The organism is Bacillus sp. NEB1478, assembly GCF_031582965.1.
GTDB lineage: Bacteria > Bacillota > Bacilli > Bacillales > Fictibacillaceae > Fictibacillus.
In genome coordinates this window covers 1,844,344-2,075,029 of record NZ_CP134049.1, presented here as the reverse complement: position 1 = coordinate 2,075,029, position 230,686 = coordinate 1,844,344, and the positions used below count along the sequence as shown (strand labels likewise).

The 230,686-nt window shown below is 36.6% G+C and carries 214 protein-coding genes, 2 tRNA genes, 1 other RNA gene, 4 pseudogenes, 7 riboswitches and 2 other annotated features (1 of these 230 cut by a window edge); of the genes and pseudogenes, 149 read left to right on the top strand and 72 right to left on the bottom strand.

What is annotated here, in order from left to right:
- The 3 genes in view from RGB74_RS10220 to RGB74_RS10210 are tightly spaced (each overlapping or abutting the next) and all read right to left on the bottom strand, a layout consistent with a single transcriptional unit that may run on beyond the window.
- A protein-coding gene (locus RGB74_RS10220; protein ID WP_310759214.1) for a glycosyltransferase family 2 protein crosses the window boundary here: on the bottom strand, positions 1-946 show its 5' portion. The gene continues 221 nt to the left of window position 1, outside the view; the window shows 946 of its 1,167 coding nt (coding positions 1-946); it begins with the start codon at positions 944-946; its stop codon lies beyond the left edge, outside the window.
- Entirely contained in the window at positions 936-1,730 is a 795-nt protein-coding gene (locus tag RGB74_RS10215; RefSeq protein ID WP_310759213.1) for a sugar phosphate nucleotidyltransferase, read from the bottom strand. Before RGB74_RS10215 ends, RGB74_RS10220 begins: the two co-directional genes overlap by 11 nt.
- On the bottom strand, positions 1,727-2,767 hold the full coding sequence (locus RGB74_RS10210; protein WP_310759212.1) for a glycosyltransferase family 2 protein: 1,041 nt from the start codon (positions 2,765-2,767) through the stop codon (positions 1,727-1,729). Before RGB74_RS10210 ends, RGB74_RS10215 begins: the two co-directional genes overlap by 4 nt.
- A gap of 421 nt (positions 2,768-3,188) precedes the next feature.
- Here RGB74_RS10210 and RGB74_RS10205 point away from each other — a divergent pair, with 421 nt between their 5' ends.
- Positions 3,189-3,575: a DUF1259 domain-containing protein gene (locus tag RGB74_RS10205; protein ID WP_310759211.1), complete on the top strand. Its 387-nt coding sequence runs from the start codon at positions 3,189-3,191 to the stop codon at positions 3,573-3,575.
- Positions 3,576-3,772: 197 nt separating this feature from the next.
- On the opposite strand, the gene lexA is transcribed toward RGB74_RS10205, so the two are convergent.
- Positions 3,773-4,387 (bottom strand): transcriptional repressor LexA, encoded by a 615-nt coding sequence (gene lexA / locus RGB74_RS10200; RefSeq protein ID WP_310759210.1) that lies wholly within the window; start codon positions 4,385-4,387, stop codon positions 3,773-3,775.
- 161 nt (positions 4,388-4,548) lie between these two features.
- Here lexA and RGB74_RS10195 point away from each other — a divergent pair, with 161 nt between their 5' ends.
- The 14 genes from RGB74_RS10195 (at position 4,549) to RGB74_RS10130 (ending at position 16,792) form a co-directional block, all read left to right on the top strand.
- Positions 4,549-4,815 carry a cell division suppressor protein YneA gene (locus RGB74_RS10195; RefSeq protein ID WP_310759209.1) on the top strand — a complete coding sequence of 89 codons (267 nt, stop codon included), beginning with the start codon at positions 4,549-4,551 and terminating at the stop codon, positions 4,813-4,815.
- Positions 4,816-4,834: 19 nt separating this feature from the next.
- Entirely contained in the window at positions 4,835-5,479 is a 645-nt protein-coding gene (locus tag RGB74_RS10190) for a YneB family resolvase-like protein (RefSeq protein ID WP_310759208.1), read from the top strand.
- Between the two features lie 59 nt (positions 5,480-5,538).
- Positions 5,539-5,778, top strand: coding sequence for a DUF896 domain-containing protein (locus tag RGB74_RS10185; RefSeq protein WP_310759207.1), 240 nt, complete (start codon positions 5,539-5,541; stop codon positions 5,776-5,778).
- Positions 5,779-5,882: 104 nt separating this feature from the next.
- Positions 5,883-6,167, top strand: a complete 285-nt coding sequence (locus RGB74_RS10180; RefSeq protein ID WP_310759206.1) for a HesB/YadR/YfhF family protein — start codon at positions 5,883-5,885, stop codon at positions 6,165-6,167.
- Positions 6,168-6,341: 174 nt separating this feature from the next.
- Entirely contained in the window at positions 6,342-8,345 is a 2,004-nt protein-coding gene (gene tkt, locus RGB74_RS10175) for a transketolase (RefSeq protein WP_396136061.1), read from the top strand.
- A 154-nt stretch (positions 8,346-8,499) separates the two neighbouring features.
- Complete coding sequence (gene sirA, locus RGB74_RS10170) at positions 8,500-8,940, top strand: sporulation inhibitor of replication protein SirA (RefSeq protein ID WP_310759204.1); 441 nt, start codon at positions 8,500-8,502, stop codon at positions 8,938-8,940.
- Between the two features lie 78 nt (positions 8,941-9,018).
- Positions 9,019-9,237, top strand: a complete 219-nt coding sequence (locus RGB74_RS10165; RefSeq protein WP_066241071.1) for a YneF family protein — start codon at positions 9,019-9,021, stop codon at positions 9,235-9,237.
- A gap of 93 nt (positions 9,238-9,330) precedes the next feature.
- Positions 9,331-10,380: a tRNA 2-selenouridine(34) synthase MnmH gene (gene mnmH, locus RGB74_RS10160; protein WP_310759203.1), complete on the top strand. Its 1,050-nt coding sequence runs from the start codon at positions 9,331-9,333 to the stop codon at positions 10,378-10,380.
- Between the two features lie 96 nt (positions 10,381-10,476).
- Entirely contained in the window at positions 10,477-12,228 is a 1,752-nt protein-coding gene (locus tag RGB74_RS10155) for an ABC transporter transmembrane domain-containing protein (protein WP_310759202.1), read from the top strand.
- Entirely contained in the window at positions 12,225-14,027 is a 1,803-nt protein-coding gene (locus RGB74_RS10150) for an ABC transporter ATP-binding protein (protein WP_396135958.1), read from the top strand. The genes RGB74_RS10155 and RGB74_RS10150 overlap by 4 nt, the downstream gene beginning before the upstream one ends.
- 138 nt (positions 14,028-14,165) lie before the next feature.
- Positions 14,166-15,029 carry a M15 family metallopeptidase gene (locus RGB74_RS10145; RefSeq protein ID WP_310759201.1) on the top strand — a complete coding sequence of 288 codons (864 nt, stop codon included), beginning with the start codon at positions 14,166-14,168 and terminating at the stop codon, positions 15,027-15,029.
- A 103-nt stretch (positions 15,030-15,132) separates the two neighbouring features.
- Positions 15,133-15,843, top strand: a complete 711-nt coding sequence (locus RGB74_RS10140; RefSeq protein ID WP_310759200.1) for a cytochrome c biogenesis CcdA family protein — start codon at positions 15,133-15,135, stop codon at positions 15,841-15,843.
- 26 nt (positions 15,844-15,869) lie between these two features.
- Positions 15,870-16,325: a Na(+)/H(+) antiporter subunit B gene (locus RGB74_RS10135; RefSeq protein WP_310759199.1), complete on the top strand. Its 456-nt coding sequence runs from the start codon at positions 15,870-15,872 to the stop codon at positions 16,323-16,325.
- A 2-nt stretch (positions 16,326-16,327) separates the two neighbouring features.
- Positions 16,328-16,792, top strand: a complete 465-nt coding sequence (locus RGB74_RS10130) for a CcdC family protein (protein WP_310759198.1) — start codon at positions 16,328-16,330, stop codon at positions 16,790-16,792.
- A gap of 33 nt (positions 16,793-16,825) precedes the next feature.
- On the opposite strand, the gene RGB74_RS10125 is transcribed toward RGB74_RS10130, so the two are convergent.
- Together RGB74_RS10125 and RGB74_RS10120 are read right to left on the bottom strand one after the other, a co-directional pair.
- Positions 16,826-17,251 carry a DUF2621 domain-containing protein gene (locus RGB74_RS10125; RefSeq protein ID WP_310759197.1) on the bottom strand — a complete coding sequence of 142 codons (426 nt, stop codon included), beginning with the start codon at positions 17,249-17,251 and terminating at the stop codon, positions 16,826-16,828.
- A gap of 27 nt (positions 17,252-17,278) precedes the next feature.
- Positions 17,279-17,375: transfer RNA gene (locus RGB74_RS10120), tRNA-Sec, on the bottom strand.
- A 744-nt stretch (positions 17,376-18,119) separates the two neighbouring features.
- Between RGB74_RS10120 and selB the strand changes: the two genes are divergently transcribed.
- Genes selB through phnC form a run of 5 tightly spaced genes read left to right on the top strand, consistent with a single transcriptional unit; the run spans position 18,120 to position 23,433 of the window.
- Positions 18,120-20,006 (top strand): selenocysteine-specific translation elongation factor, encoded by a 1,887-nt coding sequence (gene selB / locus RGB74_RS10115; protein WP_310759196.1) that lies wholly within the window; start codon positions 18,120-18,122, stop codon positions 20,004-20,006.
- Between the two features lie 3 nt (positions 20,007-20,009).
- A complete protein-coding gene (locus RGB74_RS10110) occupies positions 20,010-21,035 on the top strand; it encodes a glycosyltransferase (RefSeq protein WP_310759195.1) in 1,026 nt (341 codons plus the stop codon).
- Complete coding sequence (phnD, locus tag RGB74_RS10105) at positions 21,032-21,919, top strand: phosphate/phosphite/phosphonate ABC transporter substrate-binding protein (protein ID WP_310759194.1); 888 nt, start codon at positions 21,032-21,034, stop codon at positions 21,917-21,919. Before RGB74_RS10110 ends, phnD begins: the two co-directional genes overlap by 4 nt.
- 9 nt (positions 21,920-21,928) lie before the next feature.
- The gene (phnE, locus tag RGB74_RS10100; protein WP_310759193.1) at positions 21,929-22,687 is read left to right on the top strand and encodes a phosphonate ABC transporter, permease protein PhnE; all 759 of its coding nucleotides are present in this window, start codon (positions 21,929-21,931) and stop codon (positions 22,685-22,687) included.
- A gap of 8 nt (positions 22,688-22,695) precedes the next feature.
- Positions 22,696-23,433 carry a phosphonate ABC transporter ATP-binding protein gene (gene phnC / locus RGB74_RS10095; protein ID WP_310759192.1) on the top strand — a complete coding sequence of 246 codons (738 nt, stop codon included), beginning with the start codon at positions 22,696-22,698 and terminating at the stop codon, positions 23,431-23,433.
- A 26-nt stretch (positions 23,434-23,459) separates the two neighbouring features.
- On the opposite strand, the gene selD is transcribed toward phnC, so the two are convergent.
- Positions 23,460-24,515: a selenide, water dikinase SelD gene (gene selD, locus RGB74_RS10090; RefSeq protein WP_310759191.1), complete on the bottom strand. Its 1,056-nt coding sequence runs from the start codon at positions 24,513-24,515 to the stop codon at positions 23,460-23,462.
- Positions 24,516-24,633: 118 nt separating this feature from the next.
- On the opposite strand from selD, the gene RGB74_RS20115 reads away from it, so the two are divergent.
- Together RGB74_RS20115 and selA are read left to right on the top strand one after the other, a co-directional pair.
- Entirely contained in the window at positions 24,634-24,846 is a 213-nt protein-coding gene (locus RGB74_RS20115; RefSeq protein ID WP_396136060.1) for an Rdx family protein, read from the top strand.
- Positions 24,847-24,899: 53 nt separating this feature from the next.
- Positions 24,900-26,279 (top strand): L-seryl-tRNA(Sec) selenium transferase, encoded by a 1,380-nt coding sequence (selA, locus tag RGB74_RS10085; RefSeq protein WP_310759190.1) that lies wholly within the window; start codon positions 24,900-24,902, stop codon positions 26,277-26,279.
- A gap of 38 nt (positions 26,280-26,317) precedes the next feature.
- On the opposite strand, the gene RGB74_RS10080 is transcribed toward selA, so the two are convergent.
- Complete coding sequence (locus tag RGB74_RS10080) at positions 26,318-26,458, bottom strand: small acid-soluble spore protein P (RefSeq protein ID WP_310759189.1); 141 nt, start codon at positions 26,456-26,458, stop codon at positions 26,318-26,320.
- Between the two features lie 77 nt (positions 26,459-26,535).
- Here RGB74_RS10080 and RGB74_RS10075 point away from each other — a divergent pair, with 77 nt between their 5' ends.
- Positions 26,536-26,796, top strand: a complete 261-nt coding sequence (locus tag RGB74_RS10075; protein WP_310759188.1) for a hypothetical protein — start codon at positions 26,536-26,538, stop codon at positions 26,794-26,796.
- Here RGB74_RS10075 and sspO read toward each other — a convergent pair.
- A complete protein-coding gene (gene sspO, locus RGB74_RS10070) occupies positions 26,793-26,963 on the bottom strand; it encodes a small acid-soluble spore protein SspO (protein ID WP_310759187.1) in 171 nt (56 codons plus the stop codon). The two genes, RGB74_RS10075 and sspO, sit on opposite strands and share 4 nt — an antisense overlap.
- Before the next feature lie 83 nt (positions 26,964-27,046).
- Positions 27,047-27,235, bottom strand: coding sequence for a DUF378 domain-containing protein (locus RGB74_RS10065; RefSeq protein WP_310759186.1), 189 nt, complete (start codon positions 27,233-27,235; stop codon positions 27,047-27,049).
- Positions 27,236-27,526: 291 nt separating this feature from the next.
- Here RGB74_RS10065 and acnA point away from each other — a divergent pair, with 291 nt between their 5' ends.
- Complete coding sequence (gene acnA / locus RGB74_RS10060) at positions 27,527-30,259, top strand: aconitate hydratase AcnA (RefSeq protein WP_310759185.1); 2,733 nt, start codon at positions 27,527-27,529, stop codon at positions 30,257-30,259.
- Positions 30,260-30,300: 41 nt separating this feature from the next.
- Here acnA and RGB74_RS10055 read toward each other — a convergent pair whose 3' ends face one another.
- Complete coding sequence (locus RGB74_RS10055; RefSeq protein ID WP_310759184.1) at positions 30,301-30,429, bottom strand: FbpB family small basic protein; 129 nt, start codon at positions 30,427-30,429, stop codon at positions 30,301-30,303.
- A 151-nt stretch (positions 30,430-30,580) separates the two neighbouring features.
- On the opposite strand from RGB74_RS10055, the gene RGB74_RS10050 reads away from it, so the two are divergent.
- From RGB74_RS10050 to RGB74_RS10030, 5 genes are all read left to right on the top strand, one after another.
- Positions 30,581-30,724, top strand: a complete 144-nt coding sequence (locus RGB74_RS10050) for an acid-soluble spore protein N (RefSeq protein WP_310759183.1) — start codon at positions 30,581-30,583, stop codon at positions 30,722-30,724.
- Between the two features lie 95 nt (positions 30,725-30,819).
- Positions 30,820-31,335 carry a hypothetical protein gene (locus RGB74_RS10045; RefSeq protein WP_310759182.1) on the top strand — a complete coding sequence of 172 codons (516 nt, stop codon included), beginning with the start codon at positions 30,820-30,822 and terminating at the stop codon, positions 31,333-31,335.
- A 54-nt stretch (positions 31,336-31,389) separates the two neighbouring features.
- A complete protein-coding gene (gene tlp / locus RGB74_RS10040; RefSeq protein ID WP_310759181.1) occupies positions 31,390-31,626 on the top strand; it encodes a small acid-soluble spore protein Tlp in 237 nt (78 codons plus the stop codon).
- A gap of 74 nt (positions 31,627-31,700) precedes the next feature.
- Positions 31,701-32,123 carry an acyl-CoA thioesterase gene (locus RGB74_RS10035; protein WP_310759180.1) on the top strand — a complete coding sequence of 141 codons (423 nt, stop codon included), beginning with the start codon at positions 31,701-31,703 and terminating at the stop codon, positions 32,121-32,123.
- Positions 32,123-32,419, top strand: coding sequence for a hypothetical protein (locus tag RGB74_RS10030; RefSeq protein WP_310759179.1), 297 nt, complete (start codon positions 32,123-32,125; stop codon positions 32,417-32,419). The genes RGB74_RS10035 and RGB74_RS10030 overlap by 1 nt, the downstream gene beginning before the upstream one ends.
- Before the next feature lie 2 nt (positions 32,420-32,421).
- Here the strand turns inward: RGB74_RS10030 and RGB74_RS10025 are convergent, their stop codons facing one another.
- Entirely contained in the window at positions 32,422-32,715 is a 294-nt protein-coding gene (locus tag RGB74_RS10025) for a HesB/YadR/YfhF family protein (RefSeq protein ID WP_310759178.1), read from the bottom strand.
- Between the two features lie 155 nt (positions 32,716-32,870).
- Between RGB74_RS10025 and asd the strand changes: the two genes are divergently transcribed.
- Together asd and RGB74_RS10015 are read left to right on the top strand one after the other, a co-directional pair.
- Positions 32,871-33,728, top strand: a complete 858-nt coding sequence (gene asd / locus RGB74_RS10020) for an archaetidylserine decarboxylase (RefSeq protein WP_310759177.1) — start codon at positions 32,871-32,873, stop codon at positions 33,726-33,728.
- Positions 33,729-33,793: 65 nt separating this feature from the next.
- Complete coding sequence (locus RGB74_RS10015; protein WP_310759176.1) at positions 33,794-34,405, top strand: uracil-DNA glycosylase family protein; 612 nt, start codon at positions 33,794-33,796, stop codon at positions 34,403-34,405.
- Positions 34,406-34,601: 196 nt separating this feature from the next.
- Here the strand turns inward: RGB74_RS10015 and RGB74_RS10010 are convergent, their stop codons facing one another.
- Positions 34,602-36,011, bottom strand: a complete 1,410-nt coding sequence (locus tag RGB74_RS10010) for a Na+/H+ antiporter NhaC family protein (protein WP_310759175.1) — start codon at positions 36,009-36,011, stop codon at positions 34,602-34,604.
- Between the two features lie 440 nt (positions 36,012-36,451).
- On the opposite strand from RGB74_RS10010, the gene RGB74_RS10005 reads away from it, so the two are divergent.
- From RGB74_RS10005 to RGB74_RS09995, 3 genes are all read left to right on the top strand, one after another.
- Entirely contained in the window at positions 36,452-38,014 is a 1,563-nt protein-coding gene (locus RGB74_RS10005) for a degradosome RNA helicase CshA (protein ID WP_310759174.1), read from the top strand.
- Between the two features lie 108 nt (positions 38,015-38,122).
- Positions 38,123-38,662, top strand: coding sequence for a GNAT family N-acetyltransferase (locus RGB74_RS10000; RefSeq protein WP_310759173.1), 540 nt, complete (start codon positions 38,123-38,125; stop codon positions 38,660-38,662).
- A 228-nt stretch (positions 38,663-38,890) separates the two neighbouring features.
- On the top strand, positions 38,891-42,445 hold the full coding sequence (locus RGB74_RS09995) for a dynamin family protein (RefSeq protein ID WP_310759172.1): 3,555 nt from the start codon (positions 38,891-38,893) through the stop codon (positions 42,443-42,445).
- Between the two features lie 437 nt (positions 42,446-42,882).
- Here the strand turns inward: RGB74_RS09995 and RGB74_RS09990 are convergent, their stop codons facing one another.
- Both RGB74_RS09990 and RGB74_RS09985 read right to left on the bottom strand, forming a co-directional pair.
- Complete coding sequence (locus tag RGB74_RS09990; protein WP_310759171.1) at positions 42,883-44,334, bottom strand: UDP-N-acetylmuramoyl-L-alanyl-D-glutamate--2,6-diaminopimelate ligase; 1,452 nt, start codon at positions 44,332-44,334, stop codon at positions 42,883-42,885.
- Positions 44,335-44,456: 122 nt separating this feature from the next.
- Positions 44,457-45,614, bottom strand: a complete 1,158-nt coding sequence (locus RGB74_RS09985; RefSeq protein WP_310759170.1) for an aminotransferase A — start codon at positions 45,612-45,614, stop codon at positions 44,457-44,459.
- A gap of 166 nt (positions 45,615-45,780) precedes the next feature.
- Here RGB74_RS09985 and RGB74_RS09980 point away from each other — a divergent pair, with 166 nt between their 5' ends.
- Positions 45,781-47,055 carry a bacillibactin exporter BcbE gene (locus RGB74_RS09980; protein WP_310759169.1) on the top strand — a complete coding sequence of 425 codons (1,275 nt, stop codon included), beginning with the start codon at positions 45,781-45,783 and terminating at the stop codon, positions 47,053-47,055.
- A 278-nt stretch (positions 47,056-47,333) separates the two neighbouring features.
- Here RGB74_RS09980 and RGB74_RS09975 read toward each other — a convergent pair whose 3' ends face one another.
- Both RGB74_RS09975 and zwf read right to left on the bottom strand, forming a co-directional pair.
- Positions 47,334-47,945 carry a cyclase family protein gene (locus RGB74_RS09975; protein WP_310759168.1) on the bottom strand — a complete coding sequence of 204 codons (612 nt, stop codon included), beginning with the start codon at positions 47,943-47,945 and terminating at the stop codon, positions 47,334-47,336.
- The gene (gene zwf, locus RGB74_RS09970) at positions 47,945-49,450 is read right to left on the bottom strand and encodes a glucose-6-phosphate dehydrogenase (RefSeq protein ID WP_310759167.1); all 1,506 of its coding nucleotides are present in this window, start codon (positions 49,448-49,450) and stop codon (positions 47,945-47,947) included. Before zwf ends, RGB74_RS09975 begins: the two co-directional genes overlap by 1 nt.
- A gap of 93 nt (positions 49,451-49,543) precedes the next feature.
- On the opposite strand from zwf, the gene RGB74_RS09965 reads away from it, so the two are divergent.
- The 14 genes from RGB74_RS09965 to RGB74_RS09900 all read left to right on the top strand — a co-directional run bounded on the left by RGB74_RS09965 (position 49,544) and on the right by RGB74_RS09900 (position 64,650).
- Positions 49,544-50,383 (top strand): sulfurtransferase, encoded by an 840-nt coding sequence (locus RGB74_RS09965; protein WP_310759166.1) that lies wholly within the window; start codon positions 49,544-49,546, stop codon positions 50,381-50,383.
- A 42-nt stretch (positions 50,384-50,425) separates the two neighbouring features.
- Positions 50,426-51,259: a PHP domain-containing protein gene (locus RGB74_RS09960; RefSeq protein WP_310759165.1), complete on the top strand. Its 834-nt coding sequence runs from the start codon at positions 50,426-50,428 to the stop codon at positions 51,257-51,259.
- A 79-nt stretch (positions 51,260-51,338) separates the two neighbouring features.
- A complete protein-coding gene (locus tag RGB74_RS09955) occupies positions 51,339-51,935 on the top strand; it encodes a trimeric intracellular cation channel family protein (RefSeq protein ID WP_310759164.1) in 597 nt (198 codons plus the stop codon).
- Positions 51,936-52,030: 95 nt separating this feature from the next.
- Entirely contained in the window at positions 52,031-52,885 is an 855-nt protein-coding gene (gene ablB, locus RGB74_RS09950; RefSeq protein WP_310759163.1) for a putative beta-lysine N-acetyltransferase, read from the top strand.
- A gap of 64 nt (positions 52,886-52,949) precedes the next feature.
- A complete protein-coding gene (locus tag RGB74_RS09945) occupies positions 52,950-54,344 on the top strand; it encodes a sigma-54 interaction domain-containing protein (RefSeq protein ID WP_310759162.1) in 1,395 nt (464 codons plus the stop codon).
- A 163-nt stretch (positions 54,345-54,507) separates the two neighbouring features.
- Complete coding sequence (ablA, locus tag RGB74_RS09940) at positions 54,508-55,932, top strand: lysine 2,3-aminomutase (RefSeq protein ID WP_310759161.1); 1,425 nt, start codon at positions 54,508-54,510, stop codon at positions 55,930-55,932.
- Between the two features lie 15 nt (positions 55,933-55,947).
- Positions 55,948-56,220, top strand: a complete 273-nt coding sequence (locus RGB74_RS09935) for a YokU family protein (RefSeq protein ID WP_310759160.1) — start codon at positions 55,948-55,950, stop codon at positions 56,218-56,220.
- A 74-nt stretch (positions 56,221-56,294) separates the two neighbouring features.
- Complete coding sequence (locus RGB74_RS09930; protein ID WP_310759159.1) at positions 56,295-57,662, top strand: aspartate aminotransferase family protein; 1,368 nt, start codon at positions 56,295-56,297, stop codon at positions 57,660-57,662.
- A 14-nt stretch (positions 57,663-57,676) separates the two neighbouring features.
- The gene (locus tag RGB74_RS09925) at positions 57,677-58,408 is read left to right on the top strand and encodes a CoA transferase subunit A (protein WP_310759158.1); all 732 of its coding nucleotides are present in this window, start codon (positions 57,677-57,679) and stop codon (positions 58,406-58,408) included.
- Positions 58,351-59,013, top strand: a complete 663-nt coding sequence (locus tag RGB74_RS09920) for a 3-oxoacid CoA-transferase subunit B (protein WP_310759157.1) — start codon at positions 58,351-58,353, stop codon at positions 59,011-59,013. Before RGB74_RS09925 ends, RGB74_RS09920 begins: the two co-directional genes overlap by 58 nt.
- Before the next feature lie 21 nt (positions 59,014-59,034).
- Positions 59,035-60,297 carry a peptidase gene (locus tag RGB74_RS09915; protein ID WP_310759156.1) on the top strand — a complete coding sequence of 421 codons (1,263 nt, stop codon included), beginning with the start codon at positions 59,035-59,037 and terminating at the stop codon, positions 60,295-60,297.
- Positions 60,294-61,601 carry a 4-aminobutyrate--2-oxoglutarate transaminase gene (gabT, locus tag RGB74_RS09910; protein WP_310759155.1) on the top strand — a complete coding sequence of 436 codons (1,308 nt, stop codon included), beginning with the start codon at positions 60,294-60,296 and terminating at the stop codon, positions 61,599-61,601. Before RGB74_RS09915 ends, gabT begins: the two co-directional genes overlap by 4 nt.
- 124 nt (positions 61,602-61,725) lie before the next feature.
- Positions 61,726-63,180, top strand: a complete 1,455-nt coding sequence (locus tag RGB74_RS09905) for a hypothetical protein (protein ID WP_310759154.1) — start codon at positions 61,726-61,728, stop codon at positions 63,178-63,180.
- Between the two features lie 33 nt (positions 63,181-63,213).
- Complete coding sequence (locus RGB74_RS09900; protein ID WP_310759153.1) at positions 63,214-64,650, top strand: hypothetical protein; 1,437 nt, start codon at positions 63,214-63,216, stop codon at positions 64,648-64,650.
- 45 nt (positions 64,651-64,695) lie between these two features.
- Here the strand turns inward: RGB74_RS09900 and RGB74_RS09895 are convergent, their stop codons facing one another.
- Positions 64,696-64,950 (bottom strand): DNA alkylation repair protein, encoded by a 255-nt coding sequence (locus tag RGB74_RS09895; RefSeq protein WP_310759152.1) that lies wholly within the window; start codon positions 64,948-64,950, stop codon positions 64,696-64,698.
- Between the two features lie 105 nt (positions 64,951-65,055).
- On the opposite strand from RGB74_RS09895, the gene RGB74_RS09890 reads away from it, so the two are divergent.
- From RGB74_RS09890 to RGB74_RS09880, 3 genes are all read left to right on the top strand, one after another.
- The gene (locus tag RGB74_RS09890) at positions 65,056-65,196 is read left to right on the top strand and encodes a hypothetical protein (RefSeq protein WP_310759151.1); all 141 of its coding nucleotides are present in this window, start codon (positions 65,056-65,058) and stop codon (positions 65,194-65,196) included.
- A gap of 30 nt (positions 65,197-65,226) precedes the next feature.
- Positions 65,227-65,411: non-coding RNA, 6S RNA (ssrS, locus tag RGB74_RS09885), on the top strand.
- 85 nt (positions 65,412-65,496) lie between these two features.
- Entirely contained in the window at positions 65,497-66,384 is an 888-nt protein-coding gene (locus tag RGB74_RS09880) for a 5'-3' exonuclease (protein WP_310759150.1), read from the top strand.
- Here RGB74_RS09880 and RGB74_RS09875 read toward each other — a convergent pair.
- Positions 66,381-67,307, bottom strand: coding sequence for a DMT family transporter (locus RGB74_RS09875; protein ID WP_310759149.1), 927 nt, complete (start codon positions 67,305-67,307; stop codon positions 66,381-66,383). The two genes, RGB74_RS09880 and RGB74_RS09875, sit on opposite strands and share 4 nt — an antisense overlap.
- Positions 67,300-67,707, bottom strand: coding sequence for a reverse transcriptase-like protein (locus tag RGB74_RS09870; protein ID WP_310759148.1), 408 nt, complete (start codon positions 67,705-67,707; stop codon positions 67,300-67,302). Before RGB74_RS09870 ends, RGB74_RS09875 begins: the two co-directional genes overlap by 8 nt.
- Before the next feature lie 73 nt (positions 67,708-67,780).
- Here RGB74_RS09870 and RGB74_RS09865 point away from each other — a divergent pair, with 73 nt between their 5' ends.
- From RGB74_RS09865 to RGB74_RS09855, 3 genes are read left to right on the top strand one after another with little or no spacing between them, the layout of a single operon-like run.
- Positions 67,781-68,449: a reverse transcriptase-like protein gene (locus RGB74_RS09865; protein ID WP_310759147.1), complete on the top strand. Its 669-nt coding sequence runs from the start codon at positions 67,781-67,783 to the stop codon at positions 68,447-68,449.
- Positions 68,450-68,499: 50 nt separating this feature from the next.
- On the top strand, positions 68,500-68,799 hold the full coding sequence (locus tag RGB74_RS09860; RefSeq protein WP_310759146.1) for a DUF6123 family protein: 300 nt from the start codon (positions 68,500-68,502) through the stop codon (positions 68,797-68,799).
- A gap of 15 nt (positions 68,800-68,814) precedes the next feature.
- Positions 68,815-69,447: an HD domain-containing protein gene (locus RGB74_RS09855; RefSeq protein ID WP_310762838.1), complete on the top strand. Its 633-nt coding sequence runs from the start codon at positions 68,815-68,817 to the stop codon at positions 69,445-69,447.
- A 402-nt stretch (positions 69,448-69,849) separates the two neighbouring features.
- On the opposite strand, the gene RGB74_RS09850 is transcribed toward RGB74_RS09855, so the two are convergent.
- The gene (locus RGB74_RS09850; protein WP_310759145.1) at positions 69,850-70,179 is read right to left on the bottom strand and encodes a 2Fe-2S iron-sulfur cluster-binding protein; all 330 of its coding nucleotides are present in this window, start codon (positions 70,177-70,179) and stop codon (positions 69,850-69,852) included.
- A 161-nt stretch (positions 70,180-70,340) separates the two neighbouring features.
- Here RGB74_RS09850 and RGB74_RS09845 point away from each other — a divergent pair, with 161 nt between their 5' ends.
- The 4 genes from RGB74_RS09845 to RGB74_RS09830 all read left to right on the top strand — a co-directional run bounded on the left by RGB74_RS09845 (position 70,341) and on the right by RGB74_RS09830 (position 74,724).
- Positions 70,341-72,029, top strand: coding sequence for a formate--tetrahydrofolate ligase (locus RGB74_RS09845; RefSeq protein ID WP_310759144.1), 1,689 nt, complete (start codon positions 70,341-70,343; stop codon positions 72,027-72,029).
- A gap of 66 nt (positions 72,030-72,095) precedes the next feature.
- Positions 72,096-72,245 carry a YycC family protein gene (locus RGB74_RS09840; RefSeq protein WP_310759143.1) on the top strand — a complete coding sequence of 50 codons (150 nt, stop codon included), beginning with the start codon at positions 72,096-72,098 and terminating at the stop codon, positions 72,243-72,245.
- Between the two features lie 94 nt (positions 72,246-72,339).
- Complete coding sequence (locus RGB74_RS09835; protein WP_310759142.1) at positions 72,340-73,200, top strand: CvfB family protein; 861 nt, start codon at positions 72,340-72,342, stop codon at positions 73,198-73,200.
- 105 nt (positions 73,201-73,305) lie between these two features.
- A complete protein-coding gene (locus RGB74_RS09830; protein WP_310759141.1) occupies positions 73,306-74,724 on the top strand; it encodes an amino acid permease in 1,419 nt (472 codons plus the stop codon).
- Between the two features lie 20 nt (positions 74,725-74,744).
- On the opposite strand, the gene RGB74_RS09825 is transcribed toward RGB74_RS09830, so the two are convergent.
- Both RGB74_RS09825 and RGB74_RS09820 read right to left on the bottom strand, forming a co-directional pair.
- The gene (locus tag RGB74_RS09825; RefSeq protein ID WP_310759140.1) at positions 74,745-76,286 is read right to left on the bottom strand and encodes a solute symporter family protein; all 1,542 of its coding nucleotides are present in this window, start codon (positions 76,284-76,286) and stop codon (positions 74,745-74,747) included.
- Positions 76,283-76,618 (bottom strand): DUF485 domain-containing protein, encoded by a 336-nt coding sequence (locus RGB74_RS09820; protein ID WP_310759139.1) that lies wholly within the window; start codon positions 76,616-76,618, stop codon positions 76,283-76,285. Before RGB74_RS09820 ends, RGB74_RS09825 begins: the two co-directional genes overlap by 4 nt.
- A 204-nt stretch (positions 76,619-76,822) precedes the next feature.
- On the opposite strand from RGB74_RS09820, the gene RGB74_RS09815 reads away from it, so the two are divergent.
- The gene (locus RGB74_RS09815; protein WP_310759138.1) at positions 76,823-77,503 is read left to right on the top strand and encodes an MgtC/SapB family protein; all 681 of its coding nucleotides are present in this window, start codon (positions 76,823-76,825) and stop codon (positions 77,501-77,503) included.
- Between the two features lie 12 nt (positions 77,504-77,515).
- Positions 77,516-78,076 carry a cysteine hydrolase family protein gene (locus RGB74_RS09810; protein WP_310759137.1) on the top strand — a complete coding sequence of 187 codons (561 nt, stop codon included), beginning with the start codon at positions 77,516-77,518 and terminating at the stop codon, positions 78,074-78,076.
- A gap of 365 nt (positions 78,077-78,441) precedes the next feature.
- Here the strand turns inward: RGB74_RS09810 and RGB74_RS09805 are convergent, their stop codons facing one another.
- Positions 78,442-79,506, bottom strand: coding sequence for an SDR family oxidoreductase (locus RGB74_RS09805; RefSeq protein WP_310759136.1), 1,065 nt, complete (start codon positions 79,504-79,506; stop codon positions 78,442-78,444).
- Positions 79,507-79,777: 271 nt separating this feature from the next.
- On the opposite strand from RGB74_RS09805, the gene RGB74_RS09800 reads away from it, so the two are divergent.
- Together RGB74_RS09800 and RGB74_RS09795 are read left to right on the top strand one after the other, a co-directional pair.
- Entirely contained in the window at positions 79,778-80,446 is a 669-nt protein-coding gene (locus RGB74_RS09800) for an NAD(P)H-binding protein (protein ID WP_310759135.1), read from the top strand.
- 62 nt (positions 80,447-80,508) lie between these two features.
- Entirely contained in the window at positions 80,509-80,937 is a 429-nt protein-coding gene (locus tag RGB74_RS09795) for a BrxA/BrxB family bacilliredoxin (protein ID WP_310759134.1), read from the top strand.
- Positions 80,938-81,053: 116 nt separating this feature from the next.
- Here the strand turns inward: RGB74_RS09795 and RGB74_RS09790 are convergent.
- The 3 genes and pseudogenes from RGB74_RS09790 to RGB74_RS09780 form a co-directional block, all read right to left on the bottom strand.
- A pseudogene (locus RGB74_RS09790) lies at positions 81,054-81,188 on the bottom strand (YjcZ family sporulation protein); the annotation flags it as partial.
- A 330-nt stretch (positions 81,189-81,518) separates the two neighbouring features.
- Positions 81,519-82,121 (bottom strand): glycerol-3-phosphate 1-O-acyltransferase PlsY, encoded by a 603-nt coding sequence (plsY, locus tag RGB74_RS09785; protein ID WP_310759133.1) that lies wholly within the window; start codon positions 82,119-82,121, stop codon positions 81,519-81,521.
- Between the two features lie 144 nt (positions 82,122-82,265).
- A complete protein-coding gene (locus RGB74_RS09780) occupies positions 82,266-84,452 on the bottom strand; it encodes an MMPL family transporter (RefSeq protein WP_310759132.1) in 2,187 nt (728 codons plus the stop codon).
- A gap of 107 nt (positions 84,453-84,559) precedes the next feature.
- Here RGB74_RS09780 and RGB74_RS09775 point away from each other — a divergent pair, with 107 nt between their 5' ends.
- Both RGB74_RS09775 and ltaE read left to right on the top strand, forming a co-directional pair.
- Positions 84,560-85,342, top strand: a complete 783-nt coding sequence (locus RGB74_RS09775; RefSeq protein ID WP_310759131.1) for a class I SAM-dependent methyltransferase — start codon at positions 84,560-84,562, stop codon at positions 85,340-85,342.
- Entirely contained in the window at positions 85,339-86,358 is a 1,020-nt protein-coding gene (gene ltaE, locus RGB74_RS09770) for a low-specificity L-threonine aldolase (RefSeq protein WP_310759130.1), read from the top strand. Before RGB74_RS09775 ends, ltaE begins: the two co-directional genes overlap by 4 nt.
- A 221-nt stretch (positions 86,359-86,579) precedes the next feature.
- Here ltaE and RGB74_RS09765 read toward each other — a convergent pair whose 3' ends face one another.
- On the bottom strand, positions 86,580-88,034 hold the full coding sequence (locus RGB74_RS09765; protein WP_310759129.1) for an amidase family protein: 1,455 nt from the start codon (positions 88,032-88,034) through the stop codon (positions 86,580-86,582).
- A 134-nt stretch (positions 88,035-88,168) separates the two neighbouring features.
- Positions 88,169-88,909 (bottom strand): DUF6081 family protein, encoded by a 741-nt coding sequence (locus tag RGB74_RS09760; RefSeq protein WP_310759128.1) that lies wholly within the window; start codon positions 88,907-88,909, stop codon positions 88,169-88,171.
- 190 nt (positions 88,910-89,099) lie between these two features.
- Between RGB74_RS09760 and RGB74_RS09755 the strand changes: the two genes are divergently transcribed.
- From RGB74_RS09755 to RGB74_RS09700, 12 genes are all read left to right on the top strand, one after another.
- On the top strand, positions 89,100-89,384 hold the full coding sequence (locus tag RGB74_RS09755) for a hypothetical protein (RefSeq protein ID WP_310759127.1): 285 nt from the start codon (positions 89,100-89,102) through the stop codon (positions 89,382-89,384).
- Positions 89,385-89,777: 393 nt separating this feature from the next.
- Positions 89,778-90,152 carry a DUF2203 domain-containing protein gene (locus RGB74_RS09750; RefSeq protein ID WP_310759126.1) on the top strand — a complete coding sequence of 125 codons (375 nt, stop codon included), beginning with the start codon at positions 89,778-89,780 and terminating at the stop codon, positions 90,150-90,152.
- A 79-nt stretch (positions 90,153-90,231) separates the two neighbouring features.
- Positions 90,232-90,306 (top strand) — tRNA-Arg (locus tag RGB74_RS09745).
- A gap of 131 nt (positions 90,307-90,437) precedes the next feature.
- Entirely contained in the window at positions 90,438-91,358 is a 921-nt protein-coding gene (locus RGB74_RS09740) for an oxygen-dependent tRNA uridine(34) hydroxylase TrhO (RefSeq protein WP_310759125.1), read from the top strand.
- Between the two features lie 249 nt (positions 91,359-91,607).
- Positions 91,608-91,919, top strand: coding sequence for a hypothetical protein (locus RGB74_RS09735; protein WP_310759124.1), 312 nt, complete (start codon positions 91,608-91,610; stop codon positions 91,917-91,919).
- Positions 91,912-92,286, top strand: coding sequence for a kinase-associated lipoprotein KapB (gene kapB, locus RGB74_RS09730; RefSeq protein ID WP_310759123.1), 375 nt, complete (start codon positions 91,912-91,914; stop codon positions 92,284-92,286). The genes RGB74_RS09735 and kapB overlap by 8 nt, the downstream gene beginning before the upstream one ends.
- 56 nt (positions 92,287-92,342) lie before the next feature.
- A complete protein-coding gene (gene nadE, locus RGB74_RS09725; RefSeq protein WP_310759122.1) occupies positions 92,343-93,164 on the top strand; it encodes an NAD(+) synthase in 822 nt (273 codons plus the stop codon).
- A gap of 88 nt (positions 93,165-93,252) precedes the next feature.
- The gene (locus RGB74_RS09720) at positions 93,253-93,504 is read left to right on the top strand and encodes a hypothetical protein (protein ID WP_310759121.1); all 252 of its coding nucleotides are present in this window, start codon (positions 93,253-93,255) and stop codon (positions 93,502-93,504) included.
- Positions 93,505-93,618: 114 nt separating this feature from the next.
- Positions 93,619-94,884 (top strand): MDR family MFS transporter, encoded by a 1,266-nt coding sequence (locus RGB74_RS09715; RefSeq protein WP_310759120.1) that lies wholly within the window; start codon positions 93,619-93,621, stop codon positions 94,882-94,884.
- Between the two features lie 164 nt (positions 94,885-95,048).
- Entirely contained in the window at positions 95,049-95,918 is an 870-nt protein-coding gene (gene dat, locus RGB74_RS09710) for a D-amino-acid transaminase (RefSeq protein ID WP_310759119.1), read from the top strand.
- 18 nt (positions 95,919-95,936) lie between these two features.
- A complete protein-coding gene (locus tag RGB74_RS09705; protein WP_310759118.1) occupies positions 95,937-96,509 on the top strand; it encodes a DUF502 domain-containing protein in 573 nt (190 codons plus the stop codon).
- A gap of 97 nt (positions 96,510-96,606) precedes the next feature.
- Complete coding sequence (locus tag RGB74_RS09700; RefSeq protein ID WP_310759117.1) at positions 96,607-97,830, top strand: DUF2515 family protein; 1,224 nt, start codon at positions 96,607-96,609, stop codon at positions 97,828-97,830.
- Here the strand turns inward: RGB74_RS09700 and RGB74_RS09695 are convergent.
- The gene (locus RGB74_RS09695) at positions 97,819-98,232 is read right to left on the bottom strand and encodes a hypothetical protein (RefSeq protein WP_310759116.1); all 414 of its coding nucleotides are present in this window, start codon (positions 98,230-98,232) and stop codon (positions 97,819-97,821) included. The two genes, RGB74_RS09700 and RGB74_RS09695, sit on opposite strands and share 12 nt — an antisense overlap.
- A gap of 158 nt (positions 98,233-98,390) precedes the next feature.
- Here RGB74_RS09695 and RGB74_RS09690 point away from each other — a divergent pair, with 158 nt between their 5' ends.
- The gene (locus RGB74_RS09690; RefSeq protein WP_310759115.1) at positions 98,391-99,053 is read left to right on the top strand and encodes a GDSL-type esterase/lipase family protein; all 663 of its coding nucleotides are present in this window, start codon (positions 98,391-98,393) and stop codon (positions 99,051-99,053) included.
- A gap of 118 nt (positions 99,054-99,171) precedes the next feature.
- On the opposite strand, the gene proC is transcribed toward RGB74_RS09690, so the two are convergent.
- A complete protein-coding gene (gene proC / locus RGB74_RS09685) occupies positions 99,172-100,011 on the bottom strand; it encodes a pyrroline-5-carboxylate reductase (RefSeq protein ID WP_310759114.1) in 840 nt (279 codons plus the stop codon).
- A gap of 162 nt (positions 100,012-100,173) precedes the next feature.
- Here proC and RGB74_RS09680 point away from each other — a divergent pair, with 162 nt between their 5' ends.
- The gene (locus RGB74_RS09680; protein WP_310759113.1) at positions 100,174-100,557 is read left to right on the top strand and encodes a group-specific protein; all 384 of its coding nucleotides are present in this window, start codon (positions 100,174-100,176) and stop codon (positions 100,555-100,557) included.
- A gap of 4 nt (positions 100,558-100,561) precedes the next feature.
- Here RGB74_RS09680 and RGB74_RS09675 read toward each other — a convergent pair whose 3' ends face one another.
- Positions 100,562-101,386, bottom strand: a complete 825-nt coding sequence (locus RGB74_RS09675) for a GDSL-type esterase/lipase family protein (protein WP_310759112.1) — start codon at positions 101,384-101,386, stop codon at positions 100,562-100,564.
- Between the two features lie 76 nt (positions 101,387-101,462).
- Here RGB74_RS09675 and RGB74_RS09670 point away from each other — a divergent pair, with 76 nt between their 5' ends.
- Together RGB74_RS09670 and msrA are read left to right on the top strand one after the other, a co-directional pair.
- Positions 101,463-102,428, top strand: coding sequence for a DMT family transporter (locus RGB74_RS09670; protein ID WP_310759111.1), 966 nt, complete (start codon positions 101,463-101,465; stop codon positions 102,426-102,428).
- Between the two features lie 78 nt (positions 102,429-102,506).
- Positions 102,507-103,469 carry a peptide-methionine (S)-S-oxide reductase MsrA gene (gene msrA / locus RGB74_RS09665; protein WP_310759110.1) on the top strand — a complete coding sequence of 321 codons (963 nt, stop codon included), beginning with the start codon at positions 102,507-102,509 and terminating at the stop codon, positions 103,467-103,469.
- Positions 103,470-103,486: 17 nt separating this feature from the next.
- On the opposite strand, the gene RGB74_RS09660 is transcribed toward msrA, so the two are convergent.
- Positions 103,487-104,848: an MATE family efflux transporter gene (locus tag RGB74_RS09660; protein ID WP_310759109.1), complete on the bottom strand. Its 1,362-nt coding sequence runs from the start codon at positions 104,846-104,848 to the stop codon at positions 103,487-103,489.
- Positions 104,849-104,935: 87 nt separating this feature from the next.
- Between RGB74_RS09660 and RGB74_RS09655 the strand changes: the two genes are divergently transcribed.
- From RGB74_RS09655 to metE, 7 genes are all read left to right on the top strand, one after another.
- On the top strand, positions 104,936-105,208 hold the full coding sequence (locus RGB74_RS09655) for a Rho GTPase-activating protein (protein WP_310759108.1): 273 nt from the start codon (positions 104,936-104,938) through the stop codon (positions 105,206-105,208).
- A gap of 55 nt (positions 105,209-105,263) precedes the next feature.
- Positions 105,264-105,462, top strand: a binding site (T-box leader).
- Between the two features lie 57 nt (positions 105,463-105,519).
- A complete protein-coding gene (argS, locus tag RGB74_RS09650) occupies positions 105,520-107,202 on the top strand; it encodes an arginine--tRNA ligase (protein ID WP_310759107.1) in 1,683 nt (560 codons plus the stop codon).
- A 15-nt stretch (positions 107,203-107,217) separates the two neighbouring features.
- Complete coding sequence (locus tag RGB74_RS09645; protein WP_310759106.1) at positions 107,218-108,132, top strand: aminoglycoside phosphotransferase family protein; 915 nt, start codon at positions 107,218-107,220, stop codon at positions 108,130-108,132.
- An 87-nt stretch (positions 108,133-108,219) separates the two neighbouring features.
- Complete coding sequence (rarD, locus tag RGB74_RS09640) at positions 108,220-109,158, top strand: EamA family transporter RarD (RefSeq protein WP_310759105.1); 939 nt, start codon at positions 108,220-108,222, stop codon at positions 109,156-109,158.
- A 174-nt stretch (positions 109,159-109,332) separates the two neighbouring features.
- Positions 109,333-112,188 (top strand): 2-oxoglutarate dehydrogenase E1 component, encoded by a 2,856-nt coding sequence (locus RGB74_RS09635; protein ID WP_310762770.1) that lies wholly within the window; start codon positions 109,333-109,335, stop codon positions 112,186-112,188.
- Complete coding sequence (odhB, locus tag RGB74_RS09630; RefSeq protein WP_310762769.1) at positions 112,181-113,443, top strand: 2-oxoglutarate dehydrogenase complex dihydrolipoyllysine-residue succinyltransferase; 1,263 nt, start codon at positions 112,181-112,183, stop codon at positions 113,441-113,443. The genes RGB74_RS09635 and odhB overlap by 8 nt, the downstream gene beginning before the upstream one ends.
- Positions 113,444-113,666: 223 nt before the next feature.
- Positions 113,667-113,860: riboswitch (cobalamin riboswitch) on the top strand.
- A 145-nt stretch (positions 113,861-114,005) separates the two neighbouring features.
- Positions 114,006-116,300 carry a 5-methyltetrahydropteroyltriglutamate--homocysteine S-methyltransferase gene (gene metE, locus RGB74_RS09625; protein ID WP_310762768.1) on the top strand — a complete coding sequence of 765 codons (2,295 nt, stop codon included), beginning with the start codon at positions 114,006-114,008 and terminating at the stop codon, positions 116,298-116,300.
- Positions 116,301-116,386: 86 nt separating this feature from the next.
- On the opposite strand, the gene RGB74_RS09620 is transcribed toward metE, so the two are convergent.
- Positions 116,387-117,349 (bottom strand): quinone oxidoreductase family protein, encoded by a 963-nt coding sequence (locus RGB74_RS09620; protein WP_396136043.1) that lies wholly within the window; start codon positions 117,347-117,349, stop codon positions 116,387-116,389.
- Positions 117,350-117,525: 176 nt separating this feature from the next.
- Between RGB74_RS09620 and RGB74_RS09615 the strand changes: the two genes are divergently transcribed.
- Positions 117,526-117,726 carry a DUF6501 family protein gene (locus RGB74_RS09615; RefSeq protein WP_310762767.1) on the top strand — a complete coding sequence of 67 codons (201 nt, stop codon included), beginning with the start codon at positions 117,526-117,528 and terminating at the stop codon, positions 117,724-117,726.
- A gap of 234 nt (positions 117,727-117,960) precedes the next feature.
- Here RGB74_RS09615 and RGB74_RS09610 read toward each other — a convergent pair.
- Together RGB74_RS09610 and RGB74_RS09605 are read right to left on the bottom strand one after the other, a co-directional pair.
- Positions 117,961-119,342, bottom strand: a pseudogene (locus RGB74_RS09610) (peptide MFS transporter).
- Between the two features lie 200 nt (positions 119,343-119,542).
- Positions 119,543-120,625: a bifunctional 3-deoxy-7-phosphoheptulonate synthase/chorismate mutase gene (locus RGB74_RS09605; protein WP_310762766.1), complete on the bottom strand. Its 1,083-nt coding sequence runs from the start codon at positions 120,623-120,625 to the stop codon at positions 119,543-119,545.
- 314 nt (positions 120,626-120,939) lie between these two features.
- Positions 120,940-121,140 (top strand) — a binding site (T-box leader).
- A gap of 44 nt (positions 121,141-121,184) precedes the next feature.
- On the opposite strand from RGB74_RS09605, the gene aroC reads away from it, so the two are divergent.
- The 5 genes from aroC to katA all read left to right on the top strand — a co-directional run bounded on the left by aroC (position 121,185) and on the right by katA (position 127,625).
- Complete coding sequence (aroC, locus tag RGB74_RS09600) at positions 121,185-122,354, top strand: chorismate synthase (protein ID WP_310762765.1); 1,170 nt, start codon at positions 121,185-121,187, stop codon at positions 122,352-122,354.
- A 1-nt stretch (position 122,355) separates the two neighbouring features.
- The gene (aroB, locus tag RGB74_RS09595) at positions 122,356-123,429 is read left to right on the top strand and encodes a 3-dehydroquinate synthase (protein ID WP_310762764.1); all 1,074 of its coding nucleotides are present in this window, start codon (positions 122,356-122,358) and stop codon (positions 123,427-123,429) included.
- Between the two features lie 15 nt (positions 123,430-123,444).
- Positions 123,445-124,542 carry a prephenate dehydrogenase gene (locus RGB74_RS09590; RefSeq protein ID WP_310762763.1) on the top strand — a complete coding sequence of 366 codons (1,098 nt, stop codon included), beginning with the start codon at positions 123,445-123,447 and terminating at the stop codon, positions 124,540-124,542.
- Positions 124,543-124,558: 16 nt separating this feature from the next.
- Positions 124,559-125,845 carry a 3-phosphoshikimate 1-carboxyvinyltransferase gene (aroA, locus tag RGB74_RS09585; protein WP_310762762.1) on the top strand — a complete coding sequence of 429 codons (1,287 nt, stop codon included), beginning with the start codon at positions 124,559-124,561 and terminating at the stop codon, positions 125,843-125,845.
- 319 nt (positions 125,846-126,164) lie between these two features.
- A complete protein-coding gene (gene katA, locus RGB74_RS09580; protein ID WP_310762761.1) occupies positions 126,165-127,625 on the top strand; it encodes a catalase KatA in 1,461 nt (486 codons plus the stop codon).
- A 48-nt stretch (positions 127,626-127,673) separates the two neighbouring features.
- On the opposite strand, the gene RGB74_RS09575 is transcribed toward katA, so the two are convergent.
- A complete protein-coding gene (locus RGB74_RS09575) occupies positions 127,674-128,282 on the bottom strand; it encodes a DUF2269 domain-containing protein (RefSeq protein ID WP_310762760.1) in 609 nt (202 codons plus the stop codon).
- Positions 128,283-128,390: 108 nt separating this feature from the next.
- Here RGB74_RS09575 and RGB74_RS09570 point away from each other — a divergent pair, with 108 nt between their 5' ends.
- Positions 128,391-129,008, top strand: a complete 618-nt coding sequence (locus RGB74_RS09570) for a TetR/AcrR family transcriptional regulator C-terminal domain-containing protein (protein WP_310762759.1) — start codon at positions 128,391-128,393, stop codon at positions 129,006-129,008.
- A 40-nt stretch (positions 129,009-129,048) separates the two neighbouring features.
- Here RGB74_RS09570 and cbpA read toward each other — a convergent pair whose 3' ends face one another.
- Positions 129,049-129,696: a cyclic di-AMP binding protein CbpA gene (gene cbpA / locus RGB74_RS09565; RefSeq protein ID WP_310762758.1), complete on the bottom strand. Its 648-nt coding sequence runs from the start codon at positions 129,694-129,696 to the stop codon at positions 129,049-129,051.
- 415 nt (positions 129,697-130,111) lie between these two features.
- On the opposite strand from cbpA, the gene abc-f reads away from it, so the two are divergent.
- From abc-f to RGB74_RS09540, 5 genes are all read left to right on the top strand, one after another.
- Entirely contained in the window at positions 130,112-131,728 is a 1,617-nt protein-coding gene (gene abc-f / locus RGB74_RS09560; RefSeq protein WP_310762757.1) for a ribosomal protection-like ABC-F family protein, read from the top strand.
- A gap of 174 nt (positions 131,729-131,902) precedes the next feature.
- On the top strand, positions 131,903-133,384 hold the full coding sequence (locus tag RGB74_RS09555) for an FAD-dependent oxidoreductase (protein ID WP_310762834.1): 1,482 nt from the start codon (positions 131,903-131,905) through the stop codon (positions 133,382-133,384).
- A 644-nt stretch (positions 133,385-134,028) separates the two neighbouring features.
- Positions 134,029-135,768, top strand: a complete 1,740-nt coding sequence (locus RGB74_RS09550) for an ABC transporter ATP-binding protein (protein ID WP_310762756.1) — start codon at positions 134,029-134,031, stop codon at positions 135,766-135,768.
- On the top strand, positions 135,765-137,543 hold the full coding sequence (locus tag RGB74_RS09545) for an ABC transporter ATP-binding protein (protein WP_310762755.1): 1,779 nt from the start codon (positions 135,765-135,767) through the stop codon (positions 137,541-137,543). The genes RGB74_RS09550 and RGB74_RS09545 overlap by 4 nt, the downstream gene beginning before the upstream one ends.
- Positions 137,544-137,672: 129 nt before the next feature.
- A complete protein-coding gene (locus RGB74_RS09540) occupies positions 137,673-138,116 on the top strand; it encodes a hypothetical protein (RefSeq protein ID WP_310762754.1) in 444 nt (147 codons plus the stop codon).
- A gap of 41 nt (positions 138,117-138,157) precedes the next feature.
- Here the strand turns inward: RGB74_RS09540 and RGB74_RS09535 are convergent, their stop codons facing one another.
- On the bottom strand, positions 138,158-139,486 hold the full coding sequence (locus RGB74_RS09535; protein WP_310762753.1) for an oligosaccharide flippase family protein: 1,329 nt from the start codon (positions 139,484-139,486) through the stop codon (positions 138,158-138,160).
- Between the two features lie 130 nt (positions 139,487-139,616).
- Between RGB74_RS09535 and RGB74_RS09530 the strand changes: the two genes are divergently transcribed.
- From RGB74_RS09530 to RGB74_RS09505, 6 genes are all read left to right on the top strand, one after another.
- Complete coding sequence (locus RGB74_RS09530) at positions 139,617-140,876, top strand: M24 family metallopeptidase (protein ID WP_310762752.1); 1,260 nt, start codon at positions 139,617-139,619, stop codon at positions 140,874-140,876.
- An 86-nt stretch (positions 140,877-140,962) separates the two neighbouring features.
- Complete coding sequence (locus RGB74_RS09525; protein WP_396136042.1) at positions 140,963-141,469, top strand: hypothetical protein; 507 nt, start codon at positions 140,963-140,965, stop codon at positions 141,467-141,469.
- Positions 141,470-141,634: 165 nt separating this feature from the next.
- Positions 141,635-142,525, top strand: coding sequence for a GNAT family N-acetyltransferase (locus RGB74_RS09520; RefSeq protein WP_310762750.1), 891 nt, complete (start codon positions 141,635-141,637; stop codon positions 142,523-142,525).
- A gap of 106 nt (positions 142,526-142,631) precedes the next feature.
- Positions 142,632-143,369: a CBS domain-containing protein gene (locus RGB74_RS09515; RefSeq protein ID WP_310762749.1), complete on the top strand. Its 738-nt coding sequence runs from the start codon at positions 142,632-142,634 to the stop codon at positions 143,367-143,369.
- 138 nt (positions 143,370-143,507) lie between these two features.
- Entirely contained in the window at positions 143,508-146,465 is a 2,958-nt protein-coding gene (fdhF, locus tag RGB74_RS09510) for a formate dehydrogenase subunit alpha (RefSeq protein ID WP_310762748.1), read from the top strand.
- Positions 146,458-147,003, top strand: coding sequence for a helical membrane plugin domain-containing protein (locus RGB74_RS09505; RefSeq protein WP_310762747.1), 546 nt, complete (start codon positions 146,458-146,460; stop codon positions 147,001-147,003). The genes fdhF and RGB74_RS09505 overlap by 8 nt, the downstream gene beginning before the upstream one ends.
- A 144-nt stretch (positions 147,004-147,147) precedes the next feature.
- Here RGB74_RS09505 and RGB74_RS09500 read toward each other — a convergent pair whose 3' ends face one another.
- Positions 147,148-148,050 (bottom strand): glutamate biosynthesis transcriptional regulator GltC, encoded by a 903-nt coding sequence (locus RGB74_RS09500; protein WP_310762746.1) that lies wholly within the window; start codon positions 148,048-148,050, stop codon positions 147,148-147,150.
- A 150-nt stretch (positions 148,051-148,200) separates the two neighbouring features.
- Here RGB74_RS09500 and gltB point away from each other — a divergent pair, with 150 nt between their 5' ends.
- The 3 genes from gltB (at position 148,201) to RGB74_RS09485 (ending at position 155,295) form a co-directional block, all read left to right on the top strand.
- Positions 148,201-152,757: a glutamate synthase large subunit gene (gene gltB / locus RGB74_RS09495; protein ID WP_310762745.1), complete on the top strand. Its 4,557-nt coding sequence runs from the start codon at positions 148,201-148,203 to the stop codon at positions 152,755-152,757.
- Between the two features lie 24 nt (positions 152,758-152,781).
- Positions 152,782-154,260 (top strand): glutamate synthase subunit beta, encoded by a 1,479-nt coding sequence (locus RGB74_RS09490; RefSeq protein ID WP_310762744.1) that lies wholly within the window; start codon positions 152,782-152,784, stop codon positions 154,258-154,260.
- Between the two features lie 105 nt (positions 154,261-154,365).
- Positions 154,366-155,295, top strand: coding sequence for a manganese-dependent inorganic pyrophosphatase (locus RGB74_RS09485; RefSeq protein WP_310762743.1), 930 nt, complete (start codon positions 154,366-154,368; stop codon positions 155,293-155,295).
- Positions 155,296-155,517: 222 nt separating this feature from the next.
- Here RGB74_RS09485 and RGB74_RS09480 read toward each other — a convergent pair whose 3' ends face one another.
- Positions 155,518-155,982 (bottom strand): hypothetical protein, encoded by a 465-nt coding sequence (locus RGB74_RS09480; RefSeq protein WP_310762742.1) that lies wholly within the window; start codon positions 155,980-155,982, stop codon positions 155,518-155,520.
- Positions 155,983-156,259: 277 nt separating this feature from the next.
- Positions 156,260-156,365: riboswitch (TPP riboswitch) on the top strand.
- A gap of 106 nt (positions 156,366-156,471) precedes the next feature.
- On the opposite strand from RGB74_RS09480, the gene tenA reads away from it, so the two are divergent.
- From tenA to RGB74_RS09460, 4 genes are read left to right on the top strand one after another with little or no spacing between them, the layout of a single operon-like run.
- The gene (gene tenA / locus RGB74_RS09475; protein ID WP_310762741.1) at positions 156,472-157,176 is read left to right on the top strand and encodes a thiaminase II; all 705 of its coding nucleotides are present in this window, start codon (positions 156,472-156,474) and stop codon (positions 157,174-157,176) included.
- Position 157,177: 1 nt separating this feature from the next.
- The gene (locus tag RGB74_RS09470; protein WP_310762740.1) at positions 157,178-157,759 is read left to right on the top strand and encodes an ECF transporter S component; all 582 of its coding nucleotides are present in this window, start codon (positions 157,178-157,180) and stop codon (positions 157,757-157,759) included.
- Between the two features lie 16 nt (positions 157,760-157,775).
- Positions 157,776-159,233, top strand: a complete 1,458-nt coding sequence (locus RGB74_RS09465; RefSeq protein WP_310762739.1) for an ABC transporter ATP-binding protein — start codon at positions 157,776-157,778, stop codon at positions 159,231-159,233.
- Entirely contained in the window at positions 159,218-160,021 is an 804-nt protein-coding gene (locus tag RGB74_RS09460; protein ID WP_310762738.1) for an energy-coupling factor transporter transmembrane component T family protein, read from the top strand. Before RGB74_RS09465 ends, RGB74_RS09460 begins: the two co-directional genes overlap by 16 nt.
- Positions 160,022-160,058: 37 nt before the next feature.
- Here RGB74_RS09460 and RGB74_RS09455 read toward each other — a convergent pair whose 3' ends face one another.
- Entirely contained in the window at positions 160,059-160,355 is a 297-nt protein-coding gene (locus RGB74_RS09455; protein WP_310762737.1) for an alpha/beta hydrolase family protein, read from the bottom strand.
- Between the two features lie 103 nt (positions 160,356-160,458).
- The gene (locus tag RGB74_RS09450; protein WP_310762736.1) at positions 160,459-161,088 is read right to left on the bottom strand and encodes a DUF2238 domain-containing protein; all 630 of its coding nucleotides are present in this window, start codon (positions 161,086-161,088) and stop codon (positions 160,459-160,461) included.
- 98 nt (positions 161,089-161,186) lie between these two features.
- Between RGB74_RS09450 and RGB74_RS09445 the strand changes: the two genes are divergently transcribed.
- From RGB74_RS09445 to RGB74_RS09440, 3 genes and pseudogenes are all read left to right on the top strand, one after another.
- Complete coding sequence (locus RGB74_RS09445) at positions 161,187-162,053, top strand: chemotaxis protein (protein WP_310762735.1); 867 nt, start codon at positions 161,187-161,189, stop codon at positions 162,051-162,053.
- A gap of 120 nt (positions 162,054-162,173) precedes the next feature.
- Positions 162,174-162,380 (top strand): annotated as a pseudogene (locus tag RGB74_RS20110) (DUF6944 family repetitive protein); the annotation flags it as partial.
- Between the two features lie 57 nt (positions 162,381-162,437).
- Positions 162,438-162,902 (top strand): aminoacyl-tRNA deacylase, encoded by a 465-nt coding sequence (locus tag RGB74_RS09440; RefSeq protein ID WP_310762734.1) that lies wholly within the window; start codon positions 162,438-162,440, stop codon positions 162,900-162,902.
- A 163-nt stretch (positions 162,903-163,065) separates the two neighbouring features.
- On the opposite strand, the gene RGB74_RS09435 is transcribed toward RGB74_RS09440, so the two are convergent.
- Positions 163,066-164,172, bottom strand: a complete 1,107-nt coding sequence (locus tag RGB74_RS09435; protein WP_310762733.1) for an AbrB family transcriptional regulator — start codon at positions 164,170-164,172, stop codon at positions 163,066-163,068.
- 286 nt (positions 164,173-164,458) lie between these two features.
- On the opposite strand from RGB74_RS09435, the gene galT reads away from it, so the two are divergent.
- The 9 genes from galT to RGB74_RS09390 all read left to right on the top strand — a co-directional run bounded on the left by galT (position 164,459) and on the right by RGB74_RS09390 (position 174,330).
- On the top strand, positions 164,459-165,445 hold the full coding sequence (gene galT / locus RGB74_RS09430; RefSeq protein ID WP_310762732.1) for a galactose-1-phosphate uridylyltransferase: 987 nt from the start codon (positions 164,459-164,461) through the stop codon (positions 165,443-165,445).
- 116 nt (positions 165,446-165,561) lie between these two features.
- Positions 165,562-167,241 (top strand): DUF6044 family protein, encoded by a 1,680-nt coding sequence (locus RGB74_RS09425; RefSeq protein ID WP_310762731.1) that lies wholly within the window; start codon positions 165,562-165,564, stop codon positions 167,239-167,241.
- 21 nt (positions 167,242-167,262) lie between these two features.
- Entirely contained in the window at positions 167,263-168,300 is a 1,038-nt protein-coding gene (locus RGB74_RS09420) for a glycosyltransferase family 2 protein (RefSeq protein WP_310762730.1), read from the top strand.
- Positions 168,254-168,712: a GtrA family protein gene (locus tag RGB74_RS09415; protein WP_310762729.1), complete on the top strand. Its 459-nt coding sequence runs from the start codon at positions 168,254-168,256 to the stop codon at positions 168,710-168,712. The genes RGB74_RS09420 and RGB74_RS09415 overlap by 47 nt, the downstream gene beginning before the upstream one ends.
- 37 nt (positions 168,713-168,749) lie before the next feature.
- Positions 168,750-169,325, top strand: a complete 576-nt coding sequence (locus RGB74_RS09410) for a DUF2238 domain-containing protein (protein WP_310762728.1) — start codon at positions 168,750-168,752, stop codon at positions 169,323-169,325.
- A 175-nt stretch (positions 169,326-169,500) separates the two neighbouring features.
- Complete coding sequence (locus RGB74_RS09405; protein ID WP_310762727.1) at positions 169,501-171,096, top strand: phosphodiester glycosidase family protein; 1,596 nt, start codon at positions 169,501-169,503, stop codon at positions 171,094-171,096.
- 48 nt (positions 171,097-171,144) lie between these two features.
- Positions 171,145-172,092: a DUF6454 family protein gene (locus RGB74_RS09400; RefSeq protein WP_310762726.1), complete on the top strand. Its 948-nt coding sequence runs from the start codon at positions 171,145-171,147 to the stop codon at positions 172,090-172,092.
- A gap of 134 nt (positions 172,093-172,226) precedes the next feature.
- The gene (locus RGB74_RS09395; protein WP_310762725.1) at positions 172,227-172,991 is read left to right on the top strand and encodes a MerR family transcriptional regulator; all 765 of its coding nucleotides are present in this window, start codon (positions 172,227-172,229) and stop codon (positions 172,989-172,991) included.
- A gap of 163 nt (positions 172,992-173,154) precedes the next feature.
- Entirely contained in the window at positions 173,155-174,330 is a 1,176-nt protein-coding gene (locus RGB74_RS09390) for an alanyl-tRNA editing protein (RefSeq protein WP_310762724.1), read from the top strand.
- A 45-nt stretch (positions 174,331-174,375) separates the two neighbouring features.
- Here RGB74_RS09390 and RGB74_RS09385 read toward each other — a convergent pair whose 3' ends face one another.
- The 3 genes from RGB74_RS09385 to RGB74_RS09375 form a co-directional block, all read right to left on the bottom strand.
- Positions 174,376-175,776: a hypothetical protein gene (locus RGB74_RS09385; protein ID WP_310762723.1), complete on the bottom strand. Its 1,401-nt coding sequence runs from the start codon at positions 175,774-175,776 to the stop codon at positions 174,376-174,378.
- A gap of 353 nt (positions 175,777-176,129) precedes the next feature.
- Entirely contained in the window at positions 176,130-176,324 is a 195-nt protein-coding gene (locus RGB74_RS09380; protein WP_310762722.1) for a hypothetical protein, read from the bottom strand.
- An 80-nt stretch (positions 176,325-176,404) separates the two neighbouring features.
- A complete protein-coding gene (locus tag RGB74_RS09375) occupies positions 176,405-178,042 on the bottom strand; it encodes a sensor domain-containing diguanylate cyclase (protein WP_310762721.1) in 1,638 nt (545 codons plus the stop codon).
- A gap of 188 nt (positions 178,043-178,230) precedes the next feature.
- Here RGB74_RS09375 and RGB74_RS09370 point away from each other — a divergent pair, with 188 nt between their 5' ends.
- The 3 genes from RGB74_RS09370 to RGB74_RS09360 all read left to right on the top strand — a co-directional run bounded on the left by RGB74_RS09370 (position 178,231) and on the right by RGB74_RS09360 (position 180,973).
- Positions 178,231-179,064, top strand: a complete 834-nt coding sequence (locus tag RGB74_RS09370; RefSeq protein WP_310762720.1) for an aminoglycoside 6-adenylyltransferase — start codon at positions 178,231-178,233, stop codon at positions 179,062-179,064.
- 144 nt (positions 179,065-179,208) lie between these two features.
- On the top strand, positions 179,209-180,024 hold the full coding sequence (speD, locus tag RGB74_RS09365; RefSeq protein WP_310762719.1) for an adenosylmethionine decarboxylase: 816 nt from the start codon (positions 179,209-179,211) through the stop codon (positions 180,022-180,024).
- Between the two features lie 229 nt (positions 180,025-180,253).
- Positions 180,254-180,973 (top strand): YebC/PmpR family DNA-binding transcriptional regulator, encoded by a 720-nt coding sequence (locus tag RGB74_RS09360; protein WP_310762718.1) that lies wholly within the window; start codon positions 180,254-180,256, stop codon positions 180,971-180,973.
- 13 nt (positions 180,974-180,986) lie between these two features.
- Here the strand turns inward: RGB74_RS09360 and RGB74_RS09355 are convergent, their stop codons facing one another.
- The gene (locus tag RGB74_RS09355) at positions 180,987-181,394 is read right to left on the bottom strand and encodes a disulfide oxidoreductase (RefSeq protein ID WP_310762717.1); all 408 of its coding nucleotides are present in this window, start codon (positions 181,392-181,394) and stop codon (positions 180,987-180,989) included.
- 2 nt (positions 181,395-181,396) lie between these two features.
- Positions 181,397-182,104 (bottom strand): DsbA family protein, encoded by a 708-nt coding sequence (locus RGB74_RS09350; protein ID WP_310762716.1) that lies wholly within the window; start codon positions 182,102-182,104, stop codon positions 181,397-181,399.
- Positions 182,105-182,350: 246 nt separating this feature from the next.
- Between RGB74_RS09350 and RGB74_RS09345 the strand changes: the two genes are divergently transcribed.
- The 12 genes from RGB74_RS09345 to RGB74_RS09290 all read left to right on the top strand — a co-directional run bounded on the left by RGB74_RS09345 (position 182,351) and on the right by RGB74_RS09290 (position 195,795).
- Positions 182,351-183,367 carry a Bug family tripartite tricarboxylate transporter substrate binding protein gene (locus RGB74_RS09345; RefSeq protein WP_310762715.1) on the top strand — a complete coding sequence of 339 codons (1,017 nt, stop codon included), beginning with the start codon at positions 182,351-182,353 and terminating at the stop codon, positions 183,365-183,367.
- 77 nt (positions 183,368-183,444) lie between these two features.
- Complete coding sequence (locus RGB74_RS09340) at positions 183,445-183,906, top strand: tripartite tricarboxylate transporter TctB family protein (RefSeq protein ID WP_310762714.1); 462 nt, start codon at positions 183,445-183,447, stop codon at positions 183,904-183,906.
- 12 nt (positions 183,907-183,918) lie between these two features.
- On the top strand, positions 183,919-185,445 hold the full coding sequence (locus RGB74_RS09335; RefSeq protein ID WP_310762713.1) for a tripartite tricarboxylate transporter permease: 1,527 nt from the start codon (positions 183,919-183,921) through the stop codon (positions 185,443-185,445).
- Positions 185,446-185,505: 60 nt separating this feature from the next.
- A complete protein-coding gene (locus RGB74_RS09330) occupies positions 185,506-187,077 on the top strand; it encodes a sensor histidine kinase (RefSeq protein ID WP_310762712.1) in 1,572 nt (523 codons plus the stop codon).
- A gap of 15 nt (positions 187,078-187,092) precedes the next feature.
- Positions 187,093-187,782 carry a response regulator gene (locus RGB74_RS09325; protein ID WP_310762711.1) on the top strand — a complete coding sequence of 230 codons (690 nt, stop codon included), beginning with the start codon at positions 187,093-187,095 and terminating at the stop codon, positions 187,780-187,782.
- A 188-nt stretch (positions 187,783-187,970) separates the two neighbouring features.
- Positions 187,971-189,146, top strand: coding sequence for a processed acidic surface protein (locus tag RGB74_RS09320; protein ID WP_310762710.1), 1,176 nt, complete (start codon positions 187,971-187,973; stop codon positions 189,144-189,146).
- A 4-nt stretch (positions 189,147-189,150) separates the two neighbouring features.
- Positions 189,151-189,798: a class D sortase gene (locus RGB74_RS09315; RefSeq protein ID WP_310762709.1), complete on the top strand. Its 648-nt coding sequence runs from the start codon at positions 189,151-189,153 to the stop codon at positions 189,796-189,798.
- A gap of 258 nt (positions 189,799-190,056) precedes the next feature.
- Positions 190,057-190,830, top strand: a complete 774-nt coding sequence (locus RGB74_RS09310; protein ID WP_310762708.1) for a GDSL-type esterase/lipase family protein — start codon at positions 190,057-190,059, stop codon at positions 190,828-190,830.
- A 78-nt stretch (positions 190,831-190,908) separates the two neighbouring features.
- Positions 190,909-191,088, top strand: a riboswitch (Lysine riboswitch).
- A gap of 75 nt (positions 191,089-191,163) precedes the next feature.
- Positions 191,164-192,558 (top strand): amino acid permease, encoded by a 1,395-nt coding sequence (locus tag RGB74_RS09305; protein ID WP_310762707.1) that lies wholly within the window; start codon positions 191,164-191,166, stop codon positions 192,556-192,558.
- A 59-nt stretch (positions 192,559-192,617) separates the two neighbouring features.
- A riboswitch (purine riboswitch) is annotated at positions 192,618-192,719 on the top strand.
- 133 nt (positions 192,720-192,852) lie between these two features.
- On the top strand, positions 192,853-193,446 hold the full coding sequence (locus tag RGB74_RS09300) for a xanthine phosphoribosyltransferase (RefSeq protein ID WP_310762706.1): 594 nt from the start codon (positions 192,853-192,855) through the stop codon (positions 193,444-193,446).
- A complete protein-coding gene (locus RGB74_RS09295) occupies positions 193,446-194,759 on the top strand; it encodes a nucleobase:cation symporter-2 family protein (RefSeq protein ID WP_310762705.1) in 1,314 nt (437 codons plus the stop codon). Before RGB74_RS09300 ends, RGB74_RS09295 begins: the two co-directional genes overlap by 1 nt.
- 202 nt (positions 194,760-194,961) lie before the next feature.
- A complete protein-coding gene (locus RGB74_RS09290) occupies positions 194,962-195,795 on the top strand; it encodes a phytanoyl-CoA dioxygenase family protein (protein WP_310762704.1) in 834 nt (277 codons plus the stop codon).
- Between the two features lie 67 nt (positions 195,796-195,862).
- Here the strand turns inward: RGB74_RS09290 and RGB74_RS09285 are convergent, their stop codons facing one another.
- Entirely contained in the window at positions 195,863-196,417 is a 555-nt protein-coding gene (locus tag RGB74_RS09285) for a GNAT family N-acetyltransferase (protein ID WP_310762703.1), read from the bottom strand.
- Between the two features lie 154 nt (positions 196,418-196,571).
- Here RGB74_RS09285 and RGB74_RS09280 point away from each other — a divergent pair, with 154 nt between their 5' ends.
- The 3 genes from RGB74_RS09280 (at position 196,572) to RGB74_RS09270 (ending at position 199,767) form a co-directional block, all read left to right on the top strand.
- A complete protein-coding gene (locus RGB74_RS09280) occupies positions 196,572-196,907 on the top strand; it encodes a winged helix-turn-helix transcriptional regulator (protein WP_310762702.1) in 336 nt (111 codons plus the stop codon).
- Positions 196,908-197,033: 126 nt separating this feature from the next.
- A complete protein-coding gene (locus RGB74_RS09275; protein WP_310762701.1) occupies positions 197,034-197,999 on the top strand; it encodes an LAGLIDADG family homing endonuclease in 966 nt (321 codons plus the stop codon).
- 505 nt (positions 198,000-198,504) lie between these two features.
- Positions 198,505-199,767: a YeeE/YedE family protein gene (locus RGB74_RS09270; protein ID WP_310762700.1), complete on the top strand. Its 1,263-nt coding sequence runs from the start codon at positions 198,505-198,507 to the stop codon at positions 199,765-199,767.
- Between the two features lie 93 nt (positions 199,768-199,860).
- Here RGB74_RS09270 and RGB74_RS09265 read toward each other — a convergent pair whose 3' ends face one another.
- Complete coding sequence (locus RGB74_RS09265; RefSeq protein WP_310762699.1) at positions 199,861-200,673, bottom strand: serine hydrolase; 813 nt, start codon at positions 200,671-200,673, stop codon at positions 199,861-199,863.
- A gap of 131 nt (positions 200,674-200,804) precedes the next feature.
- Here RGB74_RS09265 and RGB74_RS09260 point away from each other — a divergent pair, with 131 nt between their 5' ends.
- Positions 200,805-202,013, top strand: a complete 1,209-nt coding sequence (locus tag RGB74_RS09260; protein WP_310762698.1) for a styrene monooxygenase/indole monooxygenase family protein — start codon at positions 200,805-200,807, stop codon at positions 202,011-202,013.
- Between the two features lie 464 nt (positions 202,014-202,477).
- Complete coding sequence (locus RGB74_RS09255; protein WP_310762697.1) at positions 202,478-203,527, top strand: NAD(P)/FAD-dependent oxidoreductase; 1,050 nt, start codon at positions 202,478-202,480, stop codon at positions 203,525-203,527.
- 485 nt (positions 203,528-204,012) lie between these two features.
- Here RGB74_RS09255 and RGB74_RS09250 read toward each other — a convergent pair whose 3' ends face one another.
- The 15 genes from RGB74_RS09250 to RGB74_RS09180 form a co-directional block, all read right to left on the bottom strand.
- Positions 204,013-205,017: a FecCD family ABC transporter permease gene (locus RGB74_RS09250; protein WP_310762832.1), complete on the bottom strand. Its 1,005-nt coding sequence runs from the start codon at positions 205,015-205,017 to the stop codon at positions 204,013-204,015.
- Positions 205,017-206,060 carry a FecCD family ABC transporter permease gene (locus RGB74_RS09245; protein WP_310762696.1) on the bottom strand — a complete coding sequence of 348 codons (1,044 nt, stop codon included), beginning with the start codon at positions 206,058-206,060 and terminating at the stop codon, positions 205,017-205,019. Before RGB74_RS09245 ends, RGB74_RS09250 begins: the two co-directional genes overlap by 1 nt.
- A gap of 26 nt (positions 206,061-206,086) precedes the next feature.
- Entirely contained in the window at positions 206,087-207,028 is a 942-nt protein-coding gene (locus tag RGB74_RS09240; protein ID WP_310762695.1) for an iron-hydroxamate ABC transporter substrate-binding protein, read from the bottom strand.
- 70 nt (positions 207,029-207,098) lie between these two features.
- Positions 207,099-207,911, bottom strand: a complete 813-nt coding sequence (locus RGB74_RS09235) for an ABC transporter ATP-binding protein (protein WP_310762693.1) — start codon at positions 207,909-207,911, stop codon at positions 207,099-207,101.
- A 194-nt stretch (positions 207,912-208,105) separates the two neighbouring features.
- A complete protein-coding gene (gene metH / locus RGB74_RS09230) occupies positions 208,106-211,558 on the bottom strand; it encodes a methionine synthase (protein WP_310762692.1) in 3,453 nt (1,150 codons plus the stop codon).
- Complete coding sequence (locus RGB74_RS09225; RefSeq protein ID WP_310762691.1) at positions 211,551-213,413, bottom strand: bifunctional homocysteine S-methyltransferase/methylenetetrahydrofolate reductase; 1,863 nt, start codon at positions 213,411-213,413, stop codon at positions 211,551-211,553. Before RGB74_RS09225 ends, metH begins: the two co-directional genes overlap by 8 nt.
- 181 nt (positions 213,414-213,594) lie before the next feature.
- A riboswitch (SAM riboswitch) is annotated at positions 213,595-213,709 on the bottom strand.
- A gap of 1 nt (position 213,710) precedes the next feature.
- A complete protein-coding gene (locus RGB74_RS09220) occupies positions 213,711-214,334 on the bottom strand; it encodes an NAD(P)-binding protein (protein WP_310762690.1) in 624 nt (207 codons plus the stop codon).
- Positions 214,276-215,082 (bottom strand): sirohydrochlorin chelatase, encoded by an 807-nt coding sequence (locus RGB74_RS09215; RefSeq protein WP_310762689.1) that lies wholly within the window; start codon positions 215,080-215,082, stop codon positions 214,276-214,278. Before RGB74_RS09215 ends, RGB74_RS09220 begins: the two co-directional genes overlap by 59 nt.
- On the bottom strand, positions 215,083-215,862 hold the full coding sequence (cobA, locus tag RGB74_RS09210; protein ID WP_310762688.1) for a uroporphyrinogen-III C-methyltransferase: 780 nt from the start codon (positions 215,860-215,862) through the stop codon (positions 215,083-215,085).
- Positions 215,863-215,874: 12 nt separating this feature from the next.
- On the bottom strand, positions 215,875-216,096 hold the full coding sequence (locus RGB74_RS09205) for a DUF3906 family protein (RefSeq protein ID WP_310762687.1): 222 nt from the start codon (positions 216,094-216,096) through the stop codon (positions 215,875-215,877).
- Between the two features lie 17 nt (positions 216,097-216,113).
- Complete coding sequence (locus RGB74_RS09200) at positions 216,114-217,742, bottom strand: nitrite/sulfite reductase (protein ID WP_310762686.1); 1,629 nt, start codon at positions 217,740-217,742, stop codon at positions 216,114-216,116.
- A gap of 14 nt (positions 217,743-217,756) precedes the next feature.
- Complete coding sequence (cysC, locus tag RGB74_RS09195) at positions 217,757-218,350, bottom strand: adenylyl-sulfate kinase (RefSeq protein WP_310762830.1); 594 nt, start codon at positions 218,348-218,350, stop codon at positions 217,757-217,759.
- Positions 218,325-219,530: a sulfate adenylyltransferase gene (sat, locus tag RGB74_RS09190; protein ID WP_310762685.1), complete on the bottom strand. Its 1,206-nt coding sequence runs from the start codon at positions 219,528-219,530 to the stop codon at positions 218,325-218,327. The genes cysC and sat overlap by 26 nt, the downstream gene beginning before the upstream one ends.
- A gap of 27 nt (positions 219,531-219,557) precedes the next feature.
- Positions 219,558-220,268 (bottom strand): phosphoadenylyl-sulfate reductase, encoded by a 711-nt coding sequence (locus RGB74_RS09185; RefSeq protein WP_310762684.1) that lies wholly within the window; start codon positions 220,266-220,268, stop codon positions 219,558-219,560.
- Between the two features lie 102 nt (positions 220,269-220,370).
- Positions 220,371-220,484 (bottom strand): YezD family protein, encoded by a 114-nt coding sequence (locus RGB74_RS09180; RefSeq protein WP_396136059.1) that lies wholly within the window; start codon positions 220,482-220,484, stop codon positions 220,371-220,373.
- Between the two features lie 128 nt (positions 220,485-220,612).
- Positions 220,613-220,719: riboswitch (SAM riboswitch) on the bottom strand.
- 212 nt (positions 220,720-220,931) lie between these two features.
- Here RGB74_RS09180 and RGB74_RS09175 point away from each other — a divergent pair.
- Positions 220,932-221,846 carry a sulfite exporter TauE/SafE family protein gene (locus RGB74_RS09175; protein WP_310762683.1) on the top strand — a complete coding sequence of 305 codons (915 nt, stop codon included), beginning with the start codon at positions 220,932-220,934 and terminating at the stop codon, positions 221,844-221,846.
- Positions 221,847-221,889: 43 nt separating this feature from the next.
- Positions 221,890-221,994: riboswitch (SAM riboswitch) on the top strand.
- A gap of 124 nt (positions 221,995-222,118) precedes the next feature.
- Positions 222,119-223,423, top strand: coding sequence for a homocysteine synthase (locus RGB74_RS09170; protein ID WP_310762682.1), 1,305 nt, complete (start codon positions 222,119-222,121; stop codon positions 223,421-223,423).
- A gap of 73 nt (positions 223,424-223,496) precedes the next feature.
- On the opposite strand, the gene RGB74_RS09165 is transcribed toward RGB74_RS09170, so the two are convergent.
- Positions 223,497-224,147, bottom strand: a complete 651-nt coding sequence (locus RGB74_RS09165; RefSeq protein ID WP_310762681.1) for a pentapeptide repeat-containing protein — start codon at positions 224,145-224,147, stop codon at positions 223,497-223,499.
- Between the two features lie 184 nt (positions 224,148-224,331).
- Positions 224,332-225,120, bottom strand: a complete 789-nt coding sequence (gene blaOXA, locus RGB74_RS09160) for a class D beta-lactamase (protein ID WP_310762680.1) — start codon at positions 225,118-225,120, stop codon at positions 224,332-224,334.
- A gap of 142 nt (positions 225,121-225,262) precedes the next feature.
- On the opposite strand from blaOXA, the gene RGB74_RS09155 reads away from it, so the two are divergent.
- Together RGB74_RS09155 and RGB74_RS09150 are read left to right on the top strand one after the other, a co-directional pair.
- Positions 225,263-226,621 (top strand): aminotransferase-like domain-containing protein, encoded by a 1,359-nt coding sequence (locus RGB74_RS09155; RefSeq protein WP_310762678.1) that lies wholly within the window; start codon positions 225,263-225,265, stop codon positions 226,619-226,621.
- Positions 226,622-226,744: 123 nt separating this feature from the next.
- Positions 226,745-227,683 carry a sigma-70 family RNA polymerase sigma factor gene (locus RGB74_RS09150; protein ID WP_310762677.1) on the top strand — a complete coding sequence of 313 codons (939 nt, stop codon included), beginning with the start codon at positions 226,745-226,747 and terminating at the stop codon, positions 227,681-227,683.
- 441 nt (positions 227,684-228,124) lie between these two features.
- Here the strand turns inward: RGB74_RS09150 and RGB74_RS09145 are convergent.
- The 4 genes and pseudogenes from RGB74_RS09145 to RGB74_RS09130 form a co-directional block, all read right to left on the bottom strand.
- A pseudogene (locus RGB74_RS09145) lies at positions 228,125-228,496 on the bottom strand (DUF5662 family protein); the annotation flags it as partial.
- Between the two features lie 90 nt (positions 228,497-228,586).
- Complete coding sequence (locus RGB74_RS09140) at positions 228,587-229,144, bottom strand: GNAT family N-acetyltransferase (RefSeq protein WP_310762676.1); 558 nt, start codon at positions 229,142-229,144, stop codon at positions 228,587-228,589.
- 108 nt (positions 229,145-229,252) lie between these two features.
- Entirely contained in the window at positions 229,253-229,813 is a 561-nt protein-coding gene (locus RGB74_RS09135) for an AAA family ATPase (protein WP_310762674.1), read from the bottom strand.
- A gap of 267 nt (positions 229,814-230,080) precedes the next feature.
- The gene (locus tag RGB74_RS09130) at positions 230,081-230,488 is read right to left on the bottom strand and encodes an NUDIX hydrolase (RefSeq protein WP_310762673.1); all 408 of its coding nucleotides are present in this window, start codon (positions 230,486-230,488) and stop codon (positions 230,081-230,083) included.
- Positions 230,489-230,686: the final 198 nt, after the last annotated feature.

Genomic DNA, 230,686 nt, shown 5'->3' with positions numbered 1-230,686 from the left:
GAATCAGCATATGATATTCTTTTACTATCAAGTTTTCTTGTAGGCGACTTGTTAAACCTAAAAGAAAGAGCACATGAATACTGACCTCGAACGTTTGATGTTTTTTCTGAAATAAATAGAAGTTGGGTAACATTTCGAATTTAATGAATTTCTGCGGAACGGGATGTTCCTGATGGTAAGCTTTGATATTCTCTCTGCTGATAATGCGGGCTCCATTCTTAAACAACCGGTAGCCTAATTCCCAATCTTCAAATCCCCAACCTTTGAAGTTCTCGTCAAACCCACCTGTCTTTAACAAGAAATCTTTTTTTAATGATACGTTCCCACTGAGGAAAACAGTCCATGGCAATCCATAACCCTCTAAATCATCTCCAAACGCATTCGCTATTTCAGAAAAATATGGATTGTGGAAACTCAACTTTTTAAAGTTTAGGGAATCAATATCCTCTTTCTTGATAATTGGAAAAGCTTCCTTTCTTTTAAAAGTAGGAAGTGGTATTGAATGATTGTGAGCTAAACGATAAATGTGATTCACTTGATTAGTAGAGAAGTCAGGGTAATACATTGTAAACACACCCATATGATAGAAGGTTCCGCATACCACTAGGCGGTTCTTATGATGGTGATGATCGATGTGATTTTGCAAGAAGTCTGGTTCAACCATCATTTCTGCATCTAGAAACAAAAGAAGCTCACCCTTAGCCTTAGCAATTCCAATGTTTCGAGAAGCAGCTCGACCCTTATTTTTTAAGTTTCGGATATATGTGAACTTGTACCTGGATTCATAATGCCTAAGATAAGAAGTTTTGTCGGTGGAGCAATCATCAATGAATAGAATTTCGATATCTTTTGCGCTTACTGTTTGATTTTCTAAGGAATACAAACTGCAAAGGTTTAAAGGATAACGATTGTATGAAGGTATGATAATACTTAATTTAATGCTCATCTTTTCCCACCGAAGGAAGGATATTTGTAAGCTCTATTGCTCTTTGTAAGTCCTCAACCGTTCCGATATCAACGAATGAACATCCCTGGACCACACCGATATTAAAACCCTCATCCAAAGCACTATTGAATGCATCGCTTAATGTGTATTCGGTCAACTTATCCGTTTCTTGCATCACCTTTATTAGATGCGCTTGAAAGGAAGATCTCCACATGGAAACTCCCCAAGCAAAACGAGTGTCAGGTTTGCTTTTTGGTTTATCCAAAATTCTATTGACCATTAGTTGGCCTTGTTCCTCTTTAAACTGAACCATTCCGAGTTTATACCATTGCTCAGTTTCGAAAAGACCAAGTACCACGTCGAGTTTTTTTTGTGATAAAAGAAGCTGTTTCATCTGAAGAAAAATAGTGGTTGGATAGAAGATGGTGTCAGGCATACCTAAGGCGATCAAATAATCATCCCTCTCGGTTAGCCAAGGATTGATATAAGTTAAGGCATCCACCATACCTTTCGGTTCATCTTGCAACAGATAACAAAAGTTCATCTGAAGGTTAGTTCCACTCTTATAATACTTCTGTATATCAGTCTTATCTATAGAAGTGATCCAGAATATATCATGGATTCCAGCTTCTTTAAATGTTTCAACAAGGTGAAGTGAAACGGGACGAGGGCGATAATTTTCCTCCATTCGCTGGAAACCTAACGGAAACATTTCTTTAGAGAAAGGAAGGGGAGCTAACCTGCTTCCTCTTCCAGCTGCGGGTATAACGCCATAAACTTTCACGTAAATCTCCTTCTTCTCTGTTTTTTTAACCATTTCCTGATCATCATTGTTAAGTGAGGGCAATAATTCTGCCTGTTAATTGATTGAAACCTTTCAACAAAATCTTTTTTAAATGTTTCATTTTTTTGGATTGAAGCGTTCGTTAACATCATAACCAGCATATCTAAGAAATCCTTATTTTCTTTTGATGAGGGGAGTCGATAGATTTCTTGTAACACCGCATTTTTATAAAAATGATTATATTCATTAATTCTGTAGAACAAGAGAGTATCAATAGACTGGTGTTTCTTTAAGATATAGTCAATGTTGGATTGACTCTCATCATGTTGGTTTACAGCACGAGGATGTTCTTGATGGTAGTTCTTTAAATGTTGATCCATAACAAAATGAAGCCCCCTTTTATATAAACGAAACCCGAGTTCTTCATCTTCCCCTCCATAACCTTGAAAGCTTTCATCAAAACCACCAACTTCAGTCACATGCTTTTTTCTTACGGAAACATTCATCACCACAAAGTACATCCAAGGAAAATAGAATGATGTTAGATTTCTTCCATATTTGTAAACAAATTGTTTGAACCAATAAGCCCATGGTTGCTCTGTAACATGATGAAGGTAGTGTTTGTTTTTTATAGATTCAAACGTAAGAGGGGGGTGAGTTGATATCTGGTGCCAAAAAGAACCACACACAACGAGCCAATCATTTTGTTCGTGATAGTTTAAATGGTTCCGAACAAACTCTGGTGGAAGGATCATATCACAATCGCAAAAAATAAGGATTTTCCCACGAGCAAGTCTTATACCTTTATTCCGAGTAGAGGATCGTCCTAAGTTTTTTTCATTCTTTTCATAGGTGATGGGATAAGGGGAAATCAAACTTCTCATGTATTCTTCAGTCTGGTCTGTTGAACAGTCGTCGACGACGATAACTTCAAACTTTGAGAGAGGAACATCTTGTAACGTTAAGGAATATAAACAGTTTTTAAGTCTTTCTAATGCGTTGTACGTCGATAGTACAATACTGATTTCCAGCGACATATTTTCACTTTCCTATCATTTCATGTCCCTGTAAAATATGTTTGTACAACCAATCTTACATGGACTAACATTATTCTGAAACAACTTGTAATTCATCTTACACACTTCTTTAATTGTTTTACTTCAACATATGACAGGAGTGAATAAATGTGACACATCTTGTCATCTATTAGATGAGTTAGCAAATCGAACACAAGTTCATCCTTGGGAACGCGATTAATATATGAGCTTGTACTAGAAAAACCCCTGACATGATGTCAGAGGTTTTTCTATGCGTAGTGGCTAATGAATTATTAACAATTTTTTTCTAATCAAGATTCGTTAAGTAATATACAAAATCATTTCTGACCAAATAGATGATTGTCCATATCGGATCTATCTAATACATCATAATCTAATAGTGACAGGAGTGAATGAAATTATGAAGACGAATGATGAATCAATTTGTCAAGAGTTTGCGAGAATTATTGGAGGGCAAGCAGGATTTGCCGGTGGAAAATGTGTGGCAACAATAAATCGAGATGATATAAAAGCTACAATTTTGGGTAAGCGGTTTAGGGTAACAACTTCTTTCTCATTTGAGTCAAGAGATAGTTGTGGAAAAGCCTTGTGTCTGGGTAGAATAGCACTTTTGCAAAAAGAGGTAAGTGAATTTGTTGAATCCATTCTTGATCAAGGAATAGAAGTATCTTCTGTACACAACGAGTGGTTGTTCGACAAACCGAATTTGATTTACGTTAATATTGAAGACGTTGATGATCCACTGGATTTTGCAAGAAAAGTCAGAAGAGCTTTGAGAAGCCTATAGTTGAAAAGCTGACTCAAAATGGCAGGAACGAACGGTTTATGTAAACTGATTTTTTATTTTAATACATGAAAATGCACCAAGGGCTTTAAATAGTAATTTCATCTTTAACAATAGGTGTTATTGTAACTGTGGAATATAGAAATATGAAGATAAACGAAAAAAGCTGCCTTGCTGAGGCAGCTTTTTTAAATTTCTAATTAATGGATCGTTCTGTATACGCCGATTACTTTCCCTAGGATTGTACAGCTTTGAAGGATAATAGGTTCCATAGAAGAGTTCTCAGGCTGAAGACGGATGTGATTCTTCTCTTTAAAGAATCGTTTTACCGTTGCTTCGTCCTCGTCGGTCATTGCTACGATAATGTCACCATTGTTTGCAGACTGCTGTTGTTTAACAACGACTAAGTCACCATCTAAGATTCCGGCTTCAATCATACTGTTTCCAATTACTGAAAGCATAAAAACATTTTCGTCACCTACCATATATTCAGGCAAAGGAAAGTATTCTTCTACATTTTCAATCGCACTGATCGGCAGCCCCGCTGTAACCTTACCGAGCACGGGAATTGAAATCGATTTAACAGAAGCAACATTATCTTCTAAACCTAATACTTCTATTGCTCTCGGTTTTGTTGGATCTCTGCGAATAAGTCCTTTTTTCTCCAGTCTTGCTAAATGCCCATGCACTGTGGAACTCGACGCTAATCCTACAGCTTCACCAATCTCCCTTACAGATGGGGGATATCCTTTTTGAGAAACTTCTTCTTTTATAAAATCCAAAATATCCAACTGTCTTCTGGATAACTTAGTCATTTTTATGCACCTCACCAGAATTTTTATCTATAAAAAGTATAGCATGGCATTGTTTCATATACAAACATAAGTTCGAAAAAACAGTTGACACCGAACAAACGTTCCAGTTATTATAAAAACATAACATACGAACAAACGTTTGTTGAAAGGGGATTTTAACAATGAAACAAGGAACAGTACATGTTATGGTATTCTTATGTTTAGTAGGTGGGATTTTCTTTACGTTATCAAATATGGCAGCAAAAGATACACAATATATAGAGGTTACCGTTAAAGAAGGAGATTCTCTTTGGAGTCTTTCTGAAAAGTATACAGGAGAACACAAGTATTCAAATTGGGAATTTATAAAATGGGTGGAAGATAGAAACAGTGTTAATGCTTCTGCTGTATTCCCTGGTCAGAAACTCGTTATACCAGTCAACAAATAAAGAAAAGCAGGTCACATTCATGAAAGCAATCATTTACTGCAGAGTAAGTACGGAAAAGGAAGAACAAACTACTTCTATTGAAAGGCAAAAGAGTGAACTCCTCAAAATGGCAAATCAATTTGGAATGGAAGTAATTGATTCGATCACTGAAAAAGCAAGCGGTTATTCTTTAGACCGGGAAGAGTTGTTAAACCTTTTAGATATGGCCAGGGATGGATCTTTTCAATGTTTATTGATTCAAGATGATACAAGATTAGGCAGAGGTAAAGCTAAAATGGCGATCCTGCATCAGCTTCTGAAATATAATATCAAAGTGTTTACCCTTTCTCATCAAGGTGAATATACGTTAACTGAAGCGGATGAGATGGTCTTGGATATCGTATCAACGGTAGAGGAATATCAGCGGAAACTTCACAACATGAAAATTAAGCGGGGAATGAAAAAAGCTGTTACAAATGGTTTCAAACCGCAAAAAAATTTAAAAAATAAAAATTTGGGTGGAAGAGATAAAAAAGAAGTCCCCATTAATGAAATCGTTCGGTTGAAAAACATGAAACTGACATTCAATGACATTGCCATTACACTCCGGGGATTAGGTTTTAATGTCTCAAAAGCAACCGTTCATAGAAGGTATCAGGATTATATAGAAAATAGTGATAACTAGAAATTCTTATTGTACTCATGTAGGATAGAATTTAAGAGTACAAAAAAGGAGTTTTTCACATGTTATCCAAAGAGAAATTACAAAGAATAAATGAACTATCTAAGAAATCTAAACAAACTCAGCTGTCCGCTTCCGAAAAAGCAGAACAAAAAAAGCTGCGAGAGGAATATTTAAAGGTTTTTAGAAAATCGTTTAAACAAGATTTGCACGGAGTAACGTTCATCGATCCGGAAGGCAACGATGTTACACCAGAAAAATTAAAAAGAAGTAAAGAGAATAAAGATAACTTAAAGCACTAATACAAAATGCCTATTTGCGAATCCGCAAATAGGCATTTTTTCTGTTGCAATTTTCTTATTAACGTATATACTGTTATATAACAACTATGAAGGGAGAGAATATTTTGACTTTTTCAATTTCAAGTACAGCTGCCAATCTTTATAAAGATATTGATTTGGGAGCAAAAGAAGGATTGCGTTTGTTTGTTAAGTATGCAGGAAGCGGAGATTCAGGAGGATTTTCACTTGGGGTGACACCTGCAATTCCTGATGAACGTGATTACGTTCAGGAAGTAGAAGGAGTTAAATTTTTTGTACGTCCCGAGGAACAATGGATTGTAGAAAATATGGAATTAGATTATGATGAAAATACTGATTACTTTTCTTGTCATTTTCCTAATTTAATATAATTAAATGAATTACCGCCTGTTCTACAACAACATAGTTGATATAGTTCAGGCGGTTTTTGTATGAAGTGAAGTGGGTATAGGCAAAATAATAAAAGTTTGTAAGGTGTTTGTCTTGTCTAAAATGAGTTGAACGTTTATTATGAAAGTCAAAATGGATTAGATACATATGAAGGGATGATTTATTTGTCACGTAATATTGATGAACTAGCAATTAGTACTATCCGTACTTTATCGATCGACAGTGTTGAAAAAGCTAACTCTGGACATCCAGGTATGCCAATGGGTTCTGCACCTATGGCATATAGTCTGTGGACGAAGTTTATGAACCACAGTCCTGCCAATCCAGATTGGTTTAACCGGGATCGTTTTGTTTTATCAGCAGGACATGGCTCTGCTTTGTTGTATAGTTTACTGCATTTAAGCGGTTATGGATTAACAATAGATGATCTTAAGCAATTTAGACAATGGGGAAGTAAGACTCCTGGACATCCAGAATACGGACATACTGTTGGAGTTGAGGCAACAACGGGTCCGTTAGGTCAAGGTATGGGAATGGCTGTCGGTATGGCAATGGCTGAGCGTCATCTAGCAGCTAAATATAACCGTGATCAATTTGACATCATTAATCATTTTACTTATGCGATTTGTGGTGACGGTGACCTAATGGAAGGTATCTCTTCAGAGGCAGCGTCTTTAGCTGGTCACTTAGGACTGGGCAGAATGATTATGCTTTATGATTCTAATGACATTTCTTTAGATGGAGAATTGCATCACTCTTTCTCTGAAAATGTTCAGCAAAGATTCGAAGCTTACGGATGGCAAGTTCTTTTTGTTGAAGATGGTACAGATTTAGATGAAATTGAAAAAGCAATTGCTGAAGCTCAAAAAGAATTAAACAAACCTACTCTAATTGAAGTGAAAACAGTGATTGGACATGGTTCACCTAACAAATCCGGTAAGTCTGCTTCTCACGGTTCTCCACTTGGAAAAGAGGAGATTTTATTAACAAAAGAAGCTTATAAATGGACTTTCGAAGAGGACTTCTACGTACCTGAAGAAGTAAGATCTCATTTTGAAGATCTGAAGTCTGAGGGTCAGGATAAAGCGAATAAGTGGAACGAATTATTCAAGTCGTATGAAGAAGCATATCCAGAATTAGCACAAGAATTAAAAGGGGCTATTAAAGGCGAACTTCCTGCCAATTATGACGAGAACATGCCTGAATTTGATAAAGCAATCGCTACACGTTCATCATCTGGTAAGGCGTTAAACGTGCTTGCTAAAAACGTACCTTCTATATTCGGTGGTTCTGCTGACTTAGCCGGATCAAACAAAACGCTGCTAGAGGGTGAAGTTAATTTCAGCCGTAACGACTACAGCGGACGTAATGTTTGGTTTGGTGTACGTGAATTCGCGATGGGTGCTGCATTGAATGGTATGGCTCTGCATGGTGGTCTCAAAGTTTACGGAGGTACTTTCTTCGTATTTTCCGATTACGTTCGTCCAGCTATCCGACTATCGGCATTAATGGGTCTTCCAGTTACTTATGTGCTTACACATGACAGTGTAGCAGTCGGTGAAGACGGTCCTACACATGAGCCGGTTGAGCAGCTTGCTTCATTACGCGCTCTTCCGAATTTAAATCTGATTCGTCCAGCAGACGGGTACGAATCTAATGCAGCATGGAAAGTTGCTGTGGAAAGTAAAGATCAGCCAACTGCTCTTGTATTGAGCCGCCAAGATCTTCCTATCTTGAAAAACTCGAAAGAAAAAGCGTATGAAGGAGTAAAACGCGGAGGCTACGTTATTTCTCCAGCAGATGAAGAAGCTGAAGTACTATTATTATCTGCAGGTTCAGAAGTAAGCCTGGCAGTGGAAGCTCAAGAATTATTGAAAAAAGAAGGAATTAACGCATCTGTAATTTCAATGCCTTCTTGGGAAAGTTTTGATAAGCAGGATAACGATTATAAAGAGTCTGTACTGCCTAAACATATTACAAAAAGATTAGCGATTGAAATGGGCTCCTCATTAGGCTGGCATAAATATACAGGTCTTGATGGAGACACGCTTACGATCGATACATTTGGGGCATCGGCACCAGGGGAAACCATCATCAAAGAATATGGCTTTACTCCGGAAAATGTAGTAAGCAAAGTAAAGAATTTGTTAAACAAATAATACAAGAGTCAATGTAAAAGAAGGTTTTCAGCTGAAAGCCTTCTTTTCTTTGTAATTCGACAAAAAAAGTTTCTTTTCACTCCTTCGTTTAGACAAGCTTTTCGGCATTATTTGTTTATACTACAAACAAAGCAGTCGGAGAGGAGCAGTTTTCATGAGGGAATTCTATATTTATTTAATTACAAAAGAAGTTGCTCATGCCTACTATGGAAAAGAAAATAAATTATTTCAATTATTTTTGGAGGAGCAGAAAGCTGCGGGATGTTCCAAAGAAATTTTAGAAAAGCAAATCAGCTATGTGACTTCACTGTTGTCTTTATCTCAGTTAGAAGAGCACTTTTGGGAACAACTAAACGAAAAATATGAATGGCGATATGAAGGTCATTCATACAGAATAGATTGTAATAACAGTACTGCAAGACTAGAAATGAATAAAAGAAATTTGCATTTATTTAGTTTTGGAGATTTGGAAGCAGAAACTGTAATTTTTGAAGCGCTAAGAAGATTTGAACCCTATTTTTTAGGTATGGATTATCAACAAAAAAAATTTGGGTGGCTTTCACCGTTTAAATTGAATAAGGTATATGCTACATAAATCGCTTTCAAATCTTGTGTGGAACCCATAACTTGTAGTAAACTAGTTCTAGACAACATGAAGGAGGAAGTTTTAACAATGGGTACTGGTATGATAATCCTTGTGTGTGCACTTTCACTGATTGCAGGAGTTGCGATCGGATTTTTTATTGCCCGCAAGTATATGATGAGTTATTTACAAAAAAATCCGCCGATTAATGAAAATATGCTTCGTGTAATGATGATGCAGATGGGGCAAAAGCCTTCTCAGAAGAAAATTAATCAAATGATGCAGGCGATGAACAAACAAATGAAGTAAAGTGGACAAGCACCCCAAATATCTGGGTGCTTGTTTTCGTTAAACGATAAACTTGTTTCTTTTTAAGATTCGCTAATTTAAAGGGTGATAACTGTGGGCGATAAGATTACTACAATTACAATTGATGAGTTGATGGAAGAATCCTATCTTCTATTCGATGTCAGATCTCCAAAAGAATTTGAAGAATATCATATTCCAGGTGCGAAAAGTTTAAGTATCTTCTCAAATGAAGAAAGAGCCGAAATTGGAACGCTTTATAAACAATCCGGTAAAGAATACGCAATAGAACGCGGCTTGGAAATTACAGCTCCAAAATTAACTGGATTTTTTCAAAAAATTAAGTGTGAAATGCAAAAGAATCCTGGTAAACAAGTTGTTATATATTGTGCCCGTGGAGGGATGCGCAGTAAAAGTATCTCACAAACAATGAATTTAATGGGTATTAAGTCTCTTCAGCTGATTGGAGGGATTCGTTCTTATCGTAAATCAATTGAACAATTTTTTAAAAAATTGGAACAGAGGAAAAAGAAGATTATCGTTATCGAAGGCCATACTGGAGCGATGAAAACAAAACTTCTCGAAAATTTACAGCAAGAAGGTTATCCTGTCATTAACTTGGAAAAAATGGCAGGTCACAAAGGATCAATATTCGGAGGAATTGGCGAAGAAGCGGCATCACAAAAAATGTTTGAATCCAGACTTTATGAGCGTTTAAAAAAGATTCAACAGTCATCATGCCTTATTATTGAGTCAGAAAGTAAAAGGATTGGCAGAGTAATAGTCCCGCAATTTTTACTGGAAGGTAAATTTTCTGGAACAAGAATACATGTTCAAGTACCTTTTTCAATGAGAGTAAACTATATTTGTGAAGTATACAATCCTTCTTTACATGAAGAGCAGATCGAAGAAGCTATTAATAAGCTCACGAAACGTATTTCGCCATTGATTATGTCAGATATCCAAGCTGCAGTATCCAATGGTGATTATGAAAAAGTAGTATCTCATTTATTGGAATCATACTATGATCCTAAATATGATTATGCAAAAGAAAAGTATGAAAGTTCTTGTGTGGATGTAATTGCAGACACCTTTGAAGAATTATATCAGAAGGTGAAAAATGAAATAGATTTAATAAACAATTAGGAGCTAGCCAGAGAGCTGCTCTTTTTTTCTTCCCAATAACTCTCATATATTGGTAAACTATAAGTGCGTGGAATTGCTTACGAGGGGGAACGGATTGTGAGGGTGTTCTTACAATTAATGTGGTATTTCAAACAAGAAAAATGGCGGTATTTAGGCGGTATTTTCATGTTAGCCTTAGTATCCCTTGGGTTATTGGTACCTCCGAAAATCGTTGGTAGCATCGTCGATCATATGAAAGAGGGAACATTGACCGAAGAACTGCTCTGGTATTATGGAGGTGTTCTAATTGGGATCGCACTCGGAATTTATATTCTTCGATACATATGGAGAATTTTTATTTTTGGAGCAGCTGTTAAACTTGCAATGTTATTAAGGAACAAATTATACACACATTTCACGAAAAAATCTCAAGAGTTTTATCATAAACGACGTGTTGGGGATCTGATGGCACATTCTACAAACGATCTTCAGGCTATTCAACAAACAGCTGGTGATGGGGTGCTGACTTTAGTCGATTCGTTGATGATGGGCGGTATGACCCTTGTAGCAATGGCTACAACGATCAGCTGGAAATTAACACTTGTTAGTTTAATCCCGCTGCCTGTGATGGCTTGGGCTACAAATAAATATGGGACGATGCTGCACAAAAGATTCCATAGTGCACAAGAAGCCTTCTCTGTGTTAAATGATAAAGTACAAGAAAGCATTTCAGGGACCCGTGTTATAAAAGCATTCGGGCAAGAAAAAGAGGATATAAATAGTTTTACTGATCTTTCGAAAGACGCAGTAAAGAAAAATATGGCTGTAGCGAAAATCGATTCTTTATTTGATCCTACCATTTCCTTAATAATCGGATTTTCATTCTTGCTTGCAGTGAGCTATGGTTCTAGATTAGTAGTGAATAATGAATTGACGATTGGCGAACTTGTGTCTTTTACTAGCTATCTTGGACTGTTAATATGGCCGATGCTTGCTTTCGGATGGCTTTTTAACATCGTTGAAAGAGGAAGAGCGTCATATGATCGTGTGGAAGCGTTGCTTGCAGTCAAAGAAGAGATCGTTGATCAAGGTAAAATCGAGTATAGTCCTAAAGGAGACCTCGTGTATCAAATAGATAAATTTAGTTATGCTGATCACTCTCCTGTACTTAATAATGTTCATTTCTCGTTAAAGAGAGGTAAGACACTTGGTGTTGTTGGTAAGACAGGGAGCGGAAAAACGACACTTTGCCGGCTCCTTTTACGTGAACATAACATGAAATGCAGGGGAATTCTTTTAGACGGTAACGATATTTGCGAATATCGGCTTGATAAATTGAGAGAATCGATTGGATATGTTCCACAGGATCACTTCCTTTTTTCAGCGACAATTTCAGAAAACATCGCTTTTGCTAATATAGACTCTCCTTTTTCGAAAATTAAAGAAGCGGCAGAACTTGCTTCCATACATCTTGATATTACCCAATTTAAACAAGGGTATGAAACCGTAGTTGGAGAGCGGGGAGTAACGTTGTCAGGTGGGCAAAAACAAAGATTATCAATTGCAAGAGCCATTCTTAAAGAGCCTGAAATTTTGATATTGGATGATTCGTTATCAGCTGTGGACGCAAAAACAGAAGAAATCATCCTTCAAAATTTAAAAATGAAACGCCAAAACAAAACGACCATCATTACATCACACCGGCTTTCATCGATTGCGCATTGTGATCTGATTATCGTTTTGGATCACGGTTCAATAATCCAAAGTGGCACCCATCAAATATTACTGGGTGAAGAAGGCTGGTATAAAGAAACATATGAGCGCCAAGCATTAGAATCGCTGATTGCACAAGGAGGTGTTAACGCATGAGCACTCCTAATTTTGAAGGGCAACAAGAATTAAAGCAAATGAAACAATGGAACGTATTTAAACGGTTAATGTCATATACTAAATTGCATCAACGGAAATTGGCATTAGCCTTTCTACTGTTATTGCTTGCAACTGGAGCAGAATTAACTGGGCCGATTTTAGTTAAAACTTTTATAGATGACCAGCTGACGCCCAGCAGCTTTGATTATCAAATGTTGTGGCTGCTTGCAGCTGGATATGTTAGTTTGATTGTATTTTCTGCGACGGTCCATTATATGCAATTGGTGCTGTTTCAATCGGTTGCACTTGATATTATTCATGAAATTAGAATACAGATTTTCTCGAAAGTACACACGTTAGGTCTAAAGTTTTTTGACCGCACTCCTGTTGGAAGTTTAGTGTCTCGTATAACTAATGATACAGAGGCAGTAAAAGATTTATATGTAAGTGTACTCTCAACTTTTGTTCAAAATATAGTTGTCTTGATCGGAATTTTCGGTTTTATGTTTTATTTAAACGTAAAATTAGCATTGTTTTGTTTAGGGATTATACCTTTTATTACAGCCATAATGTGGCTGTACCGTAAATATAGTTCAAAATCATTCTATGAGATGAGAGAAAAACTGAGCCAGCTGAATGCAAAGCTAAACGAATCTTTGCAAGGAATGGCGATTGTACAAGTATTTAATCAGCAAAAACGGCTGCGCCATGAGTTTGCAAATATCAATAAAGAACATAACGAAGCACAAATGAGAAATATAAAATATAATGGTTTACTTTTACGGCCAGCAGTAGACTTGATTTATATGTTTGCTTTGCTCATGATTCTTTCGTTTTTTGGAATAGAGTCATTTGGTTCAAGTGTGGAAATAGGGGTTATTTACGCGTTTATTAATTATTTGGATCGTTTTTTTGAACCCGTAAATATGATGATGATGAGACTATCAATCTTTCAGCAAGCCATTGTGTCAGCAGGCAGAGTCTTTACTGTGATGGATGAAAAGGAAGCGGCTCCAGTGAAGAATGGGGAGGGGTATCCCGTCATACAAGAAGGCAAGATTGCATTCGAAAATGTATCTTTTTCTTATGATGGCGAGCAAGAAGTTTTAAAAAACATTTCGTTTACTGCATACCCTGGCCAGACCGTTGCTCTAGTAGGGCATACAGGAAGCGGAAAAAGTTCAATCATTAATTTGCTGATGCGCTTTTACAATATTGATAAGGGAGAAATTTTAATAGATGATATACCTTTAAAATCATTTGAAAATAAGGAAATACGAAATAAGGTAGGACTTGTTCTTCAAGATCCATTTTTGTTTGTTGGAGATATCGCACAAAACATCAGACTATACAATTCTTCGATTACTGATGAGGATGTGAAAGATGCTGCACGCTTTGTTCAAGCATCATCTTTTATTGAGAAACTGCCAAAACAATATCGTACAGAATTAGGTGAAAGGGGTTCGACTTTTTCAAGCGGGCAGCGGCAATTGATTTCTTTTGCTAGAACGATGGCATTTTCGCCTCAAATCTTAATTTTAGATGAAGCTACTGCAAATATTGACACTGAAACAGAAGAAGAAATACAAGCCGCATTGAATAAAATGAGAAACGGCCGTACTACAATTGCCATTGCTCATCGACTCTCAACGATACAAGATGCAGATTTAATCTTAGTACTACATAAAGGCGAAATCGTTGAAAGAGGAACACATCAAGAGCTATTAATGCATAGAGGGCTATATCATAAAATGTTTATTTTACAGCACGGGAAAGATTCAATTGAAGATGTAAGCTAGGGACCGCATATTTGGTTCCTTTTTTTGTCTAAATTTCATCAAAAATTCGACTATCATACCTTTCATATTGACTTATTTGCATATTGTCCTATGATAAGATAGCATACAAACAAACTGATTTAAAAGGATGATAACGTTTTGAAGAGATTTGTTAAACCATCAATGCTGATTGGTTCCATCCTATTACTCTCTGCTTGTAAACCCGTTGACTGGGTAGAGAAGGAATGGAATGCGGCATTTAACGATTCAGAGAAAAAGAATCAATCAGAAGAAAAAAAGAATGAAACAGAGAAAAAAGAAGATCAGGCCAAGAAACCTGATCAATCTAAAACGCCATCTGAAAGTAATAGCGGACAAGAACAGAATCAAAAGGATTTACCGTGGCTCGAAGAAACTGTCCAAGCATCTTCAGACGGGAAATCGATCGTTCAGAACCCTGATGACCTTTTAGTAGTAGCCAATAAAGAAAGAAATCTTCCAGGGGACTATGAACCTAAGGATCTTGTTATTCCAAATGTCCCTTTTCCTTTTAAAGAGGATTTACCTAAAAAGAAAATGCGAAAAGAAGCTGCTTCTGCTTTAGAAGAACTCTTTAAAGGAGCAGAGGATCAAGGGCTTGAATTACTTGCACAATCAGGTTACCGTTCATATGAAACACAAGTTTCTATATTTACGTACAACGCTAATCAGCGCGGAAAAGAAAAAGCGAACCAGGTAAGTGCACAGCCTGGGCAAAGTGAGCATCAGACAGGTCTTTCTATGGATGTCACTTCTCCGAAAGTTAACTATGGACTTGAAGAGAAGTTTGGTGAGACACCGGAAGGAAAATGGCTTGCTGAAAACGCAAATCAATATGGCTTTATTATCCGTTACCTCAAAGGAAAAGAAAAAGTAACAGGATACAGTTATGAGCCGTGGCATCTTCGTTATGTAGGCAAAGAACATGCAAAAGAAATTTATAAGCGTGGAATAACGCTGGAAGAGTACTTAGATAAAAAATAATTGGGAATTAGACAGCTTTGGGTGAAGCTGTCTTTCTTAATGATTGAACAAATGTTGAATTCACATTAAGATAGAGAGAGACTATGATTAAGGAGCTATTAAGATGACTGATATCAATATTTGGCTTGCGTTTGCTGCCGGGCTGCTGTCGTTTATTTCTCCATGCTGTTTGCCGCTGTATCCAGCGTTTTTATCGTATATTACGGGAATATCAGTTCAAGAATTAAAAGAAGAACAAGCCATGATGAGAAAAAGAGCTTTATTACATACATTATTTTTTATTTTAGGTTTTTCAATCATCTTTATTGTCCTTGGCTTATCTACCTCCATAATCGGTGATATCTTTGTTCGTTATCAATCTCTTCTAAGACAGATTGGTGCCATTGTTATCGTGTTTTTTGGACTTGTTGTGATGGGCTTAATCGCTCCTGAATTCTTAATGAAAGATAAAAAGATTCGTTTTCAGTCAAGACCAGCAGGTTATTTTGGTTCTGTTCTGATCGGTATTGGTTTTGCTGCAGGGTGGACTCCTTGCATGGGACCGATTCTTGCTGGAGTAATCGCTCTAGGAGTCTCGAATCCTGCTGAATCATTAACTTATATGATTGCTTATGTGCTTGGATTTGCAGTTCCGTTTTTTATTTTAAGCTTCTTTTTGGATAAACTAAAAGTAATTAAAAGATTTAATCGTCAATTCATGAAAATTGGCGGAAGTCTCATGATTGTAATGGGAGTACTGCTATATTTTAACTGGATGACACAATTTACTTCCTTTTTAGTGAACCGTGTATTCGGAGGGTTTCAAGGTTTTTAATTGCAGCCAAGAAAGGAGACTGACACATGAATTCACGCTCAAATGATGTAATCTTAAAAACTACAACTAACACAATCGTTTTTGTTATTTTGGCATTTTCCGTAAATATGCTGCTTTCCGGACACAATGCACCAGGGGGAGGATTTATAGGGGGATTAATGGGAGCGGGAGCCTTTCTGCTTCTATACATTTCTTACGGTTTAAAGCCTGTACATAGGATTTTACCAATTAATTTCACATATATGATTGCCGCAGGACTTCTCATAGCCATTTTAACTGGTGCGGGCTCATTCGTCCTAGGAGTGCCGTTCTTAAGCCACACATTTGGTTATTTTTATTTGCCGCTTCTGGGTAAAACAGAGCTTGCCACTGCAATGCTTTTTGATCTTGGCGTTTATTTTACGGTTATTGGCGTGACGATGACAATCATCTTATCGATTGCAGAAGATAAATTAGAAAAAGCTGAAGAGAAAGGGAACTGACCGTGTTTTTAGTTGCGAGTACATTTTTTGCTATAGTAATGGGGATTTTAATTTTCAAATTTCGAATGAGAGAAACGAGGGAGCCTGTAACATTTAAAAAAATCATTTTGCCTCCTGTTTTTATGAGTACGGGTTTTTTCATGTTTGTAATGCCTTTTTTTCGTGTACCATGGGCAGAAGCGGGGGAGGCGTTCTTGGTTGGTATGATCTTCTCCATATTGCTTATTGCTACAAGTAAATTTGAAATTAAGAATAACCAGGTATTTTTAATACGTTCAAAAGCGTTCATCTTTATTTTAATCGGGTTGTTCACGATCCGATTAGTACTAAAATGGTACATCGGCACGACCGTTTCTTATTTAGAAACAAGTTCATTGTTTTTTATCGTAGCATTTGGAATGATCATGCCTTGGCGTTTAGCGATGCTGTTTCAGTTTAAGAAAAAGAAAAATGAGATTGCCTTATAAGAAAACCCTGAATCCACTGGATTCAGGGTTTTTTTATGCGAGCAATGATTGATAAGGTTTAAGGTCGATATCTTTTTGTTTTAAAGTTTTGATCAGCCATTTATGGTCCCGCTTAGGAGTTGCAACAATATATCCTCTTATAATTAAATCTTCTGTTATGATACTCGCTTTTTCTTCTACAGCTAATTCACCGATTTTACCTGCGATTTTTCCTTTTGCTACATCCCGGAAAAGTTCAGGAACAGGGGCTACTAATTCATTAAGCAATTTTTTTTGATCGTCATTCCAAAGGTGTATGGTCTCGTTAATATAATAGTCCTGCCAATCTAAGATGGATTTACCATCCTCTTTTGGCAAGCGTTTTAAAAATTTACGAAACATAAAGTATCCGCCGATCGCAAACATCGTAAATAAAAAGATCGACCATAACACGATAAAGGTGATGAACCATCCAGACAATGCGTCCACCTCTTATGTAAGAAATTTTGGCGGGACCATGTGGGAATCGAACCCACCGGAGACGGCACGCGCCTCCCAAAAGGTTTTGAAGACCCAGGCAAGCACCAGCTACACAACTGGCCCCAAATAACAAACTGCAAATTCTAGTATAGACTATTAAAAATAAAAAACCAAGTCTATCCTACTAATATCTCATAGTTTTTGAACTATACAAAGTAGGGGAGGTGAGGAAAGGAGTGGTATTGGTCATACTGGTGTTAATGAATGGCTGTTTTCTAAGATTGTTGTTTTAGGTTTAAGATTCTTCGTTGACAAGGAGTGCAAGGTGCGAGCCTGCAGCTAGGATCAGCCTGCCAGCACCATGAATATTCTTCTCATAAGGGATGTGACATGTGACGAAGGAGCTCGCTTAGATGTTGTTTTGCTTCCGGATGCAGGAGCAGCACTTCAAATATCTTCCACCAAGGTGGATCACCATACCCCTCGCGGAAAGCAAGCAGTTGTGAGAGGAAATCAACCACTTCTAAGAGCGACAATACGAAAACAATATGCTGAATGTCGGGTAGTGGTACATAATTACCCGTGGCATTTTGTGCAGCCAAACAGCCGAGTAATACAGGTCGCCAAATGGACTATAACAGTTTGCGGTGTATAACAGAAGGGAAAACACACTATAACAGACCAAGTTGTGGATAAGTGTGGATAACTTTTCTTGTGGATAACTTGTGTGTAATCATAACTGAATATTTATGCAGCGTTGCATAAAAGGCTGGGAAATAATCAAAGAGTGAGTATAGTGCATATTTGTCGAAATTCGTTTATGATTTTCTTAAAGTAAATAATAGATTTTACATAGGTGGTTCTTCAGATGACAATTAACAATTATACGATCGGAATGGCAGGACATATCGATCACGGGAAGACAACTCTGACAAAAGCCTTGAGTGGTATTGATACAGATACCTTAAAAGAAGAGAAAGCCCGCAAAATTACGATTGAACCGGGTTTTGCGCCGTTTAAGCTGACAGATGACCTGCATACTTCGATTGTTGATGTGCCCGGGCATGAAAAATTAATCAGACAAATGATTGCCGGCGTAGCTGGTATTGATCTTGTATTACTTGTTATCGCAGCAGATGAAGGGGTAATGCCCCAAACTAAAGAACACTTTGAAATTTTATCTTTTCTGAACATACAAAACGGAATAATCGTCGTCACTAAATCTGATTTAATCGATGAGGAAATAAGACTTCTAGTGGAAGACGATATTATTGAATTGACAACAGATTCCGCTTTTGAACATCTGCCGGTTTATTTTGTAGACAGTATTTCAATGAATGGGATTGATGATTTAAAAGATGCTATAGCTAAAAAGCTAAGAAGTACTAAAACAAGATCTGCCAATGGAACGTTCCGTATGCCACTGGATCATATTTTTACAGTGAAAGGCCAGGGAACAGTTGTAAGAGGAACGATATTTGAAGGAGAAGTTAAAGAAGGCGAAGAGCTCGAAATCCAACCTGGAGGCGAAAAGGTCAAAATACGAAAACTCCAGGTTCACAAAACAAAAGTAGTTTCAGCGATAGCTGGACAAAGGACTGCTATTAATATTTCAGGCGGAGCAAAAAGTGAATGGAAAAGAGGTCATGTTTTACTTACGCCTAATTCTTGCAGCGTATCAAATACTATTGACCTTGTTCTGACGACAGGTAAAGGATGGGCAGGGAAACTTAAGCAGCGATCACTCATTAAGTTCTATACGGGGACGGCTGAATTGATGGGAAAACTTATTTTATTTGATCGCAATGAACTAGAGCCTTCGACTGAACAAGTCTTTTGCCAAGTCCGTCTGGATGAATTGATTGTGACGAAACGGGGAGATCCATTTATCATTAGACGCCCTTCACCAGAAGAGACGATCGGCGGAGGTGAAGTCATCGATCCGAACGGCGAAAAGTATAAATTTGGTGTTGAAACGTCCAAAATGCTAAAAGAAAAATTCGAAGGGACTCCACAAGAGAGAATTTTACAAACACTTCAAAAAGAAGGATCCTTAAATAAACAAGAGTTAAAAAAATTAGCTGGTATAAGTGCAGAAATTGACAATGTATTAAACGAATCTGTCAAAAATCAAAGGATTATTTGCATAAATGGGTTTTACATGTCGTTCTTGACTTTTAATAGCTTAGAAGAAGAGTTGCGACTTAAATTAGAAGCCTATCATCGTGCTCATTCATTGCGACCGGGCGTACCTAAGGCTGAGATGGTTCAATCACTCAACCCTCACTTGCATCAGAAGGCAATTCAAGGTTTTATAGAAATGATGATCGATCAGGGAATGATAAAAATTAGTGATCAGTTCATGCATTTGCCAGATTTCACACCTTATTATCCTTCTAAATGGGAAAAACGGATGATACAAGTAACAGGTATACTTGAAGAGATGGGAATTGAACCAAAAGATCTATTATCGATCTATAGAAGTCAGCAGCTTCCAGAAGAACTTTATTCTGATTTTAAATATTTTTTATTAAAAAATGATAGAGCTCACATCCTTTATGATGATGTTTTAATTGGCAGTAAAGCTCTCGCTCGCACTGTTGCAATACTAAAAGAAAACACTGATCTGCAATTTACGGTTCAAGATGCAAAAAATGCTCTTCACTTATCAAGGAAGTTTTTAATACCTGTTTTGGAATGCATGGATTCCAAGGGGTATACTGTCAGAGATGAGGCATTAAGGAAATGGGTGTAGGTATTGAAAGAGTTTAATGTTTTGTTTTTCACACCTTATTATCATCAAAATCGAGGAAACTCAGCAACAGCTAAGAGGATTGAATATGGATTAAAGGCAGCGGGGGTCAATGTAACAGTCTTTGCATATGAGGAAGAGTCGATAACCCCAGAAATAATGAGACAGATGAAAAAAGCTGATCTATACCATATTCTTCAATTTGCACGATTTACAAAATGGTATGAAAAGAATGATTTCCATTTGGATCGACCGTATGTTATTACATCAGGTGGTACCGACATTAATCATTCACTTAATGAAAATAAAGAGAAGTACATGAACATCTTAAATGGAGCTAAATCCATTACGGTGTTTACAGACGATGCAAAGATAAATTTGCTTAAAACTCTAATGTTTCATGAAAATTTTGTTCATGTAATCCCTCAGACTATTTTTTTCCCTGAACACTATGGTGAAGTGACAAACATTAACTTCCCGGTTGGCTTGCCAAAAATCTTGTTGCCCGCAGGTTTGCGAGCTGTAAAAGATGTGCTTTATGCTTTTGAACCTATTCGGAAATTACAAAAGAACTATCCTGAAATCGTTTTTTTAATTTTAGGAGCAAATCTTGATGATCAAGTTTTTAAACAAGTAGTCAAATTGACAAATGAATTTGATTGGTTTCATTATAAATCGGATATAGATTTATCACTCATGAGAGAAGTCTATCATTGGGCGGATATTGTAATCAACACGTCTATTTCTGAAGGGCAATCCACCTCTTTGCTTGAAGCGATGGCAGAAAAGAGACCCGTTGTTGCAAGAGACATACCAGGAAATTCGAGTATCATAAATGATGGGTATAATGGACTTTTGTTTGAGGATCAAAAAGGTTTGTACAATTCATTAAAACAACTGATTACAGACCATGATTTGTATGAGAGGTTTTCTTTGCATGGTTACCAAACGATAAAAGAAAATCATCTGTTGAAACAAGAAATTGATTCTTATTTAAAAATATATTCCAATATAGGAGTGGACGAGAAATGAAAAAATTAAGCATATTGTTAATCCTCGTACTTTTTCTAGCAGCATGCGGTACGAAAGACAAAGAGAAAAACGCAAATAAGAAGACAGATGATGTATTTACGATCGGTGTTATTCCTGCTCAAACAGAAGGGGAAATGAAGAGCTCTCTTGATGAATTGCAAAAAGTACTAAGTGGAAAATTAGATCGAGAGGTGAAAATTACATCTTATCCGGATTATAACGGAGTTGTTGAAGCGATGAACTACAACAAAATTGATATGGCGTATTTTGGACCGCTTACATATGTTGTTGCACATGAACAAAGCGGAGCAAAGGCGATAATCACTCAATTAATTAAAGGTGAACCTTTCTATTATTCATATTTGATCACACATAAAGACAGTAAGTACAATTCCATCGAAGATATGGTAAAAGATGTGAAAAATGTGAGATTTGCATTTGGAGACCCTTCTTCAACATCAGGTTCCTTAATACCAAGTATTAAGCTAAAGGATGAGGGAGTCTATAAGAGCGAGTCAGAAAATGATTTTCAAAATGTCCGTTTTACAGGGTCACATGATGCTACTGCTCTTGCTGTGCAAAATAAGCAAGTTGACGTTGGTGCAATCGACAGTGCCATTTTTGATAAACTTGTAGAGGAAGGCACGGTGGATGGAAAACAAATTAAGACAATCTGGAAATCTGAAAAATTATTTCAATACCCATGGGCTGTATCAAAAAATACTGATAAACAAACGATTAAGCAGCTTCAAGATGCTTTCTTATCTATAAAAGATAAAAAAATATTAGAAGCATACGGCGCAACCGGTTTTACAAAAGCCGAAAACAAAGATTATGCGAGTATCCGGAAGGCAGCGATAAAAGAGGGTATGATAAAAGAATAGAGGGAAAAAATGGTTTGGTTTAAAAAAAGTCAGTTCTTTGTCTTATTGCTTATCGCTGTTTTAATATTTTTTAGCATGAGGCTTGCCGAATTTGATCTTTCAAAATTTCGAGACTTTGAAAATATGGGGGATTTTCTAACAAAATGGTTTCCTATGAATACGGAAAATCTTCCATATCTTCTTCAAGAAAGCTTATTAACGATTGCAATTGCCTTTTTAGGTAGTTTGATTGGTCTGCTGATCGGTTTGCCCGTCAGTTTTTTAGCAGCAAGGAATACTGCAGGACATCCGTTTTTATTTACGATGATCAGATTTTTTCTTAGTTTTTTAAGATCTGTTCCTGAATTTGTGTTTGGTCTCATTTTATTAACAACTCTTGGACTCGGTCCTTTTCCAGCTGTTATTGCAATCGTCCTGCATAATATAGGTGTATTAGGGAAACTGATATCTGAATTAATTGAAGCAGCGGATAAAGGACCGATGGAAGCGATGTCTGCTGTAGGATCTACTCGCTGGATTGGTAATGTGTTTGGAATTTTACCTCAAATTTGGCCGAATGTTCTTTCTCAGTTTTTTTACAGGTTTGAGGTAGCGATTCGTACATCACTTATATTAGGATTGATTGGTGGCGGCGGTATCGGCCAGCAGCTCTTTATTCATTTTAAAACATTCCAATATCAGCTTGTTTCCGTCGATGTTATGCTAATTATGATCATTGTTATATTAGTTGATTTTATCGGCAGTAAAATACGTGAAAAGGTAATATAGGTGGTAAAATGATTCAATTTGAGAATGTATCTGTTCGATATCCAGGTGCTGGAGAACCTGCATTAAAAAAATTGAATATCTCCATACAAAAAGGAGAGTTTGTCTGTGTATTAGGAAAAAGCGGAGCGGGAAAATCAACGTTCATACGCTGTATAAATGGTCTTCAGCCAGTAACAGAAGGTACAGTAAAATGGGATAAAATATCACTTTCTGCCATGTCCCAAAAGGAAATGTTAGAAATTCGCAGAAAAACAGGTATGATTTTTCAGCACTATAATCTGATTCCTAGAATGAGTGTCGTCCAAAATGTATTAACAGGTTTGTTTGGTTATAAAAAATCGTATGAAAACCTATTAGGATTATTTAAACCGACCGAAAGACAAGTTGCAATTGAAACGATTAATCAGGTCGAACTGTATGTTGAACCAACAAGAAGAGTGGAAAATTTAAGTGGGGGACAGAAGCAGAGAGTAGCCATTGCAAGAGCCCTCCTTCAAAACCCTAAAGTTTTTTTAGGCGATGAACCTGTTGCGAGTTTAGACCCGGGAACTGCAGACAGAATCTTTCAATTGTTAAAAGAAACACATGAAAAACGGGAGTTAGTAACGGTTATTAACGTCCATGATGTAGGTCTTGCTAAGAAATTCGCAACAAGAATTATTGCCCTGAAAAAAGGTGAGCTTTTCTTTGACGGTACACCAGAGGAATTTAATGATAGCATGTATTCACAAATCTATAAGCATTAAGAAAACTCCGGAAAAATCCGGAGTTTTTACTTTGCCATAATGGGCTTATTCAATAAAGAAGTTACTTTACCAATGATTCTAACATTATCTTTCCCTTTTTTCTTTAGCCGATCTACATAAACATTAGCTTCTTCTTCAGATAAACTTATAAGCAAACCTCCGGAAGTAACCGCATCACATAATATGAGCTGCTGCCACTCTTCTAAATGTTCACTGTATTCCACATCATCTTTTATCCATCGGTGGTTTGCCTTAGATCCTCCAGGTACTATGCCTTCTTGTGCGAGTTCTTTAGTGCCTGGTAATAGAGGTACTTTATTAAAGTCCAGATGTATAGAAATATCTCCTGTTCCTTTAGCCATTTCGGCGGCGTGTCCCAATAACCCAAAACCGGTAACATCTGTAACTGCATTTGGCGAGAGACCTTCAAGACCTTCTGCAGCTTCTTTATTGAGCTCAGCCATTGTTGATGTTACAAGTTCTAACTGTGTGTCAGAAAGTTTATTACTTTTAATAGCAGTGGTTTGAATACCGACACCAATTGGTTTTGTTAGGACAATAACATCACCATTTTTAGCACCAACGTTTTTAAAAACCTTTGATGGATGAACGAGACCTGTTACGGATAAACCAAATTTAGGCTCATTATCATCAATTGAGTGTCCCCCAACTAATATGGCACCAGATTCTTTAACTTTTTCTGATGCACCTTTTAAGATTTCAGCTAGTACATCATGGCCGAGTTTTTTTATAGGAAATCCTACAATATTCATTACTGTTTTGGGCTTTCCTCCCATTGCATAAACATCACTCAGTGAATTTGCAGCAGCGATTTGACCAAACATATAAGGGTCATCAACAATTGGAGTAAAGAAGTCCACCGTTTGTATCATCGCAAGATCGTCTGTTAATTTATATACACCTGCATCATCAGATGTATCAAGTCCCACTAATAAGTTAGGGTCATTTTCTCGTTTGGGCAAATAACGCAAAACTTGCGTCAGGTCTTCAGGACCAATTTTGCATCCTCAGCCGCCTTTTGAAGAATACTGAGTTAGTCGTATTTTTTCGTGATCTTTCATATGTATTCACACCTCCTACATGTAGTATAAACATTTTTTTTGTTTATTGGCTAAGGATATAATAAAATAGGTAATAAAAAAGGAGGTAATCGTTGTGAAGTTAAGAATTGAATTTTGCATGATGTGAAACTTTGCGCCTAAAGCCGCGAGTCTCGCGGAAGACCTTTTTAACCATTTTCGCGCTCAAATATCCTCACTTGAAATGATTCCTAGTTCTGGCGGGGTATTTGAAATTGAAGTGAATGGAAAAAACATTTATTCTAAAAAAGAAACCGGAGAATTTCCGGATCACGACTTTTTAATTAAAGAACTAGAAAAATTAAAAGTTTAAATAAAGCAGTCCTTCTTTAGGATTGCTTTATTCATCTTAAGGAGGATTACATCGTGTCAAATTCAGCGTTATTGAGAAAGCTCCCGGCTGTACATGAAGCTGTTAAAGCAATCAGCCATGAATGGGACGGATCATCTGAAAAAGAAATAACTCGCGCTGTAAAAGATTCGATTTCGTTTTGCCGTACACTAATTCTTAGAGGGATGAGTGCAATTGATGAGAATACTGATTTTTTGCAAATCATTAAGCAAAGAGTAATTAAAGAGTTAGAAAATCCATCAAACCGCATCCGTTCTGTGATTAATGCCAGCGGAGTAGTTATTCATACAAATTTAGGCCGGTCAAGACTAAGTGAAGCGGCTGTAAACCGCATGATGGAGACTGCACTTGCGTACTCTAATCTTGAATATAATCTAGAAGAAGGTAAACGAGGTTCCAGGCATGATCTTACAGAGCATCTGATTAAACAAGTAACAGGTGCTGAAGCGGCGATGGTCGTCAATAATAATGCAGCTGCTGTTTATTTGATTTTAAAAGCGTTTGCTAAAAATAAAGAAGTTATTGTCTCGAGGGGAGAGCTAGTAGAAATCGGCGGATCATTTCGTATATCCTCCATAATGGAGGAAAGCGGAGCTACTTTAAAAGAAGTGGGGACTACAAATAAGACTCATCTTTCCGATTATGAAAAAGCATTAAACGAAAATACATCCATAGTTATGAAAGTACATACGAGTAATTTTAAAGTAATCGGATTTACAAAAGAGGTACCTTCTCATGAGCTTTTAAAATTAAAGAATGAAATTTCAGATGTCATTCTCTATGAAGATCTAGGCAGTGGAGCACTTTTTCCGTTTCAGCATTACGGAATTGGAGAAGAGCCGTTAGTTTCTAAAGTCATCGAACAAGGCATAGATCTCGTTTCCTTCAGCGGCGATAAACTTCTAGGCGGTCCTCAAGCTGGAATAATAGCAGGGAAAAAAGAGTACATCGATATTTTAAAAAAACATCAGCTTGCACGAGTTCTTCGTGTAGATAAATTTACGATTGCTGCGTTAAATGAAACGTTTCATGCTTATCTTAATGACGAAATTTTATCGATTCCTACTGTTCGTGACATTTTGAAAAGTGAGAGTTTGATAAAAGAAAGAGTCAGCTGGATAAAAAATGAAGTCGGAGAACATCTTTCTCTTAACATTGAAGTTGTTGCTGAATTTTCTCAAGTAGGTGGAGGTACTATGCCTGATGTGAAACTTCCTACTTATTGCCTTAGTCTGAAGCATGTAAAGGGTGCAGAATATTTATCTAAACAACTAAAAGAATTTAGAATCCCGATTATTGTAAGGATCAAAGATGACTCCGTATTGATGGATCTGAGGACGATTACAATAAAAGAAGAATCTTTATTATTAGAAGCGATACGTTTAATCAATTAAAAGTGCTGACTCAAGCTGAGTCAGCACTTTTCTGTTATTTAATGACCTTCACCATGATTATTTCTCGTATGGTTACGTTGTTTCACCTTTTTGGAACCACTCATTGGTGCGGGCTGTCCTGGATTTTCACCTTTAGGAGCATTCTTCCGAATATCCTTATAAGAGTTTCTTTCAGCCATGAAAATGCCCTCCGATTGAATAATTATTTTTTCCTTTTGGCAACTTAAGGTATATCAAAAAGAAAGGATGGATTAATATGCCTTATCGCAATAACAAACAACAAACAGATTATCAAGCAGCTGAACAAGGGTATCACCATACCATAGAAGTTTCCAAAAAATTAGATGCTTCATCAAGTGAATATGGTGTTTACTATTCACATTTCATGACTGAAAATGAAAAAGCTTGTCAGCAGATCGAAAATGCTCTTGAAACGGCTTCTGAACATCAGCAACCACAGCTTCAAAATTATTTAGAAGAACTTGAAGGCTTAAGAAACCAGTATCCAAAGCCCTAGTGACGTTTTTTCGTTTTTTTGTTGTTTTGGCGTTCAGCTTCGCTTAATTTTTCGTTAGGTAACACTAATGATTCATTACCAAATTCAGTATTGTATCCTGCACCTTTACCTTGAGCTTTAGCGGCATTCATACCAGGACGCGTGTGATTCGCTTTATCTCTGCTCATCTTTTTATTCACCCCCGTATGAATTAGTGTGTGCAATTGAAAAAAGAAGAAGCACTCCTTTTTTTGGAGTGCTTCAAAGAAAGTTAAGATTTAAATTTGGATATCAGAAGCCACAATCCCGATAGCCCAATCAGACTATAAAGGACTTGCGTCACTGTAGAACCGCTTCCAAAAACTTCTGTTACAACATTAAGATTAAATAAACCGATTAGCCCCCAATTTAAAGCTCCTATTAGAACGAGTAAAGCCGCTAATTTTTTTAACCAATCCATTGCGTTTTCCTCCTGTCTGCTTGAGACGTAATACTGATAGGGAATAAAAAATTTCAAGAATCGTCAGGTCATATATCTTATGACTTAATGAAAATAAGGTGATTATTTTTGTCATAAGAAAAACTTATGTTGATTGATAACGATTAACTATTTTACTTATGAAAAGGTTTTACATATGATAGTAGAGGGAAAAAAAGTTTTTGTGGCTATTATAATAGGAAAACTTACACATTTTTTCGACAATTTTTCTCATAATCGTGTATGATTGTTACTGAAGGGAGAGAGTGGAACATGAAAAAGAATGACGTATTTAAAGCCCGTTCTACTTTTGATGTAAACGGTAAAGAGTATGCTTACTACCGTTTAGCAGCGTTAGAAGAAGCGGGTATCGGAAATGTATCAAAATTACCTTACTCTGTAAAAGTGTTATTGGAATCAGTATTAAGACAGTATGATGGAAAAGTAATTAACAAAGAACATGTAGAAAACCTTGCTAAATGGGGTACGAGTGAATTAAAAGATATAGATGTACCTTTTAAACCATCTCGTGTAATTCTTCAAGATTTTACTGGGGTTCCTGCGGTAGTTGACTTGGCATCGTTACGAAAAGCAATGGAAGATATGGGAGGAGACCCATCTCAAATCAATCCTGATATTCCAGTTGATCTAGTGGTTGACCATTCAGTTCAAGTTGATAAAGCGGGTACGGAAGATTCATTAGCGTTTAATATGAACCTCGAGTTTGCTCGTAATGAAGAGCGTTATAAATTATTGAGCTGGGCTCAATCAGCATTTGATAACTATCGTGCTGTCCCTCCTGCAACAGGTATCGTTCACCAAGTAAACCTTGAGTACTTAGCACCAGTTGTTCTGACAAATGAATCCGAAGGAGAAACAGTTGCATTTCCTGACTCATTAGTTGGTACGGACTCCCACACAACAATGATCAATGGTTTAGGCGTTCTAGGTTGGGGTGTAGGTGGAATTGAAGCCGAAGCAGGGATGCTCGGACAGCCTTCTTATTTCCCTGTACCTGAAGTTATCGGAGTTAAATTAACTGGTTCACTGCCAAACGGAACGACTGCCACTGACCTTGCTCTTAAAGTAACGCAAGTACTGCGTGAAAAGAAAGTAGTTGGAAAGTTTGTTGAGTTCTTTGGACCTGGTCTTTCTGAAATGCCGCTTGCGGACCGTGCAACGGTTTCAAACATGGCTCCAGAATATGGAGCAACATGTGGATTCTTCCCAGTTGATGAAGAAGCATTAAACTATCTTCGTCTTACTGGAAGAACAGAAGAGCAAATCGAACTTGTTGAAGCTTATTGCAAACAAAACGGATTGTTCTATACTGCAGGAACAAGTGAAGATCCAGAATTTTCAAGTGTTGTTGAGATCGACTTGTCACAAATCGAACCAAACTTATCTGGACCAAAACGTCCACAAGATCTAGTGCCTCTTTCTCAAATGAAAGACAGTTTTAATAAAGCATTAGTGGCCCCTCAAGGGAATGCAGGCTTCGGTTTAACAGCTGATGAAATTAACAAAGAGGTTACTGTAAAGCATCCTGGCGGTGAATCCTCCACAATGAAAACGGGTGCAGTAGCGATCGCTGCCATCACAAGCTGTACAAACACATCTAACCCTTACGTTATGCTTGGAGCAGGATTGGTTGCTAAAAAAGCAGTAGAAAAGGGCTTGAAAGTACCTGGATATGTGAAAACATCTTTAGCTCCAGGATCTAAAGTAGTAACTAGCTATCTAGAGGAAGCTGGTTTGATGAGCTACATGGACCAGCTTGGATTCAATCTTGTAGGTTATGGGTGTACAACATGTATCGGAAACTCAGGACCGCTAGCTCTTGAAGTAGAAAATGCTATTTCTAAAAATGATCTGACAGTTACATCAGTACTTTCTGGAAACAGAAACTTTGAAGGACGCATCCACCCGCTTGTAAAAGCAAACTATTTGGCTTCACCGCCTCTAGTTGTTGCGTATGCACTTGCAGGTACAGTTGACTTCAACCTTCAATCAGACTCTTTCGGTACGGATAAGGATGGCAACGAAGTATACTTTAATGACATCTGGCCTTCTACAGAAGAAATTAATGAAGCGATGAAAAAGGCAGTTACACCTGAATTGTTTAAGAAACAATACGAGCGTGTATTCGATGAAAACGAGCGTTGGAATGAACTGAAGACATCTGCTGATCAATTATACAGCTTTGATTCTTCTTCTACTTACATTCAAAACCCGCCGTTCTTTGAAGAACTTTCAGCTGAACTAAAAGAGATTCAACCGCTTAAAGATTTAAAACTGGTTGCGAAATTTGGGGACTCTGTAACAACTGACCACATTTCACCAGCTGGGGCGATTGGAAAAGATACACCGGCTGGACGATATTTAATTAAAAACGGTGTAGAGCCTCGTGACTTTAACTCTTATGGTTCAAGACGCGGAAACCATGAAGTAATGATGCGCGGTACGTTTGCCAACATCCGAATTCGTAATGGTATCGCACCTGGAACAGAGGGTGGATGGACAACTTTCTGGCCGACAAATGAAGTAATGAGCATTTACGATGCAGCAATGAAATACAAAGAAATCGGAACAGGACTTATGGTAATCGCAGGTAAAGATTACGGGATGGGCTCTTCACGTGACTGGGCTGCTAAAGGAACTACCCTCCTTGGTATTCAAACTGTACTTGCTGAAAGCTTTGAACGTATTCACCGCAGCAATCTTGTGTTGATGGGTGTTCTACCTCTTCAATTTAAAGATGGAGAAAACGCAGAAACATTTGGATTAACTGGAAAAGAAACGTTCACTGTTGAAGTTGACGAAACAGTGAAGCCGCGTGATCTAGTTAAAGTAACTGCAGTTTTCGAAGATGGAACAGAAAAGACATTTGAAGTATTAGCACGTTTTGATAGTGAAGTTGAAATTGAGTACTATCGTCATGGCGGTATTCTACCAATGGTACTTCGTAATAAATTAGCTCATTCTTCACAAACACAAAGTAACTAAATGACAGTAAAAAAACCTTTGCCGATTCGGCAAAGGTTTTTTTATGCGTTTTTCATATGTTTCTCATCTAATTTTTTCTCTAACGCCTCAATATAGGATTCGTCTTTTAACAATTGCCGTCTATTTTCATTCACTAATTCACGGAAATTCATTTTTCTGATTCTTCTCATACAGACACCTCATTTACTTTGTATAGTATCAATATCGCCAAAGTAATGTCGAAATAATCACTCTTTGTAAGAAATGTCATCTCTTCGCTGAATGAATAGTTGATTTTGTTTAAAGGAAAGTTAAGAGAAAGGTGGAAAGGAGTGAAGGACTTTGAGTAACCCAAAACGATTTCCAGAGGATTATGTGCCAAATCATATTGGAACACAACCGAGGGAAAGCAATAGTAACAATGGAAAGAAAATGGCAAATAAATCACATGATCATGCGGATTATAACCCGCCAAAAGGAAAATAAATTAAATTTTTATCTCCTAATTTTCATTTTGACTCCCATAATTTCTTGGATTTGTCGAAAAAATGTATGTAGTGAAAGAATTAGGAGGGGTACGTTTGATTACGGCAGCTGTCAAACCATTACCTGTATCACATAATAAGGATGATCAGGATTATTTATACAGACAATTAGAGATTGAAATGCAGCGATTAGGACACCTTGTTCCGTTTCGCGAAGAACTTAATTGGAATAAAGAAATAATAACCATTGACCTAGGAAATGAAGAAACATTAGAAAAGCTTAAAAAAGCAGCAGCAAAAAATGATGGTGTCTTTTTATTTTACGCAAAGCTTTTTAAAGGAACTGTTTATCAGCACATTATTCTACACCCGAATACAGAAGGGTTTTATTTACCATTTCGCTTTGAAGAACCATTCCAGATAACGGTAAAAAACAAAAAATACTGGATAGGTTCATCGATTAGATTAGCAGAAGAATTGGCCTGGCTTGAAATAACGATGAAAAATTCTGATGAGGAAGATGTAGTTGAACTTTGGAAATACCTATCAGAACTTTGTAAAAGCAGTATTGAGAATATGAGCCCGATATTACTCCAAAAAAATAACGAATAATGTTCCAATGTTTTTGCACACACTATTGAAGATCAAATTAAAGGAGTGTGTAAGATGCAAAAACCTAATAAAGACGATCGCAGCAACAATGTTGAACGTTTAGAACAAATGGTGCAAAATACGCAGCAAAACATGCAAGAAGCTAACGAAACAATGGATAATAATTCTCTGACTGCTAGTCAAAAAGAACAGATAAAAGAGAAAAATCAGCATAGACAAGAATCCCTTGAGCAGTTTCAAATTGAAATTCAGGAAGAAAAAGCATATCGAGAAGGCAACGAATTAAAGTAAAGACTGGCATATTGCTGGTCTTTTTCTACGTTTTCTACTACAGTGAAAGAAAAGTAAAAAAGGGTGGCAATAAAGTGAAATATGCAGAAACAACGATTGATGTAAGGTATGCAGAAACAGACCAGATGGGTGTTGTTTATCATGCCAATTATTTAGTTTGGTTTGAGATTGGAAGAACAAAATTTATTGAATCATTAGGATTCAGATATGCGGATATGGAATCAGCTGGTGTTCTTTCTCCTGTTACAGATATTCAAGTTTCTTATAAGAAACCTTTAACATACGGACAAAGTGCGCTTGTGAAAACGGCAGTAATAGAATATTCAGGGATTAAAGTGGTTTACGGCTATCAAATATACAACGAGCATGGTGAGTTATGTGTTACAGGCAATTCAACACACGTTTGCGTGAAAAAAGAATCGTTCAGACCGATTTCCATTAGAAAACATTTTCCGGATTGGCATGCAGCATATGAGAAAGCGAGCAGGGTAGAATAATGGCTTTCGGAATTAAAAAAGAGCAGCTGAAGAAATGGAAAAGAGAAGTGAAAGCAGGAAATATTTCATTTATTACCCACTTTTGGCTTGATTCAAGATTCCCAGGGGAAAAGAGTGTTACGAAAGTTGGCTGCAAGGATTTAAATAAGTTAATTTCTTGGGGAGAAAAATATGGTTTAAAGGCAGAATGGATTCATGAAAAAGAAGCTTATCCCCATTTTGATCTTATAGGGGATAAGCAAAGAATAATTATGAAAAAAGAAGGACGCTATAACGAGCTAGATAAATTCTTGTAAATTCAAGTCTCTGATTTAACAAATTCATATTCGATTTCACCATTTTGAATTTTCACTTTTAAATCATTTTGATCAAAAAACCATTGATCTTCTTCTTCGATAAAAAACTCATGATTTTGGAGATTAAGAGAAGCCGCAGGGTATTTAGGATTATCTTTGCTGATTCCTAAAGAAAAACCTTCCTGTGCTGTACTGCAGCCGCCTAACCTGACAAAAAATCTGATTTTATCGCCCTTATCAGCTTGCAGGTCTTTAATAATAAAATTTGCTGTTTCATCATTCATGTGAATGTTCATATATACACTCCCAATGTCTTATTCTTAGTTTTTTGCTATTGTGCCATAAGCTTATTTAATAAACAATAAAAATGACTCTCCATCTATGTTAAAATGGTTATAATAAATAAGAGCATTTTAATTTGGAAGGATTTATCAGCCGAAGGGGAAATTAAATGAAACAGCGAGTTGCAAAATTATTTTTGACATTATTACCTCAAAATAAAATCTCATCCATTGTAGGTAAGGCAGGCCGTTCAAAATTAAGTAAACGCTATGTAAAACGGTATGCTAAGCATTACAAGATTAATTTATCAGAAATAGAAAAACCTATTCATGAATATGCCCATTTAACGGAGTTTTTCTCAAGAAAACTTAAAGTAGATGCAAGACCTATATGCGGAGAAGAAAATGAAGTAATCTCTCCAGTAGATGGTCTGATTACACAGATGGGCAGTATTGAAAAAGGAACGATTATACAAGCAAAAGGAATTTCCTATTCTGTACAGCGTTTATTGGCTGAAGAAGGAAAGACTTCATTTGAAAACGGGCATTTTATTACAATCTATTTAAGTCCGAAAGATTATCATCGAATTCACATGCCGGTTAAAGCTACCGTTGATAGCAGCACATATATTCCTGGACGTTTGTTCCCGGTAAATGACATTGGTGTAAATCACGTTAAAGGATTATTTACGAAAAACGAACGGGTTGTTACGTTTGCAGATTCAGATTACGGGAAATTAGCTATTGTAAAAGTAGGGGCTTTTATCGTAGGTAGTGTAAAAGTAAATTACGATAATAAAGTCCGTAAATGGAAAAAGGTTATGAAGTCAGCAATGACACCTGTTTCTTATAATAAAGGTGACGAAGTAGGGCATTTTGAATTTGGCTCAACTGTAATTCTTTTATTTGAGGATGCCGATTTTACATTTGATGATGCAATTAAGGTGGGGACTTCAGTACGTATGGGAGAAATCATCGGCAAACATACAGCATCTGCAAAAGCAAAGAAATATTCCGCTACTATATAAATTCTAAACCGGCAAACTGCAGTTTGCCGGTTTTTTTTAACATAAAGTTACTGAAGGAGAATGAAATGAATATTGAGAAATTTTTTCAAGAGGCGAAATCAAATTTTCAAGTAAATGATATACGGACTAAATATTCAAAGGTATTATTTGTTCTTGAATCACCACATAAAGAGGAATTAAAATATGGCGTACCATTAGCTGGTCTATCTGGAAGATCAATGGCAAAAGTGCTCTTTAAAGCAGAACATATTGAACCGATGGGAAAATATTTAGACAAAGAAAAGGAAACTGTCTATGCTATTGTAAATGTTTGTCCATTTCCACTTCAGAAATCAGCATATCCTGAGGAATTTGTTCACCGTTTTACAGATGAATTAAATCTGGCAGAGTCAGTTAGAACAAGTTCTGCAAAAATCTTTCGTGATAAATATAAAGCCGAATTTCACGCTATGGTGTTGCAGGATTTTAAGTTAAGACTTTTAAAAGATATAACTGATGATACTGTTATCGTTCCATGTGGGAAGTTTGCTGAAAAATATGTGGATAAACTGCAATTGAACGAAAGATACAAAATAATTAGTGGAGTTCCGCACCCTTCTTATAATTCATGGACAAAAGAGCGATACAAAGATGTCATAGACCAAGTACGTCATGAAGGAAAGTTAAAAACAAGCTAACTTCATTAGATGATATCTCAGGGGGATTAAGGGAACGGTTAATCAAGAACGAAAATTGAACAGATAATTAGAGCAATCAAACAAAAATAGGATTCAATCAGACAAAAATGAAAAGAAATCAAACAAATACAACAACTATTAATAATTAGAGGATGGCATGATTAATGAGTCATCCTCTTTTTATACGAAAACAGCCTTAAAAAAAGAATACAGTCACACCGTACATTACAGCAGTAATTCCTGCCGCGATCAAAGCTGGCTTTAACTTATACCGCGCATATTTTATGACGGATAAATTTAAAATTCTAGCGATTGTGTTTGTATCATCACTTAAAGGAGAGGCAAATGCTCCGAACGTACCACTTGCAAATACCGCCCCGATCACAAGGGGGACTGAAACGTCAGCTACTGATGACATCGAAACACCGAGCGGCATTAATATTCCCCATGTACCCCAAGCAGAACCAATAAAGTAAGATACCGCACAACCGAAAAGAAATAAAAGCGGTACGATTAATGATGCGGGTATCCATGCAGCGTACTTCGTAACAAATTCGGAAAATCCAAGTTCTTCAGTCGCTGAAGATAATCCCCAAACAATGGTCAACAAAACGATGACGCTCATTAAATCATTCCCGCCTAAGATGAAACCGCTCAATAGTTCTCCAATCTTCATTTTTTGCAATCTTAAAAAGAGAAAAGTGAAGATTGCTGTAAACAGCAGAGAAATGAGCATAGCATCCATAACATCAGCAGAAATAAATGCTTTAATGAATCCACCTGTTTTTTTATACCCATCCCACCATGTTAATAAAAGTGTTAACATTACTACCATAATGAGCGGAATTAAGAGATTCCATGGCTTGTTCGGCAAATCTTTTCCTACTGCCGGATCACATGAGTGCCAATCGTCATCCTCATTTTCCCCCACATCATTCGGATCCGATTCTTCTGTTGATTTTGAATGGTGAAAAAAACTTAAGTAAATACCTACGATAATCATCACAAAAGAAAAAAAATTAAAAGGGATACTTTTAATAAACATCGAATAAGGATCTGCATTCAAATGTTCATTTTTTAGTGATAATCCCACAATCGATGTCATATATCCCACAAAAGCAGTTGCTATTGGGATTAATACAATTATAGGGGTAGCGGTTGTCTCAATAACAAATCCCAGTTCCTGCGTAGACATTTTGACTTTTTTTAGAAGCGCCCTCATTATTGGGGCAATCGTCACAAAGCGGAAGCTGGGAGCCGCAAAAGTTCCGATGGTTGATACATAAGTTAACAATAGAGCACCCTTTTTAGTTTGTATTCTGCTGGACGCTTCTTCAACAAATCCTTTTATTCCCCCAGAAAGCTTAATCATGGAAATCAGTCCTGAAAAAACATATAGAAAAATTAAAATTTTTATATTTTTTGAGTCGATTAACCCTTTTACAAGAAACTGAACCATTTTCTCCAAACCGCCGACGAAAGATGGCTTCAGAAGATAAGAGCCAGTTAACAATCCTGCAATCAATCCTGGCAAAACCTGTTTTGTTTTTATTGCAATGGGTATGACCACCAAAAAGGGAATGACTGAAATCCAATTGTTATCCATCTATGTCCTACCTTCTTTCAATGTCATAACATTAGCCTGTGATGGATTAATAAAAATATTCTCTGTAAACCATTTATTACGAAACACATATATTCAATAATAGATGTTTCAATTGATTGAACATGGGTTAAATTAAATGTATCTTCACGTGAAACAGTTGCATTTATTATTGTTACGTGATAAGTTAAACAACGGAATATATATGGACGGAACAAGTTTGAATTACGGATAGCCTTGTAACTTTTAACTTTTAAACCTTTACGCATATTCACATGGCTAAGCATTTCCAGTCAATTTTTAAAATAGGAAATGCTATTTTATGTGCAATTCATGATGTATTTTGAAAACAATTGGCTGACATTACGTATTTTTTTTAAAAAAATGTCAGGTCCACGAGGTTATCGTAAAACCTTTTTCGTCAAAGAAAAGGAGATAGAACATTGACAACATTTCAAGAATTGGGACTTAGTCCTGAGTTGCTTCAATCAATCAACAACATGGGATTTGAGGAAGCAACACCAATTCAGCGTGACACCATCCCTACAGCTTTCAAAGGAACTGACTTAATCGGTCAGGCACAGACAGGTACGGGAAAAACAGCTGCATTTGGTATTCCGCTAATCGAAAAAATGGATACAAAATCAAGATTAGTACAAGGGATCGTTCTTGCACCAACGCGAGAGCTTGCTGTTCAAGTTGCTGAAGAACTAAATAAAATCGGTCAGTTTAAAGGAATTAAAACATTACCGATCTACGGTGGACAATCCATCGTTCGCCAAATTAAAGCATTAAAGAATGGTCCGCATATCATTGTTGGTACACCTGGACGTGTACAAGACCATATCAACAGAAAAACATTAAAGCTTGAAAACGTTCATACTGTAGTATTGGACGAAGCTGACGAAATGTTAAACATGGGCTTTGTTGAAGATATTGAGAAGATTTTAGAAAACGTTCCTACTGAACGTCACACTATGCTTTTCTCAGCTACAATGCCTAAACAAATTCAAAACCTTGCTGCTAAGTTCATGAAGGACGTTTTACTTATTAAAGTTAAAGCTTCTGAGATGACAGTTAAAAACATTGAACAAGAATATGTTGAAGTAAAAGAACGTCAAAAATTCGATGCCCTTTGCCGCTTTATGGATATTCACTCACCAGAGCTTGCTATCGTTTTTGGACGTACTAAGCGCCGTGTTGATGAGTTATCTGAAGCACTTAGCAAACGCGGATATTCTGCAGAAGGTATCCATGGTGATCTTCCACAGGCGAAACGTGATAAAGTATTGCGCGCATTTAAAAACAACACGATTGAAGTACTTGTAGCAACGGACGTAGCAGCCCGCGGACTTGATATTTCTGGTGTATCGCACGTTTATAACTTTGATATTCCTCAAGATCCAGAAAGCTATGTTCACCGTATTGGACGTACTGGACGTGCAGGTAAAACAGGTTATGCTTTAACATTCATTACACCTCGTGAAATTGATCATTTATATACAATTGAAAAAATCACACAACGTAAAATGATTAAGCGCACAGTTCCTTCTGTATCTGAAGCAATGGAAGGACAGCAGCAGCTTGCACTTGAAAAATTAATGGAAGTTATTCAACAAGATGACTTAAGTGGATACAAGCAAACAGCTGTAGAGTTATTGGAAGAAAATGATTCAGTAACATTAGTGGCAGCTGCACTTAAACTTCTTACGAAAGAACCTGATACAACTCCGGTCAACTTAACGGATGAGCCGCCATTATCTGTGAAAAAGAGACGCCCAAACAACCGTTTCTCAGATCGCAGACGTTCTGGCGGTAAACGTGAAGGCGGAAGACCTGATAACAACCGTCGTTCTGGTTATTCTTCTAGAGGCGGCGAAAGAAGCGGCGCTCCAAGAGGAGAACGCAGCAGCTCTTCAAGCAGAGATGGCGGAAACCGCAGCAGCGGCCGTGACCAATCTTATCGCTCACAAAAAAGAGTTCGTGAAGATAATAAAAACAGATAAACTAAATAAAAAGGATGGCTCCATTGAGTCATCCTTTTTTTCGTGTATGAAGATTTTTTGAGAGAGAAATAATAAGGAAATAGCTATGTAAATGAAAGGAATTGTGATATGAAGATGGGGGAGGTACACACTTTTCTATCAAAAAACGGTGAAGAAATTAAATTAAGACCTGTAGTTGAAAATGATGCAGAAGAAATTATAGAAAGTGTAAAAATCATCATTAAAGAAGGAAAATATATCCAAAAAGAAGAGCCCCGTTCCCTGCTCGAAGAAATCACATTTATTAAACAAATAAGCACTTTAAATAATATGTACATAGCAGTTGAAAGAGCTAGCAAGGTTGTAGGGATTGCCAGAATCCTTAGGGGCGATTTGGAAATGAAAAAGCACACAGGAGTATTCAGGACTTGGATTCATCCTGATAGTCAAGGGCTGGGAATTGCTAAAGAAGTAATGAATTACACATTAAGATGGGGAAAAGAAAACTCGTTGCATAAAATATGGCTAACGGTTTTTTCTGGAAATGAAAAAGCTGCTTATGTTTATTCAAAAGTCGGGTTCGAAATTGAGGGAAGACTTAAAGATCAAGTCATGATCAATGGTGAATATGAAGATGAAATTTATATGGGGTATTTTTTCTCTCGTTAGAACTGCGGTATGACACACTGCAGTTTTTTTATTTCGCCATTTTCAATGGAAGGTGTGAACTTTCTGAAGGAATAACGGGATAACCAAAAAAATAGAGGCTCCACCACATGCCACTGTGAAGAAGTTTAATAATAATGAATATGCATTCTAGATAAACAAAGGTGAAATCGTTATCATATATATGGTAAAGTGTATAAAGAAGCTAGGATTAAAGATAGGTGACTAATAATGAAATCGACAGAAAAAGAACTATTAACTATTGAAAAACAACGCTTAATTGCTCTTAGCGATGCGTTCCATAATATGAATGAACCAAAAAAAGAAGAACAGATTAACGAGCTGTTTTTAAAAGCCGCGCAAGAAGAGTACGCAGTAGCTTTTTGCGGACATTTTTCAGCTGGGAAATCCAGTTTGATAAACGCTTTATCCAGTACGGGTATTTTGCCGGCGAGTCCTATTCCAACGAGTGCAAATATTGTCAAAATGAAAAAAGGATTACCTAGGGCTTTAGTCCGTTTAAAAAACAAACAAGTAGTAACTTTCAATCATCCATTTGATGTGGAAGAGATTAAAACGTTTTGCAAAGATGGGAACTTTGTACATTCCATCGAAATCTTTTATGAATCAGATCAAAGTGAATCTAATCTGACATTTTTTGATACTCCAGGAATTGATTCTACAGATTCCGCTCACAGAGAAGCAACAGAAAATGTCATTCATCTTGCAGATTTAATCTTTTACGTGATGGATTACAATCACATACTATCAGAAACAAATGTTGAATTTATTAAAGACTTAATAAAAAAAGGAAAAGAAGTTCGATTAATCATTAATCAAATAGATAAACATCGTGATGATGAGCTTTCTTTTACAGATTTTAAAGAAAACGTTTTTAATAGTTTTAAAAGTTATGGTATCGAAAAAGAACATATCTTTTTTACAAGTGTTAAGAACAAAACTTTTCCACATAATGACCTTTCTGCTTTAACGGCTTATCTTAAGAAGATTGAAATGAACAAAGACAGCCTATTAGTTGAAGGAACCGAACGTCAAATCAATGAAATGGTCAATCAGTACATTGAGACAGAAGAAAAAGAAAAGCCTGCATTAGAAACGATCTTAGCAAAGCTTGAATTATTGCATGCAGAAAAAGAGAAGCTTCAAATGGAACGGAAAAAGCAAAATGACATCATAACTGAAAAAGTTGATTCCATCAGAGACCATTTTGTTAAAATTGTTGATTCAGCACAGCTCATGCCATATGAAACTAGAGAAAAAGCTGGTTTGTTTATGGATTCCGCCAAAAATGATTTTAAAGTGGGTTTGTTTTTTTCAAAACATAAAACGGAACAAGAACGGAATGCTCGAAAAAAAGCGTTTCAAGAGAAGCTAAAAGAATCCATCGATGCTCATATTAACTGGCATGCGCAAAATTATTTGAACACCTTGCAAAAAGAGGTTAAATCAAAGCTTCCACAATGGGATCCAGTTGTATTAAATGAAGAAACACTTTTCTCGTTTATTCAACCTGGAGTATCTTCACAAGGACAGGGGCTTTTAAATTACTGTGATAATATCGCAGGTTCTGCAAAAAAGTTTGCTCGAAAGCAGATTGCATCTATTCTCGGCTTAGTCACATTGGAGATCGAAAAAGAAAACAGTGAGTCTGCACTGCTTTCAATTCGTCAAGAAGAAGAGTTAGACCAAGAAATAGATTCGTTAGTTACTGAAAAAGAATATGCGCTGAAATGGGAAGAACATAAAAAAGAATTGAATCATATTCTTTCAGAAAAAATAACAGATTTGTATGATACAGGTGTATACGAAATTCATTATGCTTCTCAATATAAACCAATATCGGTTGAGCAATTTAAAGAATCGTATTTTGATCAACAGGATGAAGTATTAATAGAGATTGATGAAGGATCTTCAAGTTCGTCTTCAAATGAATATAAACCTTCAGGCTCGCTGGAGATTGAAACGGGAAAGCTTAACAAAACAGCTTCGCTTTTAAAACCCATTTCGCAGTTGTCCCATTTATCAGAGGAGATGGAAAGTCTAGCGAACCGATTAGAGAATCGTTATTTTACTATGGTACTGTTTGGTGCATTTTCTGCAGGGAAATCATCATTCGCTAATGCTCTTTTAGGAGAAAATATTTTGCCGTCATCACCTAATCCAACGACAGCGGCGATCAATGAAGTACGTAAGCCTGAAAAAGGATATACACATGGTACTGTGCAGATTGAAATGAAATCAGCGGATGATGTTCGAGATGAAATCAAAAGTATACTAAAATCTGAACTTGATGACTTATCATCATTAATTGATCAATTAAAACTTGATTCTTTAGCACAGGATCATACAAAACAGTTAAAGCATCTGCAGGCATTCAAAGATGGGTATCCATGGGCTAAAAGTTACTTGGACAAAACCATTACAACTGATCTTTCAGAGGTTTCTAAATATGCTGCTGTAGAATCAACCGCATGTTTCGTTAAGAAGATTACTATTTACTATAGCTGTCCGTTAACTGAAAAGGGAATTGTTCTTGTAGATACTCCTGGTGCCAACTCCATTCATTCCAGACATACGGAAGTTGCATTTGAATATATGAAGCATGCAGATATTATTATTTATTTGACATACTTTAATCATGCATTCTCTCATGCTGACCGTGAATTTTTAATTCAGTTAGGGAGGATTAAAGATACTTTTTCTTCAGATAAAATGTTTTTTGCTATAAATGCCTCTGACCTTGCAGAAAACAAAGATGATGAAAAAGCAGTAGTTGATCATGTGAAAAATAACCTACAGACTTTTGGTATCAGACATCCAAGATTATTCCCTGTATCAAGTAAAAATGAACTAAATGGTGCAGAAGGTTCAGATCGCGGTTTTGCTAACTTTAGAAACAGTTTAAATAAATATTTAGAGAACGATTTGGAAAAAGCTATGATATTAAGTGCTGAACAATCTCAAAATCATGCTAAACAAGTCATTCGGAATATGATTGGTGAAACTAATCTTCGGATGCAAAAAGAGGATGAATATATACTAGCTGTTCAGCAAAGAGAAGATGCACTATTAAAACTATGTGACGAAAAAATCTCATTGTCAGTCAAACGATTAAATCAGGAGATGAAAGAACTTCTTTTTTACGTTAAACAACGAGTACTTATTCGTTATCATGATTTTTACAAAGAAACGATTCATCCTGCAGCGGTAAAATCAGCTAAACCTGATTTAATCCAATGTCTCCAAGAGCTGTACGAAAAAATAGCTCATGATCTTCAGCAAGAATATAGGGCAAGCTCATTACGATTAGATAAATGGATTCAACTGCAGTTGGATGAAAAAGAAAAAATCATCTTAAATGAAGCAAACGATCACCAGGTAAGTCTGCAGCATTCTTTGGAAGATAAAATGAATTTTAAAACTCCTCCAGTTCCTGCAGCGTTTACTCACATATCAATTGATGATAACAGTAATTGGTTATCGTATTTCAAAAACACAAAACAATTTTTTGAAAAAAGCGGGTCTGCTGATTTAAGAAATGAACTTGTAAAAACAGTAGAAAAGGAAATTGGAATGTGGATTGAAACGGTTGAAGATGTATTGAAAGAACATTATAATACCGTTGCGCAAAACGCAGCAGAGTATACGAAAATGTATTTTGTACAGCAGATTAATCATTACTTTACTGAGCTAAAAAAACCTGGAGATCTTGAAAAAAGAATTGATATACTTGAAAGCAGTCTAAAACAGATCGAAAATTTATAAAAACACATTATAAAAAGCTGGCTATATAGGATTAACACCTATGATAGCCAGCTTTTTATTTTTATATGGATGATTGCCTTCTTAAGGCTTTTTCTAAAAGATTGTTGCCTTCAGGTCATTTTTGGGAAAAGCCTTCATCGAAAAGTTGATTGGAGTGGAAGGTGCGAGACTCCTCGAAAATGGAAAATCACATTTTCTTCGTGCGATGTATTGTTGCCGGTGCTTTCCTTGTCATGCGGGATTAGCGGGACAGTCCGATTTTGCCTTCAGGACCATCTAACTTTTGACCTCGAGGGGCTAGACGTTGGAGCTAGACAGGTGAGACCCTAAAGGTGCAAAGCGCCTGGGAGGCTCACCTCACGCCCCGAGGAAAGCGAGCATCCTGTAACGGAAATCAACTACTTCAATAGCAACAAAGTTTATGAAAACAGCCATAATTAAAGAGCAGCATGATTTATGGATTGAAAATATTCAATCGTCGATAAGTCCGATTTGGTTGGATAACGATATGGTTCTTTATATTTTTCAGGACCTTTTCCAGTAATAATAACAACACTCTCAGCTGGTGCTTCTTTCAGTGCATAAAAGATAGCTTCTGTTCTGTCTGGAATAATTGCAGTAGAGTGATTGCGATCTGGCAGCGATAATTTCGTTTCTTCTATTAATTGATGCTGTGGAATACCATTTAAGTCATCCACTGTTAAAACGGTATGATCACTATATTCTATCGATAATTGAATCATTTCTGTCCGTTTTGATACGTCACGATTTCCTCTAAAACCAAATACATGATAAAGTGCTCTTTTCCCTGCTTTTTTGCGTGCGGCTTCTAATACTTGATGAACGCCATCAGGTGTGTGTGCGTAGTCAATGATAACAAGTGTTCCATTGTTTAACATGACCTCTTCAAATCTTCCAGGAATCCCGGGAAAATCGGTAAGGGAGGAAACGGATTTTTGTATGGATATCCCATAATCATATGCTGCTGCGATAGCTGCAGTAGTGTTTAACGCATTATATTCACCAGGCAAGGGAAGAGGCACGTTAATCTGCATGGAATCATAGACGAGATTAAATGAGTTTTTTCCAACATCTTCAATATAAAATTGATCTGTCAGCTTCTTGCCATATGTCCATATTTGAAGATCTTTTCGGGAAGATAATTCTTCAACAAGTCTTCTGCTATAATTTCCTTCGCTGCATATAATAGCTGTTCCTTTCGTTTTTAAATAACTGAACAGCTTAGCTTTGCATTGAAAATAAGACTCCATTGTTCCGTGATAGTCAAGATGATCATGCGTTAAGTTTAAAAAAATAGCTTGATCATAAGTAATGCCTTCAATTCTTTTCTGCTCAAGACCATGAGAACTTACTTCCATGACAACTGCTTCATCATTGCTCTCATGCAGCATTTTTTGCAAAGTAACAGGATCTGGAGTTGTGTGAGAGCTCTTTACGATCTCTGAATTAATATAGTGATGAACAGTACCAAATAAAGACGATGACATGCCTTGTGATTCAAGGATATGTTTAAGTATGAAAGAAGTAGTTGTTTTGCCATTTGTACCTGTGATTCCAGTCATTTTGTGCTTTTTATAAGGTTCTCCAAAATAAAAGGATGCTGCACTGCTCAACAATTTTTTCGTATCTTTTGAATAAAAGTATTGACCATTGCAATGGGTTTCAGGATATTCGCCAATAACTGCTGCGGCACCATTCTCATAAGCTTCTTGTATGTATTGATGCCCGTCAGCTTGCACACCAGAGATAGCAAAAAACAAGTAACCTGGTTTTACTTGTTTAGAGTGGGAAGTAATACCCGTAATATTAAGATTTTCGATATTTTCGTTATTGATGTGCAAATGTGTTAATAAAGCTTTTAATTTCACTGAAACGTCATCCTTTATTTGAATTATTTGTAGTGTAATTCTATTTATCTTTCTTATACATGAACATTAACCATAATATGTTTATGTAAACTATTCGAAAAAACTGCCCAATTTAGGACAGTTTAAAGGAGAGTTTTAATAAAATTTTCAATTCCATCCATTCCTGCTTCTAATTCTTTTAAAGAAGCTGCATAAGAAATTCGTACAAATCCTTCACCAAGGTAAGAGAATGCATCCCCAGGAACGACAGCTACCTCTTGTTTTTGTAAAAGTTTTAAAGCAAATGAATAAGAAGATAGTCCGAACGATTTAATGTTAATAAACAAATAAAACGCTCCATTAGGTTTTTCAAAAGAAATCCCCATTCGATTTAATCGTTTACAGCAGTAATCTAATCGCTTTTTATATTCATCACGCATCTCTACTGCATCGTCTTTACCGTGTGTTAATGCTTCAATGGCTGCGGCCTGTGAAATCGAAGAGGCACAAGTTACATTATACTGATGTACTTTTAAGACGTGCTGGGTAATCTCTTTAGGAGCAAATAAAAGTCCAATTCTCCAGCCTGTCATACTGTGAGATTTGGAAAGCCCATTGATCACAAATGTTTTTTCCCGCATTCCTTCATATGATGCAATGGAACGATGCTGCCCATTATACCGCAGTTCACTGTATATCTCATCGGACAGAACGAATATGTTCTTATCCTTCAAGTAGAGAGCAAGTACTTCTAGTTCATAATTTTCAAGTACTGCTCCTGTTGGATTGGAAGGATAAGGAAGGATGAGCGCTTTTGTTTTGTCAGAAATGGCACTTTCAATTCCTTCTACAGTAACTTTAAATGATGTATTTGTTGTATCTATATGTATAGTCTTCGCACCGCATAATGTAATTACGGGTTCATACCCAGGATAAACTGGTCCCGGCACTAATACTTCATCACCTTCGGACAAGATAGAACGCAGGGAAATATCAATTGCTTCACTGGCACCTGTTGTTACAATCACCTCATTTGATGGATCATAATGTAAGTCATATTTTTCGAATAGAAAAGCAGAAGCAGCACTTCTAAGTTCTTCAAACCCGGCATTATGAGAATAAACTGTTTTATTTTGCTGGATGGCTTGAATGGCAGCATCTTTTACATGTTGAGGAGTTGGAAAATCAGGTTGTCCTAATGTTAATGAAATAGCTTTTGGATATTGTACAACTTCGTTAAAAAATTTTCGAATTCCTGAAATTTGAATGGATTTTGCACGATCGTTTAATAAATTTTCCACTATGTATCTTCCTTTCGTACTGTCTGCGTAGGTGGCTTATTACTGAACTTTTCCACTTAGTTTAGCTTTAATTCCTTCGATGCGTCAATGGGTGGATTTTTCTTGTATGGTTTTTTTGCTTTTTCCAATACTAAAGGAGGTAATAGTACGGTTTTTGGAGGATATTATGGAAGCAAAGAAAAAGTGGGACCTTTTAGCCTTGGCATCAATTCCTCTCGTAATGACATTGGGGAACTCCATGCTGATTCCAGTATTGCCTGATATTGAAAAGGAATTAAATATTTCTTCATTTCAGGTTTCAATGATTATTACGGTATATTCCATTGTCGCCATATTGTTGATTCCGATTGCTGGATATTTGTCTGATCGTTTTGGAAGAAAAAAGATCATTATTCCAAGTTTGCTCATTGCAGGAATAGGAGGGTTAATTTCTGGATGGGCAGCATGGCAATCAAATCATGCATTTATGATTATCTTGGTAGGGCGTTTTCTTCAAGGAATTGGTTCTTCGGGTGCTGCGCCAGTTGTTTTACCTTTAGTAGGGGATATGTTTCAAGATGAAAAAGAAGTAAGTTCAGGATTAGGTCTTATTGAAACATCGAATACAATCGGTAAAGTAATCAGTCCTATTTTGGGAGCGTATTTAGCGACCATCGTTTGGTTTTTACCATTTTGGCTTATACCGGTATTTTGTGTTCTTTCTATTGTCCTCGTTTTATTTTTAGTAAAGGTTCCTAAAAAAAAGGATCAAGAAAAGCAATCATTTAAAGAATTTTTAAAAAACATTAAGGAAATTTTTCATATTGAAGGTAAATGGTTAACCGCTATTTTCTTAATTGGCGGAATCATTATGTTTGTTTTATTTGGGATATTATTTTATCTTTCAACTATTTTGGAAGAGAAATATGACATCCATGGAGTAATGAAAGGTCTTGTAATAGCCGTACCACTTCTTGCTTTATCAATTTGTTCGTATATCGCTGGTAAAAAGATTAAACAAAACAAAGTTGTCATGAAATGGTGCACATTTTTATCCATGGTTTTATTGGGAGGATCTGTGTTCTTGATTACGTTTACTGAAAATGTGTATTTTTTGCTAGGTGCACTGTTTGTAGCGGGTATCGGAATCGGTGCAGCACTGCCTAGTTTGGATGCGTTAATAACTGAAGGGATTGAGAAAGAAGCGAGAGGTACTATTACTTCTATATATAGCTCAATGCGATTTGTCGGTGTGGCTTTAGGACCTCCCATATACGCTATTTTAATGAAGTCTTCGCATGAGATGGTTTTTTATACGTCAGCTGGAGTCAGTGCAGTTGCAGCCCTTGCAGCATTTTTTGCAATCAAACCTGAAAAAGAAAAAGGCGGTGGAGGGGACAAAGAAAATAAAGAAAAACAGCAGAACCTGCAAGCTGAAAAATTAGAGCCGGCACTCGATTAAGGAGATGAAAACCGATCACGCGACAGAAGATCGGTTTTTTTATTTTATACAGGTTTCCCACCGTTCGCAATCATTGTTGCTCTTGGAGGGGGTGATTTCCGTTACAGGATGCTCGCTTTCGGCGGGCGTGCGGTGAGCCACTTAGAGCTTTGCACCTGCTCTCCAACAACATGTCTATGAAGAGTCCGCGCAAAAAGATTCAAATCCAAAGCAACAATCTTTTAGAAAACAGCCATAAAAAAAACAGCGGGAATTCCGCTGTTTTCAAAAGTCTAAATTTATTGTTCAATTAAAACAACACGTGCAGGCGATGCATCAAGTCCTCTTATTTTCAATGGTGCGGCGACCATAAGGTATTCACCTTCAGCCACATCCTTCAATTGAAGGCCCTCAATAATAATTACGTTCTTTTGAAATAATTCTTTATGTGTAGGGTGGTTTTCTTGTGCGCGCTCAACTCCAAGTGCATCAATTCCAACACCAGAAACCCCGATTTCTGTAAGAATTTTAGCAGCATCTTTGTTAACATATATGAATTCAAAGTTGAATTCTGTATCCCAAGAATTTTTTGTTTTAAATAATACGAAATCACCATGCTGTATGTCTTTTCCTTGCAGATCATCAGCCGTGATAGCATCAACAGCATGTGTTAAATCGATTACTTTTGCATTTCTTACTAGCTTTTCTAAAGGCAGTGTTTCAATTGTGTCTCCGCCAGGGATCATGTGAAGAGGGGCATCGACATGTGTACCTGTATGAACATCCATCGCAATTCTTGTTTCCGTAACGTGTCCGGATTGACCTGTATTAAATGTTGGCTGTTTTTCAGACTTATTTTTATAAACGGGCATTCCTTCAAAAATAGGCAGTGAAACATCATATATTTTCATTAATCACAGTCCTTTCGAAGATTTGTAGGCTCCCACCAAGAGTGACCGTCACTCTGCAGCATTTCATCTGCTTCTACTGGACCCATACTTCCAGATTTATAATGAGTTAACAATGCATCAGGATTGTTATGCCAGGCATTAGTAATACGGTCAATAAACTCCCAGCTTAATGCAACTTCATCCCAGCGTGTAAAGTAAGTTGAGTTTCCAAGAAGACAATCATGAATGAGTTTCTCATATGCTTCTGGTGAATTCATATCCGTTGTTGCCTGATTATTGTAGGCCATATCAATCGGAAGAAGGTCTGATGTATCTCCTTTTGGTTTTGCATTAAGTGTTAAGCTTACACCTTCATCAGGCTGAATATGAATTCTTAATAAGTTTGGCTGATATTGTTCTTTGTGTGCATGATAAAGAGCCATTGGCCCTTGTTTAAATTGAATAACGATTTCTGTTGACTTAACAGCCATTCGTTTTCCCGTTCGAATGTAAAACGGAACACCTGTCCATCTAAAATTATCGATTAAAAGTTTTGCAGCTACAAATGTTTCTGTCTTGGATTCAGGATCAACTTTATCTTCATCAAGATAGGCCGGAACAGTTTCACCTTTCATCGTACCTTTACTATATTGGGCACGAACTACATTTTTCTGAACTTCTTCTTCATTAAAGAACCTGAGAGAGCGTAATACCTTTACTTTTTCATCACGGATGTGCTCTGGTTTAAGTTCACCAGGAGGTTCCATAGCAACCATCATTACCATCTGAAGCATATGGTTTTGCACCATATCAAGCAGTGCTCCAGATTTTTCATAATAAGGTGCCCGATCTTCCACGCCGAGTGTTTCACTGGATGTGATCTGTACGGAATCGATATATTTATTGTTCCAAATAGATTCGAAAATTGCGTTTCCGAAACGGATCACTTGAATGTTTTGAACCATTTCTTTTCCAAGATAATGATCAATTCGGTAAATATCGTTTTCATTAAAACTTTGCTGAATCACTTTGTTTAATTCAGTAGCTGAAGACAAGTCATGGCCAAATGGTTTTTCGATAACAATTCTTTGCCAGCCTTCTGTGTTCGTAATACCTTCAGATTTTAAGAACGTTGGAATCGTTCCAAAAAAGCTAGGTGCCATTGCTAAATAATAAAGTCTGTTCCCATTTGTATTGTAGTCGCGGTCCAGCGTATTCAGCAATTCTTCAAGATCGTGGTAGCTTTTTTCACTCGTCACATCCATTTGCAAATAGTAAAAGTGTGAGGCGAATTTTTTTATTTTTTCTGTCTTGGCACCAGGAGCATGCTCTTGTATGGCAGCATAAACTTCTTTTTGAAACTCTTCATGAGAATATTCTTTTCTTGAAACTCCTACGACTGAAAAGTTCTCTTTCATGTGTCCCTTTTGATACAATTGATAGAGAGCGGGAAACAATTTACGATGAGCCAAATCGCCTGTTGCTCCAAAGATTACAATAGAAGCATTCGGAATACTATGTATCATTTTGCAAGTCACTTCTTTCTATCTGTTCTTATATTTTTAGTTTTCCCTGCATGAAGTAAAATTAACGTAACACTTCACAAGGAGGTTTTTATTATGTCCAATTTTGTAAGTCCTGAATGGGTTAACGATCATGTAAATGATGAACAGGTCATCATTTTTGACTGCAGGTTTTCTCTTGCAGAACCTAAAGCAGGGTTTGAGTTTTACAAAAAGGATCATATTAAAGGAGCTTATTATGCCGATCTGAATAAAGATTTATCAGGACAAGTATCTGCGCACGGCGGCCGTCATCCATTGCCTTCCGTAAACATACTATCACAATTTTTTAGTAATTGTGGAGTAGACAGTGAAAAAATTGTAGTTGCATACGATGATGAATCAGGTGCGTATGCGTCCAGACTTTGGTGGTTATTGAACTACATCGGGCATTCCAAGGTTTTTGTCATGAATTGCGGATACACACACTATAAGGAAAAAGGGTATGCTATCTCAAGTAAAATGCCTATAAATAAGTCCGGGAACTTTACTCCGAACGTCCAGAGCAAAATGGCTGTAAATAAGGATGAACTTCTAAAGAAAATAGAAAGTGATAAATACACCATAATTGATGCGAGAGAAGAAGGAAGGTACAAAGGTAAATTTGAACCTATTGATCATAAAGCAGGACATATACCAACGGCAGTTAATGTTCCTTGGAAAACAAACTATCGATTCCAGGGATTTTGGCTGAATAAGGAAGACCTTCGCGCAATCTACCAGCAGTTTTCTGATAAGAAGGAAGGGCAAATTGTTTATTGCGGTTCTGGTGTAACAGCTTGTATTAATATTCTCGCAATGAATGAAGCTGGCATTCATAACGTATCGTTATATCCTGGAAGCTGGAGTGATTGGATCAGTTATGAGGAACATAAGATTGAAACAGAAAAAGACTAATACTATAATTTCACGTACCGTACATTTTTTATAAAAATAGAGGTGAAAAAATTGAAACAAATAGATTTACATACACATACCACAGCTTCTGACGGTACCTTTTCACCTGCGGAAAATATTTTGAGAGCTATAGAAAAAGGATTAAAAGCCATAGCCATCACAGATCATGACACAGTTAACGGAATTACAGAAGGACTTGCAGAAGCAGAAAAGCATGAAGGAATAGAATGTATACCAGGAATTGAAATCAGTACATTATACAAAGGCCAGGACATACATGTATTAGGTTATTTCATTGATTACAATGATGAGGAATTCTTATCAACCTTACAAAAACTGCAGTTAGTAAGAGATCAACGAAATTATCTGATCCTTAAGAATCTGAACGAACTAGGAATACACATAAGTGAATCAGAGTTAGAAGCGAAAAGACATGGAAACGGAAACGTTGGTAGAGGGCATATTGCAGAAATTCTAATGGAAAAGGGTATTGTGAATTCAATTCCTGAAGCTTTTGATAAATATTTGGCTAAAGGAAGACCAGCATTTGCAATGATCGAACGAATATCACCTATTGAAGCGATCAAACTTATTAGGGCAGCAAACGGCATTCCTGTATTGGCGCATCCCGGAATATACGATGCTGATGAACTCATTCCCGTTTTGTGCGAAAATGGACTTGCAGGATTAGAGTATTTTCATCCTGATCATACAGAGGAACAAGTAATACACTATGAAAATCTTGCAGATAGATACTCGCTAATAAAAACAGCAGGAAGTGATTTCCACGGGTTTCGAAACGGTGAAGTATTTCATGGGGATATTGGATGTTGCAGTGTTTCATACTGTACCTTAACAAAATTAAGAAATAAATGAAATTAGTACTTGCCAGTTTTCCCATAACCTTATAGTATTCAATACGGAGTATTGTTGAATGTAGAAAGGAAGTGCGGAAATGACTTGGGATTTATTAAACATCATTGGAACAATAGCATTTGCTATCTCAGGTGCATTAGTAGCAATGGAAGAGGATTATGATCTTCTAGGCGTAATTATTTTAGGTTTAGTTACTGCGTTCGGAGGAGGCATCATCCGAAACGTTCTTATCGGTTTACCTGTTGATTCGATTTGGCAGCAAGGTTTATTGCTTAAATCGGCACTAGTGGCAATGGGAATTGTCTTTTTTATGCCAGGAAACCTTATACAGTTTTCTAAAAAGACTCTGCATTTTTTTGACGCAATTGGTCTTTCTGCTTTTGCGATCCAAGGTGCAATTGCAGCTACAAGCATGAATCATCCAATAAGCGCGGTTATTGTTGCAGCCATTTTAACCGGTATTGGCGGTGGGATCATTCGTGATATTTTGGCTGGGAGAAAGCCTGTCGTATTACGAGAAGAAATTTATGCAGTCTGGGCATTGCTGGGCGGATTGATTGTGGGTCTAAACATGGTAAACAGTCTAGTAGATTATATGATACTCTTCATCCTTCTTGTAGGTTTCAGGATGTTGTCGGTTAAATACAATTGGAAACTTCCGCACAGAGCGTTATAGGCTGTGTTTAAACCACCCTTTAGAGGTGGTTTTTTTGTTGCAGGATTTACCCGTATTTATATGGAAATTATTTTATAGAGGCAGGAGGGGATGTAATGTATACAACTTATTATGAAAATCGTAAAATACAGGAGCTGCAATTCGTAGCAGATGCTTGCTTTGACTATTATAATGAACGGCTTCGTATTGATGATTACAGAGGAAATGCTCGTGTTCTTGTGAACTGGATCAATGAAACAGCAGAAGTTCATCCATTCCATAAAGTCATTATCAAATCGAAGGCAGACGATATGTCATATTGGCTTCAGAATGGGTACATGTTTGAAGGTGAATTTTCAGGCTATTTTAATGGAGCTGCAGCAATAGCGATGTGCAAGTATTTTTCGAATGAAAGAAGAAACAGCAATTATTGGACGGACGAAGACAACATTTTAAACAACATTCAGCAATTATCAAAAACCAATCAGCAAAATCCAATGCCTGTTGAATATACTATGCGCATGGCTAATGAACACGATGCCCAAGAATTAGCCGAATTGTATGAGAGTGTTTTTGAGATTTATCCAACGCCGATGAATGATCCTGAATACATTCGTGAAATAATGAAATCTGGAACTTTATTTTGTTTAGTGCTTCACAAAGAAAAGATTGTTAGCGCTGCTTCAGCAGATGTTAATGCAACTTATAATAATGCAGAAATAACAGACTGTGCTACTTTAGTTCAACATCGCAAATATGGTCTCATGAAACACTTAATTGATCAGCTCGAAAAAGAATTATTTTTAAAGAATGTCTTTTGCGCATACTCCATCGCGAGAGCGTTATCATTTGGAATGAATGCTGTTTTTTATCAAAGAGGGTACGAGTATAGAGGTAGATTAGCAAACAATTGTAAAATATTCGATAAATATGAAGATATGAATATATGGGTTAAAGATTTATCTCATTAAACACATTGTGCCTAATTTTCGGCACCTAGTGACAAATATTCAGCATCTAGGGTGGTGAGACTTCATGATTTCTGGAACAGTAGAAACAGCAGAAACATTGAAAGCTATATTGAAAACAATTGATGAAGGAATACATGTTGTAGATGCAAATGGAATGACGATCTTTTATAACTCAGTAGCTGCCTCACTAGATGGTCTTTCACCTGATGAAGTTCATAATTATCATGTGTTGGATGCTTTTCCTTCACTAACAAAAGAAACCAGTACATTATTAAAAGTAATCCAATCCGGAATCCCTATTCATAATCAGCACCAATCTTATCGTAATCGAAAAGGGATACAAATTGATACAGTTAATTCAACACTTCCGTTATGGTTAGACGGAGAATTAATCGGGGCTGTAGAGATAGCAAAAGATATTTCAAAAATAAAACAGCTTTCAGATCAGCTCTTGGATCTACAAGCAAAAATCAAAAGTCAAGCTAAGAAAAAGAATAAACAGGAATTAGCTTTCTATACGTTTTCAGATATTTTAAGCAAAAATTCACTTATAAATGAACTTAAAAAGCAAAGCGAAAAAGCTTCGAAAACGAATTCGCCTGTTATGATCTACGGAGAGACTGGAACAGGTAAAGAAATGTTTGTTCAAGCTATTCACAATGCCTCTAATAGAGTTAACAAACCATTTATTGTGCAAAACTGTGCTGCTATACCAGGACCGCTCTTAGAAAGTATATTTTTTGGAACAACGAAGGGGAGCTTTACAGGTGCTGTTGACCGGCCTGGTGTCTTTGAATTAGCTGATGGAGGAACGCTATTTTTAGATGAAATTAATTCCATGCCAATTGAACTCCAGGCTAAAATATTAAGAGTTGTCCAAGAAGGAATTGTTCAAAGAATCGGCAGCGGTATAGCACGAAAAGTAGATGTTCGGATTATTTCTGCGCTGAATGAGAAACCCGAAAGTTGTTTATCAAGAGGGGTTTTGCGCCATGATTTATTTTACAGATTGAATGTTGTTTCTCTGGAACTTCCTCCACTTCGAAATCGGGGTGAAGATATCATGTATTTAATACAATATTTTATACAGAAATATAATAAGGAGTTTCATAAAAAAATCAGCGGTTTGTCTTATGAAGCAGAAAATGCTGTATGCAATTATGAATGGCCAGGAAACATAAGAGAGCTCAAACACGCCATTGAACATGCGATGAACTTTGTTGACGAACATGGGGCAATTGAGATGCATTTGCTTCCGAAACATGTAAAGCCAGCAGAAGTCATTCAAGGAAAAAACTTTGAACAAGCAGATATACCTCCTCTGAAACATGCATTGGTTAAATTAGAAAAACAGTTAATAGATCAAGCTTTAAAACAAACGTCAGGCAATATTCAACAAGCTGCAAGGCTCCTTCAAGTTCCAAGACAAACCCTCCAATATAAGTTAAAGCAGAAGTAACCGCCGGATTTCCGGCGGTTTTTTTTTCTTTCTCCTTCAAAATGGCCCGAAGTTATGTTCAAATGCATAAACTATATGGCTGATAATAGAATTTGGAAATTTCAGATATTTTGGCACGGAACTTGCATGTCATTTTATGTGAAGAAATTAAGGAGGTCATAGAATGCCTGTAATTAACGGACTATTTAAACCAAAGAAACATTGGAAAGAGTACGATTTATGGAAGAATGTCACAGATGAACAATGGAATGATTGGCTATGGCAGCTAACCAATACCATTAGAAATTTAAAAGACTTGAGAAAGATCATTAACATGACGCCAGAAGAGGAAGAAGGAGTAAAAATTTCAACGATGACTATACCGTTGAATATTACACCTTATTATGCTTGGCTAATGGATCAAGATGATTCTAGATGTCCGATCCGTATGCAATCCGTTCCAATCGGAAAAGAAATTTTAAAAACTAAGTACGATTTAGAAGATCCACTGCACGAAGATGAGGATTCACCTGTACCAGGCCTGACTCACCGCTATCCTGACCGTGTATTGTTCCTAGTGACAAATCAATGCTCCATGTATTGCCGCTATTGTACACGAAGAAGATTTTCAGGACAGATTGGAATGGGAGTTCCAAAGAAACAGCTGGATGCCGCTATTAATTACATCCGCAGCAATCCGCAAGTAAGAGATTGTTTGATCTCTGGCGGTGACGGATTATTAATCAATGACAATATTTTAGAATATATATTAAAGAATTTAAGGGAAATTCCTCATCTGGAAATCATCCGTATTGGAACAAGAGCACCAGTCGTATTTCCTCAGAGGATTACGGAGAATTTATGCAATATTTTAAAGAAATACCATCCAGTATGGCTGAACACCCATTTCAATACATCATTGGAAATTACAGAAGAGTCTAAACGTGCTTGTGAGATGCTAGCTAACGCAGGAGTTCCTGTTGGAAACCAATCCGTAATCTTGGCTGGAATCAACGACAGTGTTCCAATCATGAAGAAACTAATGCATGACCTTGTCAAAATAAGAGTGCGTCCATATTACATTTATCAATGTGACCTTTCTGAAGGAATTGGTCATTTCAGAGCACCTGTTTCCAAAGGACTTGAAATTATTGAAGGTCTTCGCGGCCATACTTCCGGTTACGCCGTACCAACGTTTGTAGTGGATGCTCCTGGCGGCGGCGGTAAAATAGCTGTTCAGCCAAACTATTTGATTTCACAATCTCCTGGAAAAGTAGTTTTGAGAAACTTTGAAGGTGTAATTACCTCATATCCTGAACCACAAAACTATCAAGCTGGCAGGGCAGATGCCTACTTTAACGAGATTATGGGCACAGATCATATTAAGCCTGCTATTGGAGTGTCAGCACTCATGAATGACGAAGCATTTAATTTAGTTCCAAAAGGGCTTAAACGCTTAGAAAGAAGAGAAGATTATCACACGAATCCTGAACATAGCTCATTAAAAAATAAACGAGATAAACGTGATGAACTTAAAGAGAAAAAATATAAATTTGAGCAAGAAAAAAATGAAGGAATTTCTGCATCATCCGAAGAACAGAATGCATAAGAACAGGAGGAAAACATGAAGTGTCTATGGTGTGAAAACGATAATGCAAAGCAAGCCGGATTAACGGGTTATTGGGAATTGCCGGACGGGTCTAGAGCAATAGAAATAACTGTGATACCTTCTGTTTCCTGCGAATCATGCGGCATGGAATATCAAGAAGATCATATTGTCGATGAAATTGAAGATCAGCTTATGCTCATTGATACGAAAAAAATAGATTCTTCTATTTCATATACAGAATTGATGACTATACCAAGATTTTTAAAGAAAAATTATTTTAAGCTTTAACAGAAAATCGAGAAAGGGAATGTCGCAGAAGATGTGCATTTCCTTTTTAACCTCATGAGGAAGGAGCCTTTTTTATGAGAAAATCACATCTCATTAAACCGGTTCTAGGAAATGATTATCCAGTAATCAGCCACGGAAAAGGAATTTATTTATACGATAAGCAAGGAAATCGATACATCGATGGTTCATCAGGTGCCATTACGGCTAATATCGGTCATAGTGTTGAAGAGATTGCAGAAGCCATGTGGAATCAAGCAAAACATGTATCCTTCGTTTACCGATCTCAGTTTACGAGTGAAGCAGCTGAACTTTTGGCTGAAAAACTTGCAGATTGTGCACCTGGTGATCTCAACTCCGTATTCTTTGTTAACAGCGGTTCAGAAGCTACAGAAACTGCTCTGAAAATTGCAATTCAATATTTTCAAGAACAAGGAATTCATTCAAAGAACAAAGTTTTATCCAGATGGACCAGCTATCATGGAATTACGCTAGGTGCTCTATCTATGTCTGGACATCCTTTAAGAAGACAGCGCTTTACATCCTTACTGGAGGATTTTCCAGTTGCTCCAGCTCCCTATTGCTACCAATGTCCTTTGAAGGATACGTATCCAGGCTGCGGAGTACGATGCGCTGATGACTTGGAAACGATCATTCAGACAATCGGACCGGAGCAAATTGCAGCTTTTATAGTTGAGCCTGTAATCGGGGCATCAGGTGGAGCAATAGTACCCCCTGATGAATATTACTCCAAAATTAGAGCAATTTGTACAAAATATAATATCTTAATGATTGCTGACGAAGTAATGACTGGCATGGGCAGGACTGGAAAAATGTTTGCCATGGACCATTGGGACGTTACTCCTGATATCATCACACTTGGAAAAGGAATGAGTGCTGGATATACGCCTATGGCAGCAACAATCATTTCAGACCGCATAATGAAGGAAATTGAAAATGGCAGCAAGATTGTTATGAGCGGTCATACATTTAGTGCCAACCCTCAATCAGCGGCAGTCTGTTTAGCCGTTTTGCAATACATGGAAAAAAACAACATTCAAGAAAATGCAGCTAACATGGGGGAATATTTATTAAACAACTTGCGGCGGCTTCAATGGAAGCATCCAATAATCGGCGATGTGAGAGGAAAGGGACTTTTATGCGGTATAGAATTTGTTAAAGATCCTTTAACACGAGAGCCATTTGAAATGACGAATAAAATTACAGATAGAATTCTATCCATTTGCTTTGAAAAAGGATTGCTCGTTTATCCAGCAGTCGGAGGTGTTACTGGATTTTCAGGAGACTCCATACTCATTTCTCCGCCTTTAACTATAACGAAAGACCAAATTATTGATTTAATCGATATACTTGATCAATCCGTCAGGGAACTAACAGGTCAACTCATCTCAGCAGGATTGTATATAACTGAAGCCACGAGCTGAAAGGAGTGCTGATATTGGAACAAAAAGTGAGTAAACAAATCTCCATAAAAGACGCCTCACAATATTTTTTTAACGGCATGTCGCTAATGGTAGGTGGATTTGGAGGGGTTGGCGCTCCTCCTTCACTTATTAATCTTATCCTTGAAACAAACATTCACGACATTTTTCTCATCAGCAACGATACCGGTTTCCCTTGGATTGGACCTGGAAAATTAATAACAGAAAGAAGAGTCAAAAAACTTATTGCATCCCACATAGGTTCTAATCCTGAAGCAGGAAAACAAATGCAGGAAGGAAATCTAGAAGTAGAGTTTGTCCCTCAAGGTACATTAGCAGAAAAAATAAGGGCTGGCGGAATGGGACTCGGCGGTATTTTAGTTGATGTAGGGTTAGGTACAGTAGTTGAAGCAAACAAACAAAAGGTTGATGTGAACAATAAGGAATACATGATCGAAACCGCACTAACAGCGGATGTTTCTATCGTTTATGCTAAAAAAGCTGACATTTATGGCAATCTTATATATGACAAGACTGCAAGAAATACAAATCCGCTTGTTGCTACGGCGGGAACTATTACGATTGCAGAGGTGGAAGAAATTGTTCCAGTCGGTTCCTTAAATCCCGAAGAAATAGTAACACCTGGTGTATTTGTTGATTATCTTATTCAAAGTAAAGGGGTGGACTGGAAATGGGTATGGGAACTGAAACAAGGCATAGAATCGCACGAAGAGCCGCGCTCGAAATAAAAGATGGAATGACGGTTAATTTAGGTATTGGCATTCCAACACTTGTCGCAGATTATATTTCAAGTGAATTACATATCATGCTGCACACTGAGAATGGAATATTAGGAATGGGGGGTTCTCCAGCAGAGGGAGAAGAAGATGGAAATCTCTCAAATGCAGGAGGATACCCTGTTACGATCCAGCCTGGAGCATCTTATTTTGATAGTGCAACCGCATTTGGAATCATACGGAGAGGGCTGCTAGATGTGACTATACTCGGTGCTCTTGAAGTGAGTGAGACCGGTGATATCGCAAACTGGATCGTACCAGGTAAACGTGTTCCTGGAATGGGCGGAGCGATTGATTTGGCACAAAAGGCAAAAAAAGTGATTATCTTAATGAACCATACAGATAAGAACGGTAATCCAAAGATCGTTAAACAGTGTTCATTGCCTCTAACTGTTAAAGAAGGAGCACATATGATCATTACAGAAAAAGCTGTGTTCCATTGTAAAGAGAGAAAATTAATTTTAAAAGAAGTGATGACCCCCTATTCAGTAGATGATGTTTTAAGTTCGACTGGTGCTAACGTAATTGTAGATGAAAAAGTTTCTGCCTTTCAATAAAACGGAAGAAGGTGAAAATAGATGCTAGTCAAAGAAAAGCTTTCTAATTGGCTTCTCCAAGAACAAGAAAACGCAGTTCTTTTTTTACAAAAAACGGTACAAGAAGCCAGTACGACTGAAAATGAAGCTGGAGTCCAAAAACTAATCGCTTCTAAATTAGAAGAGATTGGTTTAGAAGTAGATATGTGGTACCCAGATGGTGAAGAGCTGGGAGCGCATCCTTATTTTTGTGCAGGACGTACAGATTTTAGCAAAAGTCCAAATGTTGTAGGGATTTGGCGAGGCACAGGTAAGGGAAGGTCCCTTGTATTAAATGGTCATATTGATGTAGTGCCCGAAGGAGATCTTAACCAATGGGATGAACATCCATTCAGCGGGAAAGTTATCGATGGAAAACTTTACGGACGGGGTTCTACTGATATGAAAGGTGGTAATTTAGCCCTTCTATTAGCCATCCAAGCATTAAAGGAAACAGGAACTCAGTTAAAAGGAGACTTATATTTTCATAGTGTAATTGAAGAGGAAAGTGGAGGTGCAGGGACTCTTGCAGCTGTGCTTAGAGGATATACAGCTGACGCGGCAATCATTCCAGAACCGACTAACATGAAAATATTTCCTGCTCAGCAAGGATCCATGTGGTTTAGATTAACGATCAAGGGAAAAGCTGCACATGGCGGAACTCGATATGAAGGAATCAGTGCCATCGAAAAAGCAGCAATCGTTCTAGCGTCTGTCAAAGAATTAGAAGAATCTCGAAATCAGCGAATTACTGATCCTTTATATAAGAATATACCCATTCCAGTTCCTATCAATGTCGGTAAAATATCAGGTGGGAATTGGCCATCAAGTGTTCCCGATACAGTTTTGATAGAAGGAAGAATTGGTGTAGCACCACATGAAACGCTTGAAGCAGTAAAAATAGAACTGGAAGAACATCTTTCCGCTATTGATGATTCGTGGATAAAAGATCATCCGGTCATGATCGAATGGTTTGGAGCACAATGGCTGCCAGGTTCCATCGATACAACGCATCCTTTAATGAAAACCCTTATTCGTAATTATGAACAAGTAAGCGGTGAAAAGCCTATTATTGAAGCATCTCCATGGGGAACAGACGGAGGTCTTTTAACACAAGCAGGAAATACACCTTCAATTGTATTTGGCCCTGGGGTAACTGCTGTTGCTCATTATCCAAATGAATATATAGAAATTCAAAAGGTCTTAGAAGCTGCTGAAATCATTGCTCTAACTATATATGACTGGTGCGGGGGGATTATAGAATGAAGAAATCGGAAGACCTTCTAAAGCGTAAGGAGCTGAATGTTCCAAGAGGTCCATTTAACACGGTATTAAACTTTTTAGATCATGCAAGCGGAAGTACGATGACAGATGTTGACGGAAAAGAATACATTGATTTTGCAGGTGCTATCGGTACGTTAAATGTAGGTCATTGCCCGCCTCGAATTGTAGATGCCTTAAAGAATCAAATTGAAAAATACATCCATCCTTGTTTTCATGTCATGATGTATGAGCCTTATATTCAGCTCGCAGAAAAACTGAATGATATCACTCCAGGTAATCATCACAAAAAAACATTTTTCCTAAATAGTGGTGCAGAAGCAGTTGAAAATGCTGTAAAAATAGCTCGTAAATATACAGGCAGAAAAGCAATCATTTCATTTGAGCGCGGGTTCCACGGACGTACCCTTCTAGCAATGTCATTAACTAGTAAAGTAAAACCTTATAAGTTCGAATTCGGTCCATTTGCACCTGAAACGTACAAAATGCCATATCCTTATTATTACCGTGATGAGCGAAATACGGAAGAAACAGATGCTTCCATTTTAAGCAAATTTGAAGATTTCTTTTTAGGTGAAGTTCCACCTGAAGAAATAGCCGCAATCATTTTTGAGCCTGTTCAAGGGGAAGGCGGATTTGTTGTACCATCAAAGAATTTTGTTCAAGGACTCCGTAAAATTTGCGACAAGTATAATATCTTACTTATAGCAGATGAAATACAAACAGGTTTTGGCCGTACTGGTAAGATGTTTGCCATTGAACATTTTGACGTTGTTCCAGATTTAATGACCATGTCAAAATCTATAGCAGCAGGTCTACCCATTTCTGCAGTAACAGGAAAAGCTGAAATAATGGATGCACCTGCTCCAGGTGAAATTGGAGGAACATATGGAGGCAGTCCGCTTGGCTGTGTTGCTGCTTTAGAAGTCATTTCAATGATTGAAGAAGATGGACTTTTAGCAAAAGCAAACGAAATTGGTTCCATCATCTTAAATACATTTACAAAATGGAAAAATCAATATGATTTTATTGGAGATGTAAGAGGGATCGGTGCGATGTGTGCACTTGAAATCGTTCAAGATAAGTCTAGTAAAAAACCGGATGCGATCAAAGCTAAACAACTGATAGCAGCTTGCAATCAAAATGGACTTGCCATAATGGGGGCAGGTATATACAGCAACGTGATCAGAATATTATCCCCTCTCGTTATTTCAAAAGAACAGCTTCAAAAAGGACTAAATATAATGGAAGCTCAGTTGGATAAAATCAGTGAAACTGTTTCTTTATAGCAGACTAAACCTTGTCAATTAGGCAAGGTTTTTTCAATGTAAAAATAAGGGAAATAATTTTAGCGACTATTCTAAAAATTATGGTATTATTTCTCTATATAGAGAGAAAAAGGGGATGTCATAGTTGAATAAGTGGAAAAAGCTAGCCGTTGGGGGTATTTTGCTAGGCGGCTTCATCTTTTATACCCAGTTTGCCAAAAGCGCGGAACCCGCTTGGAAAGTTAATGAGAAACAATTCCATGTAGTGGACAGTTTTAATGAAGGAATGGAAAAGGAATACACAAAATTTGAAGAGCTTAGAGTAGTAGATAGTTATAACCTTCTTCAAAAAATAAATAAAACCATTCCATTAGAAAAAGAACTAAGGACATTAACGATAGAAAAAGTTTGGAACTTACAAGGCAGTTTATATATTTTATATAGTGTAGATTTAAAAGAACGGGATAAAAATGCACAAGATGTCCCGCGCCTCCTCGTTAAAAATATGCAACTTTCAGATGAAAAAGACAAAGAATTCTCATTTCAAGCAGGCGATAACCTCACTGCAGATTCAGGATTTGTGTATAAACACAGACTGTATCGTTCCATGTTTTTAGTTCCTAATACGGAAAAACTTGAACGAAATGATTGGGATATTTTAACAAGTGTTAATCGTTTCGAACTGCAAAACCTTCAAGTTTTTAATAGAGAAGGTTTTGACAAAATTAAAAATATCGGTTTTAAAGTTTCATTAGAAAACATCTTAGAAAAAGTACTGGAATCATCTCCAATACATAAAAAATTTATTTACGATGGCAACAAAAAAGCTGAAATAAACGCTTATGAGATTTTATTGTACAGCCGTCAGTTTTCAGTTGATATTCCAAGAGATGATAAGGATTTAATCGGTTTTTCCGGATGGATTGATCAACCCGGCACCCCCCTCTCATGGGATCTTGTAGGTACACCGGAGAAAGGATTTTCATTGCCGACCTTCGAAAAACAATTAGAGCAAGAGAATTCAAAAAAGAAAAAAACGATTACTATTGATGCCTCATTATATAAAGATAAAAAAACTTACTCATGGATGATACCAAAAGAAGATATTAAGAAAATGAACTCACATCCTAATCATGAAATTGTGAGAAATGAGCCTATAACTACAGAACATAATAACACTTTCATTTATGAAGGGCTTCGATTTTATAACGGCAAACCTTCCATACAAATTGGTGAGATTAAAAATAATAAGAAAACTGATATAACATATGAATTATCCCCTGAAAGTTATTTTGTAGATAATGGAGTTACCGAAGAATATGTAAGGAGCTACAAAAAAAACATACTGCATGTAGCAAACAGTAAAAAAGAAACAATGAAAAATTTTGATTTGTTTAAAATTGAAGATGAATCGAAAACGACTTATAACATTGCTTTTTTTAAAGAGGATACAGACGACGGGGCATTAAACACGATTAATATACCAGAAGAAACGTTAACGATTTCCATCACTGATCTCGTTTATTCGAAACCATTGCCTAAGCCTGTGACAATCGCCTATAAAATTCCGAAAATGGAAGCCGCCTTATTTAAAAGATAAAATAGGAATCTACACAGCGAGGGGAATAGTGTTTTGCATACAAAATGGAAAAAAATTTTCATCGGTCTAATTTTAATTATTGCATTTATTTCATATACCCAATTTCAAAAAAGTGCTGAACCAACATGGAAAGTCAATACAGAAAAATTTCAAGTAGCAGATAGCTGGAACGAATTAATGAAATTGGAAGAATCGAAATTTCAAGATTTAAAGTTCGTTAATCACTTTCATTTGTTAAAAGACAGTAAAATTATTATCCCCATTCCTAACGAACAGCGAGAATTCAAGATCGAGAAAACATGGTATTATGCCAACCAATTATATATTTTGTACAGTGTAGACCTTTTAGAAAGAGATAAAAATTTGGACGACATTCCAAAATTATTCGTCGACAAAATTAAACTTTCATCGAGTAATGGAGATTCATTGGAAACTCCTGCTGAAAGTTATAATGGGGAAATTTCATTAGATGGATATGTCTATAAACATCGTGTATATCGATCCGTAATCTTACGCTCCAATTTTGAGAATGTAAACGAAGAAGCTGATTGGGAAAAAATCATCAAAAGTGACCGGTTGGAGTTTACAAAATTAAGTTTATACTCAAAAAAAGGCACGATTAAACTTGATCCTATTTCTTTTAAGGTCACACCAGCTAATGTGAATGAAGAACCTATAATCATTAGTTCAGAGCCAATAAATAAGATAGTTACTCTTAACAATAACAAGGAGATAAAGATTGGTAATTTACAATTTTATCAAATGGGATCAAGATTATCAGTTGTTCAACAGGATGATCCTACCTTAATTTCACTTGTTGGTAATTTCAAGAAATATTTTAGAGACAGTGATGAAGAAGTCAATTCATTTGAATATCAGATTTCAAATGATGGAAAGGGGAGAAGTTATATCGAAACCTATGGAATCATTAATGATTTGATTTCCCTAGACAAAAAGGAAAGAGCGGAAATAATCATTTCTCATTCCATACATAGGACGAATACTTCACACGATTTTACCGTTTCAAAAGAAGATATAAATAAATTAAAAGCAAATCCTAATGAAGATGTGGTTAGAAATATTGTGATATTTAATGAAAACGGAATTAAGGGAGCCTATAGCGGATTAACACTAGACCCAGAAACTAAGAAACCTGTAATAAAATTCACCTTAACCACCGTATCAAATGCTTTTGATTATTTGATATATCCTCGCCCAAAATATCATTTTATAGATATGAAATCAGAGGAAAGTAATTTGACAAACTTAGTTTCAGTAAAAAATCTTGATGGTAAAAATTACGAAAATTTCGAAATACACGATAATTTCGAACAAGGAGAACAAGCGTTTTTTATTGATTTTAATAAGGGACTGCCGACTGAGGAACTTACAGTAACTCTTTCAAATCTAGTGAGCTTCGAACCATTAAAAAAGGCTGTTGTTATCCCATTAAAAATTCCACAAAGATAAGGAAAGACTGTCAGTATGTTATTTATACTGACAGTCTTTTTAAAATTATGTTCTAGGATTACTTTGAGCTCGTTTAATATACATTTCCTCTTCGCCGACTACTCCACATGCTGCACATTGAATAAGCTTTTGAGCACCTTTGTATGGCAGATGAAACATATCTAGGTCATCGCCATCGCCATATTGCTGAACAACACTGCCTGTCGCAGGATCTAATTTAACTGAAACTGGATTTTGTTCGATCACATTGAAACGAGTTCGATTAGTTTTACAGTTTGGACATAAATAAGGATTCGTCATAATCTATCCCTCCTTTTAATAAATAGCTTAACCAATTAAGGAAATTTTATGTAATAAATATTTAGAGGCAATTAAGCCATAGTAAGTAAAAAGGAGGGATTAAACATGGGAAAACAGAAAAAGGCAAACGCAAATGCGCAGCGAAATAACAATGTGAAAGAAAATGGAACAGAAAATCAAACCGAATTTGCTTCTTATGCCGAAATGGAAGTTCAAAAGATGCACCACGGTAAAAAAACAAAATGATTTTACTTCTGAAACAAGAGGTTGTATAATAAAAATCTGCGATGTTCGTGGCTTTCCAATGTCTTTAACCTATGTGCTAACGACGGGAATCCAATATGATCTGTCAGGCAGTCAAGCCTTGCATCCGACTTGGAAGACTGTAACGACAGCTGCGGGTACCCACCTGAGAGATCAGGTTCCAAAGGCATATAAAGTCACGGCAGAGCGGATCTTACTTAACTTTTAACAAGCGTATTTTACATCATGTAAAATGCGCTTTTTTAAATCATATAATTAGCTATTTTGCGGGGGAAAGAGAACATGGAAAAGAAAGAAACATTACTTTTAATTGATGGCTTTAACTTGCTGAGCAGATGTTATTTTGCTACAGCATATGGTAAAGAAATGCACGACCTTCCGAGAAACTCAAAAGGACAATTCACAAATGCGATTCGAGTTACAATTCAAAAATTATTAATGTTAGTTAGAGAGCATGAACCCACTCATATCACAGTTGCGTGGGATGTTAAAAGCGATGAAACCCTTCGAAGGGAAAAATTTGCGGATTATAAGGGAACAAGAGGCGAGCTTCCTGAGCCATTAATCCAGCAATTTGAAACTTTAGTGGAATTGTTTGATACGATTGGAATTAATCAATTAACAATTCCTAGGTACGAAGCAGATGATATTATTGGTACTCTTGTAAATCGTTGGCGAAACGAAAGAGACGGAGAATGTATCATCTACAGCAATGACCGTGATTTATTACAGCTGTTATGTGAAAAAACGTCTCAGCTCATTTCAATCAAACGAGATGAAATTAAATACACGTTATCACATTTCCAAGAAGAGTATGGAATTACTCCATTACAATGGATCGATGTAAAAGCACTGCTAGGAGATAAGAGTGATAACATACCAGGTGTTGCAGGTGTTGGAGATAAAGCAGCATTGCCTTTAATTCAGCAATATGGAGCAATTGAATTTATTTATGAAAATTTTGAAACACTGGATCCAAAGTACAAGCGATATCTTAAAAAATTAGAAGCTGGCAGAGAGCTTGCTATTCTGAGTAAGGATTTATGTACCATTTATACAGATGTACCTGATCTAATCGAACACGACCTTGAAATATGTAAATACGAACTGAACAAACAGACTGTTAGAGAAGCACTTGAGGCTTTAGAGATACAAATAAGAGTGGGTTAACGAACGTCCCACTCTTTTTGCTGTTTAATTGTAAATTTGCCAAGCTTTATTTCTGATAAAACCATACCCAAAAGTATAAGTACACAGCCGATTATTGCCTTTGCATCCAAATGTTCGCTAATCATAATAAAAGCTGTTATAGCAGCAAAAACGGGTTCCATTGCAAAAATAAACGCCACTCGGGCAGGAGAAGTGTATGACTGGAAGTAAGTTTGTGCCAAAAAAGCTAATGCGGTAGCAAATAATGATGTAATTAACAGTGCAATTAACACATCAGGTTTAAAAACTTTGCTGGCTGAAAACATTGATCGCCAGTTCTCTGTAAATAATGCGGTAATAAAACTGCATATTGAAACAGTAATCAGCTGAACAACCGTCAGACTCAATGCATCAAATGTTTTGGCAAACTTACCTGTGAATACGATGTGCATAGCAAAGAAAAGAGCACAAAAAAATACATATCCGTCACCGATGTTTATTGTAAAAGCATTTTGAATGGTCAATAAATATAATCCGTACATGGCAAAAATTGAACTAATTCCGATCTGCCAGTTTAATTTTTGATTTAAAAACAAGTAGCTTAATAAAGGAACTAAAACAACACTTAGTCCTGTAATAAAACCAGCTTTTGATGAAGTAGTATACAAAAGACCGACCGTTTGAAAACCATAGCCTAAATAAAGAAAAAAGCCTAAAATAACCCCATTTCGCAACAATGTTACATTTTTAAAATGGAAAAGTAAATTACGTTTGAAAAACAAAATAAAGAAAAATAATATAAGTGCAGCAAAACTGAATCTTATAGTATTGAAAGAATAGGGCTTCAAAAAGGCAATAGCTCTCTGAACAATAACAAAAGTCGTTCCCCACACAAAAGCTACTAACAATAGGTTAGCGTCAGCAAACCAAGGTTTTTTAATCATGCTTTGTTCTCCCATTTAGCTGAATCGCTTGTCTAGCCAGTTCATCTGCCATTTTATTTTGTTTTGAAGGTATCCATTTAATGAAAAATAAATCTAACTGATCTGCATAGGTTAAGGCTTTTTCTAATAAGTAAACATACCTTTTATCTTTAGCAAAACGCTTATCTACCGCACTTTCAACAGCTTGTGAATCTGTTCGGAATGAAACGATTTTCCAGTTATTATCTACGCATAACTTCAAACCATGGATTAAGGCATTGTATTCTGCTTCATGGTTAGACATGGTGCCTAATGGGAAACGATAAGAATGTGTTTGTCCATCACCGGTTTTTACATAAACACCTGCGCCAGACTTTCCAGGATCACCAGCACTAGCACCATCTATATATACCTCGATCAATTGGGTCTCTCCTTCGTTTAACGTCATAATATAATTATAATGCAGTTTACAAAAATCAAAAAGGAGTTTGGCTATGAAGTTCTCAATTGAATATATATACAAACATCCAAAGTCTCTAGTTATGATTCGTTTCATTTCCGATCAAGTTACATTAGAAGAAGCACTTTTAACTGCATCCGATCTCGAAAATACCGGACGTCTCTCAGAAATTTCATTTATTGACAGTAAGGGGGTTAATTGGAACAAGAAAGAACTATTGAAGCTTACAAAAGTAAAAAAAGAAGAACCGCGTGAAATAAGCTTATCCTTTGATGGAGGATTCAAGGCAGAAACAGGAGAAAGCGGGCAAGGCGTTGTAATCACATACTCCCAGAATGGGGTTCAGTATAGACTTAAGAAAAATAGCAGTTTGGGACAGATAGAATCTAATAATGAATCAGAATATGCTGCTCTTTGGATTGCGGCTAAAGAACTTGAAGCTCTCGGTGTTCAATACGAGGAAGTCCTTATTAAAGGGGATTCTAAAGTAGTTATTGAACAAATGAAGGGTGAATGGCCTTGTTATGAAACGAACCTCCAGAACTGGGCAGATAAAATCGAAACACTATTTAAGAAAATGAAAATTGAACCGATCTATGAATGGGTAACGCGAAATGAGAATAAAGTTGCAGATCAATTAGGCGAACAAGCTCTTAATGGTAAAATCATTAAGGCGGTAAAAGAAGTCATTGATAATTATTGAATGCAACTGGTACAATTTACTAGAATCTGTTGATTTTGGGGTTGAGATGAATGGAAGAAAATGTATTAGAAGATTACATCGCTTTACTTGCTTCTAAAGGCTTTCGTCTACCTGATGGGGATCTTTATTTTATTGATTTTGGAAGACATTATACAGATGCATCTGATTATCAAGTGAAAATCGCGCTTGAAATAACACTTATCAATCAGCTTTCGTTTGATGGAAGTTATTTTATTGCGCTCCTTGAATCATTTGTTAAGGAGAACGTTCGTTCTAAGAAAAATGCATATGCGTTACTTAGTCGACTAGAAGAAAATAATGATAAAAAACAGTCATGTATAGTGGGGTAACATGTGAAACAATTAATGATAGATAAAACAGAAGCATTCGTGAAAAAACAATTATTAAATGATAGCAGTGGACATGATTGGTATCACATCTATCGAGTAAAACAATTAGCTGAAAATATTGCTGAACAAGAAAAGGCAGATCGATTTATCTGTGTTATGTCAGCATTATTGCATGATTTAGCTGATGAAAAGATCGCGGGAAGTGAAGAAAAAGGGCTCGAAGATGTTAAACAATGGCTGCATTCAATCCACGTGGACAATGAAGATTTGATACATATTCTTACTATCATTAAAACGATGTCATTTAAAGGTGGAAACCAATCACCAATGACTACAATCGAAGGGGAAGTAGTTCAGGATGCAGATCGCCTAGACGCGATCGGAGCGATCGGCATTGGAAGAACATTCGCATATTCAGGTGCAAAAGGACAACTAATGTATGATCCTGAAATACCAGTCAGAGAAACAATGACAAAGGAAGAATACCGCAGCCAGAAGAGTACCGCCATCAATCATTTTTATGAGAAGCTGCTGAAACTAAAAGATTATATGAATACTTCCTACGCCAAACAGCTTGCAGAAGAACGCCATAATTTTTTAAAGCAATTCCTCGATCAGTTCTTCTCAGAGTGGGAAGGGAAAAAGTAATAAAATATAAAAACTGATGCTTAACGTACAAATAATGTTCCTTTTAAGCATCAGCTTTTTTTATCGTAAAAAATATTCTTGTCTAATTCATCATTATGCATGATTCCATCTGGATTGAACAATTCTCCAAAATGTCCTGTTCATATAGACATCATTTGGTTAAACGAACATGCTGCCAATTCCTGCAACCATTAATTCCACATTTTCCGTTCATATATTCAGGTTTTTAGTAAATTATCGAGATTTATGAATCATATATCGAAACTTTTCATTCATATATCGACGGGTCGTCAAAATCCGACATTAAAACGACCTACTCCTATAACTTCCTCCGAGCATATAAAAAAGAGCTGCCAAACCAAAGCTACTCTCTAACTTTTGTGACAGCCCTCATTCAATATTTTATTCACATTCTTCTGCAGGACGTGGACCAGCATCTAAACCTTCTGAACTTACTGTAACAATTGGTTTAATAGAAGCATCTGCTGTTACACAGATTTGGCATGATAATCTAATGTTTCCAGATAGTCCTTTCGTTTGTAGAATGTTTGCTTCTTTTTCACCAATAGGACCCAGGTCACCAGAAAGAACTTCTACACGGCAAGTTGTACACTTTGCTTTTCCCCCGCAGCGGTGAAGCATGTCAACTCCATGATCCTCCAGTGCGATAACGAGCTTTTTACCATTTTCAATATTATAAGTGCCATAACCCTGAACATCAATTTTTGCCATTCAATTACCTCCTAGGGAATAACTTACCATCCTATTATACGATATCCCAACATGAAGTAAACTAAACTAAAGTTGTAATAGAAAAACTGATAGAATCAAATACTTGTTTATTATAATATAGAAGATAGGACTTCAATATAGTGATGGAGGGTTTTGTCAATATGTTAGAAAAGATTACGATTAAAAGTGATATCGAGATTGCCCAGTCAGCTAAAATGCTGCGAATTGAAGAAATTGTAGGACAACTTGGAATTGATGATGAAGATTGGGAACCATACGGAAGATTTAAAGGTAAGCTTTCATTAGATCTTTTTCAAAAACTGCAAACCGTTCAAGAGGGAAAAGTAGTATTAGTAACCGCTATTAGCCCTACACCGGCAGGAGAAGGAAAATCCACTGTTACAGTTGGCTTAGGACAAGCGCTAAACCGTGTTGGAAAAAAGACAATTGTCGCATTGCGTGAACCATCTCTTGGTCCGAGTATGGGAATTAAAGGCGGTGCTGCTGGCGGAGGTTATTCTCAGGTTATGCCAATGGAAGATATAAATCTTCATTTCACAGGTGATCTTCATGCTATTACTACAGCTAATAATGCGCTTGCCGCTTTAATTGATAATCATATCCAGCAGGGGAATGAGCTAAATATTGACCCTCGTCGCATTGTGTGGAAGAGAGCACTTGACATGAACGACCGTGCTTTAAGAAAAATCATCATCGGTTTAGGCGGTCCATTGCAAGGTGTGCCTCGTGAAGATGGTTTTGATATAACTGTAGCATCAGAAGTCATGGCGATTTTCTGTTTGGCAAATAACTTAGAAGATTTAAAGCTTCGTCTTTCAAAAATGGTAGTGGCTTTTGATTATGAAAATCAACCTGTTACAGCGGGCGATTTAAATGCTCAAGGAGCGCTTACACTTCTATTAAAAGATGCTATCAGACCTAATATTGTTCAAACTTTGGAAAATACACCTGCTCTTGTTCATGGTGGTCCTTTTGCAAATATAGCACACGGCTGCAACAGTGTAATTGCTACAAAACTCGCTTCAAAATTAGGTGAGATTGTCGTTACTGAAGCTGGTTTTGGTGCTGACTTAGGTGCAGAAAAGTTCTTGGATATTAAAGCAAGGTATGCAGAGATTAATCCAAGTGCAGTTGTGATTGTAGCTACTGTACGCGCTTTGAAAATGCATGGAGGACTTCCGAAGGACGCTTTAAAAAATCCAGATGTAACTGCTCTAGAAAAAGGAATGCCTAACTTAGAGAAACATTTAGATACATTGAAGCAGTTCGGTGTGCCTGTTGTAGTTGCGATAAATAAATTTATTACAGATACAGAGGAAGAAGTTGCGTTCATTAAAGAGTGGTGCGCTGCCAAGGGAATTGCAGCTGAAGAAGCAGATGTATGGGCAAAAGGCGGGAAAGGCGGAGAAGAACTCGCTAACAGAGTGTTGGAAGTTATTGAGACTGAAAAGAATTCGTACAAACCTCTTTATGAACTAGATATACCGATTCAAGAAAAAGTAGAATTAATTTGTAAAAAAGTATATGGAGCTGGGGATGTTCAATTCTCACCAAAAGCAATGAAACAGATTAAACAATACACTGAATTCGGATGGGACAATCTTTCTATTTGTATGGCTAAAACGCAATATTCTTTCTCAGATGATCCTAAAAAGCTAGGCCGGCCCGAAAACTTTACTATCACGATTAGAGAGCTTAAACCATCTATTGGAGCTGGATTCATTGTTGCCCTAACAGGAGATGTAATGACAATGCCAGGTTTACCAAAAGTACCTGCAGCCAATAATATGGACGTTTCAGCAGATGGAAAAGCAGTTGGACTATTTTAAAATTTTATAGTCTTTTAGTGTAATAAAGGAATAACCCTGTTATACTTTGCTAGGAGGGATATACATATGAAACCTTTACAACTTTCTGCCGAAACAGCTGTTAAATTAGCAAAAGAATTAAATGTTCCCCTTGAGCAGTTAATGCATATGCCGCAGCATATTTTAGTGAAAAAACTTATGGAACTTGAAGCATCCAATGATAAAAAGGATGAATAATTAAGAACAAGAAGGCGAAAACCTACTATAGTAGGTTTTTCTTTTTTTTCACATTATTTTATTAACAATTATGATTATGAAAAGAGATGAAAACATGGAATCAAAAAGACCAGGGCTAGTATATCCATTAAAAGTCGTTCGTGAGTCGGATTTAGGAATTATTTTAGACTTAGAAAACGGTGAAGAAGTACTTCTTCATAAATCAGAGACAAAAGGAAAACATGAAGAAGGTGCCATTGTCGAAGTATTTTTATATCAAGATCACCAAGGCAGGCTTGCAGCTACTGAAACAAAGCCAAAAGTACAATTGGATTCACTTGCATGGCTGGATGTTTCAGGTGTAAATCATAAATTAGGTGTGTTTTTGTACATTGGTATTAAAAAAGATGTTCTGTTATCTAAAGATGATCTTCCAGAATCATGGGAAGAATGGCCTAAACTTGGTGATAAATTATATTCTGGTTTGAAACTAGATAAAAAAGGCCGTTTGTTCGCTGATTTAGGCACAGAAGAAGAGATGGTAGAACAAGCAGAAGCCGCAACAGAAGAGCTATTTAACAAACACGTAATGGGTTATGTATATAAAATCAACGATTCCGGAGTATTAATATTTACTGATTCTCAGCAGATTGGATTTATCCATAACGATGAATTAAAAGTAAAACCTCGCCTTGGACAAAAGTTAGAAGCTAGAGTTTCATTCGTGAGGGAGGATGGACGAATGAATTTATCAATGCGCCCCAGAAAAGAGCAAGCTTATAACGAAGACTCTGAACGTATCTATCAATATCTTCGTGAAAACAAAGGACAAATGCCTCTGACTGATAAGTCTTCACCAGAAGAAATTAAAGCGACGTTTCAAATGAGTAAAGCTGCGTTCAAACGGGCACTTGGTAAGCTCTTGAAAGAAGAAAAAATCATACAGGAAAACGGAAAAACTTATCTTCAAATATAGTATTTGTGGAACTTGTATACATACAAGTTCTTTTTTCTGAAGTTTATAGGATTGAATACTATCTTTTAGGGTAAAAATAGTAAGTGATTGAAAGGTGGTATTTCATTGGATAAAAGAAACCTTGGCTTTTGGGTTTTAACAGCCCTAGTAGTCGGAAACATGGTGGGATCTGGGATTTTCATGCTGCCAAGATCTCTTGCGGAAGTAGCAAGTCCAGGCGGTGTCATGTCAGCTTGGATAATAACTGGATTTGGAGTGTTAATGACTGCCTTAGTATTTGGGAATTTATCTTTAAGAAAACCTGAATTAAATGGCGGACCTCAAAACTATGCAAAAGCATTATTTAAAGAAAACACGCAATCTTCATTATTAGGAGGCTATCTGGTTAGCTGGGGATATTGGGTAGCTAACTGGACTGGAAACGTAGCAATCATAACAACATTCGCAAGTTACCTATCTACATTTTTTCCTGTAATGGAAAGTAAGAATCCGCTTTTTAAGGTAGCAGGGACTACCATAACAAGCGGCGGAGTTATTACTTTTATCGTTTGTTCCGTTCTTTTATGGGGTGTTCATTTTCTCATTTTAAACGGGGTTGAAGGAGCAGGGAAAGTTAACTTTATTGCGACAGCTGCTAAAGTGTTAGGATTTGTATTGTTTATTATGGTATGTCTTTTCGCTTTCCAAAGCAGCAATCTTCTTCCTTTCTATCAGCCAGTTGAAGGTGAGGGAGGGGGATCTACCGGGTTTTTCGGACAGGTAAATAGTGCAGCGATAGCAACTCTTTGGGCATTCGTTGGAGTTGAATCGGCAGTTGTTTTTGCAACACGAGCAAAGAAGAAAAGTGACGTTAAAAAAGCTACAATTCTCGGATTATTAATTGCACTTGCTTTATATCTCTGTATTACTCTATTGGTTATGGGCACTTTAACTCAAAGCGAGCTTATATCGTCACAAAAACCTTTAGTTGATGCTTTAAAAGCAGCAATCGGACCTTCAGGCGGAATGATTATGGCGCTTTTAGGTATTATTTCCTTAACGGGAGCTACAATTGGCTGGGTCTTACTTTCTGCTGAAGTTCCCTTTCAGGCAGCTCAGCAAAAAATGTTTATACCTGCCTTCTTGAAAGAAAATCCAAAAGGGGCACCAGTTGTGTCTTTGTGGATTACAAACATATGTACTCAGCTGTTTATATTTTCAGTAGTATCCCAGTCCATGGCACAAGCGTTTGATTTTATGATATTTATTGCAACATTGGCTTTTCTCGTTCCATATATCTTTGCTGCCCTTTATCAGTTAAAGCTTGTAATTACAGGAGACACATACGAGAGATCGGATAATAAACGGATTTTTGATGGAATCATTGCAGCAATCGCAACTATTTATTCAATATGGGTGATCTATGCAGGTACTGCTGATATCAAGACATTCCTGTTTGGTGTTGCACTTCTCGCTTCTGGTATCATTTTCTATCCTCTTGTTCCTAAAAAGGGATATCGTAATGAAGAAAGACCGACTGAATAACAGCCGGTCTTTCTTTTTGCTTATGCTCCTTTTCTGATGCCTGAACCTGTATTTGCTTTAACTAATATTTCATTAAACTTTTCTTCATCAGAAGGTTTTGAGAGAATAGTACCAATAAATGCACCTAAGAACCCAAGCGGTATCGAAACAATTCCCGGGTTGGAAAGTGGAAAGACGGGATCCCCAGTTAATATGGCAGCACCCTCAACTGGTGACCAAACACTTGGAGAAAGTGCAACTAAAATAAGTGAACTCAATAAACCGACAAGCATTCCTGTAACTGCTCCTGCAGTATTAAAACGCTTCCAAAATATTGTTAGCAGAATAATTGGCAAATTTGCACTTGCCGCTACTGCAAAGGCAAGTGAGACGAGAAAGGCAACATTTAATTTTTGTGCAAATAAAGCTAGTAGAATAGAGATAACAGCAACACCAACAGACGCCCATTTTGCTGCTTTCATTTGTTCCTTTTCAGTCGCATTGCCTTTTTTAAGAATATGGGTGTAGAAATCATGGGCAAACGCTGAAGCTGCTGACAATACTAAACCGGCCACAACAGCTAGAATAGTTGCAAAGGCAACAGCGGAAACAAACGCAAATAAAAATTCTCCGCCTAACACTTCAGCTAATAGAGGAGCTGCCATATTTCCTGCGGCATTTGCAGTAATAATGTTATTGTTGCCAACAAACGCAGCAGCACCAAATCCTAAAAATATGGTCATAATGTAAAACACACCGATTAGCCAAGTGGCGTATACTACTGATTTTCGGGCTGTAATAGCATCTTTTACTGTGAAAAACCGAATCAAAATATGCGGTAGTCCAGCTGTTCCTAAAACCAGTGCTAAATTTAGAGAGATTGTATCGAGCGGGTCTTTAAATTTGTTCCCAGGATTTAAAAAAGATTCACCAAGCGGTGTAGCGGATTTCATATGATCAAACATTTCTGTGAAACTAAAATTAAATTTAGCAAATACCATAACTGATATGATAAACGTTCCTAGCATCAGCAATACAGCTTTTACAATTTGAACCCATGAAGTGGCTGTCATACCTCCGAAAACTACATAAACCGTCATTAATACACCTACGATTAAAACGGAATATACATAATCTAATCCTAGCAATAATTTAATAAGTGCGCCTGCACCAACAAGCTGTGCAACCATATAAAAAGTTGAAATTGATATCGTATTTAAGGCTGCAACTCCGCGGATTTTCTTATCATTAAAACGGGCTGCAATCATATCTGCCATCGTATATTTGCCTAAATTCCTCAGTGGTTCAGCAACTAAATAAAGGACTACCAAATAGGCAACTAGAAATCCGATGCTGTAGAAGAAACCATCAAAACCTGATAAAGCGATAGACCCTGCTATACCTAAAAACGATGCAGCAGACATATAATCTCCAGCGATAGCAAGTCCGTTCTGCATACCTGTAAGGCCGCCATCAGCGGTATAAAATTCACTTGTGGTATTTGTTCGTTTAGAAGCAAAATAAGTAATGACAAGTGTTAAAGCTACGATCCCTAAAAACAATGAAAAGGCAGTAACGTTCATGAAGAAGCCTCCTTATCCATTTCTGCAATTACTTTATCAGCAAGTTCATCAAATGTTTTAGCTTTATTTGTATAGAATATACAAAGGGACCAAGTCATGATAAACTGAGCAAACGCAAATACCCAAGCCCAGGATATATTTCCTATGGCTGGATTATTTAGGACATCTGAATAAGCAGTAAGGATGGGAAGACTGAAATAAAAAACAAAGAAAAACAAAGTCATAGGTACAATAAATCTTTTTTTCTTTTCCATTAGCTGTTTAAAATAGTTGGAATGAACAATTTCAGTATAATTAGATTGATCAATTTTCGGCTGTTTTTTGGGCAGCATTTAACTTCCTCCTTCTATTTAATAATATGAAAAAACACCGCAACCTCCTTTTTTCACTGAATTGCGTTTATTTTCTGACAATTAAACCCTATTATAAACCCTAACCTTATCACTTTCAATTCAATCAATCTTTTTTAGAAGGATTATGAGGTTTATTTTGCGTATTATTATATAAGGGCTTTTATAGAGAGAGGTGTAAACATCATGAGCATCATTTTTGTCAAATTAGGTTTCTCCGCGATTTTTGGATTAATCATTGGAATTGAACGCGAATTAAAGAACAAACCAGTTGGGCTTAAAACAAGCTTGGTTATTTCAATCAGCAGCTGCCTACTTACGATTGTCAGTATTGAATCAGCTGAAAACTATTCACAGCTTACCGGACAAACGGTAATGGATCCAATGCGTTTAGCTGCACAAATAGTAAGCGGGATTGGTTTTTTAGGTGCTGGGGTTATTTTAAGGAGAAATAACGATGTAATATCAGGACTGACAACTGCTGCTATGATATGGGGTGCTTCTGGTTTAGGTATTGCAGCAGGTGCTGGGTTTTTTAAAGAAGCTGCTATCGGTGCTTTTTTTATTATGATTAGTGTAGAACTGATTCCATTAATCATGAAGTGGATAGGTCCAAGAGCATTAAGGCAAATTGAATTAAAACTAAAACTTATTGTTGAACCTGATACTAATATGAGTGAGGTAATGAGGCAAATTAATGAATTGAAGGTCAAAATTGTAAATGTAAGAATCAAAGATTTGGAAAATGAAAACCGAAAAATGGAACTGGCAACCAAAATCTATGAAAGAAGATATACAACAGATCTTTATGATGATTTGAAGAAAATTCATGGGATTAAAAGTATTGAAATTGAGACACTTAATTAATAGGGGGATTTTATGAAGGCGTTATTGGTTATTGATTATACAAATGATTTTGTAGCGGATGAAGGAAAATTAACTTGTGGAAAACCAGCACAAGAGATCGAGGAAAGAATTGTTTCATTATCAAACGATTTTTTGAAAAACAATGATTTAGTCGTTTTCGCTGTAGATGTTCATGATCAAAATGACGAATATCATCCAGAGAGCAAGCTATTTCCTCCCCATAATATTCGAAATACAGAAGGCCGCGAGTTGTACGGAGCTTTAAAAGGTGTACATACCGAGAATAAGGAATCAGAACACTTATTATGGTTAGATAAAACTCGATATAGTGCATTCGCAGGTACGGATCTAGAAATAAAGTTAAGGGAAAGAAACATTAATGAGATTCATCTTACAGGTGTTTGTACAGATATCTGCGTTTTACATACCGCGGTAGATGCATACAATAAAGGATTTTCTATCATTATCCATGAAGATGCTGTACAAAGTTTTGATCAAGAAGGACATAAGTGGGCACTCTCACATTTTAAAAATACGCTCGGTGCAACCATTTTGTTAAAACAAGTATTTTAAGGTGATTAATATTCTAAAAGATTGTGAGTTTTTTTGGTAGATTTTGTTAAAACGACTGTTTGAAAAGAAGAGGTTTGAGTAAAAGAGCGTAATCGAACTGGAACATGGTGCTTAAATAGCTCACAACTCGTAAAGCAATCATTCCACTTCAATAATATCAACGTTGGTTTAGAAAATATCCAAAGAAGAGAATTCAGGAAACAACTGAATTCTTTCTTTTTTTAATTGCTCTTATGAATGATTGAATATAGGGTGACGCCACAGTCTTAGTTTGGCAGCTCACCTGACCCTCCGCAAAAAGTGAGCAAGTGTTAGCGGGAATCAATCACATCTAAAAGCAACAATGGTTATGAAAACAGCCTTATTTAATATCGTTTTAATGCAAGATTTTCTGCATTTTCATTGAAGTATTGTACAATGGGTTTTATGAATTTTTCAAAATGAGGATATTCGATACCTGTTCCTTTTAAATCTTCTTCTAACTGTGATGTATCATAGTAAGCCTCGTGAGAAAAATAAGAGAGAACCTCTTTAGGTACACCAAACCATTTGGAAATAATCGGGAATGATAAAACGCTTTCTGCTGCATTTTTCGGTAAGTACCAACTAGGTCTTTTTCCGTTTAACTCCTCGCATATCAAACTATAAGCCTTTTGAACAGAAGGGGAATCAGGACTTAATAGATGGTAGGTTTTAGATATACCCCGCTTGTCATGCATGAGAAAAATAGAGGCATTAATGATAAAATCAATCGGAACTAAATGAATAAAAGATTCCGTTTTTCCTATATAAGGAATAGGCAAGTAAGATAAACGCTTTAGAAATTTCATCATAAAATAAGGACCATCAAATTTAGCTGTTTCTCCAGTTATTGAATCACCTACAATGATACCTGGTCTAATTATAGTTACTGGAATATCTTGTTTAATAGACTGTACTTTTTGTTCAGCCAGATATTTCGTATGTTCATAATGGTTTCTGAAACTTTCAGGTTTAATTAAACGGTTTTCTAAAACAATTCCTTTTTCATTACCAGAAACATAGGCCGTACTAAAATAACAAAATCGCTTTATTTGCCTGCACTCTTTTACTAGTTTGAGAACATGCTCAGTGCCTTGTACATTACATGCATAGGCTGGAGAATAGGGGATTGTTAGATCATACAATGCTGCCAAATGAACGCAGTGTGTAACATTCTGTATTATTTCATCTCTTTTTTGCTTGTTGATGCCCAGATCAATTTGTGTAATGTCACCTTCAACAAGATGAATATTGGCACTATGCATCTTAATTCTTTCATTTGCGAGATTCATTTCTTGTTTTAAAACGAGTAAATAAAAAGAGGCACAAGGATACGTCTTCTTAAGTTCTTTCACAAGTCTAGTAGCTATAAAACCAGGAAAACCAGTGATAAAATAAGTATGTTCCAAATTCACACCAACCTGTCTATTATTTTTTGATCACTCTTTTCTAAATGATTGTTAATTTTGGGTCATTTTTGTATACGGCCTTCATTGACAAATTGATTGGAGTGCAAGGTGTGAGCATTCTCAAGGCAAACAGTGCAGAGGAGGCTCGCCGCACTCCAGACGGAAAGTGGTCACGTGTGAGCAGAAATCAACTATCTTTTTAAGAGCTACAAAAGTTACGAAAACAGCCTTTTTTATAAATGAAAACTAATAAAAGAAGGGATAAAAAGTTATGGAAAATAAAACAATAATCGTAGCAGGCTCCAGTGGTCTAATTGGAAGAGAAGCAGTTAAACAGCTTATTGAGGATCCCTCTTTTAATGAAATTATTTTACTCGTTAGAAAAAAATTGGACGTTAATCATCCAAAAATAACGCAAATTCAATTCGACTTTTCTCAAAAAGAATATACTTTAAAGAAGGTAGTTGCTGATAGTATGTTAATCTGTGTAGGAACTACAATGAAAAAAGCAAGAACGAAAGAGTCTTTTAAAGAAGTAGATTTACATATTCCCTTTAAATTAGCAGCTTTAGCTAAAAAAATGAATATAGCACATGTGGCAGTAATATCTGCGATGGGGGCTGACTCGAAATCAACCTTTTTTTACAATAGAGTAAAGGGGGAGATGGAAAATCAATTATCTTCTCTTTATTTAAATCATTTAACAATAATTAGACCTTCATTACTAATAGGAGATCGTGATGAATTCCGTCTTGGTGAAAGGTTTGCCGAGAAGGTATATAAAGCTTTTCCAATCGTCTTTCCAAAAAAGTATGAGCCGATTGAAGCTGAGAGAGTAGCAATGGTAATGATCAAACAACTCACACCCACAATGGAATCGAATAAAAAGGTAAATGTAATTGAGAACAGGCGGATTCATGAAATAAGTAGAAACATTTAAATATTACAGTTTCTTCGTTATAATAATGTATGTAAAAGAATTTGTTTTCAGGAGGAACATTTATGAATGCCTATGAAGAATATATGAAACAAATGGCACAGCCTATGAGAGATGAATTAACTCGTGCTGGGTTTGAGGAATTAAAAACACCAGAAGAAGTAAATTATTTTATGAATGAAACAGAAGGTACAGCGCTCGTTATTATTAACTCTGTATGCGGATGTGCAGCAGGGTTAGCTCGCCCTGTTGCAGTTGCCTCACTTAATCATTCAGTTAAACCAGACAGTTTTGTAACCGTATTTGCGGGTCAGGATAAAGAAGCAACCGCCCAAATAAGAGAGTTTTTTGGCGATATCCCTCCATCTTCACCATCAATGGCCCTTTTAAAGAACGGTGAAGTGGTGCACTTTATTCACCGTCATAATATTGAAAATCACGCACCGGAAGAAATACTTGAAAATTTAATCAGTGCATATGATGCACACTGCTAAAATCCAGCTTCGCTGGATTTTTTCTATTTCTTAGATGGTTTTTTACATTATAGTGGTAACAAAATCAATTAAAAAGAGCAGCGATAAGCTGCTCTTTTTAAAAAAATGAAAAATGATTAATGACAGGAAGATGATGATTCATCTTTATCGCAATCGTGTTTACCGTGGAAAGATGTCGCACCAATGATGATCAATAGGATAAACAACACAACGATAATAAGGAATCCACAGCCATGTCCGTATCCATATCCACCACCATGGTGTTGATAAAATGGCATGTTTGCAACTGGCTTCATGTTCATATTTTCACCATAAGGCATATTCATTTTCTTATTTTCCATTATTGTCCCTCCAAATTTTCAAGTATAGGTCAACGTCACATTACACCATATGAACAAAACCTTAAAACGGACACGGACAAATGCGGAGTTTTTAGTGAAATCGCCTGTACTTTTTTAGGGAGAAGAGCCTATTTTTGAAAAAGGAAAGTCTGGTCAATCTTTAAATCCATTAAACGGAAAGTGTGAAACTAATCTCTCCAAACGGTTTAACTATTTTATTGTGCAAAATAAAAAACGTTCTCAAGAAGAAGAACGTTTTCTTATCCATTTGACTTTCGGTTCAGTTCCTTTTGCAATTCTTACAATATTTTGCCTATGTCTGTAGACTAAAAACAAGGTGAAGCCTATTAGAATCCAAGTTGTCAGTAAATCAGAATATAAAAACCCTAAAATGACAGAACCTATCCCAGCAATAATAGATGACAATGAAACAAATTGGCTTATGTATAAAGCAACAAAAAAGATAAGTACAACCAGCAAAAATAATAAAGGTTCTTCAAACAATAATACTCCACCCGAAGTAGCTACTGCTTTTCCACCTTTAAACTTTGCAAATAACGGATAACAATGCCCAATCACTGCAGGGATACCTGCCAGAAGTGGATGAAGATCCACATTTAGCAAAAAGGGCAGGCTGGCTGCCAGCGTCCCTTTTAGGACATCTGATGCAGAGACAATAAATCCAGCTTTTTTTCCTAAAACTCGAAATGTATTTGTTCCACCTAAATTACCGCTTCCATGTTGCCTAATGTCAATTCCATAACCTAGTTTTCCAACAACAAGGGCAAAGGGGATAGAGCCGAGCAAATAAGAAAGAATAAGAATAAGTACTATTTCAACCATATATACACCCCTACATATATCATGCTTATCCTTATTATAGGACAAAGTATGCTGAATTCCCACAACTGTTTAAATAAACTTGAGTGAATACCAGTGTTTACATTACTTCTTTATTTTATCTGAATTTTAAAAAACACGGGACTCTTAAGAAAGAGTGCCGTGTTTTTTAAAATTTTTCTTTTTTGAAAAGGGCATCCACCAGTTCCAATCTCCTAGCAGCTTCATAAGCGAAGGTACTAGAATCATCCTGACGATCGTAGCGTCAATAAATATAGCTAGGGCAATGGCAATACCAATTTGTTTAACAGGCATAACATCTGTAAAAGCAAATGAACCCGTTATAACAATCATGATCGCTGCTGCAGAAGTAATAATTTTTGATGTAGAAGTTAAACCGGAAAGAGTAGCATGATCATTGTCTCCAGTTTCTTCGTAAATTTCCTGAATTCTTGAGATTAAGAAAACCTCGTAATCCATACTTAATCCGAAAACGATACCGAATGTAAAGACTGGAATCATTAATCCTATTTCGACTGGCTCCATAAAAATTCCGCTTTGGAAGATCCAAACAACTATCCCGAACGTGGCACAAAGACTCAGCATATTCATGAAGATTGCTTTTATCGGAATAAATATAGACCGGAAAGCAAACATCAGTATAAATAAAGTTGTAATTAGAACAATACCAAGACCATATGGAGCTTTTTGAATTATCTCATCGAATATTTCTTGATTAAACTTTGTGGCTCCGCCAATTGTAAGAGAGAGGTCATCATGTTTCTTTTCCCAATCCTTTACAAATTGCTTAGCTTCTTTACCTGTAACATCAACCGATAAGTATGCACGGACTACCGCTGTATCACCATTGATAAAAGGCTTAATAACTGGAGAAAGCTGCTTTTTTCCCTGCTCGGTTTGCAGCATTTGAAATAACTCTGCGTCTGTAAATTGTTTTGTATAATTAAAAACTGATTCTGTTTTTTTAATTTCTTTTTCTTTATTAAGATCATGAACTAATTGTTGTAAAGAGTGAAATGTGTCTTCATTTTCAAGATACGATCCTTTAGCTTTAGCAATAATCAATACGGGATATAATTCATCTTCCCCGAATGTTTTTTCAAACTTTTCAAAGGCTGTTCGTGACTCATAGTCAGGAGGTAGTGCCTCTGCTTCTGGTATTGAAAGTTTCATATTTTTAATAGGTGTAACAGAAAGCGCTAGTATAATTGCTGCAAAGATAGCCATAATAACCGGACGTTTCATTACTGTAGACGCGAATTTATGCCAGATTGACCGAGTCTGTTCTTTCGTCTTAAACAATTTAAATGCATCCACTTTTGGTCCAAGGACAGCAAGCACAGCAGGTAAAAATGTAATCGCATTTAAGACAGATAGGATAACAACTACCATGCCGCCTATTGCAACTGTCTTAAAGATATCAACGTTAATTAACATCATGCCTGACAATCCTAAAAACACGCAGAGACCAGAAAAAGCAATAGATCTACCTGCTGTTTGAACCGATATTATTGTAGCTTGTTCAACACCGCGGTGAAGTTCTTCACGAAATCGGTTTACGAGCAATAAGGCAAAATCAATACCCAGTGCAAGACCTATCATCGGAACAACATTCAGCAAAAAAATGCTTACATTTGCCTCTAAACCGTAAAAATATAATAGACCAAGCGAACTTGCAACACTTATTATACCTACAATAATCGGCAATCCGGCTGCAATCAATCCTCCAAAGGCTAGTAATAAAATAATTAGTGCAGCAGGTATGCCAATCGCTTCAGCTCTTGCAAGATCTTGCTGACTAGCCGTATTCATATCCTCTGCAATAACTGGTCCTCCTGTTAGTGATACCTTTATATTTTCATCTTTTGGCAGCCTGTCCCTGATCTGTTCAATCGATTTCTTCAACTCTCCGAAACTTTTATCGAACTGGACAGACGCATAGGAAACATTTTCTTTCATCATTTTGTTTGGTGCTGAGTAAGGATTTTTTACCCCTGCAACATCATCCACATTCTTCATGGATGCAAGGGTACTAGCAACAAATTTCTTGTAGGCTGGATCACTTGTCTTTAAATTTTCCGAATCAAAAACGAGCAAAACTGATGATTTTGGCTGGTGAAATTGATCCTGAAGAATGTTTTCTACTTTTTGAAACGAACCATCCATTTCAAAGCCGCTGCCATTCAAAATAGCAGGAAGTTTTAATGCATAAAAACCTAAAAGAATGGTCGTCAATAACCAAAATGATATAATAGTTTTACGGAATCTGTATATCATTCTTCCTAAGGAAAGGAAGGGAGAGTTACTTTTCATGGTGTTGCCTCCTCATATATATCTTCCCATATTTTAGGTTTGTTACAAAAGATATGCAAATAATACGCAAGATGTTAAAAAGGTTAATATTTAGATAGGTGGATTATATGATCGTTACAACAGCAGGAAAAAATGCTAACAAACTTCATGACAAAGCAGAAAAGATTGCAAATACTCTAGAATGTTCCTTTTTAGTTCGAGAAAAGCAGTCCATTTCGTCCATAATTGAAGAGTTTCAAGATGATGTTATGATGATTGGAGTGGATAAAATATCTTTCCATCCAAAAGAGGGTACAGCACCATTTTTCTTTCATCCCAACTCTTCCATGTTTAGAGTTAAACAAATACTGCGTGGAGAAAAAGACCCTTTGATTCATGCATTTAAACTTGTCAGCGGAATGTCTGTACTTGACTGTACTTTAGGTTTAGGATCAGACTCGATCGTTGCGAGTCTAGTAACCGGAGATCATGGGAGTGTTACTGGTATCGAAAGCAGCAAAGCTATTTCTTTTGTTGTAGAAAGCGGGTTGAAAATATGGGATAGTCATCTCCCGAAAATGAACGAAGCCATGCGGAGAATTCAAGTTGTACAAGCGAATCATTATGACTTTTTAAAAAATTGCAGTTCAAACAGCTTCGATGTGGTTTATTTCGATCCCATGTTTGAATCTACTATTCATTCACCTGGTCTACAGGGATTAAAGGGAAGTGCAGATTATAGCTCAATCACTCCGAAGATAATAGCTGAAGCAAAAAGAGTAGCTTCACAGCGTGTTGTTATGAAAGACAGTAAAAAGAGCAGTAAGTTCAAAGAATTAGGATTTAATGTTATACAGAGAAATGCAGGTTTTTTATTTGGAGTGATTGAAAAAAACGAGGTGGAAAAATGATTGATTTAAGAAGTGACACAGTTACTAAGCCTACAGAAAAAATGCGCAAAGCCATTTTTGAAGCTACGGTCGGTGATGATGTTTACGGCGAGGATCCAACTATTAATCGTTTAGAAGAGCTTGCAGCAGAAATGCTGGGTAAAGAGGATGCTTTATTTGTTACAAGTGGTACTCAAGGAAACCAGTTAGCCGTTTTAGCAAACTGTTCACCCGGCGATGAGATCATTGTAGAGTCAGAATCTCACATCTTTTTCTATGAAGGTGCAGCAATATCCGCTTTAGCTGGTGTTCAGCCCCGTGTAATTAAGGGGCAAAAAGGGGAGATGAATCCAATGGATGTTAAAAATGCTATTCGATCACAAGATATTCATTTTCCTGATACTTCGCTCATTTGTATAGAAAACACGCATAATCGTTCTGGCGGTTCTATAGTATCGATTGAAAACATGAAATCTATCTACGATATAGCTCAATCTGCTTCTATTCCTGTACATATTGATGGAGCACGACTATTCAACGCAGTTGTTGCTTCTCATAAAAGAGCAGCGGATTTCACAAAGTATTGTGACAGTGTTCAAATATGTTTATCAAAAGGGCTAGGTTCACCTGTTGGTTCTATTTTGGCTGGAAACAAACAAATGATTCAAAAAGCTAGAAAATGGAGAAAACGCCTGGGAGGCGGACTAAGACAAGCTGGCATTTTAGGTGCTAGCGGCATTATCTCTTTAACAGAAATGGTTGAGAGACTGCATGAAGATCACGGGAAAGCTAGAAGGTTAGCAGATGCTCTAGAGAACATTGAAGGCATTTCGGTATTAAATAAACCGGAAACGAACATTGTAATAGTAAACATTGAAAAAACCCATAAATCAAATGAAGAATTTTTAGAACAGCTAAAAAATAGGGGTGTACTCGCTGTCTCTTTTGGAGAAGGGAAGATTCGATTCACTACTCATTATGATGTAAATTCAAAAGATATTGAGGAAGCAATTGAAATCATCAACAAAATTGTATAAAAAAAGGGTCTGTCATGGAGACAGACCCTTTTTTAAATGGGAGTTTTTAGTGATAAAAACGGGAATCCACATAAAACGCTTGTTATCGTACATAAATTAAGTTTAGCCCACATAAATCCTTCACTTTCGCACATAAACGTTTATACATTCCACATAAACAAGAAATTGAAAAAAAGAGATCCAAACAACGTTAAATCATCGTATTGGTACTCATTTTTTAATCAATATTCAATAGGAACTCGATATTGTGTAACTTGTTCATATGCATATGCGATTTCAATAAGTATTTTCTCTGAAAATGCACCGGCTGTTAAGACGATACTTAATGGCAAACCATTATCATCAAATCCTGATGGCACTGATATAGAAGGATAACCTGCTTTTGCAGGGATTCCATACCAAACATCATTCGGACTGATCAATGCATCCAGCTGGTGTTCTTTCATTACTTGATCAATTCCATCTACTTGTGAATACTTCAAATCGTTTAATCGTGCATTTAAATAATCTGGACTCGTTAATGTGCCATCCGTTTGATTACTTTCTTCCAACAATTCCTGATTATGTACAAGACAAGCTTCTTTATTTTGTTTATTATATTCGATAATGTCTGATAAAGTACTTATCCTTAAAGCAGAAGAAACGGTCTTCAAATAATTATTAATACCTGACTTGAATTCGTGAAGCAAAACTTTATAATTAAAATTTTCATTTTCCAATGGAGATATTTTTTCTAAATATATAATTTCTGCTCCTTCTTTTTTTAAGAGAGAAAGCGATTCATCAAAAACAGTCTTTTGAGTATCAGTAAGATTTCTTATACAGAAATTATAAGTAACACCCAATCTTTTTCTTTTTAATGTGGCTTTTTCTAATCCATCAGTATAAGAATCAAAAAAAGTTGCAGAATGCGTGGCTGAGTCATCTTCATCATAACCTGCAAGTACCTCTAACAATTTTGCTGCATCCTTCACGTTTCTCGCCATTGGCCCCGCCGTATCTTGACTGATGGAAATCGGGATGATTCCTGTTCTTGATACAAGACCTACAGTCGGTTTTATTCCTACAATATTGTTGTTTCCTGCTGGACAAAGTATAGATCCGGCAGTTTCGGTACCTACTGCCAGCATAGTGAAGTTACATGCAACAGAAGCTGCAGAACCTGAACTGGAACCACTTACATCATGAACTCCTGGACCATAAGGATTAAGTACCTGACCGCCTCTCGAGCTATAACCATTAGGCATGTCATAAGCCATAAAGTTAGCCCATTCCGTCATATTTGCCTTTCCAAGTATTACAGCACCGGCATCTCTCAGTTTTTTTACAATCCATGCATCTTTTTCTGCGTAGTGATTTTCCAGGACTAATGATCCTGCACTTGTGTGCATTTGGTCTGCTGAATCAATATTGTCTTTAATAATCACAGGCACCCCATGCAATGGACCTCTGATTTTACCATTTGAGCGTTCATGATCCATCTTTTTTGCAATAAATAAGGCTTCGGGGTTTACTTCCAGTACAGAATTAATACAAGGGCCAGCTTTATCAAAGGCTGCTATGCGTTCTAAATAGTTTTTCACGAGTCCAACAGAAGATAATTCACCGTTTTCAAAGTGGAGAATTAACTCATCTAGTGTCAATTCATTAGTACGTATTTGATTAATTTGTTTCATTTTGCCGCATCCTCTCTTATTATTTCAATACTTATTATATAAAACTGTCGCAAAAAAAGGAATTTTCATACTATTGATAGAATAAATAAAAAAAGGCCTGCATAGTGCAGACCTTGTAATAAATCACATCATTATCAACTATCTATTGTAACTTTCATTGGTGACCATTCTCCAATGATGCCCTGTCCATGCAGAGAAGTACTTCCGTCAGGTGATAAATCCTTTTCTGTCATTAAACCAAGAGCAACTGTAAACTCATTAAATTTAATTGGAACATTATTCTCTTTACGGACTACTTCACCATTTATTAGGAATAACACTTCATCAAGGTTGCGATTGTATGTTATTTGATATACGTTCCATTCTCTTTGATGAAAGGATGAATCTTCTTTAAAGATACAAAAATATCTTGTTTCCTTTGTTTCAGGCACTTGAACACCTGGAAACGGCAAAACCGCATAGACACTTGCAAATTGATCATTACCTGCAAAAAAATCAAGGGCAGCGCCTGTAGTGAAATCTAATAAATTTACAGAAACAAAACCATCATAAAGGTCATTTGGGTTTGTCCCAATTGGACGAGCACGCATTTTCCATTCGAAAGTAATGGAACCTTCATCAGGGACCTTTATGGATTCATTTGAATAATACATGTGTTTTGCATTATCCAAAAACTGAACAGAAGGGTGTGATTTTGTAAATGGATTGACTCTGACGTATAACTCGTTGTTCCGAACGATTACAACTGCTTCTGGTTCTCTAAACTCATGGAATGATCCATCTGGAAGTGGAAAGCCTCCCATTTTCCAGGTTCCTGATTTAGAGAGTATTGATTGGAAATCACCTAAGACAATTTCTTTTTGTAATTTTTTCATTTTACACAGCTCCTAGTATTTGCTTCATAGATTTATTAAATCAAATGTTACGATTTTCAGCAAATGAAGGGTGTTCTATTAATACCCGTCCATATTAAAACTAGATTTCTATAAATGGACAAGTATATTTCAGAAAAAACTGAATAATAATGGTATTAAGAGCTCGCAAATTAAAGGAGGGTGTTTCACTATGAAAACCGTTTCTCATATTAATTTACGAAAAGAAAAGGAAAAAGCATTTTCAAGCGATGATAGAATCATGCTGTTTATTACGAAATTTCATCTGAAGACTAAACGAAATAAATGGTTAACGCTAAAATTACTTATAAGAAAAGGTTCTTCAGATCTCGTCGAACAAATATTAATCAGTTCTGAATACAGAAGAGATTTTCCAGAATTGCTAGAAGATGATACAGTCAGAGATTTTTATTTAGATTTGAAAAGTCCTAAAAAAGATCTATGTCTTACCATTTAACCTTTTGGTGAAACCAAAAGGTTTTCCTTTGTCAATTTTTACTCTTTATTTAAAAGCAATTTTCCAAAAGATTGTTGCTATTAGGTCATTTTCGTAAAGAGACATCATTGAAAGCACTCATGCTTCCTCGAATTTGGATCTTCATCCATCTACTACAGAGGCACACCGCACACCCCTGGGAAAGTGAATATTCTGAAACGGAAATAAACCATTTTAAAGAGAAACAATGGTTACGAAAATATCCATTTCATTTAACTGGTTGCTGCCCTTTAGGTTTAAATGATAAGTGCGGCTATTACAAGCTTAAAAAAATTGTGTCCGCCAAGTTTTCTTTATGGGCAATTTATCCTTCATTTGTTATAATACTGTCAAGAATGTGAAGGAGCTCATGTTATGAAGCGTTATACATTAGAAGAAGCAAATCAATTATTGCCTATTATTGTTAAAGAATTGGATTCATTGCATAACTTGCAAAGAGAGTTTGACTTATGGCATCAATCGTTTCAACAACTCGAAACCGATTTGAACCCGCAAGAAAAAATTGAATGGGAACAAAGAATTCAATATATGGAACTAGAAGCAGAAATATTCATTGCCAATATATTATCTCATGGAGTTTGGTTTGAAGACCCTTATACTTCAACACTTCATATTCCAGCTATATTGAACGGAGAAAAAGGGGTATTTAAATGGCATCCTGAAGAGCCATTAATCACGATATATGAAAGTATAGAAAAAACTCTCATACCCCTTAATTTGGTAAATTAAGGATCGTTTATTAAAATGCTGTAAAAAGTACTTGTAAAATTACGAATTATTGTTTATGATATTATTCGTGACGTAATAAGCGCCTATAGTGAAATGGATATCACACGAGATTTCGGCTCTCGTATTCTGGGTTCGAATCCTGGTGGGCGCGCCACTTCCAATTTTATAATTGATTATCGGTTAATCCGGTACTCACCACGGGGATCACGGGGTTTAGGTAATTGGAACCGGTGGTTTTTTATTTGGCGTCATAAAATAACTAACGTTGCAGGTTGGTGATTAATCATGTCAGAGAAAATGAGAGTACTTTTGTATTATAAGTATGTACCGATTGATGATCCAGAAAACTTTACGAATGAACATTTAAAGTTTTGTAAGGATCTAGGTCTTTTAGGGAGAATTATTGTAGCTCCTGAAGGAATTAACGGAACAGTTTCAGGAACATACGAACAAACAGAAATATATATGGATCATCTTAAATCGGATCCGCGTTTTGCAGATATCGTTTTTAAAATAGATGAAGTCGAAGAACATACCTTTAAAAAAATGTTCGTACGGCATAAAAATGAACTTGTTACATGGCGTTTTGAGGAAGATGTAAATCCGAATCAGCTTTCAGGTAAACGACTGTCGCCAAAGGAGTTCTACGAAGCACTTCAAGATGAAGATGTTATCGTTATTGACGGCCGGAACGATTACGAATATGAGATCGGCCACTTCCGTGGAGCCATCAAACCAGATGTAAAAGCATCGCGGGATTTCCCAGAATGGGTTCGTAAAAATTTAAGTGAATTTAAAGATAAAAAAGTATTAACCTATTGTACTGGTGGGATCAGATGTGAAAAATTTTCTGGGTTCCTTATGCAAGAAGGTTTTAAAGATGTTTCTCAGCTTGAAGGCGGAATCGTTACTTATGGAAAAGACCCAGAAGTGAAAGGCCGTTTATGGGATGGGAAATGTTACGTTTTTGATGAAAGAATTTCTGTTCCAGTCAATCAAACAGAAGAAGATACCGTCATTTCGTCTTGTTACTATTGCGGTAAAACAGAAGATCGATACGTTAACTGTGCGAATCCAGAATGCAACAAACAACATGTTTGCTGTACGGATTGTGAAGTAAAGCATAAACGTTCTTGTTCTAAAGAATGTCTCGAACATCCACGTAATCGCTATGAAGAAGAGAAAAAAGAGATACAGAACGCTTAGTTATTAAAGCCAGTAAATTACTGGCTTTTTCTTTTTCACTAAATTAATATAGACTTTAATTATCAAACTCTTTTCTAAGACTGTTTTCTTTCAATCTTAATTGCTCTTGGAAGTGGTTGATTTTCGCTTTATTAGCGAAATGTATCAATCTTTTACTTTCGGCTATATTCTTTATAAGATTGTGGTTTTTAATTTGGCTTTATGACAGAGAACCATAAAACAACCCAATATAAAAATGAGGGATTAACAATGAACCGTGCAGATGAAATCTCAGAAAAAGTGATCAATAATTACCAAAAAGATGAAGGAATGATGATAATCATTTACGCGCAATGGTGCATAAATAATGATTTAGATCCTAAAGCTGTATATTTAAAAGCTTATCCAAACCAAGCTAAAAATGAATATGTCATGCATATGCTTGAACAAACAGTATCTAAAGATGAAGCAGAATATATCCCTCATGAAACCTTGCTTCAAGTATTGTCCTTATTTGGAAACGAAGATCTTGCTTTTGTCGTTTCACAAGAGATCCATGCTTTGGAGGAAAAAAATGAGTAAAAATATCGTTGTAGCTAGTTATAAAACAGGGCAATATATAGGCAGAGCAGAAGACGAGAGAAACAATATGGTCCTGATTGAAGTTCTCGCTGTTATAAAACATCCATGGCAAGGTGATTTGCATAACCCTAAACAAGCTAATGTTCCATTTTTTCAAGAAAGAAGAGCATTGAGTTATGGGGAGCGTGCTTGGATGCCAGTACATACTATTGTAGAATATAAAGAAGAGTCAATCCCAGAATATAAAAAATCTTTAAATGATGCATTGAATAAGTACAAAATTGAATTAACCGAAAACAATAATGATTGGTCTAAACGGTCACTGCATTGTCTCGAACAGGTAGAGAAAGATTACAATCTTGATTAAAAAGAAATTTCTGTGGAATATGGAATAATAGAACACAATTTAAGGTGGCGATATTCATGGAACTTCAAAAAGAAATCATTAAAGAACTTCTTGTAAGACCTGAAATAGATGCTAAAGAGGAAATTAATCAAAGAATAAAATTTCTAAAAGATTATGTGAAAACATCGGGTGCAAAAGGATATGTTCTGGGAATAAGCGGTGGTCAGGATTCCAGTCTAGCAGGGAAGCTAGCACAGATGGCAATGGAACAGCTTCGTGAAGAGTCAGGACAAGAATATAGATTTATAGCTGTCAGACTTCCGTATGGAATTCAGCAAGATGAGGATGATGCTCAGAGAGCTTTATCTTTTATTAAACCTGATGTATCACTTTCAGTAAACATTAAGTCGGCTGTTGACGCTTCTATTCAAAACTTTTCAGATGCGACTGGTAAAGAGCTTTCACATTTTTTAAAAGGCAATAATAAAGCACGTGAACGTATGAAAGTACAATATGATATTGCAGGAGCTTATCAATCCCTTGTTATCGGGACAGACCACGCTGCAGAAGCAATAACCGGTTTTTTCACTAAACATGGTGATGGTGCATGCGATGTTGTGCCATTAACCGGTCTTAACAAACGCCAAGGAAGAGCGTTATTAAAAGAGCTTGGTGCAGAAGAAAAGATATACTTAAAAGTCCCGACTGCTGATTTAGAAGATGATAAACCATTAATCCCGGACGAAACAGCATTAGGAGTAACTTACGAAGAAATAGATGACTATTTGGAAGGTAAAGAAATATCTCAAGAATCAAAAGAGAAAATTGAAAAACGGTTTCTAATAACAAAACATAAGCGTCATCTTCCAGCTTCTTTGCACGATAAATGGTGGAAATAATTTCGGCACCTGGTAAATCCAGGTGTTTTTGTTTTGAGTCAATTAGGTTATACTGAATTTTGGAGAAAAGGGAGAGGGGACAATAAATTTGAGCAAAACAGCAAAAACAATCATAATTCTTGGAACCATATTTTTAGTGTATTTTGTCTTTAACACGATCAGTCGTGAGAATACACGGAAAGAAAAAATAAATGCCATTGACGAGCACTTTAAAAAATCGTTTAAATTAGAAGAAGAATTAAAAGATCAATATGATGATGACTTTTTAATTAGTATGGATAAGACTTACTATATCGTAACTGTAAAAAATAATAAGGTCGTTAAGACTGTAAAACAATAATTTTTAAAACCGCTGAAATGTGCGGTTTTTTTAAAACGAATAGATTGACATTATATTACTTTTTTTCATATAGTTAGAAAGTTATCTATGCTTTCGTAAAGGTGAGTGCTGATCATGCGTTTTAGAGACTTTCATTCCAATATCAAAATCAGAATTATCGAATCATTGATTTCTGGTTCGATTGGCGGGATGATTTATCCGTTTATGGCTATTTACTTAGCCGACAGAGTAGGAGAAACATTAACTGGAATACTTCTTATCGTTAATATTTTTGTAGGATTTATAGTCGGATTTTATGGAGGATACTATGCAGATTTGATGGGTCGAAAGAAAATAATGGCCTATGCAGAGTCTCTTCGGTTCGGTGGGATACTTGTTATGGCATTAGCAAATAGCCCGTTAGTAACATCAGATACGTTTGCAGCCTACATCACAATCGGGATGATGATGGTTAACAGCATTTGCTGGGGCTTGGCAGGACCTGCATCTCAAGCGATGTTAATCGATGTTAGTACTCCGGAAAACCGAAAGTTTATGTATGGTATTACTTATTGGACTAGTAATCTGTCTATTGCAATCGGAGGATTGTTAGGAGGCTTTTTGTTTAAAAACTATCTTTTTGAACTACTTTTAGGATTAACTGCTACCTCACTATTGTCTGCAGTTCTCGTTGTCTTTTTTATTAAAGAAACTTACATTCCAGTTCAAATAGAATATAAAATTAAACCTAATGTTGTTAAAGAAATGTTTTCAAATTACAAACAAGTCTTTAAGGATTCAGTCTTCATTAAATTTACATTTGGTTATTTACTTATTCTATCGTTAGAGTTTCATTTAACAAACTACATATCTGTTAAACTCAGCAAAGACATGCCAACACAAGATCTATTACAATTTCATATAGATGGAGTACAAATGTTAGGTATCCTACGAACTGAAAATACCGTTCTTGTTGTTTTGTTAGCTGTATTCATCAGTAGAATAATCAACCGTTTTAAAGATAAGAATGTTTTATATATAGGGTTAATTACTTATTCCATTGGATATCTTGTTATTTCATACAGTAACTCCGTTTGGTTGCTCCTATCTGTGATGATAATCGCGACCATTGGGGAGTTAATGTATGTACCTGTTAAACAGGCTTATATGGCAGAAATTCCGCCTGAAGATTCTCGAAGTGCCTATATGGCAGTAAGCGGTATGATCTTTAATGGAGCAATGGTCATCGCGGCATTGAGCATTACACTCGGCCATTATATATCACCACTTGGAATGACTGCTCTTTTTACCATTTGTGCAGTTACTGGTTTCTTTTTATTTAAATCTACTGTACCTGAGTTAGATAAAAACAGGGAACAGATGAAAAGAGCAACAGCTTAGATTAAATGACTTATATCGAGTCATCTTTTCATTGAAGAATAATGCCGTAGAACACCACAATAATGAAAATCAAATGAAAGTGACTCTTGAATGGAGTCACTTTTTCATTTACAGTAGATGAAAGCTCAATTGTATACATATTATATTGATGAGGTGGTAAAACAATGGAAAATTCATATGTTCTATATCATGACCAAATCATAAAAGGTGGTTCGATTCCTGTAGATCCAGAAGATAGAGGCTATTTATTCGGAGATGGCATTTATGAAGTCGTTTTTGTATATGACAGAAAACCATTTGCTTTCGATGAACATTTTGATCGTTTCGTTCAAAGTGCAAATAAATTAGAACTTGCTTTACCTTACGATATTCCAACATTTAAACACCTGACTGAAGAGTTAATTGAGAAAAATGATGTACAGAACGGAATGGTTTATATTCAAATGACAAGAGGGGTTGCTCCTCGGAATCATTTGTATGAACGAAATATGCAGAGTATTGTAACAGGTTATGCGAAATCGGTAACTTTAGAGTCAATCAATCAATCACAGACTAACGGAATTGAAACGTATCTAACAGAAGACATACGCTGGCTGCGCTGTGACATTAAAAGCTTAAATCTATTGGGAAATGTAATGGCTAAAAGAAAAGCAGCTGATTTTGACTGCCAGGAAGCGATTCAGCATAGAGATGGCGTTGTTACTGAAGGATCGTCATCAAATGTCTTTATCGTAAAAAACGGAACTTTACAAACACACCCTGCCACTAATTTAATTTTGAATGGGATAACCAGACAAATCGTTTTACAAATTGCTAACCAGCTTCAAATCCCTTTCATAGAGCAAACCTTTTCAGTGGCTGATCTTATTGCAGCGGATGAGGTTTTTATTACGAGTACAACAATGGAAGTTACCCCTGTCGTTAAATTAAAAGGACAGCAGGAGCAAACATATAAGATAGGCCCTGTTACATCTGAACTGCAAAAAAACTTTAAGACTAAGATCGAGAATAGTGCATCTAAATTAAAATCTTAAAATAAGTAAGAGGAAAACATGAAGACATTAATTAAGTATTTTATCAATGGTTTACTGACAATCCTGCCAATCGTTCTAGCTGTTTATATTATCTACAAAATCTTTACTTTCTTAGACAGCATTCTAGGGAACTTATTGAAGGATGTATTAAAAGAAGATTATATTCCTGGAATTGGTTTAATTACAACAATCGTACTCATTACATTTCTAGGATGGATGTCCACCCAATATGTTTCTGGGAAGATATTCAGACTCATTGATCGGATATTAGAAAAAACACCTTTTGTAAAAACCGTATACACAGTCATTAAAGATACCATTCATTCTTTTTTTGGAGAAAAGCGCTCATTTTCTACCGTTGTCCTTATAGAATACCCTGAAATCGGTATGAAAAGCATTGGATTTATTACGACGGAAGAACTGAGCAGTCTTGGAAACGAATTAGAGGGGCATGTTGCTGTGTACATTCCGCAAACCTTTCAAATTGCTGGCTTTACATTTCTTGTGCCAAAAGAGAAATTAAAAATTCTAGATTTAAAACCAGAAGAAGCAATGAAATTTTTGTTATCTGGCGGCGTTGCAACAAAATAGCATGTATAAAGCACCCGTGGTATGAAGCGGGTGCTTTGTTGTGTATGTATACGTTATCGTTACATATATTGTACGTATATAAAGGTGGTGTTAACTTTTGAGAAGCTCAAAAAGGATACTCACAAAATTAACACTTATTCCGGTTCATTTTCTTGTTCAATCTCTTAATAAATTTAAAAAAGAATCGAAAATATGGAGGATTGATGAAACACAGTACGAGAAACTCAAACAAAAGTGGATTGAACTTGGAGCTGCAAGGATTGTTCCTGCTGTTCATTTTCATAAACATCATTCTACTTTGATTCATCAAATAAAGTGCGAAACGAAGCATTATAATCAAAATAATATAACGAGAACGGCAGCTTACCTCACTTTTTTTAAGAAGCATCCTGAAATACATTGGTCGTTTTTGGCCCATATGGTTTCTCGTAATGCTGGCTATTTTATGAGCGATTTGAAAGGGGAATTTCTTCCGCACTTAATGAAAAACTCCGTTGCTGAACAATTATATTTGATGCTTGAAAAGGGGAACAGCTTGATTTTTCAAGATGCCTTTCCACAGTTGCTTTTATATGAAGAAAGTAAAAAAAAGAAGCAATCCCTTTTTTATTTATGTAAACATTTTAATGTATCTCTATTTATGGAAGGGGTGTGGGAGTTGTTCTTTGCAGGGGATGCCAGTCCACTTTTACCAATTGCTCAGATCATTAATGAACAAAGTCATATTGAACAACATTTAATTCAGTCAAAAGAATTCCAGTTTTTAAAAAAGAGTCTTCCATTCCGGTTTCAAAATTGGCTGCAATTATCACAGATTATTTTCCCCGTCATTCCACTTAAGAATTCTACTGGAAAAACAATGAAAGACTTTGATCGCTTGAATAAGAGGATTTCGTTAGGGAAAAACCTTTATGTTCTTCTTTTTCAAAAAAAGTTTTATGATCGTATTTTCAAGTTTGCGTGCATTCAAACTCATACTGGATCGAGAAAAGATTATGATCCAGAAGTATTTTCAAATAAATCATTTCAGAATGAGATAGTTAAAGAAAAACTCTCATTTTTCAAAACAAAGAATGCTCAAATATACAGTCCAGAATTATTGAAAGTATGGAAGGAAAACTATACTGGACCATTTTTTCCCTCGAATTGGTTTGCAAATCAAAAGATAGATATTTCTTTATTCAGTCTAGAGAAGACAATGAAACATACTATTTGGCTCACATATTGGGCGGGTCTTCATAAAACAGAGGCTGCTTATCTATTAAAAGCGTATTTTAAGCAAAAAAAAAGATGCCTGATTAGCTGGCATCTATTTAAATAAGGAAAGTATGCTTCCCATCTGTTGAGCAAGACCCATTAATTGATTTGCTCCACCCATAGCTTTGCCGAACGTGAGACCAGAACCCTGCTGTTGATTATTAGGAGCCATCATCATTTGATTTTGTTTACCTGGCGGCTGCATAAACGGCATCCCCATACCAGGACCAGGCATCATAGGATACGGCATGGCACCTGGGGGCATCATTGGCGGCATATAAGGCATAAATCCTTGACCGTAGTTTTGAGTATATGGCTGCGAAAATGATGGCGGAACTGCTGCAGAAGCTTGGGCGTATGGGGGACGGTCAGGTATTACTGGACTTTGTGAAAAAGCCTTTGCTGAAGGAGTGGAAAACGGATCATACCCTCCATATGGGTACATTCTTACAAATTTCTCTTTCAAAAAAAATCACCTCAAAATAGTTTCAATATATGTATATTCAACTTTTTAAAAAGGGACATAATCCTAATGCTGAAGTGATGAAAACGCCCTGTCCATTTTTGTCTTACATCATATTTATAGTAGTAAAGATGTGAGACTGAAACGGAGGGAAAGGAATAATGCCAAAAAGAAAAAAAAAGCATTACGATTGGCTCTTAACAGCAATTGGTGATTCCTTAACCGTCGGAGTAGGGGCACCGATATTAGGAAAAGGATATGTTGGAAGATACGTAAACTTTACTGAAGGTCTTTTTAATAAACAAATTCTTGTTAACAATTTTGCATTAACCGGGTTAACATCAGAAGAAATTTTATATTCGATAAGAGATAAAACAGTAATACGATCTATTCAAAAATCGAAAATCATACTTTTAACAGCGGGAGGAAACGATTTAATCCAAGCAGGAGTTAAATATTTCTTAACGTTTGAAGAAAATCCGTTGTATGAGGCATTAGAGAGATGCAAAAAAAATATCAAAAAAATGGTTAAGTATATTATAAAAATCAAAAGGAAGGCGAAGGAACCATTTATCATTAGAATATGTACTTTATATAATCCATATCCTAACGTTAAAAAAGCTGTTAAGTGGGTGACTCTTTTTAATAAATATATAAAATGCTTAGAAAAATTCCCATGTGTTAAAGTGGCTGATTTGTATGAAGCGTTTATAGGAAGAGAAAGGAAGCTTGTTTCATTTGATACAGTTCATCCAAATAAAAATGGATACCAAGTAATTGCTGTAGTTTTATATGAATTAGGATTTTCTGAATTTGAAAAATAGCTTGTTAAAAGGGTCTGTTGTACAGTGGTATTATATAAACAAAATCTTATTACAAAATCTTTAATAAAATCCATAAAAATAGACGCACTATACTTTTTAGCCAGTGCGTCTTCTTTATTTATTTAACTGGTACTTTTTCGAATTCTTCGCGCAATGTTTTAGAGCGCTCTGCTGCGTTCTCGACAGCAGCTTCTATAGCTTTTCCACCGCCATTTTCTTCTAGTGCGAGAAGTCCCGCTGCAGTTGTACCATTTGGTGATGTTACTTTTCTCCGTAAATCTGCAGGAGAATTACTTGTTTCAATAACCATCTTACTTGCACCGTACAAAGTCTGAGCTGCAATATCACGAGCTATTTCACGATCCATACCATTTTCTACAGCAACTTCTTCCATATGCTCAAGAAGATAGTAAAAGTAAGCTGGACCGCTTCCCGCTATCCCTGTAAATAGGTCCATATGTTTTTCAGAAATGACTTTAACTTTACCAATCGCTTCAGATAATTCTTGAGCTAAATCCAAATGTTCGTTATTTACATATTGACCCGCACTAATGCCTGTAATCGATTCCCCAATCATACTGGATGTGTTAGGCATTACTCGGATAACAGGCAGCTTTTTGCCGATAATTTCTTCCATAAATCCAGTAGAGATTCCAGCTAATACTGAAAGAACAATATGGTGATCCTGAAGATTTGGTTTCAATTGTTCTAATACCAATTCTGCTTGTTTTGGTTTTACCGCAAGAATAATCACATCTGTATTACTTATTGTTACTTCATCAAACGAAAGAGAATTGATTCCGTATCTATCAATGAGTTCAATTCTTCTTTGAATATTAGAATGATTTGCCGCAGTAATCTGCTCAGGTGCAATACCTTCTTTATTGATCAAACCTGATATCATTGATTCAGCCATAGATCCTGCACCAATAAAAGTAATATTTCTGTATTTAAGCATGCAACCCCTCTTCCAATTTTTTGTTTGTTCGTTTTTAATAAATGAATATAAGTTCTTATGTTAACATCTTCACAAAAAGTTGCAAGTCATTCTATCCTTTATTACAAGAATGTAATATGATTTTTACAATACATAAATCTTCAATAAAGGAAAGGGAATATTATGAATTTTTATATAGCTTCAGGCTTTCAAAATAAGATACGTATACAAGACATGGCATCAGAAATCCAAAAATTATTAGGTTGGAATCTTACATACGACTGGACACAAAACGGGAGAGCGATAACTTTGGAAGATCTAGCCCGTATAGGTACAAAAGAATATGAAGGAGTTATGAATTCAGATGTTGTCATTGTCATTCTCCCAGGAGGTAAAGGTTGTCATACAGAATTAGGAATTGCACTTGGAGCACAAAAATGCATTATTCTGTATGACCCTGAAGAAGTACTTGGAAATTATATAGAAGCGACTACTTTTTATTATTTATCGAACATAAAACATTGGAGTGGGAAAGTTCACGAACTAAATGATTTAATTAAGGCGTAAAAATTTATTGTTCCGTTTTATAAGAATGATTTTTGAACACCGTAATTGTTTTTTCTGCTATACGGTCATAACCTTCTTCGTTAGGATGAATGGAATCATATAGCCATTTTTCCATATCTTTAGTAGGAAGTGCTTCGCTTACAGGAACTACTAAGGCAGGTTTGTTGGATAGGGCGGTTTCATAAGCGATAAGGTTCCAATCATTTAATAACTTTTCACTTGCCGGATAATAGTTTTTCTCAGCATTCACAACGTTGTAAAGCTCATTCAATACTAGAATAGCATCAGTATTTTGTGAACGGATAACCATAAAAATATCCTGCAGATTTTTCTCATATTCACCTTTAACTCGATCATAACCTTGGATTGCTTTAAGCGGTCCTTCTGTTTTGGCAACTTGAACAATATCATTTCCTCCAATATTAATTGAAATGATATCTGCTTTTCGAACTGCTTCCAAAACTGCCGGCTGCTTCAGTTGATTCACTAAACCTTTACTTGTTGCGCCAGAAACACCTAAGTTTTCAAGTTCAAATTCCTTGCCCGTAAGGTTTTCTAAACTTTTGTTAACTTTAACAGGAAATCCACCTTCATCAGATCCTCTGCCTTGTGCAACGGAATCACCTAAAACGATGTGAACAAAACTTTTTTTAGGACTTTGTTTTAAATGCTCGAGATAAGTTTCCTGTTTCGTTTCTTGTTTTTCATTCTGTACAACCATCGATTCTTTCTTTATCTGATTTATTTTATACTGTGGGTAGTAATACCATCCAGCAGTTCCGACAATCAGCAATAAAAGAAGGATAGTGAATATATATCTTTTTTTCATAATTCCTCCTATGTTTCATTTCTAATAATGTAATATAATAACATAATTTTATTTAGAAAGAATAGGGTGACATTGCTTGAAAAATCATTCGCTCAAAGTTCCTGTTTTTATCCCAATTATAATTGGTATTATCGCGATTTCATTTTCATCCATCTTTGTGAAATGGTCGTCAGCTCCGGTTTCTGTACAAGCTATGTACCGTCTGCTGATCACCTTAATCCTTATGATTCCATTTGTGTTGAAACAAAGTAACTGGCTAAAAAAGATTACGATAAAAGAGTACGGACTGTTAATTTTATCTGGTACATTTTTAGCTTTTCACTTTCTGTTCTGGATGGGTTCATTAAAGTTAACAACTGTTGCCAGTTCAACTATACTGTTATCTTTGCAGCCTGTTTTCGTAATGGTTGGTGCGTATTTATTATTTAAGGAGAAGACAACGAAACCTGCTTTAATGAGCATGTTGGTGGCAATCATCGGAGCCATTTTAATTGGCTGGGGTGACATTGGGATCTCTTTTACAAATATAAAAGGAGATATTCTTTCCGTTTTAGGCACGATTGTTGTAGCCATCCATATGCTGATTGGTCAGAGTCTCCTCAAATCAATACCATCAACATTATATAGTTTTATTGTCTTCTTAGCTGCTGTGATTGTTTTTACTATATATAATCTGACATTACATATTCCAATGACAGGGTACTCCCGAATCGATTGGGGTATATTTATATTGCTTGCAATAGTACCGACTGTGTTTGGTCACGTTCTATTTAATTGGCTGTTAAAACGAGTAACAGCTGCTACGATCTCAATGGCTATTTTAGGAGAGCCGGTTGGTGCTAGCCTCCTCGCGATTATTTTACTAAATGAAACATTGTCATTTACTCAATGCATTGGGGGACTTATCGTTCTGCTGGGACTTTATTTCTTTTTACAAAATACACGGAAAAAAAGTAAAAATAACAATCCCGCAATATTAGCAAAGCCAGTAAACACCGGACCTATTATTAAAGATGAAAAAAGGCATACAGGAATTCACTGATTGTGAGTTCCTTTTTCTGTTCATTTTAATCTTATTCTTATATGATGAGATTAATATATTTAAGAGGAGTTTGATTTCATGAATAATTATGAAATAGCTACTTTTGCTGGTGGCTGCTTTTGGTGTATGGTTACACCTTTTGAAGAGTGGCCAGGAATTATTAAAGTTGAATCCGGCTATACAGGTGGTCATAAGGAAAATCCTTCTTATAACGAAGTGTGCAGTGAAACAACTGGTCATTTTGAGGCGGTACAGATTACTTATGATCCAACAGTCATTTCATACGAAAAAATAGTGTCGGTCTTCTGGAAACAAATTGATCCAACCGACGAGGGCGGACAATTTTATGATAGAGGGGACTCTTATCGTACAGCCATTTTTTATCACGATGAAAAACAGAAAGAAACAGCAGAACGATCTAAACAAGAGCTTCAAGAAAGCGGCAGATTTTCTAAACCTATCGCCACACTAATTATACCTGCCAAAACGTTTTACACAGCTGAAGAATACCATCAGGATTATCATAAAAAAAATCCGTTCCATTATAAACGTTATAGAACAGGGTCAGGACGTGATCATTTTATTAAAGAACATTGGGAAGATAAAAAGAAAAAAGAAGAAGTATTAAAAACACTAAACCCAATTCAATTTAATGTCACTCAAAATGATGCGACTGAACCTCCTTTTCAAAACGAATTTTGGAACCATACAGAAGAAGGGATCTATGTTGATATTGTCTCAGGAGAACCGCTTTTCAGCTCTCTTGATAAATTTGACAGCAGCTGCGGATGGCCGAGCTTCACAAAACCCGTTCGATCATCAAATGTTGATGAAAAAGAAGATCTTTCTCACGGCATGATACGAACAGAAGTTAGGAGTAAAGATGCTGATTCACACTTAGGGCATGTATTTACTGATGGTCCAAGAGAAAAAGGCGGATTGCGCTATTGCATCAATTCTGCCGCTTTACGTTTTATTCCAAGACAAAAATTAAAAGAAGAAGGCTATGAAGAATACGAAAAGCTTTTTGAAAATAAATAAACCAGCCACCGGCTGGTTTATTTTTGTTTAGATGAAGAAAAGGCGTGAGATTGTATATATTTAAGACGCAAAAATAAGATGATCGCTCCAGCAGATAATCCTGAAATAAGACCGATCCAATACCCATATGCACCGTGTGACGTATAATTTGCTAAATAATAACCGACAGGCAATCCAAGTACCCAATACGATATAAACGAGAGAAAAAAGGTTACATTGACATCCTTATATCCTCTTAGTGCACCTTGTATCGGAGCACCAATAGCATCTGCCAGCTGAAAAAATACAGCAAACCATAAAAAAGATTTGGTTAATTGTATAACATCTTTTTGATTGGAATAAATCCCTGCTACTTGTTCATCAAAGATAATTAACAGAGCAGAAAAGAGAACTGCAAATGAAAGAGCAGTAATGATTCCGATCGTGCTATATTGAGCTGCGTCTTTATACCGCTCTCCACCTACCTCAAATCCGACTGCGATTGTTAATGCCATTGCAATACTTAGAGGAATCATGTATAAAAATGAGGCAAAATTTAATGCTGCCTGGTGAGCAGCGATTGTAACAGTATTAAAATCACTCATCAATAAAGTTACGGCAGCAAAGATACTAACCTCAAAGAAAATAGAGAACCCAATTGGCACTCCTATTTTAAGCTGTGCTTTCCAAGATTTTAAAGAAGGTCTATAAACAGTTCTAAATATCTGATATTTCTTAAATGGTTCCACTTTAAACAAGAGTAAAATGGTAATAACCGCTGTTATCCAATAAGAAATAGATGTTGCAACACCTGCACCAATACCGCCAAGTTCAGGAAAACCTGCTTTACCAAAGATGAATAAGTAATTAAAGAAAGCGTTAACGGGTAAAGCAATAAGTGTGACGATCATTGTAATTCTAGTATGACCCAGCGCATCAATGAAAGACCGCAGTGCTCCATATATAAAGAGCGGTAAGATCCCAAAAGATAGGGCGATTAAATAACCCTTAGCAACTCGTTCAACTTCATGCTCCAGTGACATTAATTGCAGCACTGGGTCCAAAATGAAAAATCCAGCTAAGATAACGCAAATTGAAATCACAACTGCTAAATATACGGCTTGCGTCACAGCAATTGGTACATGCTTATTATTTCGGGCTCCTTCGAGCTGGGATACAATCGGAGTCAGCGCCATTAGAATACCATTTAGCCCAGTAAAGATCGGTACCCAGAGACTTGAGCCAATGGCAACACCAGCAAGTTGATTTGCACCTGAATGACCGCTCATTACTGTATCAAGAAAATTCATAGCATACAGGCCGAGCTGAGTAATTAAAACCGGTATGACCAAGAACAAAAATCGTTTATATTTTTCTTTTAACGTACTTGTTTGGAACATATTCATACTTCCTTTATTGTTTTAACCTGACAATTTAAGCTAATGCATTATATCATACTATTATGAAATATATACAAAGGAGCCATTATGAGTGTCCAATTTTTGTTTGAAGTAAATTCCGTTCAGCCTGGAAATTTCCCAAATGAAAAAACAGTCCAGGTCTCAGTGGAACTGATACATAAACAAAACGGGGAAACACTTTTTACAGGGATAATACCCGTAAAAGTAACAGAGCATGGAGTATTTGTCTCCGTCAATGCCATATCATCTGCATTCACATCGAAATACTTGCGTACAGAAACAATGTTTCGTTTAAAACGTTACATAAAAAGAATGAGAAATTACTTAGATTTTGATTAATTGGAATATGTTGACTTTTGTAGGGGCACCTCATATAATATGTTAAAAATATACATGAACATTTATGAAAAAGAGAGTAGACTGCATGCTTGTTTAAGCAAGCTGGGGACGATGGAAGCCTGGTACAATCTGCAGTTGAAACGCACTTTGGAAATGCTTTTCTGAATTCATAGGAAAAGCCGGGACTCCCGTTAAAAGTTTAAGCGGCCTTAATGGGCAATGAGAGTGGTACCGCGGATTAGTCCGCCTCTTCTATGTAAATAGAAGAGGCGTTTTTTTATTTACCGGATGTAAACTAGGAGGATGAAAAAATGAACGAGAAAAAGCAGTTTGCCATATTTCTAAAACAAAATATAAAAGATGAATTTAATGTAGAAGAAATTGAAGCATTAATCGAAAAACCAAAACAAATTCAACAAGGTGATTTGGCTTTTCCGTGCTTTCAAATAGCTAAAATTCACAAATGTCCTCCAAATAAAATTGCTCAGACATTAGCAGCTGGAGAGCTTCCAGAAACTTTCAGCAAAGTCGAAACGATCGGGGGCTATGTGAATATCTTTTTCAATAAAAAAAGAGTCGTTCACGGGTTGTTAACGAAAATTTTAACAGAAGATGATAAATTCGGCAGTCATACTTTAGGAAAAGAAAAAACGATAGTCATGGATTTATCTTCACCCAACATTGCTAAACCGTTCTCTATGGGACATCTCCGCTCGACCGTAATAGGTTCTTCTATAGCTGCAATCAGTGAAAAATGCGGCTATAAAACAATAAAAATAAACTATATTGGAGATTGGGGTACGCAATTCGGCAAATTAATTTCAGCCTATTTAAAGTGGGGGGACGAGTATGCAGTTAAAAAGAATCCTATTCCAGAACTGCTTTCACTTTACGTCCGCTTTCATGAAGAAGCAGAAAAAGACCCTGCTTTAAATGATGAAGGCAGAAAATGGTTTAAGAAATTGGAAGATGGCGACGAAAATGCGAGAGATTTATGGGTTTGGTTTAGAGAAGTTTCTCTAAAAGCATTTCAACAAATATATCAATTATTAAATGTGAACTTTGATTCATACAATGGTGAAGCTTTTTACAACGACAAAATGGAAAGTACAGTTAATCAATTAAAAAAGCTCAGCCTGTTGGAAGTATCGGAAGGAGCAGAAGTCGTAAGAGTAGGAGATGAACTACCTCCGTGTCTTATTAAGAAATCTGACGGTGCCACACTTTATGCGACACGTGATTTAACCGCAGCCATATATAGAAAGAATGTCTATGATTTTGATCATGCATTTTATGTTGTGGGACATGAACAATCTTTGCACTTTGAACAGGTAAAACGAGTGCTGTCCAAAATGAATTACAATTGGTCAAACGATATGGAGCACATCCCATTCGGACTAATTTTACAAAACGGAAAAAAGATGAGTACCAGAAAAGGAAAGACCGTCTTGTTGGAAAATGTACTCTTAGAGGCCATTAAACTTGCCGAAAAAAACATTAAAGAAAAGAACCCAGATTTGACGGATGTAGAAGAAGTAGCAAGACAAGTCGGGGTAGGAGCGGTAATCTTCCATGACTTGAAAAATGAGAAAGGAAACGATGTAGAATTTTCTCTCGATCAAATGCTGAAGTTCGAAGGTGACACAGGACCATATATTCAATATTCAGCCGCAAGAATACAAACATTATTAAGTAAAGGGAATTTTGACGGAAATCTGCCAGATAAAGTGTCAATTGAGGATGAAAGCTGGGAGTTAGTAATGGCGCTGAACGATTTTCCTGACATTGTTCATTCCGCGTTTAAACGAAGAGAGCCATCGGTAATTTCTAAATACGCTTTAAAGCTTGCACATAAATTCAATCATTATTATGGAAGTGTCAAAGTCTTGGGAAGTAATGAGGCTGCAGAAAGAATGGGATTATGTGCATGTATTCTCATTGTCTTAAAGGAAAGTTTACGATTGTTAGGTGTTCAAACTCCTCAAAAAATGTAAGGAAGGAACAAAATTATGAAAGAAATTAACTGGTCTCCTAAATTATCAAATTGGATTATTAGACATTCTGTTCTTTCAGATGTGAATTATATAGAGCAGCTTAAAGGAGCTACTTCATCCAAACTCTTTTTGATAACAGATAACAATAAAAAGAAAGCCGTCATTCGATTTTATACAAATCATGATTGGAACAACCGTGAACCAGATCTTGCTAAACATGAGGCATTTTCATTACAAACAGCAGAGGAAAGCTGCATTAACACTCCATCTCTATTTGCATATACGTATAACAATGATATTACACAGTATCCTGCTGTATTAATGAGCTATCTTCCTGGAGAGATCATCTTGCCCAAAAACGATAAATCTCAATGGCTTAAGGAGTTGGCAAATTTACTGGCTGATTTTCATAGAACAGCCAGCCACAAGCCATTTCCTTGGAGCTATTATCCTTATAATAAAATTGATTCCATAACCATTCCATCTTGGTCTAGACATACAAATGAGTTTAAAGAAACACTTGAACTAGTAAAATCTTATACCCCTCACTTCAATTCAGGATTTATTCATAGAGACTTCCACCCGGTTAATGTTATGTGGGAAAACGGAAAGGCAACCGGTATTGTTGATTGGCCAAATGCTTGCTATGGTCCAAAGGAAGTCGATATCGGGCATTGCCGATTAAATCTTGCATTGCTTTATGGAGTTGATGAGGCTGCTTTATTTTTAAACTATTATAAAGAAAGTTCACAAATAGAGATTCCTGATCAATCCTATTGGGATTTCATAACTTTATTGGACAGTCTCCCGGACCCGGGTGTTTATGAACCATGGGTTGATTTTGGAATAGGCGGTTTAACTGATGATTTAATTAAAGAGCGGTGGGATACTTACTTTACTACCATTCATAAAGAAATTTTAAGATCCTAATGTTTTCAGTTTACTTTTCTGGTAAATTCCTAACATTCCGTTATATAATCTTATAATCTTAAACCCAATCGGAATCGAGGGAAATCGATGAAAACATTAAATGAACAAACAAAAGGAATATGGTATGCTGCGATCTCTTATTTAATATGGGGATTCCTACCGCTTTATTGGAAGCCATTGAATATGGTAGGGTCTGGAGAAATATTAGCACATCGGATCTTTTGGTCATTCGTATTAATGGTAGCCGTAATGTTTTTATTAAAAAGAACAAAAGGTCTTAAGAGAGATTTTATTCTGCTTTTTTCGAGTAAAAAACAATTTCTTTCCGTTTTTATTGCTTCATTATTAATAAGCGGAAATTGGCTTTTGTACATTTGGGCTGTAAATGCTAACCATGTAGTCGAAGCTAGCTTAGGTTATTATATTAATCCTCTTGTGAATGTCGTTTTAGGAATGCTCGTACTAAATGAACGACTAAACAGCTGGCAGCTTACTTCATTTGTAATCGCTGCTTGCGGTGTTTTCTTATTAACTTGGCAATACGGAAAATTTCCTTGGGTAGCTGTATCATTAGCTCTCTCTTTTGGCTTATACGGACTTGCAAAGAAGTTAGGGAGTTTTGACTCTTTAACTGGATTAACATTTGAAACGATGTTCGTTGTGCCTTTAGCGTTTATTTATTTAGCAATTATCGAATGGAGTGGTACAGGTTCTTTCATAATGGGAGGATTGAATACAACCATTTTATTATGGGGAGCTGGACTAGTAACTGCCGTCCCGCTAATATGTTTTGCACAAGGCGTTAAGAGGATCACGATGACCATGACTGGTTTCCTGCAATACATTGCTCCAACGATTATGCTGCTTCTCGGTGTATTCCTTTATCACGAAACTTTTTCGGTCATTCATTTAATTTCCTTTACTTTAATTTGGGTGGCACTCCTTATATTTACTATAAGTAAAACAAAATGGGCAAATTATCTTATAAATCGTAAAAAACAAAATTCACTTTCTGCGAAAATATAGTATAATGGCAATTGACCATTGCTTACAGATGAAACCTTATCCAGGATAAGGTTCTTTCCGTTCATTGTTTGACAGCGCTTTAAATAGGGAAAAATTTAAGGACGTTATCATCATGAATCACCTGTTAACAGCAACAGCACAATACTCACAAAAGGAAGCAGGAGGGAACAAAAGATGAGTCATCAACGTTCCAAATCAGAAAATCCTTGGCAAGGACTGAATGGTCCAAATCTGGCTTATGTCCTTGAACTATATGACCAATATAGAGTGGATCCGGAATCTGTTGACAGTTCATTCAAAGAAAAGTTTGATGCTTGGGGAGCTCCAAGTGAAGGTTCAGCTCAAGAACCTGCTGCACAGAATCTTGATGGAATGAATTTAGAAAAATTAGCAGCGGCCTATAAGCTTGCGGAAAACATACGCACATACGGACATTTAGCAGCTAACGTATATCCAGTTGGAGAATTTCCAAAAGACATTCACCATATTGACCCGAAAGAATTCGACTTAACTATTGAAGATTTGAAAGCGATACCACCTTCCTTTATTTGGAAAGAAGCGCCATCCTCAGTGAACAACGGGTGGGAAGCGATTCAAATGCTCCAGGAAGTGTACACAAAAAACATTTCTTATGAGTTTAGCCATGTCCATGAAACTGAAGAACGCCAATGGCTGAACACAATGGTAGAAACGAGTCAACATTATCCTGATTTTTCAGCTGACGAGAAGAAAGAACTGCTTTACAGACTTTCGGAAGTGGAAGGATTTGAAAAATTCCTTCATAAAACATTTGTTGGTCAAAAGCGTTTTTCAATTGAAGGCGTAGATATGCTTGTACCTATGTTGGACGAAGCAGCAAAAGAAGGAGCTCGAGATGGTGCCGAACACGCACTTATCGGGATGGCTCACCGTGGACGTCTTAATGTCTTAGCACATGTTCTCGGTAAACCGCTGGAATTAATCTTTTCTGAATTCCACCATTCACCGAACAAAGAACTTGTTCCTTCAGAAGGTTCAAGAGGAATCAATTTTGGATGGACTGGTGACGTTAAGTATCACTTAGGAGCTAGCCGTACGATCGAAGCTGCCAAAGCACAAAAAATTAAAATCTCATTGGCTAACAATCCTAGTCATTTAGAATACGTAGACCCAGTAGTAGAAGGATATACAAGAGCTGCGCAAGAAAAGCGAGACAGCAAAGGCTATCCAGTACAAGATACTTCTAAAGCTTTAGCAATCCTTATCCATGGTGATGCAGCATTCCCTGGTGAAGGAATCGTTGCAGAGACGCTTAACTTAAGCCGTTTAAAAGGTTATCAAACAGGCGGGACACTTCATATCATTGCAAATAACTTGATCGGCTTCACGACAGACAGCAGCGACTCTCGTTCAACGAAATATGCGAGTGACCTTGCAAAAGGTTTTGAAATTCCTATCATTCATGTAAATGCAGATGATCCTGAAGCATGTATTGCGGCAGTTCGTCTAGCTTATGCATATCGTAAACGTTTCCAAAAAGACGTTTTAATTGACCTTATCGGCTACCGACGTTTTGGACATAACGAAATGGATGATCCTTCTGCAACTCAGCCAAAGCTTTACAAACAAGTAAACAGTCATGCGACAGTTCGTACTTTATACGCGCAGCAGCTTGTGAAAGATGGCTCATTAACAGAAGAAAAAGTTAAATCCATTGAAGATGAAGTGTTATCGAAGCATCAAACAGAATATGATAAAGTTCAAGGCAGAAAAGAAAAGTTCAGATTAGAAGATACTAGACTTCCAGAACCATTATCAAAAGCACTTCCTGATATCGATACCACAATGCCAGTATCTGAACTTCAGGAATTAACGGAAAAGATGTTGACTTGGCCAGAAAACTTTAATGTATATCCTAAAATCAAGCGAATTCTAGAACGCAGACGCAAAGCATTTCAAGATGAAAAAATTGATTGGGGAATGGCAGAATCTCTAGCATTTGCATCCATATTAAAAGATGGAACACCGATTCGAATTACAGGTCAAGATTCTGAGCGCGGAACGTTTGCACAGAGACATCTTGTACTCAATGACAGCGAAAACGGTAAAAAATTCTCGCCGCTTCATGGTATAGACGATATTAATGTATCATTTGCTATTCATAACAGCCCGCTCTCTGAATCTTCAGTAGTTGGCTTTGAATACGGATATAACGTTTTTGCACCAGAGACCCTTGTAATATGGGAAGCTCAATATGGTGACTTCGCTAACGTATCACAAGTATTGTTCGACCAGTTCCTCTCAGCAGGTCGTGCGAAATGGGGACAAAAATCGGGAATGGTTCTTCTTTTACCACATGGATATGAAGGACAAGGGCCTGAGCATTCAAGTGCCCGCTTAGAACGTTTCTTGCAGCTAGGTGCGGAAAACAACTGGACTGTTGCAAACGTAACTACTGCATCTCAATATTTCCATCTTTTAAGACGTCAAGCGAAGCTTCTTTCAATGGATGAAGTACGTCCATTAGTTGTAATGACTCCTAAGAGTTTACTTCGTGATGCGAAAGTCGCATCTGTTGCTGAAAACTTTGAAAATGACCATTTCAAACCATTATTTGAGCAGCAGGGTCTTGGCAAGGAAAAAGAGAAAGTGAAAAAAATCTTGTTATGTTCTGGTAAAATTGCGATTGATCTTGAAAAAGCACTAGAGCAGGATCAAATCGAAAGAACAGAATTGCATATTGTTCGTGTAGAACAAATCTATCCGTTCCCGGAAGAAGAAATGAATGCACTTTTAAAAGAATACCCGAATGTAGAAGATTTGATCTGGGTCCAAGAAGAACCTAAAAATATGGGATCTTGGCTTTACATTGAACCTAAACTTCGTGCTGTAGCGCCAAATGGTGTACATGTTTCTTATATTGGCCGACAAGAACGTTCAAGTACCGCTGGCGGAGAGCCTGACATTTATAAAAAAGAACAAGAACAAATCATCCAAACATCGTTAGCAATAGACATTCAATCGCGAGAGGGAGGCCGTGAACATGTTTGAAGTTAAAGTTCCGGAATTAGCCGAATCAATTTCAGAAGGTACAGTTGCACAGTGGCTAAAAAAAGAAGGTGAAGCAGTTGTTAAAGGTGAAGACTTAGTCGAATTAGAAACGGACAAAGTCAACATCGAAATAAGTGCAGAACGAGATGGAGTTCTAAAAAGCATTCAAGTTCAGCCTGGCGACACTGTATCAGTTGGAGACGTAATCGCTATGATCGCTGATAGCGGAGCAGCTGAGACTGAAAGTACTTCAGAAGAAAAAACCGAAGCACAGCCGAAAGAAGAAGCTGCTCAAAAACAAGAACCAACTGCTGCAAAGGAAGAAACAGAAGAAACTAAAGCTGCTGATCGTCCGATCGCATCTCCAGCAGCTCGTAAACTTGCAAGAGAAAAAGGAATCGATCTTACAGAAGTTTCTACTCGTGATCCACTTGGACGAGTTCGTACAGAAGACGTAAAGCGTCATTCTGAAAGTCCAAGTGAAAAATCCGCTCCAAGCACTTCTAAGCCAGCAGCACAGCAAACAAAAGCTGCTGAACCAGTAAATCCGGACAAACCTGTTGAACGTGTGAAAATGTCACGCAGACGCCAAACGATCGCTAAACGTCTAGTTGAAGCACAGCAAACGGCTGCAATGCTAACAACATTTAACGAAGTAGATATGACTGCGATCAATGAAGTTCGTGCTCGCAGAAAAGACAAGTTCTTTGAACAAAATGGTGTTAAATTAGGTTATATGTCGTTCTTTACGAAAGCTGTTGTAGGAGCACTTAAAAAATTCCCTGCTGTAAATGCAGAAATCCAAGGCGACGAAATGGTCTTGAAGAAATTTTATGATATTGGTATTGCTGTAGGTGCCGAAGAAGGACTAGTTGTACCTGTTGTACGTAATGCCGATCGTATGAGCTTTGCTGCAATCGAAAAAGAAATTGGAGATCTTGCACAAAAAGCCCGTTCTAAGAAATTAACTCTTGAAGAACTTCAAGGCGGATCATTCACAATTACTAACGGCGGTATATTTGGTTCTATGCTTTCAACACCTATTTTAAATGCGCCTCAAGTTGGTATTTTAGGAATGCATACGATTCAATGGAGACCTGTCGCTATTGATAAAGAGCGCATGGAAAACCGTCCAATGATGTATATTGCTCTTTCTTATGATCACCGAATTGTTGATGGAAAAGAAGCAGTAAGCTTCCTTTCAACAGTTAAAAATCTTTTAGAAGATCCGGAATCATTGTTATTAGAAGGTTGATTAACTTTAGTCCTGTACGTCTTAATAGACGTCCAGGGCTTTTTTTTTGCAACTGTATTTGCATTTTGCAAATAAGTCACTTGAGTTTTACAACCGGAAAATTAAAACTTATTTGAGTTTTGCAAGTATATAATGTGATGGTTTTTCTTTTTGACAGTGCTAAATTCGCATGCTAAGATGTCTATTAAATTCTAAATTATATTAAAAAAACGAATTTATTTAAAATTTTATATATACAACAGGTGCTGCGTGATTTTTTCACTCAGCTTAAAAGGGAAGACCGGTGAGATTCCGGCGCGGTCCCGCCACTGTAATAGTGAGCATTTTATTAGAAACCACTGTTTTGCTTGAAAATGGGAAGGTCATAAAATGCAATGAACTTAAGTCAGGATACCTGCCTTGTTGTACACGCTTATACTCTACGTGGATATAGAGGGGAGTGAGATATGTGTTGAGAATGATTGATGGTCTCAACTCTAGTTAATATTACGTAATAAATCTCTCTTTCTGACTTGAAAGAGGGATTTTTTTGTTGAGACACATAAAAAGGAGTGTGAATGAGATGAATCAGGTGAAATGTTCAAACTTGGGGTATCCAAGAATTGGAGAGAATCGTGAATGGAAAAAAGCACTGGAACAGTTTTGGTCTGGCAAGCTTGAAAAAGAGGAATTCTTAAAACAATTAACGGAAATACGTCTAACGCATTTAAAAAAGCAAAAAGATTTCGGAATTAACTTAATACCTGTTGGAGACTTCAGTTTATATGATCATGTACTCGATACGGCTACTATGTTCGGACTTGTACCAAAACGTTTTTCTTATGATGGTGGTATTGTACCTATTGAGACTTATTTTGATATTGCACGAGGAACAAAGGATGCAGTAGCTTCTGAAATGACAAAATGGTTTAACACAAACTATCATTACATCGTTCCAGAAATAGGAGATAGAGAACCACAACTGACAGAAAACCTGCCGCTTCAATATTTTAGGGAAGCCAAAGAAAGATTAAATATCAATGGGAAGCCAGTCCTTCTTGGTCCCATTACTTTTGTAAAGCTATCAAAAGGCTATTTAGAAAGAGACACAAAAGACACAATAAACCAGCTAGTACCACTATATTCTCAAATATTGAGTGAATTGGAGAATGAAGGTGCCGAATGGGTTCAAATGGATGAACCGATTTTATCTACAACCCTTACTAAAGAAGAATTTACGATATTTGAGGATGTTTATCAAACCCTTCATGATGCAGCACCGCATTTAAAATTAATACTACAGACTTATTTTGATAGTATAGAGCACTATGAAGCTGTAATGAGACTTCCTGTACAAGGAATAGGACTCGATTTTGTTAATGATCAAGGTGAAAATCTTATGGCGTTAAAAAGATATGGTTTTCCGAAAAATAAAGTACTTGCTGCCGGCATAATTGATGGGCGAAATATATGGAAAGCAAATCTTAATGATAAGTATTCCTTTTTAGAAGACTTATGTGAAGCTGTCTCAAAAGACCGTCTAATAATTCAGCCTTCATCTAGTTTAATGCATGTTCCTGTGACTATTAAAAATGAAAAAAGCATTGAGGATATCATAAAAGAAGCAGTATCTTTCGCAGATGAAAAATTACATGAAATTAATTTGCTGACAAATGGATTAAATAACGGGAGAAAATCCATTCTGAAAGAAGCGGAAGCAAGTGCCAAAGCTATTTCTGAATTAAACCGTTCATCCTTTAGAAATGATCATCTCATTTCAGAGGCTATGGAAAACATTGATACATATTCGGTAGAGCGTGATGTTCCTTTTCATATACGTAATGAGATTCAAAGTAAAGCACTTCAATTACCGATTCTCCCCACCACAACAATTGGAAGTTTCCCGCAAACTTCAGAACTTAGAAAACAGCGGCTTAAGTGGAGAAAAGGGGAGTTGTCCCAAAATAAATATGACGAATATATAAAATTAGAAATCGAAAAGTGGATAAAAATCCAAGAAGATATAGGACTTGATGTTTTTGTACATGGAGAATTCGAACGTACAGATATGGTTGAATACTTCGGAGAGAAATTAGGCGGATTCCAATTTACGAAAAATGGCTGGGTGCAATCTTATGGGTCGCGATGCGTAAAACCACCACTCATTTATGGAGATGTTTATTATCATAAAGCTATGACAACCAAGGAAACATTGTATGCTCAATCTTTAACAAATAAGCCTGTAAAAGGAATGTTAACCGGACCTATTACTATTTTGAACTGGTCGTTCGTTCGCGACGATCTACCAAGATATGATGTAGCTAATCAGATTGGACTAGCTCTTCGAAAAGAAGTTAAAATACTTGAAGAAAACGGTGTACGAATGATTCAAGTCGATGAACCAGCACTAAGAGAAGGCTTACCTTTGAAACGTCAAAAATGGGAAAGTTATCTTAATGCAGCTGTTAATGCCTTCAAACTTTGCACTTCGTCAGTAAAGAATGACACACAAATTCATACTCATATGTGTTATTCAGATTTTGAAGATATTATCGAATCAATTAAAGCCTTAGATGCAGATGTGATTTCTATAGAAACTTCGAGAAGTCATGGAGAACTAATTAACGCATTTAAAGAAATCTCTTATGATAGTGGTATTGGTCTTGGAGTATATGATATCCATAGCGCACGCGTTCCGAGACTGGACGAACTACAAAAAAATGTCAGCCGTGCAATTCAAGTGCTGGATCCAAAATTATTTTGGATCAACCCTGATTGCGGCTTAAAAACCAGGAGAATAGAAGAAACGATTAAAGCATTAGAAGTAATGGTAAAAGCTACAAAACAGGCACGTGAAGAACTGTTAGTTAAAGGGTAAGTTCAATTAAATGAAGCGGCTAAAATCCAGCCGCTTTATTCTTCTTTTTATCGCTTTTTTCACTCAAAGAATCCTATAATCCTTGTTTAAGGAATAAGCAATATTTTCCCTGTGCTTTTTCTGCTTTCTATATAATCATGTGCTGCTCCACCATCTTTTAATGGGAAGACAGTATGCAAAAGATTTAATTTTCCGCTTTTTACCCACTCAAACAATTCTTGAGAACGTTTTACTCGTTCCTCATGTGATGTCAGTACATTCCAAAGGTCTCCGCCAGTTAAGGTTTTAGAGGTGTCCATCAGCATTCGAGGATCAATTTTAACAGGATCTCCGCCTGCCATACCAAAAAACACTACAGTCCCACCTACCCGGGTAACATCAAAACTATCCATTATTGTGGAACCAACTGATTCATATACGACATCTACACCTTTTTCTGATGTGTATTTCATAATTTCCTTTTTCCATTCTTCTTTATAAAGGAAAACCTTATCGGCTCCAGCTGATAAGGCTTTTTCACGTTTATCTTCTGAGGAAGTTAGACCGATTACATCGCCGCCTAATATCTTAATGATTTGAATAAGGATCTGGCCAACACCACCTGCAGCAGCATGAACGACGGCAAGGCTTTTTTGCTTAATGGAAAAACTATCTTTTGTTAAATAATGTGCAGTAAGACCTTGAAGTAAGAGGGATGATGCTGCTTCAAAAGAAACACCACCTGGAATGGGAATTGCCTTTTCTTTTGGAACAACGACTAATTCGGCATTTGCTGAAGGTACATCCGCAAACGCTATACGATCACCAATTTTGATATCCTGTACATTTTTTCCTACTTGTTTTACGATACCAGCACCTTCATAACCAAGTAAGTAAGGTGGCTGACCTTCTAAGTGATAGTTGCCTTTACGTCTATATACGTCTGCATAATTTAAACCGATTGCTTTCATTTCTAACAAAAGATCATCTGTTCCAATAGAAGGATCTGCTATTTCACGATATTTTAATACATCTGAGCCGCCAAATTTATCAAATACGAGTGCTTTCATTTTCATTCTCCATTCATAGATGTCTGATTTCATTATTATTGTAACCATTTTCAAGTGACTTTGGCTATGAAATAGACTAATGAATTACCTTATTTGACATAGAACCCTTTGCCACATTAGAATTTGAATAGAACAAGTTCTACAAAAGACAAAATTGAAACAGGAGTGATCCGATTATGATTCATTTAGAATGGGCAGAGCGGCCGACAATTAGAGAAATTAAATGCGTACATACAAATGCAGAGAAATATATGGTAGACCGGGCATTAACTGCTGGTAAAATGTATGAATTAAAAAATGAAACGGAAGAGTTCTACTTTGTTGTTGATAACTCAGGCAAAGTAGGGGGGTACTACAAAGAATATTTCGAAGGTTAAACAAAAATCAAAAGTCAGGACTCGCTAATCCAACGAGTATTGGAAATAATTCAACAGGTTTTGGTTATAAACCACCGAGAAATACCAATATTCCACCGAATTTTACTCATATACTCCCGAACTGACATAAACTTACAAAAAACGTCAATGCCATATCCCTAAATGGCATTCCCTGTTTAAAACTAGAAAAAAGGCTGACCTCAAAGTTTATACTTTAAGGTCAGTCTTTTTTTGTCATTCTTCATTAAAAAGCATACCATGGAGTTTTTTAGATACCAATAGAAGAATTAATCCCAATACAAAAGCCGCTACTCCAATAACTAAGAAAATTTCCAAATAGCCAAGAGAGTGGGTGAGAGCTGCTAGTTTTCCGGATACAAAGTTAGCAACCGCTGAACTAAACAACCAAACTCCCATCATAAGAGATGCAATTTTTACAGGAGACACTTTATTTACTAAAGATAATCCAACCGGCGATAAGAAAAGCTCACCAATTGTATGAAATAAATAAGTCACAATAATAAATAACATGTTTGCTTTAATGGTAATGTTAGATTCATCACTGCCGGTTTGCAGGACTGCAGGAATGAGTACTAAAAACCCTAATCCTAATAAAATCATTCCAAATGCCATTTTCGTAGTAGCTTTTAAGTCTCCTCTAGGAGTATTTGATAGTCTATACCAAAAAGCTGAGAGCATTGGTGCTAAAATTATGATGAATAATGGATTAATGGATTGGAACCAAGAAGTTGGCACTGTATAGCCAAAAACATTCCGATCTAAAATTTTTGAGTATATAGCGTAAATGAGCTTCCTGCTTGTTCAAAACCTGCCCAGAAGAAAACGACGAAACATGCCACTAAGATTAGTCCAAGTGTACGCTGCTTTTCCTTTTTTGTTAAAGGTTCCGTTGTCCCTTCAGGTGTAGCTGTTTGGGCTCTCATCGGCTTTGTTCCAGTATCACCTAAATATTTTCGACTGAAAACATTAAAGATAATTTGACCAATCATCATACCAATTGATGAGGCTAGAAAAGCATATTGAAATCCAAAATGTTCGATTCCATCAGTATCAGTAAAATGGAATAAGTCTTCAGCTAAATAACCAGCGATAAGAGGAGCAAAAAACGCACCTAAATTTATTCCCATATAAAAAATGGTGAACGCCGCATCTTTGCGCTTGTCATTTCGATCTGGGTACAATTCTCCAACTAACGTAGAGATGTTTGGTTTGAAAAATCCGTTACCTATAATAAGTAAGAAAAGTCCAAGATAAACCCCTGTTTTTGAATCAAAGGCAAACATTGAAAAATCACCGAGTGCCATTGTAATACCGCCAATTGTAATGGCAGTTCTAAGTCCCATGAACTTATCTGTTAACCAGCCTCCTAATAAAGGGGTAAAGTAGACCGCACCCGTGTAAAACCCGTATAACATCATTGCTTTTGCAGGATCCATCCCGAGACCGCCACTAACTAAGGCAGTAGTGAGGTAGAGGACTAATACAGCTCGCATTCCATAATAACTATATCTTTCCCACATCTCTGTAATGAACAAGAGATATAAACCACGGGGATGTTTTTTAGTTGTTTTTCCATCTGTTAATGCTGCTTCCAATAGTTTTCACTCCTGTCGTTTTTTGTCGAACACAAATAATTATAATTAACTAAATATTCAACTTCAAGGAAATTCTAAGAAGTTGAAATATTAATAAAGTTAAGTATTTTCTGTCTATAACCCATGCAGCCTTATAAATAAAGAAAAAAGACATGCATAGAAGCATGTCTTTTTTTATAAAAATTAATGAAATTGTCAGTTTATTGGTGAATGTATTTCATCTTTTCTTTACTCAATAATGCATCCATGAACTCATGGAACTCTGGGATATCCATTTGCTGAGCAGAATCAGATAATGCTACTGCTGGATCTGGATGTACTTCAGCCATTACAGCATCTGCGCCGATAGCCATTGCAGCTTTAGCAGCTGGTAAGAGTAGATCCTTTCTTCCTGTTGAGTGAGTAACGTCTACAACAACCGGAAGATGCGTTTCTTTCTTTAAGATAGGAACAGCAGAAATATCTAATGTGTTACGCGTAGCACGTTCATAAGTACGAATACCACGTTCACAAAGGATGATTTGGCTGTTGCCTTGTGCTAAAATGTATTCAGCAGCGTACATGAATTCTTCGATTGTTGCTGCGAGGCCACGTTTAAGAAGGACAGGTTTATTTACAGAACCCGCTGCTCTTAATAGATCGAAGTTTTGCATGTTACGAGCGCCGATTTGGATTACATCAACATAATCAAGTGCAGTTTCAATATCATTTGGATTTAAAATTTCACTAACAACTGCAAGCTGGTGCTCATCGGCTACTTTACGTAAAATCTTTAGACCCTCAAGACCGAGTCCTTGGAAGTCATATGGAGAAGTACGCGGCTTGTAAGCACCGCCGCGGATTAATGTTAATCCTTTTCCAGCAATTACTTCGGCGACTTGTTTTACTTGTTCGTAGCTTTCAACAGCACATGGTCCCATAATGAAGTGAGGGTTTCCGTCACCAATCTTTTCACCTTTTACATTAACAATTGTATCTTCAGGTTTCTTTTTACGGGAAACGAGTAAGGCTTTTCGGTTATCATCTTTTTGAAGTTCTAAACTTGCTTTGAAGATTTGTTTGAAAATATGCTGAACCGTCGATGTTTCGAATGGTCCATCATTATGAGAAGCGATTAAATCCAAAAGATTTCTTTCCCTTACCGGGTCAAAACGTTTAACACCTTGCATTTCTTTTAATTTACCGATCTGTTGAGCAATGTCACCGCGCTCATTTAAGAGTTTTAAAATTTTAAGAGTAACATCATCCATTTGAGTTCTTAATACATCCAATTCGTTTGACACAGCGTTTCCTCCTCATAATATATCTCTGTTTTTTAGATCCTATTAAAGCGGTCGCAAATAGGCTTAGCATTTATCAAAATTATCAACTGGGCACTTTCGCGCTTTAAAGCGTGTATCTCATAAAGTATTGTTTGTAACTTTAAAGGGTATTCGTTAGAAAGTCAAGGGCATAATTAAATTTTTTTACTTTTTACATAATCTTTTTTCTATTTATTGACGAATATAGTAGTGTAATGTAAATTTTTAAACAAGCGTTTGAAATTTCTTTACAACAACGCTTCAACGTGTTAAAACTGTCTATAACTTTATATCGTTAAAACGCTATGATAGAAAAACAGTAATGAACGGGTTCCCTGTTTTAGAGAGCTGATGGTGGTGCGAATCAGTACATAACCTTTCATGAATTACAATTCTGGAGCTGCTTATATATAAGCCGGATTATCCGTTATTTCAATGAAGGTGGCAAAGCCTATGCTTTGCTGTTAGGGTGGTAACGCGATATATTCGTCCCTGCTATTAGCAGGGATTTTTTTGTACTTTCAAACAGGAGGAATGTGAAATGAGATATTTAACTGCAGGAGAATCACATGGTCCGCAATTAACAACAATTATTGAGGGTGTACCTGCGGGACTGCCTCTTTTAGCAGAAGACATTAACGAAGAGCTGGCTAGAAGACAAAAAGGACATGGCCGAGGCCGCAGAATGCAAATAGAAAAAGATCAGGTACAAATTTTAAGTGGAGTCAGGCATGGTGTAACTTTAGGATCACCCATTACGCTTGCAGTAGAGAACAAGGATTTTACTCACTGGACAAAAATCATGGGTGCTGAACCTTTAGAAGATGATCAAACAGAAGTGAAACGGGTGATATCGCGTCCTCGTCCAGGTCATGCTGACTTAAATGGTGCAATTAAATATAACCATAGAGATATGAGGAATGTGCTGGAGCGTTCATCAGCAAGAGAGACTACAGTTAGAGTTGCTGCAGGAGCAGTTGCTAAGAAAATTTTAAGTGAACTCGGTGTTCAAATCGGAGGGCATGTACTCGAAATAGGCGGTATTAAAGCTAATGAAACGAATTATGAAAATATTAACGAATTACGCAGTATTACAGAAGAATCACCAGTAAGATGTTTAGATGAGCAAGCTGGCAAAAAGATGATGGAAGCAATTGATACCGCAAAAGAGAATGGGGATTCAATTGGAGGCGTAGTCGAAGTAATTGCTGAAGGAATGCCAGTCAGTGTCGGAAGCTATACCCATTATGACAAGAAACTTGACGCAAAATTAGCTGCAGCAGTTATGAGCATCAATGCATTTAAAGGTGTTGAAATTGGTATTGGCTTTGAAGCAGCGCGAAAACCTGGCAGTGAAGTGCATGATGAAATTAAATGGGATATTGAACATGGCTATACGAGAAAATCAAATAACGCTGGTGGATTTGAAGGTGGAATGACAACTGGGATGCCTGTTGTTGTAAGGGGCGTTATGAAGCCAATCCCAACTTTATACAAACCGTTGCAAAGTGTTGATATTGAAACTAAAGAAGCTTTTGCAGCAAGTATTGAACGATCTGACAGCTGTGCGGTTCCAGCAGCAAGTGTTGTTGCAGAATCAGTAGTTGCATGGGAACTTGCTAAAGCAGTTGTAGAACAGTTTGGTTTAGACAATATGGAAGCCATTAAGAAAAATATCACACAGCATCAAGAACGTGCTAGGACGTTTTAGAATGCAGACCATTACAATCACAACGCCATCAAAAAATTATCCTGTTCATTTAGGAGAGAACACTATATCACAATTAGTGCCGATTTTAAAAGAACTTGACCCTTCTCCAAAAAACATATTAATAATTACAGATGAAAATGTAGGAAAGCTTTATTTAAATGACGTGGAGAAATTATTAGAAAATCATTATTCATATTATTCTGTCCAATTGAAAGCAGGAGACGGTGAAAAATCCTTCGATAATTATTATTCCTGTCAAAGCATTGCCTTAGAAAAAGGACTTGACCGTACATCGGTCATCCTTGCATTAGGAGGCGGAATGATAGGAGATATCGCAGGATTTGTTGCAGGCACATATATGAGAGGAATAAGGTTCATACAAATTCCAACGACTATTCTTGCTCACGATAGTGCAGTAGGTGGAAAAACAGGCATCAACCATCCTATAGGAAAAAACATGATCGGTGTTTTTCATCAACCGGAAGCAGTGATCTATTCTACAGAATTACTTGCTTCATTGCCTGAAAACGAAATTAGATCAGGTTTCGCTGAAGTTATTAAGCATTCGTTAATCGCAGACAAAGAATTTTATTATTGGCTTCGAGATAATTTGTATTCATTTCTTTCCTTATCTCAGAACCATTTACTTAAATCTCTCACAAGAGGTATTCAGATAAAGAATGAAGTTGTAACAGAAGATGAAAGGGAAACAGGTGTAAGAGCCTACTTGAATTTCGGGCACACACTTGGCCATGCAATAGAAGCAGAACTTCATTATAAAGGGATTACTCATGGAGAAGCAGTGGCGCTTGGAATGCTATTTGCTTTATCACTTCAAGAAGAAACGATTCAACTTGGTAAAGATCTGAAAGTGTGGTTTAGAGAACTTGGTTATCCTGCACTGCCAAAACATCTATCGGTCCCTTCACTAATTGAACGAATGAAAAAAGACAAGAAGGCCACTAAAGGTAACATTCATATGGTTCTTTTAAAAGACATTGGTGTACCTTATTTAACAACCATTACCACAAATGAATTAGAAATAAAGTTAAATGAATTTTTGCAAGAGAGGTAAAGAAGGAGCTTTTCCATGAAAAATGTATTACTGATTGGAGTAGGATTAATAGGCGGATCGATTTCATTAACGATTAAAAAAGAGCACAATGCTGTCATTTATGGATATGACGTAGTTAATAAAAATTGTGAGACAGCTGTTTCATTAGGTATTATTGATAAAATCTCTGCGGATTGGAAACAAGATGCTTTAACAGCAGATCTTATCCTTATTGCTACACCGGTCGAAGAGACATTAAGAATAATGGACATTATTAGTTCCATTACTCCAGCAATCAAAGCACTGATAATGGATGTAGGCAGCACCAAAAGTACAATAATGGAAAAAGCAGAAAAACTAGCGAAGAAAGGGATTACCTTCATCGGTGGCCACCCAATGGCAGGGTCCCATAAAACGGGTGTAGAAAGTGCAAAATTACACCTTTTCGAAAATGCTTACTATATGTTAACACCTGTTTCAAATACACCTGAAAGCAAATTGAATGAATCAAAAGAATGGCTAAAAGGGACTAGGGCTAAGCTTTTGACGATAAAACCTGAAGAGCATGATTTTCTCACAGGGATCGTTAGTCATTTTCCTCATTTGATTGCTTCAAGTCTTGTAAGACTCGCAAAAAATCATTCTGAAGGTAACCCATTAGTACAGCAATTAGCAGCAGGTGGGTTTCGTGATATTACTAGAATTGCATCAAGTTCTCCTAAAATGTGGAGCGATATCGTCAGCCAGAACAAAGCCCATTTGCTTTCGCTTTTACATGAATGGAAAGAAGAAATGGATACAGTTATCACTTACGTTGAAAATGGCAGCCAGGCTGAACTTTATGATTACTTTAACGGTGCCAAACAATTCCGGGATGGATTGCCGGTGCGGTCTAAAGGGGCTATTCAGCCATTTTCAGATTTGTATGTTGATATATTAGATAAAGTAGGGACTCTCTCTCAAGTAACTAAGATCTTGGCTGATGCTAAAATCAGTATTATAAACATATCCATTTTGGAAGTCAGAGAAGGATTAAACGGTGTTCTGAGAATCAGTTTCCAAAGTGAAGAAGAAAGGGATCTAGCACAGCAATTATTACAAAATGAAGATTATTTAGCACATATTACTTTATAAGAAAGGGTGGCCGCAATTGGAAAAACAACTGAATCCCATTAAAAGTTTAAACGGTACAATTAAAGTTCCTGGCGATAAATCGATCTCGCATCGTGCTGTCATGTTCGGATCCATAGCTGAGGGAACAACTACAATTAACGGTTTTTTGACTGGCGAGGATTGTTTAAGTACTATTTCTTGTTTCAGAAAGCTCGGTGTTCGTATAAAACAAACGAATGAACAAGTAACAATAGAAGGAAAAGGGCTTTCAGGCTTACAGCCATCAAAAGAGGAATTATACGTAGGGAATTCAGGGACTACCATCAGGCTTTTGATGGGCATTTTATCCAATACTCCATTTGCATCAGTGTTAACTGGAGATGAATCAATCGCCAAAAGACCCATGAATCGAGTAACTCAGCCACTAAATGAGATGGGTGCCAAAATAGAGGGCAATGACGAAGGAAATAAAGTTCCGCTACAAATTACAGGCGGCAGCACTAAAGGGATTGATTATCATTCAAAAATCGCCAGTGCACAAGTCAAATCAGCTATTTTACTTGCAGGTCTAAATGCAGAAGGGGTAACGTCTGTGACAGAACCTGCAAAATCAAGAGATCATTCTGAACGTATGCTCGAAGCTTTTGGATGTAATGTTGAACAAAACGGACTAACAGTTTCAGTAAAAGCTGGACAACAATTAAAAGGTACACATATCGAAGTTCCAGGAGACATATCATCAGCTGCATTTTTTTTAGTTGCCGGGGCGATAATTCCAGACAGTATAATTACGCTAAAAAAAGTTGGTCTTAATCCTACCCGAACAGGAATACTTGATGTATTAGAAAATATGGGGGCAAAGGTACAATTCGAAAACGTAAACAGTGAAAGTTCCGAACCTTATGGTGACCTTGTTATTCAAACCTCGGAATTAAAAGGCACGATCATCAAAGGTGATTTGATCCCGCGATTAATTGATGAGATACCAATTATTGCACTTGCTGCTACTCAAGCTATAGGAAAAACTATTATCCAAGATGCGCATGAGTTGAGAGTAAAAGAAACAGATCGAATTCAAACAGTTGTTGATGAACTTAGTAAAATGGGTGCAAACATAGAGGCAACGGAAGACGGAATGATTATTCATGGCAAAACATCTTTAAAAGGCGCTCGAGTTGACAGTTATGGTGATCATAGAATTGGTATGATGCTAAGTATTGCTTCTTGCATAGCTAAAGGTGAAACTAGGTTAACAAATCCTGAAGCAGTAGCTGTATCCTATCCAGCATTTTATGATCAACTTAAGTCTCTATCGAATTCATAAAAAACGCTGTTTTTCTATTGTTTATGAAAATAAACTGTTGAAAAAATTGATAGGATCGGAAGCCGCACGCACTGTGATAAGGGAACAATTGAAGAGGAAATCAATCACTCAATATCAACAATGGTTAAATAAACAGCAAAAATAATTTACAATAGGAGCTGACTTTAAACAAGTCAGCTCCTATTTATGTTTAAAAGTCATGATTCGACACTTTATAACATTTTTCATATAATAATAATTATAAAAAAGTATTGATTATCCATTGAGAAGTGATATCATTAATGGTGTTCAATAATTTATTTTAATGAGGTGACGTTTTATGACTAATGAAAGGAAGCATTTGACGACAAGCTGGGGAGCACCCGTAGGGGATAACCAGAATTCAATGACTGCAGGATCACGCGGACCCACATTAATTCAAGATGTTCATCTATTAGAAAAACTCGCACACTTCAATAGGGAAAGAGTACCTGAACGAGTTGTACATGCAAAAGGTGCAGGTGCCCATGGATACTTTGAAGTAACGAATGACGTCAAAAAATATACAAAAGCTCACTTTTTATCTGAAGTTGGAAAATGTACTCCATTATTTGTTCGTTTTTCTACAGTTGCTGGAGAGAATGGCTCAGCAGATACCGTACGTGATCCACGGGGTTTTGCTGTGAAATTTTACACGGAAGAAGGGAACTATGACTTAGTTGGAAACAACACACCTGTTTTCTTCATACGAGATGCAATTAAATTTCCGGACTTCATTCATACTCAAAAACGTCACCCGCAAACTCACTTGAAAAACCCGAACGCAATTTGGGACTTTTGGTCATTATCTCCTGAATCCCTTCATCAAGTAACGATACTTATGTCTGATCGAGGTATACCAGCAACTTTCCGCCATATGCATGGTTTTGGCAGTCATACATTTAAATGGGTTAATGCAGATGGAGATGGAGTTTGGGTGAAATATCATTTTAAAACAGAACAAGGTGTTAAAAACTTATCAAACGAACTCGCTGCTAAACTAGCAGGTGAAAACCCCGATTATCATACAGAAGATCTTTTCCATGCAATCAAAAATGGCGACTTTCCTGCTTGGAAATTATATGTACAAATTATGCCACTAGAAGATGCGAAATCGTATCGTTTTGATCCGTTTGACGTTACTAAGGTCTGGTCACAAAAAGACTATCCGCTAATTGAAGTGGGACGTATGGTTTTAAATAAAAATCCTGAAAATTATTTTGCCGAAGTTGAACAGGCAACGTTTTCACCTGGCACATTAGTACCGGGAATCGACGTATCTCCAGATAAAATGCTGCAAGGCAGATTATTCGCTTATCATGATGCACATCGGTATCGTGTAGGGGCGAATCATCAAGCCCTGCCAATTAATCGTTCGCGAAATGAAGTGAATAACTATCAGCGGGATGGTCAGATGCGTTTTGATCATAACGGGGGTTCTGCAGTTTATTATGAACCTAATAGTTTTGAAGGACCTATGGAATCTTCCGAAAACAGACAAGCGGCATATCCGGTTGATGGAGTTGCTGAAAGTGTTTCGTATGACCACCACGATCACTTTACACAGGCTGGTGATTTATACCGTCTTTTATCAGAAGAAGAAAAAGACCGTCTTGTATCAACGATCATTGGTGCGATGGAACCGGTAGAAAGCGATAATATCAAATTACGTCAAATCGGCCACTTCTATAAAGCAGATCCAGACTATGGAATGAGAATTGCAAATGGGCTTAGTTTATCAATCCCGCAAGAAGTAAAATAAATCAAATCAAAACATGAAAAGACGACAGCAATAGAGCTATCGTCTTTTTTATATAGATATATCCTTCTTATTTTTTTGATTTCTTTTTCCCCATGGTTTTACGTAGGAGATGACTACCAAAAATAATAGGAGAACTAAGCTAAAAGTTATCCCCAAAAATAATCCTTGCAAGTTAGATAGATAAAAAGAATTTTCTAATGGATGAACGGGATTTGAAAAGATTTCCTCAAAATGGTCATGAATCCACATTCTCATAAAATTAGCCCCAAACACGATTGCCACAACATTCCCAATCCATTTTACAAGCACCCAATAATGCTTTGTAGCTCCCCAATGTGTACGAACTGCAAGCCAAATACCAGTTATGAAAGTACCTATTCCACCTGGTATGATTAAAAACCAGTCTGAATATTGAATGAACAGGTGTGCAGCATAAATGAGTTCACGGCTTTGCGTAAATTTGGTAGAAACGGCTAATAAGAGGGTGGTTAACAGACCTCCGAAATAAATAATAACAAAGAAAATATGGGCTATTAACCATAAATTCTTCTGTTTTGGATTAAATTTTACAGATCTCTTTTTGCCAATCCAAGTGAACAATGCAAGCAAACCTAAAAGCACAAGAGGCATAACAATTAAATTTATTAACAAAAGCATATAAAAACACCTCCGAAAATTTATCTAACACCGTTAGTCTAACACTGTTAGTTTATTCCGAAGATGGTATAATGTCAATATAATTATGTTTTGGGAGCGATTTAAGTCATGGAAATTCAAATAGATAAAGAGCATATCATTCAAGCAGCACTGAAATTACTGAATCAATCTGGAATACATTCCTTATCCATGCGGAAATTAGCTGATCAACTGGGAATAAAGGCATCATCCATTTACTGGCATGTTAAAAACAAATCAGAATTGCTTCAGTTGTTAGCAGAGAGAATCACAGAAAAGATATCTTATCCCGGAGAACCTTTTACTTGGGATAAAGGGTTGAAAGTCATAGCAAATAATTATTTGGAAGTTTTGCTGTCTTATAGAGATTCTGCTGAAATCATGATGATTACACCGCCATTTACACCGAATCGTTTATCACTTATCGAATTTGTTTACAGCCTTTTTATAAAGGCGGGTATACCTAAAGAGGAAATTCAATCCGCAGCTTCACTATTTAACAATTACATCTTGTCATTTGTAATGGACGAAGTGAAAATTGGTGAACAAGATCAATTAACCGATTTAAGTAAGATGCAATCTTTTAAGGATGCAGAAAAATATCCGTTATTAGCTTCCGTTCATTCTCCTGAGAAAGAACAGGATATGATTCAAAGATTTCAGTGGGGGCTAGAAGTTTTGATTTCTGGATTTAAATCAATAAAATAACAAAAAAGACGCCCTTTTGATAAGGACGTCTTTTCACTATTTAAACACTTGCAAAAGTTCTTAGATCCTCAATATCAGCTACTTTAAATCCATTTGCTTCAATACGATGCACCAACAACTCAATCTCTTTAAGAGAAACACTTTCATTAAACGTAATAACTACCCTGCGGAGAAATTGTTTTCCTGCGTCCTGTGTAAATACACCTTCTAAATTGTATTCTTCAGGTATGACCGTAAACAATTTTCTTAGGGAACCTTTTCCTTCTGTCGTGGAAACAGTCAAGGAGTAGCCGCCTTTTTTAATTCCATAAGAATCTTCCAAAATATCCATTACCTTTGAATGGGTAATAATTCCTAAGAATTGGTGGTTATCATCAACGACAGCCATAAAAGGAAGACGTCTTATTGTGAATAAAACTTTAAAATAAGGTGTATTCTCATGGATAAAAGCATCTTTTTCTTCAACGATTCTGCTGACATGGTCCTTTACAGAACCAACATTTTCTATAATATAGTCGGATGTCGTCTCTTTAAAAAGCAAGCCTACAAATTTCTCTTCTTTTTCGTCCAATACTGGTATACAGCGGTAGCCCGATTGAATAATAGTGAAACGAGCCTCGCTAATCGACATATTTTCTGTTACATACTTTACTTTAGATTTTACTAGGTAATTAGATTTAACTTTCATGTGACACACCCTTTTCAGAATAATAGAAATATTTTAAAAGTATTTCGACATAAACTACAATATACCTGCTTTTCCATTTATTCAACTACAACTTTTTTCCTGATTTGCACAACTGAATATTCTGTCATATAATAAAATGGAAATTATTTATTAAATCTAATTAAAGGAGGTGTAAGGAATGCTTAATGGTGTACAACTATTTAACTGGTTAGTAGTTTTCAGATCGATTACTTACGTATTTTCTCAAAATTGGATTAGTCTGTCCAAAATCAGTTATTTTAATAGTTCACATCGATAAGCGACCTTACCCTATCCTTTTTCATTTAGACTGAAAACCCGTGGGCTAAGTTATATGCTCACGGGTTTTTTATGCAGGAAAAGGACAGTGGAAATAATAATTAAGGAGAACATAAAAATGATTATATGCACTGTTCAAAATACAAAAAAAATGTACGGCGGAAATGAAATACTAAAAAATCTTTCTTTTGAAATTCATGAAACTGACCGAATAGGAATCGTTGGCCGAAATGGCTCCGGAAAAACCACGTTGTTTAAATTAATCAGTGGAACAGATCAACCTGATTCAGGATCAATTTTTATTAAAAAAGAAGCTAGAGTCGGATATCTTGTACAAATACCGGACTGCGACCCGCAATCAACTGTTTATGAAACAGTTGCTGCTGCCTTCCAACAATTAAGGGAAATCGAACAAAACATACAAAAGGTAACTTTATTAATAAGTGATCCAACACAATCAGACAAACTGGAGAAAAATTTAAACAAATTATATAAACTGCAAGAAACCTATGAAGATTTAGGCGGATATGCTATTGACTCCAAGATAAACGGTGTAATGAGCGGCCTTGGAATCTCTCATTTGTCCAATCAATTATTCAAAGATATAAGCGGAGGGGAACAAACAAAGGTTGGGTTAGCATGTCTTCTGCTAAAAGAACCTGAATTGCTTCTTCTCGATGAACCTACTAACCATCTTGATGTCGATACGATAAACTGGTTGGAAAATTACTTGCAAAAATATAAAGGTGCAGTTCTGATCATCAGTCATGATCGATATTTCTTAGATCAAGTAACGACCAAAACAATCGATATTGATGAAGGTGAATGCATTACTTACAGTTGTTCCTATTCACAGTTCATAAAGGAAAAAGAAAAAAACCTTTTATTGGAATTCGAAAAATACCAAGAACAGCAGAAGAAAGTCAAGAAAATCAAGGAATCTATTAAACAGCTCAGAGAATGGGGAGCACGTTCTGGGAATGAAAAATTCTTTCGCAGAGCAAGAAATATGGAGAAAGCTTTGCATCGTATTCAAAATATGAAACGGCCTTTGCTCGATAAGAAAAAGGCAGCTTTCGAATTTAATGTTAATAAAAGAAGCGGGCAAGATGTCGTCATTCTTGAAGAAGTTACTAAACAAATAGAAGACCGAATCCTTTTTAATAATATTAATCTTCAAATCAGATTTGGCGAGAAGATTGCTTTAGTCGGAAAAAATGGAACTGGAAAAACAACACTAATTAAAATGCTGCAAGATGGCTCAGTAAATAACGGACATATAAAACTCGGACCTTCCGTTTCAATCGGCTACTTGTCACAAAAAGGACTTGATGCACCTCCTAATTTATCAGTTCTAGATATTTTTAAAGATAAAGTAGTTATGGAAGATGGAGAAGCGAGACATCATCTTGCTAAATTCTTATTTTACGGTCCAGCTGTTTATAAAAAAGGGGCAGATTTAAGCGGAGGAGAGCGAACACGACTAAGACTTGCTCAGCTTGTTTACGAAGGATTTAACTTTCTCATTCTCGATGAACCTACAAATCATTTAGATATTGAATCTCGTGAAGCGCTGGAATCAGCACTTGAGGAATTTAATGGTACCATCCTAGCAGTTACACATGACCGCTATTTTATGAATAAGTTATTTGAACGGACCATTTGGTTAGAAGACGGACATTTAGATAACTACACAGGCAACTTCAGTTACGCACTTCAAAAACGAACAGAATAAGCCCACTAGAACAGGCTGATTTTTAGCCTGTTTTTCTTTTTTTGATTGTTTCATATACCTCTAGGGAATAATGGAGAAGAAATAAGGTGAAAAAGTAGGAGGTCTTTTGTTTTGAATCACGATGATCAAGTTTTACCGCAATTTCCTGAACCTTTATGGAGACAAAACATTGAAATGCCGAAATATCAATCAGTAACCAGAAATGAAGAATCAGAAGTAGTGGTTGTAGGTGCTGGAATTTCAGGAATTACAACCGCTTATTTACTTGCAAAAGAAGGTCGGAAAGTCATTCTGATCGATGCTGGGAAAATCATGAACGGGACAACCGGACATACAACGGCAAAAATTACGTCCCAGCATGGTCTTATTTACAGTAAACTCATCACACATCTCGGCATTGACCGAGCGAAAAAATATTATCAATCCAATGAATTTGCTGGTCGATTTATTCATGATCTGGTTAAGGAAAAGAACATACATTGCAACTATGAACCTCACGATGCTTATCTTTATGCCGATACCGAAGAAGGTGTAAAAAAATTAGAAAAAGAAGCATTAGCATATGAACATTTGGAGATAGATGGAGATTTAATTAAAAACATTCCATTTGATATTCAACATAAAAAAGCTCTCGTTATGAGGAACCAGGCACATTTTCACCCGCTAAAATATTTAACAGCATTAGTAAATGAACTAGAAAACCTTGGAGTAAAAATGTATGAAAACACTACCGCAGCAGATATACAAGAAAGCAAAAGTGATAAAAAAGCGACTGTTATAACCGAAAATGGTCATGAAATAAAAGCTAACTTCGTTGTTTGCTGCACTCACTTTCCTTTTTTTGATGGAATGGGCTTTTATTTCACTAGAATGATGGCAGAACGTTCTTATGTCTTAGCGGTTAAAACGAAAGATAAATTTCCTGAAGGGATGTATTTAAGTGTTGATGATACAGTCCGCTCGTATCGAACCATATTACAAGATGGTGAAAAAATTGTACTCATAGGCGGCGAAAGTCATCAAACCGGGCAAGGTATTCCGACTCACCTCCATTATGAGGCATTATTAAAAGAAGCCAAGAAAACATTAAATGTAGAAAGAGTATTATCTCGCTGGTCTGCACAAGATCTCATAACTCTCGATAAAGTACCTTTTATCGGAAAACTCACTCATAAACATGATCATATTTTCGTGGCTACAGGATTTAAAAAATGGGGAATGACAACAGGAACTTTAGCTGCCCATATTATTCGCGATTATATTTTAGATCGGGAAAATGAGTATGCCGAATTATATAAACCACAACGTTTTCAAGCTGATCCATCAGATCTGAAACAGTTTATAAAAGAAAATGCTGATGTAGCAAAACACTTTGTGTCAGGTAAATTGGATAAACCAGCCAAACATCCACAAAGTCTTAAAAAGGGAGAAGGCGGTTCAGTAACCTTAGAAGGAGAAAGATGCGGCGGTTTTCGAGATGCTAATGGAGAACTTCACATAGTCGATACGAAATGTACTCATTTAGGTTGTGAAGTTGAATGGAACAGTGGTGATCGTACTTGGGACTGTCCATGCCATGGATCTCGTTTTACCTATGATGGAGCAGTAGTTGAAGGACCCGCGAAAAAGCCGCTAAAAAAGATAAACTTAAATTGAATATTACTGTAATAAAAGCCTTGAAAGACCGCTTCATAGCGAGCTTTTGAGGTTTTTTTGTGTAGTAAGAACCTTGAATTATCCATCCGGAATTTTTGATGTTCTTTTAGCTGGTTGTCGAAATTTGTAGAAAAACTTAATTAATTAAAATGAGACTTAATTTAATCAAAAGAGACTTAATTTAATCAAAAGAGACTTAATTTAATCAAAAGAGACTTAATTATTTCAAATTAGACTTAATACTTGAAATTTAAATAATCTTTTACAGCTGGAACTCATAAAAACCCCAAGCTTACTAATAAAAAGAAGAGATTACCATGCATTTATACAAATACAACGATATTTAATGAAAAATTTATTCTCGAGCTCATGTGACATCCCATTTCTAAATCATCACCCGAAAACCAAAGGAAATATAATCATATGAAATAACCCTTAATCTAAAACAAGAAAAATCCAATACATAAACCGAGTAAAAGTGCCTGAACTAATCCTAAATAATATCGAGGGAAATAAATTGTCAGGGGTCAGACCCCACCTCTCAATTTATCCCTTAATTTGTGAAAAAATAACAAGTAAAAATAATGAAAATTTTGTGAAAATAGTATAAAATAAAGTGCTTGGAGCGAGAGGGGGAACTAAATATGAAGCTGTTATCAGTGACGCTTAAGCATTTTAAACCTTATTGGAGGGGGCTTCTGCTAGCATTTGGATGTTCGTTGATCGGTGGAGTATTCACCGTAATACCGCCAATACTTGCAGGTAAACTAGTTGACGATATTCTTCCCAATAAAATGACTGAAATGATCGGCTGGTTGGTTGCGGGTGTATTTTTTGCATTTCTATTTAAAATTGTATTTGAAGCTCTGCAAGAATTTATTCAAGTCCAAATCGGACTCGATGTTATTACAGATATGCAATTAAGAGCATTTGGACGCTTACACAAAACACCAATGTCATTCTTTACGACAACACCTCGTGGAGATATGCTTTACCGGCTCACTCACGATGTTGAAGCAGTTCAAAACTTAAACAACACGGTTGTGCCGCGTTTTGTTCAGCAAGTAGTGAGTGCTGTTGCTGCCTTTATTGCGGTATTTGCTCTATATTGGCCAGTTGCAATCGTCATGTTTGCTGTATTTGCCATTTATCTTTATCCGTCTTTTAAATTAGGCCACACAATGAGAAAAATGAGTGCTGTTCAGCGTGATATGAATGCAGATATTTATCACCATCTGCAGGAAAGCATTGAATCTGCAAGACTCGTTCGTACTTTCCAAACACAAGAGCGCGAAGTACATACACAAGATAAAAAACTTACAGCTTGGAAGAATTATTCCATTCGTGCAGCTTTAATCGGAAAGGTGAACTGGCGGCTTGGCAACTTATTTAATATCGCTACTCCGGGAGTGGTCATGGTAGTCGGAGGTCTTGCTGTCTGGAACAATACGATCTCAGTAGGTACGCTAGTTGCTTGTCTAGGTTTTATTCCAACTATGTTTTTCCCAATTCGATCTTTAGCCGAAAATGCGCTTGTCATTCAACAAGCTATTCCAGCTCTTCAGCGAATTTATGAATATTTTGATCTACCAATAGAACATGAGGAAGATCTCCCTAAAATGGGGAATATTCGCGGCGATATTAAAGTTGAGGATCTCTGGTTCCGATACCCTGATAAAGAAGAATATGTTTTAAAAGGAGTTTCCTTAAATATGCACGCTGGCCAGCATATCGGGATCGTTGGCACAAGCGGGGGAGGTAAGTCTACACTTATTCAGCTGCTATTAGGCTTATACGAACCTGAAAAAGGAAGCATTGAAATTGATAACCAAAACTTATTTGCATACAACAGAAACTCTTTTAGACAGCAGGTTGGTGTTGTATCTCAAGAAACATTCTTGTTAAACAACACACTTCGTATGAATCTATTATATGGAAGAAAAGATGCATCACAAGTAGAATTAGAGCAGGCTTGCGAAGCAGCTGGGTTAACAGATTTCATTAAGGATCTTCCTGAAGGTTATGAAACCATTGTTGGTGAAAGAGGTTTGAAACTATCTGGCGGACAACGTCAGCGGGTTGCGTTGGCTCGTGCAATTCTTCGCCATCCTGCACTTTTAATTTTTGATGAAGCCACGTCATCACTTGATGGCGAAACAGAAGAGAGAGTTCAATCTGCATTAGAAACACTAATTCCTGGAAGAACAACGATTACGATTGCACATCGCCTCGTAACTGTCAGAGATGCAGACAAAATTTTGCTTCTGGATAAAGGTGTTGTGGCAGAAGAAGGTACTCATGATGAATTATTAGCATTAAAAGGTCAGTATTATCAGCTTTATATGGCACAGTACAGTGAATTAGAAAAGGAGAGAGCGATATGAACCAAGCTGCTGTAAAGCAAAAAAACCGTGACGGCAGACGCGTTCTTGCCTTTTTAAAACCTCATAAGAACTGGGTTTTCGCAGATGCGTTCGTAATAGCAATCAGCCAAGTGTTTTCAGCCCTTATTCCTACACTTGCAATGGGCTGGCTTATTGATACAATCTTACCTGACGAATCTAACAAACTATTATGGGGTCTGATGTGGCTGCTCATATTTGCTGCAGTTGCGGATTTAATACTGATGGTAATTGATGAATACTTTTGCCATCAAGTGGCAAAAACCGTTACGAACTGGCAGAAATTGCGGTTATTTAAACATCTTCAGTTACTTCCATTTTCGTTTTACCAAAACAATCAATCTGGTGAAATGATGGCCAGGGTATCTGATGATCCAGACACGCTGCATAATTTCCTTGCATGGGAAGGCTCAACATTTATGGCTTCCGTTCAAGGGGTCGTTCTTTATAGTTTTGTACTTTTGTGGATTCATCCTTATCTCATGATTACGAGTGTTGTTTTAGGGATCATATTCTACTTAACATCAAATGCAGTTGGACAAAGAACACGGCAAGCTTCAGCGAATGCCAGAAAAGAAGCTTCCCGTTATTTAGAAAGATTACGCGAATCTGTAACTGGAATTCATCTCTCACGTGTCCTCGGTGTATCCGATGGAGAAGTTGAAAGCGTAGCAGAAATACGCAGATCTTTTATAAAAGAATCTCGTTATGAATTAAAAGCACGTATGCAATCAATCGTAGTTATTGGAAGCTATAACGGTCTTGCATTAGCTGTAGTTTATGGTCTTAGTGCCTATCTAATCTGGAACAACAAATTATCAACGGGTGAGATGCTTACTGCAGCAGGACTTGTAGCGATAGCTGCAAATGAAATGCAAAGAATGCTTCGAAACTGGCTTTCCGTAAGAAGAACTGGTCCTGCTCTTGATCGCTCTGAACTTTTATTAAGCGAAAAGACATCACAAGCTGAAACAGAAAAAGGAATTATCTTGCCTGAACTTGATGGTTCAATCGAATTAAAAAACGTTTCATTTGGTTATCCCGAAAAAGATGAAAAAGTCTTAAAAGGTTTGTCTTTTTCCGTAAAATCTGGAGAAGCGATTGCTCTTGTTGGACCTAGCGGATCTGGAAAGTCCACAATAGTAGACTTGCTGCTGCGTTTTTATGAGCCAGACTGTGGTTCGATACATTTAGACGGTGTTGATATTTCCACAATTGATGCCGGTTGGCTCCGCTCTCAAATCGCAATCGTTTCACAAGATGTACAGCTTAGGAATGGTACTCTTGCTGATAATTTAAGGATCGCTAAACCTGAGGCTACTGATGAAGAACTGTTAAGTGCCGTTTTTGACAGCGGATTAGGTGAATTCATTCAATCCTTGCCCGATGGATTAAACACCTCAGTAGGGGAGAGGGGAAGCTTATTATCTGGTGGTCAAAAGCAAAGGTTATCACTTGCAAGAGCACTTGTAAAAGATGCATCTATTTTAGTGCTGGACGAAGCTAGTTCTGCACTCGATCCCATCACTGAAGTGCAAGTGAATCAAGCTATTAGTAACAGAAAGTCAAAACAAACCGTCTTTATCATTTCACATAGACTTTCTACTGTCCTTGCTGCAAATCGAATTGTTGTTATTGAAAACGGAAAAATGATCGAAGAAGGTAATCATGACATGCTTCTGGAATCAGAGAATGGTGTCTATAGTCGTTTATTTAAACGCGAAGCCGAAATTGGAACCCAAGCTTTTAGCAATTAAATAAAAAAAGTTTTTCCGTAGTCGTATTGTTCATAATTTTTATTATTTGGAGAACAACGAAAACGTCACATTCCTAACATCATATATAAATATCATGAATAGATTTGATTTAAGAATGGGGGAATTTAATTGATAAAATTATCTATGCCTGCAGGTCTGCATTTGGAATCAGCGATGGCCGGTGGCGTTGAAGGTGACAAATTAATTGAAGTGTTACGAAACCATGATTTACAAGCATTAAAACATATCGAGAAGGCAGAAACGAGCTGGTTGTATTTGTTTCAGTATGCTGAAGATCATTGGGAATCAATAATTGAAGCCATTCATGAAGGATATACCTATAAATTTATAACCATCAGGGGATTGGTGAATTTAATACGAACAAAATTTTCCTTTGTTGAAAATCAGGATTTTTCGATGGATGAGTCAAGTGTACAGCTTACTTTGAATGAGAATCAGCTTCGTTTTCTACAATCCAGAGTGCCAGAACAATGGATGTTTATAAAAAATGACAAACATCAGCGTTTTAATTTTCGTGCAATTCTCGCTCAAAGACAGCAAATAAATTCATAAAACAAACGAAACTGGCCAAGCAAACATGCTAAGCCAGTTTTTTAATAATGAAATTCATTTTTGGGCCCCAGCCAGGTTGTAATTCCAATCGCTTTACATACAGATAAATAATGGAGCAGCATCAATAAAACAGATCCCGCATTCATTCCAATAATAATGCCGTGCATACCAAATGATGGACGTGAGCCTAAAAAATACATGAGACTGAATGAAATTAACGTCGACCAAACCGATTGAATAAACGCAGTGTTAATTAAACCAAGACCAATTAAATAAGCTTGCAACGGGATTAAAAAGAAGGTAAATAAAAAGCTCGGCCAAAGTAATTCCAAATAAGTAGCTGCAGATGAAGAATGAAAGAAAAGTATTGTTAACTTTTCAGAAAATAAAAGAAAAAAAATAACAACAGGGAATCCATAAGCAGCCGTAATCCACATGACTCTCCTAAGCAGTATCTTTAATTTTTCAACGTCTTTTTTAGCAGTAGCTTCCGAGACAGTTGGAATTAATACAACAAGTAGTGAATGTGCAATAAATGCTGGAAAAAAACCAATCGCAATTGCTACACCTGCTAATAATCCAAATTGTTCAGTAGCCGCTACATCAGACAAACCTGTAGCTGATAGAGCATATTTGATAAGGAATGGCTGAACCGCATTTGTAACAGCGTGGAAAAGACGAAGTCCGGTTGTTGGTACGGTAACCGCCATTAAGCTTTTAGTGACTACTCGGCTGCTCATCATTTGGTTCGTCTTAGATTTCATCTTTCCATACTGAAGCCAATAAGCAGTAAACAAATAGACAAGAACTATAAATTCACTTCCAACGAAAGTTGCTAACGCAATTAAGATTGCTGTCTCTTTATCAAATGAAAATAGCTGATAAATTGCTGTTAATAAGATTAGTTGAGCAAATTTTCGAAAAAGGTTTGAAATAGCCAGTTTCCCCATTTGCTGCTTTCCCATAAAATACCCTCGTGCAATAGATGTGAAAGATATCATAGGAATGAGAGCTACCATTAACCATCTTACCAAGGGATGGTAACTGTTAAAAACAGAAACAAAAGGAAGCACTATTATCGCGATTGCAACCATTGCTATAGTGATGATAACCGTTAAAGCTGTTGCGTGTTTTAACATACTATAATGCAGTTTTTCGTCCTTTTCCGCAATAAATTTTGAAATGGAAATAGGCAACTCCAGGCTAGCTATAATAATGATCAATATTACCGTTGGAAAGATCGACATATAGTGTCCCAATCCATGTTCTCCAAGCTGTTTAGCAAGAATTATATTTACTAATAGTTCCAAACTTTCACCAATAAGTGCAGCAGCTGCGAGTAATAAAACTCCACGAAAGAATAGTTTCATGATGCATCTCCTTGTACACGTTGTCCTCCTATTCATATGCTTTTGAAGATCAATCAAGACCATGAAGGAGTTTGGAAGTATAAAATAGAAAAGTTAAATTAGAAAATGTGAAACAGAGGAAGTGTTACTTATGAAAGTAGAAACCATTAACCATATCACCATACTGACACTTGCAGAAAGAGACAAACTCAAGGATCAATGGCTTTTGAACAGACTGCAATTATTGCTGCCTTCATTAATGCAAAAACACGGGCTAGATATGTGGATTACAATAGGCAGAGAATATAATGAAGATCCCATTGGACTAACATTTTTCCCTTCGGCCATCGACAGTTCAAGAAGATTAACGATTTTTGTATTTGTTAAGGATAAGAAAGGAGAAATTAACCGCTTTGTTATTCATCCCAATAAAGAATTTGAACCATTTTATACATGTTTTCCAATCAAAACTGGAGAGAGCGCGTTCGAAGCGCTGCGTGAAATAATGGATTCCTATTCTCCCGATAACATTGCCGTCAATAAATCTTCTCATTATGCATTTTGTGATGGTTTAAGTCATTCTTTTTATGAAACACTTTTAAATACGATCGGTCGTGTTCATGCAAAGAAAATAATCTCATCAGAATCGATTGCACTCGACTGGCTACAGCTTAGAACAGAATCAGAACTCGATAAGTACAAAGATTTGGCGAATATCACTCAATCTATTGTAAAAATGACTCTTTCAAAAGAAGTAATCAAACCACATGTTACAACTACAAACGATGTTGTGAGCTGGATTAGGCAGAAAGTGTTAGATCTTGGCTTAAAAACTTCTTTTTATCCCACAGTTGATATTCAAAGAAAACACGCAGAAGCTGACCGTATAACAGGTACTATTCTTCCTGGGGATATCGTTCACTTGGATTTTGGTATAGAATACTTAGGTTTATGTACAGATACGCAGCAATTAGCATATGTTTTACAACCAAATGAAACCGATATACCAGAAGGCTTAAATAAAGCGCTGCAAATTGGGAATGACTTTGAAGATTTATTTTTTGAAACTTGCAAAACAGGAATGAGCGGAAATCAATTATTCAAAAATGTGATGAAAAAAGCTGAAGATAAAGGAATTAAGGCGATGCTTTACTCTCATCCTATAGGATCCCATTGTCACGCTGCCGGACCAATTATTGGTTTATACGATAAACAAGAAGAAGTCCCAGTTAAAGGGGAATTAACTATTCAAAATAATACTTGTTATGCTTTAGAGTTTAACATTCGTACGTATATATCTGAATGGCAGCAAGATATCCCTATTTACTTGGAAGAATCGGTTTGTTTTAAGGGTGATAAAATGCATTACTTAACGGAAAGGCAAACATCATTCCATATTATCACATTATAAAAATTGGTAAAAAGTTTCATTTGATATCTTCATTTCCCTTTAGTAAAATGGAAAACTGTGTGATTCAGTAATTTGTTTTAAGGGGGATGGGATCGTTGCTATTACTTGGTCTTGAAAAAGAAGATGATCAGAAACTCGATCGGAATGAACTTGATTTTCAATTATTGAGAATGCAAAATGACATGAAACAAATCGCAAAAGACTTCGATGTGATTGGCGTAGACCAAACAAAAGAAGATAATCTTGTCATCGTTTATAAAACAGAAGAATTAGATCAATGCAAAATCATGCTGAACGACTGTGAATCAAGATATGATGGATGGGATTTTTCAATTGATGCTATTTATAAAGATGACCGCACTCTTCACATAGGAGATATTAAAGGTCCATCAAACAAAGGATATGGTTCCATTTGTATGCAATACTTGAAAGAAACTGCTGCAGATAATAACGTTCCAGTCATTAAAGGTGATATTGCAAAGCGGGACTGGGATCATGTAGATAGACTCGTTCATTTTTATGAAAAACACGATTTCGATATTGAATTAGACTTAGATAATAAATGTGGAAAAATTGAATGGAAAGGTTATTAAAGAAAGAAGATGTGATGAATAACACATCTTTTTTTGTGTTGTTTTTTCAAAATATTCATTATAATAACTTTAGGTTATTAACAAGGAGGCTTCTATAAAATGATAATGATCTCAATTTGATTATAAAATATGCTGCTGATTTGTTAATTAACTGGGGGAATGTACATGAAAACCGAACTGATAACAGACTCAACCAAAAAGGATTTTCTTTTGTTTTGTAAAAAACATCGTAACCATTTAGATGATTCTTATCTCAGTGACAAGGAACTCGAGTTGTTCTGTCCAGAGAAAGAAGCAGCATATGTGATCAGGGATTCTGATAATCTGATTATTGGTGCGGTTTCATTAATTCTGGATCATGACTATATAATTACTAAAAAAGCTCGATTCCGCATCTTTTTTTGTGAAAAATCCGAACAAAAAATATATCAGCATTTATTAGATAAAATAATGAACAACCTTCAAGCTGGCGATTATATTTATGCATTTGTAAAAGAAGAACATATTAAATTACATGAATCTTATAAAATTATCGGCTTTGAAATCGAAAGGTATGTATTTGTCTTAGAAAGAGACGATTTAACTTTATTGCCTCCAATCTTTCCTGAAGATTATTCCTTAAAAACCTTTAGATTCGGAAGAGATGAATCTATTTTTTGCAAAGTGAGGAATGAAGGATTTAAACAGCTTATCGGTTTCACTCCAATGTCACCTAAAACAGCTGCACAAATGCAAAATTGGGATGATTACTTAGAAGATGGGATATTTCTTCTTTATCACAAATGTGAACCAATCGGCGTCGTTCGAACAGGTAAAGATTTTTTCAACGGAAGTCATTATGCTACTGTAAATACTTTAGCGATAATTCCAAAGTACCAAGGTAAAGGTCTTGGCCGTCAACTGTTAAGAACTTGTTTGGCTTATGGGAAAGAAAAAGGCTTAGAAAAAGGATTTTTGTGTGTAAATGCCGATAATGATCAAGCTGCTAAACTCTACGAACAAGAGGGTTTTCAGAAAACGGAATCCTTTGTTTGCTATAATTTTATAAAGAACTAGAATGTAAAACCTGTTCGTATTAGAGCAGGTTTTTTTATTTACGTTTATGTTCTTATTATTTAAGGGTAGTAAGAGGGTAGCTCAAATAATAAGGAGAGATAGAAAAATGGTTGTAGCCAAGATGAAGACAAAAAGTGAAAATTCTTTATCCGACAGGTTTGAAATTGCATTCAATCAAATTCATAAATGTTTAATTGAAAAAGTCAAAGATACTTGTGATGATAGATTTAAGCAATTGGTAGAAAATGGTATGAAAAAACATTCCCTCATTCGTTCGTTCTATAATGAGCTTTGTCAATTCGCCAAACTCAGAAATGCAATTGTACATGAAAAAGTAGATCATGATTTTTACATCGCTGAGCCACATTTAGATATCGTAGAAAGAATAGAGAAAGTTGCAGGTTATTTTATGAAACCTGAGATCGCACTTAATATTGCAACCAAAAATGTTCATCATTTTAAAGAAAATGACTGTCTAGCAGATGTACTGAGCTGTATTCGCGAAACCTCATATTCGCGGTTTCCAGTTTACAATGAAAAAGGAGAATATCTATGGTTATTAACAGCTACATACATTTTAAATTGGCTTACTGACCGTCTTGCCGATCAAGTTATTGATTTAAATAACGCAAAAATTTCTGATATCGCCAACAGAGAAGAAAAGCAGCTAGTTGCTTTTATATCTAAAACATCCAGTATTTTTAAAGCAGAAGAAATTTTCGAAAACTTCCATAAAGATGGCAAAAAACTCGAAGCGATCATTATTACATTAAATGGCAGTGAAAATGAAAAACCACTAGGAATTGTCACATCTTATGATCTAATCGAAATAGATTTAGAATAATTAATATAAACGCTCATTACGAGCGTTTTTTGTTTTGTCATGATTATGATGAATTGTTTAGGGAGAAAACGATAAGGGAACGAAAAATTAATGACTGAATTATTTGTATATTTATAACAGTTTGAAAGGGTGAAAGAATTGTCAGAACCTTATTTTGTAAAAATTAATGGCTCAGAAGTAAAAGCAAAAGATAAGCAAACCATTTTAAATCTTCTATCTAATACGGCAACACAGGTACCCCACGTTTGCTATCATCCAAGTCTAGGACCTATTGAAACTTGCGACACATGTATTGTAAAAATAAACGGTGAATTTGTTAGGGCATGTTCAACAAAGTTAAAAGAAGGCGATGAAGTTGATACCTGTTCAGATGAAGTAATAGAAGCTCAAGTGATTGGGATGGACAGGATACTTTTTAACCATGAACTCTATTGTACGGTTTGCGATTATAACAATGGCACCTGCGAAGTACATAACACCGTAAAAGAGATGAAAATTAATCATCAAAGTATTCCGTTTGATCACAAACCATATGAAGTGGATCGTTCAAACCCCTTTTACAGGTATGACCCTGATCAGTGTATATTGTGCGGTCGCTGTGTAGAAGCCTGTCAGGATGTTCAAGTGACTGAAACCTTGTCAATTGATTGGGAGCGAGAAAGGCCACGTGTAATTTGGGACAAAGACGTTCCTATCAATGAATCATCTTGTGTTTCATGCGGACACTGTTCTACTGTTTGTCCTTGTAATGCCATGATGGAAAAAGGTATGGAGGGCGAAGCAGGATATATGACTGGAATCAACAGAGAAACACTGCGTCCAATGATTGAAATTACAAAGGGTGTAGAGACAGGATACGGATCAATCTTGGCAATTTCGGATATGGAATCAGCGATGCGTGAACAACGCATTAAAAAGACGAAAACTGTATGCACATTTTGTGGGGTAGGATGCAGTTTTGACGTATGGACAAAGGAAAGAAAAATATTAAAAATTGAACCCACAATTGATGCACCTGCTAATGGAATTTCCACATGTATAAAAGGAAAATTTGGTTGGGATTATGTTAATAGTGAAGAACGATTAACAAAACCATTAATACGTGAAGGAAATTCATTTAGGGAAGCTTCTTGGGATGAAGCCTTAAATCTGATCGCTGCTAAGTTTACCGAAATAAAAACTCAATATGGATCACAAGCTTTAACATTTATCAGTTCATCAAAATGTACGAATGAAGAATCCTATTTGATGCAAAAGTTAGCTCGAGCTGTTATTGGTACAAATAATATTGATAACTGCTCTCGTTATTGTCAAACACCAGCCACTATGGGGCTGTTTAGAACCGTTGGGCACGGTGGAGATTCAGGATCCATTAAGGATATCGAGAAGTCAGAACTTATTATTGTCATAGGTTCTAACACTTCTGAATCTCATCCGGTTTTGGCAACACGAATTAAACGCTCTCACAAATTGCACAATCAAAAGCTAATCGTAGCAGACCTGCGCAAGCATGAAATGGCAGATCGTGCAGATCTCTTTATACAGCCCCGGGCAGGTTCTGATTTGGTATGGCTGTCTGCAGTTACAAAATATATCCTGGATAAAGGATGGGCAGACCATGAATTTTTAAGTAAACATGTAAATGGTTTAAAAGAATTCACACAAAATCTTGAAAAATTCACGCTTGAGTATGCAGAAGCGACAACTGGTCTTTCTCAAGAATCTATGATTCATATTGCTGAAACAATTTCTAAATCAAAAAGTGTATGTATTCTTTGGGCTATGGGTGTCACACAGCATATGGGCGGCAGTGATACAAGCACGGCAATTTCAAATCTATTGCTTGTAACAGGGAACTATGGTCGTCCAGGCGTTGGTTCTTATCCGCTTCGAGGTCATAATAACGTTCAAGGCGCAAGTGATTTTGGAAGCATGCCTGACCGTTTGCCTTCTTATGAAAAAGTAGCAGATGAAAAAGTAAGAGCAAAATACGAACAAGCATGGGGTGTAAAAATTCCTGAGGAACCGGGTCTAAACAATCATGAAATGGTTCAAGGAATTATGGATGGAAATGTGAAAGCCATGTATTTAAAAGGAGAAGACATGGGGATTGTAGATTCGAACATTAACCACGTCCATGCTGCATACGAAAAACTAGATTTTTTTGTTGTACAAGATTTGTTTTTAACGAGAACAGCTGAATTTGCCGATGTGGTGCTGCCTGCAAGTCCAAGTCTTGAAAAAGAAGGGACATTTACGAACACTGAACGACGAATCCAAAGGCTGTATCAGGTACTTGAACCTCTTGGCGATTCAAAACCTGACTGGAAAATCATTCAAGAAATAGCGAACCGTTTGGGTGCTGGATGGAATTACACACATCCAAGTGACATAATGGCTGAAGCTGCACAATTAGCACCATTATTCGCCGGTGTTTCTTATGAAAGATTAGAAGGATATAACAGTCTTCAATGGCCAGTGGCTCCAGATGGAACGGATACACCCGTTCTCTTCACAAAAGGATTTCCATTTGACGATCGAAAAGCGAAATTATTTCCAGTCGATTGGACTGAGCCGAAGGAATTTGGTGAAGAGTACGATATCCATGTGAACAATGGAAGGCTGTTAGAACACTTTCATGAAGGAAATATGACCTATAAGTCTGAGGGAATTACATCTAAGACACCAAATACCTTTCTGGAGATTTCGAGAGTTCTCGCTGATGAGAGGGGAATTAAAGATGGAACGCTCGTACGCTTATCTTCTCCTTATGGAAGTGTAAAAGTTCACTGTTTGATAACTGACAGAGTTAAAGGGAAAGAAGTTTACCTGCCAATGAACGACAGCGGAGAAGCTTCGATTAATTTACTGACAAGTAGCCACTCTGATAAAGATACGGATACACCTGCATATAAGGAAACGAGCGCGAAGCTTGAAATCCTGCAGGTAGAAGGGGTTAACCCTCTTCCAAAAATAAACTTCAGATATGGGAATCCGCAACCGCAAATTGGGGTAGAAGTGGATAAAAAATGGGCTCGCAAAGACTATATCTTCCCTGGAGATGTTGTGAAGAAGGAGCGAAACCAACATGGCTAAAGCGATTAAGAACGTTCATAAAATACCTGTGACAGAGGAACAAAAGCGAAAAAATGATTTGCTAGAAGTAGAAAATGCTTTAATAAAAAATAAAGACGCAATTTTGCAAACCCTTGAAATCATGAACCACATGCAAGATAAAGGAATCCTTTCATTGCTTAACGGGTTATTTGGTCAGGGTGACAAAGTGTTGGAAATTGCCATTAAAGCAATGGATAAACCAGAAAACACAAATACGCTTAAAAACCTCCTATTGTTATCAGGTTCATTAGGCATGATCAATGTAAAACAATTAGAGCCGTTTTTATTAAAATTCAATTCCGGTATTGCCCGCATTGCAGAACATAAAGATACTGAGGAAAAAACAGGTTATTTAGACATAGTACGGTCCCTGAAAGATCCAGAAATCAATAAATCGATCACTTTGCTGCTTCAATTTTTAAAAGGTATGGGGCAGGACACAGAGGATTATGAAAAAACCAATCAAGATACACAGGAACAGCGCGTGAATCAAACGAAAAACAAGACACTTGAATAACTTAAAAAAATTAAGCTAACTTCTAAGGCCGAATTCGGCTTTAGAAGTTAGCTTTTTTTAATACTCGTCTCTATTAAACACCGTTGTTTAAATTCCAAGGATTTTCAACACCATCATTTTAACAGTGCTCATTGCTTCATAAATTTATTTGTATTGTTCTAGCACTGAAAAGAAGTGAATTACGAATTCAAAAAAAACTTGTTCAGCAGGTGCTAATTCACGCCCCCTGGGAGTTATCAATCCAACCGTCCTTCTAACATCCGGAATTTCAATAGGGACTTTGACGGTAAAACGCGGTTTAGTTTCACTTATGGAACTATCGGGTAAAAGTGTTACACCCATACCTGCAGTAACTAGCCCTTTGATCGCATCTAAATCCTCTCCTTCACAAGCGATCTTAGGTAAAAAGCCTGATTCCTTACATGCATTCACTACTACTTCTCGTAAGATATATCCTTCGGGGAACAGGACAAAATCATCATTTCTTAAATCGTTCAATAATAATCTTTTTTTATCTGATAATGGGTGCTGATCGGGTAACAATGCTGAAATTTTTTCTGTAAATAAAATATTCCCCTCTAAGTCAGGGTCATTTTTGGGTACTGGACCAAGAAACGCAAGATCAATATCACCATTCTTAACGCTTTCTGTTAAAAAATGATAAGAACCTTGTCTTAAATGGAAAGCAATATGGGGATGCTCTCTTTTAAAGGCTGAAACAACAGTTGGAAGCAGTTGACCTGCAAGGCTAGTTGGAAAGCCGATTTTAATTGTACCTCTTTCAGGGTCTAAGTATTCTTCAATCTGCTTTTTTGCATGGTCTATCGCTTTAATAGCGGATTTTGCATGTTGTAAGAATAATTTTCCTACAGGAGAGAGCTTGATGTTTCTCCCTTCTCGTTCAAAAAGGTCTACACCCAACTCTGTTTCTAAATTCGCAATTTGTCGGCTTACAGCTGATTGAGCGACATGAAGGGCAAGTGCTGCTTCAGATACATGTTCACGTTCTGCTACTTCGATAAAATATTGTAATTGTCGAATCTCCATTTCATCGTCAACACCTTTACTTTTATTAATCATTCTCAATTCGAGATTATTTTAATCTAAATTATATATTGTTTAGATTAATTATAAAACCTAAACTAAATGAAAGAAAGTTTTGAACATTAAGTTTAAAACGTGAAGGGGGAGTAACCGATGACATTCAGTCATTTACCAAAGCCACAGGGACTATACCAGCCACAATTCGAACATGATGCTTGTGGTATTGGTCTATACGCTCATCTAAAAGGGCATGCTACCCATCAAATAGTAAAACAAGGACTTCATATGCTATGCCAGCTAGATCACCGCGGAGGACAAGGAAGTGATCCATTAACAGGTGATGGTGCTGGCTTAATGACAAAATTACCCCACCGTTTTTTTAATAAAGTATTAAAAAAACAACTTCCTGCAAAAGGACGTTATGGAGTGGGCATGATCTTCTTTCCAAAAGACAAAGAGGCACAACAAACACTCGAAAAGCAAATTAATTATTTTATTCAACAAGAAGGACAGACATTAATTGAATGGAGAACCGTTCCCGTTGCAACAGAATCGATCGGTGAAAAAGCTCAAAAAACCTGTCCAGTTGTCAAACAAGTTTTCATAGCATGTAATGACTCTATTACAGACGAACTTGTTTTTGAACGTAAATTGTTCGTTATCCGTAAACAAGCAGAACATTGGGCGCGAAAGAATGGACTTCAAACTTATTTTGCAAGTCTATCTTCTCAAACCATTGTCTATAAAGGGCTCCTTACGCCAGAACAAGTAGATGCATTTTATCTGGACTTGCAAGATGAGGATTTTGTGTCCCCATTCGCTTTAGTGCATTCCCGTTTTAGCACAAACACGTTCCCGACTTGGGAACGCGCACATCCAAACCGTTATCTCATCCATAATGGTGAGATTAACACCCTTCAAGGAAATATGAATTGGATGAAAGCACGTGAAAAACAATTTGTTTCTGAAGCATTTGGAGATGATATCGACAAGCTGCTGCCAATCTTAGATGCTGACGGAAGTGACTCGTCCATTTTAGACCAGGCATTTGAGTTTCTAGTACTTGCGGGCAGAAAGCCTTCACATACAGCTATGATGATGATTCCTGAACCATGGAGTGAAAACCCGCATTTAGAACAAGATAGGCGTGCTTTTTACGAATTCCATAGCTGCTTAATGGAGCCATGGGATGGACCGACAGCTATATCATTTACAAACGGAAAACAAATCGGGGCGATTTTGGATCGAAACGGATTGCGTCCTGCGAGATATTATGTAACGAAAGATGATTATATTATCTTTTCATCAGAAGTAGGTGTAATAGACGTTGCTGAGGAAAACGTACTTTACAAAGAACGTTTGAGTCCAGGTCGTATGCTCCTTATTGATTTAGAAGAAGGACGCATCATTACTGACAATGAGATTAAAACGGAAATGGCAGGTGAACATCCTTATGACGCTTGGCTTACAAACGGGCTTCTCCACTTAGATGATGAAGCAGAAGAGTCAACTATTCACCTGGATGAGATCCGAAAAAGACAAAAAGCCTTCGGATATACGTATGAAGATATTCATAAATATTTGCTTCCGGTAATTACAGAAGGTAAAGACCCGATTGGTTCAATGGGGAACGATACACCGTTAGCCGTTTTATCCGACAGACCACAATCGCTTTTTAACTATTTCAAACAATTATTTGCTCAAGTAACAAATCCGCCGATTGATGCTATCCGGGAAAAAATTGTTACTTCAACAATGACATTATTAGGTGCAGAGGGAAATCTGCTTCACCCTGGTCCACAGAACGCACGCAGAATACAATTGGACTCACCAGTATTAACAACAAATGAATTCGATCAAATAAAAAAGAACGATATTTCTGATTTTAAAACAGCTATCTTACACACTCTTTTTTCAGAAGATTTAGATAATACGATTATTTCCTTTCATCAAGAAGCAGAAAAAGCAATTTTTGATGGAGCTTCATTACTCATTTTATCTGATCGTGAAATGACCCAATCAAACTCGCCAATTCCTGTTTTACTAGCAGTAAGTTCACTGCACCATTTCCTTGTTCAACAAGGTTTGCGAACAAAAGTAAGCTTAATAGTTGAATCAGGCGAAGTACGAGAAGTTCACCACTTTGCGGCTTTAATTGGATATGGCGCTGACGCTATTCATCCTTATTTAACTTACAAAACTTACGAAGAGGCAATTAAAGATGGCCACATTAATCTTTCTCTTCAAGAAACGATAAGCAAGTATAAAAAAGGTGTTACAGACGGCATTGTAAAAGTGATGTCTAAGATGGGAATTTCAACGGTCCAAAGTTACCGTGGAGCTCAAATCTTTGAGGCAGTCGGAATCGGCAAAGAAGTTATCGATCGATATTTTCCAGCTACCGCTTCTCAAATTAATGGAATTACACTTAAAGAAATTGAGAAAGAAGCACAATTAAGACATCAGCAAGGCTTTGTAGAGACAATTGAAGATACACTTGAATCAGGAAGTGATTTTCAATGGAGAAGCACTGGAGAGCATCATGCATTTAATCCAAAAACAATACACACTTTACAGTGGGCTTGCCGAAAAAATGATTATTCTCTATTTAAAACATTTTCAAAACTTGCTGACGATGAACGTACGACGTTTTTAAGAAATTTGTTTTCGTTCAAATCTGATGTGAAAAGCATACCACTTGAGGAAGTCGAACCTGTTGAAGAGATCGTTAAACGATTTAAGACAGGGGCTATGTCATTCGGATCATTAAGCCAAGAAGCTCACGAGTCACTTGCAATTGCAATGAACCGATTAGGCGGAAAAAGCAACAGCGGTGAAGGTGGAGAAGATCCTAATCGATTTATTCCTGACGAGAAAGGCAATAATCGACGAAGCGCTATTAAACAAGTTGCGTCTGGAAGATTCGGTGTTAAGAGTCATTATCTTGTGAACGCAGATGAACTTCAGATTAAGATGGCTCAAGGTGCGAAACCTGGTGAAGGCGGACAGCTCCCTGGAAATAAGGTGTATCCATGGGTTGCAGATGTTCGAGGTTCGACTCCGGGAGTAGGACTTATTTCGCCTCCTCCGCATCATGATATTTATTCAATTGAAGATATCGCTCAACTTATACACGATCTTAAAAACGCTAACCGTGAAGCAAGAATCAGTGTAAAACTCGTTTCAAAATCAGGTGTTGGTACAATTGCAGCTGGTGTGGCAAAAGGTGCAGCAGATGTTATTGTAATCAGCGGCTATGATGGAGGAACTGGTGCATCTCCAAAAACAAGTATTAAGCATACTGGGCTTCCGTGGGAGCTGGGTCTTGCTGAAACACATCAAACACTGATGCTAAATGGTCTTAGAGAACGTGTAACGCTGGAAACTGATGGAAAACTAATGACTGGTAAAGACGTAGTTCTTGCAGCCCTCTTAGGTGCTGAAGAATACGGATTCGCAACTGCCCCGCTTGTTGTATTAGGCTGTGTAATGATGCGTGCATGTCATTTAGATACTTGTCCGGTAGGTGTTGCCACTCAAAACCCTGAGTTGAGAAAGAAGTTTATGGGTGACCCTGATCACGTTGTGAATTATATGAAATTTGTAGCCGAAGAAATTCGTGAAATCATGGCATTACTTGGCTTTAGAACAGTCGAAGAAATGGTAGGCCGTACTGATGTGTTAACGGTTGGCGAACGTGCAAAGAACCATTGGAAGGCGAAACACTTGGATCTAACTAAGCTGCTTTATCAAGCTCAGGGTGTTAGAACATGCCAGACGAAACAAGATCACAAAATCGAACAATCTTTAGATATTAAAGAGATCCTACCAATTTTAAGTACGGCATTAGAAGAGAAAAAGCCTGTGTCATTGAATCTTCCTATTAAAAATACAAACCGTGTTGCAGGAACGATTGCTGGTAGTGAAATCACGAAACGATATGGTGAAGAGGGACTGCCAGAAGATACAGTTACTCTTACATTTAACGGTTCAGCTGGTCAAAGCTTCGGTGCATTTGTACCACGCGGTATGAGCTTATATTTAAACGGAGATAGCAATGACTATTTCGGTAAAGGACTTTCAGGCGGGAAGATGATCGTTGCTCCACCAAAAACAAGTGATTATTTAGCAGATGACAATGTGATCATCGGCAATGTTGCTTTCTATGGTGCAACGAGCGGTGAAGCATATATTAACGGACTTGCCGGTGAAAGATTTGCAGTTAGAAACAGCGGTGCTGATATTGTCGTCGAAGGAATCGGAGATCATGGCTGTGAATATATGACAGGCGGCCGTGTTGTTGTATTAGGAGATACAGGTAAGAACTTTGCTGCAGGGATGAGCGGAGGAATCGCTTATGTTTACACACATCAACCTCTCTTATTTAAAAGACTTTGCAATAAGGAAGGCATTGAATTTGAGAGATTGAATGATCTGGACGAATCAGAATCTCTTAAGCTGCTTATTCAAAACCATTATGCTTATACACAAAGTCAAAAAGCAGCTGCTATTTTAGAAAACTGGAAAACTGCTCAATCACACTTTATTAAAGTCATTCCGAAAGATTATAAAGAGATGATTAAGAAAATCGATGATGAAAAACAAGCGGGATTAACTGAACAAGAGGCAGTTATGAATGCTTTTACAGCCAAATCAGCAGCCAAGAAACAATCCGGAATTCCTGGACCAACTAAATTGATTTTAAAGTAAACAAACACGAAAGGAGAGATGAGGATGGGTAAACCAACTGGTTTTCTAGAATATCCCCGAGAAGAGACAAAAGAAAGGTCTCCACTCAAAAGGCTCAAAGATTGGAAGGAATATTCCGAACAACAGCCAGAAGATACATTAAAAAGACAAAGTGCAAGATGCATGGATTGCGGAACACCATTTTGCCATATTGGTATTGAGATAAATGGGGCGGCAGCTGGTTGCCCCATTAATAACCTTATCCCTGAATGGAACGATCTGGTTTACCGAGGAAAGTGGAAGGAAGCTTTAGATCGCCTTTTAAAAACAAATAATTTCCCTGAGTTTACAGGAAGAGTATGTCCGGCTCCTTGTGAAGGTTCATGTACAGTAGAACTGGCTGGACCGGCTGTTACCATTAAAAACATTGAACGTGCCATTATTGATAAAGGCTTTGAAAATGGATGGATTCAACCTAGAATTCCATCAAAACGTTCAGGAAAGAAAATTGCTATCATTGGCTCAGGTCCAGCAGGACTTGCAGCTGCAGATCAGCTAAATCAAGCAGGACATTCTGTTACCGTTTATGAAAGAGATAACCGTGCTGGAGGATTACTGACTTACGGTATTCCAAACATGAAACTTGATAAAGATATAGTAAAGCGCCGGATTACACTCTTAAGACAAGAAGGTATTGATTTTATTTTAAATACCGAAATCGGAAAAGATGTTTTGGCCGATGAACTAAAAGAACAGTTTGACGCTGTTATCCTTTGCACAGGTGCGCAAAAACAAAGAGATTTAGAACTCGAAGGCAGAGATGCTAAAGGTGTACATTTTGCGATGAAGTATTTAACGCAATCCACTAAACGATTATTAGGAATTGAAGTTAAAGAACCAATAATTGATGCAAAAGGCAAAAACGTCATAGTAATAGGCGGCGGGGATACTGGAGCAGACTGTGTAGCTACAGCACTGCGCCAAAAGTGTAAAAGTATTGTTCAATTTGGCAAACATCCCAAGTTGCCTAACGCTAGAGGTACAGAAAATATGTGGCCAGAACAGCCCAATATTTTCACAATGGATTACGCTTACGAGGAAGCCACAGCTCAATTCGGTCATGATCCAAGAGAATATTCTGTTCAAACGAAAAAAATCGTTTCTGATTCAGAAGGAAAGCTAAAAGAACTTCATACGATTCAAATGAAACGGACTTCTGACGAAAACGGTAATATTGTATTTGAAGAAATAGAAGGTACTGAACAAGTATGGCCAGCAGATCTCGTATTTATTGCCATTGGTTTTGAAGGAACTGAGCAGCCAGTGCTAAAGCAATTTGGAGTAGAAACAAACAATAATAAAGTAAAAGCAAAGCATGGAGATTACAAGACGAATTTAGATGGTGTATTTGCAGCTGGTGATTCTAGACGCGGACAAAGCTTAATTGTATGGGCAATCCAAGAAGGTCGTGAGTGTGCGCGTGAAGTTGATAAGTATTTAATAGGAGCTTCGGTTTTGCCATAAATCTTTTATCCATGCTAAAATAATCTCCAAACGCCAAAAGCCTTCTATTTATGATAAAATAGGCAATGGCAAATAATATCTATTTTATTTATAAGGAGTAGAAGCATGGAAAAAGTACTCATTTTTGGACACAAGAACCCTGATACTGACACAATTACTTCTGCGATTGTATACGCAGATTTGAAAACAAAAATAGGTCAAAATGCGGAACCTGTTCGTTTAGGTGAGATCAACGGTGAAACAAAGTACGCACTTGATTACTTCAAAGCTGATCTGCCCCGCCTAGTAGAGACGGTTTCAAATGAAACGAAAGCTGTTATTTTGGTCGACCACAACGAACGTCAGCAAAGTGCAAGTGATATTGACAAAGTTCAAGTACTTGAAGTAATTGATCATCACCGTATTGCAAACTTTGAAACAAGCGATCCTTTATACTATCGTGCAGAGCCAGTTGGCTGTACAGCAACGATTTTAAACAAGATTTATAAAGAAAAAGGGGTAAAAGTAGAGAAAAATATCGCAGGTCTTATGCTATCAGCGATTATTTCTGACTCTCTTTTATTTAAATCACCAACTTGTACACAAGAAGATGTAGATGCTGCGCACGAGCTTGCTGAAATCGCTGGTGTTGATGCAGAAGCATATGGTTTAGAAATGCTAAAAGCTGGTGCAGACCTTAGTAACAAAACAGTAGAAGAGCTCATTTCTCTTGATGCTAAGGAATTCAATATTGGCTCTAGTAAAGTAGAGGTTGCTCAAGTAAACACAGTAGATGCTAGTGATGTACTAAAGCACCAAGCTGATTTGGAAACATCTATTTCTAAAGTTATTGATGAGAAGGGTCTAGACCTGTTTATGTTTGTAGTAACTGATATCCTTACAAACGATTCAACTGCATTAGCACTTGGTAAAAGATCTGAAGCGGTTGAAAACGCTTATGATGTAAAACTCGAAAACAACACAGCTATATTAAAGGGTGTTGTATCACGTAAAAAACAAATTATCCCTGTATTAACAGAGGTTATGAGCAAATAATTTTAAAAAAACACAGCGACTCGAACTAGAGTGGCTGTGTTTTTTTATATAGTTACTTTTTATAAGATTGTTTTTTGGGTCAAGCAACGTCTCATGCCTTGTGAGGAGGATTCTCATGTAGTTGGCACCCTCCTTTTAGCCGTAGTCTCGTACCTTATGCGCCAACAAATTTGTCAAAGAAGGGTATTACAATACTCAGCAACAAAGTTTACCTAAACAGCCTTATAGATTAATATGAATCAGTAAGAGAATCCCAAAAATAATAGCAAAAGCAACATGAATTTTTTTCGTTTTTAACGCATTCTTCGTTTTTATACTCCTCTGATGACGCCAACCTAGTAAATCTAATATTATGAATGAACTAAATACAGCAATACCTGAATATATTCGTATTGACTCTCTAACAGGATATAATAAGAAAAATAAACCGTGAGCGAAAGCTAATATTAAAACGGTTAATCCAAAATAAATATGAAAGTACTTCAACGTAAGAAATACCATCTGTACATATTCAACAAATATTACGTTTCTCTTTTTTAATTCCAGCCATACTTTTCGAAATAACCAGAGTAAAGCAGCGCCAATGCTGACAATTTCGGCAATTGTTCCAACATTTTTATCAATTCCTTTATAAAATCGATTTACAGGCACGTCATTAAAGAAATGATAAAGAGTAATCGTTAACATCCCAAATCCTATAAGAATGAGTATACTTAATGTTATTCTAATAGAATAGGTGAGCAGCTTCATAAACCAATGATTTTTTTTCAATACAGACACTACTTTCCTAGAAGATAACCGGTAATGTAATTTTACTTTTGAAGAGGCATAATTAAACAAATTAACAAAAAAATTTCATATTTTTTGTTTCACATACTCTGGATATGCGATTGATCACAAAATATTTGACAATCATTACTGCCCTGTTATTATAGAGAGCAAGAAACAGTTAACTAAATATTGAACTAACCACTAGGGGTGCCTTATAAGGCTGAGATCGAAGTGCGACTTCGAGACTCTTAGAACCTGATCTGGATGATACCAGCGTAGGGAAGTGGTGTTACGGAAACTAATATTTAAAAGATGAGTTTTCAAACACCCACTTTCTTTATTAAAAGATAGTGGTTTTTTTATTGGCTAAAATTAGTTGCTGACTTAATCTCAAGGAGGACAATCATGCAAACATTTACTGAAAGTTTACGCCAAAAAGCGGAACATATTTGGGAAGCCAATCTTCATCATCCGTTTGTTAAAGGGATAGGTAGTGGTGAATTATCACTCGATTGTTTTAAATTCTATATTTTGCAAGATTCATATTATCTTTCCCACTTTGCAAAAGTTCAAGCATTAGCTGGATCAAGGGCAGAAGATCTTTACACAACATCAAGAATGGCGGCACATGCTTTAGGTACAAGCGAAGCAGAACTAGCACTTCATGAAAAGTTTATTAAACAACTTCAAATTACAGATGAGGAACTGACAAATTTCCAACCCGCTCCAACTGCTTACAATTACACCTCACATCTCTACCGTGTCGGTGAATCTGGTACATTAGGTGAAATAATCGCTGCCATACTGCCTTGTTACTGGATCTACCACGAAATTGGAGAGAAATATAAAGGATCAACGCCAAATGAACCCATTTTTCAAGAATGGATTTCAACATATGGCGATGAATGGTTCGCAGAGTTAGTTCATGAACAAATTAATCGATTAGATCATTTGGCTGAAAAAGCGAGCGAGTCAGAAAGAAATAAAATGGAAACTCATTTCTTGCTGAGCTGCCAATATGAATATTTGTTTTGGGAAATGGCTTATAAGATGGAACAATGGTCATTCGATCCCCTAAAAGAAAACTTAGTTGTTAAAGGAGAAAGATAAAATGTCTAAAGGATTAAAACTTACAGATATACTTGTGACTATTGTTATTTCAATCGGTTTTGGAATCGTTTATAAACTTTGGGGGCCGCTTTATTATGCAGTAAAACCAATTGGTCTGCATGTAGATCAATTTATTTATGGCATGTGGTTCATTGCTGCTACAGTTGCCTTTCTCATTATAAGAAAACCAGGTGTCGCACTCTTAGCTGAAATTGCTGCCTCCTCAGGTGAGTTTTTAATGGGCTCAGAATTTGGATTAGAGGTACTTTTATACGGAGTTATTCAAGGATTGTGTGCAGAATTAATCTTTATGGCGTTCCGGTATAAACGTTATGACCTGATGACAGTGTCTATAGCAGGTTTGAGTTCTTGCACAGGGTCATTGTTTATGGATTATTACAAGGGATATATTGGAGATCTATCAACATGGAATTTAACGTTATACGTCGCTTTTAGATATATAGGTACAATTGTGTTTTCTGGGATACTAGCTTTCGGAATTGCTAGAGCACTTGAAGCAACAGGCGTTACAAATTTAATTAGACCTGCATCAAAAGAAGATTACGATGCTTTAAATCAATAAATAAGAGGTGAATGCAGTGGCTATTGAAACATCGGTGGATCATTTAAGATTAAAATTTCCAAAAGAAAAAGGGATGCTATTTAAAGATTTGTCGGTCTCTTTTGAAAAAGGGGAGAAGGTCTTGCTGCTTGGTCCATCCGGGTGCGGAAAATCCACATTGCTGCAGGCACTTTCTGGATTGATTCCCAGTGCGATTGAAGTACCAATCAAATACAACGAAATTCATATTCCAGAATCATGGGGCTTTGTTTTCCAAGATCCCGACTCACAATTTTGCATGCCATTTGTTGACGAAGAAATTGCCTTTGTCCTCGAGAACCTTCAAGTTCCTCGGAGTGAGATGAAGGGGAAAATTACTGAATTATTAAATACGGTTGGACTTGAATTAGATGATATCCATACTGAAATTCAATCCTTATCAGGCGGCATGAAACAGCGTTTGGCGATCGCTTCTGTCTTAGCTTTAAATCCAGACGTCCTTTTCCTTGATGAACCTACAGCTCTAATCGATGAGCAAGGTACCAGCCAAGTTTGGGATACTATAAAAGAAGTATCTGACGAGAAAACTGTGATTATCGTTGAACATAAAATTGATCAGATACTCGATTTTGTTGACCGTGTTATTGTGTTTGATCCATATGGAGAAATTATTGCTGACGGAAATGTTCATCAAGTATTTTCAAAGTATAAAGACACGCTGCACCAATTTGGAATCTGGTACCCAGGAGTATGGGAAAATCATGTATTCGATGACAGGAAAAACAGTGAACCAAATATAGATGTAATGGAACAAAATACTTTAATTTTAGAAAACTTTAAAGGATATCGAAAAAAGGAAGTTATGGTTTCTTTTGATCAAGCATCTGCATCATCTGGTGAATGGATTGCTGTCATAGGAGAGAATGGTGCGGGGAAGAGTACACTTCTTTTATCACTAATGCAATTGTTAAAAACAACAGGTAAATATCACATTAATGATACACAAATTAAGGGGATTAAAGATCTGCAAAATAAAGCTTATTTTGTCTTTCAAAACCCTGAATATCAATTTGTAACAAATACCGTTTATGATGAATTGGCCTTTGCATTAAAACATCAGAAAGCAGATGCTGATTATATGAATCAACGGGTTACAGAGCTGTTATCCGTTTTTGGTCTGAGCGACAAGAAAAATCATCACCCTTATCATCTATCTCTTGGACAAAAACGAAGATTAAGTGTAGCCACGGCATTTATACAGAATCCTAAGATATTGTTATTAGATGAACCTACTTTTGGCCAAGATTCTAAAAACACATTTAGACTCCTAGAGTTCTTGGAAAAAGAACAGCAAAAAGGGACCATTATTGTTATGGTTACTCATGATTCAAATATTGTGAAACATTACGCAACAAGTGTCTGGGAAATAAAAAACAGAGCCGTCTACAAAATGGATCTGTCTCGAAGTGAGGAAATAGCATGCATGAATCATTAACTCATTCAGAAAGCTGGCTCCATAAGATTAACCCTTCTTTTAAATTGATCATCCTGACACTGTTGTTTATTTTCGGTATCTTGATTCATAATGTGAATTTTATGATTTCGTTTACGATTGTAACGTCAATTTTGTTTCTTTTTTTCACCGGACATTCATTTAAGCGGATCATTCTTTTTTCATTGCCATTTATCATCATTTTCCTTTCTACTTCCTCATCCATGATTTTTTTTGGAGAAGGAAATAAATTGCTCTTTAGTTGGGGATTGGTTCATATTACTGAAGAAAGTCTTTACCGTGGTATTCATTTAGGGTTCAGGGCATTATCCTTTGCCATGTTAGGATTAACTTTCGCGTTAACAACGCGCCCCGTATATCTTTTCTATTCATTAATGCAGCAATTACACCTCAAGCCGAAGTATGCATACAGTTTTATGGCTGCGGTTAGACTGCTTCCGATAATGATAGAAGAATTCCAAACCATCAGATATGCGCAAAAAGTAAGAGGAGTTAATTCACCAAATGGGTTAGTCGGTTATTTCAAAATGATTCAGTCCTTAATGATTCCATTGCTCTCACAGAGTATTAGACGTGCATTTCGAATTGCAGTTGCAATGGAAGCGAAGCGTTTTAACAATAACAGCAAAAGAACTTTTTATTATCAGATCGGTTTTTCAAAGTTTGATTTATTGTTTTTAGCCTATTTTGTTATTTGCATTGGATTAGCTTATTTTGCAGCAATAGAATACCCGCTTTTCCCTTCAACTGATGTCCGCCAGTTAAATTAAAAGAAAGCACACTCAAAATTTAATCAGAGTGTGCTTTTTATTGTAAAAGGGTAATACGATTTTGTTGTTTTAATATCACCGCATGATCACCTTTATTTAACTTTTGATAGATGGTACGCGGAACGTATATTGTTTTCCCGGATGAGAGAACTAATTTGTAGACTGGCTCAGTAATTACGTTGGACCCTATTTCCAAAACCTTATCAAACTGTATTTTTTCAACAATTTCACCTTCATATTTTTTCACATGCATTTCATCTTCTATAAAATCGGACCATGCAAAAAAACCTAAACAGCCAGCCATAAATGTGCAAAAATGAATAATCAAACGCAAAAAAATCACCTCATTCTATTATTTGACAAAGTGCTAAAAATTATAGAATGAGGGAAAAAGGCTTTAAAGGAGGGATTTAATCGAATGATAGCTAATATAAAAATTAAGACCAACCATCAGAAGAGGAATCTTTTGATTTTTTTAAATATCTGTTATGCCATTTTGTTAACAGGATTATAGCTATGAGAGATCCGACCAATGTTAGTGACATGTCCCACTGGGCATCCCAAATATCACCTTGAGCTCCGACAAAATCTTTGGATGTACGCTTAGACATCTTGCCTGCAATCCATTCCACGATTTCATATAAGGTAGCAATTGCAAGCGTCATATTCAATGCTAAAAATTGAGCCCATTTTCCGATTGGCAGGGCAGTCTTTCGTATTAGGATTTCTAGGAAGACAATCACGAGCAAACCCTTTAAGAAATGACCAAAACGATCATAATGGTTTCTTTTTAAATTAAAATGCGATTGGAACCAATCGAATAATGGTACATCGTCATATGTAAAATGACCACCAATAAATGTCAATATTGTTAAAAAAGCAATAATGGTATACGAAAATGTAGTAAGTCTCATTTTGTTATAAAGAAACAGAATAACAACAATTGCCAAGACAGATGGTCCAACTTCTAGCATCCAAATAAAATAATGCTTTGGTTTAATGAATGACCAAATAAAAAAAGCAGTTACAATCGCTAAAAGCAGTAGATGAATTTTGTTTTTATTCATTGAAGAAATCCCTCACAATCTATTTATAGTATTGAGGTTCTTCAGCTATCATATACAGACCAGCACTTCGATATAAAAAAAGAAGGAAGTGAATCTACATGAAAAAAAAGATTGCTGTTGCCGTACTGCATGGAATTGGTGATCAAAAAGAAGATTTTTCAGATCTTTTTTCGGAAGAACTTACAAAACGATTTTCCCAAAATGTAAAACCTTATTTGCCAGAACCTGATGGCGAACTTATCATTCAGCCCATTTACTGGGGAAGTGTGTTTAACGAAAAAGAAAACGAGATGTGGAACAGCCTTTCATCAGGGGCTAGATTAGACTTTGCTAAAATGAGAAAATTTGTTGTCCAATTCTTTGGTGATGCTATAGCATATCAGCCTTCAGCCAACCCAAATCCGAACTATATAAAAGTTCATGAAATAGTGGCACGAGGTCTTCAAAAATTAAGTCAAGATGCAGGAGCAGATGCACCGCTTTTCATTGTGGCTCATAGTTTAGGTACCGTCATTACGAGTAACTATTTTTATGATCTACAGTACATTCCTCACAAAATACATAGCACAGTCAAACAAGAAATACAGGACTCTCCACTTGAAAAAGGAGAGACATTTGCAGGGTTTTATTCACTTGGCAGTCCACTGGCTATTTGGAGCCTTCGGTATGCGGATTTTGATAAACCGATATCAGTCCCATCCCCGTTATTAAAAAACTATTATCCTGACCTTACAAGCGGATGGATAAATATGTATGATAAAGACGATGTTTTTGGATATCCATTAAAACCATTAAACGAACAATACAAACATGCAATCACACAAGAAATTGAGATTAACAGCGGGGATCTTATAAATAGCTGGACTCCGTTTTCACATATGTATTATTTCACTACTAAGGATATTATCAAGCAAATCGGTGATGATTTAGCTGAAAGCTGGAAAAAAATAAACTTATCAACGTGAGCCATTAATAACAATCCATTTTGTCTAAGAATAAACTGAAAAAAATGAATCAACAAATTGGACGGATAAATGCACTTGGTGAGGGAATCGAAATAGGAGAAATTACAAGAAGAGAATGAAGGTTCAACTACCAATCAAGTCATTAATTTAATCGTAAACTTATTGCAGACAGCTGGGATTTCATTACAAGCATTTGTAGGAATTCACGATTTACAAAACCCTGATGGATGCAAACATTATCGTGAATCACTTTCTTTTACTGGGAGCTGGATTCAAGCTGCTGGTACAATTCTTTCTGCGTTAAAAGGTGTTAAAATTATACCTTGATCCCTTGTGATTTTTTCTAATAAAATATTGGACATGCTCTAAATCGGAGTTGATAATATGGAAAAATACCACTTGAAAATAAAAACTTATATGGACAGACACAAAATAAAAGCAGAGCATTTTGTATTTACTGACTCTTGTCACTCTGTTAAACAGGCTGCAAGAATGATTAACGCACCAATTGATCAATTTGTTAAAAATATCTGTATGGTGGATGGAGCAGGCAAGCTGATCGTTGCTATCGTTAAAGGAGAAGATAGAGCAAGTACTTCAAGAGTAAGTAAAGCATTACAAATTGATAAACCAAGACTAGGCAATGATTCTGAGATTTTAGAACATACTGGATTTCCTGCTGGTGGAGTTCCCTCATTTGGGTTTCCAGCACTCTATTTAATTGATCCAAAGGTGGCAGAGTCCGAATACATATTTACAGGTGGGGGCTCGCTAAATTCTTTAATAAGGATAGACATTCAAGAAATGATAACCTTGAATAATGGGATAGTTGTTAGAGTAAGAAAGTGAATATTTTGGAAGCTGTTATTTTGGTTAGGGAATTTCAATTAATAAGAAAGAAGTTGAAAGTAGTAATTGAGGAAAATAACAAGTAGTGTGAATTTGTGCTGCACAATGCTTATTAATTGAGCTTTGTGCAGCTTTATTAATTAATATTTAACTAAGTGAATTTCTACATGCCTTTATTCTCACTTTTTCTTTGGCTGAATCTTAATACATATTTTAATAAAGGCGGCACTGCAAAAAAGATAAAGAGAATTCTAAAAAGCTGGTAGCCTGTAATCATAGATATATCTGCATGCAGTTCGTGACCGATGATCCCCATTTGATCAGCTCCTCCAGGTGCTAAGCTTAAGAAGCTAGTTAGAGGAGAGAATCGGTATTGTAATGACAATAGATAACTTAACCCCAATGAGATACAGACTAGCATGATACCGCTAAAAAGTGCAACGGGTATTATTGCCTTAGATTTTAGTTGTTCAGGTTTTAATAATAAACCGATGTATCCGCCAATCATAAATTGAGAGATATCTAATAAAAAAGACGGAACAGGCGGTCCCGTATAACCTGCAACATTCAATATAGCAATCCCTAAAATAGGAGCTAATAAAAACGCTGTAGGCAATTTAATTCTTTTTCCAATTAAGGCGACTGCTATGGAAAAAACAATGAAAAAAAGAGTGGGCAGTAAATGATAGTCATATGGAGCAAGGTGAGCAGCAGTCTCACTAGAAGGAAATTTCGTACCATTTTCTAAAAAAAGCGGGCTAAAAATGAGGAACGGAACAAAAAAGATGATCATTAATAAACGGGTAACTTGAAAAAAAGTAACAGTAGTAATGTCTATTCCTTTAGATTCTTCTGCAAAGGTAATAATTTGTGAAAGTCCTCCGGGTATACTGCTTGTAAGCGCAGTAGGAAAATCAATGCTGGAAAGCTTAGAGATAATAAATGCCATTCCCATGCAAATCAAAACCAGAAGGACTGTCATTAATGCCATGGATGGCAGTTTAGAAGATATGGTTATTAAGGTATCCTTCGTGAAGGTCAATCCTATAGAATAACCTACGATGATTAAGCCTGCATTTCTTATCTCTGTCGGCCAATATAGTGTAACCCTTTTAATTCGCGAAACAATTAGTACTGCTGACATTGGCCCTAAAAGCCAAGGAATTGGCCATTGTAAAAGAGAGAATAATAGACCTCCTATAAATGCTGCTGAAACTGCAGCCGCAAATTGGAAAAGCTGAACTTTCTTGTCTAACCATCTGAATTTCATTCGAAAACCTTCTTTTTACTATTCTTTTTGTGCCTTCTTACTATAGTATAGCACAATTCACAACATGTCTTATTACTGTAAATTTGAAGAACTGAGAGAATAATTTCTCAAAATAACAAGCTCTGAGGATTATCCTTTTTATTAAATTATGAAATTAAACATGTTCTTCCTGGAATTTTAATAAAATCATTAATACATAAACTTTCGTCAATCAATCTATTTAATAAAGGATTTCAATAATCGTGAACTTACACCAAAAGAAATAAATCCTTTAGGAGTGATTCGAATGGCTGAACTTCGATACAATCCATTACTCGATAGCTGGGTGATGGTATCTGCAAAAAGACAATTCAGACCTTATTTGCCAAAAGATTTTTGTCCCTTTTGCCCAGGTTCAGGAAAAGTACCAGAGGATTATGATGTTCACTTATACCATAACGAGTATCCCGTTCTATCAGCTGAACCTCCTGAACCAGATGAGGTTGGGGGCAGCTTATATAATACTAGAGAGACATTTGGAAGATGCGAAGTAATTCTTTATACGTCTGATCATCAGGCAACTTTACCAGATCTTTCAAGATCACACATGAAACGATTAGTAGACCTTTGGACAAAAACGTTTGATGAATTAGATCAGAATCTCCATCACCAATACGTAATGATTTTTGAAAACAGAGGGGAAGAGGTTGGGGTAACAATCACTCATCCACATGGTCAGGTTTATGCTTATCCATTTATCCCTAAGAAAGTGAAGATTGAGCTAGATAACTGCAAAAAGTATCTAGAGAAGACCGGTAGAAATATGTTTGAAGAAATGATCAGAGAAGAGAAAAAGTTTGGCCAAAGAGTAATAATTGAAAATGATTATTTTATTGCATTTATCCCCTTTTTTACTGATACTCCATTTGGTGTTTTTGTCGTATGTAAAGAAAATAAAACAGCACTTACTGAATTTTCAGAAGAAGAAAAAAGAGCATTGGGAGATATTCTTCAAGAACTGATAGGTGGTATGGATCAATTATTCGATCAACCGTTTCCTTATATGATGGGGATTCATGGAAGACCAAGCAACTATGAAAATGTAGAGAGTTATTATCGCTTTCATATTGAATTTTATTCCCCTATGCAAACGAAAGAAAAATTAAAGCTTAATGCCGCTTCAGAAACAGCAGGATGGGCTGTCGCTCTTCCGACTAAGGCGGAAGATAACGCAGTTTTGTTAAGAAAAGCTGTTCAGTGGTTTTGGGACAATGGCGGCATAAAGAACGACTAAATATTCACCGAAAGGCACTTTATAGTGTCTTTTTTTATTGGTCCTATTAAAGGTATACATTATTTTTTTTATGTTAAACCTGATAAGCGACTCTATTTTATGATGGGGTGTTCTTATTGTCTCTCAAAAAAGTTGCATCTAATGATGGTTTACTGAAGTATATTGCTATTTCGATTATCTTTCTATATTTGTCTCCTTTATATTTTTTAGGTGAGGATGCCCATATTCGTGTCCATGATAATCTGGATTCCAACCTGGCTTGGTATCAAGTACTAAAAGAAAGTGGTCAATTATTTGGAGGAATAAATTCAAAAATTCCCCAGATTATAAATGGCCTCCCTAGAAATGCAATGGGAACAGAATTTAGCGGAATCGTTTGGCTCCACACACTTTTCCCGACGATGATTGCTTATGCAATTAGCCAGAGTATAACTAGATTTTTCGCTTTCTTAGGTATGTATTTACTCTTAAAAAAACATTTTTTACCCCAAAAAAATTTAGTTTTAATCACAATTGGAACAGCACTTGCGTTTGCACTTACTCCATTCTGGCCCTCGGGTATGCTTAGTACACTTGGAATGCCTTTAGCTTTATGGGCATTTTTAAATATCCGTAATTCCGAAAAAAATTGGACGAATTATCTTGTACTTACACTGCTACCTTTATATTCAAGCTTTGTTTTAGGTTTTTTCTTTTTTTTAATTGCTATTGGTATTCTTTGGATTGCAGATGTATTCCGGGGAAAAGGCTGGAATTGGCGATTTTTATTATCAATCCTATACATGACCTTACTTTTTCTTTTAATTGAATACCGATTAGTCTATTCATTCATTTTTGATGATGAACCAAATACAAGAGATGATTATTTTCATGCAAGGTTATCATTGTGGCGGGTGATAAGACTAACATTTAAAAATTTTGTTCTTGGTCATACACATGTAATGACTGTGCATGGTTTATTCGTTTTATTAGCAACGGTCATGGCTTTATTTTTGATATTTTGGAATCGGCTATGGAAACAAGAAAGAGTATTTGTAGCTTTATTTGTGCTTAATTTTGTATTATCAGCATGGTATGCGTTTTGGTTTTATAAGGGCTGGGTGCCTGTAACTGAACGTTTTCATTTTATGGATACTTTTAATTTTGCCCGATTTCATTTTTTGCGCCCGATGGTAATTTACATAGATTTTGCAATTAGTTTAAAGATCATTTTGGACTATAGTAAAAAACTCAAAAAAACTGTTCCGTACTTTATTATTGGCCAAATTGTTTTACTGTGTTTATTTAATGATGAGATCATCTATCGGAATTCACCCACAGTTAGAGAATTCTATGCAAAGGATCTTTTCCAGGATATTGAAAACTATATCGATCAGCCATTACAAGATTATCGAGTAGCAAGTATAGGAATACACCCAGCAATCGCTCAATATAACGGCTTTTACACATTAGATACTTATAATAATTTCTATCCATTAACATACAAATATGCTTTTCGGGAAATAATGGATAAAGAATTGGTAAAAAACAATAGTTTGCGTACCTATTATGATGAATGGGGAGCTCGCTGCTATTTATTTTCTGATCAGCTTGGGAAGAATTATATGTTTGAAAAAGATTCAAAAGAAAGTGTAAAGAATCTTCAACTTGATATGAAACCCTTTAAACGACTCGGGGGAGAATATATCTTTTCTGCATTGCCAATCGATAATGCAAAAGAATTAAAATTGAACTTGGAACAGATATTCGAATCAAATTCTGCAGCTTGGAAGATTTATTTATACAAAGTGATGTAAACAGCTAGGAGGTACACTTACATGAAACAACCCGTTTTGACGATTGTTGTACCATGCTACAACGAAGAAGAAGTTTTATCTATAACGATTGGAGCCCTTCATCGATTACTTAAAAAAATGATATCAGAAGAGTTAGTGTCAGTTGAAAGCAAATTACTGTTTGTTGATGATGGAAGCACAGACCAAACATGGTCAATGATCTATAAAGAAAGTTTAAAAAACGAATACGTTAGAGGTTTGAAATTATCCAGAAATGTTGGTCATCAAAATGCCTTACTTGCAGGACTTTTTGCGGCGAAAGCATCCTCTGACTGTGTATTATCCATAGATGCTGATTTGCAAGATGACGTAAACGTCATCCCTACCTTCATTGAAAAGTTCAAAAAAGGATACGACATTGTTTACGGTGTAAGAAAAAATCGTGAATGTGATACATTTTTCAAACGCAGCACAGCAGAATTTTTTTATAAATTTATGAGAACAATGGGTGTTAATCTTATCTATAATCATGCTGATTTCCGTTTGATGAGCAAAAGAGCCTTAAACGAATTGGAAAGGTTTGAGGAATCTAATATGTTTTTAAGAGGCATTGTGCCGCTTATTGGATTTAAATCCACATCTATCTATTATGATCGAAAAGAGAGGTTGGCGGGGGAAACTAAGTATCCTCTAAAAAAAATGCTTTATTTTGCTTTTGATGGAATCACCTCATTTTCTGTTACTCCAATTCGGTTTGTATTATTGACAGGCTTTGCTTCTTTTTTCGTTAGTCTATTATTCGGGTTATATTTTTTAATGTTAAAGTTTACCGGCAATACTGAAACAGGCTGGACATCTCTTATTACTTCTATATGGTTGATTGGTGGTCTTCAGCTTATAGGGATAGGCTTAGTTGGTGAGTATATCGGTAAAATATATAAAGAATCAAAACGACGTCCGAAATTTATTGTGGAGATAGACTCAATAAATTTTCCAAAACCTCTTCATTTAAAAAATGCTCAAAGAGTAAAAGATGAAGTATATGATCTCAACCTCCAAAAACTTCCTGAAACGAACTAATTCGTTTTTCCGGTTTCTCTTAGTCGGCGTAGTAAATACATTTATAGGTCTATCGGTAATATTTATCTTCATGAACGTATTCGAACTTAGTTATTGGGTATCAACTTTCACTGGTAATTCTATTGGAGCAGCAGTTAGCTTTCTTTTAAATCGTAAATTTACCTTCAATAGCAATACTTCACTAAAAAAAGGCGGCATGCGTTTTGTTGCAGTTATCCTTGTTTGTTATTTTTTGTCCTTTACTCTTAGTAAGCAAATGATTAACTGGAAATTGTTTGAACTTAATTTTTTGTTCACTTCACCCAAAAATGCATCAGTGGTAATAGGCACTATTTTTTATACCATGACTAATTATACAGGGCAAAAATATTTTGTCTTTTTCCATGGAAAAACAACCGAAATAATCTCTTAGAATCAACTCAACTACCTTGAAAATAGAGGTGCCGTTTGTGAAACGAAAAATACTCTTAATTCTAAGTGTAATTTATGTAATCTTTATGGCCATACTGTGTTTCTATTATTTTAGTAAGGGTGAAACACATAGTTACCAGGTTGCTTTTGGTGGTATTCTCTGTGGTCTCGTTCCACTGCTATTAATTCTATTTACAAAGATAAAATTCAATATGCCCATCATGCTTTCATACTTTGCCTTTTTATTCGCATCACAATATTTAGGCTCCATCTTGGGTTTTTATCACCTAGGTTGGTGGGATACCTTTTTACATCTGCTAAGCGGGGCACTCTTGGCTTTTGTAGGGATCGCACTTTATGAACGTACAACCCATCATCAAGCAAGAAAAGATATATCCTATTGGCTTGTATTCTTATTTGTGTTGTCATTCTCTGTGTTTGGCGGTGTAGTCTGGGAAATCTATGAATTCAGTATGGATCAATTCTTTGCTATGACACTGCAAGGAGGCGGAAACGTCGATACGATGGTGGATTTACTTGCAGATACGGCAGGAGGATTGTTAATTGCAGCTTCTGCTGCATATAGAACGAAAAGAAAATTCAAAATGGGCTAACAAAATATTTAAATGAAAAAAAGTGATTTTGCATTTAGCAAGACGCTTTTTTTAATTGTGTTATTCATTTTTTTAGACTCTGTAAATGAACATTTACAAACACACAATAATCCATTCACCTTAACTTAATAACTCTTTAGTATGTTGAAGGGGAACATATACTAAGGGGGCATCTATGAAGAAACCACTATTTCAACCCAAGAAAAAAAAGGTTAAGAAAACCTCACTGCTCACTCTCACAGCACTAATGGCGTTAACAGTACTACCATATTCAGATGGTTACGTTTCAAAAATGAAAACTGTTGAAGCAGAAAATCAGCAGTCACCTTTTATGAATATTGAAAATAAAGATTCACAACAAATACAAGAAGGTGTAACTTATTCACGTATTGTCTACGGAAAAGCCAGTCAGGAAGACGCCTACATGGTAAATGTAGATTTTCTTACTACAAAGGAAGAAGCTATAAAGCTGAAAGAAAAGCTAACTTCTCAAGGTTATCATTCTTTTGTTCAAACACTTAATGAAAGAGCGCAAGATGATCCTGAACAAGGACCTCTCGGATATATAGTAAGAACCGGTCCATACCAAGAAGAATCACAGGCAAAAGTTTTAAAAGAAGAACTGGTTTCTAAAGGCTACTCCGATTCAAAAGTTATATTTACTGGTGAAGACGGAGATTCTACAACCGGGCCATGGGTAGCAAATGTTATTGAAATCAATCCGAAGATTTTTAAAGGAAAGGTTGCTTCGACTTTATCTAATAATCGAATCCCTGGAAAAGAAACAGTAACAAATATGTCAAAAAGTAATAATGCAATAGCGGGCATCAATGGCGGATACTTTGTGATGGGGCCGAAGGATGGGACTGAAGGCGATCTTGCAGGTGTTTCTATGGTAGATGGAAAGCTTGCTAGCGAGTCCGTAAATGGACGGACAAGCCTTATTTTAGACGAGAAAAACCAAGCTTCCATTTCAACCGTAAATACGAAACTTAGTATTCAATCATCTGATGGCAGTAAACGAGAGGTTGACGGACTAAACAGGGTACCGGGTCTCATTCGTGGATGCGGTGGTGTAGGAGACCAGGAAACAAATCAACCGAAACACGACTTTACTTGTACTGATTCAAGTGAAATGATTCAGTATACTTCACTCTTTGGAACTGAAACTCCTTCAGGCGACGGTACTGAAGCCGTTATTAACAGCCAAGGAATGGTTACTGAAATCAGAGAGACACGCGGAGGTACAATTCCTGATGGAAGTTCGGTTTTAGCAGGGACGAATGATACCGCAAGTTGGATGCAAGAACATCTGCATGAGGGAGAAAAGGTAAATATTTCGAATATGGTGTTTGCAGGTAAACGCACAATTTCATCCGACAAAAGGATGGAAATCATTAATGGAGGACCAAGACTTTTAAAAGACGGAAAAATAGATATTCCATCAACTGCAGAGGGTTTCCACCAGCCTGATAATCCAGAATTCTTTTATCAGTTCGGACAAAGACGTCATCCCCGTACGGTTGCAGGAATAAAAGGTGATGGATCTATTCTTTTAGTAACGATTGACGGAAGAAAACCCGGATATAGCGTTGGCGCTAACTTTAAAGAAAGTGCACAACTCTTGAAATCTCTCGGTGCAGTGAATGCGGTAAATCTAGATGGAGGGGGCTCCACAACTATGACAGTTAATGACAGAATGGTAAGCACACCTTCTGACACTACTGGCGAACGTCCTGTAGGTGACGCGATCTTACTGATGCCTCAATAAATTTCACATCAAACCTACTAAACAATTCGTACTCTAGGAGGATAATGGATGAAAAAATTAATGCTTACAATTGCAACAGTCCTTACAATTGGTTCTGTTACTACGGCTTTTGCAAATTCAGATGCAATCCAAATTGATAACGAAGGAAAACAGCTTGCAGACAAATTCCAAGATTTGTCCCGTGACACTGTTTGGGAACAGAAAGAAAAAGTTGACTTGCAATTTAATACCTTTCACCCGCAAGGAATGACTAAAATTGGGGATTTGTACTACATGTCTTCGGTAGAAATCCTTGAAAAGCCTGTAAAATACGATCAGCCACGTGACGGCTATGACCGTACGCCTGGTAAAGGCATCGGTCATGTCTTCGTATTTAATAAACAAGGTAAGCTGTTAAAAGATCTTAAGTTAGGCGAGGGGAATATTTATCATCCTGGCGGTATAGCATTTGATGGTGAATCCATATGGGTATCTGTTGCAGAATATCGACCAAACAGTAAATCTATTATCTATAAATTAAATCCAGAGAAGATGAAACCAAAGGAAATGTTTAGAACTAATGACCACATCGGAGGAATATTAAGTGATGGAAAGAATGGAAATCTAAAGGCAGTAAGCTGGGGTTCAAGAACATTTTATGAGTTCGATCAAAAGGGTAAAGTAGTCAGTAAATCGGACAATCCAAGTCACTTTATTGATTATCAGGACTGCGAAAGTGCAGGGAAAGACAATTTGATTTGCAGTGGCGTTACAGAATTACCGCAGCAAGGAAGCTCTACTGCTAAATATGAATTAGGCGGATTGGCATTACTTGATATGAAAACAATGGATATGGTTCATGAACTGCCGATTACTTTGTTTTCTCCTCAAGGTCATAATGTTACGAGAAATCCTGTATATCTTGAGAATTCTGATCAGGGAATAAAAGTATATGCTATACCTGATGACGAGCAATCTTCAATGCTAATTTACGAAACAAAAAACGATACAAAATAACTGCACTATTAAAAGGGGACACACTTTGTAATTACAACCAAAGTGTGTTTTTCCTTATAAAGAATTTTTTTATAAAACCTATTGACCTTGACGTTACGTAAAGGTGTACATTTAAATTGTCAGGAGGTGAGCATATGGAGTATACCATTCAAAAGCTCAGTCAATTAGCAGGTATCAGCAGCCGAACACTTCGCTATTATGATGAAATTGGAATTCTTAAGCCGGCAAGAATCAATTCATCGGGATACCGAATCTACGGTGAGGCTGAGGTTAACAGACTGCAGCAAATTCTATTTTACAAAGAACTAGGAATGGAATTAGAAAAAATAAGAGACATTGTATCTTCTCCCACATTTAACATTTCAAATGCTCTTCATGAACATCGCCAACAACTCCTGAACAAAAGAAAACTGTTAGACGTTCTGATCGAAAATGTTGAGAAAACGATCGGTTATAGCGAAGGGAGAATTAAGATGACAGACAAAGAGAAATTCGAAGGTTTTAAACAAAAAACAGTTGAAGAAAATGAGAAGAAATACGGAAAGGAAATCCGTGAAAAATACGGTGATGATACCGTAAACAACTCGAATCAAAAAGTTTTAAATATGACACAAGAACAACATGATGAGGTTACAAAACTGGCAGAAGAAATAGCAGAAACGTTGTCACAAGCATATCAGACTGGAGATCCTTCTTGTGACCTTGCACAAAAAGCAGCTGAGCTTCACAAGCGCTGGTTAATGTTTTATTGGTCTGATTACAGTAAGGAAGCACATGCAGGTCTTTCTCAAATGTATGTGGATGACGAACGATTCACAGCATATTACGATAAAGAACAGCCTGGAACAGCCGAATTCTTTAGAGATGCCATTCACATTTATACAGATATGAAAAAGTAATAAAGTAGAAAAGGATAAATCGTAAGAAGAGATTGACCCAAAAAGACGTTTTTTTGGGTCTTTTTTCTGAGTTTATTTACAATTATCGAAACATTACGTGCCTTGCCCTTTACTTAGAATGTTAAACTATGTATGACTAGGTTTAGAAAGGAATGACCTTATTTTGACGGAAAAGCTATATTATTCTTTACCTTATACGACCGAATGGGAAACAAAGATAAAAAGAACATTCGAACGGGATAACGAAAAATTTATTATTCTAGAAGAATCAGCATTTTATCCAACTGGAGGGGGACAGCCTTTTGATACAGGAAGCATTAATGGGATTGATGTAGAAGATGTTTTTGTTGAAGAGGACGAAGTAGTTCATAAGATAAAAAGCATGCCTGATGATTCTAATGTGAACTGCAAGATTAATTGGGATAGAAGATTCGATCACATGCAGCATCATAGCGGTCAGCACTTGCTTTCTGCTGTTTGTAATTCGCTATATAATGCTAGTACCGTCAGTTTCCACCTTGGCGGCGATTTTGTAACGATCGACGTTGATTCTCAAGAATTAAGCCAAACACAATTAAATAAAATTGAAAAAGAAGTAAATCAGCAAATCTATCAGAACAGATTTATTCATACCTATTTTGTTTCTAATGAAGAATTGGAGAAAATACCGCTAATAAAAATGCCAAAGGTCACAGAGAATATTCGTATTGTTGAAATTGAAGGAATTGAACATAATGCATGCGGCGGGACTCATGTTTCAAGAACAGGAGAAATCGGTATCATTAAACTGTATAAAACGGAAAAGCAGCGTGGAAATACAAGAATTTTCTTCAAATGCGGAAGCCGAGTACTGCAAGACATGAATGATAGCCAGGATATATTAAACAAACTTTCTCTAAAATTCAATACAAGCCGAGATGAAATCCTCAACCGCTTCGAAAAATGGGAGGAAGATCACAATCAACTTGAAACAGAAATTAGTGTATTAAAAGAACAGGTCAACCACTATCAAGCTAAAGAACTCCTGCATAAAGCGAATAATGACTTTCTTGCCCATGTTTTTGAGGACAAAAGTTTTAATGACATGAAGGAACTCGCTATTAAGTTAGCAAGCGAAAACAACTTGTTTGTTTTATTTTTATCACTCTCTGAAAATAAGGTCATGCTTGCGAATAATGGGACGGAAAGCACCTCATGCGGTAAATTTTTAAAACAGCACTTAGCAAAATTCAATGGAAAAGGCGGGGGAAATGACAAAACCGCACAGGCGGCGTTCACTGCAATATTAGACGCAGAAAAGTTTTATCATTTTGCAAGTCAAAATATATCTAGAAATTAATAAAAAGCAGAGTGAGCCACATTTGGCCGTTACTCTGCTTTTTTATTATATTAAAAACATGGCAACGATCGTTGTTACTACCAAACCGATCGTTACTGGCTTTAAGTTTCTTCTAGCTAGTTCAAATGGATCAACACCACAGATTGCAGCAGCTGGAATCAATGCCCAAGGCACCAATGTTCCACCGCCTACCCAGATTGCGGCTATTTGACCTAATGCAGTCAGTGTTGCAGCACCAGCTCCTATAGCTGTACCAAAAATATTTGCCACAGAACCCGCTAACGAGATCCCAGAGAAACCAGAGCCATCTAATCCTGTTATTGCACCTACAGTAGTAAGAGTAATAGCACCAATCTCTTTACTCATCGGGACAACGGATGCTAGTGCGACACCGATATCGTTTACTATGCCCTGTGATGTTTTCGGTAAAAATTCACCAATGATTTTTGTAAAACCTGCATCTCCTAAATAGAAGAAAGCGGCAATTGGAATGACAGGTCCAAAAACCTTGAATCCAAATGTAAACCCTTCAATCATATAAGATGTTGTTTTTTCAAGCCCTTTATTTTTATGACTGAACATCGTAATAAGCAAGAGGATGAAAACAGAAGTCCCACCGATCAAGGCAGTTGCATCGCCGCCTTGAAGCTCGAGGATATACATAGCTGCTACGTCTAAAGCAAACAACAATGGTATAAAAAGAGCGAACAATTTCTTTTGACCGTTAGAGAGAAGGTCAGTCTCATCTTTATCTTTTTCAACGATTTCTGTCTCTGTTAAACCTGTCTCCATCGTTAGTTTACCAGTTTTCATATCACGTCTTAAAAAGTAAAAGGCTGCGACTGTAGTGACTAAGCCCATTATTAAAACAAGAGGGATACTTGCATCAATTACTTCATTAATCGGAAGACCTGCAGCATCAGCTGTTAGTTTTGGAGCGGCTTGAATAACAAAGTCACCTGACAAGGCGATTCCATGACCAAATAGATTCATTGCCATGGCGACACCTAATGCAGGCAATCCAACTCGGACTGCCACTGGCAGTAATACAGCACCTAAAAGAGCGACAGCTGGGGAAGGCCAGAAAAACCAAGAAATAATCATCATTACAATACCGATCGTCCAGTAGGCAAGTGCAGGTGTGCGAATCAGTTTGGAGAAAGGTGAAATCATCACATCATTAATACCTGTAATCGTTAACGTTCTGCTCATGGCTACAATGATAGAGATGACAAGTATAGTTGGGAGGAGCTCTGTAATCGCATAAATAAAGCTGTTAAATATACTGCTGATCGATCCGCTTAAGGATCCCGTAGCTGTAATTGCAATCAAGAAAATACCAAGTATACAAATAAGCGAGGTATCACGTCTCTTTACCATAAAACCTATGATTAAGCCAATAAACACAATATAAATCCAATGCAGCGCTGTAAGTTCAACGCCCATTTTAATACCTCCCCTTATGGGTAATTAGCCCTTATGATGTAATACAGAATATGTTGAAAGGGAAAAGGTGTGAGAATAATTAAGAATAAGAAAAAGAAACATTTTTTCAATTTTGCTAGTTTCATTGTAAATGGTGCTTGCGTTGAAAAAATAATTAACATTATGGCTATAATAAAAGGCTCTTTTCTAAAAGATTGTTGCCTTTGGCTAATGACATACATTCGCAACATTGGCAAGTTGATTGGAGTGTAAGGTGCGAGACTCCAGCGGGATTAGCGTGACCACTCAATTTCGCAAGACGAAGGGTGGGCTCACCGTACGCCCCGCGGAAAGCGAGCATCCTGTAACGGAGATCAACCACTTTCAAGAGCAACAGAATCTGCTTTTATCGGCCGGGTGAACGGAATTTTAAATCCTCTCTTTATGGGAGCGATGGTGTTGACAATGTCAATGAGCGGGTGGCTGAAGGAGACCTTCTCCCTAGTGTTGATGTTTGAATGTGCTTCATTATTGTTTATTATTGGAATTCTTACGATGGTGCCGCTCATGAGAAAAACCTCTAAGACTCTTAAAACCGAAGTTCATAAGCTATAAAAAAAGCCGGAGAATATCTTCCGGCTTTTTTTATTCAGGAAACCCGATTATTGCTATCATAAAAATTTACTTGGTTTTTCCCTGCATTTTTTGATGTGTATAAAGCTTGATCTGCCCATTGAAGAATCTCATCTGGTTTAGCACCTTTTGCGGGTAACACCGCTCCAATACTGCATCCAATTTGTGCTTTTTGTCCATTGATAATAAATGGACGATTTAGTTCTTTGATTATTTTATCTGCTGTTTGATTGGCAAAATGAATAAGAGCTTCCGACTTAGAAATGATGACTACAAATTCATCACCGCCAAGACGAGCTGTAAAATGATTTGAATTCAAACAGGACCTTATTCGATTACCTGCTTCTTTTAATAAAAGATCTCCCGCATGATGACCAAGTGAATCATTAACTTTCTTAAATCCATCAAGATCCAGATATAAAAGAACTTTATTTGGGGTACCATCTTTTGTATTTATAAACATCTCTTCTAAATAAGCATAAAGGGATAAACGATTTGGTAGTCCGGTAAGCGCATCGTGCATTGCGATATTTTCCATTTTTCCTAGCTCAGATTCTGTTTTTACAAGCGAAGCTACGAGTTCTCTTAACGATAATGATAGAATCTCAATATCCTTTATTCCTCTAATATAAGGAATTTCAACATTTTCACCATGCCTTAACTTATTAGCAGCTTGAGCAATCTTAAGTAGAGGTTTGGAAATCATTCCGGCTAAAAACCAACCGAGAACTGCCATTAAAATAGAAAACAAGGTTCCAATGATAAAGATAAACTGCTTTAGATGATTTACCGATGAAAATGCAACTTCTTCTGGTTGCCTTACAATAACAGTCCAGCCTAATCCTTTATAATTCTTATAACCTTTTCCGTAAGCATAACCAGTTAAATAACGTTTTCCATCCGGCCATTTCTCTAGCTTCCAACCGTTTCTTTTCAATTGAGAGGTTTCTAAATTATTTAAATTTAATGGTTCACCTAGTAATTTTTTCGGTCCTAATAAAACGGTATGATCCTTTGAGCTCACAATAAAGAGATCAACATCCTTCCGCTTACCCTGAAGCGGCTGAAGCATAATATTTTTGATCTCTTTCGTCCATTCCCAACTTAAGTGGGCAGCAAGAACCCCTTTAAATTTACCGTCATCCCCAATTACGGGAGTACTAATATCAACAAGCTGGAGTGGTTCACCATCTTGAGTAGGTATCCATTTAGCTAATAATACTGCATCGTGTACATCACCAATGAAGGGATTCTTAAGTGCTCCCTTAAATACAGGGCGCTCGGAAATGTCCACATTTATTAATATTTTGTTGCTCGCAGCTGTAACGATTCCGTCACTGTTTGTTGCTCCGACCCATGAAAAAGAAGGGATACTAGCATGAAGCTGGTCTAGTAAAGATTGAGCTTCATCGGTACTGTTTGGATTTTTCAAAGCTTGGAGCTGACTGAATACTTGTATTTCCTGATAACGTGACCACATAAAATAATCAAGTTTATCAGCCATCTGAAAAGCGACCCCAGCTAGTGATTCACCAACTTCATTTTCTAGCTTTTTACTAGATTGTTTACTGATCGTCATACTTAAAAAAACAGTAGTAATAAAAATAAAGAAGGCGAACGTCAACGCAAAATAGGTTCTAAGTTTTATAGACAATTTGTCAAACTCTCCTTGGCAAACATTGAATAAGGGTGAGGTGATTACCATTTATGGAAATCGACACCACAAAATCGATTATAACCAAAAGATTTGCTATTTGATATTTCTTTTTTACAAAGAAGGGGAAAATAGAGATTTAAAGAATAATAAGGAAATCGATTATTAAAGGAGTGTTTATTTTATGTGTGGGATTTGTATCTAAATATTATGAAAGAGATGTGGCATTACCTAAGAAGTTAAAAGCATTGCAAGAAGCTATTCACCAAGATTTAAATAATGACCCTCACATCGATGCCTATTTTTACGGAGGTTCACTCGCAAACAAAAACACAGATCATTATTCAGATCTAGATCTTCGAATCGTTGTAAAAGAAGATGTTTATGAAAATTTCAGACTGAACAAGAAAGAAAGAGCAAAAAGGTGGGGCGATGTTCTTTATTATGAGGGTTATCCCAACGCCACGCATTCTGTTGCACATTTCAGAGAGTTTATTAAAGTAGATACATTTTATTATAAACCGAACGATCTTCAACCTTCTGTTTATCTGAAAAAGGCTATGATTGTTATTGATCATTACGGAATCGTAACGGATATTGTGGAAAAATCACAAGCTATTCATTACACATTGAGTATTGAAGAATTTGAAATTTGGCGTGGAAAATATTTTGCCCATATGCATGAAGTCTACAGAAGAGTTATGCGGGAAGAGTTGTATTATGCTTTAAGTTCACTAGATAAGATGAGATGTTCTATAGCAATGGGCTGGGATATGGAAAAGGATCGAACACCGAACTTTTTAGGAGATTGGTCGAAGTATGAAGGGAAAAGATCTCATTTAGCAACATGGCAATTAGCTCTGCTGGAAAGCTGGGATTGCAACAGAGATCCTCAGGAAATTTTCAAAGTATTCAAAGCGGTAAATTCAGAGTTTAAAAGGGTTCATAACGTATTATGTGAAAAACTCGGAATAAGAGAAAAAATAGCATGGGTAGAAGATATCATACAATTAGTAGAATAAGAATTTCAGGCATTTTAACCAAGAGAATAACTTAAAAGTTATTCTCTTTTTTGTGTTCTGTTTTTTATAACACTGAAGTGGGTAATATAAATATATTTACTTTATAACAATCAGAAACCAATCACATAAGGGGAATCAGATCTCATGAAATTTAAACCTGAACAGCATATTACTTTACACGGATTTAATAATCTTACAAAGTCCTTAAGCTTTAATTTGTACGATGTTTGTTATACGAAATCAAAAAAAGAGCGTGAAGCGTACATAGAATATATTGATGAACAATATAACGCGGAGAGGCTGACTAAGATTTTGCAAACAGTTTCAGATACGATAGGTGCTCACGTACTGAATGTTGCAAAACAAGATTATATCCCGCAAGGCGCAAGTGTAACGTTACTTGTTTCTGAAGGACCGATCGTCGAAGTTCCAACAGAATCACTTGATGAAACGTCAACCATGCCTGAATCAGTCGTTATGCAGCTGGATAAAAGTCATCTAACAGTTCATACTTACCCAGAATTTCATCCGGATGAAGGGATCAGTACTTTCCGAGCTGATATTGATGTATCTACATGCGGAGAAATTTCACCGCTTAAAGCATTGAATCACCTAATCGATTCTTTTGAAACTGACATTGTCACCATGGATTATAGAGTTCGTGGTTTTACTCGAGATATAGAAGGAAAAAAATTATTCATAGACCATGATATTAGTTCAATTCAAAACTACCTCTCAGATGATATTAAAACTGCTTATGATATGATTGACACAAATATTTATCAAGAAAATATCTTTCATACCAAATGCAGATTGAAAAATTTCGACCTAAACAACTATTTATTTGGCTATACAAAAGATTCGTTGGATGAAAAAAGCATAGAAAAAATTACAGAACGATTAAAGTTAGAAATGGATGAAATATTTTATGGAAGAAATGTAAAGCATTCGTCCAGATAAAAATCCCTGAAAAAGGGATTTTTTTATTTGCTATAGGGCTACCCATTTTTCACTTTTACATAAACAAAGAAATATTTACTTGTAATGAATGGGGAGGTTGAGAGTTTAATATTCGAAACACACGATATTAATGGTGTATAATAGCTGTTAGAATGAATTGCAGTCAGAAAAATGCTGTTGATTCATATTAATCATTTTAGATTCAAAAGTTGAAAGAGAGTGAGAAACAATGGGTCGTAAGTGGAACAATATTAAAGAGAAAAAAGCTTCTAAAGACGCGAACACTAGTAGGATCTATGCAAAATTCGGACGTGAAATTTACGTTGCGGCAAAACAAGGTGAGCCGGACCCTGAAAGTAATCAGGCTTTAAAAGTAGTGCTTGAACGAGCAAAAACATATAGCGTTCCAAAAACAATCATTGATCGCGCAATCGAAAAAGCGAAAGGCGGATCTGACGAAAACTATGATGAGCTACGTTATGAAGGGTTTGGACCAAATGGTTCAATGGTCATCGTTGATACATTGACGAACAACGTAAATCGGACTGTAGCGGAAGTACGCTCGGCTTTTAATAAAAATGGCGGAAACATGGGAGTATCAGGTGCTGTAGCCTATATGTTTGACGCAACAGCTGTTTTCGGACTTGAAGGGAAGACGGCAGACGAAGTACTCGAACTATTAATGGAAGCTGATATTGATGTACGTGATGTACTAGAGGAAGATGATTCTGTAATTGTTTATGCGGAACCTGATCAATATCGCGCAGTCCAGGAAGCATTAAAAAGTGCAGGTATAACAGAGTTTACAATCGCTGAATTAACGATGCTTCCACAAAATGATATTGAAATTCCGGAAGACGGACAGACACAATTTGAAAAACTTATTGATGCTCTAGAGGATCTTGAAGACGTACAGCAAGTCTATCATAATGTTGATTTAGGAGAATAAAAAAAAGCGGTCTCTATAGAGATCGCTTTTTTATGATCAACATACATATTGTGATAATGATAAATCCGGTTAACGCTAATAATGGAATTGTTATAAAACCAAGCCAATTAATGTATTGCCCAGAACAAGGAACGCCTGACGAACATACTTCAAAAGCTTTTAATGCCGGTATTTTTTGAAGTGCATAGTGATAACTGGACAACAGGATACCAAGTATTGAAAGAGGCAGTATATACCTTACAATCTTTGTATCTTGATGATAGTAAGCAATGCCAAGCAATATCACCATTGGATACATCAAAATCCGTTGATACCAGCACATTGTACAAGGAATGAAAGAAAGTACTTCACTAAAATAAAGACTGCCTAATGATGCAACAATCGCAGTGACCCATGCAATTAATAAATATTTAGCAGACACCTTTATTTCTTCTCCTTTGAGGCTTCATCTACCATTTTTTCCAGATCCCCAAATGTATTACCTTCAAATTTTTTCCCATTTACAAATAGAGTGGGCGTTCCTGTTACACCCAGATCTTTAACAAGGCCATTATCTGTATCAACAGCATTATCACCTATGTTTGTATTTAATTTTGAGCTAACCTTATCTACATTTTCTTTTGTCGTTACTTCACCCAATGTTTTCAATAAGAAATCCTTGGTAAAGACGTCCTTATGCTCAAGACTTTCATCTTCAGGCTGTTTTTTATAAAGAAGTTCGTGAAACTTCCAAAACGTATCATTTCCAAGTTCTTTATAAACTGTTTCTCCAAATTCAGCAGACCTTTTTGAATCAACATTAATAAACGGATAGTTAATAAAATAAAATTTCACTTTTCCGGTCTGAACCAGTTCCTTATCGATGATAGGGAAAAAGGATTCATTAAAGTCTTTGCAAATCGGGCATTTATAATCTCCAAATTCAATAATCTTAACTGGTGCATCATTATTACCAAGATAAGGCTGATTTTTATAAGAAATAGATGCTTGATCTTTATTGTGATTTCCAATAAATATAAAAACTAGAAGACCGATCGTGACTATTCCGATGACCCAAAATATCCATGCAGAAGAATTAGCTTTTTTCTTACCCTTAGTTCCCTTCACATTTTGCTTTTTTTGATTTCCCATTGTTCACCTCATAATGTCGATAGATTCTATTACTAAATAAAAAGAAGTTACTATTATCGTATACAAATTAGCTTCCTTTTACAATGGAGAAAGAAAAAAAGCACTTTTCCATAGCCTTTATTCCCACTCATTTTTTGTGAACATTATGAACAATATGCTCATTATGACCTTAAACTTCCATTTCATATATTGCGTGATAGGATTAGAAAAAGCTTAAATGAAAGCGCTATCAAAAGGGGGATATTAATGAAAATGCAAAAGTGGAAATCTTGGTTAATGGCTGGTGTACTGATGTCAACAGTAACTGCATGCAGTACTTCTGGAGGCGGAGGCAATAGTGGTGAATCCGATTATCCTACAAAATCTATTACAGTAGTTGCTCCATCTGGTGCAGGCGGCGGCTGGGACTTAACAGCTCGTTCTCTTACTAAAATTCTTGGAGAAACAAAATTAGTAGATCAAACAATGACGGTTGAAAACAAGCCAGGTGGCGGGGGAGCGGTATATCTTGCAGAATTTGCTACACAACATAAAAAGGATGATTACAAGCTGTATGTAAATTCCCCGCCAATCTTAATCAATAATCTCAAAAAAGAAGGCAATAGTCCTTACGGTTACAAGAATACAACTCCACTCGCGCAATTAACGAAAGATTTTGGAGCAATTGTTGTAAAGAAAGATTCAAAATATAATAGCTTGAAAGAACTGATGGATGCTGTGAAAATGGATCCTAAATCCGTAACGGCTGCAGGTGGATCAGCTCCTGGATCCATGGATCACCTAGTTGCTGTACTTCCTGCTTATAAATCAGGCGTAGACCCGAAAACTGTAAAATATGTTTCTTATGACGGCGGCGGTGAAGCAATTGCAGCATTATTAGGCGGTAATGCTGATTATATTGCTACAGATGCTTCTGCAGTAGGTGAATTTCTCAAGGCAGGAAAAGTAAAAGTACTTGGAGTTTCATCCACTGAAAGATTAAAAGGTGATCTTGCAGATGTACCGACTTTTAAAGAAGAGGGTATTGATGCAGATTTTACAATCTGGAGAGGCGTCTTTGGACCAAAGGATATGTCAGATAACGCAAAAAAATTCTGGGCTAAAAAATTAAAAGACCTTAATGACAGTGAAGAGTGGAAAGAAGAACTTGAACGAAATGGCTGGGAAGCAGAATTTAAAGATTCAGAAGAGTTTTCTTCATTCTTAAAAGAACAAGAAAAACAAGTTGAAGATCTATTAAAATCTTTAGGCATGAATAAATAAATGTAAGGTGGAGAAGTGAATTCTACTTCTCCATTTCTTTTAAAACCTGACGTTAGATTTATGAAGGAGAGTGTTTTATGCGGATAAGTGGTTTTGATCGGTACGCAAGCATATTCTTCGCGTTAATCGGTGTAACTTTTCTGATCGAAAGCAGAAAAATCGCTGATAGTGCGTATGGCAGTGACGTAGGACCAAACGTTTTTCCATTTTTATTAGGTCTTATTCTTATTTTACTAAGTATTAAACTGTTTTTTGAAACCTTGAATTCACAAAAGAAAGAAAGAGAGACGCTAGAGAAATTAGAAATAAAACGGTTTGTTATCATTTTTGCTATGAGTGTTATTTATGCATCATTCTTAGAAACCTTCGGTTATATCATTAGTACGTTTTTATTCCTTTTCATTTCCTTTCAGGCGATGGAGAAAGGAAGTCTTTTCAAGAATGCTGCGATATCTGCTTTGTTTTCAATCTGTGTTTACTTTTTATTTGTAAATATATTGAAAGGTTCCTTACCGGGATTTCCCGTTTGGTTTAATTAGGAGGTAAATCATATGAGTGTATTGGATTTTCTTTTGCAAGGTTTCCAAACAGCTATTCAGCCAGTAAACTTATTTTTTGCCTTTATCGGCGTTCTAATAGGTACTGCAGTTGGCGTCTTGCCCGGCATTGGACCTATGAGCGGTGTCGCTTTGTTAATTCCTGTAACAGCAACATTAACTGGCGGAATGGAACCATCTGCAGCAGCAACTAGTTCTATTATTCTATTAGCAGGGGTATATTATGGAGCAATGTATGGCGGCTCGACGACCTCTATCTTGCTTAACACTCCGGGTGAATCTTCGTCAGTTGTAACAACACTTGATGGATATCAAATGGCAAAACAAGGTCGGGCTGGTTCTGCATTATCCATCGCTGCTATCGGGTCTTTTATAGCTGGTGTCGTTTCTATCATCGGGTTAGTACTGCTGGCAAACCCACTCTCAGAAATGGCATTGAAGTTTGGACCGACAGAATATTTTTCTCTTATGTTATTAGGGTTAGCTGCAGTAAGCGGACTTGCAGGAGGATCGATGACAAAAGCTTGGATTATGACAGTAACCGGGCTTTTGCTTGCTACAATTGGGATTGATGCTGTATCTGGAGTATCAAGATTCACTTATGATATGCCAATTTTGTACGGGGGACTTGAATTCTTAACGGTTGCAGTAGGATTGTTTGCTTTAGGAGAAGTCTTTAAAACCATACTTCATAAAGATGAGGATCAAGACAGAATTGCTAAAGTTGGAAGAGTTATTCCTTCAAAACAGGATTTAAAAGAAAGCGCCGGGCCAATTGCACGAGGTTCAATTCTTGGATTTTTTATCGGTGTACTGCCTGGAGCAGGAGCTACACTCGCTTCTTTTTTTTCATATATCGCAGAAAAGAAACTAAGCAAAACACCAGAAAAATTTGGGAAAGGCGCAATTGCAGGGGTTGCAGCTCCAGAGTCAGCTAACAACGCAGCGTCAGGAGGCGCGATGATTCCTCTTTTAACTCTAGGAATTCCCGGCTCTGGAACAACAGCTATCTTAATGGGTGCACTCATAATGTATAATGTTCAGCCAGGCCCGCTGCTTTTCAGTGATCATCCCGACGTGGCTTGGGGACTTATAGCGAGTATGTTTATAGGAAATCTCATGCTATTAATATTAAACATGCCCCTTGTGAAGGTTTTTGCTAAAATTATAGAAACACCATCCAAATATTTACTTCCTATCATTGTTGCAATTTCAGTCTTTGGTGTATATGCCGTACAGGTTACAACTTTTGACTTGTATCTGTTGATTGGATTCGGTTTAGCAGGATACTTATTAGCCAAAAATGACTATCCTCTCGCTCCTCTTGTCCTTGGGCTAGTGTTAGGACCTATGATTGAAAATAATATGCGCAGAGCATTGACTACATCAAATGGTGACTTTATGGCTTTTATTCAGCATCCGATCTCTGCTTTTTTTCTGATATGTGCTGTTTTATGGATTGTTATTCCATTCATTTTAAAATTAAGAGGAAAAAAAGTCGTTATAAATGTGGAAGGATAAACAGTTACAAAAGAGAAGACTTTCTAATCGGGAAGTCTTTTTATATTGTTGGGGGAAATCATGAAACTGCAGACAAAATTAATTCTAATCAGCACGACTCTGATCTTTGTTGTCATCGTAATATTAGCCTTCATTTTCCAAGTGATGTTTGAAAGTACGATAAAGGATCAAATTGGTCAAAGAGCATTAAGTGTTTCGATGGCCGTCAGCAGGAATCCATTAGTTATTGAGGCTTTTGAAAATGAGAATCCTTCAGAGGTAATTCAGCCATATGCTGAGGAAATAAGAAGAAATACAGGTGCACAGTATATAGTAGTAGGGAATAAACAAGGCATCCGATATTCACATCCTATTAAAAACAGAATAGGAAAACGGATGGTTGGCGGGGATAATGATTTGGCGCTATCTGGAAAATCTAGTATTACGGAGGCCACCGGCTCTCTAGGACCTGCTGTTCGGGGGAAATCACCTGTCATTAATAATCAAGGACAGATTATAGGTTTAGTATCAGTAGGCTTTCTAACAACAAATATAAATAATATTATTTGGCCTTATAAATTAAAAATATTATTCGTTGGCATCCTTACACTTCTCCTCGGAATATCAGGTTCGGTATTGATCGCAAAAGGTGTAAAGCGGGCAACTCATGGATTAGAACCGAAAGAAATCGGTTTATTGTATAAAGAAAAAAGTGCTATTCTTGAGGCGATCAGAGAGGGTGTTATTGCTATAAATCGCGAAGGAGATATCACAATGGCAAATCAAACTGCATGCCAGATGTTAGAATTGCCTGAAGATAAAATATTAGGAACAAGTATAATTAAAACCATACCGAATACAAGATTGCTGGACGTTATAGAAAATGGTAAAAGTGAGTTTGATGAACAGATGAAGCTTGGAAACAGCAGTGTTGTCGTAAACCGAGTTCCCATTTCAGGTGTTACCGGAGACATTATTGGGGCAGTAGCTACTTTTAGAAATAAAAATGAACTCTATCGGCTGAATGAAGAACTTACACAAGTAAAAAGCTACAGTGAAGGTCTTCGAGCACAAACACATGAATTCTCTAATAAATTATATTTAATCTCTGGTCTTATACAAATAGAATCATATCAAGAGGCGCTCGATGTAATTACAAAAGAATCTGACTTGCATCAAAGTTTTGCTCAATTAATCATGAAACGAATTTCTGACCCATACATAGCTGGATTATTAATCGGTAAATTTAATCGCTCAAAAGAATTGAAGGTGAATTTACTCATCGATTCTTCAACACATTTTGAAGTACTTCCAGATACAATGGACAGACAATTACTCGTTACGATAATCGGAAATTTAGTAGATAATGCAATGGATGCTGTAGTACAAAGTATTGATAGAGATAAAAACGTGAAAATAGCCTTGACTAGTCTTGGAACTCAATTAATTATTGAAATTGAAGATTCAGCAGCAGGAATTCCACCACAAAAAGCAAATGATTTATATCAAAAGGGATATTCGACAAAAGGTGCAGATCGTGGCTATGGGCTGTATTTAGTAAATCAATCGGTAAAACAGTTAAATGGTAACATCTATTATGAACGAACCAAAGCCAATACAACTTTATTTACCGTTATTATCCCGAATGAATAGAGGCTTGAATAAACCATGCATTCATTTGAAGTTTTTATCGTTGAAGATGATATTAGAATCGCTGAAATAAACAGAAAATTCGTTGAAAAAATAGATGGCTTTTCTGTTTGCGGCATCGCTTTAAATCAAGAAGATGCAAAAGAGCAAATATCTATACTTAAACCCGATCTTGTCTTACTGGATATATATTTCCCTGATATGAACGGACTCGATCTTTTAAGGTGGATAAGAAGGGAATTCAGAGGTATTGAAGTTATTATGATAACAGCCGCTAGTGAATCAGAATCTTTGACTTTTGCACTAAATGATGGAGTTTTCGATTATATAGTCAAACCGGTTGTTTTCCAAAGGTTTAAACAGACCATGCTGGACTTCAAAAATTATAAATCTTCTATTTATCAATTAACAGCAACGAAAGAAATAAATCAAAGCATGATAGATTCAGTTATTAAGAAGGATAGACCAGACAGCGAAAGTGCTGTATTGCCAAAAGGGATAGACCGCATAACATTGGATAAAATCTTATCTTTTTTTATTAATAAAACAGATGGTTTTACCGCTGAAGATCTCGGTCAGTTAGTCGGTGTAAGCAGAACAACTGCAAGACGTTATCTAGAGTATTTAGTTACGGAACACAAAGTCTATGCAGACATTTCTTATGGTGGTGTTGGCCGTCCTGAAAGAATTTACCAATATAATAAATAAATGAAGAACCGAATAATTTTTTCGGTTCTTCATTTATTTATTTCAAGTGTTAATTAATCGCTAAAAAAACACATAGGTACTATCTTCTATTCCATTAAATATTTGTAAAAAAAAACCTGTATTCAAAAGTTGAAATTAGGATTATAATCTTCTAGAAATTATATTATTATATTTTTTGGGGGTCAGGGATGAAATACTTATTAACACTGTTTTTGGTTTTGAGCATTAGCTTCGGAGCACTGCCTATGTCAGCTTTTGCTATCGAACCAAACGATCAAGAGTTTGAATCTTATTTAAAGAAAATTGACTGGGAAAAGCAAGATTATATTGATTATTTAACTAGCAAAGAATGGACGCTAGATGATTTTGACTCTGTAGATGAATTAGGAACTCCATTAACAGAGGAATCTATTCAGCCGGTATTAGAAAAGTATGAATTAAACCGCACAGAATTAAATGAACTGCTTGTTGAGAACGGTGACATAGAAGAAGGACAAGATGTATTAGATTCTTGGTTTATTTCTTCTGAAGATCTTGATTCATCAATTGATTTTTATTTGAATGACATGGAAGGTACACTAATTGATGATGAAAACCTTCAGCAGTTGCTTGAAGATTATGGTTTTGATTCTAAAGATGCCCTAGAACAGTTTTTGAAAGAAAATGATGATTCGATTGATAATTATGAATACATTGAAGATCTTGATCTAACAGTAGACTATTATAAAAATGGCGCTGATTATGAGGATGAAATTTCAAATTTATTTACTGATATCGGATTAACAGACGATGAACTTGAGAAACTTTTTGCTCATTTTGAAACATTAAACTGGGAGGATCCAGCTTTTGTTGATAGTATGCTAGCACTTAGTGACAGAATGATGTCATTTGAAGATTTTGAAACGGCTGATGACCTTTCCGCAGAACAAGTAGCAGAATTATTCAGTATCTTTAACGAAATGCATCAGCTATTCCAAATCGAAACAAAGTACTATCTTGTAAATGCAGATGGGCAAAAAGAACTTCTTTCAATGGAAGCGCTGATGAAAATGGATTCAACAAATGGCAGAGATCTAGTAATGGAAATCTACAACAATAAAGGTGAACTGCTTGCTGATCTTAAAGTTACAGCTGAAATGCTAGGTTCTGAGGTCATTCAAGATACAGGTAAGGATTTAAAAGAAGCAGAAAAAATCATTACTACAGCTCCATTGGCAGTTAAAGCTAATCCACAAGTAAAAACGGTAAAAGGCGGAAAGCTGCCTACAACTGCAACGCACAATGCAGATTACACATTCATTGGGCTAGCATTACTGCTTACAGGCATTCTTTTATTCAGACGCTTTCGTGTTAAAGGAATTTAAATGAATGAAGCATACAGATAATAAAAGAAGCAAAAAGCAGGTTATTCTTCTTTCACTTTCTGTTTTACTAATTCTGTCTGGTGTATGGTTTACCAGTACGAATGCTTATAAATTTATTAAAGGCTATTTACTTTTTAAAACAAGTGAAGCTTATGCAGGAAATAAGGAAAAAGCATCTGAAGAAACGGATCATAAATCGGTTTCAAAAAATGTTAATAATCCATTGTATGAAGCACGTCCGAAACAAGGGGAAAACATCGGAAATCTTTTCATACCAAAATTAGAAGCAAAACTGCCTATTTTTCACGGTACAGATGAAGAGGAACTGGAAAAAGGGGTAGGTCATTTTTCAGGAAGTGTTTTGCCAGGAGAAAATGACAACTCTGTTTTATCTGGCCATCGAGATACCGTTTTTAGAAAGTTAGGAGAAGTCGGCAAGGGAGATTTATTAGTCGTTGAGACTAGTGCAGGGAAATTTACTTATAAAGTTAGAACTGTCCGAATCGTGGATAAGGATGATCGAACGGTAATTGTTCCTAAACCACGTGCTACATTAACCGTTTCAACCTGCTATCCATTTAATTTTATTGGTGCATCACCAAAAAGATATATTCTCGTAGCTAATCTAGTTTCACAGGAATTGACAAAGTAATATGTAATAAAGCAAAGCAGCTGGTGATATTCCAGCTGCTTTTTTCGGATGAATCACGACGTAGTGACAAATAAAGGTTTTAAGTATAAGAGCAGCTAATGATGACGGATAGGACTTGGCGTCAGCCTGCTTTTCTTTGCTGTATTTGTTTAAAAATCTTATAAAAAAGGAATGTGTACAAAATAATGTTGGAACGTTTAAATCGTATTCAATGTATACAAACTTAGAATAAACAACTAGAAAGCAGGAGATGCAGCAATGAAAAAGGGCCTTGTGGTCATACTTGTTTGTCTATGTATCGTATTATTAGGTGTTTTTGCTTTTGCTAAAACACTCAACATTCCGTCAGCATTTGCAACAGTAGTAGACATCGGCTGGTCAAAAATCAAATCGATGAACGAAAAAGATGTTGAAGTAGCGGCGCTTGGAGACTCATTGGCGTATGGACTAGGAGATGAAGAGGATCATGGTTACATAGGAGATGTAAAATATAGATATGAATCATCTACAAATAAAACGATGGTAGTAAAAGATTATGGTGTTCCAAATGCGACAAGTACCGACTTACTCCAAAAGTTAAATAATGAACAGATTAGAAGTTCTGCAAAAAGTTCTGATATTATTTTTGTTAATATTGGTACAAATGATTTTTTGGAAACTACGAACCATTTGACGAATTTTAATGAAAAAGAATTAAGAGTTAATCAGCAAGTTTATATGAAAAACCTAAACAACATACTAAATATCTTACAGAATCAAGAAAATCCTAAAACGATTTATATATTGGGAATCTACAATCCAAAGGTTAAGTGGGCTGATATGGACACGATAAACAAAACGGTAAACGATTGGAATCAATCTACCATTCAAGTAACAAAATCTCATAAAAACACAGCTTACATTAGAACGGATGATATCTTTATCCAAAGGGATAAACAAAAATATTTTTCAGATAAACTTCATCCAAATAAAAAAGGATATGCGTTGATTGGTAAAAGAGTATTCAATACGGTAAAACAAAAAAGTAAATAATACCATTGACTCATATATGATTTATTTGTTATTCTACTTATCGTTGTGAAAATTTAATATAAATCCTCACATTAATCTCGGTGAGGTAGAGGTTGCGCTAATTATCAGTAAGCTGTTTGAGGCAAGTGGTGCCAGTGATAACAGTCTGAAAGGAATTAGTGCCGAAATGTTTCATTTTCCACTTTAATGGAACATTGGGGCTGCATTGAATAAGTGCAGAACTGTCGCAGGAATATCCTGCGTTGAGCTATCAGGGATTAGTGAGGGACTATCTATAACCACGCATGGTCTTTCTATGTGTGTTTTTTTATTTTTAGGGGGAGATTTTACAGCATGAAGAACACAAAGTGGAGTTTTTGGTTATTAACGGCTTTTGTCGTTGGAAATATGGTTGGTTCAGGGATATTTATGCTTCCAAGTACATTAGCCCAAACAGCCAGTCCTTTAGGGGTTACAGCAGCTTGGTTAGTTACAGGCTTTGGTGTATTAATGATTGCACTAGTCTTTGGATCTTTGTCAATAAGACGCCCTGATTTAACAGCAGGACCTCAAAGTTATGCCAGAGCACTGTTCACGAATCCTAAAGCAGGGAATGTAGCGGGATTCAGTATGGTATGGGGTTATTGGGTAGCCAACTGGATAAGCAACGTAGCCATCATTACAAGCTTTGCAGGGTATTTATCTACATTTTTTCCGATCATGAAGAGCAACAAAATTGTAGCAACTGTTTTATCGCAGCCGATTGAACTCGGTAAACTAGTTACTTTTATTGTTTGTACGGCATTGCTTTGGTTTACTCATTTCATTCTTGTAAAAAGCATGAATGTTGCTGGTAAACTTAATTTTATTGCCACTGCTTCAAAAGTAATAGGATTTATGCTCTTTATTGCAGCAGCACTTTTTGCCATTGAATCAACATTGCTTGCAAATGGTTACTTTGCAGTAGTGGATGACCAAGGTGTTTCTCATGGATTAGGCAGCCAGATTAAGATGGGTGCTATCGCCACACTTTGGGCATTCGTTGGAATTGAATCGGCTGTAGTTTTATCAGGAAGAGCTGCTTCACAAAGAGATGTTAAGAAAGCAACGATCGTAGGACTTATAATTGCACTAAGTATTTATATGATCACAACGATTTTAACGATGAATGTACTTCCAAGAGAAGTTCTTATGACATCAGACAAACCGTTTGTTGATGTATTATCAGCTTTAATTGGAGATACAGGTGCATCACTAATGGGACTGCTGGCTGTCATCTCGCTATTTGGCTCTACAATCGGATGGATATTGTTAAGTTCAGAAGTACCTTATCAAGCAGCTAAGTCAGGTGTTTTCCCAGCTTTCTTCGGAAAGGCGAATAAGAACGGCAGCCCTGTAAATGCCTTGTCCGTTACAAATATCATGTCACAGATCTTTATTTTTTCCACCATTTCAGGAACGATCAGTGAAGCTTATATGTTTTTAACGACTTCAGCTACACTGGCGTATCTTATTCCGTATTTAATTTCAGCTATATTCTTCTTAAAACTTGTTTTAAAAGGAGAAACATACGACCTCATGCAAGGATCAAGAGTAAGAGATGGTCTAATCGCCATGTTCGCTATGATTTACTCGGTATGGGTCATCATTTCAGGAACAGCTGATATTAAAACGTTCTCTTTAGGAATTGGGCTATTTTTATTCGGATTTATTGTTTATCCAATATTTAATCGTTTTACAGCTAAATAATTTACCGGAAGAAAACCTCATCAATTCGAGGTTTTCTTTTTTTTCCTTATACAGTATAATGTGACATAACTTCATAAGCTCGTATAATCGCAGGGATATGGCCTGCAAGTTTCTACCAAGCCCCCGTTAAGGGTTTGACTACGAGTGACGCAAATTTATTTCTGATCACCCAATACATAAGGGTGTATTGGGGTATTTTTCATTCCGTTTATGCTAACCGGAGGATTGCTTCACTCTTAAGAGAGAAGCTGCCTCCGGTTTTTTAGTTCTTAAATTTAATAAGAGGTGAGCCCAATGAATTTTTTAGAAAAGAAAATATGTGAAGAAGGAATTGTATTATCTTCAACTGTGCTGAAAGTAGATTCCTTTTTAAATCATCAGATTGATCCAAGATTCATGAAAGAAATAGGCAGTGAATTTGCTGATCGGTTTAAGAATGACGATATCGATAAAATTTTAACAATTGAATCTTCTGGTATTGCACCGGCTGTTTTTGCAGGGTTAGACCTGGATGTACCTGTATTGTTTGCAAGAAAGAGAAAGTCCCTTACACTTAATGAAGGTTTAATTACAGCAAGCGTTTATTCCTATACGAAACAAGAACAAAATGAAATCTCGGTATCTACGAAATGGCTGAATCCAGGAGAACGCATTCTCATTATCGATGACTTTTTAGCTCACGGGGAAGCCGCTTTAGGGCTCGCACAGCTTGTACAAAAAGCAGAAGCCCATGTTTGCGGCTTTGGAATCGTCATCGAAAAATCATTTCAAGCGGGTCGTCAAAAGCTTGAAGATCAAGGGCACCGTGTAGAATCCATCGCTAGAATACGAGAAATGAATCCAAATGGCATCACATTCTTGAAAGAAGAAAGTGAGGTAAAGTCGTAATGAAAAAGACAAAAACTTTCTCTCTAGGCATACAGCATGTTTTAGCTATGTATGCTGGCGCGGTTATCGTTCCTCTGATCGTAGGAGGTGCGTTAAAACTATCACCTGATCAACTCGCTTATCTGGTTGCGATCGACCTTTTAACATGCGGAATAGCAACTTTGCTGCAAGTATGGAAAAACCAATTTTTCGGAGTTGGTCTTCCAGTAGTTCTCGGCTGTACATTCACAGCAGTTGGGCCAATGATTGCGATCGGCGGTCAATATGGAATGAGTGCTATTTATGGATCTATTATTGCAGCGGGATTGTTTGTAGTCGTCTTCGCTGGTGCTTTCGGTAAAATCCTAAAGCTTTTTCCGCCAATCGTGACGGGTTCTGTCGTCACAATTATTGGTATAACATTAATACCTGTAGCCATTAAAGACATGGCAGGAGGAGCGGGAAGTACAGATTTCGGCTCAGCGCAAAACCTCTTTCTTTCGTTCGGTGTTCTTGCTTTTATTTTAATCACGTACCGCTTTTCTAAAGGTTTTATCCGTTCTGTATCTATCTTACTTGGCTTAATTGCAGGTACAATAATATCCGCATTTATGGGATTAATAGACTTTACACCTGTAATGGAAGCTTCATGGATTCATATGCCAAAACCATTTTATTTTGGAATGCCAACTTTTGAATTCAGTGCCATTTTAACGATGATTCTTGTAGCAATTGTTAGTCTTATCGAATCTACAGGAGTATTTATGGCACTCGGTAAAATTTGTGATCGGGATCTAACGCCTAAAGATTTAACAAAAGGGTATCGTGGTGAGGGTATTGCCATTATACTTGGTGGAATCTTTAATGCTTTCCCTTATACGACGTATTCACAAAACGTTGGACTTGTTCAGCTTTCAGGTGTAAAAACGAAGCAAGTCATCTATGTAGCAGGGGGAATGCTGGTATTCCTTGGTTTAATGCCAAAAGTAGCTGCTTTAACAACACTCATTCCAACACCAATAATGGGCGGAGCTATGGTAGCCATGTTTGGTATGGTGTTTGCATCAGGCATCAAAATGCTGAGCGAAGTGAACTTAGCGAAGCAAGAAAACCTTCTCATCATCGCTTGTTCAGTAGGAATGGGTCTAGGTGTAACAGTAGAGCCTGAATTATTCAGCAAACTCCCAGAAGGTGTTCAAATCCTTACAGAGAATGGTATAGTATCAGGCAGTTTAATGGCTATCATTTTGAACTTGTTGTTCAATGGAAAAGGAATATCTCTGAAAATCCCCGTTTTTTCAAGAGAAGATAAGGATGCCGTAAAGACTAACTAAAAAAGTGCAGAAAGAACGCCGCCTGAAATCTATTTCGGGTGACGTTTTTTTATTGACTCTTTAATTCGTTTTCAGTATATTCGGAATATAACAATATCTACAAAAAAGGTATTTTTTTGCTATGTAATCGAAACGTTTCTACTAACCGGATTAACACGATTTTTAATTAGTTATATTAAATAAAAATATAGGGGGAAATACGGTGAATATACAGTTAACTGAACAAGAAAGAAAGACAAAACAATTAAATCCTGAAACGCTAGAAATCGCTGTAGAGCAAGTGAAAGCGAATGGTTATATCATTTTTGATAAAGTTATTACAGAAGAAAAAATCACTCATATTCGAAATAAATTTGACCCGTTGTTTGATGAATATATTAAGAAAAATGGATATAACACCGGAACAAATCGTGCCCAAATGTTTCTGCCATTTACAAATCCGTTTATTGACGAAGATATAATATGTCATCCAATTGCTACAGCCGTTATTGATAAGCTTCTTGGTTCTGGCAATCACTGTAATTACTTTGCATCTGACACTCCAATGCCTGGGGCGGATTATCAGAATGCACATTGTGATATCATGCCTCTTTTCCCAGAATTAGCCGTACCATTACCTGTTTTTAGTCTTGTACTGAATATACCTTTAGTGGATGTAACGGAAGCAAATGGTCCACTTGAAATATGGCCAGGAGGGACACACCATAATCCGGATCGGTCGAATCATGATACTTTGGATAATTCCGTTAATCCACATATGCATATTGTTAGAGCAGCAGAACATATGCATTCGGAAAAAGTATTCATGTCAGCAGGTTCAATCTTAATTCGTGATATACGGATGTGGCATAGAGGTACTCCTAATCGATCTGATTATAGACGAACGAATCTCGCGATGATTTTCAATAGAAGCTGGTATGGAGCAGGATCGAGCATTCAAATCCCGCAAGAAACATATGATGATTTACCTGCAAAAGCAAAAGAATTATATCGTATGGAAAAAATAGGCTTACCGCCAAAAATGCCTTGGGAATAATACAGGTATTGTGTAATTAATATAAAAAGGCGTACCAGGTTGATGACTTGGTGCGCCTTAAGTATATTTATACCTTCACTTTGTTTGCAGATTTCTTATCGCTTCTTAAAACGGTAATAAAGCCATCCAATATATCATGACTAACAGCAAACCCTTTGCGCTGATAGAAATCTAACGCGTTGTCATTGCCATTTGAGACAAAGATAAAATAATCTTCAATGTCATCAAACTGTTTCAACCAGTCCATAGACATGTTGAAAAGGGTAGATCCAACCCCGTATTGTCTGTATTCTTCTTTAATGTAAAATTGGGAAAGACAGCCTACATTATTTTTACTCACTGTTGATATATCAAAAAAGGTAGCAAATTCATTTGAATAGGTTTCCTTAGGAGATATATTCGAATAAACATAACCCACAATTTTTTCAGCGTCTTTAACTACCACAATATAGTTTTCTATTGCCTTATTTACTGAGGGAACCATCCGTGTATCAAAATTCATGCTGTCAAACAATTCTGGTGTTATGTAAGCCTTAGACTTTTGAAATGTCATCAGTTCATTGCATGCATCTCTGCACAGTTCAATTTGGTCTTGAGATACAATTTCATATTTTAATTCCATAACTTTCACTCCTTTTTTAAGTGAGAAATTAAGCATATCTTCATGTTACTAATATTCAGATAACTACGATATAATTTTAATACATATTGGAAGTAAAACAAGTATGCAGTTTTTTATGAGTAAGTCAGGAAAAGCTGATTAAAGGAGGCTTTCAATGAATAGTGATGAACTGAAATACAAGAGGAAAGAGGATTGCCCGTTAACATATGCATTTACTTTAATAGGAGGGAAATGGAGGCTTCCGATTATCTGGGCTTTATGGAGAAACGAAAAGCTGCGCTACAACGAATTGAAACGCAGCATTGATGGGATAACAAATATGGTTTTATCTCAAACATTAAAAGAAATGGAACAATACGGAATCGTTAATCGTAAGCAGTACATGGAAATCCCTCCAAGAGTTGAATACTCATTGACAGAAGCGGGAAAAGACTTGGTCCCATCCTTAGAATCACTGGCTAAATGGGGTAAATCTATGCAAAATCAATAAAAGCATTTAAAACGTCTTTATTGGCGTTTTTTTTATGTGGAAAAGAAGGGTTAAATTGTTTAAAAACTCGCTATCAGAACACATGTTCGCTATAATAAAAGTATAAGAATAAAGGAGTTGATTGGTATGCGTAAAAAGAAATGCACCATGAGTATTCCTGCAATCATTGAAATGTATTTAAACGGAAGAAGTACTACTGACATAGCACAGCAAGCAAATGTTTCTGTCAGACATATAAATTCATTACTACTAAGTAACAATGTGGAAAGAAGACCAAAAGGAAGCTGGTTAAGAAAATACACAACAAATGAAGATTACTTCAAAACCTGGTCTAATAATATGGCATATTTATTAGGCTTTTTTGCTGCTGATGGAAATATGCCGCAAGAACTGCAGTTGATCAGTTTTTCACAGAAAGATCCTCAAATATTAGAAATTATTAAGAGAGAACTAGAATCAACACATCCTATTGTAAAGAACAATACTGGAGTATCCATTTTAAAAATTAACAGCAAAATCATGAAAGATGACTTAATAAAAATACACGGATTTACACCTAATAAGTCTAATGATATTGAATTTCCATATGTTCCAGAAGAGTATATAAGCCATTTTATAAGAGGGTATTTTGATGGTGATGGAAACATTTATTCAAGAGGCTATTTAGCAACCTTTGTTGGAGGCTCGTTAAAATTTATGAATTCTTTAAGAGACATATTAGAAGTTCAAGGATTTGAACCACGTTTAAAAAGCAAAAATAAAATTCATCGATTATATATTAGTGGAAGAAAAACTATTAAATTATTTTATCATTGGATGTATCAAAATAAAGAATTATACCTAAAACGGAAATTTGAAGCATTTCCGGACAAAAATGTAAATTTAAATGATCTGAAAAACGCTAAAATGAAAACTACTGTAGAAGCTGTTGCGAAAAGAAAAAAAGAATTTATTGATGACTTTATACGAACTTACTGTGTAGATTCAGCATGTAAGAAGGTCGGAATAAAAATTACCACTTATAAAAGATGGTCAGATACTGATAAAGATTTTTTAAAATTGATAAATAACATAAAACAAGAAAGAAACTAATTATTCAAAAAGGAGATGCTCATTAACAAGCTTCTTCTTTTTATTATATTTTTAGTAGACATAATATCTATTATAGGAGGCAATGTGAAATAAGATAAAAGTAGTCTCATATCAAAAGATTACTTAAGATAGTGAGACGAAATAAAAAATTTCATTAAATTCTTCATTAAACTTTTTTATCTGAGCTTTTTATACTCATTCATTTTTATTAATTATCAAATTTGAAATTCAACTAGTTAATTCAGCTGGGTTCTAATTTTTCTCGATTGCTTTAGATTCATTTATTTTTAAGTTTATTTTTTATTACATTATTTTAATATCAGCGCTTCTGGATTTTATTTTTACTGTTATTTGTTCTTTAAGATCCACCATTTAAAACGTTATAACAATATGCACATTCTAAGTTTGTGAGTTTGCATCTGCACCTATTTTCTTTCCATAGAATAGGATTCATTGTATAATGTTTTAATTCCGATAAAATTCATTGGATAAGGAGGTTTATCGTATGGCACAAACTAATTTAAATACAAATATACAAACAAACCGTCGAAATTCAGCAACGACTGTTGTTTCAGAATTAAGTCCTGTACAGAAACCTTTAGTTACAATAGGTTTTCTTGCAGCCATAATTTTATTATTTTCAATAGTTAATACTGCAAATTGGACTCAAGGGATTCTGTTTATCATCGGTATATTGCTTGGAAATGCCTTGCTTTATGCACGTTTTGGCTTCACATCAGCATTTCGTCGACTTATTTCTGTAGGGAATGTTCAAGGTCTGCAAGCTCATATGCTTATGCTAGCGATCGCTACAACTTTATTTGCCATCATTTTAAGTACTGGATTTAGCTTTACAGGGATAAAACCAGTTGGATATGTATCTCCTGTAGGTGTGAGTGTAATTTTTGGCGCATTTCTATTTGGAATCGGAATGCAGCTGGGTAATGGATGTGCTTCAGGAACACTGTATTCTTTAGGTGGCGGTTCATCTTCAATGATATTAACGCTGCTCTCCTTTATTACAGGATCAGTTATTGGGGCTTACCATTTCACTTTTTGGATGAACGATATGCCCTCATTAGCTCCCATTTCACTTGCTGAAACAACAGGATTTGGATATTTTGGCGGCTGGCTTCTACAAATAGCTATATTTGCTTTGATCTACTGGATAACAATTCAAATAGCCAAAAAGAAAAATCCACCAATGATGAAGCCACTTCCAACAACTACTGGCTTGAAAAAAATCTTTCGCGGCTCATGGCCGTTATTCGCAGCGGCGATTGTTCTTGCTTTACTTAATGCACTAGTTTTAACGATAAGAGGAAATCCATGGGGTATCACTTCTGCTTTTGCTCTTTGGTGCGGCAAAGCATTATTGGCAGCAGGGATTGATGTTTCGTCATGGGGATATTTTGCAGGTCCAAACGGAGCGGCATTAACAAAATCGGTGTTAGCTGATTCTACAAGTGTTTTGAACTTCGGAATTATTATAGGTGCTTTTATTTCTGCAGCATTCCAAGGCACATTTAAACCTCAGAAAATTAAGCCGGGAGTTGCTGGTGCATCGATCATCGGCGGTTTATTCATGGGGTATGGCGCACGCTTAGCATTCGGTTGCAACATCGGTGCATATTTCGGAGGTATCGCATCTTTCAGTCTTCATGGCTGGGTATGGGCTATTATGGCTATGCTAGGAACTTATTTAGCCTTGTTCATACGACCATTGTTCGGACTGAAAAACCCAAATAAGAATGACTCGATTTGCTAATAAAAGCTAATGGATGGATAAAAATATCCGCCATTAGCTTTTTTATTTAGCTGTTTTCATGAATTTTAGTTTTTTATTTCTTTCAAACGTAACTTACTTGCTGATTTTATATAACAATCCTCCTATTTTACCCATAATTTGCTTTGGTTCATCGCGGTTTGGTACGTTTTTGCTAAGAACTGTTACCGCAAATGTATGCCCAGGCATATAAAGCAAACCTGTATTGTGTTCAATTCCTGGTACATACCCTGTTTTATGTGCCAATTCCCAAATCGGAATAGTTCCGATTAATTCATCTTTAACTGGAAGTTGACTTGGCAGCAAATCATTCATTTTCTGTTGTTTCATGATTTCAATCATTCTTTGGCAAGCCCCTATTGAAACGATTTTGCCGAATGTGATTTCTTTCAAGAAATGATTTATTTCTTTTGCGGTTATAATATTGGATTCATCTATCTTTCTAAATGTAGATGGCAAAACCTGAAGTTTATGATGCAGCTTGCTTTGCTTAAATCCCCATCCACTCATATACACTTGTATATTCTGTAATCCAGCCAAATCGATTAATACATTTGTTGCGGTGTTGTCACTCTCGATAATCATTAATACGACTAGATCATGAACAGACCACTCTTTGCCTGGAGCAAGATTCTTTATGATTCCATCACCTAAAACGATGTCTTCTTCACGGACAGTAATTTTATCAGATAATGAATAAATGCCTTCAGCTACTTGAGCAAAAACTGCGGCCATTATAGGGATTTTGATAATGCTAGCGGCATAAAATTCTTCATTTGGATGGTAAACAAATTCTTCTTCTGATTCAAAATGATAAATGGATACACCATACAAACCTTTTCCAAATGAAATCAGTTCCAAAAGTTCTTTTTCGCTCTCTTTCAGCATAGCCCGCTTCCCTTCTTTCTTTAAAATAATTCCATTCTTTTATACCTATAGTTTAAATCAATTTAAATAGATAGTCGCATTTACAATTTGTTTTATTAAAAATAGACTGAGAGCGTTAGAGGTTAATTGAAATGGATACGATACGAAAAGGAGCGATAATGTTGAAAAAGCAGATTTGTATTGTCGGAAGCGGAACAGCAGGATTGCAGCTTGCTTATGCACTTAAAGAAGATTTTAAAGTAACAGTTTTTCACGCTAAATCTCCTGAAGAATTGCGCAGCGGACGGGTAATGTCTACTCAAGTACACTTTGGACCTACTAGAACAAGAGAGAACCGTTTTCATATGCTAAAATGGGATGATCACAATCCTATAAAAAGTATCCATGTAACAATTGGCGAACAAAAGCTATTTACAGGTATGTTAAAGGAAGATGCATTATCAGTGGATCAACGGCTTTATTTTTCACAATGTATGGAGGATTTAAAGAATAAAAGTGTTTCGTTTCATGAAAAGAAAATAGAAGATAATGATGTTGAGTCGTTGGTTAATAATTATGATTTAGTGATAGACTGCACGGGGAAATCCGGTCCTCTCTTCTCTTTTCCTATTGAAGAAAAATTTACTCCGTTTGAAGTTCCACAGCGTAAATGTATCGTAGGTTATTTTTTAGGAATACAGCCTAATACCCCATTAGGTGTAAGCGTAACAGTTCTTCCTGAAATCGGTGAAATGTTTGAAATTCCTGCGATTACTGAGCAAGGTCCAGTAACAATCTTGTTTATTATGGCCGTTCCTGATAAAGAACTTGATGTCTTTAAAGGGATTAAAGATGCTGTAGAGTTAACGGACAAGATGAAAAGTACAGTGAAAACCTTTTTCCCTATGATTCACGAACGAATAGATGCGCAATCATTTTCACTTTCAGATAAAAATGCTTTTCTTCAGGTAGCAATTAAGCCAGAAATTCGAAAGCCTTTTGAAATGTTTAATGAAAAGCTAGTACTTGCCTGTGGTGACAGTGTATTTCTGAATGATCCGATTACTGGACAAGGCTGTAATCTCTCTTCATATTGTGCAGAACAACTATATGAAACGTTAATTGAATTCAAGCATTCAAAATGGGATAAAAAAATAGGAGAAAACTATTGGAATCGGATTAAAACATATGTAAAAGAAGTGACTGAATGGACAAATGCAATGACACTGCCACTTCCACAGCATGTCATCCAAACCTTAATTGCTGGAGCTGATGATCAAAGTAAAGCCGATCTAATAGCAGAATGGTTTGCTGATCCTCCAAAAGCGCATGAAGTCTTTTTTGAGAAGACCAGTGTTTAACACTTGTGAATCATAAGAGTTAGTTAATCGATTATGCAATGTTCGTAGTAATATGAGATAAAATGACCCAATGAATTTATGTAATTATTAAAAATGCTCAGCTATCTCAATCTGAGCATTTTTTATATTATTATTTACTTTATGTATCTCAAATAAGTGCCTGTTCTAGCGTTCCCCCTTTTTCAATCTACCTGGAAGTGTCCAACCTCCCCTTTGTTATTAATCATAAGGACCTTTTCACCCTTATAAATATGAGCAATGGTATACCTCTACTTATTTCTATCAACGTTATCATACCTTTTTAACATGTATTTTCCACTAGCTTTAGTAAAAATTTGAAGATTTCCACCACCAAAGTTAATTTTTTTCTTAAATCTAAATTTTTATTGTAAAAATGTGAGGTTCATTATATATTTAATTGAGAATGATAATCAATGTTATTTGTTTCCTAAGGAGGAACATTTATGGAAAACAAAGCTATTTTTGATGTGACAATTATCGGTGGAGGACCAGCTGGTCTGTACTCTGCCTTTTATAGTGGATTAAGAGAAATGAAGACAAAAATTATAGAGTATCAGCCTCATTTAGGCGGCAAACTTCATGTATATCCTGAGAAGATGATTTGGGATGTTGGCGGTCATCCCCCTCTTCCTGGTGCAAAGCTTATCGAAAAGCTTGTAGAACAAGGACTAACCTTTAATCCAGAAGTTGTTTTAAATGAAAAAGTTGAAATGATTACACGAGATGATGAAGGCAACTTTGTCTTAATAGGATCTAGTGGTGAACGGCATTTTTCAAAAACAGTCATTGTTGCTGTCGGAAGCGGTATCTTAAATCCACAGAGGCTTGATATAGAGGGTGCTGAGAGGTTTGAAGTTTCTAATTTGAACTACACTGTTAAATCACATAAGCAATTCAAAGATAAGACTGTTGTTATTTCAGGCGGTGGAAATACAGCCATCGACTGGGCGAATGAGTTAGTACATATCGCAAAAAAAGTTTATCTTACTTATAGGAAAGGAACACTAGCAGGTCACGAAGCTCAAGTTACACAACTTATGAATAGCTGTGCAGACTGCATCTTTAATACATCAATCTCTAAGCTGTTTGCTTGTCCTAACCATGAAGTAATTGAACAGATTGAATTAACAAATCATTTGACAGGTGAAGTTTCCTGCCTGCCTATCGATGAAGTGATTATTAATCATGGCTATGAACAAGATTCATCATTGCTTGGGAATAGCGACTTGAATATAGAGATTGCTGACAACTTTTATATCGCCGGAAATTCAAACAGTGAATCGTCAGTTCCTGGTATATTTGCTGCAGGTGACATACTTAAGCACGAAAGTAAATTGAACTTGATCGCTGGAACGTTCCAAGACGCAGCTAACGCCGTGAATAAAGCTAAACAATTCATCCATCCCGATGCTCAAACAGCGGCCATGGTATCTTCTCATAACGAAGTATTTAAAGAACGCAATCGTGAACTAGTCAAGCAGATGATTCATTAAAACCACAACCTAACTTTTCAGGTACCTGTCCCAATAACATAAAACAGCCCAAGTCACTAAAAACTGAGCTGTTTTTTATTTGTATATAAAATGGGAGCTCTGTTCTATATTTGAAATTTATATTATTCCAATAACCATCAACTTTTTTTCTACTTGTACAGGGCACTATAATTCTTCAACTCCCTCTAGCTCTAGTGGCAATTACAATAACCGATGTGAGAGGTACTTCTTTAACTGACGAAAATGTACGTATCCTCAAATCTTCTAGGCACTATTCGTGTTGGAAAATCTTTTCAGGAATTGCTGCAAGCGAATAAAAACAATAATGGTTTTAAGCAACACCACACATTAACTTTAATATTTAACACATAGCACTTCCATAAGTTGATGTGCTATTTCAAATTGAAGATAAGTAGAGTTCTACTTTGTATATAAAAAAATCCATCTATTCCTTATTTGGATTAGATGGATTTTCATATCACTCTCTATTTTTTTGCAAGTAAATACATGAAATATGGTGCTCCAATAATGGTAACGATTATTCCAGCGGGGATTCCGCTTGGATCTAATATTACTCTTCCTATTGTGTCTGCTGTAAGAAGCAAGATTCCTCCAATTAATGCTGCAACCGGAAGAGACGCTTGATGCCTGGGACCAACAAGTGATCTCGCAATATGTGGAGCCATCAATCCAACGAATACAATCCCTCCACTTACGGCAACAGATGCAGAAGCTAGCGCAACGGCGATCATGATCAAGATTATACGTTCTCTTCCTACATTGACTCCGACACCAATCGATACATTCTCATGAAGATTCAGTGTGTTCAGCACATTAGACTTTAGAATTGTGAGCGGAATTAATATGAGGATCCAAGGTAATAACGAAAGTACAAACGTCCAGTCATCTCCCCATATTCTTCCCACCATCCAATTGGCCATAAACGAGTAGTCTTCCATATCTAATCTTGTTGATAAAGTCAACGTTGCACCATATAATGCAGAAGCTAAGCCTACTCCCACAAGCACAAGTCTTGTCGGCTCAACCCCTTCCCCTTTTATGTAAGACATAAAATAGATGACAGATGCAGTTGCCATTCCGCCTGCCAAAGCAAATAGCGGAAGAAGATATATGAACCTAGTAGTTTCAACCGTGAAAAACAGTATATATACCACAACCATCAAACCAGCACCGGCATTAATTCCTAAAATTCCAGGTTCAGAAAGTGGATTCTTCGTCAAACTTTGAAGGATAGCACCAGAAACAGCGAGTCCCATCCCAGCTAAGGTTGCGACTAAAATCCTTGGAAGTCTAAATTCAAAGAGTATTAAATTTTCTCTTGGTGTTCCATGTCCAATTATAGTTCTAAACAGTTCTGAAGGAGTTAATGATGCAAAACCTGTGGCTACACTTATAATGAATATGGCTATAAGCAATAAGATCGCAATAAGAATAGTTACTCTTCTTCTCTTAATCTGGTTTGCGTTCATCATGATAGTTTTCTTCCTCCTTTTCTTGCAAGATAAAGGAAGAAAGGAACTCCAATCATGGCTACTACTGCTCCAACTGGTGTTTCGTAAGGAGCGTTTATCGTTCGAGCAAACGTATCCGCTAACACCATTAGCACACTGCCAAAAATGGCCGAACATGGGATTATCCAACGGTAATCCGTTCCAACAAGAAATCGGACTATATGCGGAACCATCAATCCTATAAACGCAATAGCTCCGACAAGTGATACTGCTGCGCCTGCAAGAACCAGCACGACTGTCATTAGAATGACTTTTGTTAATAATGTTCTCTGACCTAGTCCTTTAGCTACCTCTTCTCCAAAGCTGAGAATTGTAAGCTGTCTTGAAAAGGCAACTGCAATTATGATACCTATAATGACTACCGGTACTATAAGCTTAAGCTGCATCCAATTTGTACCTGAAACACCTCCAGCTATCCAGAAGGCGAGGTCTTGAGAAAGGTTAAAATATAGTGCTGATCCTTCGCCTAAAGAAGAAAGGAGTGCAGAAACAGCTGCACCTGCCAAAGTGATTGTGATAGGAGAAAGTCCGCCTCTGCTCATCGATCCTAAACCGAATACCATACCTGCACCAATTCCAGCGCCGATAAAGGAAATCATCATGACTGAAAAATAGTCTGCTTCTGCGTTAAAAGCGAACACACATGCAAGAGCTAAACTCGCTCCTGCATTCAAACCAAGCAACCCAGGGTCTGCAAGGGGATTTCGAGTCATCCCCTGCATAATAGCTCCACTGACAGCGAAAGCAGCACCGACAATCGCCGCACCGAGTTCCCTCGGTAATCGCAGGCTGACGATAATACGATCAGCCTCTCTACTAGGATCATAATTTAAGATCGAATTCCATACTGTAAGAAAATTAATCTTGGCAGCTCCAACTGAGATAGCAAGACCAATACTCACAATCAGTAGTACGAATCCAATCAACAAAATGGCTGAGCCTACTGCCGGTCTCGAATACACTTTATTCTCTTTTATCAGCTTGGTCTTTGTTTTGAACATGGCATATTTCCTTTATAAATCTATTATTATTTCTTTTTTGTTAACTTTTCTACAATGAAATCTAATTCTTTTTCTAAAGAAATTGGATCATTGAAATAGAAGGATTCTGAATCAAATTTAATCGCATTTCCGTTCTTAACAGCAGGAAGCTCTTTCCAAACATCTGACTCCATGAATGAATTATCCGGATTGCCGGCACCTGTTCCGACAAAGATATAATCTCCAGCGTATGTTGGGATCACTTCTGTAGAGATTGCTTTCCAGCCAGGACCGAATACATCTTCTTCTAGTTTCTTAGGTGCTTTTAGTTCAAGAGCTTGGTAGATGACTTCTGTTCCACGTCCCCAGTTTTCACCGTAAACATACATATCTTTACCGTATGCTTCCATTACCATGAATGTCTTGTCTTCACCGATAGCGTCTTTAACTTTTTTGCTAGCATCTGCTGCTTTCTGTTCCCACTCTTTTACCCACGCTTTCGCTTCTTTTTCTTTGCCAACTATTTTTCCGATTTCAATATGCTGTTCTTTATAGTCGTATTTGTCATAAGTCATTGTGGCAGTTGGAGCAATTTCTTCATATTTCTTAATATTCTTGTCATCCGAATATGTAATGATTAAATCAGGGTTTAGTTCTAATAGCTTTTCATAAGAATCAGCTGTAACTACTTCAGCATTGTCCAGTTTGTTTCCATAGAATTTGTTTTGCTTTGGATATTCGTTTACGGCGATTGGTGTAATTCCTAAATCTAGCAAGTTACCAGCGTACGTGGCAGCCATCATCGCTACACGTTTTGGTTCAGCAGGTACTTCCACATCTCCTTTTTCACCTTTATAGATTCTTGTTTCTTTCTTAGATTCTTTTTTCTCAGTACTTGTGTTTTCTGATTTATTACCGCACGCAGCAAGCAATAATACTAACAGCATAGTCATAAAGCTAAGTAAAATTTGTTTTGTACGTTTATTCATTTTTGACATCCTCCAATATATGAAAATAAAAATCATTCTCAATTAATAATAAAAAAGAAAAGGCGAAAGATTACGCCAGGTTCTCTATAAGCTGAACATTTTTAATAAGATCATACGTAAGACATATTGGTTTTCTTGTTCTTGGATCTATACCAATCTCGGCATCAATATTGAAAACATTTCGAAGCACATTACGTGTCATCACTTCTTCTGCTGTTCCCTCTTTCAGAACAGCTCCGTCTTTCATCGCAACCATATGATGAGCAAATCTCGCTGCATGATTCAAATCATGAATGACCATTACGATTGTTCGTTTTTGATCACGGTTCAGCTGGTGCAATAACTCAAGAACCTCTAATTGATGAGACAGATCCAAGTATGTAGTCGGTTCATCGAGTAATATTATATCTGTCTCTTGTGCTAAAGCCATGGCAATCCATACACGCTGACGCTGACCACCTGAAAGCGCATCAACAGGCCGGTCCTTAAACTCAGAAACTCCAGTGACATGAAGAGTCCAGTCAATCACTTCAAAATCTTTTTTTGAAAGTTTACCAAACCCCTTTTGGTATGGAAATCTCCCATAAGAAACAAGTTCTCCAACTGTAAGTCCTTCGGGTGAATCTGGCGATTGAGGCAAGATAGCCATCTTTTGAGCAATTTTCTTTGTAGACTCTTTACTTACGGATTTACCATCGAGGTAAACAACTCCAGATTTCGGATTCAATATACGCGACAACGTTTTCAGAACCGTTGATTTTCCGCAGCCATTTGGACCGATAATGGTTGTAATCTTCCCATCTGGTATTGAGATGTTAAGATCTTTTACTATGTCCCTTTCACCATAAGCAATATTTAAATGTTCAGCATACAGTCTGGACATACTCTTTGCCCTCCTTTAATACCGTTTATCGTAAATATTTTTCAATTGAAAATGATTATCAATCTCGTTTCTCATTTTATTGAATTACCTTGTGTGTGTCAATAGGTTTTTCCAACTTAACAAAAATTACAAAGAAAAATCACAACGGTAATCCGTTGCGATTTTTAAATTAATTGTGCTATTTTTTCTTTTTATTAACTCAACACATTGAAATATCGAGCTTCTGGGTGTGCAAATACGATAGCTGAAACAGATGCTTCTGGTTCCATCATGCAGCCGTCTGTTAGCTGTATTCCGATATCCTCTGGTTGAATCAGCTTAAATAGTTTTTGCTGGTCTTCAAGTTCAGGACATGCGGGGTAACCAAAAGAAAAACGCTGTCCTTGATATCGTGCAGAAAAACGCTCTCTCATTGTAAAGTCTACAGAATCAGGGAACCCCCATCGGTCTCTCATTTGCTGATGAATGAGTTCAGCAAAGCCTTCTGCTGTTTCAAGTGCTAATGCTTGCAGTGCATGACTTTCTAAAAAACGTCCTTCTTGCTTTAATTCCTGTGCAAGTTCACGTATACCAGTGCCTGCTGTTACAGAAAAGAAACCAACATAATCCATTTCCCCGCTCTCCTTTGACTTAAGGTAGTCGGCTATACACAAATACGGTTCTTTTGTTTGACGAGGAAAGTCAAATCGTTCGATTATCGTTTTTTGATCGGCTGGATCGTAGACGATTACACTTTCGTCATCTGATTGCGCAGGGAAAAACTGATACATAGCAGATGGATTGATTAAATCTTTTTCTTTTGCTTCTTTTAGAAGATTATCAACGAGGGATTTAATCTCCAGTGTTTTTTCGTCTTTTTCTTCTATTAATCTTGATATCTTCCCTTTTATCCCAAGATGATGACCTAACAGCATCTGCAAATTGATGTAAGGCTGAATATGGGATAATGAATAGTTACGTAATATGTGTCTTTTCGTATCCTGAGGAATGTGTACAGACACTGATTGTGAAACTTTTGAACGAACTTTAACAGCCGTTGCCGTAGCTGCGCTGCCTGTAGAAACACCCATGTCTAATGCAATCGAAACTTTCTTTTCATTTTGTTCAATGGTGAGCCTTTCACAATCTTCAGGCGTTTGTAGTTGATTGGCAAGCGACAGTCCTTCCATAGCATCTTTTGCGTATAATACCATTCCTTCGTATTCCTTAGATATTTTTGTATCTGTAAATTTTCTAGATAAAGCGGCGCCTCCTACTAGTATTGGAGTTGATATATCTGCCTCTCGCATATCATTTGCTGTTAATACCATTTGCTGGGCAGATTTCACGAGTAGACCTGACAGTCCAATGATATCTGGTTTGTTTTTCTTTACCGCTTCAATCAGTTCCAAAGGAGTGACTTTGATTCCTAAATCGACCACTTGAAATCCGTTGTTGCTCAATATGATATCCACCAAATTTTTGCCAATATCATGGACGTCCCCTTTTACCGTTGCTAACAACACCTTTCCTTTTGATGAGGATGCATCATTTATCTCCATGTGCGGTTCTAAATGAGCTACAGATGCTTTCATGACTTCTGCACTTTGAAGTACTTCAGCTACAATGAGCTGGTTATCGTTAAATAGCCGGCCTACTTCCTTCATACCATCCATGAGTGGTCCATTTATGATTTTAAGTGGTGTCTCATACTGATTTAACGCAATTTCTAAATCAGGGATTAACCCCTCTTTTGTACCTTCTAAAATATAATACTGAAGTCTTTCTTCGAGCGTCATGTTCGGAAGCTGTGACTTTGTTTCTTTCTTTTTGCCCCGATAAAAATCAGTAAAAACAGCAAGTGATTCTTCGGTTGTTTTAAAAAGCAACTCATCAGCCATCGTGATTTCTTCTTTTGATATGGAAGCATAACGTTCTAGTTTTTCTGTGTTGACAATGGCGTAATCTAATCCGGCTTGTGTACAGTGATATAGATAAACGGCATTTAGAATTTCACGGCCAACAGGGGGAAGTCCAAATGACACATTACTTACACCTAGTATCGTTAGGCACTCCGGAAACCTCTCTTTAATAATTCGAATTCCTTCCACCGTTGCGTTCGCTGATCCGATATATTGTTCATCACCTGTTCCGACTGGAAACACAAGTGGATCAAAAATAATATCAGATGGAGAGACGTTATATTTGTTAACTAGCAAATCATAAGATCGTGCAGCAATTTCTAATTTACGATCTGCTGAAACACCCATTCCTTTTTCATCGATCGTCCCAACGACCACCGCAGCTCCATACTTATGAAGAAGCGGGATCACTTTTTCGAGACGTTCTTCTCCGTCTTCTAAGTTTATGGAGTTTATGATTGCTTTCCCTTGAGAGTATTTTAGTGCAATCTCCAATACTTCTTCATCCGTCGAATCAATCACAAAAGGAATCTTTACTTTTTTCACCACTTCTTTCATGAATTGCTCCATATCTTCTTTTTCATCACGATCGGGATCTGCTAAACAAATGTCTAATACATGCGCTCCGCCCTTTACTTGAGCTCTTGCAACTTCTGCAGCTTCCTCAAATTTTTGCTCGGCGATTAATCGTTTGAATTTTCGTGAACCGATCACATTCGTCCGCTCACCAACCATGATGGGACGCAATGTTGGATCATCATAGATAAATGGCTCAATTCCAGACACCATGTGCGTTTTATTTGTTTGCCTTTTGCGTGGCGCATACTTTCTCATTACGTTAGATAAAGCTTCAATATGCTTTGGTGTCGTGCCGCAGCATCCACCAACAATATTTAACCACCCTTTTTCAGCAAAACCGGATAATTTCTTTGCTAATGTTTCAGCTGTCTCATGATAATTGCCTTCTTCATCTGGAAGTCCTGCATTCGGGTAACAGCTTACTGCAGTCGATGCCAAATCAGAAAGTGATCGGATATGATCTTGCATAAATTCCGGTCCTGTTGCACAATTCAAGCCAACTGCAATAGGATTCATATGTTTAAGAGAAATATAAAATGCCTCTATATTCTGACCAGCAAGAGTTGTTCCCATCGGTTCAATCGTGCCGGATATCATTAAAGGGAGTCGTTTTCCACTGTCCGAGAACGCTTGTTCGATTCCAAGAAAACCTGCTTTTACATTGAGCATATCTTGGCTAGTTTCTAATAAGAGGAGGTCTGCCCCCCCGTCAATAAGACCGCGCGCTTGCTCTGCGTATGCATCTCTTAAAACATCAAAAGTCGTTCCGCCTGTTACACTCAGCGTCTTCGTAGTGGGACCTAATGAACCTGCGACAAAACGCGGCCACTCCGCAGTTGAAATTTGATCAGCCGCTTTTTTAGCAAGTTCTGCTCCAATCTTATTTATTTCATAGGCTCTAGCTCCAAGATCATACTCATCGAGTACGAGATCCGTACCTCCAAAAGTATTGGTCTCTATAATGTCTGCTCCTGCTTTTAAATATGTTAGATGAATGGATTCAATTACAGAAGGAGCTGTGATATTTAGATATTCATTACACCCGTCATATTCTTCACCTCCAAAATCATCGACAGTAAGCTGTGCTTGCTGCAGCATCGTTCCCATTGCGCCATCCATAATTAAGATTTTTTTGTTTAGCTGTTGTTGGAATATATCATTAGGCATTCTGAGACCTCCTTACAAGTTGAAAAGGACTGTGAGCTCGGGCATAATTTGCTAGTTCGACTGTTAGTTCATAACGCATGAAGGGGGTAATAAGATAGATTCCGTTAAATAACTCCATAGCAGTATCCAATAAAGACTTTGCAATAAATAAACCTTCCTCTGATGCCTGCTTTGGATCATTCTTATATTTTGCCAAACGCTCTCGTACCGAGTTTGAAAGTTTGATACCAGGTACTTCATGGTGAAGAAATTCTGCATTCTGACTGCTGATGAGCGGCATGATACCGATATATATTGGTTTATCGATATGGTTAACGGCTTCATGTACTTTGATGAGCTGCTCTTCTGAGAAAACAGGCTGGCTAATAAAATAATCCGCTCCGCATTCTATTTTTTTCTCTAATCGCTCAACCGCTTTATCTATATGCCTTACATTCGGGTTAAAAGCGGCTCCGACAGAGAATGAAGTCTTTTCACCAAGATCTTTTCCTGATAACGAGACACCTTCATTAAATTGCTTGATCAGCTTAATCAAATCAAAAGATGTTACATCATAAACCGAAGATGCACCTGGAAAATCCCCAATTTTAGTAGGATCTCCTGTTACGGCGAGAATTTCGTTAATACCATTTGTGTGAAGTCCCATCAAATGCGACTGCAATCCGATTAAATTCCGATCTCTGCACGTAACATGAACGAGCGGCCGCAAGTTCACCTGTGATTGAACGATGGATCCAAGAGCAGAATTACATATTCTTGGTGAAGCAAGGGAATTGTCCGCAAGAGTGAGTGCATCAATGCCAGCCTTTTTGAGCGCATTAGCTCCTTCCATAAAACGAGTTGTGCTCAACTTTCTAGGCGGGTCTAATTCAACAATGATTGATTGCTTATTTTTCACCTGTTCATGAAGCGGTGTTATCTTTGGTTTAGCAGGAGAAGACGGTGGCTGAACAACGATTTTTTTATGTTTTTTCATTATTTCTTTCTCAGTTATCGGTTCAGCATCCTTTAGTTCTTCAGAGAACGCTCGTATGTGAGCTGGAGTTGTACCACAGCAACCGCCAAGTAACCGAATACCTTGATCCCGAAAGGCGCGGGCACATTCTTTAAAGTATTCGGCATCGCTTTCATATTGCAGCTTTCCATCATTATAAGAAGGAAGACTGGCATTCGGGTAAGCAGAAAGGTAGGCGTGTTTTTGGATTGGGACTTCTTCAAGTGTTTTTAGCATATGATAAGGACCAAGTCTGCAGTTAAGACCTACAATATCTGCTCCACTCGCTTCTAATTTAGCGAGTGCTTCTGTTATCGGTGTTCGGTCCTGCATAATACCTACTTCCTGCAAAGATACCTGGGAGATGATAGGTAGATCTGTTTCTCTTCTAGCGATTTCTAAAACAGTTTGCAATTCTTCTAAATCATAATACGTTTCTAATAAAATACCATCTACATTCTCCATTAAAAGACAATATAATTGTTCACGAAAGCTGCGTTTCACTTCTTCCATTGGTATTCTATTTGGTTTAATTCCACGGATACCGCCAATTGTTCCCACAACATATTCATTATTTTTCGTTGAATTTCTGGCTAACTGAACAGCTGCACTGTTTATTTCCTTTACTGAATCTTGGAGCCCGTAACGCTCAAGTTTGGAATAGTTTGCTGCATACGAATTCGTTTGAATGATATTTGCTCCGGCATCTATATAGGCATGATGGATATTCAGAATTTGATCAGGCTGTGAGAGGTTGAGTTCTTCATAACAAAAGTCTGTTCCATAAGAATACAAGAGTGTGCCCATAGCACCGTCACCAATCAAAATTTTGTTTTGTTTTAAATCTGTTAATATACCCATCTTCTGCCTCCCATAAAGATAACTTGGCTGAATGACTGAACTTTAACCATCCGCCTTAGTAGCGCTAATACGATCGACTTAAATTACTTTCAACGCCGATTTCAACCTTTTGTGACAAGTTGCTTTTAATATTGAATAAAAAAAAGTCTTCTAATTAAGAAGACTTTTCTGAGTTTTGGTCTTCTTATCTCTACAAGTTCCAGTAAACTTGAAGGAATTAGCACCTTTTCAGCTTGAAGCAGCTGCTGGTTGCTGAGGTTTCACAGGGCCATTCCCTCCACCTCTCTGGATAAGATTTCAGTATTCGATTTTTGTTGAAACATTATTTATTAATTGTTGTTTATAATGTTCTCGTAATATTTCAGATTGTAAGAATTGTCTATTAATTAGTTCTTCGAGAGCAATGCGTCGTTCATGTCCATTATGGAGTTTTTTCACAAGAACACGGCATTCATATAAAAAATCAACATATGATTCATAGTCAGCAGAATACGTATTTTCTAGCTCTTTTTTGATTTTTTTAGAAAGTGATGGACTTGATCCACTCGTAGAAACAGAGAATACTAGCTTCCCTCTTCTAACAACAGAAGGAACGATAAAATTGCCTAAGTCCGGATGATCAGCAACATTTATAAGTTGCTTATCGACAGCCTGTGAGGCAATCCATGCATTCGTTGCATGATCATTTGTTGCAGCAATAATCAAAAATGCGTCTGTATAATCACTTGCTTCGATTTCCCTTGATATCCACTTAAGTTTTTTTTGAGTATACAGTTCTTTTATTTCGGAAACTGCATCAGGACTTACAACCGTTATATTTGCCCCAGTTTCTACTAGACCCTGAATTTTACGCAGAGCAATCTTACCCCCACCTGCTATCACCACTAACTTGTTTGCGAGATTCAAATGAATAGGGTACAAAAGCATCCTTCTCCTTATTATATAGCGTCTCGGTTATACGAGTCTGTAATACCTTTTTTAAAATAGGGTGATATCCAAGCGCATTGCATAATACAACTTCTTTTTCGTTCTGTCGTTTGTAGTGATTGATGGTCTTATTTATCCCCTTTAAAAGGAGACCGGTGAACAATAAATACGGTACAATTACAACTTGATCACAATATTTATCAATTTTTGTTAAGGCATCTTCAAAGCTTGGTACAGAACCAGTTAGAAAGCAAGCTTTAATTTGTGGAACACGGTTTTGCAGCTGTAAATGATGCGCGATCGCTTCAAGGTCCCTTTTAACATCTGGGTCTGAACTTCCTCGTCCGATCAGGAGTACATAAGATGTATCTTTTAAACCGCTGACTTTTTGACTTATCTTTTCCCATAACAAGTCAGAAATGGATTGATGTACTCCAAATGGACGGCCATATGTTATTTCTACATCAGGGTATTGATTCTGTAACTCGAACAGCTCTTTTGGAATATCTTTTTTAGCATGATTTGCAGATAATAATAGGACTGGTACGACGGCAATTTTGGTTGCTCCTTTTTTGATGCAAGTTTCAAAACCTTCTTTAATTGAAGGCTCAGAAAGTTCAAGAAAGCAGATTTCTTTTATGGGTGTGTCTATATTTTCTATACATTGCTGGACGAAGGATATTGCTTCGTTACTCCCTTCTTTTAACCGGCTTCCATGACAGATTAAAAGTAATGCTTGCATCTACAATGCTCCGCTCATCACGGCTTGCTGATTTCCTTGCAGTTGTTCAAACCAGCTTAATTCTTCCCTAAGACGGACCACTTCTCCTACTACAATCATACTCGGGTTCTCTATTCTTTCTCTCTTTACAATTTCTACAATTGTCGAGAGGGTACCTGTAACTGTTCGTTGTTCTTCTAGTGAACCCCAGTGTATTAATGCAACAGGTGTTGTCTCGCTCTTGCCGTTTTCAATCAGTTTAGAGCATATATATGGCAGATTTCCAACTCCCATATAAATCGCCAAAGTATCAATGCCTTTCGCGAGACTGTCCCATTTCAGTTCTTCACTTTCACCATTTTTCCGGTGTCCCGTTACAAAAGCAAAACTCGAACTTATTCCTCGATGTGTAACAGGGATTCCTGCGTAAGCAGGGGCTGCAACACCAGAAGTAATTCCTGGAACGACTTCAAAATACAGATGATTCTTTGCAAGTGCCTCAGCTTCTTCACCGCCTCTGCCGAAGACGAATGGATCCCCTCCTTTTAGTCGTGTGACGGTTTTCCCTTTCTGTGCATGCTTGACTAAGAAACTGTTGATTGTTTCCTGTTTCATTGAATGATAGTTTGGGAGCTTACCGCAATAAATTAAATCGCAATGCGGTTTCGCGTATGACAGGAGTTCTTTATTGACAAGCCGATCATACAAAATAACATCCGCTTCTTGAATACATCTCAGCCCTTTTACAGTTATTAAACCCGGATCTCCCGGACCCGCTCCAACAAGATAAACTTTTCCCATCATTCTCACCCCTTAATTGTTTACTATCGTTTCCCGTTCATAGAGTACAAAGCCATTTCCAGATCTTATTTTTTTCTTTTCATAAAGTGATATATCATCAATTTCAGGTTCTTTTAAAAAATACTTCTCTAGCTCAACCTCCACGAGTTGAAACGCCTGCTCATCTCGTGAAGCGGCAATAACTACATCGATCACTTCAGAACTTGAAGTAACTTCGAAACGATATAAATACATATTATTAACCTCCTGATTTATGAAACTTGTTCGGCTAAACGTCCAGAGATTTCATCCAGCTCTAACTGAAGCTGGTCAAGACCGGTTCTATTTACGTAGTCAAAGAAAGTTTCTGAAGGAAGTTTCGTTTCTTTAAAAAAGGTGAGCAGATTAAACAAAACCTCGTCTAATTGGCCAGTCTCGAATTTACCCTTCAATTTCTCATTGAATTTACCACCTTCATTTAATGTTCCTCCAACATAGATCTCAAATGCTTCAACCATCTTTTTGTCTTTTGTACGCATTAACACTCCTTGCAATCCGATATCTGCAATTTGTCTCTGTCCGCATGAATTCGGGCACCCAACCATATGGATTCGAACTGGCACATCAAGTGCAATCTGCTCATCCAGTCGTTCTGCAAGCCGGTGCATACGTTTCTTGGTTTCGACCAATGCCAGGTTGCAGTATTCAGTCCCTGTGCAGGAAACTGAATAGGCAATAAAAGATCTTGGTTCGATTGAAATCCGTTTAAAAACTTCCTCTTTCAGCAAAGCATGGACATTCTCATGGGGGATATTTGGAATAATCAAGTTCTGTGAGTTACATGTCCGGATTTCACCATTGCCATACTTTTCGGATATACGTGCAATTTCCAACACTTCATCTGCATCTAATCGGCCTACTGGTACATTAAATCCGATGTAGCTTAATCCCTCTTGTTTTTGTGGATGCACACCATAGAAATACCCTGCATTCCATCCAGTAAGCGCATCATCACCTTTATCTGGGAGAGGTCCTGTATATTCCAAAACTTTGTCTTTAAACTTCTCTGGCCCCCAGTCCGCCATGAGAAACTTAAGTCTCGCGAGATGCCGTTTTTCACGGTATCCAAAATCCCTGAAAATCGTCGTAATCGCAATTGCAACTTCTTTTACTTGATTAGGTTCAATAAACAGATCTAATGGTTTAGCCAAATGAGGTCTAGCAGATAATCCTCCGCCAACCTTAATATGAAACCCAGCAACCTGTTTGCCATTTATATTTTTGGTAGCGGGAGTGAAAGCTACACAATTAATTTCTGCATGTGCACTGTTTTTCACATTCGTACTAATCGACAATTTGTATTTTCTAGGCAGGTTTGAGAAATCTTCATTATGCTGAAAAAACTCATACACCTCTTTCACAACCCCTGAAGTATCAAAAAGCTCATTGGGATCGATTCCAGCTAAGGGGTTCCCCATTATGTTTCTTGTTATATCACCACATGCACCTGCACTCGATAGTCCGACTGCGCTTAAACGTTCAAAAATATCAGGTATTTCCTCAATTGTTAACCAATGAAACTGGATCGCCTGACGTGTTGTAATATCGAAAACACTTCTTCCGTAATCCTTACAAATACCTGCTAATGTCTTCACCTGTTCATAATTTAAAATACCTGATGGGACATTGATCCTCATCATAAAGTAGCCATCTTCTTTTGGTCGCTGCAAGTATAGCCCTGCCCATTTAAAACTATCCCATTCTTCTTTTGGAATGGAAGAGAATCCATTCGCAGCATAATAAGGAATATCCTCAAAGATTTTGAGACCGTCTTTTACAAGTTTTTTCTGTTCAGTCTTATTCAGCTTTAGATTTTCCGACCAGAATTTATCATATGCCATATTATCATCTCCTCTTAAATAAGCTGTCTTCGTTCCAAGTACTCAATAATCGTATCCACACAATCAGGGATAGATTGTTTGTTCGTTTCAATCGTTAAAGCCGGTTGATCTGGTTCTTCATACGGGGAATCAATACCCGTGAAATCAGGAATTTCACCATTTCTAGCTTTAAAATAAAGTCCTTTTGGATCTCGTTTCTCACACTCATCTAATGGACATTTTACAAACACTTCGATAAATTCATCCTCGCCTACAATTTCTTTCGCTTTCTTCCTATCTTCTAAGAAAGGCGATATAAATGCAGTTAAGACTACCGTACCATTATCCACAAAAAGCTTTGATACTTCGGAAATTCGGCGGATGTTTTCTGTGCGGTCTTCATCAGAAAAACCAAGATCTGCATTTAATCCATTTCGAATATTATCACCATCCAATACATAGTTTCCTATTCTTCTTTCATATAGTTCCTTCGCTAAGGCGTTTGATAGGGTAGATTTCCCTGAACCCGAGAGTCCAGTGAACCAAAGAACAAAACTGTGATGTGCATTCTGCTTTCTTCTGTCATCTTTCGTTATCGTTGACTCATGCCAAATTATATTTTGCTGTATGCTCATGCTGATCTCCTTTTAATTTGGATTCTTCTTCATGACGCTTTAAACCATTTATTAGTATCTCAACTACCTCTTTGCGGCTAAACGTGCTTGGAGGCAACTCTCCATTTCTTAAAAGCTCTCTAACTTTTGTTCCCGACAGAATTACCCGATCATCTTGACCATGCGGACACGTTTTTGAAGAAGCCATACCTTCGCATTTCGTACAATAAAAACTATGTTCAAAAAACATGGGTGTGATGCCAAGTTCTTCAGAAGTAAACTGTGTAAAAATCTCTTGCGCTTCATACGTTCCATAATAATTGCCGACCCCTGCATGATCACGGCCAACGATAAAATGAGTACAGCCAAAATTCTTTCTAACTAACGCATGGAAAATGGCTTCTCGCGGGCCAGCATATCGCATTGTTGCCGGAAATACAGCTAAAAATACACGATCTTTCGGATAATAGGTTTCTAGTAACTTTTGATAACTTTCCATCCGAACATCTGCTGGAATGTCGTCTGATTTCGTTTCTCCGACCAGTGGATTTAGAAACAATCCGTCAACTGTCTCCAACGCTGTTTTTTGAATATATTCATGTGCACGATGTACAGGATTTCTCGTTTGAAAGCCAACGATTTTCTTCCAGCCTAATTCTTGAAATGTTTTTCTGCTTTCTGATGGATCTAAATGAAATTCAGAGAACGCTTTTTTCTGTATTCGTTTCACAAGTGTGATTTCTCCGCCAACATATACGGATGGCCGACCTAATAATTTTTTTACCCCTGGATGAGCTTGATCTGAAGTTTTGTAGACTTTTTCAGCTTCTCTTTGTTTATCTGGCTGAAAAACATCTCCGACCTTCAAAACACCGTATGTTTCTCCTTCGAACACTAATCTCACTTCTTCACCTTTCGATAAAACAGCAGCTGTCTCACTTTGAACAGGTAAAGTAATCGGAAGGCTCCAGACTGTTCCGTCTGCTAAACGAATATCGTTAACGACTGAAAAGTAATCATCTTCATTTAAGAAACCAGTTAATGGGCTGTATGCACCAATTGCGATTAGCTCAAGATCACTTAATGATGTGGCATCTAACGGAATTTCCTTCTGAATGTGATCAAACGATCGGTTAGGATCATACTTGTTAATAAGTTTTCCACCGTGGGGCTTGATTGCAGAAATAGTAGTCATAATATTTCTCTCCTCCTGTGTTGAATATTAGGCTTGATGTAATCCACATTCTAGCTTTTCGTGGCCGGACCATCGCCCAGAGCGAAGATCGTTTATATCTAATGCTGCTTTAGTACAAGGTGCACATCCAATGCTTGGATAGCCATTATCATGTAATTTGTTATAAGGTAAATTATTCTTATGGGCATATCGCCAAATCTCTTTCCACGTCCAATGAATTAATGGACAAATTTTCACACTATGGAACCTCTCATCTTTATTAACAAATTGGATATGCTTTCTCGTAGGTGATTGCTCTCGGCGGAGCCCAGATAACCACGCTTTAACACCATTTAGTTCATCCTCGAGCGGTATCACTTTTCTTAACTTGCAGCATTGGTTAGGATCCGTTCTCCAAAGATTTTCTCCATATTGTTCAAGTTGTTCTTCAAGGGATAATGAAGGCTGTTTTATTTTAATCTGCAGTGTTGGGTACTTTTGTTTCACATCTTCAATCACTTGATAAGTTTCCTGAAAGTGAAGATGAGTATCTAAAAATGTGATCTTCGCACTTGGATTTACTTGATGAACGAGATCGATTAAAACACTTCCTTCGATTCCAAAACTGCACGCATATACCAATTCATCTCCATATTGCTGATATGCCCACCTCAAAACATCTAAAGCGCCTTTTGTTTCATTCTCTATCTCAAAATCATAATTGTGTTCGTGATTCTTCCAAGTATCATAAGTGATCAACGAACTCCCTCCTTTTTTGAAACAAAAAAACGGTTTTAACGGAGATGAAAGGAATTCCTTTTCATCTAAGTTAAAACCGCCTCTAGTTTTCTAGTCAGCGAATTATTTAATTCGTAGTTTTTCATTTTTTTCCAGTTGAATGACTTTTCCGTCTTGAACAACTAATGTAATTGATCCAAATTGAATATTGCTCAACATTTTTTTTAACTGTGGAATAAAATCATTTTCATCTTGTTCGTTAGCCACTTATAAACCACCCTTTCCATAAATTTCTCTGTTAAGATTTTTTACTATAAAAATAAAAAACCTTTCCATTTCGGAAAGATAGTGGAGGTAAGCGTATTACCTTATCTTCCAAAATGTGTAAACATTCTGCTGGAGTTAGCACCTTACTGCATAGCAGGTTGCCGGGTTTCATCGGGCCAGATCCCTTCACCACTCTTGATAAGTTTAATTTTTTAAAATCATAACAACATATTCACATGATATCAAGACCTTTTTTTAATTATTCTTTCTTTTCAAAATAAAATCATATGAATCGTTGACATGTTATCCCGATAAATCATATAGTAATAATTAAAATTAAAACCAAATGCTGATCGGAAAACCGAAGGCTCTTAACGAAACCGTTGAGAGCCTTTTTTGTTTTTCAAGGAGGAGATCATGAAAAAGTTAATAGTTTTAGCGCTTATCGGACTTATTGCACAATTAATTGATGGAGCCTTAGGAATGGCTTATGGCGTTACATCCACCACATTGTTATTAGTGTTCGGGATTGCTCCTGCGGCAGCATCAGCTTCCGTTCACTTAGCAGAAGTAGTCACAACTGCTGCATCGGGTGTATCCCATATTAAATTCGGAAACGTTGACCGTCAAATCGTTTATCGACTCATTATACCGGGTTCAATAGGTGCCTTTCTCGGTGCATGCTTCTTAAGCAGCATACCTGGTGAATTAATTAAACCCTACATTTCCATATTTCTAATCACATTAGGGGTTTATATTCTTTACCGATTTCTTTTTAAACAAAATAAGAAACAAAATCAGCCAGAAAACAAACCCTTCACAAAAAAACAATTGGTACCGCTAGGACTTCTTGCAGGATTTTTAGATGCGACAGGTGGAGGCGGCTGGGGTCCTGTAACAACCCCGGTCCTGATGACAAAAGATGGAATGACAACGCGAAAAGTGATCGGTTCTGTAGACACGAGTGAATTTGCAGTAGCGGTTTCAGCCTCAATCGGGTTTTTCATCTCATTAGGCTGGGCTCAAGTGCAATGGATTTGGGTTGTGTCACTTATGATCGGAGGATTAATTGCTGCTCCAATTGCAGCATGGCTTGTTAGAATCATTCCCTCACACATACTAGGTGTATTTGTTGGAGGGTTCATTATTTTAACAAACTTAAAAGTACTGCTGAATACATTCCATGTCTCACCTGAGTCTTCCTATACGCTATATACTGTTCTAATTGTAAGTTGGATAGGCGGGATCTTCCTATCAATCAAAAAAGGCAAGGAAGAAACAAGGGCTCAAAACAAAAAAACAAATTTTTTAAAAAATTCTGTTGACTATTGAGTATGAGGTATGTAAGATGATATTTAAATCAATTTTCATATTTTTCTTATCCAGAGAGGCGGAGGGACTGACCCTATGAAGCCCAGCAACCAGCAGACATGCATGGTGCTAATTTCAGCAGAACTACTTTTGTTCTGAAAGATGAGAGCCCGATTCTTATGTATTACGGACCTCTTCTTTTGGAAGAGGTCCTTTTTGTTGGCTCTAAGTAATTTGAAAATTGAAATCATGTCATTTCATGATAAAAACAAATGGAGAAGGAGAGATTTGGTATGAGCGAGAAAAGAGAGTATGGTTTCGAGACGATTTCATTACATGAGGGGCAAAAAGTAGATCCATCAACAAATTCGAGGGCAGTGCCGATCTATCAAACAGCATCTTATCAGTTTGATAATACAGAACATGCTGCTAATCTATTTGGATTAAAAGAATTTGGTAATATTTATACACGCCTTATGAACCCCACACAAGACGCATTTGAGCAAACCATCGCAAAATTAGAAGGCGGTATTGGAGCACTTGCAGTTTCTTCAGGTCAGGCAGCCATTACGTATTCAATCTTAAATATTGCGGGTTCTGGTGATGAGATTGTTTCCTCCACTTCCTTATACGGAGGAACTTATAATCTTTTTGCGATTACTCTTCCTAAGCTTGGGGTTCAAACAAAATTTGCTGATATCGATAATATTCAATCTTTCCGAGATGCGATTACTGACAAAACAAAAGCAGTCTACATTGAAACGATTGGTAACCCTAAAATTGATGTAGCTGATATCCAAGCTATTGCTGATATTGCACACGAAGCAGGACTTCCCCTTATCGTAGATAACACATTTGCAACCCCGTATTTGTGCCGACCTATTGAACATGGTGCTGACGTCGTTGTTCATTCAGCAACAAAATTCATAGGGGGTCACGGAACATCCATTGGCGGTGTTATTATAGATTCTGGTAAGTTTGACTGGAATAATGAAAAATTCCCGGGCTTAACAGAACCAGATCCTAGTTATCAAGGAATCGTATATACAGAGGCGTTTGGTCCGCTCGCTTATATTCTGAAAGCTCGCGTTCAGCTTCTGCGAGATCTCGGTTCGGCGATTTCCCCATTTAACTCATTCTTGTTTATTCAAGGGTTAGAAACATTATCACTTCGCATGGAAAGACATGTTGAAAATACGTTAAAAGTAGCGAAATTCCTAAAAGATCATCCTTCTGTTGACTGGGTAAACTATCCGGGTCTTGAAGACAGCCCCTACCATGATCTCTCTAATAAATATTTGCCGAAAGGAGCGGGTGCTATTCTCACATTCGGTGTAAAAGGCGGGGTTGAAGAAGGAAGAAAACTGATTGAAAGTGTCAGTATCTTCTCACACCTTGCTAATGTTGGAGATTCAAAATCATTAATCATCCATCCTGCTAGTACTACACATCAGCAGTTAACCGAAGAAGAACAGCGAAAATCAGGTGTTGTCCCTGAATTAATCAGACTTTCAATCGGCATAGAAACGGTCGATGATCTAATTTACGATCTCGAAAACGCATTAAAAGTAATTCAACCTTCACCAAGTGGTGTGTAACAATAAAAAATAGAAAAGCTGGCTCGTCAACATTTCGAGTCAGCTTTTTTGTTTGCACAGGACTAATCACTTCTTAATCGTGCTTCACTTCTAATCCAAACACTTCAATTAAAGTAATTGCCTGTTCAGGTGAAATGATAGCGCCTCTCAGATCATCTTCCTTTACATGTATAAATGTAAATTGACATTGGCTAAGATCTACATTTCTTAATGATGTGTCAGAGAACTGTACTTCTTGAATGGCTGAAGCTCCAAATTGTACATTGTCGAATGTTGCCTCAATAAAATTAGCTTCTTTTAGCAAACAATCATCAAATCGAACATCTCCAAGATCTGTCAAATTAAACAAGGAATACGGGGCCGGACAGTCAATAAATTGAACATCTCGCATAATCGCTTCATCAAAATCCACACCAACCAGTTTGCACTCTCTAAACTCGACACGGTTAAATCGTGCACCCTTTAATTTCACATTTGATAGATCACATTTTTCAAAGATGACATCAAGCCATGTTGAAAAGGGCAATTGTCCCTCTCCAAAGTTAACACCTTTTATGTGAACTTCACTGAAACGAACGTTCTTGGCATTCATAGTACCATTTGTTGATTCAAGCTTTCCCATTTCGTACGAAGACCCATCCATAACCTTATCAATCTCAAGTATATCTAAATGAAAAGGGAGATCTGGTTTGTTAATCGCTCTTATTTTGTTTTTCAATTTCATGCCCCTCTCCACCTTGAATTTTTTAAAATCGAATTTAGATACACGGTAATACCTTTTGTTAAATATAGTTTTCGTTTAATAATATAAATACACCTTATGAGAACTTGTTCGACATCATTTATATTATTCCTCCAAAATAAACAACCACTAAAAGAGTTATTGTTTATTCGTTTGATTCACATCTTTATTTTATAACATGTTGTTTTTTTAACGTCTCAATGGCAATATTTTTAGCTTCAGTTCCGCTTCCATCAATATTTACCGCAAAGACCCATGTTTCTTTTTTCGTCTCAACAAATCCGATATACCATCCAAGCCCGAAATCGGACAATCTTGTTCCGGTTTTCCCGTGCAGGACATAGCTATCCTTATCATCCTGAATCATCATTCTCTTCACTGTTTTTTGATGTTTTTCTTCAAATGGCAGCTTTTCCTTTACAAGCCTTTCCATAAATCTCATTTGTTCAACAGCAGAAATCTTAAGCGAACTGTCCAGCCAGAATGCATCAATACCTCCGGATATATCTTTATTGCCATATTCTATTTTATTTACGTAATCTTGCATGTTTGTTTCTCCGATGTCCCTTGCCATATCTTGATAAAACCAAATGGCGGACTCTCTCATCGCAGAGGCTAATGAATGATCGCGGTTCCATGTTTCAAAATCTCTTACCACTCCATCCCATCTCTTCACTTCATATTCATCTCTAACAGCATTTGTTTGCAGACCGATTAATGCATTCGGTACTTTATACGTAGATTCCGGCGTAAGTCTTTCTTTACTTCTATTTGCGTTATATACGTATGTCTTGTTATTTTTAAGATTTTTCAGTACCATTGTGCCTTCTTTACCTTTAAAAAGCCCTTCAATCTCTAAATCCTTTGTTTGCTGCTTGGCGTCTGATACACCTGTCCCAGAAAAAATCAAAACAAACGTAAATAATAGTAGTGCTGCTATTCTTAAAATCTTCATCTTTCATCCTCCTTTTTTAATAGGAATATCTCATTATGCAATACTCGCTTTTGTTACCTTATACTATAAGCAGCATCATAAATTACTTAAAGCTTCGTTTTTCAGGTCTGTACCCATACAGAAATAAAGGAGCGAACAAAATATGCTTACGAAATATGAAGAAATCAAAAAGGAAATCGAAAGAAGATTTGAGGATGGACGAATATTACCCGGCGGGAAACTCCCCTCTGTCCGAGTAATGTCAAAAGAACTTAGGTGCAGCATCAATTCAATTATTAAAGCTTATGCAGAGCTAGAAAAAGAACACAGAATATACACTGTTCCAAAGAGCGGTTATTTTCATGTTGGAACTTCATCCAAAGTTAATGGACTCCTATCTGATCTTATTGATTTTTCATCTGCTGGACCTGACAGCAGCAAAATGCCGTACCGTGATTATCAGCATTGTATGAATCAGGCTATCGAGCTTTATAAAGAAAAAATGTTTCAATATTCTGAGCCTCTGGGTTTAACCACATTACGCCATCAGCTTTCCAAACAGCTGCAAGACCTTCAAGTTTTTGCTCCTCCAGGAAGAATTGCTGTTGTAACAGGCTCTCAACAAGCTCTAGATCTCCTTGCCTCTCTTCCTTTTCCAAACGGGAAAGAAGAAATTTGTGTTGAACAGCCCACCCATTTTAGTTTTATTGATTCTATTTTGTCTAAAAGATTAAAATATATTGGCGTAGAAGTGACAGATCGAGGAATCGACCTAGCTCTTTTGGAAGAGATATTCAGAAACAGAGACATCAAATTCTTTTACACGGTCTCGAGATTCCAGAACCCGACCGGCTACAGTTATTCTAATGACGAGAAAAAGAGAATAGTAGAATTAGCACAAAAGTATAACGTGTATATTATTGAGGATGATTATATGGGGGATTTAGATACAAGAAGAAAGGCAGATCCGATGTTTGCATACGATCCTTCTGGCAGGGTTATCTATACGAAAAGCTTCTCCAAAGTCCTTCTTCCGGGATTAAGGCTTGGAACTGCTGTTTTGCCGGATTCGATGGTCGAAAGCTTCACAAAGGCAAAATTTGCAGCTGATGTCCACACACCCGTTTTAACACAGGGCGCATTGGAAATCTATTTAGAAAGCGGAATGTACTATACTCATATTCAAAAGTTAAGAAAACAATACAAAAAGAAAGGAACTATTTTAAAACAAGCCTATCTGGATCACTTGGCTAAAGGTACATCCTTTTCAGGAGGAGAATCCGGTTTCTATTCAACTATCAAACTGCCAGAAAGAATGAAAGCTGCACATCTTGCCTGCCATCTAAAGAAAAATAATGTTCTTGTTCAAGATGCTACGAATATGTATCTCCCTCCGTATCGAACGGAAAATAGAATTCGGCTCAGTGTGTCACAGGTAGAAGATTATCAAATCAGCATAGGTGTTAAGAAAATCGGTGAAGGCATACAGGAACTCTTAGCGAAAAAAATTAGTTTTATATAAATACAAGTAAACTTGAGAACTTATTTGCGTGATTAAAATGATAGTTAAATTATTTGATAAAGACCGTATAATTTTTCTATATCCAAACGTCTTTTTAGTGTAAGAACATTAGGAGGTATATATATGGAACAAACGAGTTATTTGAACAAAGATTTAGTGAGTGACACTCGAAAACTAAGGAATGAATTTGAAGAAATCGTATCAGTTTATTCAACCGACCTGTGGAATTATTGCAAATATGTTACTGGTTCCCCTTGGGATGGTGAAGATCTTTATCAAGAAACAATGATAAAGTCTTTCGGTCTGCTTCCCCACCGCTGGAGTGATATTACCGACAAAAAGAGCTACCTATTCAGAGTTGCAACAAATACTTGGCTGGATCATTGCAGAAAGCTCAAACGTGAAGTAGGAACTTTAGATGAAGTACCCGAAGCAAATGCTGATTTTTCAGACCAACTATTAATAGAAGAAATACTTACATCTTTAGAAGCAAATCTGACACCTAAGCAAACAGCTGCATTTCTACTATTAGATATTTTCCAATTCAGTGCAGAAGAAGTAGCGGGAATAGTACAAAGCACTCCAGGGGGTGTTTATTCATCTGTACAAAGAGCAAGAAGAAAAATTGCTTCATTGGATTTTTCAAAATCCAAAACGAAAGCAACAACAAAAAGCCATAACACAACCATCCAAGCATACTTAGAAGCTTTTAATAATGGAGACTTAAAACGTATGTTAGATTTATTTAGTGAACAAGCACAAAATGAAGCTTTCTTTGGTTTCCAGGAATTCTCTAAAGAAGAGATGCGGAATGGTTCATTAAGATTTGGTTTGCCAGGCTACACAGCTCAAGAAATGATACTCTGGGGTAAACCAGTGATCATTGTGTTAACTACTGGTGACAGCGGCCCTGAAATACATGACATACAAATGCAAGAAGTTGAAAATGGAAAAATCGTTAACCATAAAAGCTATTTTTTCAGAAAAGAATTCATTCTAGCCGCTGCTGAAGAGCTTGGAATAAAGGCACAGTTAGTAAAACCACCTGTATATTGGGACTGAGTTTGGCAGAAGACGACTCAAAAGATTAATGAAACTCTTTGAGTCGTTTTTTTATGTTGTTTTTACTCTTTTGAAGCTATTAATTTTATTTAATTCCACGGTAAAGTCCAAATATCCACGTTATTTTCGATAATTCCGCGATAACGACCAATTTATCCACGTTATTTCCATTAATTCCACGGTACGTGAAATTACCCGATATCCAACATAAAAATGACCCGTAATAATCTCTATTGGATCATAATGAATCTTAAGATTTCTACTTCTCTTTTAATAAATTAAGTGGTATACTAATTCAGCGATGAGCTAATTTGCATAAGACGAGTTTGACACGCCTTTTGGCAAAGCACTATGTGGAGTGCTGTCTCTCGCCGCAATACGCACAAAAAGACGTCCTTCAAGGCGTCTTTTTTCTTTGTTTAACATTTATAAAAATCATTTTTATATCAGCAATTTATTTGTTTCTTTGAGACGAATTTCATTTGTTTTCATCATGATTATTTCCAATTCTTTTTTTGTATCAGGGTGCAGCACTATCCTATCTGAGGGATTAAAGTTAGATTCTTTTACTTTTCTTCCCCATTCCCTTGAAAACGATCGCCAATCACATACCATTTCAATAAGATATTTTCTAGGCATTGGCAACGCTTGTTTAGAAACCGGATCAACAACCCAATATTCCCAATGATGTTTATTCTTATGTTGATGGTGTAGCCAAGCATATTTCAATTTCATTTCATCATCTATCGTTAGTTGTTTATCAGAGAAAAATTTTTTAGTATACGGAAAGAATTCTTTTGGCGAAAACTTCGATAAATCATGAGTAGTTTATGGTCAAGGATGTATAGAAAATTTCTCAACCAAGCATTAAACACAAACATCACCCCTGACTGATAAAATTAATTATAATTTCTTTTTAGCTAATTCTTCATATTCGGATTTTGTAACAGAATAATATAGATTTGTTACTTCTTTTCCATTTAGACGATCGAGCTTCACCTTTTTTTCAAATTGATAGTTGAACCCGCATTTTTCATTTACTCTTTTAGAGTTGTGATTGAAGTCATAATGACCACACCAGATGATATCTAAATCCAGTTTTCCAAATCCATATTTAAGTAAACTTTTTACCGCTTCAGGAATGTACCCCTTACCCCAATAAGCTGGATTAAGAACATACCCGATTTCTTTTTGCTTCAAATGGGAAAGTGCATCATCTGGTTTCCTGTCATGAAGTCCTATCCCGCCAATCACTTTCTTTTCTGAGTTCAATTCAATCGCATAAGTATCGTTACCACTTATAAACATTTGGATAATTTCTTTGCTTTCTTCTTCATCTCTATGTGGTTGCCAACCTGCATTTGGTCCTACCAACTCACTTTTTGCATACTCGTAAAGATCATTACTATCCGTTACTTTCCACTCTCTTAAAAGCAATCTTTCAGTAATTATGGTGTCCAAGACTAAATCCCCTTTTTAGTATTTTTTCAATTATAAAATACTCACTAATAAAAAGGTACTATTTTCCTAATGTTCATACAGATAGAAAACATGGAAGTACACATCGAGCTACTGACTTTGTGCAATCTTAATGATTTTTAGAATGACGGACTGAGAGTCATCATTGTTCTTGATTACGAATAAATAATCTGCTTCGCCTTCTATAGGAGATACCACACCGTTTTTATGAGACTCAAGGTGTTGACGAGTTAACACTTCCTTATAAGTAGAAGCACTCCTAAATATAGTTGTACTTCGCTCACTTTTCGCAACTCTTTCTTGTAGTACAGGGTAAGGAATATCAAAGTTAACGATTATGCTGACAAACTCTCTTTTATGAAAATGTGAAAGGAGATTCAAACGACCTTCGCGAGTGCGATTTGAGTTGCAGATAATGATGTGAGAATTACTATGACTAACAGAATAATCAATAATTGTTTGAGTAACGGCATATTTGAGAGTATTAGGTCCCTGTTTTGGAAGTAAATTTTTATAGCAGGTGTTGATGAATTCAGCATGGTTATCTTGGTCAATTATTAGGGAGTTGTTCAATTGTTGTTCAAGAGATTTAGCAAATGTAGTTTTCCCACTATGGGTTTTACCGACTGTAATAATTACTAACCTTTTCATTAACGCAACTCCATTCAATAAAAATTAACAGGCCTTACCTAATGAAAGAACGAATCAAACTGCACAAGTTTTTAATATTAAACATTCAATATTTGTAATGGTATGGAGTACAGAAAAAAAAACACATTTCTTTTGTCCAGAAATGCGTCCTTTCTGTATTCAACCTTGTATTAATTTATAGAACCCTGCAGAAGTATTATCAGATCCTCTTTTTGTATAAAAATGATGTTATGTATTGATAATGAATAATTTTAAGTGGGAATTGCATCAAAACTCTACATAAAAAGGTTGAAAGCTTTCATTTAAACAATACTCAATTCTTTGTCTGAAATTTTTCCATGTTACCATATCTAAAGCTTGCTCAATTGGAAAGAAACCTACTTCCAAAGCTTCTGAAGTCGTCATTAATACTCCTCCAACAGGTCTTCCTAAGAACAAAGTATTGCATATAGATCTACTGACATTTTGAAAAACGCCACAAAATTTTGTAATCTCAATATCTAAGCCGCATTCTTCCTTAGTCTCCCTAACTGCCCCGTCCTTTAAGGACTCACCTTCTTCGACTTGTCCACCAGGCATTTCCCATCCTCTTCGTGGTCCTCTAATTAATAAGATTTCGTTTTGATCATTTAAGATAATTGTTGCTGCTGATACAATGTGTTTCGGTGGTTCCATATCTGATCTCTCCTTTATTTATATGGCAATAGCTTGATGACTTAATACTTCATTATTAATCATAATAATAATTACAAAAAATCCCAATGATAAGACAATGATAATTCCATGTTAAAGTAAGTTTTCTTTAATATTCTATATTTGCTAAATAAAAAAGACTCTGTTCTAAAAGCTTGTTGCTTTTAGAACAGAGCCTTA

What these genes read in the sequence shown, in the direction of transcription:
- RGB74_RS09150 (WP_310762677.1), top strand. Translation starts at nt 226,745, where the DNA reads ATGGAACAAACGAGTTATTTGAACAAAGATTTAGTGAGTGACACTCGA.
- RGB74_RS09760 (WP_310759128.1), bottom strand. Translation starts at nt 88,909, where the DNA reads ATGAAAAAATTACAAAAAGAAATTGTCTTAGGTGATTTCCAATCAATA.
- ablA (WP_310759161.1), top strand. Translation starts at nt 54,508, where the DNA reads ATGCCTGTAATTAACGGACTATTTAAACCAAAGAAACATTGGAAAGAG.
- RGB74_RS10165 (WP_066241071.1), top strand. Translation starts at nt 9,019, where the DNA reads ATGGGTACTGGTATGATAATCCTTGTGTGTGCACTTTCACTGATTGCA.
- RGB74_RS09755 (WP_310759127.1), top strand. Translation starts at nt 89,100, where the DNA reads ATGAAAACCGTTTCTCATATTAATTTACGAAAAGAAAAGGAAAAAGCA.
- RGB74_RS09515 (WP_310762749.1), top strand. Translation starts at nt 142,632, where the DNA reads ATGGTTGTAGCCAAGATGAAGACAAAAAGTGAAAATTCTTTATCCGAC.
- kapB (WP_310759123.1), top strand. Translation starts at nt 91,912, where the DNA reads ATGAGTAAAAATATCGTTGTAGCTAGTTATAAAACAGGGCAATATATA.
- gabT (WP_310759155.1), top strand. Translation starts at nt 60,294, where the DNA reads ATGAAGAAATCGGAAGACCTTCTAAAGCGTAAGGAGCTGAATGTTCCA.
- RGB74_RS10010 (WP_310759175.1), bottom strand. Translation starts at nt 36,011, where the DNA reads ATGGATAACAATTGGATTTCAGTCATTCCCTTTTTGGTGGTCATACCC.
- RGB74_RS09750 (WP_310759126.1), top strand. Translation starts at nt 89,778, where the DNA reads ATGAAGCGTTATACATTAGAAGAAGCAAATCAATTATTGCCTATTATT.
- aroC (WP_310762765.1), top strand. Translation starts at nt 121,185, where the DNA reads ATGAGATATTTAACTGCAGGAGAATCACATGGTCCGCAATTAACAACA.
- RGB74_RS09895 (WP_310759152.1), bottom strand. Translation starts at nt 64,950, where the DNA reads ATGACGAATCCTTATTTATGTCCAAACTGTAAAACTAATCGAACTCGT.
- katA (WP_310762761.1), top strand. Translation starts at nt 126,165, where the DNA reads ATGACTAATGAAAGGAAGCATTTGACGACAAGCTGGGGAGCACCCGTA.
- proC (WP_310759114.1), bottom strand. Translation starts at nt 100,011, where the DNA reads ATGCTTAAATACAGAAATATTACTTTTATTGGTGCAGGATCTATGGCT.
- ablB (WP_310759163.1), top strand. Translation starts at nt 52,031, where the DNA reads ATGTATACAACTTATTATGAAAATCGTAAAATACAGGAGCTGCAATTC.
- RGB74_RS09740 (WP_310759125.1), top strand. Translation starts at nt 90,438, where the DNA reads ATGTCAGAGAAAATGAGAGTACTTTTGTATTATAAGTATGTACCGATT.
- blaOXA (WP_310762680.1), bottom strand. Translation starts at nt 225,120, where the DNA reads ATGAAGATTTTAAGAATAGCAGCACTACTATTATTTACGTTTGTTTTG.
- RGB74_RS09385 (WP_310762723.1), bottom strand. Translation starts at nt 175,776, where the DNA reads ATGGGCGTTGAACTTACAGCGCTGCATTGGATTTATATTGTGTTTATT.
- aroB (WP_310762764.1), top strand. Translation starts at nt 122,356, where the DNA reads ATGCAGACCATTACAATCACAACGCCATCAAAAAATTATCCTGTTCAT.
- argS (WP_310759107.1), top strand. Translation starts at nt 105,520, where the DNA reads ATGAACGAGAAAAAGCAGTTTGCCATATTTCTAAAACAAAATATAAAA.
- RGB74_RS09795 (WP_310759134.1), top strand. Translation starts at nt 80,509, where the DNA reads ATGAATGCCTATGAAGAATATATGAAACAAATGGCACAGCCTATGAGA.
- galT (WP_310762732.1), top strand. Translation starts at nt 164,459, where the DNA reads ATGGCTGAACTTCGATACAATCCATTACTCGATAGCTGGGTGATGGTA.
- cobA (WP_310762688.1), bottom strand. Translation starts at nt 215,862, where the DNA reads ATGGGAAAAGTTTATCTTGTTGGAGCGGGTCCGGGAGATCCGGGTTTA.
- abc-f (WP_310762757.1), top strand. Translation starts at nt 130,112, where the DNA reads ATGATTATATGCACTGTTCAAAATACAAAAAAAATGTACGGCGGAAAT.
- RGB74_RS09335 (WP_310762713.1), top strand. Translation starts at nt 183,919, where the DNA reads ATGAGTGTATTGGATTTTCTTTTGCAAGGTTTCCAAACAGCTATTCAG.
- RGB74_RS09300 (WP_310762706.1), top strand. Translation starts at nt 192,853, where the DNA reads ATGAATTTTTTAGAAAAGAAAATATGTGAAGAAGGAATTGTATTATCT.
- RGB74_RS09225 (WP_310762691.1), bottom strand. Translation starts at nt 213,413, where the DNA reads ATGGGTATATTAACAGATTTAAAACAAAACAAAATTTTGATTGGTGAC.
- RGB74_RS09325 (WP_310762711.1), top strand. Translation starts at nt 187,093, where the DNA reads ATGCATTCATTTGAAGTTTTTATCGTTGAAGATGATATTAGAATCGCT.
- RGB74_RS09530 (WP_310762752.1), top strand. Translation starts at nt 139,617, where the DNA reads ATGAAAGTAGAAACCATTAACCATATCACCATACTGACACTTGCAGAA.
- RGB74_RS09350 (WP_310762716.1), bottom strand. Translation starts at nt 182,104, where the DNA reads ATGGGAAATCAAAAAAAGCAAAATGTGAAGGGAACTAAGGGTAAGAAA.
- zwf (WP_310759167.1), bottom strand. Translation starts at nt 49,450, where the DNA reads ATGATACATAGTATTCCGAATGCTTCTATTGTAATCTTTGGAGCAACA.
- RGB74_RS09810 (WP_310759137.1), top strand. Translation starts at nt 77,516, where the DNA reads ATGAAGGCGTTATTGGTTATTGATTATACAAATGATTTTGTAGCGGAT.
- RGB74_RS09815 (WP_310759138.1), top strand. Translation starts at nt 76,823, where the DNA reads ATGAGCATCATTTTTGTCAAATTAGGTTTCTCCGCGATTTTTGGATTA.
- RGB74_RS10055 (WP_310759184.1), bottom strand. Translation starts at nt 30,429, where the DNA reads ATGAGAAGAATCAGAAAAATGAATTTCCGTGAATTAGTGAATGAAAAT.
- RGB74_RS09920 (WP_310759157.1), top strand. Translation starts at nt 58,351, where the DNA reads ATGGGTATGGGAACTGAAACAAGGCATAGAATCGCACGAAGAGCCGCG.
- tlp (WP_310759181.1), top strand. Translation starts at nt 31,390, where the DNA reads ATGCAAAAACCTAATAAAGACGATCGCAGCAACAATGTTGAACGTTTA.
- RGB74_RS09310 (WP_310762708.1), top strand. Translation starts at nt 190,057, where the DNA reads ATGAAAAAGGGCCTTGTGGTCATACTTGTTTGTCTATGTATCGTATTA.
- speD (WP_310762719.1), top strand. Translation starts at nt 179,209, where the DNA reads ATGAAATTTAAACCTGAACAGCATATTACTTTACACGGATTTAATAAT.
- RGB74_RS09535 (WP_310762753.1), bottom strand. Translation starts at nt 139,486, where the DNA reads ATGAAACTATTCTTTCGTGGAGTTTTATTACTCGCAGCTGCTGCACTT.
- RGB74_RS10190 (WP_310759208.1), top strand. Translation starts at nt 4,835, where the DNA reads ATGAAAGCAATCATTTACTGCAGAGTAAGTACGGAAAAGGAAGAACAA.
- RGB74_RS09360 (WP_310762718.1), top strand. Translation starts at nt 180,254, where the DNA reads ATGGGTCGTAAGTGGAACAATATTAAAGAGAAAAAAGCTTCTAAAGAC.
- RGB74_RS09620 (WP_396136043.1), bottom strand. Translation starts at nt 117,349, where the DNA reads ATGAAAGCACTCGTATTTGATAAATTTGGCGGCTCAGATGTATTAAAA.
- RGB74_RS09250 (WP_310762832.1), bottom strand. Translation starts at nt 205,017, where the DNA reads ATGAACGCAAACCAGATTAAGAGAAGAAGAGTAACTATTCTTATTGCG.
- RGB74_RS09655 (WP_310759108.1), top strand. Translation starts at nt 104,936, where the DNA reads ATGAGTGTCCAATTTTTGTTTGAAGTAAATTCCGTTCAGCCTGGAAAT.
- acnA (WP_310759185.1), top strand. Translation starts at nt 27,527, where the DNA reads ATGAAAAAGAATGACGTATTTAAAGCCCGTTCTACTTTTGATGTAAAC.
- RGB74_RS09505 (WP_310762747.1), top strand. Translation starts at nt 146,458, where the DNA reads ATGGCTAAAGCGATTAAGAACGTTCATAAAATACCTGTGACAGAGGAA.
- RGB74_RS09315 (WP_310762709.1), top strand. Translation starts at nt 189,151, where the DNA reads ATGAAGCATACAGATAATAAAAGAAGCAAAAAGCAGGTTATTCTTCTT.
- cbpA (WP_310762758.1), bottom strand. Translation starts at nt 129,696, where the DNA reads ATGAAAGTTAAATCTAATTACCTAGTAAAATCTAAAGTAAAGTATGTA.
- RGB74_RS09165 (WP_310762681.1), bottom strand. Translation starts at nt 224,147, where the DNA reads ATGAAATTGAAAAACAAAATAAGAGCGATTAACAAACCAGATCTCCCT.
- RGB74_RS09550 (WP_310762756.1), top strand. Translation starts at nt 134,029, where the DNA reads ATGAAGCTGTTATCAGTGACGCTTAAGCATTTTAAACCTTATTGGAGG.
- RGB74_RS09865 (WP_310759147.1), top strand. Translation starts at nt 67,781, where the DNA reads ATGAAGTTCTCAATTGAATATATATACAAACATCCAAAGTCTCTAGTT.
- RGB74_RS09415 (WP_310762729.1), top strand. Translation starts at nt 168,254, where the DNA reads ATGAAGTATATGATCTCAACCTCCAAAAACTTCCTGAAACGAACTAAT.
- RGB74_RS10195 (WP_310759209.1), top strand. Translation starts at nt 4,549, where the DNA reads ATGAAACAAGGAACAGTACATGTTATGGTATTCTTATGTTTAGTAGGT.
- tkt (WP_396136061.1), top strand. Translation starts at nt 6,342, where the DNA reads ATGATTTATTTGTCACGTAATATTGATGAACTAGCAATTAGTACTATC.
- RGB74_RS09155 (WP_310762678.1), top strand. Translation starts at nt 225,263, where the DNA reads ATGCTTACGAAATATGAAGAAATCAAAAAGGAAATCGAAAGAAGATTT.
- RGB74_RS09330 (WP_310762712.1), top strand. Translation starts at nt 185,506, where the DNA reads ATGAAACTGCAGACAAAATTAATTCTAATCAGCACGACTCTGATCTTT.
- RGB74_RS09660 (WP_310759109.1), bottom strand. Translation starts at nt 104,848, where the DNA reads ATGTTCCAAACAAGTACGTTAAAAGAAAAATATAAACGATTTTTGTTC.
- lexA (WP_310759210.1), bottom strand. Translation starts at nt 4,387, where the DNA reads ATGACTAAGTTATCCAGAAGACAGTTGGATATTTTGGATTTTATAAAA.
- phnC (WP_310759192.1), top strand. Translation starts at nt 22,696, where the DNA reads ATGATTCAATTTGAGAATGTATCTGTTCGATATCCAGGTGCTGGAGAA.
- RGB74_RS10065 (WP_310759186.1), bottom strand. Translation starts at nt 27,235, where the DNA reads ATGGATTGGTTAAAAAAATTAGCGGCTTTACTCGTTCTAATAGGAGCT.
- RGB74_RS09845 (WP_310759144.1), top strand. Translation starts at nt 70,341, where the DNA reads ATGTTAGAAAAGATTACGATTAAAAGTGATATCGAGATTGCCCAGTCA.
- RGB74_RS09975 (WP_310759168.1), bottom strand. Translation starts at nt 47,945, where the DNA reads ATGAAAATATATGATGTTTCACTGCCTATTTTTGAAGGAATGCCCGTT.
- RGB74_RS09835 (WP_310759142.1), top strand. Translation starts at nt 72,340, where the DNA reads ATGGAATCAAAAAGACCAGGGCTAGTATATCCATTAAAAGTCGTTCGT.
- odhB (WP_310762769.1), top strand. Translation starts at nt 112,181, where the DNA reads ATGTTTGAAGTTAAAGTTCCGGAATTAGCCGAATCAATTTCAGAAGGT.
- nadE (WP_310759122.1), top strand. Translation starts at nt 92,343, where the DNA reads ATGGAACTTCAAAAAGAAATCATTAAAGAACTTCTTGTAAGACCTGAA.
- RGB74_RS09450 (WP_310762736.1), bottom strand. Translation starts at nt 161,088, where the DNA reads ATGAATAAAAACAAAATTCATCTACTGCTTTTAGCGATTGTAACTGCT.
- RGB74_RS09735 (WP_310759124.1), top strand. Translation starts at nt 91,608, where the DNA reads ATGAACCGTGCAGATGAAATCTCAGAAAAAGTGATCAATAATTACCAA.
- RGB74_RS09270 (WP_310762700.1), top strand. Translation starts at nt 198,505, where the DNA reads ATGGCACAAACTAATTTAAATACAAATATACAAACAAACCGTCGAAAT.
- metE (WP_310762768.1), top strand. Translation starts at nt 114,006, where the DNA reads ATGAATCAGGTGAAATGTTCAAACTTGGGGTATCCAAGAATTGGAGAG.
- RGB74_RS09435 (WP_310762733.1), bottom strand. Translation starts at nt 164,172, where the DNA reads ATGAAATTCAGATGGTTAGACAAGAAAGTTCAGCTTTTCCAATTTGCG.
- RGB74_RS09855 (WP_310762838.1), top strand. Translation starts at nt 68,815, where the DNA reads ATGATAGATAAAACAGAAGCATTCGTGAAAAAACAATTATTAAATGAT.
- phnE (WP_310759193.1), top strand. Translation starts at nt 21,929, where the DNA reads ATGGTTTGGTTTAAAAAAAGTCAGTTCTTTGTCTTATTGCTTATCGCT.
- RGB74_RS09690 (WP_310759115.1), top strand. Translation starts at nt 98,391, where the DNA reads ATGCCAAAAAGAAAAAAAAAGCATTACGATTGGCTCTTAACAGCAATT.
- RGB74_RS10030 (WP_310759179.1), top strand. Translation starts at nt 32,123, where the DNA reads ATGGCTTTCGGAATTAAAAAAGAGCAGCTGAAGAAATGGAAAAGAGAA.
- msrA (WP_310759110.1), top strand. Translation starts at nt 102,507, where the DNA reads ATGAATAATTATGAAATAGCTACTTTTGCTGGTGGCTGCTTTTGGTGT.
- RGB74_RS09345 (WP_310762715.1), top strand. Translation starts at nt 182,351, where the DNA reads ATGAAAATGCAAAAGTGGAAATCTTGGTTAATGGCTGGTGTACTGATG.
- RGB74_RS09850 (WP_310759145.1), bottom strand. Translation starts at nt 70,179, where the DNA reads ATGGCAAAAATTGATGTTCAGGGTTATGGCACTTATAATATTGAAAAT.
- RGB74_RS09965 (WP_310759166.1), top strand. Translation starts at nt 49,544, where the DNA reads ATGTCCAATTTTGTAAGTCCTGAATGGGTTAACGATCATGTAAATGAT.
- RGB74_RS09980 (WP_310759169.1), top strand. Translation starts at nt 45,781, where the DNA reads ATGGAAGCAAAGAAAAAGTGGGACCTTTTAGCCTTGGCATCAATTCCT.
- RGB74_RS09205 (WP_310762687.1), bottom strand. Translation starts at nt 216,096, where the DNA reads ATGTATTTATATCGTTTCGAAGTTACTTCAAGTTCTGAAGTGATCGAT.
- RGB74_RS09705 (WP_310759118.1), top strand. Translation starts at nt 95,937, where the DNA reads ATGAAGACATTAATTAAGTATTTTATCAATGGTTTACTGACAATCCTG.
- RGB74_RS09405 (WP_310762727.1), top strand. Translation starts at nt 169,501, where the DNA reads ATGAAGAAACCACTATTTCAACCCAAGAAAAAAAAGGTTAAGAAAACC.
- RGB74_RS09675 (WP_310759112.1), bottom strand. Translation starts at nt 101,386, where the DNA reads ATGAAAAAAAGATATATATTCACTATCCTTCTTTTATTGCTGATTGTC.
- asd (WP_310759177.1), top strand. Translation starts at nt 32,871, where the DNA reads ATGAAACAGCGAGTTGCAAAATTATTTTTGACATTATTACCTCAAAAT.
- RGB74_RS09260 (WP_310762698.1), top strand. Translation starts at nt 200,805, where the DNA reads ATGGATACGATACGAAAAGGAGCGATAATGTTGAAAAAGCAGATTTGT.
- phnD (WP_310759194.1), top strand. Translation starts at nt 21,032, where the DNA reads ATGAAAAAATTAAGCATATTGTTAATCCTCGTACTTTTTCTAGCAGCA.
- RGB74_RS09880 (WP_310759150.1), top strand. Translation starts at nt 65,497, where the DNA reads ATGGAAAAGAAAGAAACATTACTTTTAATTGATGGCTTTAACTTGCTG.
- RGB74_RS09890 (WP_310759151.1), top strand. Translation starts at nt 65,056, where the DNA reads ATGGGAAAACAGAAAAAGGCAAACGCAAATGCGCAGCGAAATAACAAT.
- RGB74_RS09480 (WP_310762742.1), bottom strand. Translation starts at nt 155,982, where the DNA reads ATGTTAACGATTACTCTTTATCATTTCTTTAATGACGTGCCTGTAAAT.
- RGB74_RS10075 (WP_310759188.1), top strand. Translation starts at nt 26,536, where the DNA reads ATGCCTTATCGCAATAACAAACAACAAACAGATTATCAAGCAGCTGAA.
- RGB74_RS09520 (WP_310762750.1), top strand. Translation starts at nt 141,635, where the DNA reads ATGAAAACCGAACTGATAACAGACTCAACCAAAAAGGATTTTCTTTTG.
- RGB74_RS10140 (WP_310759200.1), top strand. Translation starts at nt 15,133, where the DNA reads ATGACTGATATCAATATTTGGCTTGCGTTTGCTGCCGGGCTGCTGTCG.
- RGB74_RS09915 (WP_310759156.1), top strand. Translation starts at nt 59,035, where the DNA reads ATGCTAGTCAAAGAAAAGCTTTCTAATTGGCTTCTCCAAGAACAAGAA.
- RGB74_RS09875 (WP_310759149.1), bottom strand. Translation starts at nt 67,307, where the DNA reads ATGATTAAAAAACCTTGGTTTGCTGACGCTAACCTATTGTTAGTAGCT.
- RGB74_RS09635 (WP_310762770.1), top strand. Translation starts at nt 109,333, where the DNA reads ATGAGTCATCAACGTTCCAAATCAGAAAATCCTTGGCAAGGACTGAAT.
- RGB74_RS09200 (WP_310762686.1), bottom strand. Translation starts at nt 217,742, where the DNA reads ATGGCATATGATAAATTCTGGTCGGAAAATCTAAAGCTGAATAAGACT.
- RGB74_RS09285 (WP_310762703.1), bottom strand. Translation starts at nt 196,417, where the DNA reads ATGGAATTAAAATATGAAATTGTATCTCAAGACCAAATTGAACTGTGC.
- RGB74_RS09775 (WP_310759131.1), top strand. Translation starts at nt 84,560, where the DNA reads ATGATCGTTACAACAGCAGGAAAAAATGCTAACAAACTTCATGACAAA.
- RGB74_RS09235 (WP_310762693.1), bottom strand. Translation starts at nt 207,911, where the DNA reads ATGTCCAGACTGTATGCTGAACATTTAAATATTGCTTATGGTGAAAGG.
- RGB74_RS10205 (WP_310759211.1), top strand. Translation starts at nt 3,189, where the DNA reads ATGAAGACGAATGATGAATCAATTTGTCAAGAGTTTGCGAGAATTATT.
- RGB74_RS09780 (WP_310759132.1), bottom strand. Translation starts at nt 84,452, where the DNA reads ATGAAAAGTAACTCTCCCTTCCTTTCCTTAGGAAGAATGATATACAGA.
- tenA (WP_310762741.1), top strand. Translation starts at nt 156,472, where the DNA reads ATGCAAACATTTACTGAAAGTTTACGCCAAAAAGCGGAACATATTTGG.
- RGB74_RS09240 (WP_310762695.1), bottom strand. Translation starts at nt 207,028, where the DNA reads ATGAATAAACGTACAAAACAAATTTTACTTAGCTTTATGACTATGCTG.
- RGB74_RS09860 (WP_310759146.1), top strand. Translation starts at nt 68,500, where the DNA reads ATGGAAGAAAATGTATTAGAAGATTACATCGCTTTACTTGCTTCTAAA.
- RGB74_RS09935 (WP_310759160.1), top strand. Translation starts at nt 55,948, where the DNA reads ATGAAGTGTCTATGGTGTGAAAACGATAATGCAAAGCAAGCCGGATTA.
- RGB74_RS09305 (WP_310762707.1), top strand. Translation starts at nt 191,164, where the DNA reads ATGAAGAACACAAAGTGGAGTTTTTGGTTATTAACGGCTTTTGTCGTT.
- selB (WP_310759196.1), top strand. Translation starts at nt 18,120, where the DNA reads ATGACAATTAACAATTATACGATCGGAATGGCAGGACATATCGATCAC.
- RGB74_RS09680 (WP_310759113.1), top strand. Translation starts at nt 100,174, where the DNA reads ATGAATTTTTATATAGCTTCAGGCTTTCAAAATAAGATACGTATACAA.
- RGB74_RS10025 (WP_310759178.1), bottom strand. Translation starts at nt 32,715, where the DNA reads ATGAACATTCACATGAATGATGAAACAGCAAATTTTATTATTAAAGAC.
- RGB74_RS10080 (WP_310759189.1), bottom strand. Translation starts at nt 26,458, where the DNA reads ATGGCTGAAAGAAACTCTTATAAGGATATTCGGAAGAATGCTCCTAAA.
- RGB74_RS10210 (WP_310759212.1), bottom strand. Translation starts at nt 2,767, where the DNA reads ATGTCGCTGGAAATCAGTATTGTACTATCGACGTACAACGCATTAGAA.
- RGB74_RS09395 (WP_310762725.1), top strand. Translation starts at nt 172,227, where the DNA reads ATGGAGTATACCATTCAAAAGCTCAGTCAATTAGCAGGTATCAGCAGC.
- dat (WP_310759119.1), top strand. Translation starts at nt 95,049, where the DNA reads ATGGAAAATTCATATGTTCTATATCATGACCAAATCATAAAAGGTGGT.
- RGB74_RS09280 (WP_310762702.1), top strand. Translation starts at nt 196,572, where the DNA reads ATGAATAGTGATGAACTGAAATACAAGAGGAAAGAGGATTGCCCGTTA.
- RGB74_RS09440 (WP_310762734.1), top strand. Translation starts at nt 162,438, where the DNA reads ATGGAAAAATACCACTTGAAAATAAAAACTTATATGGACAGACACAAA.
- RGB74_RS09470 (WP_310762740.1), top strand. Translation starts at nt 157,178, where the DNA reads ATGTCTAAAGGATTAAAACTTACAGATATACTTGTGACTATTGTTATT.
- RGB74_RS09420 (WP_310762730.1), top strand. Translation starts at nt 167,263, where the DNA reads ATGAAACAACCCGTTTTGACGATTGTTGTACCATGCTACAACGAAGAA.
- RGB74_RS09460 (WP_310762738.1), top strand. Translation starts at nt 159,218, where the DNA reads ATGCATGAATCATTAACTCATTCAGAAAGCTGGCTCCATAAGATTAAC.
- metH (WP_310762692.1), bottom strand. Translation starts at nt 211,558, where the DNA reads ATGCCTAATGATATATTCCAACAACAGCTAAACAAAAAAATCTTAATT.
- RGB74_RS09170 (WP_310762682.1), top strand. Translation starts at nt 222,119, where the DNA reads ATGAGCGAGAAAAGAGAGTATGGTTTCGAGACGATTTCATTACATGAG.
- RGB74_RS09215 (WP_310762689.1), bottom strand. Translation starts at nt 215,082, where the DNA reads ATGCAAGCATTACTTTTAATCTGTCATGGAAGCCGGTTAAAAGAAGGG.
- RGB74_RS09930 (WP_310759159.1), top strand. Translation starts at nt 56,295, where the DNA reads ATGAGAAAATCACATCTCATTAAACCGGTTCTAGGAAATGATTATCCA.
- RGB74_RS09340 (WP_310762714.1), top strand. Translation starts at nt 183,445, where the DNA reads ATGCGGATAAGTGGTTTTGATCGGTACGCAAGCATATTCTTCGCGTTA.
- rarD (WP_310759105.1), top strand. Translation starts at nt 108,220, where the DNA reads ATGAAAACATTAAATGAACAAACAAAAGGAATATGGTATGCTGCGATC.
- RGB74_RS10185 (WP_310759207.1), top strand. Translation starts at nt 5,539, where the DNA reads ATGTTATCCAAAGAGAAATTACAAAGAATAAATGAACTATCTAAGAAA.
- RGB74_RS09320 (WP_310762710.1), top strand. Translation starts at nt 187,971, where the DNA reads ATGAAATACTTATTAACACTGTTTTTGGTTTTGAGCATTAGCTTCGGA.
- RGB74_RS09615 (WP_310762767.1), top strand. Translation starts at nt 117,526, where the DNA reads ATGATTCATTTAGAATGGGCAGAGCGGCCGACAATTAGAGAAATTAAA.
- RGB74_RS09500 (WP_310762746.1), bottom strand. Translation starts at nt 148,050, where the DNA reads ATGGAGATTCGACAATTACAATATTTTATCGAAGTAGCAGAACGTGAA.
- RGB74_RS09820 (WP_310759139.1), bottom strand. Translation starts at nt 76,618, where the DNA reads ATGCTGCCCAAAAAACAGCCGAAAATTGATCAATCTAATTATACTGAA.
- plsY (WP_310759133.1), bottom strand. Translation starts at nt 82,121, where the DNA reads ATGGTTGAAATAGTACTTATTCTTATTCTTTCTTATTTGCTCGGCTCT.
- RGB74_RS09485 (WP_310762743.1), top strand. Translation starts at nt 154,366, where the DNA reads ATGGAAAAAGTACTCATTTTTGGACACAAGAACCCTGATACTGACACA.
- RGB74_RS09955 (WP_310759164.1), top strand. Translation starts at nt 51,339, where the DNA reads ATGACTTGGGATTTATTAAACATCATTGGAACAATAGCATTTGCTATC.
- RGB74_RS09135 (WP_310762674.1), bottom strand. Translation starts at nt 229,813, where the DNA reads ATGAAAAGGTTAGTAATTATTACAGTCGGTAAAACCCATAGTGGGAAA.
- RGB74_RS09715 (WP_310759120.1), top strand. Translation starts at nt 93,619, where the DNA reads ATGCGTTTTAGAGACTTTCATTCCAATATCAAAATCAGAATTATCGAA.
- RGB74_RS09645 (WP_310759106.1), top strand. Translation starts at nt 107,218, where the DNA reads ATGAAAGAAATTAACTGGTCTCCTAAATTATCAAATTGGATTATTAGA.
- RGB74_RS09945 (WP_310759162.1), top strand. Translation starts at nt 52,950, where the DNA reads ATGATTTCTGGAACAGTAGAAACAGCAGAAACATTGAAAGCTATATTG.
- RGB74_RS09490 (WP_310762744.1), top strand. Translation starts at nt 152,782, where the DNA reads ATGGGTAAACCAACTGGTTTTCTAGAATATCCCCGAGAAGAGACAAAA.
- RGB74_RS10150 (WP_396135958.1), top strand. Translation starts at nt 12,225, where the DNA reads ATGAGCACTCCTAATTTTGAAGGGCAACAAGAATTAAAGCAAATGAAA.
- gltB (WP_310762745.1), top strand. Translation starts at nt 148,201, where the DNA reads ATGACATTCAGTCATTTACCAAAGCCACAGGGACTATACCAGCCACAA.
- RGB74_RS09130 (WP_310762673.1), bottom strand. Translation starts at nt 230,488, where the DNA reads ATGGAACCACCGAAACACATTGTATCAGCAGCAACAATTATCTTAAAT.
- RGB74_RS09545 (WP_310762755.1), top strand. Translation starts at nt 135,765, where the DNA reads ATGAACCAAGCTGCTGTAAAGCAAAAAAACCGTGACGGCAGACGCGTT.
- RGB74_RS09575 (WP_310762760.1), bottom strand. Translation starts at nt 128,282, where the DNA reads ATGCTTTTGTTAATAAATTTAATTGTTATGCCTCTTGTGCTTTTAGGT.
- RGB74_RS09825 (WP_310759140.1), bottom strand. Translation starts at nt 76,286, where the DNA reads ATGAACGTTACTGCCTTTTCATTGTTTTTAGGGATCGTAGCTTTAACA.
- RGB74_RS09995 (WP_310759172.1), top strand. Translation starts at nt 38,891, where the DNA reads ATGAAATCGACAGAAAAAGAACTATTAACTATTGAAAAACAACGCTTA.
- RGB74_RS09840 (WP_310759143.1), top strand. Translation starts at nt 72,096, where the DNA reads ATGAAACCTTTACAACTTTCTGCCGAAACAGCTGTTAAATTAGCAAAA.
- RGB74_RS09255 (WP_310762697.1), top strand. Translation starts at nt 202,478, where the DNA reads ATGGAAAACAAAGCTATTTTTGATGTGACAATTATCGGTGGAGGACCA.
- RGB74_RS09265 (WP_310762699.1), bottom strand. Translation starts at nt 200,673, where the DNA reads ATGCTGAAAGAGAGCGAAAAAGAACTTTTGGAACTGATTTCATTTGGA.
- sspO (WP_310759187.1), bottom strand. Translation starts at nt 26,963, where the DNA reads ATGAGCAGAGATAAAGCGAATCACACGCGTCCTGGTATGAATGCCGCT.
- RGB74_RS09275 (WP_310762701.1), top strand. Translation starts at nt 197,034, where the DNA reads ATGCGTAAAAAGAAATGCACCATGAGTATTCCTGCAATCATTGAAATG.
- sat (WP_310762685.1), bottom strand. Translation starts at nt 219,530, where the DNA reads ATGACTACTATTTCTGCAATCAAGCCCCACGGTGGAAAACTTATTAAC.
- RGB74_RS09445 (WP_310762735.1), top strand. Translation starts at nt 161,187, where the DNA reads ATGAAAAAAAAGATTGCTGTTGCCGTACTGCATGGAATTGGTGATCAA.
- RGB74_RS10000 (WP_310759173.1), top strand. Translation starts at nt 38,123, where the DNA reads ATGAAGATGGGGGAGGTACACACTTTTCTATCAAAAAACGGTGAAGAA.
- RGB74_RS09525 (WP_396136042.1), top strand. Translation starts at nt 140,963, where the DNA reads ATGGGATCGTTGCTATTACTTGGTCTTGAAAAAGAAGATGATCAGAAA.
- RGB74_RS09175 (WP_310762683.1), top strand. Translation starts at nt 220,932, where the DNA reads ATGAAAAAGTTAATAGTTTTAGCGCTTATCGGACTTATTGCACAATTA.
- ltaE (WP_310759130.1), top strand. Translation starts at nt 85,339, where the DNA reads ATGATTGATTTAAGAAGTGACACAGTTACTAAGCCTACAGAAAAAATG.
- RGB74_RS09380 (WP_310762722.1), bottom strand. Translation starts at nt 176,324, where the DNA reads ATGAGCGGCACCATCGTAAGAATTCCAATAATAAACAATAATGAAGCA.
- RGB74_RS09295 (WP_310762705.1), top strand. Translation starts at nt 193,446, where the DNA reads ATGAAAAAGACAAAAACTTTCTCTCTAGGCATACAGCATGTTTTAGCT.
- RGB74_RS09570 (WP_310762759.1), top strand. Translation starts at nt 128,391, where the DNA reads ATGGAAATTCAAATAGATAAAGAGCATATCATTCAAGCAGCACTGAAA.
- RGB74_RS09245 (WP_310762696.1), bottom strand. Translation starts at nt 206,060, where the DNA reads ATGTTCAAAACAAAGACCAAGCTGATAAAAGAGAATAAAGTGTATTCG.
- RGB74_RS10015 (WP_310759176.1), top strand. Translation starts at nt 33,794, where the DNA reads ATGAATATTGAGAAATTTTTTCAAGAGGCGAAATCAAATTTTCAAGTA.
- RGB74_RS09400 (WP_310762726.1), top strand. Translation starts at nt 171,145, where the DNA reads ATGAAAAAATTAATGCTTACAATTGCAACAGTCCTTACAATTGGTTCT.
- RGB74_RS09800 (WP_310759135.1), top strand. Translation starts at nt 79,778, where the DNA reads ATGGAAAATAAAACAATAATCGTAGCAGGCTCCAGTGGTCTAATTGGA.
- RGB74_RS09590 (WP_310762763.1), top strand. Translation starts at nt 123,445, where the DNA reads ATGAAAAATGTATTACTGATTGGAGTAGGATTAATAGGCGGATCGATT.
- sirA (WP_310759204.1), top strand. Translation starts at nt 8,500, where the DNA reads ATGAGGGAATTCTATATTTATTTAATTACAAAAGAAGTTGCTCATGCC.
- RGB74_RS10135 (WP_310759199.1), top strand. Translation starts at nt 15,870, where the DNA reads ATGAATTCACGCTCAAATGATGTAATCTTAAAAACTACAACTAACACA.
- RGB74_RS09555 (WP_310762834.1), top strand. Translation starts at nt 131,903, where the DNA reads ATGCCGAAATATCAATCAGTAACCAGAAATGAAGAATCAGAAGTAGTG.
- RGB74_RS09765 (WP_310759129.1), bottom strand. Translation starts at nt 88,034, where the DNA reads ATGAAACAAATTAATCAAATACGTACTAATGAATTGACACTAGATGAG.